This is a genomic window from Tepidibacter thalassicus DSM 15285 (genome assembly GCF_900129915.1).
GTDB lineage: Bacteria > Bacillota > Clostridia > Peptostreptococcales > Peptostreptococcaceae > Tepidibacter > Tepidibacter thalassicus.
The window spans coordinates 1-220378 of sequence record NZ_FQXH01000006.1 but is presented as its reverse complement, the minus strand read 5'-3'; the positions used below and the strand labels follow the sequence as shown (position 1 = coordinate 220378).

Annotated in this window: 205 protein-coding genes, 2 tRNA genes, 3 other RNA genes, 2 riboswitches and 1 other annotated feature; of the genes, 175 read left to right on the top strand and 35 right to left on the bottom strand. The window is 27.7% G+C overall.

The window, feature by feature from the left end:
- Window positions 1-205 precede the first annotated feature (205 nt).
- The 18 genes from BUA19_RS02940 (at window position 206) to BUA19_RS02855 (ending at window position 23268) form a co-directional block, all read left to right on the top strand.
- Complete coding sequence (locus BUA19_RS02940) at window positions 206-3550, top strand: VWA domain-containing protein (RefSeq protein ID WP_072723460.1); 3345 nt, start codon at window positions 206-208, stop codon at window positions 3548-3550.
- 130 nt (window positions 3551-3680) lie between these two features.
- The gene (locus BUA19_RS02935; RefSeq protein ID WP_072723457.1) at window positions 3681-4355 is read left to right on the top strand and encodes a hypothetical protein; all 675 of its coding nucleotides are present in this window, start codon (window positions 3681-3683) and stop codon (window positions 4353-4355) included.
- 83 nt (window positions 4356-4438) lie between these two features.
- Entirely contained in the window at window positions 4439-5485 is a 1047-nt protein-coding gene (locus BUA19_RS11890) for a YecA family protein (protein WP_072723455.1), read from the top strand.
- A gap of 53 nt (window positions 5486-5538) precedes the next feature.
- Entirely contained in the window at window positions 5539-5916 is a 378-nt protein-coding gene (locus BUA19_RS02925) for a hypothetical protein (RefSeq protein WP_072723453.1), read from the top strand.
- 92 nt (window positions 5917-6008) lie between these two features.
- Window positions 6009-7973, top strand: a complete 1965-nt coding sequence (locus BUA19_RS02920) for a methyl-accepting chemotaxis protein (RefSeq protein ID WP_072723451.1) — start codon at window positions 6009-6011, stop codon at window positions 7971-7973.
- Window positions 7974-8104: 131 nt separating this feature from the next.
- Window positions 8105-8431 carry a hypothetical protein gene (locus BUA19_RS02915; protein ID WP_072723449.1) on the top strand — a complete coding sequence of 109 codons (327 nt, stop codon included), beginning with the start codon at window positions 8105-8107 and terminating at the stop codon, window positions 8429-8431.
- 58 nt (window positions 8432-8489) lie between these two features.
- Complete coding sequence (locus BUA19_RS02910) at window positions 8490-8666, top strand: aspartyl-phosphate phosphatase Spo0E family protein (protein WP_072723447.1); 177 nt, start codon at window positions 8490-8492, stop codon at window positions 8664-8666.
- Between the two features lie 170 nt (window positions 8667-8836).
- Entirely contained in the window at window positions 8837-10438 is a 1602-nt protein-coding gene (locus BUA19_RS02905) for an NAD(P)/FAD-dependent oxidoreductase (protein WP_072723445.1), read from the top strand.
- A 114-nt stretch (window positions 10439-10552) separates the two neighbouring features.
- On the top strand, window positions 10553-12181 hold the full coding sequence (locus tag BUA19_RS02900) for a Na/Pi cotransporter family protein (protein WP_143145355.1): 1629 nt from the start codon (window positions 10553-10555) through the stop codon (window positions 12179-12181).
- Between the two features lie 78 nt (window positions 12182-12259).
- Entirely contained in the window at window positions 12260-12871 is a 612-nt protein-coding gene (locus tag BUA19_RS02895) for a DNA-3-methyladenine glycosylase (RefSeq protein WP_072723443.1), read from the top strand.
- Window positions 12855-13682 carry a carbon-nitrogen hydrolase family protein gene (locus BUA19_RS02890; RefSeq protein WP_072723440.1) on the top strand — a complete coding sequence of 276 codons (828 nt, stop codon included), beginning with the start codon at window positions 12855-12857 and terminating at the stop codon, window positions 13680-13682. The genes BUA19_RS02895 and BUA19_RS02890 overlap by 17 nt, the downstream gene beginning before the upstream one ends.
- Window positions 13683-13773: 91 nt before the next feature.
- Window positions 13774-15126 carry a glucose-6-phosphate isomerase gene (locus BUA19_RS02885; RefSeq protein WP_072723438.1) on the top strand — a complete coding sequence of 451 codons (1353 nt, stop codon included), beginning with the start codon at window positions 13774-13776 and terminating at the stop codon, window positions 15124-15126.
- 215 nt (window positions 15127-15341) lie between these two features.
- Window positions 15342-16184 carry a PRD domain-containing protein gene (locus tag BUA19_RS02880; protein WP_072723436.1) on the top strand — a complete coding sequence of 281 codons (843 nt, stop codon included), beginning with the start codon at window positions 15342-15344 and terminating at the stop codon, window positions 16182-16184.
- 110 nt (window positions 16185-16294) lie between these two features.
- Entirely contained in the window at window positions 16295-17668 is a 1374-nt protein-coding gene (gene nagE, locus BUA19_RS02875; RefSeq protein ID WP_072723434.1) for an N-acetylglucosamine-specific PTS transporter subunit IIBC, read from the top strand.
- A 31-nt stretch (window positions 17669-17699) separates the two neighbouring features.
- Complete coding sequence (gene nagA, locus BUA19_RS02870; RefSeq protein ID WP_072723432.1) at window positions 17700-18845, top strand: N-acetylglucosamine-6-phosphate deacetylase; 1146 nt, start codon at window positions 17700-17702, stop codon at window positions 18843-18845.
- On the top strand, window positions 18845-19600 hold the full coding sequence (gene nagB, locus BUA19_RS02865) for a glucosamine-6-phosphate deaminase (RefSeq protein ID WP_072723431.1): 756 nt from the start codon (window positions 18845-18847) through the stop codon (window positions 19598-19600). The genes nagA and nagB overlap by 1 nt, the downstream gene beginning before the upstream one ends.
- Window positions 19601-19611: 11 nt before the next feature.
- Window positions 19612-20085: a PTS sugar transporter subunit IIA gene (locus tag BUA19_RS02860; RefSeq protein ID WP_072723429.1), complete on the top strand. Its 474-nt coding sequence runs from the start codon at window positions 19612-19614 to the stop codon at window positions 20083-20085.
- Window positions 20086-20238: 153 nt separating this feature from the next.
- A complete protein-coding gene (locus tag BUA19_RS02855; RefSeq protein ID WP_084601910.1) occupies window positions 20239-23268 on the top strand; it encodes an insulinase family protein in 3030 nt (1009 codons plus the stop codon).
- A gap of 21 nt (window positions 23269-23289) precedes the next feature.
- On the opposite strand, the gene BUA19_RS02850 is transcribed toward BUA19_RS02855, so the two are convergent.
- Window positions 23290-24339 (bottom strand): YkvI family membrane protein, encoded by a 1050-nt coding sequence (locus BUA19_RS02850; protein ID WP_072723427.1) that lies wholly within the window; start codon window positions 24337-24339, stop codon window positions 23290-23292.
- Between the two features lie 92 nt (window positions 24340-24431).
- Between BUA19_RS02850 and BUA19_RS02845 the strand changes: the two genes are divergently transcribed.
- Window positions 24432-24665: a hypothetical protein gene (locus BUA19_RS02845; RefSeq protein ID WP_072723425.1), complete on the top strand. Its 234-nt coding sequence runs from the start codon at window positions 24432-24434 to the stop codon at window positions 24663-24665.
- 67 nt (window positions 24666-24732) lie between these two features.
- Window positions 24733-25578, top strand: a complete 846-nt coding sequence (locus BUA19_RS11415) for a L,D-transpeptidase (protein WP_084601909.1) — start codon at window positions 24733-24735, stop codon at window positions 25576-25578.
- Between the two features lie 55 nt (window positions 25579-25633).
- Here the strand turns inward: BUA19_RS11415 and BUA19_RS02835 are convergent, their stop codons facing one another.
- A complete protein-coding gene (locus tag BUA19_RS02835) occupies window positions 25634-26428 on the bottom strand; it encodes an ABC transporter permease (protein WP_072723423.1) in 795 nt (264 codons plus the stop codon).
- Entirely contained in the window at window positions 26412-27161 is a 750-nt protein-coding gene (locus BUA19_RS02830; protein ID WP_330388981.1) for an ABC transporter ATP-binding protein, read from the bottom strand. The genes BUA19_RS02835 and BUA19_RS02830 overlap by 17 nt, the downstream gene beginning before the upstream one ends.
- A gap of 158 nt (window positions 27162-27319) precedes the next feature.
- Here BUA19_RS02830 and BUA19_RS02825 point away from each other — a divergent pair, with 158 nt between their 5' ends.
- The 5 genes from BUA19_RS02825 (at window position 27320) to BUA19_RS02805 (ending at window position 31057) form a co-directional block, all read left to right on the top strand.
- Window positions 27320-28465 carry a PucR family transcriptional regulator gene (locus BUA19_RS02825; RefSeq protein ID WP_072723420.1) on the top strand — a complete coding sequence of 382 codons (1146 nt, stop codon included), beginning with the start codon at window positions 27320-27322 and terminating at the stop codon, window positions 28463-28465.
- 116 nt (window positions 28466-28581) lie between these two features.
- A complete protein-coding gene (locus tag BUA19_RS02820) occupies window positions 28582-29496 on the top strand; it encodes a DMT family transporter (protein WP_072723418.1) in 915 nt (304 codons plus the stop codon).
- Window positions 29497-29582: 86 nt separating this feature from the next.
- The gene (locus BUA19_RS02815) at window positions 29583-30269 is read left to right on the top strand and encodes a YeeE/YedE thiosulfate transporter family protein (RefSeq protein WP_072723507.1); all 687 of its coding nucleotides are present in this window, start codon (window positions 29583-29585) and stop codon (window positions 30267-30269) included.
- Between the two features lie 13 nt (window positions 30270-30282).
- Window positions 30283-30516, top strand: coding sequence for a sulfurtransferase TusA family protein (locus BUA19_RS02810; RefSeq protein ID WP_072723416.1), 234 nt, complete (start codon window positions 30283-30285; stop codon window positions 30514-30516).
- 13 nt (window positions 30517-30529) lie between these two features.
- The gene (locus BUA19_RS02805) at window positions 30530-31057 is read left to right on the top strand and encodes a YeeE/YedE thiosulfate transporter family protein (protein ID WP_072723505.1); all 528 of its coding nucleotides are present in this window, start codon (window positions 30530-30532) and stop codon (window positions 31055-31057) included.
- A gap of 26 nt (window positions 31058-31083) precedes the next feature.
- On the opposite strand, the gene BUA19_RS02800 is transcribed toward BUA19_RS02805, so the two are convergent.
- Window positions 31084-31974: a LysR family transcriptional regulator gene (locus BUA19_RS02800; protein ID WP_072723395.1), complete on the bottom strand. Its 891-nt coding sequence runs from the start codon at window positions 31972-31974 to the stop codon at window positions 31084-31086.
- Between the two features lie 266 nt (window positions 31975-32240).
- Here BUA19_RS02800 and BUA19_RS02795 point away from each other — a divergent pair, with 266 nt between their 5' ends.
- From BUA19_RS02795 to ptsG, 16 genes are all read left to right on the top strand, one after another.
- The gene (locus tag BUA19_RS02795) at window positions 32241-33530 is read left to right on the top strand and encodes an alanine:cation symporter family protein (protein WP_143145353.1); all 1290 of its coding nucleotides are present in this window, start codon (window positions 32241-32243) and stop codon (window positions 33528-33530) included.
- Between the two features lie 41 nt (window positions 33531-33571).
- The gene (locus BUA19_RS02790) at window positions 33572-35272 is read left to right on the top strand and encodes an FAD-dependent oxidoreductase (protein WP_072723393.1); all 1701 of its coding nucleotides are present in this window, start codon (window positions 33572-33574) and stop codon (window positions 35270-35272) included.
- Window positions 35273-35373: 101 nt separating this feature from the next.
- Window positions 35374-36663 (top strand): YeeE/YedE family protein, encoded by a 1290-nt coding sequence (locus BUA19_RS02785; protein ID WP_278280444.1) that lies wholly within the window; start codon window positions 35374-35376, stop codon window positions 36661-36663.
- Between the two features lie 245 nt (window positions 36664-36908).
- Complete coding sequence (locus BUA19_RS02780; protein ID WP_072723391.1) at window positions 36909-38357, top strand: sensor domain-containing diguanylate cyclase; 1449 nt, start codon at window positions 36909-36911, stop codon at window positions 38355-38357.
- 235 nt (window positions 38358-38592) lie between these two features.
- On the top strand, window positions 38593-39465 hold the full coding sequence (locus tag BUA19_RS02775) for a Rossmann-like and DUF2520 domain-containing protein (protein ID WP_072723389.1): 873 nt from the start codon (window positions 38593-38595) through the stop codon (window positions 39463-39465).
- Window positions 39465-40298, top strand: a complete 834-nt coding sequence (gene panB / locus BUA19_RS02770) for a 3-methyl-2-oxobutanoate hydroxymethyltransferase (protein WP_072723387.1) — start codon at window positions 39465-39467, stop codon at window positions 40296-40298. The genes BUA19_RS02775 and panB overlap by 1 nt, the downstream gene beginning before the upstream one ends.
- Before the next feature lie 14 nt (window positions 40299-40312).
- Window positions 40313-41185 (top strand): pantoate--beta-alanine ligase, encoded by an 873-nt coding sequence (panC, locus tag BUA19_RS02765; protein ID WP_072723384.1) that lies wholly within the window; start codon window positions 40313-40315, stop codon window positions 41183-41185.
- Window positions 41166-41549 (top strand): aspartate 1-decarboxylase, encoded by a 384-nt coding sequence (gene panD, locus BUA19_RS02760; RefSeq protein ID WP_072723382.1) that lies wholly within the window; start codon window positions 41166-41168, stop codon window positions 41547-41549. Before panC ends, panD begins: the two co-directional genes overlap by 20 nt.
- A 113-nt stretch (window positions 41550-41662) precedes the next feature.
- Window positions 41663-42340 carry a response regulator transcription factor gene (locus BUA19_RS02755; RefSeq protein WP_072723379.1) on the top strand — a complete coding sequence of 226 codons (678 nt, stop codon included), beginning with the start codon at window positions 41663-41665 and terminating at the stop codon, window positions 42338-42340.
- Window positions 42337-43788, top strand: a complete 1452-nt coding sequence (locus BUA19_RS02750; protein WP_072723377.1) for a HAMP domain-containing sensor histidine kinase — start codon at window positions 42337-42339, stop codon at window positions 43786-43788. The genes BUA19_RS02755 and BUA19_RS02750 overlap by 4 nt, the downstream gene beginning before the upstream one ends.
- A 66-nt stretch (window positions 43789-43854) precedes the next feature.
- Entirely contained in the window at window positions 43855-45267 is a 1413-nt protein-coding gene (locus BUA19_RS02745) for a SpoIIE family protein phosphatase (protein WP_072723375.1), read from the top strand.
- Window positions 45268-45279: 12 nt separating this feature from the next.
- On the top strand, window positions 45280-45666 hold the full coding sequence (locus BUA19_RS02740) for an ATP-binding protein (RefSeq protein ID WP_072723373.1): 387 nt from the start codon (window positions 45280-45282) through the stop codon (window positions 45664-45666).
- Between the two features lie 31 nt (window positions 45667-45697).
- A complete protein-coding gene (locus tag BUA19_RS02735) occupies window positions 45698-47689 on the top strand; it encodes a methyl-accepting chemotaxis protein (protein WP_072723371.1) in 1992 nt (663 codons plus the stop codon).
- A gap of 11 nt (window positions 47690-47700) precedes the next feature.
- Window positions 47701-47982, top strand: coding sequence for an STAS domain-containing protein (locus BUA19_RS02730; protein ID WP_072723370.1), 282 nt, complete (start codon window positions 47701-47703; stop codon window positions 47980-47982).
- 142 nt (window positions 47983-48124) lie between these two features.
- Window positions 48125-49078: a carbohydrate kinase family protein gene (locus BUA19_RS02725; protein ID WP_072723368.1), complete on the top strand. Its 954-nt coding sequence runs from the start codon at window positions 48125-48127 to the stop codon at window positions 49076-49078.
- A gap of 418 nt (window positions 49079-49496) precedes the next feature.
- Entirely contained in the window at window positions 49497-51509 is a 2013-nt protein-coding gene (gene ptsG / locus BUA19_RS02720) for a glucose-specific PTS transporter subunit IIBC (RefSeq protein WP_072723366.1), read from the top strand.
- A 38-nt stretch (window positions 51510-51547) separates the two neighbouring features.
- On the opposite strand, the gene BUA19_RS02715 is transcribed toward ptsG, so the two are convergent.
- Window positions 51548-52081, bottom strand: coding sequence for a helix-turn-helix domain-containing protein (locus BUA19_RS02715; protein ID WP_072723364.1), 534 nt, complete (start codon window positions 52079-52081; stop codon window positions 51548-51550).
- Window positions 52082-52335: 254 nt separating this feature from the next.
- Here BUA19_RS02715 and BUA19_RS02710 point away from each other — a divergent pair, with 254 nt between their 5' ends.
- The 11 genes from BUA19_RS02710 to BUA19_RS02660 all read left to right on the top strand — a co-directional run bounded on the left by BUA19_RS02710 (window position 52336) and on the right by BUA19_RS02660 (window position 64387).
- Entirely contained in the window at window positions 52336-53376 is a 1041-nt protein-coding gene (locus BUA19_RS02710) for a PTS sugar transporter subunit IIC (RefSeq protein WP_072723362.1), read from the top strand.
- Between the two features lie 117 nt (window positions 53377-53493).
- Entirely contained in the window at window positions 53494-54408 is a 915-nt protein-coding gene (locus BUA19_RS02705) for a Gx transporter family protein (protein WP_072723360.1), read from the top strand.
- Window positions 54409-54661: 253 nt separating this feature from the next.
- A complete protein-coding gene (locus tag BUA19_RS02700) occupies window positions 54662-54826 on the top strand; it encodes an aspartyl-phosphate phosphatase Spo0E family protein (protein WP_072723357.1) in 165 nt (54 codons plus the stop codon).
- A 126-nt stretch (window positions 54827-54952) separates the two neighbouring features.
- Entirely contained in the window at window positions 54953-55786 is an 834-nt protein-coding gene (locus tag BUA19_RS02695; RefSeq protein ID WP_072723355.1) for a mechanosensitive ion channel family protein, read from the top strand.
- A gap of 71 nt (window positions 55787-55857) precedes the next feature.
- Window positions 55858-56039, top strand: a riboswitch (cobalamin riboswitch).
- A gap of 219 nt (window positions 56040-56258) precedes the next feature.
- Window positions 56259-56918, top strand: coding sequence for an MgtC/SapB family protein (locus BUA19_RS02690; RefSeq protein ID WP_072723353.1), 660 nt, complete (start codon window positions 56259-56261; stop codon window positions 56916-56918).
- An 83-nt stretch (window positions 56919-57001) separates the two neighbouring features.
- Entirely contained in the window at window positions 57002-57841 is an 840-nt protein-coding gene (locus BUA19_RS02685; RefSeq protein WP_072723351.1) for a DegV family protein, read from the top strand.
- Between the two features lie 14 nt (window positions 57842-57855).
- Complete coding sequence (gene pepF / locus BUA19_RS02680; RefSeq protein ID WP_072723349.1) at window positions 57856-59640, top strand: oligoendopeptidase F; 1785 nt, start codon at window positions 57856-57858, stop codon at window positions 59638-59640.
- 112 nt (window positions 59641-59752) lie between these two features.
- Window positions 59753-60853 carry an HD-GYP domain-containing protein gene (locus tag BUA19_RS02675; protein WP_072723348.1) on the top strand — a complete coding sequence of 367 codons (1101 nt, stop codon included), beginning with the start codon at window positions 59753-59755 and terminating at the stop codon, window positions 60851-60853.
- Window positions 60854-60862: 9 nt separating this feature from the next.
- A complete protein-coding gene (locus BUA19_RS02670) occupies window positions 60863-62131 on the top strand; it encodes a sensor histidine kinase (RefSeq protein ID WP_072723346.1) in 1269 nt (422 codons plus the stop codon).
- Between the two features lie 2 nt (window positions 62132-62133).
- Entirely contained in the window at window positions 62134-62967 is an 834-nt protein-coding gene (locus tag BUA19_RS02665) for a response regulator (protein ID WP_072723344.1), read from the top strand.
- A gap of 172 nt (window positions 62968-63139) precedes the next feature.
- On the top strand, window positions 63140-64387 hold the full coding sequence (locus BUA19_RS02660; RefSeq protein WP_072723343.1) for a dicarboxylate/amino acid:cation symporter: 1248 nt from the start codon (window positions 63140-63142) through the stop codon (window positions 64385-64387).
- Between the two features lie 23 nt (window positions 64388-64410).
- Here the strand turns inward: BUA19_RS02660 and typA are convergent, their stop codons facing one another.
- Window positions 64411-66231, bottom strand: a complete 1821-nt coding sequence (gene typA / locus BUA19_RS02655) for a translational GTPase TypA (RefSeq protein WP_072723340.1) — start codon at window positions 66229-66231, stop codon at window positions 64411-64413.
- 207 nt (window positions 66232-66438) lie between these two features.
- On the opposite strand from typA, the gene BUA19_RS02650 reads away from it, so the two are divergent.
- The 5 genes from BUA19_RS02650 (at window position 66439) to gdhA (ending at window position 71436) form a co-directional block, all read left to right on the top strand.
- Window positions 66439-67377: a PstS family phosphate ABC transporter substrate-binding protein gene (locus BUA19_RS02650; RefSeq protein ID WP_072723338.1), complete on the top strand. Its 939-nt coding sequence runs from the start codon at window positions 66439-66441 to the stop codon at window positions 67375-67377.
- A gap of 62 nt (window positions 67378-67439) precedes the next feature.
- A complete protein-coding gene (pstC, locus tag BUA19_RS02645; protein WP_072723336.1) occupies window positions 67440-68315 on the top strand; it encodes a phosphate ABC transporter permease subunit PstC in 876 nt (291 codons plus the stop codon).
- A complete protein-coding gene (gene pstA / locus BUA19_RS02640; protein ID WP_084601906.1) occupies window positions 68315-69223 on the top strand; it encodes a phosphate ABC transporter permease PstA in 909 nt (302 codons plus the stop codon). Before pstC ends, pstA begins: the two co-directional genes overlap by 1 nt.
- A gap of 14 nt (window positions 69224-69237) precedes the next feature.
- The gene (gene pstB / locus BUA19_RS02635) at window positions 69238-69993 is read left to right on the top strand and encodes a phosphate ABC transporter ATP-binding protein PstB (protein WP_072723334.1); all 756 of its coding nucleotides are present in this window, start codon (window positions 69238-69240) and stop codon (window positions 69991-69993) included.
- A gap of 105 nt (window positions 69994-70098) precedes the next feature.
- Window positions 70099-71436: an NADP-specific glutamate dehydrogenase gene (gene gdhA, locus BUA19_RS02630; protein ID WP_072723332.1), complete on the top strand. Its 1338-nt coding sequence runs from the start codon at window positions 70099-70101 to the stop codon at window positions 71434-71436.
- A 43-nt stretch (window positions 71437-71479) separates the two neighbouring features.
- Here the strand turns inward: gdhA and BUA19_RS02625 are convergent, their stop codons facing one another.
- Window positions 71480-72484 carry an ABC transporter substrate-binding protein gene (locus tag BUA19_RS02625; RefSeq protein WP_072723330.1) on the bottom strand — a complete coding sequence of 335 codons (1005 nt, stop codon included), beginning with the start codon at window positions 72482-72484 and terminating at the stop codon, window positions 71480-71482.
- A 145-nt stretch (window positions 72485-72629) separates the two neighbouring features.
- Here BUA19_RS02625 and BUA19_RS02620 point away from each other — a divergent pair, with 145 nt between their 5' ends.
- Complete coding sequence (locus BUA19_RS02620) at window positions 72630-73520, top strand: FUSC family protein (RefSeq protein ID WP_084601905.1); 891 nt, start codon at window positions 72630-72632, stop codon at window positions 73518-73520.
- A gap of 56 nt (window positions 73521-73576) precedes the next feature.
- Here BUA19_RS02620 and BUA19_RS02615 read toward each other — a convergent pair whose 3' ends face one another.
- Window positions 73577-74467 carry a LysM peptidoglycan-binding domain-containing protein gene (locus BUA19_RS02615; RefSeq protein WP_072723329.1) on the bottom strand — a complete coding sequence of 297 codons (891 nt, stop codon included), beginning with the start codon at window positions 74465-74467 and terminating at the stop codon, window positions 73577-73579.
- A 138-nt stretch (window positions 74468-74605) separates the two neighbouring features.
- Window positions 74606-74816, top strand: a binding site (T-box leader).
- 51 nt (window positions 74817-74867) lie between these two features.
- On the opposite strand from BUA19_RS02615, the gene BUA19_RS02610 reads away from it, so the two are divergent.
- Together BUA19_RS02610 and BUA19_RS02605 are read left to right on the top strand one after the other, a co-directional pair.
- A complete protein-coding gene (locus BUA19_RS02610; protein WP_143145352.1) occupies window positions 74868-77534 on the top strand; it encodes a valine--tRNA ligase in 2667 nt (888 codons plus the stop codon).
- A gap of 88 nt (window positions 77535-77622) precedes the next feature.
- Window positions 77623-78915: a bifunctional folylpolyglutamate synthase/dihydrofolate synthase gene (locus tag BUA19_RS02605; RefSeq protein ID WP_072723327.1), complete on the top strand. Its 1293-nt coding sequence runs from the start codon at window positions 77623-77625 to the stop codon at window positions 78913-78915.
- Between the two features lie 18 nt (window positions 78916-78933).
- Here BUA19_RS02605 and BUA19_RS02600 read toward each other — a convergent pair whose 3' ends face one another.
- On the bottom strand, window positions 78934-79197 hold the full coding sequence (locus tag BUA19_RS02600; protein WP_072723326.1) for a TIGR03905 family TSCPD domain-containing protein: 264 nt from the start codon (window positions 79195-79197) through the stop codon (window positions 78934-78936).
- A 160-nt stretch (window positions 79198-79357) separates the two neighbouring features.
- On the opposite strand from BUA19_RS02600, the gene BUA19_RS02595 reads away from it, so the two are divergent.
- Window positions 79358-80227, top strand: coding sequence for a YncE family protein (locus BUA19_RS02595; RefSeq protein WP_072723486.1), 870 nt, complete (start codon window positions 79358-79360; stop codon window positions 80225-80227).
- 1 nt (window position 80228) lies between these two features.
- Here BUA19_RS02595 and BUA19_RS02590 read toward each other — a convergent pair whose 3' ends face one another.
- The 3 genes from BUA19_RS02590 to BUA19_RS11655 all read right to left on the bottom strand — a co-directional run bounded on the left by BUA19_RS02590 (window position 80229) and on the right by BUA19_RS11655 (window position 81386).
- A complete protein-coding gene (locus tag BUA19_RS02590; RefSeq protein ID WP_072723325.1) occupies window positions 80229-80759 on the bottom strand; it encodes a DUF4364 family protein in 531 nt (176 codons plus the stop codon).
- Window positions 80760-80886: 127 nt separating this feature from the next.
- Window positions 80887-81090 (bottom strand): alpha/beta-type small acid-soluble spore protein, encoded by a 204-nt coding sequence (locus BUA19_RS02585; protein WP_072723324.1) that lies wholly within the window; start codon window positions 81088-81090, stop codon window positions 80887-80889.
- 122 nt (window positions 81091-81212) lie between these two features.
- Window positions 81213-81386, bottom strand: coding sequence for a hypothetical protein (locus BUA19_RS11655; protein WP_178137434.1), 174 nt, complete (start codon window positions 81384-81386; stop codon window positions 81213-81215).
- A gap of 115 nt (window positions 81387-81501) precedes the next feature.
- Between BUA19_RS11655 and pdaB the strand changes: the two genes are divergently transcribed.
- From pdaB to hpt, 16 genes are all read left to right on the top strand, one after another.
- Complete coding sequence (pdaB, locus tag BUA19_RS02580) at window positions 81502-82266, top strand: polysaccharide deacetylase family sporulation protein PdaB (protein ID WP_072723323.1); 765 nt, start codon at window positions 81502-81504, stop codon at window positions 82264-82266.
- 41 nt (window positions 82267-82307) lie between these two features.
- Window positions 82308-84059, top strand: coding sequence for a sigma-54 dependent transcriptional regulator PrdR (prdR, locus tag BUA19_RS02575; protein WP_278280443.1), 1752 nt, complete (start codon window positions 82308-82310; stop codon window positions 84057-84059).
- A 278-nt stretch (window positions 84060-84337) separates the two neighbouring features.
- Window positions 84338-85621: a proline reductase-associated electron transfer protein PrdC gene (gene prdC / locus BUA19_RS02570; protein WP_178137433.1), complete on the top strand. Its 1284-nt coding sequence runs from the start codon at window positions 84338-84340 to the stop codon at window positions 85619-85621.
- A gap of 16 nt (window positions 85622-85637) precedes the next feature.
- A complete protein-coding gene (gene prdA / locus BUA19_RS02565) occupies window positions 85638-87491 on the top strand; it encodes a D-proline reductase (dithiol) proprotein PrdA (RefSeq protein WP_072723320.1) in 1854 nt (617 codons plus the stop codon).
- A gap of 21 nt (window positions 87492-87512) precedes the next feature.
- Complete coding sequence (locus BUA19_RS02560) at window positions 87513-87788, top strand: CBO2463/CBO2479 domain-containing protein (RefSeq protein WP_178137432.1); 276 nt, start codon at window positions 87513-87515, stop codon at window positions 87786-87788.
- Window positions 87789-87810: 22 nt separating this feature from the next.
- Entirely contained in the window at window positions 87811-88536 is a 726-nt protein-coding gene (gene prdB, locus BUA19_RS11410) for a D-proline reductase (dithiol) protein PrdB (protein WP_084601903.1), read from the top strand.
- A gap of 61 nt (window positions 88537-88597) precedes the next feature.
- Window positions 88598-89359 (top strand): proline reductase cluster protein PrdD, encoded by a 762-nt coding sequence (gene prdD, locus BUA19_RS02545; RefSeq protein WP_072723316.1) that lies wholly within the window; start codon window positions 88598-88600, stop codon window positions 89357-89359.
- A gap of 12 nt (window positions 89360-89371) precedes the next feature.
- Window positions 89372-89842 (top strand): glycine/sarcosine/betaine reductase component B subunit, encoded by a 471-nt coding sequence (locus BUA19_RS02540; RefSeq protein WP_072723315.1) that lies wholly within the window; start codon window positions 89372-89374, stop codon window positions 89840-89842.
- Window position 89843: 1 nt separating this feature from the next.
- A complete protein-coding gene (locus BUA19_RS02535; RefSeq protein WP_072723314.1) occupies window positions 89844-90851 on the top strand; it encodes a proline racemase in 1008 nt (335 codons plus the stop codon).
- Between the two features lie 34 nt (window positions 90852-90885).
- Window positions 90886-91878 carry a sulfite exporter TauE/SafE family protein gene (locus BUA19_RS02530; RefSeq protein ID WP_072723313.1) on the top strand — a complete coding sequence of 331 codons (993 nt, stop codon included), beginning with the start codon at window positions 90886-90888 and terminating at the stop codon, window positions 91876-91878.
- A gap of 140 nt (window positions 91879-92018) precedes the next feature.
- Window positions 92019-92654 (top strand): single-stranded DNA-binding protein, encoded by a 636-nt coding sequence (locus tag BUA19_RS02525; protein ID WP_072723312.1) that lies wholly within the window; start codon window positions 92019-92021, stop codon window positions 92652-92654.
- Between the two features lie 201 nt (window positions 92655-92855).
- The gene (locus tag BUA19_RS02520) at window positions 92856-93314 is read left to right on the top strand and encodes a class I SAM-dependent methyltransferase (protein ID WP_178137431.1); all 459 of its coding nucleotides are present in this window, start codon (window positions 92856-92858) and stop codon (window positions 93312-93314) included.
- Between the two features lie 46 nt (window positions 93315-93360).
- Window positions 93361-93504 (top strand): hypothetical protein, encoded by a 144-nt coding sequence (locus tag BUA19_RS11650; protein WP_178137430.1) that lies wholly within the window; start codon window positions 93361-93363, stop codon window positions 93502-93504.
- A gap of 1 nt (window position 93505) precedes the next feature.
- The gene (locus tag BUA19_RS02515; RefSeq protein WP_072723311.1) at window positions 93506-95275 is read left to right on the top strand and encodes a sigma-54-dependent Fis family transcriptional regulator; all 1770 of its coding nucleotides are present in this window, start codon (window positions 93506-93508) and stop codon (window positions 95273-95275) included.
- A gap of 172 nt (window positions 95276-95447) precedes the next feature.
- Window positions 95448-96734 carry an L-cysteine desulfidase family protein gene (locus tag BUA19_RS02510; protein WP_072723310.1) on the top strand — a complete coding sequence of 429 codons (1287 nt, stop codon included), beginning with the start codon at window positions 95448-95450 and terminating at the stop codon, window positions 96732-96734.
- Between the two features lie 67 nt (window positions 96735-96801).
- The gene (hpt, locus tag BUA19_RS02505) at window positions 96802-97341 is read left to right on the top strand and encodes a hypoxanthine phosphoribosyltransferase (RefSeq protein WP_072723309.1); all 540 of its coding nucleotides are present in this window, start codon (window positions 96802-96804) and stop codon (window positions 97339-97341) included.
- Between the two features lie 25 nt (window positions 97342-97366).
- Here the strand turns inward: hpt and dapD are convergent, their stop codons facing one another.
- The 4 genes from dapD to BUA19_RS02485 are packed head-to-tail and all read right to left on the bottom strand — an operon-like array spanning window position 97367 to window position 100796.
- Window positions 97367-98074 carry a 2,3,4,5-tetrahydropyridine-2,6-dicarboxylate N-acetyltransferase gene (gene dapD, locus BUA19_RS02500; RefSeq protein WP_072723308.1) on the bottom strand — a complete coding sequence of 236 codons (708 nt, stop codon included), beginning with the start codon at window positions 98072-98074 and terminating at the stop codon, window positions 97367-97369.
- A gap of 20 nt (window positions 98075-98094) precedes the next feature.
- Window positions 98095-98844 carry a 4-hydroxy-tetrahydrodipicolinate reductase gene (dapB, locus tag BUA19_RS02495; protein ID WP_072723307.1) on the bottom strand — a complete coding sequence of 250 codons (750 nt, stop codon included), beginning with the start codon at window positions 98842-98844 and terminating at the stop codon, window positions 98095-98097.
- Window positions 98845-98900: 56 nt separating this feature from the next.
- Window positions 98901-99782 carry a 4-hydroxy-tetrahydrodipicolinate synthase gene (gene dapA, locus BUA19_RS02490; protein WP_072723306.1) on the bottom strand — a complete coding sequence of 294 codons (882 nt, stop codon included), beginning with the start codon at window positions 99780-99782 and terminating at the stop codon, window positions 98901-98903.
- A 15-nt stretch (window positions 99783-99797) separates the two neighbouring features.
- Window positions 99798-100796, bottom strand: coding sequence for an aspartate-semialdehyde dehydrogenase (locus tag BUA19_RS02485; protein WP_072723305.1), 999 nt, complete (start codon window positions 100794-100796; stop codon window positions 99798-99800).
- 168 nt (window positions 100797-100964) lie between these two features.
- Between BUA19_RS02485 and BUA19_RS02480 the strand changes: the two genes are divergently transcribed.
- From BUA19_RS02480 to megL, 7 genes are all read left to right on the top strand, one after another.
- A complete protein-coding gene (locus BUA19_RS02480; protein ID WP_072723304.1) occupies window positions 100965-102092 on the top strand; it encodes an amidohydrolase in 1128 nt (375 codons plus the stop codon).
- Window positions 102093-102096: 4 nt separating this feature from the next.
- The gene (locus BUA19_RS02475) at window positions 102097-102978 is read left to right on the top strand and encodes a CPBP family intramembrane glutamic endopeptidase (RefSeq protein ID WP_072723303.1); all 882 of its coding nucleotides are present in this window, start codon (window positions 102097-102099) and stop codon (window positions 102976-102978) included.
- A 194-nt stretch (window positions 102979-103172) separates the two neighbouring features.
- A complete protein-coding gene (locus BUA19_RS02470; protein ID WP_178137429.1) occupies window positions 103173-105254 on the top strand; it encodes a putative bifunctional diguanylate cyclase/phosphodiesterase in 2082 nt (693 codons plus the stop codon).
- A 206-nt stretch (window positions 105255-105460) separates the two neighbouring features.
- On the top strand, window positions 105461-105631 hold the full coding sequence (locus tag BUA19_RS02465; protein ID WP_242939226.1) for a small, acid-soluble spore protein, alpha/beta type: 171 nt from the start codon (window positions 105461-105463) through the stop codon (window positions 105629-105631).
- Between the two features lie 11 nt (window positions 105632-105642).
- Entirely contained in the window at window positions 105643-106383 is a 741-nt protein-coding gene (locus BUA19_RS02460) for a class I SAM-dependent DNA methyltransferase (RefSeq protein WP_072723300.1), read from the top strand.
- A 211-nt stretch (window positions 106384-106594) separates the two neighbouring features.
- Complete coding sequence (gene hslO, locus BUA19_RS02455; protein WP_072723299.1) at window positions 106595-107473, top strand: Hsp33 family molecular chaperone HslO; 879 nt, start codon at window positions 106595-106597, stop codon at window positions 107471-107473.
- A 113-nt stretch (window positions 107474-107586) separates the two neighbouring features.
- Entirely contained in the window at window positions 107587-108777 is a 1191-nt protein-coding gene (megL, locus tag BUA19_RS02450) for a methionine gamma-lyase (RefSeq protein WP_072723298.1), read from the top strand.
- A 29-nt stretch (window positions 108778-108806) separates the two neighbouring features.
- On the opposite strand, the gene safA is transcribed toward megL, so the two are convergent.
- On the bottom strand, window positions 108807-109418 hold the full coding sequence (gene safA, locus BUA19_RS02445) for a SafA/ExsA family spore coat assembly protein (protein ID WP_330388980.1): 612 nt from the start codon (window positions 109416-109418) through the stop codon (window positions 108807-108809).
- A 228-nt stretch (window positions 109419-109646) separates the two neighbouring features.
- Here safA and rpoN point away from each other — a divergent pair, with 228 nt between their 5' ends.
- The 11 genes from rpoN to ssrA all read left to right on the top strand — a co-directional run bounded on the left by rpoN (window position 109647) and on the right by ssrA (window position 121774).
- Window positions 109647-110975: an RNA polymerase factor sigma-54 gene (gene rpoN, locus BUA19_RS02440; protein WP_072723297.1), complete on the top strand. Its 1329-nt coding sequence runs from the start codon at window positions 109647-109649 to the stop codon at window positions 110973-110975.
- Between the two features lie 143 nt (window positions 110976-111118).
- Window positions 111119-112141, top strand: coding sequence for a sugar-binding transcriptional regulator (locus BUA19_RS02435; protein WP_072723296.1), 1023 nt, complete (start codon window positions 111119-111121; stop codon window positions 112139-112141).
- Window positions 112142-112187: 46 nt separating this feature from the next.
- The gene (gene gap, locus BUA19_RS02430) at window positions 112188-113192 is read left to right on the top strand and encodes a type I glyceraldehyde-3-phosphate dehydrogenase (protein ID WP_072723295.1); all 1005 of its coding nucleotides are present in this window, start codon (window positions 112188-112190) and stop codon (window positions 113190-113192) included.
- A gap of 138 nt (window positions 113193-113330) precedes the next feature.
- The gene (locus BUA19_RS02425) at window positions 113331-114530 is read left to right on the top strand and encodes a phosphoglycerate kinase (RefSeq protein ID WP_178137428.1); all 1200 of its coding nucleotides are present in this window, start codon (window positions 113331-113333) and stop codon (window positions 114528-114530) included.
- A gap of 18 nt (window positions 114531-114548) precedes the next feature.
- Entirely contained in the window at window positions 114549-115295 is a 747-nt protein-coding gene (tpiA, locus tag BUA19_RS02420) for a triose-phosphate isomerase (protein WP_072723294.1), read from the top strand.
- A 15-nt stretch (window positions 115296-115310) separates the two neighbouring features.
- A complete protein-coding gene (gene gpmI, locus BUA19_RS02415) occupies window positions 115311-116837 on the top strand; it encodes a 2,3-bisphosphoglycerate-independent phosphoglycerate mutase (RefSeq protein ID WP_072723293.1) in 1527 nt (508 codons plus the stop codon).
- Window positions 116838-116889: 52 nt separating this feature from the next.
- Complete coding sequence (gene eno / locus BUA19_RS02410; protein ID WP_072723292.1) at window positions 116890-118179, top strand: phosphopyruvate hydratase; 1290 nt, start codon at window positions 116890-116892, stop codon at window positions 118177-118179.
- A gap of 117 nt (window positions 118180-118296) precedes the next feature.
- On the top strand, window positions 118297-118524 hold the full coding sequence (gene secG / locus BUA19_RS02405; protein ID WP_072723291.1) for a preprotein translocase subunit SecG: 228 nt from the start codon (window positions 118297-118299) through the stop codon (window positions 118522-118524).
- 174 nt (window positions 118525-118698) lie between these two features.
- On the top strand, window positions 118699-120819 hold the full coding sequence (gene rnr / locus BUA19_RS02400; protein WP_072723290.1) for a ribonuclease R: 2121 nt from the start codon (window positions 118699-118701) through the stop codon (window positions 120817-120819).
- Between the two features lie 127 nt (window positions 120820-120946).
- The gene (gene smpB, locus BUA19_RS02395) at window positions 120947-121405 is read left to right on the top strand and encodes an SsrA-binding protein SmpB (protein WP_072723289.1); all 459 of its coding nucleotides are present in this window, start codon (window positions 120947-120949) and stop codon (window positions 121403-121405) included.
- A gap of 17 nt (window positions 121406-121422) precedes the next feature.
- Window positions 121423-121774, top strand: a transfer-messenger RNA (tmRNA) gene (gene ssrA / locus BUA19_RS02390).
- Between the two features lie 40 nt (window positions 121775-121814).
- Here the strand turns inward: ssrA and BUA19_RS02385 are convergent.
- On the bottom strand, window positions 121815-122402 hold the full coding sequence (locus tag BUA19_RS02385) for a DNRLRE domain-containing protein (RefSeq protein ID WP_072723288.1): 588 nt from the start codon (window positions 122400-122402) through the stop codon (window positions 121815-121817).
- Window positions 122403-122498: 96 nt separating this feature from the next.
- Window positions 122499-122792 (bottom strand): hypothetical protein, encoded by a 294-nt coding sequence (locus tag BUA19_RS02380; RefSeq protein WP_072723287.1) that lies wholly within the window; start codon window positions 122790-122792, stop codon window positions 122499-122501.
- A gap of 144 nt (window positions 122793-122936) precedes the next feature.
- On the opposite strand from BUA19_RS02380, the gene BUA19_RS02375 reads away from it, so the two are divergent.
- From BUA19_RS02375 to BUA19_RS02355, 5 genes are all read left to right on the top strand, one after another.
- On the top strand, window positions 122937-123413 hold the full coding sequence (locus BUA19_RS02375; RefSeq protein WP_072723286.1) for a QueT transporter family protein: 477 nt from the start codon (window positions 122937-122939) through the stop codon (window positions 123411-123413).
- Between the two features lie 113 nt (window positions 123414-123526).
- Window positions 123527-125119: a H(+)/Cl(-) exchange transporter ClcA gene (gene clcA / locus BUA19_RS02370; protein ID WP_072723285.1), complete on the top strand. Its 1593-nt coding sequence runs from the start codon at window positions 123527-123529 to the stop codon at window positions 125117-125119.
- A gap of 108 nt (window positions 125120-125227) precedes the next feature.
- Entirely contained in the window at window positions 125228-126019 is a 792-nt protein-coding gene (locus tag BUA19_RS02365; RefSeq protein WP_072723284.1) for an amino acid ABC transporter substrate-binding protein, read from the top strand.
- Between the two features lie 16 nt (window positions 126020-126035).
- Entirely contained in the window at window positions 126036-126677 is a 642-nt protein-coding gene (locus tag BUA19_RS02360) for an amino acid ABC transporter permease (protein ID WP_143145351.1), read from the top strand.
- Between the two features lie 10 nt (window positions 126678-126687).
- Complete coding sequence (locus tag BUA19_RS02355; protein ID WP_072723283.1) at window positions 126688-127374, top strand: amino acid ABC transporter ATP-binding protein; 687 nt, start codon at window positions 126688-126690, stop codon at window positions 127372-127374.
- Between the two features lie 18 nt (window positions 127375-127392).
- Here BUA19_RS02355 and BUA19_RS02350 read toward each other — a convergent pair whose 3' ends face one another.
- The 3 genes from BUA19_RS02350 to BUA19_RS02340 are packed head-to-tail and all read right to left on the bottom strand — an operon-like array spanning window position 127393 to window position 134646.
- Window positions 127393-128442 (bottom strand): flavodoxin family protein, encoded by a 1050-nt coding sequence (locus tag BUA19_RS02350; RefSeq protein ID WP_072723282.1) that lies wholly within the window; start codon window positions 128440-128442, stop codon window positions 127393-127395.
- 52 nt (window positions 128443-128494) lie between these two features.
- A complete protein-coding gene (locus tag BUA19_RS02345) occupies window positions 128495-129748 on the bottom strand; it encodes a lactate/malate family dehydrogenase (protein WP_072723281.1) in 1254 nt (417 codons plus the stop codon).
- Window positions 129749-129765: 17 nt separating this feature from the next.
- Window positions 129766-134646 carry a nicotinate-nicotinamide nucleotide adenylyltransferase gene (locus BUA19_RS02340; RefSeq protein ID WP_072723280.1) on the bottom strand — a complete coding sequence of 1627 codons (4881 nt, stop codon included), beginning with the start codon at window positions 134644-134646 and terminating at the stop codon, window positions 129766-129768.
- Window positions 134647-134815: 169 nt separating this feature from the next.
- On the opposite strand from BUA19_RS02340, the gene BUA19_RS02335 reads away from it, so the two are divergent.
- Together BUA19_RS02335 and BUA19_RS02330 are read left to right on the top strand one after the other, a co-directional pair.
- Entirely contained in the window at window positions 134816-136786 is a 1971-nt protein-coding gene (locus BUA19_RS02335) for a DNA gyrase/topoisomerase IV subunit B (RefSeq protein WP_072723279.1), read from the top strand.
- A gap of 14 nt (window positions 136787-136800) precedes the next feature.
- Window positions 136801-138885 (top strand): DNA gyrase/topoisomerase IV subunit A, encoded by a 2085-nt coding sequence (locus tag BUA19_RS02330; RefSeq protein WP_072723278.1) that lies wholly within the window; start codon window positions 136801-136803, stop codon window positions 138883-138885.
- Between the two features lie 38 nt (window positions 138886-138923).
- Here BUA19_RS02330 and BUA19_RS02325 read toward each other — a convergent pair whose 3' ends face one another.
- Window positions 138924-139718, bottom strand: coding sequence for a methyl-accepting chemotaxis protein (locus BUA19_RS02325; RefSeq protein WP_072723277.1), 795 nt, complete (start codon window positions 139716-139718; stop codon window positions 138924-138926).
- A 210-nt stretch (window positions 139719-139928) separates the two neighbouring features.
- Window positions 139929-140023, top strand: a riboswitch (glycine riboswitch).
- A gap of 91 nt (window positions 140024-140114) precedes the next feature.
- Here BUA19_RS02325 and BUA19_RS02320 point away from each other — a divergent pair.
- Window positions 140115-141461 carry an alanine/glycine:cation symporter family protein gene (locus BUA19_RS02320; protein WP_072723276.1) on the top strand — a complete coding sequence of 449 codons (1347 nt, stop codon included), beginning with the start codon at window positions 140115-140117 and terminating at the stop codon, window positions 141459-141461.
- Window positions 141462-141560: 99 nt separating this feature from the next.
- Window positions 141561-142988, top strand: coding sequence for an alanine/glycine:cation symporter family protein (locus tag BUA19_RS02315; RefSeq protein ID WP_072723275.1), 1428 nt, complete (start codon window positions 141561-141563; stop codon window positions 142986-142988).
- Between the two features lie 23 nt (window positions 142989-143011).
- Here the strand turns inward: BUA19_RS02315 and BUA19_RS02310 are convergent, their stop codons facing one another.
- Window positions 143012-143677 carry a nitrite/sulfite reductase domain-containing protein gene (locus BUA19_RS02310; RefSeq protein ID WP_072723274.1) on the bottom strand — a complete coding sequence of 222 codons (666 nt, stop codon included), beginning with the start codon at window positions 143675-143677 and terminating at the stop codon, window positions 143012-143014.
- Window positions 143678-143823: 146 nt separating this feature from the next.
- Here BUA19_RS02310 and BUA19_RS02305 point away from each other — a divergent pair, with 146 nt between their 5' ends.
- From BUA19_RS02305 to BUA19_RS02285, 5 genes are all read left to right on the top strand, one after another.
- Window positions 143824-145068, top strand: a complete 1245-nt coding sequence (locus tag BUA19_RS02305; protein WP_072723273.1) for an HlyC/CorC family transporter — start codon at window positions 143824-143826, stop codon at window positions 145066-145068.
- Window positions 145069-145173: 105 nt separating this feature from the next.
- Complete coding sequence (gene ytvI, locus BUA19_RS02300; protein WP_072723272.1) at window positions 145174-146217, top strand: sporulation integral membrane protein YtvI; 1044 nt, start codon at window positions 145174-145176, stop codon at window positions 146215-146217.
- A 69-nt stretch (window positions 146218-146286) separates the two neighbouring features.
- Window positions 146287-147513, top strand: coding sequence for a peptidase T (gene pepT / locus BUA19_RS02295; protein ID WP_072723271.1), 1227 nt, complete (start codon window positions 146287-146289; stop codon window positions 147511-147513).
- Between the two features lie 124 nt (window positions 147514-147637).
- Window positions 147638-147976, top strand: coding sequence for a DUF1294 domain-containing protein (locus tag BUA19_RS02290; protein ID WP_084601900.1), 339 nt, complete (start codon window positions 147638-147640; stop codon window positions 147974-147976).
- A gap of 26 nt (window positions 147977-148002) precedes the next feature.
- A complete protein-coding gene (locus BUA19_RS02285) occupies window positions 148003-148353 on the top strand; it encodes a hypothetical protein (RefSeq protein WP_072723270.1) in 351 nt (116 codons plus the stop codon).
- A gap of 22 nt (window positions 148354-148375) precedes the next feature.
- On the opposite strand, the gene yfcE is transcribed toward BUA19_RS02285, so the two are convergent.
- Window positions 148376-148921, bottom strand: coding sequence for a phosphodiesterase (yfcE, locus tag BUA19_RS02280; RefSeq protein WP_072723269.1), 546 nt, complete (start codon window positions 148919-148921; stop codon window positions 148376-148378).
- A gap of 12 nt (window positions 148922-148933) precedes the next feature.
- Window positions 148934-149734, bottom strand: coding sequence for an NAD(+)/NADH kinase (locus tag BUA19_RS02275; RefSeq protein WP_072723268.1), 801 nt, complete (start codon window positions 149732-149734; stop codon window positions 148934-148936).
- 131 nt (window positions 149735-149865) lie between these two features.
- On the opposite strand from BUA19_RS02275, the gene BUA19_RS02270 reads away from it, so the two are divergent.
- Together BUA19_RS02270 and BUA19_RS02265 are read left to right on the top strand one after the other, a co-directional pair.
- Window positions 149866-150777, top strand: a complete 912-nt coding sequence (locus BUA19_RS02270; RefSeq protein WP_084601899.1) for an RluA family pseudouridine synthase — start codon at window positions 149866-149868, stop codon at window positions 150775-150777.
- 2 nt (window positions 150778-150779) lie between these two features.
- Entirely contained in the window at window positions 150780-151790 is a 1011-nt protein-coding gene (locus tag BUA19_RS02265) for a nucleoid-associated protein (protein WP_072723267.1), read from the top strand.
- Window positions 151791-151813: 23 nt separating this feature from the next.
- Here BUA19_RS02265 and acpP read toward each other — a convergent pair whose 3' ends face one another.
- Window positions 151814-152041, bottom strand: coding sequence for an acyl carrier protein (gene acpP, locus BUA19_RS02260; protein WP_072723266.1), 228 nt, complete (start codon window positions 152039-152041; stop codon window positions 151814-151816).
- 190 nt (window positions 152042-152231) lie between these two features.
- Here acpP and BUA19_RS02255 point away from each other — a divergent pair, with 190 nt between their 5' ends.
- The 12 genes from BUA19_RS02255 (at window position 152232) to BUA19_RS02220 (ending at window position 161711) form a co-directional block, all read left to right on the top strand.
- Window positions 152232-152669, top strand: a complete 438-nt coding sequence (locus tag BUA19_RS02255; RefSeq protein WP_072723265.1) for a hypothetical protein — start codon at window positions 152232-152234, stop codon at window positions 152667-152669.
- A 50-nt stretch (window positions 152670-152719) separates the two neighbouring features.
- Complete coding sequence (locus BUA19_RS02250) at window positions 152720-152941, top strand: hypothetical protein (RefSeq protein ID WP_072723264.1); 222 nt, start codon at window positions 152720-152722, stop codon at window positions 152939-152941.
- A 109-nt stretch (window positions 152942-153050) separates the two neighbouring features.
- Window positions 153051-153209, top strand: a complete 159-nt coding sequence (locus BUA19_RS11645) for a hypothetical protein (RefSeq protein WP_178137427.1) — start codon at window positions 153051-153053, stop codon at window positions 153207-153209.
- An 82-nt stretch (window positions 153210-153291) separates the two neighbouring features.
- Entirely contained in the window at window positions 153292-153450 is a 159-nt protein-coding gene (locus tag BUA19_RS11640) for a hypothetical protein (protein WP_178137426.1), read from the top strand.
- Window positions 153451-153566: 116 nt separating this feature from the next.
- On the top strand, window positions 153567-153737 hold the full coding sequence (locus tag BUA19_RS11635; protein ID WP_178137425.1) for a hypothetical protein: 171 nt from the start codon (window positions 153567-153569) through the stop codon (window positions 153735-153737).
- A gap of 90 nt (window positions 153738-153827) precedes the next feature.
- Complete coding sequence (locus BUA19_RS11630) at window positions 153828-153986, top strand: hypothetical protein (protein ID WP_178137424.1); 159 nt, start codon at window positions 153828-153830, stop codon at window positions 153984-153986.
- A 131-nt stretch (window positions 153987-154117) separates the two neighbouring features.
- A complete protein-coding gene (locus BUA19_RS02245) occupies window positions 154118-155119 on the top strand; it encodes a LacI family DNA-binding transcriptional regulator (RefSeq protein ID WP_072723263.1) in 1002 nt (333 codons plus the stop codon).
- Between the two features lie 179 nt (window positions 155120-155298).
- The gene (gene hutH, locus BUA19_RS02240) at window positions 155299-156825 is read left to right on the top strand and encodes a histidine ammonia-lyase (RefSeq protein WP_072723262.1); all 1527 of its coding nucleotides are present in this window, start codon (window positions 155299-155301) and stop codon (window positions 156823-156825) included.
- Window positions 156826-156842: 17 nt separating this feature from the next.
- Window positions 156843-158870 carry a urocanate hydratase gene (locus BUA19_RS02235; protein WP_072723261.1) on the top strand — a complete coding sequence of 676 codons (2028 nt, stop codon included), beginning with the start codon at window positions 156843-156845 and terminating at the stop codon, window positions 158868-158870.
- A 24-nt stretch (window positions 158871-158894) separates the two neighbouring features.
- Window positions 158895-159791 (top strand): glutamate formimidoyltransferase, encoded by an 897-nt coding sequence (gene ftcD, locus BUA19_RS02230; protein ID WP_072723260.1) that lies wholly within the window; start codon window positions 158895-158897, stop codon window positions 159789-159791.
- A 9-nt stretch (window positions 159792-159800) separates the two neighbouring features.
- Entirely contained in the window at window positions 159801-161057 is a 1257-nt protein-coding gene (gene hutI / locus BUA19_RS02225; protein ID WP_072723259.1) for an imidazolonepropionase, read from the top strand.
- Window positions 161058-161069: 12 nt separating this feature from the next.
- Window positions 161070-161711, top strand: coding sequence for a cyclodeaminase/cyclohydrolase family protein (locus tag BUA19_RS02220; RefSeq protein ID WP_072723258.1), 642 nt, complete (start codon window positions 161070-161072; stop codon window positions 161709-161711).
- A gap of 22 nt (window positions 161712-161733) precedes the next feature.
- Here the strand turns inward: BUA19_RS02220 and BUA19_RS02215 are convergent, their stop codons facing one another.
- Entirely contained in the window at window positions 161734-161973 is a 240-nt protein-coding gene (locus BUA19_RS02215) for a hypothetical protein (protein ID WP_072723257.1), read from the bottom strand.
- A 117-nt stretch (window positions 161974-162090) separates the two neighbouring features.
- Between BUA19_RS02215 and BUA19_RS02210 the strand changes: the two genes are divergently transcribed.
- The 4 genes from BUA19_RS02210 (at window position 162091) to BUA19_RS02195 (ending at window position 164366) form a co-directional block, all read left to right on the top strand.
- Entirely contained in the window at window positions 162091-162600 is a 510-nt protein-coding gene (locus BUA19_RS02210) for a hypothetical protein (RefSeq protein WP_072723256.1), read from the top strand.
- A gap of 74 nt (window positions 162601-162674) precedes the next feature.
- Window positions 162675-162855: non-coding RNA, 6S RNA (ssrS, locus tag BUA19_RS02205), on the top strand.
- A gap of 9 nt (window positions 162856-162864) precedes the next feature.
- Window positions 162865-163045, top strand: a non-coding RNA gene (ssrS, locus tag BUA19_RS02200) — 6S RNA.
- Window positions 163046-163133: 88 nt separating this feature from the next.
- A complete protein-coding gene (locus BUA19_RS02195; RefSeq protein ID WP_143145350.1) occupies window positions 163134-164366 on the top strand; it encodes a glycosyltransferase family 2 protein in 1233 nt (410 codons plus the stop codon).
- A gap of 18 nt (window positions 164367-164384) precedes the next feature.
- Here BUA19_RS02195 and BUA19_RS02190 read toward each other — a convergent pair whose 3' ends face one another.
- The gene (locus BUA19_RS02190) at window positions 164385-165092 is read right to left on the bottom strand and encodes a glycosyltransferase (protein WP_072723254.1); all 708 of its coding nucleotides are present in this window, start codon (window positions 165090-165092) and stop codon (window positions 164385-164387) included.
- A 121-nt stretch (window positions 165093-165213) separates the two neighbouring features.
- On the opposite strand from BUA19_RS02190, the gene BUA19_RS02185 reads away from it, so the two are divergent.
- Together BUA19_RS02185 and BUA19_RS02180 are read left to right on the top strand one after the other, a co-directional pair.
- A complete protein-coding gene (locus BUA19_RS02185) occupies window positions 165214-166488 on the top strand; it encodes a hypothetical protein (RefSeq protein WP_072723253.1) in 1275 nt (424 codons plus the stop codon).
- 43 nt (window positions 166489-166531) lie between these two features.
- Window positions 166532-167542 carry a hypothetical protein gene (locus tag BUA19_RS02180; protein WP_072723252.1) on the top strand — a complete coding sequence of 337 codons (1011 nt, stop codon included), beginning with the start codon at window positions 166532-166534 and terminating at the stop codon, window positions 167540-167542.
- Between the two features lie 27 nt (window positions 167543-167569).
- Here the strand turns inward: BUA19_RS02180 and BUA19_RS02175 are convergent, their stop codons facing one another.
- A complete protein-coding gene (locus BUA19_RS02175) occupies window positions 167570-168472 on the bottom strand; it encodes a hypothetical protein (RefSeq protein ID WP_072723251.1) in 903 nt (300 codons plus the stop codon).
- Between the two features lie 198 nt (window positions 168473-168670).
- On the opposite strand from BUA19_RS02175, the gene BUA19_RS02170 reads away from it, so the two are divergent.
- Complete coding sequence (locus BUA19_RS02170; protein ID WP_072723250.1) at window positions 168671-169714, top strand: hypothetical protein; 1044 nt, start codon at window positions 168671-168673, stop codon at window positions 169712-169714.
- A gap of 3 nt (window positions 169715-169717) precedes the next feature.
- On the opposite strand, the gene BUA19_RS02165 is transcribed toward BUA19_RS02170, so the two are convergent.
- Window positions 169718-171043 carry an MATE family efflux transporter gene (locus BUA19_RS02165; RefSeq protein WP_143145349.1) on the bottom strand — a complete coding sequence of 442 codons (1326 nt, stop codon included), beginning with the start codon at window positions 171041-171043 and terminating at the stop codon, window positions 169718-169720.
- 137 nt (window positions 171044-171180) lie between these two features.
- Here BUA19_RS02165 and BUA19_RS02160 point away from each other — a divergent pair, with 137 nt between their 5' ends.
- The gene (locus tag BUA19_RS02160) at window positions 171181-172449 is read left to right on the top strand and encodes an amidohydrolase (RefSeq protein WP_072723248.1); all 1269 of its coding nucleotides are present in this window, start codon (window positions 171181-171183) and stop codon (window positions 172447-172449) included.
- 144 nt (window positions 172450-172593) lie between these two features.
- Window positions 172594-172755 carry a hypothetical protein gene (locus BUA19_RS11625; RefSeq protein ID WP_178137423.1) on the top strand — a complete coding sequence of 54 codons (162 nt, stop codon included), beginning with the start codon at window positions 172594-172596 and terminating at the stop codon, window positions 172753-172755.
- Window positions 172756-172808: 53 nt separating this feature from the next.
- On the opposite strand, the gene BUA19_RS02155 is transcribed toward BUA19_RS11625, so the two are convergent.
- Window positions 172809-173183, bottom strand: a complete 375-nt coding sequence (locus tag BUA19_RS02155) for a hypothetical protein (protein WP_072723247.1) — start codon at window positions 173181-173183, stop codon at window positions 172809-172811.
- Window positions 173184-173291: 108 nt separating this feature from the next.
- Here BUA19_RS02155 and BUA19_RS02150 point away from each other — a divergent pair, with 108 nt between their 5' ends.
- From BUA19_RS02150 to BUA19_RS02100, 11 genes are all read left to right on the top strand, one after another.
- Entirely contained in the window at window positions 173292-173897 is a 606-nt protein-coding gene (locus BUA19_RS02150) for a hypothetical protein (protein WP_072723246.1), read from the top strand.
- 10 nt (window positions 173898-173907) lie between these two features.
- Window positions 173908-175032, top strand: coding sequence for a glycosyltransferase family 4 protein (locus tag BUA19_RS02145; protein WP_072723245.1), 1125 nt, complete (start codon window positions 173908-173910; stop codon window positions 175030-175032).
- Window positions 175033-175097: 65 nt separating this feature from the next.
- Window positions 175098-176525, top strand: coding sequence for a MocR-like pyridoxine biosynthesis transcription factor PdxR (gene pdxR / locus BUA19_RS02140; RefSeq protein ID WP_072723244.1), 1428 nt, complete (start codon window positions 175098-175100; stop codon window positions 176523-176525).
- 15 nt (window positions 176526-176540) lie between these two features.
- Window positions 176541-176711: a DUF896 domain-containing protein gene (locus tag BUA19_RS02135; protein WP_072723243.1), complete on the top strand. Its 171-nt coding sequence runs from the start codon at window positions 176541-176543 to the stop codon at window positions 176709-176711.
- A 12-nt stretch (window positions 176712-176723) separates the two neighbouring features.
- On the top strand, window positions 176724-177182 hold the full coding sequence (locus BUA19_RS02130; RefSeq protein ID WP_072723242.1) for a chemotaxis protein CheW: 459 nt from the start codon (window positions 176724-176726) through the stop codon (window positions 177180-177182).
- 124 nt (window positions 177183-177306) lie between these two features.
- Window positions 177307-178470 (top strand): sensor histidine kinase, encoded by a 1164-nt coding sequence (locus BUA19_RS02125; protein ID WP_072723241.1) that lies wholly within the window; start codon window positions 177307-177309, stop codon window positions 178468-178470.
- Window positions 178454-179110, top strand: a complete 657-nt coding sequence (locus tag BUA19_RS02120; protein WP_072723240.1) for a response regulator — start codon at window positions 178454-178456, stop codon at window positions 179108-179110. Before BUA19_RS02125 ends, BUA19_RS02120 begins: the two co-directional genes overlap by 17 nt.
- 97 nt (window positions 179111-179207) lie before the next feature.
- Window positions 179208-180590: an aminopeptidase gene (locus BUA19_RS02115; protein WP_072723239.1), complete on the top strand. Its 1383-nt coding sequence runs from the start codon at window positions 179208-179210 to the stop codon at window positions 180588-180590.
- 178 nt (window positions 180591-180768) lie between these two features.
- Complete coding sequence (locus tag BUA19_RS02110) at window positions 180769-181629, top strand: MSCRAMM family protein (RefSeq protein ID WP_072723238.1); 861 nt, start codon at window positions 180769-180771, stop codon at window positions 181627-181629.
- 15 nt (window positions 181630-181644) lie between these two features.
- The gene (locus BUA19_RS02105; protein ID WP_072723237.1) at window positions 181645-182526 is read left to right on the top strand and encodes an MSCRAMM family protein; all 882 of its coding nucleotides are present in this window, start codon (window positions 181645-181647) and stop codon (window positions 182524-182526) included.
- Window positions 182527-182578: 52 nt separating this feature from the next.
- Entirely contained in the window at window positions 182579-183412 is an 834-nt protein-coding gene (locus tag BUA19_RS02100; RefSeq protein ID WP_072723236.1) for a carboxypeptidase-like regulatory domain-containing protein, read from the top strand.
- Window positions 183413-183417: 5 nt separating this feature from the next.
- Here the strand turns inward: BUA19_RS02100 and BUA19_RS02095 are convergent, their stop codons facing one another.
- Entirely contained in the window at window positions 183418-184326 is a 909-nt protein-coding gene (locus tag BUA19_RS02095; RefSeq protein WP_072723235.1) for a selenium metabolism-associated LysR family transcriptional regulator, read from the bottom strand.
- 93 nt (window positions 184327-184419) lie between these two features.
- Here BUA19_RS02095 and BUA19_RS02090 point away from each other — a divergent pair, with 93 nt between their 5' ends.
- Window positions 184420-185574, top strand: a complete 1155-nt coding sequence (locus tag BUA19_RS02090) for an AlbA family DNA-binding domain-containing protein (RefSeq protein WP_072723234.1) — start codon at window positions 184420-184422, stop codon at window positions 185572-185574.
- Between the two features lie 36 nt (window positions 185575-185610).
- Here the strand turns inward: BUA19_RS02090 and BUA19_RS02085 are convergent.
- Window positions 185611-185697: transfer RNA gene (locus tag BUA19_RS02085), tRNA-Leu, on the bottom strand.
- A 117-nt stretch (window positions 185698-185814) separates the two neighbouring features.
- Here BUA19_RS02085 and polA point away from each other — a divergent pair.
- From polA to BUA19_RS01965, 23 genes are all read left to right on the top strand, one after another.
- A complete protein-coding gene (polA, locus tag BUA19_RS02080) occupies window positions 185815-188454 on the top strand; it encodes a DNA polymerase I (protein WP_072723233.1) in 2640 nt (879 codons plus the stop codon).
- Window positions 188455-188462: 8 nt separating this feature from the next.
- Complete coding sequence (coaE, locus tag BUA19_RS02075) at window positions 188463-189065, top strand: dephospho-CoA kinase (protein ID WP_072723232.1); 603 nt, start codon at window positions 188463-188465, stop codon at window positions 189063-189065.
- The gene (locus BUA19_RS02070) at window positions 189058-189672 is read left to right on the top strand and encodes a lytic transglycosylase domain-containing protein (protein WP_072723231.1); all 615 of its coding nucleotides are present in this window, start codon (window positions 189058-189060) and stop codon (window positions 189670-189672) included. The genes coaE and BUA19_RS02070 overlap by 8 nt, the downstream gene beginning before the upstream one ends.
- Complete coding sequence (locus BUA19_RS02065) at window positions 189614-191167, top strand: ABC transporter substrate-binding protein (protein ID WP_072723230.1); 1554 nt, start codon at window positions 189614-189616, stop codon at window positions 191165-191167. The genes BUA19_RS02070 and BUA19_RS02065 overlap by 59 nt, the downstream gene beginning before the upstream one ends.
- Window positions 191168-191251: 84 nt before the next feature.
- Window positions 191252-191338 (top strand) — tRNA-Leu (locus BUA19_RS02060).
- A 225-nt stretch (window positions 191339-191563) separates the two neighbouring features.
- Window positions 191564-191770 carry a hypothetical protein gene (locus BUA19_RS02055; protein WP_207645964.1) on the top strand — a complete coding sequence of 69 codons (207 nt, stop codon included), beginning with the start codon at window positions 191564-191566 and terminating at the stop codon, window positions 191768-191770.
- 256 nt (window positions 191771-192026) lie between these two features.
- On the top strand, window positions 192027-193148 hold the full coding sequence (locus tag BUA19_RS02045; protein WP_178137422.1) for a copper amine oxidase N-terminal domain-containing protein: 1122 nt from the start codon (window positions 192027-192029) through the stop codon (window positions 193146-193148).
- Window positions 193149-193389: 241 nt separating this feature from the next.
- Window positions 193390-195054: a glycoside hydrolase family 13 protein gene (locus tag BUA19_RS02040; protein WP_072723227.1), complete on the top strand. Its 1665-nt coding sequence runs from the start codon at window positions 193390-193392 to the stop codon at window positions 195052-195054.
- A gap of 37 nt (window positions 195055-195091) precedes the next feature.
- Window positions 195092-196744: a PTS transporter subunit IIBC gene (locus BUA19_RS02035; RefSeq protein WP_207645963.1), complete on the top strand. Its 1653-nt coding sequence runs from the start codon at window positions 195092-195094 to the stop codon at window positions 196742-196744.
- Between the two features lie 4 nt (window positions 196745-196748).
- Window positions 196749-197543, top strand: a complete 795-nt coding sequence (locus tag BUA19_RS02030) for an endonuclease/exonuclease/phosphatase family protein (protein WP_072723226.1) — start codon at window positions 196749-196751, stop codon at window positions 197541-197543.
- A gap of 20 nt (window positions 197544-197563) precedes the next feature.
- Window positions 197564-198676, top strand: coding sequence for an ABC transporter ATP-binding protein (locus BUA19_RS02025; RefSeq protein ID WP_072723225.1), 1113 nt, complete (start codon window positions 197564-197566; stop codon window positions 198674-198676).
- Window positions 198677-198798: 122 nt separating this feature from the next.
- Complete coding sequence (locus BUA19_RS02020; RefSeq protein ID WP_072723224.1) at window positions 198799-199818, top strand: LacI family DNA-binding transcriptional regulator; 1020 nt, start codon at window positions 198799-198801, stop codon at window positions 199816-199818.
- Window positions 199819-199948: 130 nt separating this feature from the next.
- Complete coding sequence (locus BUA19_RS02015; RefSeq protein WP_072723223.1) at window positions 199949-201262, top strand: ABC transporter substrate-binding protein; 1314 nt, start codon at window positions 199949-199951, stop codon at window positions 201260-201262.
- A gap of 64 nt (window positions 201263-201326) precedes the next feature.
- A complete protein-coding gene (locus BUA19_RS02010) occupies window positions 201327-202280 on the top strand; it encodes an ROK family protein (protein WP_072723222.1) in 954 nt (317 codons plus the stop codon).
- A 34-nt stretch (window positions 202281-202314) separates the two neighbouring features.
- Window positions 202315-203178, top strand: coding sequence for a carbohydrate ABC transporter permease (locus BUA19_RS02005; protein ID WP_072723467.1), 864 nt, complete (start codon window positions 202315-202317; stop codon window positions 203176-203178).
- Window positions 203178-203990: a carbohydrate ABC transporter permease gene (locus BUA19_RS02000; RefSeq protein ID WP_072723221.1), complete on the top strand. Its 813-nt coding sequence runs from the start codon at window positions 203178-203180 to the stop codon at window positions 203988-203990. Before BUA19_RS02005 ends, BUA19_RS02000 begins: the two co-directional genes overlap by 1 nt.
- Window positions 203991-204001: 11 nt before the next feature.
- Window positions 204002-205654, top strand: coding sequence for a glycoside hydrolase family 13 protein (locus BUA19_RS01995; protein ID WP_072723220.1), 1653 nt, complete (start codon window positions 204002-204004; stop codon window positions 205652-205654).
- A 181-nt stretch (window positions 205655-205835) separates the two neighbouring features.
- Window positions 205836-207176 carry a glycerol-3-phosphate transporter gene (gene glpT, locus BUA19_RS01990; RefSeq protein WP_072723219.1) on the top strand — a complete coding sequence of 447 codons (1341 nt, stop codon included), beginning with the start codon at window positions 205836-205838 and terminating at the stop codon, window positions 207174-207176.
- Window positions 207177-207309: 133 nt separating this feature from the next.
- Window positions 207310-209052, top strand: coding sequence for a 5'-nucleotidase C-terminal domain-containing protein (locus BUA19_RS01985; RefSeq protein ID WP_207645962.1), 1743 nt, complete (start codon window positions 207310-207312; stop codon window positions 209050-209052).
- A 137-nt stretch (window positions 209053-209189) separates the two neighbouring features.
- A complete protein-coding gene (locus tag BUA19_RS01980) occupies window positions 209190-209711 on the top strand; it encodes an NfeD family protein (RefSeq protein WP_178137421.1) in 522 nt (173 codons plus the stop codon).
- Between the two features lie 39 nt (window positions 209712-209750).
- Window positions 209751-211229, top strand: a complete 1479-nt coding sequence (locus tag BUA19_RS01975; RefSeq protein WP_072723218.1) for a flotillin family protein — start codon at window positions 209751-209753, stop codon at window positions 211227-211229.
- A gap of 143 nt (window positions 211230-211372) precedes the next feature.
- A complete protein-coding gene (locus BUA19_RS01970) occupies window positions 211373-211897 on the top strand; it encodes a DUF2284 domain-containing protein (protein WP_072723217.1) in 525 nt (174 codons plus the stop codon).
- A gap of 30 nt (window positions 211898-211927) precedes the next feature.
- Entirely contained in the window at window positions 211928-212791 is an 864-nt protein-coding gene (locus BUA19_RS01965) for a C40 family peptidase (protein WP_072723216.1), read from the top strand.
- Window positions 212792-212800: 9 nt separating this feature from the next.
- On the opposite strand, the gene BUA19_RS01960 is transcribed toward BUA19_RS01965, so the two are convergent.
- Window positions 212801-213346, bottom strand: coding sequence for a lytic transglycosylase domain-containing protein (locus BUA19_RS01960; RefSeq protein ID WP_072723215.1), 546 nt, complete (start codon window positions 213344-213346; stop codon window positions 212801-212803).
- An 83-nt stretch (window positions 213347-213429) separates the two neighbouring features.
- On the opposite strand from BUA19_RS01960, the gene BUA19_RS01955 reads away from it, so the two are divergent.
- The 8 genes from BUA19_RS01955 to BUA19_RS01915 form a co-directional block, all read left to right on the top strand.
- Entirely contained in the window at window positions 213430-214212 is a 783-nt protein-coding gene (locus BUA19_RS01955; RefSeq protein WP_072723214.1) for a hypothetical protein, read from the top strand.
- A gap of 192 nt (window positions 214213-214404) precedes the next feature.
- Window positions 214405-215730, top strand: a complete 1326-nt coding sequence (rsxC, locus tag BUA19_RS01950) for an electron transport complex subunit RsxC (protein ID WP_072723213.1) — start codon at window positions 214405-214407, stop codon at window positions 215728-215730.
- Window positions 215731-215744: 14 nt separating this feature from the next.
- A complete protein-coding gene (locus BUA19_RS01945; RefSeq protein ID WP_072723212.1) occupies window positions 215745-216689 on the top strand; it encodes an RnfABCDGE type electron transport complex subunit D in 945 nt (314 codons plus the stop codon).
- A complete protein-coding gene (locus BUA19_RS01940) occupies window positions 216689-217249 on the top strand; it encodes an RnfABCDGE type electron transport complex subunit G (protein WP_072723211.1) in 561 nt (186 codons plus the stop codon). Before BUA19_RS01945 ends, BUA19_RS01940 begins: the two co-directional genes overlap by 1 nt.
- Before the next feature lie 15 nt (window positions 217250-217264).
- Window positions 217265-217861 carry an electron transport complex subunit RsxE gene (gene rsxE / locus BUA19_RS01935; RefSeq protein ID WP_072723210.1) on the top strand — a complete coding sequence of 199 codons (597 nt, stop codon included), beginning with the start codon at window positions 217265-217267 and terminating at the stop codon, window positions 217859-217861.
- 12 nt (window positions 217862-217873) lie between these two features.
- Window positions 217874-218446: an electron transport complex subunit RsxA gene (rsxA, locus tag BUA19_RS01930; protein ID WP_072723209.1), complete on the top strand. Its 573-nt coding sequence runs from the start codon at window positions 217874-217876 to the stop codon at window positions 218444-218446.
- A 456-nt stretch (window positions 218447-218902) separates the two neighbouring features.
- On the top strand, window positions 218903-219877 hold the full coding sequence (rnfB, locus tag BUA19_RS01925; RefSeq protein WP_072723208.1) for an RnfABCDGE type electron transport complex subunit B: 975 nt from the start codon (window positions 218903-218905) through the stop codon (window positions 219875-219877).
- Between the two features lie 259 nt (window positions 219878-220136).
- The coding region (locus BUA19_RS01915; protein WP_178137420.1) for a helix-turn-helix domain-containing protein at window positions 220137-220378 on the top strand (242 nt) is incomplete at its 3' end.

The following is a 220378-nucleotide window of genomic DNA, read 5'->3' as shown; positions in this document are numbered from 1 at the left end:
TTTAGAAAAATCAATTTAAAAGATTTTCTAAATTGGGGATTCGTTACACCCTACTACATCGATAGATGTAGCAAAGCCTATGGAGTGTTATAAACACCAAAGTAGCTACGGCAAAATGGGACACTATGAAGTAGGAAAGAAACAAAAGTTATAGGCTTTTGAAATCTTCTTATAAAGTTTTATAGGCTTTTGGTAACGGGGGAAAATGAAAAGGATATTTAGTTTGATTTTGGTAATTTCATTAATACTAAGTCAAATGAATGTTTTTCAATCTTATGCAGTAACAAATGAAATTTCGGGGCTTAAAATGAAAGTTGTAGATGCAGAAGGGAATAAGCCTGAATATAATGGAAAAACTACAATATTAACTGATGAAAAAGATATAAACTTAAATGGTGATGCATCTGTATTTTTTGAAGCAAAAGGTACTTCGATGGATTTAACAAATATTGAATATACGTTTTTTAAGCAAGAAACACTTCCAAATGAAAATGATTTTAATAATGTAAAAAATTGGAACAAAGTAAATTATCGAGAATTTATAAATGGTGATGTAGTAAAAGATGAACCTGGATATTTAACTTGGAGAAGTTATAATGTTGCTCATATGGCTACAATGAGCAATAAAAATGGAAGTTGGTCTAATAGAGCTAATGTATATAAAAATCCAAATAATAAAATTCAATTTCAGAGTACAAAAACTTCAAAAAGTGTAGAAGAATATATTCCGGAGGGTAAAATAACAAAATCAGTGTTTATGATTCCTATGGATATTGGTGTTAATGGAGGTCCTTATCCAAATTATAAAGAAGCTTCAAAATTTTGGGGATATATTAAACCGAGTGAAACTGGAACTTATTATTTTGGTATTAATTCAGATGATGGAAGTTATGGATATATAATAGATAATAGTGGAAAGAAAAAAGAAATAGTAAGTGGTTTTTTTTATCCCCATGGCTCAAAATGGGGAACTAAAAATGTACCTGTAAAATTAACAGCAGGGAAATATTATCCTATATATTTAGAGTATTTCAATTGGGGAGGTAGTGCACATTTTGAGCTTTACTATAATAAAGATTGTAAAGTGAGTAATAACAATAAAAAAGTAGTTCCTGAAAATTGGTTTTATCCATCGAGAACAGATGAACCAGGAGAAATTTCGGAAAGTACATTTGAGATTGATTATAAAGCAAAGTTTCCTACAGAACCGGGAACATATTATATAGGAGTTAAAAGTGGCAATAAAAAAGGAATTTATGGACCTTTTAAAGTATTTCCTAAAGCTCCTATAAATATGGTGAAAGAAGTAGAGAAGAATCAATTTTTATTAAATGAAGAGTTTACAATTAACTATAAAATTCAACCACAACCAATACCATCAGAAAATATTCTCCCTGAATCTTATTTGAAAGATAAAGAAATTGTTTTGGTCATGGATACATCAGGGAGTATGGCTTGGGATATTGAGAGAGGTGGAGGTAGTGGATATACTTGGGATAATAATGGGAATAAGGTGCATTATTATTTAGATAGTAAGGGGGATATAATATATTATCGACGACATAAAATAAAGTATGACTTATATAAACAAGGAAATGAAGTGTATTATAAAGATTATGTAGGTAATATAATAAAACCGAGGATAACTATTGCAAAAAAAGCTGCTAAAAATTTTGTTGAAAAATTTAAAGGAAATGAAAAAGTTAAAATTGCTTTAGTTCCTTATGATAGTTATGCTAAAGATGTTACTTTTAATAATGGTGATTTTGCAAATTTATCAGATGAAAATCAGTATCAACAATTGATAAACAAAATTAATAGTTTACAACCTGATGGTGGAACTAATATTGGAGATGGACTTAGAAAGGCTTATTACAAATTTTCTAATTCAAATCAGAATACACGTAAATATGTGATATTAATGACAGATGGAGAACCTACTTTTCATAGTTATATAGTTAAAAAGTTTGATTGGGGAGATGGAAGTTATTATTATGATTATTATTTAGGATATGGAAGTCATTATTACATTGACGGTGGTGGAAATTATACTACTGATGAAGATAGAGAATATGCTAATAAAGTTGCAAAAGATTTGATATTAAATGGAGAGCATAAAATAGATTCTTTTATGATAGCTTTTAGTAATGATGCAGATAAGAATGAATTAAAAAATATAGCTAATAGTGCTAAAGGATATTATAAAGAAGCGATAGATGGTAATGCTTTAGATGAAGTATATCAAAAACTAGCAAAACAAATACAAAGTGATTTGCCTATCCGTGGCATAAACTTTAAAGAAATATTTCCACAGGGAATAAATATTGTGAGTGCATCAAAAGGATTAAAAATTGATGGTCAAACTGTAACTGGAGATATAGGTAGTATTTCATACAGATTAAATAAACAAACAAATCAGTTTGAAGCTGAGCCTTTTGAATTTTTTATTAAAGTAAAACCTACAAAAACAGGGGATTATACTTTAGGTAAATGTGGTAATGATGATAGTACATCTTATATAGATTATGAAGATATTGATGGAAGTGATGGGCATAAAGAATTTCCAGGAGTAGATATATCTGTATATGAAAAACAGCCACCGGATATAAGTGCAAATTTAAAAAATCATAAAACAGATAATGATAAATATAATTTAGATTTAACAATTGATGAACCTGCAAAAATAGAAATTTTTAATGCTGATAGATATCTTATTTGGAAAAAAGATAGAGAAAAAAATTCCAATCAATACCCTAAGACTTTTTCAATAGACATTAATAAGTCTGATGTAAATGGGAATTATATCACTATTAAAGCACAGGATAAATTTGATAATGTGGTAGAAGAAACTGTACCTCTAATTAAATTAAAGCCAATAGAAATTAAGTCGTATGCTCATGAAATTATAAAAGGAATATTGGATATAGAAACACAAAAAAATTCTACAATTACAAGTGTAAAAATTAATGGAATTGAAGTTATAAAAAATGATGTATTAACTAATAATGGAGAATATAGATTAGAAGAAGTTGACTTAAAAGAAAACGATAATGAAATTGAAATTAGCGTAAAAAATTATATTGGTAATACAGCTACTTTAAAATTTAATAGAAATATTGAAGTTCAAGAACCAATAGAGGTTGAATTGGGGATTCTTGTAAATAAAGAATTTAAAAAAGAGTCTCAAATTAATTTAGTAAAAGGATATAGTCTTAATTTAGCTATTAGTATTAAAAATATAAAAAATCAAGAAGTAGTATTGGAAATTGGTGATAAAAATTCAATAGAGGTTTCAGAAATAGAAGTATATGAAGCGGTATATGATGAAGATAAAATTAGTATTGGAAATAAAGTTGATGCTAAAATAAATAAACAAACATATAAAATAATATTACCAAAAGTAGATAATTACAAGCATTATATAATTGTATATAAGACAAAAGCAAAAATAGATGCAAAAATAGGATCTGTAGTTAATAAAATAAAAATTGATAATAATCTAATGACATCATCTGTAATTAATATTGTTGAATTGCCAAATTTAGAGTAGATGCTTTGTATAGGGGATAGAAAACAGTAAATTTAACTGTTTTCTATTTTTTTATTAGTAAATATAAAAAGGATAAATACATATATTTATAGAAGTATAATAAAAGCAAATAATGAGGAATGGTGAGAATATGGGTGAAAAAGTTATAGTCTTAGAAGATGCTATAACTAAAATGAAATTTGATTATCTTTACAATGGAAATGAAAAATATTTAAAATTTTGTAAAAGACTATACGGTATAGATTATAAGAAATGGAGTAGTTATTTTTGGGAATTGTATATAATCAAACTATTTGAAGAAGAACTTAGAGAAAGGATAAGTGAAATATTAAATGCAAAAGATATTTCACATAAAATAGCTGGAGATACGCAGGAAGAAAGAGAACGAATAATAATATACAATTATATTCAGGGGTATATATTTGGGTATAATAATTTGAATTTAATAAAAAGATTAAACAATATATCGAAAAAGGTATTTGAAGATAGAAAGGCAAATAAAATTCATATAAGTCAAATAATGAGAAGTAGGTATATGATAAATTACAATGAATATATAAATATGGAATCTAAAAGAGCAGACAGTAAAAAAGGTATTGAAGATATAGTTTATAATTTTTGCATAGATTGCGTATATCCTAAGTTGAAAAAGCTAAATTTTAGTAATAGTTTTGTTTTAATAAAAAATTCAGTTTATGATATTGTGTTGAAGGATTGTATAGAAAAGAATAGAGAGGGAATATGGGATGGAGTAATATCAAAAGTAGTTAGGATAATTGATAAAAAATATAGCATTCTCATGTAGAATATTTTATTAAAAAATGATATAATAAAAAATTGTATTTGTTAAAGTTAAAAACTATATATTGTAAGGGAGTGAAAGTTATCTTGGTAGGAAGAAATGATTTATGTCCATGTGGAAGTGGCAAAAAATATAAAAAATGTTGCTTAAATAAAGATAAAAAGAATTTAATATTAAAACAAAAAATGGATTTTTCACAAAAATATGATATGAATATTACTCAAAAATTATATTCATATTCTAGAAAAGAAAGATTTTATGATGAATATTTAAAAGCACAAGAAAGATTTTATATTTTAAAAGATGATGAGATAAATAATAAGTTTTTATCATTCTTTAATACATACTATCTTCATGATTTTATAACTAGTACGAATAAAACAATGGCTATTTTATTCTATGAAGAAAATAAAAACAATTTAAATGTTATAGAAAAAAACATATTGAGAGAAAAAATAAAATCATATATTAGTGTTTATGAAATTATTAGTATTGAAGAAGATAAAGTTGTGCTTAAAGATTTAATATTAAATAGTGAAACTTATGTAGAAGATGTAAATATTTTTGAGAGTTTAAATGTAGGGGAATTGATAATAGGTAGAATTGCTAAAGTGGTAGAAGTAAATAAATTTATAGATACTATTCTTTCTATATCTCCTAAAATTAAAGATGTGATAATTAAAGATATTAATAATATGTATGAGAAAAGCAAGAGTATATATAAAGATATGATTACTTTCTTAATTTATAATACAAATATATTTTATAAGTACATACAACAGCTTATAGAACCTAAAGTAGGAGAGTATTTAAAATCGAATAAAAAAGATGGTAATGTAGATAAATCAGAAAAAGTTAAAGAAAATAGCGATAATTCATGCTCGGTAGAAGAACTTGTAAAAGGTAATATAGAAGATGAATATTTAGAAGTTGCATTGACAGTTTGGAGAGAATATAAAAATTCTAATGAAAAAATAAAGGGAAATGAGAATGGATGGGCATCAGCACTTGAGTATTATGCTAAAAAAGAAAAAGGAGCAAGTGTAACACAGGGAGAAATTGCTAAAAAGTATAAAGTTAGTCCAAGTACTTTGGGGAAAAGATATAAAGAAATAAAATCAATAAGCAATTAATGTGGTATAATATTTAATGTATTTGTGATGATTATGTAGAAAGAGGGATAAAAATGAATTTGGTTTTAGGAAAAGAAATAGCTGTTTCAACTAGCTATATTAAATCTCATCCTGCTGTACCTATTTATAAAGGAGAAGAAAGTGTTGAAAATTTATTTGGTATGATATATCACATAGAGATAGGATTTTATGAAGGTAGTAATGAAAAAGTAAGAGAATATGTAATTGTAGATTTTAAGGAATATGAGTTGTCGCTAGAAGATAAAGAAAGTTTATTAAGTAAAGCCAAAGAATATTGTGAAATGAAAGAAATAGATTTAGAATCTGAAGGGGAAATATTCTTATTAGATAATGAAGAAGCAGAAAGTTTTGTAGAAAAGTTATTTAATAATATGAAATTAATAAGAGGTCTGACTACTAAAAGAGGTTAGTCCTCTTTTATTTTTACCTAAAAAACAGAATATTCATAAAACAATAAAAGTGTTATAATTATATTAATAAATGAGTTTAGGGGGAGATGGGAATGGTTTTTGATAAAATAGGAAATAGACTTGTATTACTTTGCGTAACTTTAATTTTAATTCCTATGATACTTGTGGGATATTTTTCTTATAATAAGGCAGCTGGCATTATTACTAAAAATATGATAAATGGCAATCAAAATTTTATGCATCAATTAAATAAAAACATAGAATTGGATTTGCGTAATAAATATAAAATATTTCAGATACTTCATCAAGCTGTAAAAAATATAGATAAATCACAAATAATACCTTTATTTAAAAATTTTATAAATAATAATAAGGATATTGGGCTTGTATATATAGGAACAGTCGATAAAGAAATGATTTGTTATCCAAATGTTACTTTTCCAGATGGATATGATCCTTCTAAAAGGCCATGGTATATAAATGCTTTAAAAAGTAAAGAACCTGTTTGGTCAAAAACTTATGTAGATGCTGTTACGAAGAAGAATGTAATAACATTATCAGCACCTTTATATGATGAAAATAATAATTTAAAGGGGATTTTGGCAGTAGATATATTTCTTGATAAAATTAAAGAAAGTGCTGATGGTATACAGTTAGGAGAAGGTGGATATATAATTATAGGAGATCATGAAGGGAAAGCTGTATTTCATGAAGATAAATCAAAGATAGGATTAGATTTAAAGAAAACTGATTGGGGAAAACAAATTTATAAAGATAAAAAAGGAAATATAGATTATATAATAGATGGAAATGATAAATTGTTGACATTTGAAAATAATAAAACGATAGGATGGGAACTTATAAGTGTAATTGATAAATCTATTTTAAAAGAGCAAATAGGGGCAATTTCTCATATTGCTTTATTGGTAGGGTTTATTTCTACATTGATTGCAATAATAATTACAATACTTATATCTAGAGGGATTACAAAGCCAATAAAAGAGATCTTGAAAACTATGGATGAAGTTAGTAAGGGAAATTTTACAGTACAAAGTAATGTAAAAACAAAGACAGAAATTCGTTTAATATCTGAAGGTTTAAATAACATGATAAATAAGATAAAGGATTTAGTATCAAATGTTGAAAACATATCTAAAGAGGTGCATAAATTATCAAATGATTTGGTAAACATATCTTCTAAAACAGTTATCTCTATAAGTGAGGTGGCGGGTGCTATAGATGAAATAGCTAGAGGTGCTTCTTCTCAAGCAAATGAGACTGATATTTCTTTGAGTAAAACGAAAGAGCTTGCTGAATTTATAAATACTGCTAATGATCTTGCTAATAATATGGCTGATAATTCAGATAAGGTAAAGTATTCTAATGAATTAGGTATAAATACTATTTCAATGTTAAAGAGCAAAAATTTAGATACGCTTAATATTGTGAAAAATATAAATCATCAATTTAAAGAGCTTTTTGCTAAATCTATGGAAATAAATAAAATAACTCAAACAATTACAGAAATTGCAGAACAGACAAATTTATTAGCACTTAATGCAACTATAGAAGCGGCGAGAGCTGGAGAGCATGGAAGTGGATTTGCAGTTGTAGCGCAGGAAGTTAAAAAATTAGCAGAACAGACTACACATCAAGCAAAGGAAATAGGAGATTTAGTTAAAAAAATAGAAATTGAGACAAAAGAAACAAGTAAAGTTATGGAAAAAGCGTCTTATATTATAGATGATCAAAATAGTGCAGTTGAGAAAACTGAAAAAGTATTTAAGGAGATAGATAATGTTACTCATAGCATAATTAAAAATATAGTAGATATAACAAAATTATTGGAAAACATAAATTCAAATAAAGATGAGTTTGTGAATTCTATGGAAAAAATAGCTTCAGTGACAGAGGAAACTGCGGCTTCAACACAGCAGGTATTTGCTTCAACTGAACAGCAGGTTTCAGATATAGAAAGAGTAAGTGATTTGTCTAAAGAGTTAAATAGATATGTCGATATGTTATCGAGTAAAATTAGAGAATTTACAATAAGATAGAGTTAAAATAAGTCTTAGTATTAATTAAAAATTAGTACTAAGACTTATTATTTGTTCGTTCAATACAGAATTTGTAAAAAGTGTTTAAATAATATATACTATAGGGTATAATTTTTAAGGGAGGTGAAAAAGTGGATTTTGTAGGAGTTGAAGAAATACAACCTTATGAAAATCTTTATAGATACAAAATTTTTAAATATGATGATATAATAGAAATTGGGAAAAATGAGAATTATATATGTGATTTGAAATTTATAAAATTAGATATAAATCCTATATATAAAGGGAAAGAAATTGAAGAAAGTATTGGGTATGCTATAGTAGAAAATATAAACAAAAATATTGATATATCTTTAAATAAAATAGAAGAAAAGATAAAAAAATTTATAATTCGAGAAATTCCTTTGATAAATTTAGATGAAAGGTCTATAAATGTAATTTTCAGTCTAAATAAATAAAATGAATGTTGTTGATTTTTATTAGATAATGATGTAAATTTATTAAGGGGGGGATTACATGCAAAAGATAAGGACTTTACAGGCAAATATAGAGGTATTAAGAGAAAAACTGAATAAATTAATAGAAGATAAAGATTTTAAGTTGAGTAATAGAGAAATAATAAGTTTAAGTCAAGAATTGGATGTTTTATTAGATGATTATGTGAAATTTAAAAATAGTAAATTTATTTTTTAATATAGATGTATTTTTGCATAGAAAGTCTACTTTGAAATTTTTTCAAAGTAAGGCTTTTATTTTTTTGAAGAAAGTATTAAATTTACTTGGCTTTAATTTTATTAAAATGTTTGATATAATTTATTAAGTTTTGTGGTATTTGTAATTATGAATAGGGAAAGGATGTTATTATGATAAGAGTTTCTAATATAAGATTGAATATAAATGAGGATATTAAAAATATAGAAAAAATAATACTTAAAAAGTTGAAAATACAAAAAAAGGAATTAATAAAGTACAGTATATTTAAAGAATCTATAGATGCAAGAAGAAGAGGAAAAATAGATTTTATATATACAGTTGATGTAGTAGTTAAAGATGAAGATAAAATTCTTAATAAAATAAAGGATAAGGATGTAAGAATAAGTCCTATTTTACAGTACAATAATGTTTTGATGGGAGAAGAAAAATTAAATGAAAGACCTATTGTAGTAGGAATGGGACCAGCTGGATTATTTGCTGCATTAATACTTGCTCAAAGGGGTTATAATCCATTAGTTTTAGAAAGAGGATTTGATGTAGATAGAAGAACTAAAGATGTGAATTTGTTTTGGAATGAAGGAAAAATGAATTCAGATTCAAACGTTCAGTTTGGAGAAGGAGGAGCAGGGACTTTTTCTGATGGAAAGTTGACTACAAGAATAAAGGATTTAAGGTGTAGAAAAGTACTTAATGAGCTTGTTGAATCTGGAGCTCCGGAAGAAATTTTGTATTCATATAAACCGCATGTTGGAACAGATATATTAAAAGAAGTAGTTAAAAATATGAGGAAAAGAATAATACGATTGGGAGGAGAAGTCAGATTTAATTCAAAGGTTACAGATTTTATAATAGAGGGTGGAAAAATTAAAGGTGTTATTGTAAATGGAACAAATACTATATTATCAGATGTTGTTGTACTTGCAATAGGGCATAGTGCAAGGGATACTTATGAAATTTTATATGAGAGAAATGTGAAAATAATTCAAAAACCTTTTGCTATAGGAGTTAGGATTGAACATCCACAAATTTTAATAAATAAATCTCAATATAAAGAGTTTTATAATCATCCGAGATTAGGTGCTGCGGATTATAGGCTTATTTATCATGCAAGTAATGAAAGAACATCATATACATTTTGTATGTGTCCAGGAGGAAGTGTTATAGCGTCATCTTCATCTGAAAATGAGGTAGTTACAAATGGAATGAGTGAACATAGTAGAGATAAGGAAAATGCAAATAGTGCTTTTCTTGTAAATGTAGTTCCAAGTGATTTTGGGAGTGATCATCCTTTAGCTGGAGTTTATTTTCAACAAAAGTATGAAAGATTGGCGTTTGAGTTGGGTGGAAGAGATTATAAAGCTCCAGTGCAGTTAGTTGGTGATTTTTTAAAGGATAGAGAGTCAAAAGATTTAGGAAGTGTAATTCCATCTTATAAACCAGGTTTTAGATTAACTAATTTAAGAGAGTGTCTTCCGGGTTTTGTGGCAAATACTATGAAAGAAGGGTTGATAAATCTTGATAAGAAGTTAAAGGGTTTTGCACTTTATGATGCTATTTTAACAGGAGTAGAAACAAGGTCATCTTCTCCTATAAGAATAGTGAGGGATGAAGAAAGTTTTGAATCTGTAAGTGTTAAAGGGCTTTATCCATCTGGTGAAGGTGCTGGATATGCAGGAGGGATAGTATCTGCTGCTGTTGATGGAATTAAAGTAGCTGAGAAGATAATTCAAAAATATAAAAATTTAAAATAAATTTAACTTTTTTAACAAACTTAACATTTTTAACATAAACTTAACAATTCTCCTCTGCGTTTCTGATACAATTAGACAGGAACTAACAAATAAGTATACTTGAGGAGGACTATTATGGCTATAGAAATAGCATTGGGTGTTTTAGGAGGCCTTGGATTATTTTTATATGGAATGAATTTGATGGGTGAAGGTCTTCAAAAAGCAGCTGGAGAAAAGTTAAAAAAAATAATTGAACTTTTAACTAGTAATAGGTTTATGGGCGTTTTAGTTGGAATGTTTGTTACAGCTATTATTCAAAGTAGTAGTGCAACTACTGTTATGGTAGTTGGATTTGTAAATGCAGGAATTATGAAATTAACTCAAGCTATTGGAGTTATAATGGGGGCTAATATTGGAACAACAGTAACTGCTCAGCTTGTATCTTTTGAATTAACTGAACTTGCTCCAGTGGCTGTAGGATTTGGTATGATAATATATTTATTTTCTTCAACAGAAAAGAATAAACAAATTGCTGAAATATTGATAGGATTTGGTATATTATTTATTGGAATGGATTTTATGAAAAATGCAGTTAAACCTTTGAAAGAATTTCCTGCTTTTAGACATATGTTAGTTGGTTTTGGAGATAATACTATATTGGGAATTTTTATGGGATTTGCAATGACAGTAATACTTCAAAGTAGTAGTGCTGCCATGGGAATACTTTTAGCATTATCGTCTGAAGGGCTTCTTCCTTTAGTTTCTGCTCTTCCTATTCTTTATGGACAGAATATAGGAACTTGCGTTACTGCTATTTTATCTAGTATAGGTGCAAGTAAAAGTGCTAAAAGAGCTGCTGTTATGCATTTGATTTTTAATGTTATTGGTACTTTATTATTTGCTACTATTTTAAATAAACCTACGATAAATATTGTAACGAAATTTAATTCAGCTGATGTTACTAGGCAAATAGCGAATGCTCACACGCTTTTTAATATAATAAATGTTATTATTTTATTTCCTTTTGCATCGCTTATAGTGAAAATGGCTATAAAATTAATACCTGAAACAGAAGATGAAGATAACAATAAAATTACAAAATATCTTGACAATAGAATACTTGAAACTCCATCTATTGCACTTGCTAATACAATTAGAGAGACATTACATATGGGAAATATTGCTAAAAAATCTTTTGAAAATGCTATGAATGGATTTTTTAATTGGTCAAGAGAAGAAGTTAAAAAGACATTTGAAAAAGAAAAAAAAATAAATGAGCTTCAAAGAGAAATTATAGATTATTTAATAAATCTTTCTAATAAAGCTATATCTGGAGAAAATAGGGAAATAGTAGATGGTCTTTTTAATACTGTAAGTGATATAGAAAGAGTTGGAGATCATGCTGATAATATAGCAGAGCTTGCAGTAGAAGCTTTGGATAAAGATGTACCTTTTTCGGATGAAGGAATAAAAGAGCTCAAGCTGATGTTTGATAAAGTAATGAATGCGTATAATTCTTCATTAAAAGCTATGAAGAATAAGGACATAGATTTAGCGTTTAATGTTATAAAAATGGAAGAACAAATAGATATGATGGAAAGGTCGTGCAGAACGAATCATATATATAGATTAAATAATAGTTTATGTAATCCTGAAAGTGGAATAATATTTTTAGATATGATTAGTAATATGGAAAGGATAGGAGATCATGCTTCGAACATAGCAAGAGCTGTTATAGATACTCAAACAGTTAAACAAGTTTAGTATACATTGTATTGTATAAAGCCTCATAAAATAATATGGGGCTTTTATGTATTTATGATGAAATTAAGGAGGGCATGTATGAAAAGATTACCTAGAGATTTTTATATAGAGGATACTGTAGATGTTGCAAAGAAGTTACTTGGAAAGTATATAGTAAGAGAATATGATGGTAAAAAATTGATTGCTAAAATTGTTGAAACAGAAGCTTATAAGGCCATGGGGGATAAAGCTGCACATATGAATAATAATAAAATAACAGAGAGGACAAAAATAGTGTTTGAAGTGGGAGGACATGCGTATATATATTTAATTTATGGAATGTATTATTGTTTTAATATAGTTACTTGTGAACAAGGTGTTGGAGGGGCTGTTTTAATAAGAGCTGTAGAACCTATAGAGGGAATAAAATATATGATGTTCAATAGGTATAATAGAATAGAAGAAAAAAAGAGCAAAATAAAAAATCTTACAAATGGGCCAGGTAAGTTGTGTATGGCTCTTAATATAGATAGAGGTTTTTATGGAGAAGATTTATGTACAAGCCAAAAATTATATATAACAGAAGGAGAAGTAGTAAAGGATAAAGAAATAGTACATTCTAAGAGAATAAATATAGATTATGCACAGGAAGCAAAGGATTTTTTATGGAGATTTTATATAAGGGGGAGTGATTATGTGTCAAAGAAATAAATTTAAAATAGCATTATGTCAAACTTTAGTTGAGGATAATAAAGAAGCTAATATAAATAGAGCTTTGAAATTTATAGAAGAAGCTGCGGATAATGGTGCAAAAGTAATTTCTTTGGGAGAAATGTTTAATTGTCCTTATAGGAATGATGTTTTTAAGGAGTACGCTGAAGAAGAAGATAATAGTAATACTTTAGAAATGTTATCATCTATTGCAAAGAAAAAAGGAGTATATATTATAGGTGGATCTATTCCTGAAAAAGAAGGGAAAAAATATTATAATACTTCTTATATATTTGATAGAGAAGGAAAAATAATTGCAAAACATAGAAAAATTCATTTATTTGATATAGATATAAAAGGTAAAGTAAAAATGAAAGAATCCGATACATTTGACTATGGAGAAAATATAACTGTGTTTGATACTCAATATTGTAAAATTGGAGTTGCTATATGTTATGATATAAGATTTCCTGAAGTTTTTAGAATAATGGTTCAAAAAGGGGTAAAACTTATAATAGTTCCTGCTGCTTTTAATAATGTGACAGGACCTGCTCATTGGGAAATTCTTGTAAGATGTAGAGCGGTGGATAATCAGGTTTATTTTGGAGCGGTTAGTCCGGCGAGAAATGAAAATGAAAGTTATTTAGCGTATGGACATAGTATTATTTCTGATCCTTTTGGAAAAATATTAGGAGAGCTTGAGGAGAAAGAAAGTATATTATATTGCGATGTGGATTTAGATTATGTTGAAAAGGTAAGGAATGAGCTTCCTATTTTAAAACACAGAAGATTGGATTTAAGTAAAATATAAAATAAAAAAATAAAATATATTAGAAATAAATGTAATGTTAATGTATAATTATAATGTAAATTTAAATATTATTTTTGAAAGGAGAAATAAAATGGGTAAAATAACTTTTGATTATTCTAATGCATTAAATTTTGTGAGAAAAGAAGAAATCGATTTTATGGCTCCATCTATAAAGATGGCTCATGAACTTTTACATGCTAAAAAAGGGCCAGGGAATGATTTTTTAGGATGGCTTGATCTTCCGGCAAATTATGATAAAGAAGAGTTTGGAAGAATAAAATTAGCAGCTGAAAAAATAAAAAACAATTCTGATGTTTTATTAGTAATAGGAATAGGTGGATCTTATCTTGGAGCTAGAGCTGCAATAGAAATGCTTGGACATTCTTTTAGAAATAATTTGTCTAAGGAAGATAGAAAATCTCCTGAAATTTATTTTGTGGGTAATAATATAAGTTCTACATATATGATGGATTTAATGGATGTTATAAAAGATAAAGATATATCTATAAATGTTATATCTAAATCTGGAACTACTACAGAGCCTGCTATTGCTTTTAGAATATTTAAGGAGCATTTGGAAAAGAAATACGGAAAAGAAGGAGCTAAAGAAAGAATATTTGCAACAACTGATTCTAAGAAAGGTGCTTTAAGACAACTTGCAGAAAATGAAGGATATGAAACTTTTGTAATTCCAGATGATGTAGGAGGACGTTTTTCAGTTTTAACTGCTGTTGGACTTTTACCTATAGCTGTAGCTGGAATTAATATAGATGAAATAATGAAAGGTGCATTAGATGCGTACAATGAATATAATAATGTTAATTTAGAAGAAAATTATTGCTATCAATATGCAGCTGTAAGAAATATTCTTCACAGAAAAGGTAAAAATATAGAGCTTATGGTTAACTATGAGCCAGCTTTACATTTTATTGCAGAATGGTGGAAGCAATTATATGGAGAAAGTGAAGGAAAAGATCAAAAGGGAATATTCCCTGCTTCAGTTGATTTTTCAACAGATCTTCACTCAATGGGACAGTATATTCAAGATGGTAGAAGGGATTTATTTGAAACGGTATTTAATGTAGAAAAACCTAGAAGAGAGATAACTATAAAGGAAGATGATAAGAATTTAGATGGACTTAATTATTTAGCTGGAAAAACTGTAGATTTTGTGAACAAAAAAGCTTTTGAAGGTACAGTACTTGCACATGTTGATGGAAATGTTCCTAATTTAATAGTTAATATACCGAGTTTAACTGAATATTATTTTGGATATTTAGTGTATTTCTTTGAAAAAGCTTGTGCAATAAGTGGATATATATTAGGGGTAAATCCTTTTGATCAACCAGGAGTAGAAGCATATAAAAAGAATATGTTTGCACTTTTAGGAAAACCTGGATTTGAGAAAGAAAAGGAAGAATTAGAAAAAAGATTAAATAAATAAATTTAAAAAAGCTCTAAGTGTAACCTTAGAGCTTTTTTAAATTTAAGTATTGACAAAGGTTTTCCTAGTGTGTTATTATTTAATTATCAAAATTGAATGATAAATATAGTGCGTTACTGTAAAACAGGCGTAAACTTATGTATAAGTGCAGTAAAGTTGTATTTATATGTAAGTTTGCGTTTTTTTGTTCCCAAGTTTTTTTAGGAGGGATTAAATTGAATAAAAATAATTTTAGGATATTAAAAATTTTGAATAATAATATAGTTTTAGCTTTTGATTTAGAGAATAAAGAAGAAACTATAATTATTGGAAAAGGAATAGGTTTTGGAAAGAAGGAAAATAAGAAGGTGTATATTCCGTATGATAATATAGAAAAATCTTTTATAGCTTACGATGAAAAAATGAAAAATGAATATTTTAGGATTGTAAAACGAATAGATTCTAAGATTATAGAAATAAGTGAAAAAATTATAGATATGGCTGAAAAAAAATTAGGAGATTTAAATAGTCATATTCATATTTTGCTTACAGATCACATAGGGTTTGCAATAGAAAGAATAAAAGCAGGTCTTGAAATAATTAATCCTTTTATTGATGAAATAAAGATTTTGTATCCAGATGAGTTTGATATTGCTTCAAAAGGAATAAATATGATAAAGGAAGAATTAAATTTAGATTTAGGATATGGAGAAATAGGTTTTATAACTATGCATCTTCATTCTGCTAGAAAAAATATTAATGTAAAAGAGACTATGAAAAATACTCGTATATTGAATGAGATAATTGATATAATACAAGATGGACTTAGAATAAACTTAAATAAAACAGATTATATTTATAAAAGATTAATAAACCATATACAAGGTGCTTTAGATAGAATAAAAAATGGAAAATGTATGGAAAATCCTCTTTTGAATAATATAAAGGAAGAATTTAAGGATTCTTTTGAAATAATAAAAAAAATAAAAGCAAAAATTGAAGAAGAATATGAAACTACTGTTCCAGAACAAGAACTCGGATATATGGCAATTCATATAGAAAGATTAAAAATTAAATGATAAATTAGGTACGTTACTGAAAATCAGGCGTAAACCTACAAAGATAGAAAATAATTTTTCTATCTATAGGTTTATGCCTTTTTATTTATAATAAAAAGGAGGAATTTATAATGAGTAATAGTAATGTTTTTGGTAAATTTCAGAAATTAGGAAAGTCTTTAATGCTACCTATAGCTGTAATGCCTGTTGTAGCTATATTTTTAAGATTAGGTGTACTTTGGAATTTACCATTTATAAAAGCGGCTGGAGATTCAGTATTCAATAATTTACCGGTTTTATTTGCAATAGGTGTAGCAATAGGATTTGCTAAAGATGCTCAAGGATCAGCAGGGTTAGCTGGTGCTGTTGGATATTTCACTTTAGATTCTTGTGCTAAAGCTATAAATGATGATATTAATATGGGAGTTTTAGCAGGTATGATAGCAGGAATTTTGGCTGGAAATCTTTATAATAAGTATCATGATATTAAACTTCCTGACTTTTTAGGATTTTTTGGTGGAAAGCGTTTTGTACCTATTATAACATCTGTATCTTGCATAGTGTTGGGATTTGTATTTGGTTATATTTGGCCTTATATTGGAAGTGGAATAAATTTTGTTGGTAATTGGATAATAGGAGCAGGTTCAATTGGACTATTTGTATATGGATTATTAAATAGATTATTAATTCCTACTGGTCTTCATCATATTATGAATAGTATAGTATGGTTTATATTTGGAAATTACAATGGAGCTACAGGAGATTTAAATAGATTTTTTGCAGGAGATCCAAGTGCAGGAATATTTATGACTGGATTTTTTCCTATAATGATGTTTGGTCTTCCAGCAGCAGCTTTAGCTATGTATACTACAGCTAAAAAGGAAAATAAAAAGGCTGTAGCAGGTGTTTTAGGATCAGTTGCTTTTACTGCGTTTTTAACTGGTATTACAGAGCCTTTAGAATTTATGTTTATGTTTATAGCACCAGCTTTATATTTAATTCATGCTGTGCTTACAGGAATATCCATGGCACTAACATATACACTTGGAATACACCATGGCTTTGGATTTTCAGCAGGAGCTATAGATTATATAATAAATATAAATTTAGCTACTAAAGGATGGCTCTTAGTACCTGTAGGATTAGTATTTGGTGTAATATATTACTTTGTATTTGTGTTTGCAATTAAGAAATTTAACATAAAAACTCTTGGTAGAGAAGATGTAATTGAAGAAAATAATTCTGATAATTCAACAAAAAAAGATAATATGGATGAATCAGTTAAGCAGTATTTACAAGCTTTAGGTGGAAAAGAAAATATAATAGAATTAGATTCTTGCATAACAAGACTTAGACTTACATTAAAGGATACTTCTATAGTTGATGAAAATAAACTAAAAAGTTTAGGAGCATCAGGAGTATTGAGAATAAATGATAAGAATATGCAGGTTGTTGTTGGAACTAAAGCAGAAATTTTATCTACAAGAATGAAGAAGCTTTTGTAAAAGCTTCTTCAAATCTTTAGGAGATGATTTTATGAAGGCTATTATAAATGGAAAAATAATTTTAGAAAACAGTATTTTAAATGATTATATACTTTTATATGATAAAGAAATAATAGATATAATAAAAAAAGATGAATTTAATATAGATTGTATTGAAGAATTTATAGATGCAAAAGAAAATTTTGTATCTCCTGGCTTTATTGATCTTCATATCCATGGCAGTGGAGGATTTGACATTATGGATGCTACATTTGAAGCAGTAAATAATATTTCAAAATCTATAGTTAAAACTGGGGTGACATCTTTTTTACCTACTACAATGACTATGTCTAAAAAAGACATAATAAAATCTTTAGAAAATATAAGAAAATGTATAAATAAAGTAGAAGGTGCTAAAATTCATGGAGTTCATCTAGAAGGTCCATTTATAAGTAAAAAATGTAAAGGTGCTCAAAGGGAAGAATACATATTAAAGCCAGATTATGAATTTATAAAACCGTATTTAGATATTTTAAAAATAATAACTTTTGCTCCAGAAGAAGATGAAAAATATGTATTTATGGAAAATATGAAAAAACATAAAAATATAATTTTATCAATAGGACATACTAATGCTACTTTTGAACAAGCTTTAAGAGCTATGGATAATGGAGTGAATTATGTTACACATACATTTAATGGAATGAGTGGATTTCATCATAGAAATCCAGGTGTTATAGGAGCTGTATTTTCAAGAAATATATATTGTGAAATAATAGCTGATACTATTCACGTTCATAAAGGATTTTTTCAGGCTTTTATAGATATAAATAAAAAGGATAAAGTAATTCTAATAACAGACTCTATGAGAGCTGGATGTATGAAATGTGGAGAGTATGAATTAGGTGGACAAAAGGTAATAGTAAATGAAACAAGTGCAAAACTCGAAGATGGAACTTTAGCAGGGAGCATACTAAAATTAAATGAAGCAGTAAAAAATATAAAAGATAATACAAATTATAAATTAAATGAAATAGTTAATATGGCGAGTATAAATCCTGCAAGAGCTATAAATATAGATGATAAGTTAGGAAGTATTAGCAGAGAAAAGATAGCAGATTTAATTATATTCGATGAAAATATAAACATATTAAAGACAATAATAAATGGAAATATTGTATATGAGGTGAAAAGTTGATGAGAATTATTTGTACTGATAATTATGAACAAATGAGCAAAAAAGCTGCGAATATTGTAGCTAGTCAGATAATTTTAAAGCCTAATAGTGTTTTAGGATTAGCTACTGGTTCTACACCAATTGGAATGTATAAACAGCTTATAAAAACTTATAAAGATGGGCATATTGATTTTGAAGAAGTTACAACTTTTAATTTAGATGAATATTACGGGTTAAATAAGCAAAATGAACAAAGCTATTATTATTATATGTATGAAAACTTTTTTAAATATATAAATATAGATATGAACAAAGTTAATATACCAGATGGTACGGCTGTAAATATTGATTCTGAGTGCTTAGAATATGAAAGAAAAATAAGAAATTGTGGAGGAATAGACCTTCAAGTTTTAGGAATAGGTACAAATGGTCATATAGGGTTTAATGAGCCGGATATAAAATTTGAAGCATTAACTCACATAGTTGAGTTAGATGAACAAACTATAAAAGATAATTCTAGATTTTTTAATTCTATAAAAGACGTTCCGACTAAAGCAATAAGTATGGGAATAAAAACTATAATGCGTGCTAAAAAAATAATTCTTTTAGCTAGTGGTATTGAAAAATCAGATGCAATTTATAAAGCTATTTATGGAAAAATAACTCCAAATCTTCCTGCATCGGTTTTACAGCTTCATCCAGATGTAACATTTATACTAGATAAGGACGCTGCATCTAAATTAAATATAGAAAAAATAAAGGAAGATTATTTATAGGGGGGAGTAAAATGTTTAGCTTTTTTACTAAAAATAAAGAATTAATCTTAAAATCACCTTTTGAAGGAAAAATTGTAGATATAACTAAAGTGAATGATGAAGTTTTTTCAAGTAAAATGCTTGGAGATGGAATAGCTGTAATACCAAGTAATAATATTGCTGTAGCACCTTGTGATGGAACTATAACTCAAATTTTTCCTACTAATCATGCTTTTGGAATAATAACAAAGGAAGGAATGGAAATACTAATTCATATAGGTATAGATACAGTCAGTTTAAATGGAGTTGGTTTTAAAAGACTTGTAGATGTTGGAAGAAAAGTAAAAAAAGGAACACCGATTATTGAAGTGGATTTAGAGTATATAAGAAAATGTAAAAAAAATACAATAACTCCTGTACTTATAACTAATATGGAAAAGGTAGAAAGTATGGATAAAAATTTTAATAATAATGAAGAAATTTTAAAAATAAAGGTTAAAAAATAATATAGAGTTTTAAAGGCTCTATATTATTTTTTAATCTTAAATTATTCTTAAATTTTTTAGGATTCAATTGACAAAATATAACTTTTTTAGGATAATACATACACAATATAACATTATATATACTAAATCTATAGCAGAAAAGGAGGAAATAAAATGAAAAAATATTTAAAATCCATAATATCTATTTTGATATTAACTTTATTTTTAAATGGATTTTTATTTGGTATTCAGATACCTGTATATGCAGATTCAGTAAATACACAACTTGTAGAAAATAAAATATATAATGGATTTGAGCTTAAATCTAAAAAGTATATAGAGGATATACAGTCTACCCTTATGGAATTTGAGCATATTAAAAGTGGGGCAAAACTTTACTATTTACAAAATAATGATGATAATAAAAGATTTTCAATTACTTTTAGAACTCCCCCAAAAGATAATACTGGTGTAAATCATATAATAGAGCATTCTGTATTATGTGGTTCAAAGAATTATCCTGTAAAGGATCCATTTTTGTTAATGAAAAAACAATCTTTACAAACTTTTTTAAATGCCATGACAGGACCAGATTATACAACTTATCCTGTTGCTAGTAAAAATGAAAAAGATCTTGAAAATTTAATGAGTGTATATTTAGATGCAGTTTTTTATCCGAATATATATAATAATCCTAAAATATTTAAGCAGGAAGGTTGGCATTATGAATTAAATTCACCAGATTCAGAAATTAAAATCAATGGAATTGTTTATAATGAAATGAAAGGAAGATATTCTTCGCCGTATAGAATTTTATTTAAAGAAATAACTAATTCTCTTTATCCAGATACCATATATAAATTTGAATCAGGTGGAAATCCTAATGAGATACCGAATTTAACTTATGAACAGTTTTTAAAAACACATAAAAAATATTATGTACCATCTAATTGTTGTATATTTTTATATGGAAATTTAGATATTGAAAAAACTTTAAAGTTTATAGATGAAAAATATTTAAGCAAATTTGATAGAAAAAAAGTGGATACTTCTATAAAAAAACAAAAACCTTTATCAAAAAGAAAAGTACAATTAGGATATTATCCTGTACCTAAAAACAGTGATATTAAAAATAAAACATATTTATCTTTAAATTATGCAATAAATAATATAAGCGATGAAGACTCAATAGGAATGAATATATTAAGTTATCTACTTACTGGAAGTGATTATTCTCCGCTTAAAAAGGAATTGTTAAAAAATAATATAGGTTTAGATTCTAGTGCGATGTATGATTTTTCTTATATGCATCCAACATTTAGCATTTTAGTGGAAAATGCAAATGAACAAGATAAAGAAAAGTTTGAAAAAATAGTAGATGATACTTTAAGAAAAATTGTTAAAGAAGGTTTTGATGAGCAATCTAAGAATAAATTGGATTCTATTTTTAATTCATATGAAATCAGCAAAAGAACTTTGACAAATAGCGCTTTTAAGGGACAAATATATGAAAATATTGTTGTAAATGCTTGGTTATACAATCAAGATGCTGTGAAATATTTAAAGATTGATTCAAATTTCAAAAATTTTAAGAAAAAAATTAGTGAAAGGTATTTTGAAAATTTAATTGAAAAATATTTATTAAATAATAAACATTCTTCTTTAGTAATATTAAATCCAAAACAAGGTCTTGAAGAAGAAAATATATTGAATTTGAGAAAGAAACTAGCTGAGTATAAATCGACTCTTTCAAACAAAGAGATAGATAAATTGATTAAAGAAACACAAGAATTAAAGAAATGGCAGGAAACTCCAGATTCAAAAGAAGCGATAAATTCAATACCGACATTATCTTTAAGTGATTTAAATACAAAAGTTGATAATGTAGAAACTATTGAAAAAAATAAAAATGGAATAAAAGTGTTATTACATCCTGTTTTTACAAATGATATCGCTTATGTAAAGATGTATTTTGATACTTCTAAAGTTCCGCAAGATAAGCTTTTGTATTTGGAATTGCTTTCTATTGTTTTAGGTGATATGGATACAGATAAACACAATTATATGGAACTTGAAGATGAAATAAATAGATATTTGGGAGGAATATCTTTTAAGGCTACGACTTTTGGAAAATATAATAGTGATAAATACGAACCTAAAATGATTGTAGGTATTTCTTCTCTTAATGATAAGATTTATAAGTCTTTTGAAATTTTAGATGAAATAATAAATCACACTAAATTTACAAATAAAGATCATTTAAAAGAAATTATTCAAATGGAAAGAGCTAGTTTTGAAAATAATATTGGAAGTGCCGGTATGGGAATTGCTATAAGCAGAGCAAAATCTTATATATCTGATGAAGGAAAATATAATGATTATTTAAATAATATAGATTTTTATAAATTTATGTGTGATTTAGATGATAATTTTGATAAAAAGTATGATGAAATAGTAAAAAATTTAGAATATGTAAACAAATTAGTTTTTAACAAAGATAATTTACTTGTAAGTTATACAGGAGATAAAAAAGGATATTCAAAATTTGAAGAAGCATTTAGTAGTTTTTCCAATAAAATAAGAGATGAAAAATATCCTGTTCAAACGTATAATTTTAACAATAATTCTAAGAATGAAGGCTTTATTATTCCTTCTAAAGTTCAATATATAACTAAAGTAGGAAAAATAGAATCTGATTTTAAAGAAAGCGGTAAACTGATGGTTATTAAAAGTATATTAGATAATAATTATTTATGGCAGGAAGTTCGTGTTAAAGGTGGAGCTTATGGTGGAGGAGTTTCAATAAGAAATAATAGTGTAATGTTTGTTTCTTGGGAAGATCCTAATTTAAAAGAAACTTTAAATATATTTGATAAATCTTTTGAGTATTTAAAGAATTTTAATGCTGATGAAAGAGAAATGACAAACTTTATTATAGGAACTATGGGTTCTTTGGATTATCCAATTGATCCTGCTGACAAGGGAGCCATGGCAGATTCTATGTATATAACTCAAACACCGTTAGAAGAACTTCAAAGAATAAGAAAAGAGGTTTTATCTACAACAGTTGAAGATGTCAGAAATTACGGTAGTATTTTGGAGAAAATGTTAAAAGACAGTTATCATTGTGTAGCTGGATCTAAGGATAAAATTGAAAAAAATAAAGATATATTTGATAGTATAAAAAATGTAGTAGAAAATTAGATATAAAAAACGGTTATCAATTTAGATAGCCGTTTTTTTATGTAGGATAAATTTTATAAATGCCAATATAAATATAAAAAGGCTTATATATCCGAATAGAGGATATATAGTTGAAACTAAATTTGAAAATCCAAATTTAGCTAAAAATATAGATGTAAAAGATAGTATAAAAGCTAGTATTTTTTCATTTGTTTTAAATAAATGAGAAATTCTCTGTATAAAGCCAAATCCATTGCCTATTGCTGTAGTAAACATTGCAAACCAAAGTATAATACAATATAGAAATTTTCCTTTATAGCTTGGGTAGCTAGCAATACTAAGCATTGGTATTTCCAGAGAAGATACATCTTCATATAATATAAGACAAGGAAGTAAAATAAATAATGCGAGTATTCCTAAAATTAATCCTCCAATTACACCACCTTTAATAGCAGTTTCTTTTTTATCGACAATACTTCCTATGGAAGTTAAAATTACTAAAGAAGGTATCATATTATATCCTACATATATTATTGCTGAAAGTATAAAGTTGTTTTTGTTTGTTGGATATATTTCTTTTAAGTTATTAAAATCAATTCCTTCTTTAAAAACAATTAATCCTCCTATGAAAATTATAACTACTAGTAAAAATGGAACTACAACAGTATTTACAGCAGATATACCTTTTAAACTGTACAAAAATGTTAAAAAAGTTGCTACTGACATAATAATAATACCTACATTATAATTGATATTAAATTCTTCATAAAAAATAGCTCCACTTCCAGCTAGCATTATACAATAACCTGCCAGTAAGAATAATATTATTATGATATCTATTATATTACTCATGTTTTTTCCGAAAAGTTGATCTAAGAGTTTTTTATAAGTATTAATTTGGTTTTTATATCCTATTAATAATATTGTGGATCCAATAAATGCAAACAATACAGTTGCAATAAAAATACCAATTAAACCTTTGAGTCCAAATATTCCAAAAAAATTCATTATTTCTTGTCCAGATGCAAATCCTGCACCTATTATAGTTCCAACGTATATACTTGAAATTTTTATCCATTTTTTATTTGACATATATATCATCCTCCTTTTTAATAGGTATCTATTTAATTTTATGTGCATAAAATTTAAATATAATTAAATTTTTATGTATAGGGGGTTAATTTATGAATTATTTTAAGACAGATTTAAAAGATAAAAAGGTTAGGGTAAGGGTATTGGACATAAATTTAAGTTTTGAAGGAGTAGTAGAACATGTTACTCATTTTTATATGTATTTAACAAATTGTAAATTAGAAGATGTAAAAGATTGTATTTTAGAAAATAGATATTTTTTTAAGATAAATGATAATGAAATAATTTTAAATTCGGATGGAAAATATGAATTAGAGATAATATAGAAATGATTTGCATAAACCTCATTCTTATCCCATATATTTTTATTAATAGAACAAGGGGGAGGAAATTATGTTGGATAAGTTTAGGGTTTATGTTTTTTTTACAATATTTTTTGTATTAATTTTATTTCAAAATCAGTTTTTATTTTCTAATATTGCGTATTCAAGTGAAAAAGATTCATCTAAATTTAGTATAAATTTAGTAAATGTTAATAAAAACAAATGTGAACCTGTTGGAACTGTTTTAAAGTTTAAGGCAATATGTGAAGGAGAGGATTTAAAATACAAGTGGAGTATATATAGAAATTCTAATGAAATATATACAAAGGAATATAGTAAAGATAATTTGTTTGAGTATCCCACAACTGAAATAGGTGTATATAAGGTAGGGGTTGCTGTTCAAGATAAATCTGGAAAAATTTTAAGAACAGAGTCTGAAGAAGTTAATGTAGTTGATAAGGTTAAATTATATTCTAAAAAGGATTTGGAAAAAGAAAATATAGAAAAATTTGTAAATAATAAAGATTTTAGCAGTAAAACAGATTATTTTATATGGGTAAATACAGAAAAAAATTTAGTATATATTTTTAAGGGAAAAATTCATAAATGGGTGCTTGAAAAAACAATGGTATGTACAGATGGAAAATCATCAACTCCAACTGTAAAAGGTAATTTTACTATTAATGGAAGAGCGCCATGGCTTGTTTCTTATAATAAAAAAGTAAAGGCAAAGTATAAGGTTAGATTTTATGAAAATTATTATTTTCATTCAATTTTATACGATTCAAAAGGAGAAAAAGTTATAGATTCAAGGCTTGGAAAATCTATTTCACATGGTTGTATAAGACTTAGTGTAGAAAATGCAAAGTGGATATATGATAATATTTCGGATGGAACAGGGGTGTATATAAATTAAATAATTGATAATTGAAAAATCCTATATCTTTAAAGTTAAGATATAGGATTTTTTGTTATCTAGCTTTATATTTTTTCTCTATTATATTAACTATTTGATACATTAAAAGAGCACATAATGCAAGAACAAATACTCCCATCATAACTAAATCAAGTTTAAATACTTGACCACCATAAACTATTAGATATCCAATTCCGTAGCGTGATACCAAAAATTCTCCAACAATAACTCCAACCCATGACATTCCTATATTTATTTTTATTATATTAATTATATTTCCTATATTTGAAGGAAGTATTAATTTTGTGAGTATTTGAAATTTATTGGCTCCAAAGCTTTTGAGCATTTTTATTTTTTCTTCTTCGACATTTATAAAATAATTGTAAGCTGAAAGTATTGTAACAACTATAGATATAGTAAGTGCAATAACAACTATTCCAGCAATTCCTGCTCCTGCCCATATTATTAAAATAGGAGCTAGTGCAGTTTTGGGAAGGGCGTTTAAAACTACTAAAAATGGATCTAGTATTTTAGCAAGAGTATTATTCCACCAAAGAATAATTGCTATTATTATTCCTCCGACTGTTCCTAGTATAAAACCTAAAATTGTTTCATAAACTGATATTCCAATATGTTTAAATAATTCGCCGCTTTTACAAAATTTAATAAATAGTTTAAATATATCAGATGGTTTACTTGTTAAGAATACATCTATTATTTTGAGGTTAGCTGCAATTTCCCATAAGAGTATAAATGAAATGAACACTAGAATTTGATAAAAAATAATTTTTATTTTTTGTTTTTTTATGGATTGCAAGTATTTAATATATTCATTAGAGTAGTTTTTCATCTATATCCAGCTCCTTCCATATAGTATTGAAGTAGTCTTTAAATTCAGGAGCTTCTCTTGAAGAAAGAGGGGTTTTTTCTCCTTTTACTGTAAGGTTTATCTCATGTATGTTTTTTATTGTAGCTGGTCTTTTTGATAGCACTGCTATTTTATCTGCCATGGAGATTGCTTCTGCTATGTCGTGTGTAACAATTATAGTAGTTTTATTTTCTTTTTTTATAATTTTTGTTATATCATCACAAACTAAAAGTCTGGTTTGATAATCAAGTGCAGAAAAAGGTTCATCTAAAAGCAAAATGTCAGGGTTTATTGCAAGAGTTCTAATTAAAGCTACTCTTTGTCTCATACCACCTGAAAGTTCTTCTGGATAGTTATTTCTAAAATTCCAAAGTCCATAAAGTTTAAGAAGTCTTTCTATTTTTTGTAAAGATTTATCAGTTAATTTTTTTTGAATTTCAAGTCCGATTTTGATATTTTCCATGATAGTTCTCCATTCTAATAAATGATCTTTTTGAAACATATATCCCATTTTTCCGTTTATAGTTATACTACCTTTAGTCGGTTTTATAAGTCCTGATAGTATATTCATAATAGTAGATTTACCACAACCAGATGGTCCAACGAGTGCTAGTATTGTACCTTCTTCTAAAGTTAAATTTATATTTTTTAAAACTTCAAGTTCTCCTTCTAAAGTATAGTAGTTCATGGAAAGATTTTTTATTTGAACAATCACAGTTTCACCTCCTTGAATTTTGAAAAATATGTCATATAATTTATAGTATTAAAATAAAAGTAATTTTGTACCAAAAGTATTAGGTATTGTTTGCTGAACATAGTGAATTTGACAATTTTATGTTAGTATTGTATTTAATATTTAAAAGGGGTGGGATGATGGCTATTACTATATATGATGTTTTGAAATTAGAAAAATTTAAAGATTTTAAAGTTATTGCTGGTAGAGAAGGTCTTACAAGAAAAATAAAAAAAATTGGTATTTTGGATTATGAAAGAGATGATTTGATAGAGGAAAATTTTGTTGAAGGTGAGTTTGTAGTAAGTACATTAGTTGTTATAAAGGACGATATTGAAGAATTGTATAAGCTTGTAGAAAGGATGATTTTAGTAGGTATAAGTGGTTTAGCTATTAAAAATGTTTATTTTAATACAATACCTGATGAAGTAATTGAACTTGCTGATAGAGAGAATTTTCCTATAATGATATTTAGTAATGTTTATTTTGAAGATTTAATTACAAGCGTTATAAATTTTATTAAACAAAATGAAGAAAATGAATTTTTAGTATCTAAAATAGATAGTATTTTATATAGTAATTTAGACAGTGTAGTTATTAGAAAAATTGCATATGAGATAAATAATAATTTTAAAGAAAAAAATATAGTAGCTTTTTGTAAAAGAAAAGATATACAAAATTCTATTATGACAGAAATATTTACAAATGTAGAGAATGATAAATCATTTAAGATTATTTCTTATAAAGATGGATATATTATTATTAATACTTTTGAAAAAATAGATTCTGATAAGATTGTAGGTATTATTTTGAGGAGATTGGAAAATTTAGGTTTTAATTTGGAGAAATATACAATAGGAATAAGTAGTTTATATGAAAGATTAGGTGAATTAAATTATTCTATAAATGAAAGTTTATATGCATATAAATATTCAATGATATATAAAAAAGATATTTCTTTTTTTAATCAAATTGGAGTTAATAAAATACTATTACCTTTACTAGATAATCAATGGATATTAAAATATCACGATGAGATGATAGAACCATTATTGATGTATGATAGAAAAAACAATACAGAATTATTAAATACAGCTATAAAGTATATTGAAAATAATGGAGATATAAAGGCTACTTCACAAGAACTATTTCAACATAGTAATACTATAAGATACAGAATTGAAAAGATATATAAAATATTAAGCAAAAATTGTAAAAGAGAATCTTTTTATGAGGAGCTTGCTTTGGGTATTAGGATACATAATCTATTGAATATGGATTTGTAAAAATTACAAAAATGAACCCCTTTAGATTTTATATTTTACAAAATCAAAATACTGATAAATGGTTTATTATATTAGTGTAGCTGGTAAATTATACATGTCTAAAGGAGGTAATTATAATGGAAATGTTAAGTAAAAATAAAGCTTTAATTGCAGATATAGTTCTTCTTGGTGTAGCGATGATATGGGGAGTTGGATTTGTTGCTACAAAGAATGCGCTTGATGATATCGCTCCGTTGTATTTGATAGCGTTGCGTTTTTGGATAGCCTTTTTTATATTAGTTGTGATATTTGTAAAAAAATTGAAATACATTACTTTGTTAGATATTAAAGGTGGAGTTATTGTAGGGATATTTCTCTATATGGGGTTTGCGACTCAAACTATAGGAATGCAATTTACAAGTGTGGGAAAATCTGCGTTTTTAACTGGAACAAATGTTGTGATGGTCCCTTTTTTGTATTGGATGTTGTTTAAGGAGAAACCAGATAAATTTTCAATTATTGCAGCGGTAATTTGTTTTATAGGAATTACAATATTAACATTGGATGAGAGTGTAAATTCTATAGGTTTAGGAGATAGTTTAACACTTTTATGTGCTTTGTTTTTTGCGTGTCATATAATTTCAATTGGGTTTTATGTTAAAAAAATTGATATGAGTATATTGACGGTGATTCAATTTTTAGTAGTAGCAATATTATCTACAGTTACTGCTGTTTTTTATGAAAAAATACCATATAATATTTCTGTTAATAGTTGGTTATCTATTTTATTTTTAGGTGTATTTGGTACTTGTATGGCTTTTTTTCTTCAAACAGTAGCTCAGAAATATACTTATTCTACTCATGTGGCTATAATATTGAGTATGGAATCGGTATTTGGTATAATTTTTTCAATGATGTTTCTTAAAGAGAATTTTTCTATTAGAATGTTTTTAGGATGTATTGCTATATTGTTTGCTATAATAACGGCAGAAACTAGATGGGAATTTATTTGGAATAAAACAGGGTCAAATGTAGACGCTAGTTTAGAGTAAATATTCTAAATGTTATTGAATTGATAGGGGGTTAGGGTATATAATTATATAAAATATATAGTTTTGTTTAAAAGGATGATAGTATGTTGTCAAATGAAATGGCTACTTTGATTAAGCAGCGTGAGAGAAAATTTAAAAAGAAAAAAAATCAATTTCCATATGGCATTGTACTGCTTTTAATTTCTCTGGTATTGTGTATTGGACTTTGGAAAGAACATTATACTTATGCTGTGTGTTGGATTTTAGGAATTGGGATAGGTATTGTTTTAAGATGTTCTAGATTTTGTTTTACAGCAGTATTTAGAGATCCTATTCTTTCTGGTAATACAGGGTTGTTAAGGGGAATGTTATTGGCAATGATGGTTAGTACTGTTGGTTTTTCTCTAATACAATATAGTTATATTAAGCAAAATGTTGTTGAGTATAGTTTGATTCCAGGAGCTATAAGTTCTGTAGGAATTCATGTTGCAATTGGAGCATTTGTGTTTGGGGTTGGAATGGTTATTGCAGGAGGATGTAGTTCTGGCGTATTGATGCGAATTGGTGAAGGGCATGCACTTCAGTGGGTTGTTCTTTTGGGTTTTTTTATTGGAACTGTTCTTGGAGCTAAGGATTATCCGTTTTGGTATAGTCATATGATACGAAATTCAAAGATTATTTATTTTTTTGATTATGTGGATTTTAAAGTGGTTGTAATAGGTCAGTTAATCGTATTGATGATTTTGTATAAATTAGCATTATGGTATGAAAACAAAAATTCAAAAAATATGTAATGGAGGACGTTTTATGGCTGTAAAAGAGTTGGATTGTTTATGTGAGGTATGCCCTGTTCCTTTACTAAAGGCGATGAATGAGTTGAAAAAAATGAAGCCAGGAGATATTTTAATTTTACATTCAGATCACAGTTGTGTTGGAATTAGTGTACAAGAATGGGCTCAAAAAAATAAATATCCTGTACAAGTGGTTGAAGTAGAAGATGGAGAATGGGAGGTTTATATTGAAAAGCCTAAAGAAGAGTAAGGGAGGGGATAGGATGAAGCCCATTGAAACATGGCTAAAAAAGCCATGGCCTTATTGGATAGGAGGAATTTTACTAGGGCTGTTAAATGTGATTTTACTAGTTGCAAGTGGAATTAGTTGGCAAATTACTAGTGGTTTTTTACTGTGGGGAATTGGTATTTTGCAATGGTTTGGATTAGATCCTCTCAGTTGGGAATATTTTGACCATTTTCAGTATTATTATGAATCTGTGATTAAAAATAAAAATGTGTTTATTAATCAATATACGATTTTGAATATAGGGGTGATTGTAGGTTCTTTAATTGCTACGTTGTTAGCTTCTCAATTTAAGTGGAAAAAAATAAAAAGTAAAAAGCAGTTTATAGTTGCTTTATTGGGAGGAATTATGATGGGATATGGCACAAGACTTGTAGATGGGTGTAATGTAGGTGCTTTTTTTAGTGGTATTCCATCATTTTCTTTACATGCCTGGGTATTTGGGATTTTTGTTGTATTGGGAGTATGGGTTGGTTGTAAAATTTTAATTAGATTTTTAATATAAAAAAGAGGACAAATTGTCCTCTTTTTTTAACAAAAACCTCTTTTGCTGGAAACGATAAAATCCACAAACATTTGCTCATATTGAGAGAAAGTATATTTTTTTCTAGAAGCGACATAATAATCAAAAGGGATTGTTAAATCATCTACTATAACTTGTTGAATCCAGTGTTCTTTTAACTCCTGTTGAATAACTAATTTTGGCAGAAAAGAAAATCCTTTTCCAGCGAGAATAGAAGATTTAATAGCTTCTGGTGAATTTAAATCGTAAATAACATTTAATTCTTTGATGTCGATTCCTTTTTTTTGTAATGCTTTTTCAATTAAATATCTAGTTCCTGAATTTTTCTCGCGTAAAATCAAAGGGATTTTTTTGAGTTCTTCTATAGAAATTTGTTTTGGAGAATCACAACAAGTGCCTACTAAAATCAATTCGTCTGAAACTATAGTTTGTGTAATAATATCATCGACTTTTGGATCGAATTGAATTATTCCGATGTTAATAGTGTGTTTGCGTAGTTTTTCTATAACTTCAGTAGAGTTATTTACCTCCATGTGAATTTCTACTTCATTGTGAAGTTGTTTAAATGTATAAATACTGCAGGGAAGAGCATATTCTCCTACGCTTTTGCAAGAACCCATAATTAGTTTAGGTTTATCTTGTTGAAGATTTTTCAAATCTCTTTCGATGTTTCCTTGAATTGATAGTAGTGTATGTGCATAATCAAAAACCACTTTTCCTTCTTCAGTTAGTTTAACTCCTTTGTTACTGCGAATAAGAAGGTTTACGCCTAATTCTTTTTCGAGATTTTGAAGCTGCATACTCAGACCTGGCTGAGTAAGGTGAAGGTTTTTAGCAGCTTTTGATATACTATTGCATTTTACTGTTATATAAAATGATTTGAGATATTCAAGATTCATATCCTCACATCCTTGAAAGATAAAAAGTAGTCAGATACCTATTTATTTATTTTACCACTATAATAAATAAAAATAAATATATTTTATAAGGTATAAATGATTCTTATTATATATTTTAAAAATTTTATTTTCATTATAAAAAAATGTTATGGTATATAACATTTGTTTATTATGAAAAAAGCAGATGATATATTATAATTGGATTGAGAGAAAATTAACAAATACAATAGCTAGGTGGTGACTTTATTATTGAAATAGTAGGTCAAATGATTAACATACTTAATTATTACTTATGGAATTTGTTTTTGCCGCTTCTTATAATATTAGGAGGGTTTATAACATATAGAACATTGAGGCTTATTAATAGTATAAGCAAAAAGGATAAAACCAAGTGGAAACTTTCGAAAGTTAAGAGTTCTCTTTCTATATCTTTAGCATCTAAGGTTGGAACCGGTGCTATCATTGGAGTTTTAGCAGCTATGTGGAAAACATCAGATAATGGTGTAGGAGGAGAAAGTATAGTTTTATGGGTTGTCATAGGAATGTTTGCATTAGTTCCTCTAACGTATTCAGAGGTGTTATTTTCTCAAATAACAATGAAAACTCCTAGAGCTTTTATTGATTATAATATAAATAAAAGGGCAGGATTTATATATACTATTTGCTTGGTTATATTATATTCGTTTGGTTTTGTTGGATTTCAATTAACGGGAATTCAGAGTGTTGTGAAGATATTTTTTAAGCAAAATTTTAACTATGAGTTTACTCAGAGTGAATTGCTATTTTACATAGTGATACCTCTTATTGTAGTAGTTTCTCTTGTGGTTATAACGAAAAATCACAAACTTTTTATAAATACACTAGGGTCTATGGTGTCAATAATAATTTTGTTTTATGTTGTGTTTTTTATATCGTTTGTATTTTTAACAATAAAATTCATACCACAGTATATACATTTGATTTGGAAGGACTTTATAAGTTTTAAATCAGCTTCTGTTGGAATACCAGCAGGTCTTATTATAGGATTTCAAAGAATTATTCAGATAAGCGAGACATCTTTAGGAACTAGTGCATTAGCAAGTTCTAATGCAGAAAATTCTCCTAGAAGAGAAGCTTTATTGCAGACTATATCAACTATTATTACTATATTTATAGCTGTTGTAATAACATCGTATGTATTTTCATATGGAAGATATAATCTGGGGAATGTAAGTTTAAGTGAAAGTGGATTTGAAAGAATTGCAGGTTATTTAGCTAGTGTAGCTTCTGTAACTGGCAATTTTGGATTATGGGTTATAATAATTTTCTTTATTTTATCAGGATTGACAACTGTGTTGGGGTCGTTTCATTTTCTTAATATGACTATGCATATAGGTGAAAATAAAAAAATTATATTTTATATAAGTTTAATAACTTTGTCGGGAATACTCAGTATTTCGAATTTTGATGTTATATTTGATGCAGCAGATTTATTGATGTTTATAGTGGGTTTGGTAAATATAATGGCAATGTTTATTTTTGTCATTAAGAATATAAATAATTTTAAAGTTAAATAATAATAAGTGTAATTTTAAATTTAATATTGGAGGGATATAAAATGAGTAGAAAAATTTTAATAGTTGGTGGAGTTGCTGGTGGAGCATCTGCAGCAGCTAGATTGAGAAGACATAGTGAAGATGATCAAATAATAATGTTTGAAAAAGGACCTCATGTATCATTTTCAAATTGTTGTTTACCGTACCATTTAAGTGGTGTAGTAGAAGAAGCTGATAGTTTAGTTCTTATGAGTCCTGAGAAATTTTTAAAACAATATAATATAGAGGCTAGAGTAAATAATGAAGTATTGTCTATTGATAGAGAAAATAAAGAAATAACAGTTAAGAATTTATTAACTGGTGAAGAGTACAAGGAATCATATGATAAGTTAATACTATCTCCAGGGGCAAGACCAATAGTTCCACCAATTCCAGGAATTGAAAATGTAAATGTATTTTCAATTAGAAATGTTGTGGATATTGATAAGCTAAATAAATTTGTAAAATCAATGGAAACTAAAAATGTAGTAGTGATTGGTGGAGGGTTTATTGGAGTTGAATCTGCTGAAAACTTAAAAGAAGCAGGATACAATGTAACTTTAATTGAAGCTATGCCTCAAATTATGAAGCCATTTGATTATGACATGGTACAAATTCTACATAAAGAGTTATATGATAATGGAGTAAATCTAATAGTAGGAGATAAAGTTAGCTCTTTTGAAAAAGATACTGTTGTTTTAGAATCAGGAAAGAAAGTTGAAGCTCAAGTAGTTGTTATGGCAATTGGAGTAGTTCCAGAAACTGAATTAGCTGTAAAGGCAGGATTAGAATTAGGAGAAACAGGAGCAATAAAAGTAGATCAAAACTACAGAACTAATGATAAGGATATATATGCAGTAGGAGATGCTATTGAAGTATATCATGCATTAACTAATTCATATACTAAATTACCTTTAGCTGGACCTGCTCAAAAACAAGCAAGAGGAGTAGCTGATCATATAAATGGAATGCAAATAATGAATACAGGATTTATTGGTTCATCTGTAATCAAGGTATTTAATTATAATGCAGCTTCTACAGGTTTAAATGAGGGATTAATTAAAGCTCTTAACATGAATATTAAATACGATGTAGTTAAAATAATTCCTGGAGATAGAGTGGGATTAATGCCTGGATGTGAATCAGTTCATTTCAAGTTAATATATGAAGTACCAACAGGTAGAGTATTAGGAGCTCAAGCAATTGGTAAAGGAAATGTAGATAAGAGAATAGATGTAATTGCTACTGCTATTAAGTTTGGTGCAACTGTGAATGATTTAAGAGATTTAGAGTTATGTTATGCTCCGCCATTTGGAACTGCTAAAGATGTAGTTAATTTTGCAGGATATGTAGGTTCTAACTTACTACATGGTTCATTTGAACAAGTACATTCAGCTGATGTAAGAGGTTTAGTGGAAAGTGGTGCTTGTATAATAGATGTAAGAGAAAAAGATGAATATGAGCAAGGTCATATAATAGGAGCTAAAAATATACCGCTTAGTGAATTGAGAGAAAGATTAGATGAAATACCTAAAGATAAACCAGTTTATTTACATTGTAGAAGTGGACAAAGAAGTTATAATGCAGTATTAGCACTTCAAAATCTAGGATTTAAAAATATCTATAATATATCTGGTGGATTTATGGGATTATGTTTTTACGAGTATTTTAATGATAAAACAACTGGTAGAAAAATGATTGTTACAGATTATAATTTTGAATAAAAAAATTAGGGGCGTTTAAGCCCCTGATAATTTGGTAATGTTTATTAAGGGATAATTGTAATCATAAAAGTGAAAAAAATGACAATGAGGAGGTAACGACAGTGAAGTCGGATAAATTAAGGGCAAATGAAATAAATAAAAGTCAAGTGTATATTGGCTTTGCACTTGTAATAGCCATGGCTATATTTGCTGCATTTCAATATTCTAAAGATTATAGATTAGCACTACACTTAATTATTGGATTGACTATTGGATATGTTATGCAAAGATCAAGATTTGGGTTTGCTGGTGCTATTAGAAAATTATATTTAACTGGAGATAGTAGTTTAACAAAAGCACTAATGTTTTTATTTTCTATTACATTACTAGCAACAGCAGCAATACATTATGGAGCATTTGTAAATGGTGCAGATGTATATTATAGAGCAGTTGAGTCTGGTGCAGCTGTAATTCCGGGTTCAGATTACGTAGAACCAGCCAATTTAGCTACTATAATAGGAGGAATATTATTTGGTATTGGTATGATGTTAGGTGGAGGATGTGCTTCAGGAACACTTACAGATGCTGGAGAAGGTGAAGGAAGAGGATTAATTGTATTGTTTTTCTTTTCAACAGGAGCATTATGGGGAGCACATGATATGCCTTGGTGGACACAAAGTATATTCTTTAAAATACATAAAAGGCTTTATCTACCAGATGTTTTTGGATATGTAGGAACTATTGTACTTTCATTATTAGGATATTTATTAATTTATATTATTGCTAAAAAATACGAAGATAAGAGAAGAAGAGAAAATACGTTAAATTTAGAAGAATATGCTGAGTGGGAAAAAGAACTACCTCAACCAAAAGAGTATAAATTCTTTAGCAAAGAAACTTATCATAAATTTTTCGTTAAAAGATGGTCTTATTATACTGGTGCAGTATTTATAATGATTATGTTTGTAACAATATTAGTTACAACAGGTACAAGCTGGGGAGTAACAGCTGTATTTGCACATTGGGCTGCTTGGTTCTATCAAGCATTAGGAATAGTAGATGTTTCAGACTGGGGATGGTTCTCAGGAAGAATGGATGCTATAAGAGGTGGATTTTTAAATCATCCAGGTTCAATGAGAAATATGGGAATAATGATAGGAGCTTTAATAGCACCATTATTAGCTGGACATTTTTCATTTAAGAAAGGTTTTAATTTAAGAGATATTTTATTCTATGCAATAGGTGGATTATTAATGGGATATGGTGCTAGAATAGCTTTAGGATGTAATGTAGGAGCATTGTATTCAGGATTATCTAATATGTCATTGTCTGGATGGGTATTTATGCCGTCATTAACATTAGGTGGAATACTAGGAGTTAAATTAACTAAAAAACTTAATATTAAAATTTAACAACTGATTTTTCATAAAAAAACTAGGGATATATTTTGTTTTAATATATCCCTAGTTTTTTTATGAAATTGCTTGAATTTGGTTAAGGTAAAAATTGTAATATAAAAAAATAGTAAAAATAATAGAAGTATTTAAGGAAATTTGGTAAAATAAGTCTATAGAACTAATTTATTATAGGTCTAAATACATATAATATAGTAATGATGATTATATAATATAAAAAATAACATCAGGGAGCCGATTGCATGAAAATCATAAGAAAAAAGGAATGTGGTGTTTTAAGGTTTGGTTATATTGAACTGTATAAAAAGATTTTTATCTTTTTTAGCTTAATTAGTATTACAATTGTTGTTTTTGTATATTTTTTATCTTATATATTTATTTTAGATAAATTTGAGGATTTAGAAAAAAAAGAGACATATAGTCAAATAAAACAGGTTGTGAATGCTTTAGAAGAAGAATTTTTAAATTTAAATATGATAAATAGAAATTATGCACTTTGTAGTGAAATATATGACTTTATTAAAGGCAGAAATCCAAAATACGTAAAAAAACATTTGAGGGATGAAACTTTTATTATCAATAAACTAAATGTATTCATATTAGTTGATAAACAGGGAAATATTGTGTACAAAAAGGGATTTGATTTAGTAAATAATATGGGAATTTCTGTTTCAAACAGTTTGATAAAACAGATAAATAAACAATCGCCTTTAATAAATTTATCAAAACCAACAAACGGTGTAACGGGAATTGTATCTTTGCCGGAAGGTAAAATGATGATTTCTTCATATCCTATTGCAGTGAATGGGGTAAAAGGATCTAATTGTGGTATTCTTATTATGGGGCGCTATATAGATTCTAATAACATTAAAGATTTATCACAACAAACTAATTTGGGGATAAAATTAGAAGAAGTAAAAGGAGAATATATACCTGAAGATGTTGAAATTTTACATAATTCTTTTATAAAAAAGTTTGTTGTATGGGTTAAAAATATAAGTAAAAATCATATTTATGGATATTCTCTTTTATATGATATATATGGAAAGCCAGCTTTTATATTGAAAATTGATAGAACTAAATATGGTTATAGGCAAGCTCATATAACTTTGATTTATTTTTTGGGGATTATGTTATTTACATATAGTATACTTTTTATAGCTAATTTTTATTATATGAGAAATGTCGTATATCAAGCTCACTATGATGAACTTACAGATCTTCCTAATAGGTATTATTTTTATGATAAGGCAAATAAATTATTGATGAATGCTTTAGATAATGGTGAGATGGTTGCAGTGTTATTTGTGGATCTTGATAATTTTAAAATTATAAATGATACACTCGGTCATAGTATAGGAGATGCTTTGTTACAATCTGTTACAAGGAGATTACAAAATAATGTTACTGAAGAAAGTATTATTTCTCGATTAGGTGGAGATGAGTTTATTATTTTTATTCCTAATGTTAAGTCGATTAAAACTGTTAAGGAGATAGCTCAAAACATTGTTGATTCTATTAGTCGACCTTTTTTTATAAATGATGAGAAATTATTAATTAGTATAAGTGTTGGTATAAGTATATATCCTTTTGATGGAAGAAATGTCGATGCTCTTATTGACAATGCTGATATTGCAATGTATAGTGTGAAAAAAGATACAAAAAATGGTTATAAATTTTATAAAAAATAGATTTTCATTTAAAATTTTGTACATTTTTTGGAAAATATATGTTAAGATATTATTGTGATGGTATCATAAGAGCCATACACAGCTAATTAGATTGGAATTTAACCTTTATAGTTTAAAATTTAATAATTTATTTTCTGCTTTGAGCCTTTAAAGGACTGAGACAGTAATACAAGAGATTTTTAATACCCTTTTTTGTTGTGCTCAAAAAGGGTATTTTTTTTGGAGTGTGGTATATATGAAAATTTGCTTTATCGGTGCAGGTAAAGTAGGTACTTCCTTTGGACTTTATTTAAGCCAAAAGGGATTTAATGTAGTAGGATATTTAAGTAGAAGTTTTGAATCTGCAAAAAAAGCAGCACATTTGACAAATTCAATGGCATATAAAAATTTATCGAGTTTAATTGGGAAATCGGATATTATTTTTATTACAACTAATGATGATTCTATAGAAAATGTAGTTAATCAATTGTCTCAGGCAAGAGTTTTGAATAAAGGTCAAATTGTAGTACATATGAGTGGTTCATATTCATCAAGTATATTGAGTGATCTTGAGAAATTCGGATGTTATGTTTATTCAATGCATCCTTTACAATCTTTTGCAAATGTAGAAAATTCAATAAAAAAACTTGAAAATACAGTTTTTACAATTGAAGGAAGTATTGAAAAAATGAGTGTTTTGGAGTCGGTTTTGAAAAAAACAGGAAATGAGTATTTTAAAATTGACTCTAATTTAAAAACTATTTATCATGCTGGAGCATGTGTGATTTCAAATTATTTAGTAACTTTAATGGATTTTGGTCTTTCTTTTTTTAGTTCAATAGGAATAGATGAAAATGATGCTTTTAAAGCGGTTTATCCGTTGATTGAAGGAACTATTGAAAATGTTAAAAATTTAGGATGTAAAAATGCACTTACAGGACCAATATCCAGAGGAGATATTAATACAATAGAAAATCATTTAAACTCAATAAAGGTAAATATTCCTAATAAGCTTTCGTTTTATAAAATTATGGCTCTTATGACGTTAGATCTTTCATCGAAGATTCCATCACAAAACAAAGAAAAAATTGAAATGTTGAGAAAAATTTTACAAGGGGTGGATAGTTGATGAATAAAAAATTTACTGTAACGTCTTTTTTAGAAGCCAAAAAAAAGAATCAAAAAATAACAATGTTGACAGCTTACGATTATTCAACAGCTAAACTTATTGATGAAGCCGGCATAGAAAGTATACTTGTTGGAGATTCTCTTGGAATGGTTGTACTTGGATATGAATCAACTCTTGAAGTTACTGTAGATGATATAATTCATCATTGTAGAGCTGTTTCAAGAGGGGTAAAAAATGCTTTGATAGTTGGAGATATGCCGTTTTTATCATATCATATAAGTGTAGAAGATGCAGTTAGAAATGCTGGCAGAATAATACAAGAAGGTAAAGCTCATGCTGTAAAATTAGAAGGTGGAGCTGAAGTTATAGATAAAATAAAAGCAATTACTAAAGCTCAAATACCTGTAATGGGACATTTAGGTTTAACACCTCAATCTGTAAACATGTTTGGAGGATTTAAGGTTCAAGGAAAAAGTGAGTATCAAGCCAAAAAGATAATAAATGATGCTATTGAACTTGAAAAAGCAGGAGCATTTGCGATTGTGCTTGAAGGTATTCCGGCAAAGTTAGCGGATATAATAACTGAAAAGATTAGTATACCTACAATAGGAATAGGTGCAGGAAATAATTGCGATGGACAAGTTTTGGTTACCAATGATATGTTGGGGATGTTTTCGGATTTTACTCCGAAATTTGTAAAAAAATATGCGAATTTAAAAGAGAATATTTTACATGCGATAAAAAGGTATATATCTGAAGTGAAATCTTCTGAATTCCCATCTGAGGAACATACTTTTTCAATTGATGAGGATATTTTAAAAAAACTTGTATAAGGAGAAAATAGTATATGACTCTTATAAAAACAGTAAAACAAATAAGAGAAGAAATAAAGAAACGAGTTAATGAAAAAGAAATTTCTATAGGATTTGTTCCTACGATGGGATATTTACATGAAGGACATTTATCGCTTATTGAAAGAGCTAGAAAAGAAAATGATTTAGTAGTGGTAAGTGTATTTGTAAATCCAGCTCAATTTGCACCTAATGAAGATTTTGATAGTTATCCAAGAAATATTGAGAGAGATTATAGGTTGGCAATAGATTTTGGAGCAGATATAGTATTTGCTCCGGATGTAGATGAAATGTATGGGGAAAATAGTTTGACATTTGTAAATGTAGAAGGAGAATTAACGAGAAAGCTTTGTGGAAAATCAAGACCTACATTTTTTAGAGGAGTTACAACGGTATTAGCAAAGTTATTTAATATTATAAATCCTACAAATGCGTATTTTGGGCAAAAAGATGCACAACAGGTTGCCGTGGTACGAAAGATGGTAGAGGACCTTCATTATGATATAAATATAATATCTTGTCCTTTAGTTAGAGAACATGATGGACTTGCGCTTAGTTCGAGAAATGTTTATTTAAATGATGAAGAGAGAAATCAGGCTTTAATACTTTCTAAATCGCTTTTTGCTGCGAAAGAAATGTTTTTAAATGGTGAAAAAAATGTACACAAACTAAAACAGTTTATTGTAGATAATATAAAAAGTCAGAATCTTGCAGATATTGATTATGTTGAAATAGTAGATGCTAATACTTTAGAAGATGTAGAAATTATAGAAAAAACGGTTCTTATTGCAGTTGCTGTAAATTTTGGAAAAACTAGATTGATTGATAATATATACTTGGAGGTTGACAATGTTATTGAATATGCTTAAATCTAAAATACATAGGGCTACAGTTACACAGGCAAATCTCAATTATGTGGGAAGTATAACAATAGATTCTTTACTTTTAGAACAATCAGGAATACTTCCTGGGGAGAAAGTTCAAATTGTAAACAATAATAATGGATCGAGATTAGAAACATATGTTATAGAGGGAGAAAGAGGAAGTGGAATGATATGCCTTAATGGTGCTGCCGCTAGATTAGTTCAGCCTGGTGATAAAATAATAATAATTGCTTATTGTCTTGTAGATGAAAATGAGGCTAGAGATTTAAAACCTAAAATTTTAATTTTGGATGAAAATAATAAAGTAATAGAATTGATAAATCAAGAAATTCACGGATGTATTAAGTGATTGGTATTTAGGCTCTTTGTTGTTATTTACAAAGAGCCTTTTAAATTTTTAAATAGACTAAATATTAGTGTGATTGTTATAATAGATGAAAAATGATGAAGGGAGATTAAGTTATGTCTACTAAAAAAGTACTAATTGCTGATGATGAGCTTCGAATGAGAAAGTTAGTTGGAGATTTTTTGAAAAAAGAAGGGTATATTATTATAGAAGCTGAAAATGGAAGAGTTGCATTGGATATTTTTAATAGAGAAGATGGAATTGATTTAGTTATATTAGATGTTATGATGCCAGAGTATGATGGATGGACAGTTTGTAGAGAAATAAGAAAAACATCTAATGTTCCAATTATTATGTTGACAGCGAGAAGTGAGGAATTTGATGAATTATTTGGTTTTGAAATGGGAGCAGATGAGTATGTAACAAAGCCATTTAGTCCTAAGATATTAGTAGCTAGAGTGAATGCTTTGTTGAGAAGAGTTGAAAGTAGAAAAGATAAAATTAAATATTTTGATGGGTTAGAAATAGATTATGATGCTCATATTGTTTATGTTGAAGGAAATCCTATAGATTTAAGTCCTAAAGAATATGAACTTTTGATATATATGGTAGAGAATAATGGTAAGGCATTGGAAAGAGAACAAATTTTGAATAAAGTTTGGGGATATGATTATTTTGGAGAATTGAGAACAGTAGATACTCATATTAATCGTTTGAGAATAAAATTAGGGAAAAAAAGTAAGTTGATTAAGACGGTAAGGGGTGTTGGGTATAGATTTGAGGTGAAAAAATGAAAAAATCTATAAGAGTAAGGCTTTTTAGAGGAATTAGTTTTATTATTGTGTTTTTTGTGTTTTTTTCATGGTTTTTAAATTATCAATTTCTTGAAAAGTATTATATTTATAAGAAGAAAAATATGTTGATTGAAAATAGTAAATTAATAGATAGTTTATACAAAGGAAATTTTGAAGATATATATACACAGCTTCAGATATTAGAGAATACTATGGGGGCAAATATAATTATTTTAAATGAAAAAGGTATAAAATATCCTTATTTTAATAAAAGAAAACATATGAATATGTTTTTAAATTCTAAATTGAAAAATAAAGGAGAAGTAGATGGTAAATTTGTTTTTGTAATTCGAAATGATCCAAGATTAAAGATAGATTTTTTGGTTCTTCAAACTTTATTAAAAGAAGGAGATGTGTTGATTTTAAGAGTACCTTTGGCTGCTATAGAGGAAAGTGTAGCTATTGCTAATAAGTTTATGTTTTTTACTGGCATTTTATTTGTTTTAATGGGAAGTATTTGGGCTTTATTGTTTTCGAAAAAGTTTACAAAACCTATATTAGAGCTGAATAGAATTACACAAGCCATGGCGAATTTTGATTTTACTAAAAAGTGTAGTATTATAGAAGAAGATGAAATTGGAGAACTTGGAAAGAATATAAATTATCTTTCAGATCAATTAGACAATGCTATTTTAGAACTTAATAAAAAAAATGAAAAATTGATAAAAGATATAGAAAAAGAAAGAAAATTAGAAGAAATGAGGAAGGAATTTGTTTCTAGTGTTTCACATGAGTTAAAAACACCTATAGCATTAATTCAAGGATATGCAGAAGGATTGATTGAAAATGTAATAGAAGATGAAGAAAGTAAAAATTTTTATTGTGAAGTGATTGTAGATGAAGTTAAAAAAATGGACAAATTGGTAAAAGATTTATTGAATTTATCGCAAATTGAATCTGGGTATTTTCAATTAGAAAAAACTAATTTTAATATATGTGATCTTGTAAATCAAGTTATTAATAAGTATAAAAATATTTTTGAAGAAAAAGAGATTAATTTGAGAATAGAAAATGATGAAAATATACTTGTAAATGGCGATATTATTAGAATAGAGCAAGTATTGGTAAATTTTATTAACAATGCAATTGATCATGTGGATAATAAAAAAATTATAGATATAAGTATAAAGAGTGAAGGTCAAAAAGTTCGTGTATCTGTTTTTAATTCGGGTGAACATATACCAGAAAGCTCATTAGATAAAATATGGACAAGTTTTTATAAGGTAGATAAAGCTAGAACAAGAAATTATGGAGGGTCTGGTTTAGGATTGTCTATTGTTAGAGGGATTTTGGAGCTTCACAATAATAATTTTGGAGTAGATAATGTAGAAGGTGGAGTAATATTTTGGTTTGATATGGATAAAATGGATGAAGATATTTGTTTTTAATTTATTCACGAAAATATACAAATATGATATTATTTAATTGTTTAAATAGTATAGGAGTGACGGAGTATGGAAAGTGAAGTAATACATGAAGAAGAAGTGCTTAGATATTCTAAAATTTTAGAAGGGGTATCGGATATTATAGGGGTTTATAATACTGATAATACAATTATGTTTTACAATAAGGCTGGTTATGATTTTTTTAAAAAAAGATACGATGAAGTTAAAGGAAAAAAATGCTATGAAATGTTTAATAGGAATCAAAAATGTCCTAACTGTCTTTGTGAAAAAGCGATAGAAACTAAACGGATAATAAGAGTAGAAAAGTATATTCCTGAAATTAACAAGTATATTGAATGCAGTTATAATCCAGTATTAAATGATTTAGGAGAAGTGGTATTTGTTGTTGAACAATTAAGAGATATAACTGATAAAAAGATTTTAGAAAATGTACTCAAAGAAAGTGAAGAAAGATATCGTAAAATTGTAGATATTTCTCCAGATGCTATTATTATTACAGTAGATGGAGAAATTGTTTTGGCTAATAAAGAAGCATTAAAATACGTCAATAATCTTGTTGGTAAAAGTATATATAAATATGCTCCTGATTTTGCAAAAATTCTTAATAAAAGGATTAATCAGATATTAAAAAATAAAACAGAAAAAGCTGTATTTGATTATAAGGTTGTTCTTGATGATAATAAAGTAATTGATGTTGAGGTATCTTCAAGTTATTTGGTATATAATGGAAAATCAGCAATTCTATCCATAATGAGAGATATTACAGAAAGGAAAAGGGAGTTATATTCAGCTGCTAAAATGCAAAAGCAGCTTTTGAAAAAACCGTTTTCACTTCCTGATAAGGCTAATATGAGAACTTTGTATGTACCAGCAAAAACGGTTAGTGGAGATTTTTTTTATACTTGTAAAGTTGATGAAAATTTAATAATTGGAATAATAGGGGATGTGAGTGGAAAAGGAGTTACTGCTGCTTTGAATATATCTGCATTTAATGTTTTGTTTCATGAAGCTGTATTGGTTAGTAGTGATTTATATGATATAGTTAATAATTTAAATAAAAAGGTAGTTGATTATTTAGGGGAAAGGTATGTAGCAGCTTGTTGTTTTAGTTTTGATTTCAATAAAAATAAAGCACATATGATAGGAGCTGGTATTAATCAGTTTGTATATGTAAATAAAAACGATGAAATTGAAGAAAAGATTGTAAAAGGACCATTTTTGGGTATGTTTGAAGATAGCAAATTTGATGAACAAATAATTAATTTTAAATCAGGAGATAAATTTTATTTTTATACAGATGGTTTAGATTTTATATTTGATGATAAAACTAAAAAAAATTATATTAAAAAATTGACAATCGATGAATTGAAAAATTACATAAAAGCTCATTTAGATAATATGTTAACTGATGTAAATGGAATAAAGGATGATTGTACATTGCTTGCATTAGAAATAAAATAAGGTGGGTTTGATATGAAGAGAAAAGAGTTTGTTTTATATGGACTAGATAAACATAAGGAAATTATTAATAAAATTATTGAAGATTTAAATGCTTTTGATTATTCTTTTGATATTAAATTAATGCTTACTGAAGCTTTGACGAATGCTTTTAAACACGGTAATAGTAGTAGTGAGGACAAGCCTATATATTTGAGATATAATTACAATGGAATGAGTATAGAATTTGAAATAGAGGATTGTGGGAGAGGATTTGAAAAGGTAGTTATTCCAGATGAGATATCAAGTGAAAATTTATTAAATGATTGTGGAAGAGGGCTGTTCATCATAAATTGCATTGCTGATAAAATTGAATTTAAAAATAGTACTTTAATTATTCAAAAATATTTAAAAGTTATATAATCAATAATTCTAGCTTTGGAAGGAGGATAAAATGAAGAAAATAAGTTTAAAGATCAAATTAATTTTTATGTTTTTAATATTCATATCGATTCCGCTTATTATTTTAGGGTTTACTTCTAGTTTTATGACTTCGCGTACAATGCAGCATGTAACTGAACAAGAATTAAGAAAACTTGCAGTACAAACAGCAGAGTCTATACAAGAGAGTATAAATTCAGTAAATATGTATGTTAAACTTTTAAGTTATAATGAAGATTTTGTTAAAGCAGCATATAGTGGAGGGAGTTATGAAGTTTATGAGTATTTATCAAAACTACAGGATGAAAATAAAGATAAAATCGACATGTTGTTTATTACAGATGCTTCTGGAAAAGGTGTTATAAGTAGTAAATATGAAAATTTTGATATTGATTTAAGTGATAGATTGTACATAAAAAAAGCATTAGGAGGTTCGCCTGCTCAAAGTGAAGTTATTTTATCTAAAGTTAGTAATAAACCTGTAATAGCAATTGCTTATCCTTTAATGTTTGATAATAAAGTTGTAGGTACAATATGTGCAAGTATTAATTTTGATGTTATTTCAAAGCATGTTGCAGAAATAAAGGTTGGTAAACATGGATATGCTTATATGATTGATAGAAATGGTTTGTTTGTTTATCATCCTAAAAAAGAAAAAATATTGAATGAGAATTTAGGAAATACAGATAATGTTGAGTTGAAAAAAATAGTTGATAAAATGAAATCAGGTGAAACTGGAGAAGGATATTATACATATGAAGGAGTGTATAAGTTTGTAGTTTTTGCTCCTGTGAATAATTGGGTTGTAGCAGTAACTGCTAATTATGATGAATATATGGCTTCAGCAATAAAAATAAAAAATAATACAATAATGATTGTTGTAATATCTCTTTTTATTTCTATAATTTTAGCATATTTACTCACTAATAAAAATATAATAAATCCAATAAAAGAATTAGAATCATTAATGACTAAAGCAGGTAATGGTGATTTAACAGTTAGATCAAATATAAATACGAGAGATGAAATACAAACATTAGGTGAATATTTTAATAATATGATTGAACATCAGTCGAATATAATAAAACATGTAAGACAAGGTTCAAAAGAATTAGCAGCATCTTCTGAGGAATTATCTGCATCAACTGAAGAAATAAGTGCATCAACTGAAGAAATATCTAATAATATACAAGAAGTTGCAGCTAATACAGATAATCAAAATAATTCAATAGTTAAAACATCTGAAGTTTTAGTTCAACTTTCAAGCTTAATTCAAATAGCTCAAAGTAAAGCAAGTACAGCAAAAAATAATTCTGATCATACTGTAAATGTTGCTCATGAAGGAAGAATTAAAGTTAAGGAAACTGTTGAAGCTATTAAAAATATTAATAATGTTTCAACGGAAACGGAGAATATATTAAAATCATTAGATGAACTTTCTAAAAAGGTCAGTGGAATTGTCAGTACAATTAATAATATTTCAGATCAAACAAGTTTATTGGCATTAAATGCTACTATTGAAGCTGCAAGAGCTGGAGAGCATGGAAGAGGATTTGCAGTTGTAGCAGATGAAGTTAGAAAGCTTTCAGAACAAACAAATGTAGAAGCAAATGAAATATCGTTATTAGTAAATGAAATGGTAATTCAAATAGATAAAGCTGTGCAGTCAATGAATATTTGTAAGAAAGTAGTAGATAATGGAGTTGTCGTGGCCAGTGATACGGATAAAGCATTTGTAAGTATTATAGATGCAGTTGAACAAATAGTAAAAGATATTGAGGAAATAGTAGATGTTACGAAAGATGAAGTTGCAAGTTCTGATCAAATAATAACTCTTATTGATTCGGTGGCAACTAATACTGAAACTACAGCATTAAACAGTCAAGAGGTTGCTACAGCAACAGAGGAATTATCTTCGGTAATTCAAAACTTAGCTGCTACTTCAGAAGAAACTAGTGCCATGGCAAACAATTTAAATGATCTTGTGAGAAAATTTAAAATTTGAGGTGATTGTGAATGAGCGAAGTAAGTATTTTAATACCTGAGAACTTTGCGGTAGAAGAAGCTAGTGAATTTAGACAAAGAGTAAATGATTTAATGAATGAAGGGAAAAAAAATTTTACACTTAATTTTAGAAATTGTACATTTATAGATAGTACGGGACTTGGAGTATTAGTAGGAATATATAAAAAGTGTAAGGAGGTAAATGGAAGGTTAACACTTCATTCAATGAATCCGAACGTTATGAAGGTCTTTGAATTAACAAGATTAGATAAAGTATTTGAAATTGATGTATAATTTTAAAGGGCTCATAAGTCAGTGCGACTTGTTGAGTCTTTTAATTTGCTTATTATTTTTTCGATTATATTTTATATAATACTACAAAAAAACTCAAAATATGATAAAATATTATGGTTGACTATTAAAAGGAGAGATGAAAATGAGTGTTAAAAGTGAACCTTATATTTTAGTTTTTGGAGCTTCGCTTGTTGATATAATAGGATTTAGTAGTTGTAATTATAAGCCATTTGATTCTACACCAGGTAATATAAAAATATCGTTTGGAGGAGTATGCAGAAATATTGCAGAAAATATGGCACGAGTAGGTGTAAATACAAAATTTATTTCTATTTTAGGGGATGATTCAAAAGGAAGAAGTATGCTTGAGCATTCTAAAATAATTGGATATGATATGAGTGAATCGTTAATTTTAAAAAATGGAGGAACTCCAACATATATGGCTATTTTAGATGAAAATGGTGAAATGGTGTCTGCTATAGCTGACATGAAAAGCATTGATGAAATGAATTTTGAATTTATTGATTCAAAAGCAGATATTATAGAAAATTCTGAATTTACATGTTTAGATGCAGATAATCCTGAAATTTTGGAGTACATATTGACAAAATTTAAAGGAAAAACAAAATTCATATTAGATCCTATTTCTGCTAATAAAGCTGAAAATATAAGACATCTAATAAAATACTTTCACACAATAAAGCCAAACAGACATGAAGCAGAAGTGTTAGTTGGATTTAAAATAAAAGATGATAGAGATTTAAAAAGAGCTGGTGATTACTTTCTATCATTAGGTATAGAAAATGTATTTATAAGTTTAGATGAAGAGGGAATTTATTATTGTAATGAATTAAAGTCGGGCAAAATTAAAGCAAATAATGTAGTAGTTAAGAATGTGACAGGTGCTGGAGATTCATTTGTTGCAGGACTTGGATATGGTTATATGAATAACCTTTCTATAGAAGAAATTGTTAAATTTGCTATTGGAATGTCTATTATTACAATATCTCATGAGGAAACAATACATCCAGATATGAGTTATGAATTGGTTGAAAATACCATTAAATCTACTGATTGGATAGAAATTAAATATTAAAAATACAGTTTAAAAAAGGAATAAAATTATATACAAGTAATTATATATTATATATAGTTTTATTCCTTTTTATGGCAATATATAATTAAATTCGACATTAATTTGTTAAAAAAAATTAAAGAAAACGGTTGCAAACAATTTTGAATTATGATAATATTATAAATGTAAAAAGTATTAATAAAATTTAATAACTCAAAATTTATTTTGTGTGTTACTGATTCGATCAGGCATGAGCAAAAGTTTTGGGTATACGTTGAGGATATGTTTTTATATGAATTATTTAGTTCATATGAAGGAATACTATGTATACCAAAGACTTTGCTTGTGCCTTTTTATTTTTTATAAGAATCATAACCACTAAAAGGAATTATTATCAGTGTTTTGACGAAAAAATTATTATAAGAAAGGAGAAAAGTATATGAAAAAATTATTTGGTGTTTTGCAACAAATTGGTAAAGCGTTAATGCTTCCAGTTGCAATATTACCTGCGGCAGGATTGCTTCTTGCTTTTGGTAATGCAATGCAAAATGAAGCTACTTTAGCTAAGTTACCATTTTTAGGAGCAGGTTGGATTCAAAGTGTCGCTAAAGTTATGGAACAATCAGGTGGAATTGTATTTGCAAACCTTGCATTATTATTTGCAATAGGGGTTGCAGTGGGACTTGCTGATGGAGAAGGAGTTGCAGGTATTGCAGCTGTTATAGGTTTCTTAGTAATGAATGTTACTATGGGAACAGCTGGAGGAATAAAACCTGATATGGTTGGAGCAAATCCAGCTTATGCAAATGTTTTAGGTATTTCAACTCTTCAAACAGGAGTATTTGGTGGTCTTATTGTTGGGGTTTTAGCAGCGATTATGTACAAAAAATATTACAATATGGAACTTCCTCCTTATTTAGGATTCTTTGCAGGAAAAAGATTTGTTCCTATTGTAACTGCAGTATCATCTTTAGTATTAGGTCTTTTAATGTTATTCATATGGCCTCCAGTTCAACATGGATTAAACTGGTTCTCATATAGTATGATAGATGCAAATAGGACATTGGCGGCTTTTGTATTTGGAGTAATTGAAAGATCGTTAATACCATTTGGACTTCATCATATATTCTATTCGCCATTCTGGTTTGAATTTGGAGAATATGTAAATAAAGCAGGAGAAATTGTCAGAGGAGATCAAAGAATTTTCTTTGCTCAAATAAAAGATGGTGTGGAATTAACAGCGGGTACGTTTATGACTGGTAAATTCCCATTTATGATGTTTGGACTTCCAGCAGCAGCACTTGCTATGTATCACGAAGCTAAACCTGAAAAGAAAGCTTTAGTTGGAGGTATAATGGCTTCAGCAGCACTTACATCTTTCTTAACAGGTATTACAGAACCAATAGAATTTACTTTCTTATTCGTAGCACCAGTTTTATACGCAGTACACTGTTTATTTGCGGGATTATCATTTATGTTAATGCACATATTAGGTGTTAAGATAGGTATGACATTCTCTGGTGGAGTTATAGATTTCTTACTATATGGTGTGCTTCCAAACAGAACAGCTTGGTGGTTAGTAATATTAGTGGGATTAGGTTTTGCAGTAATTTATTATATTGGATTTAGATTTGCTATTAGAACATTTAATTTAAAAACTCCTGGTAGAGAAGAAGAAGGAGAAGAAGTAAAAGCTAAAAGTACATCGGGAACAGAACTTGCTTATGGAATATTAAAAGCTTTAGGTGGAAAAGAAAATATAAGTAAGTTAGATGCATGTATAACAAGACTTAGAATAACAGTTAATGATATAAAGAAAGTTGATAAAGACGAATTAAAAGCTTTAGGAGCATCTGGAGTTCTTGAAGTGGGTAATAACTTACAAGCTATATTTGGACCAAAATCTGATACATTAAAGAGCCAAATAAAAGATATTATGTCAGGAAAAACTCCAGTTGTTGCAGATGAAGAAAAAAGTGAAGCAGTGGTAACTAGTGATAAATTGGATTTTGTATCACCATTAAATGGTAAAATTTTAGATATAAAAGACGTACCAGATCAAGTGTTTTCTCAAAAAATAATGGGTGATGGATTTGCTATAGAACCAGTAAATGGAGAGGTAGTATCTCCTGTTGATGGAGTAATAACTACATTCTTCCCAACAAAACACGCTATAGGATTTACTGCTGATAACGGTCAAGAAGTTTTAGTGCACTTTGGTATAGATACAGTTAACTTACAAGGTGAGGGATTTGAAGCTTTAGTTAAAGAAGGAGATAAAGTAAAAGCAGGACAGCCTGTACTTAAAGTTGATTTAAAAGTTGTTAAAGAAAAGGCTGCTTCTACAATAACTCCTATAGTATTTACTAATTTAGCTGAAGGTCAAAGTGTTTCAGTGAAAGTTGGTAAAGAAGTTAAAGCTGGGGACAAAAATATAGTTACTATAAAATAAATTGAAAAAAGTCTACTGCATATGCAGTAGACTTTTTATTATTCTTTTACAGAAAACCAATAAGTAATATTGATTTCATTAGAAGGATTTCTATATCTATGAGGTGTAAATTTACTTACATATATGCTATCTCCTTCTTTTAGTAAATATGTTTCATTATTTATCTGTATTTCAAGAGACCCTTTTACAACAATTCCAAGTTCATCATAATTATGTCCCCAAGAAATGTCGCTGTATTTACTATTGCCTTCAATTGATATAGAAATACCGTTTAATTCTTTATTGCCATTAGTTAGCATTTCGAATTTTATTTTTTTATCTTCTGTAGTAAATATTTCTTTTCTTTCATTTTTGCGAATTATGAAATCTTTTTCGCTAGTAGATTGTAAAATTTCCATTAAATTTATTCCAAGAACTTCACATATAAGTTGTAAATTACTTACGGAAGGGCTGTTTAAATTTCTTTCTAAGTTACTTATAAACCCTATAGATAAGTTTGTAAGTTCAGATAATTCTTTTATAGTTAATCCTTTTTTCTTTCTAAAATATTTAATTTTCTCTCCTAACTCCATTGCACTCTCCTTTACTATTTGTTGTTTTATAAGTTGTTTAGATAAGTAAATTATACCACAAATTAATTAGTAATATCTATATGTAACTAAATTATTTAACCCAGATTGTTTCGAAATTGTGAAAAAAATAATAAAAAAATGAAAAAAAGTATAGACATTATAAAATTTTTTGATATACTAAGAATTGTGTTTTGTATGCTTAAAAAATACATAAAATTGTCGACATTTTTTTATTATTAAGGAGGTTAAATTTAATGGAACTAATTAAAGGAACAATTTTGTTATTATTTTGTTTATCGCTTTTTTCATTATTTAGTTTAAAAGCTCCAAAGGGAATGAAAGCTATGGGAGCTTTGGCTGATGCAGCTGTAGCGAGTTTTCTTGTAGAAGCTTTTCAAAGTTATGTTGGTGGAGATATGTTGCATATAAAACTGTTAAAAGATACAGGACTTGCTTCAGGAGGTATGGGTGGAGCAGCTGCGGCTACTTTAGTACCATTGGCTTTAGGAGTTAGTCCGGTTTATGCTGTATTAATAGGTTGTGCTTGTGCAGGATTTGGTATATTGCCAGGTTTTGTTGCAGGATATTTACTTTCTTTTATAGTGCCAAAAATAGAAAAGAAAGTGCCAGCGGGATTAGATTTAATTACATGTATAGTGTTTGTTGCACCGCTTGCTAGATTGATAGGTAATGTTGCTACTCCTGTAGTAGATGCTACATTATTAAATATAGGTGGTATAATAACTTCAGCTGCAAATAGCAACCCGATAATAATGGGATTTATTTTAGGTGGAGTTATTACAGTGGTTGCTACTGCACCGTTAAGTTCAATGGCATTAACTGCTATGCTTGGACTTAAAGGACTTCCAATGGCTATAGGGGCACTTTCGGTTATGGGATCTTCGTTTATGAATTATGTGTTCTTTGATAGAATGAAATTTGGTGATAGAAGTACAACTATAGCAGTTGCAATTGAGCCATTAACTCAAGCAGATATAATTTCTGCAAATCCAATTCCTGTTTATGTAACTAATTTTATAGGTGGAGGATTAGCTGGGATTATAGTATCTCAATTTGGATTAATAAATAATGCAACAGGAACAGCAACTCCAATAGCAGGATTAATGGTTATGTATGGATTTAATGATCCTAAAACTGTTACTATAGCAGCGTTACTTTGTGCACTTGCGGGAATGTCTGCAGGATTTTTAGGGTCAATAATATTTAAAAATTATAAAATTAGAACAGTTGAAGAGATAAGAGGAACATCTAGTAAAGAAGAAATTGTTGCGTAATAAGTGATTTTAGGGACAACACAAATTGTGTTGTCCTTTTTTGTTAAATTAATATTCATTTATATATAATTATTTTTTAGTATAATAGTTATAGAAAATATAAATAGGGGTGTATTTATGGAAAAGACAAGAAAGCTAATATTTATGTCAATATTGGTAGCACAAAGTTTAATTTTATACATAGTAGAGATGTATATGCCTAATCCTTTTACAGCTATAGCTCCTGGAGCAAAATTAGGACTTTCTAATATAATAACTTTGATATCTTTGATTTTTATAGGATTTAAAGATACTTTTGTAGTGTTGGTTATAAGGATAATATTGGCTTCGATGTTTTTTGGAGGGTTATCAGCTTTTTTATATAGTATAGCTGGTGGGATTTTGAGTTTAGTGGTGATGGGTATTATATTAAAGTTAAATAAAATTAATTATGGTTTAATAGGGATAAGTATAATAGGTTCTATATTTCACAATATAGGACAACTTATAATGGCTTCTATTATAATACAAAATATTGGGATATTTATATATTTACCTGTATTATTATTATCTTCTATACCAACTGGATTATTTGTGGGATTGGTTTGTGGTTTTTTGATGAAAAATAAAAATATTCAAAATTCTTTAAATGTAAAAGGTGTTGAGTTTAAATTATATAATTTGAAGAAATTAGATGTTATTTTGATAATAATTCTTATTATTGTAAATTTAGGAATTATATTTAATATTAAAAATAAAGATGATATGTCTGAGAAGTGGGTTGAGATAGTTGTACAAGGAAAAACATATAAAAAAGTTTTAATTCAAGATAAAAGTTATGAAGAAAAAATAAAAATTACTACTAAGTTTGGATATAATTATGTTTATATTCATGATGGAGGAGTAGAAATAATAGATGCAGATTGTCATGATAAAATATGTATAAAAACAGGATTTATAGATAAAGAGGGAGAAATTATAGCTTGTTTACCTCATAAAATGTATGTGAAGATTTTAGGAGAAAATGAAGAAGTAGATAATGTATCATATTAAATGAATGTATATTTATACTGTATTTTGAATAGAAAGTTGACTGCACATTCGTGATTTTAGTCGTGAGTTAAGTCGACAAAGTTAAATACATATGTTATAATAAATAAAAAGAACCATAGGAACTATGGGGGTAGCTTGGTAAATTTCTTATCAATAGATGAGATTATCCAAGAATCTTGCGACTTTAGTCGTAAGAGGTTCAAAAAATGTGATTGGGAATTATTTAAATATAGCTGACTAAGTGGTGATAATTATGAAAAATGACAGTTTGGTTATGTTAAAGGAAAATATAGAGGATTTAAGAGAAGAAATTAATAGGTATATAGAATACCCAGATATTTTTAAAGAGGAAATATTACTTACAAGTAGAAGAATAGATGAACTTATAAATGAATATTTAAAATTACAACGTTTTTAATTTTTAAAGAAACGGACACTGTTGCCGTTTCTTTTTTTGTATACTAATTTGTCTATTGGGTAATAATTTTAGTGAGAATAGTTGAGAAATCCTCTTTTAAAAAATTGATATTTAGGGGAAAGCATTATGAGCAAACTTATTAAATCCATATTAATAATTATAATATGCTATAGTTTTGTAAAGTTTATTAAATACATAACTAAGAAAATTTTTGATATAACTAGGTTTGATATTCAATATGAAAAAACAGTGAGAAGTATTATAATATCAATTTCTTATTACTTATCGTTTTTTACAGCGTGTATATTAATTTTAAAAGAATATGGAATAATAGATTTAAATCAGACTACTATTTTAACTGGTGCTGGGTTATTTGGTTTAATAGCTGGATTTGCGTTGCAAAACTTGATAAAAGATATATTGAATGGTTTTTTTATATTATTTGAAAAACAAATGAAGGTAGGAGATTTCGTATTAATAAATGAAAAATTTAGGGGAACTATTGAGGAAATAGGGCTTAGGAGTATTAGTATAAGAGATTGGAATTTGAAAAGAATAAGTTTACCTAATGGTGAAATAAAATCTATTGTTAATTATAGTAGAGAAAAAATGAGGGTAATAATTCATGTTAAAGTATCTTATGAAACCGATCCAAGATTAGTAATACAGGCTTTAGATGAGGTGTGTTCTTTCTTAAATGAAAAATATAAAGAATTTTTGGTGAAAAACATAATGAATGAGCCATCAAATCCATTTGAAGTATATGGTGTAACGGATATATATAAAGATAGTGTAGGTGCTCAATATACAATAACTGGTGTTGTTCAGGCATTTAAATATTTTACTATATCAAAAGATGCAAGGCTAAATATCCTTATTAAGTTTAAAGAAAAGGGAATTAAGATAGCTTATCCTAAAATGGTTATTGTCAATCCAGAAAAATATGAGAGTTATTTATGAAAATTTTGACAAATACATTTGAGAAAACGATTGTAATTAATTTGATATTATGATATCATATAGACTAAGGAAAGTTAATAAAATATACAGGTCCTTATCTGGATAATAGGGAAGAACGGTTAGAATCCGTCGCAGCCCCCGCTACTGTATTTGATGACGAAACCTAATTATACCACTGCAAGTTTACTTGTGGGAAGGTGAGGGAGTAGGATGAATCATAAGTCAGGAGACCTGCCTGTATATAACTTTTCAAGCCTTCGGAGGGAAGGGTCAGGAAAAAGTGATAGTTATTCCTGTCCTAGTACGTCGAGGCAGGTTTTTTTATACATTTTTCTTTCCCTAAATATATTTTAATCGCCCCAGGCCTTTAAGGGCCTATTTTTTTTTAGTTTTAGATATTTCCTTTGAAATTATTCACAATAGGGTTAAATAGTAATATATTAAAAATAAATTATGAATAAAGAGGTGGCATATGATTCATAAGGAAATGATAATTAGACTATTACTTGCTCTTTTTATAGGAGGTACAGTAGGAATAGAAAGGGAGAAATCACATCAATGGGCAGGATTTAGAACACATATACTGGTATCTGTTGGTTCTTGTGTGGTTTCAGTTACATCATTGATGTTATTTCGTGATCATGTACAATATGTAAATTTAGATCCAGCTAGAATGCCTGCTCAAATTTTGTCTGGAATAGGTTTTTTAGGTGGAGGAGCTATACTTAAAACATCGAATAGTATTAGGGGGCTTACGACTGCGGCTGGTATGTGGGTAACGGCGTGTATTGGGATAGCTATAGGTTTTGGATATTATTATTTAGCTTTTATGGCTTGGTTTATATTGATGATAACTTTATATATATTAAAATTTATAGACAAAAAGGTTGTGTTGAGTAAAACATCGAATTTTTATATTGAAACGTTGAATATATCTCAAACGATATCTAAAGTTGTTTCTATAATAGAAAGAAATAGAATTGTGATAAAAAATATAGAAATATCTCAAAGTGAGGATAAATTTTGGAATATGACATTAACAGTTATGTATAACAGTAAAATACCGTTTAAGGGAATAATTGAAAAAATTTTAGAAATAGATGATATAATAAAGGTTGATTATGAAGAATAATGTAGAATTGTTGTTTACAAAATTCTACAAAAAAATTAAAATTAAATTGATAGTTTAAATATATGAATAAGGATGTGTTTGATTTGAATAGTATAAAATTGATAACAGACAGCTCTTGTGATTTGCCGGAAAATATAATAAAAGAGTATAATATCTCTGTGATTCCTTTAAATATATTATTTGAGGATAAGTGTTATTTAGATGGTGTGGATATTGATAAAAAAGAGTTTTATAAAAAAATTAAAAATGCTGATAAACTTCCTAAGACATCAAGTCCATCACCAGATAGGTTTTTAAAAGAATATAATTGTGAAGAAGAAAATATATTGGTTATTTCATTATCTTCAGATTTATCGAGTACGTATAATAATGCTTTAATAGGAAAAAATATGTATTTAGAAGAACATAAATCAAAAAGAATAGAAGTTGTAGATTCAAGAACTGCTTCTATGGGGTTAGGACTTTTAGTTTTAAAAGTTGCTAAGTTGATTAAAGAAGGAAAGGATATAGATTATATATTAAAAAAAATAGAGGAAAATATAAAAAATTCTTTTACTTATGTAGTGTTAGATACTATAGAAAATGCAGTAAAATCTGGTAGAATAAGTTCTTTTAAGGAAAAGATAGTTCAAATTTTAAATTTAAAAGTTATTATTAAAGTAGAAGATGGATTAGTTAAAGTGTTTGATAAAGCAAGAGGAGATAAAAAAAGTTTAAATAAATTAATTGGTTTTATAGAAGATGCTGGAATTAATACTTCAGAAAAAATATTAGCAATATGTCATGCTAATGCTTTGGATAAGGCTTTAAAATTAAAAGAGTTAATAAATAAAAAACATAAATTTAAAAATATAATAATATCTGAAATAGGTGCTGCAATAGGTACTTATTCATCAACTGGAGCAGTGCTTATCAGTTTTTAACAAGGAGGAATATTATGGGAATAGAAAGAAGTAATATTAAAGAGGAATATAAATGGGATTTAGAAAGCATTTATTCAAATGAAGAAGAATTGAATAAAGATTTTGAAGAAATAAAAAAATTTTTAAATGAGATAAAGAAATATAAAGGAACTTTAGGAGATTCTAAAGAAAATTTATATAACACTTTATACTTGTATGAAAAGATATTAAGAATATCTGAAAATATATATGTGTATACTCATATGAAGCAACATGAAGATACTAGAAATAATAAAAATCAAGCTCTATCTGGTAAATCAGAAATGCTTTCAACTGAAATATCTACAGTAACTTCTTTTATAGTTCCAGAAATAATTTCAATTAAAGAAGAAGATATGAATAAATATATGGAAGATGAAAAATTAAAATACTATAAAAAATTTATAGATGAAATATTAAGAAAGAAGCCATATACATTATCTCAAAGAGAGGAAGAATTGCTTGCGCTATCTTCTGATATTGCTAATACAGCTGAAAATACATTTGAAATGTTGTCTTTTGCGGATATTAAATTTCCAGAAATAGAAGATGAACAAGGAAATAAAATAAGAATTACTCATGCAAATTTTTCTAAGTTTTTACAGAGTAAAAATAGAGATATAAGAAAAAGTGCTTTTAAATCTGTATATGAAACGTATGGAAAATATATAAATACGTTTGCTTCGACATTATCGGGAAGTGTAAAAAGGGAGATTTTTTATTCAAAAGCTAGAAATTATAATTCTGCTATAGAAGCTTCTTTGTTTGAAGACAATATAAATTTAAAAGTGTATGATAATTTAATAAAAGTTGTAACAAAAAATTTAGAGCCAATGTATAAGTATTTAAAATTGAAAAAGGAATTTTTGAATATTAAAGAGCTTCATATGTATGATTTATATGCTCCTTTAGTTTCAGAATTAGATATGAATATAAAATATGAAGAAGCTAAAGATATAATATTAAATGCTTTAAAGCCTTTAGGAGATGATTATTTAAGCATAGTTAAAAAGGCATTTGATGAAAGATGGATAGATGTTTATGAAAATGAAGGTAAAAAAGGAGGAGCTTATTCTTGGGGAAGTTATGATTCTCATCCTTTTATATTGTTAAATTATAAAGATGATTTGAATTCTTTATTTACTTTAGTTCATGAACTTGGACATTCTCTGCATAGTTATTATTCGAGAAAAAATCAGCCGTATATATATTCGCATTATAAAATATTTGTAGCTGAAGTTGCTTCTACTTTAAATGAACAATTATTGATGGATTATATGTTGAATAATGCTAAGAGTAGAGAAGAAAAATTGTACCTTTTAAATTATTATTTAGAACAATTTAGAACTACAGTATATAGACAAACTATGTTTGCTGAATTTGAAAAAATTATTCATGAAAAATATGAAAAAGGTGAAGCGTTAACTAGTGATGAGTATTGTGATATTTACTATAACTTAAATTTAAAGTATTATGGAAAAGATACTTGTGTTGATAGAGATATTTCTTTAGAGTGGGCGAGGGTACCTCATTTTTATTCTAATTTTTATGTATATAAATATGCTACTGGTTTTTCAGCTGCTTCTACTTTGAGTTATAAAATATTGAATAAAGGAAAAGGAGTTGTTGAAAAATATTTAGAGTTTTTAAAAAGTGGAGGTTCTGATTATCCTTTAAATCAACTAAAAAAAGCTGGGGTAGATATGGAAGATGAAAATTCAATTCAAATAGCTCTAGATAAATTTAAAAATTTAGTTGATGATTTAGAAAAAGAAAAATAATTTTAATTGTTGAGGAAAGTCCTGATATTTTTAATATTGGGACTTTTTTTTAGGTGCTTTTATCCTATTTATTTTTTTGGTGTATAAGAATAGTATAGTATAAGAGGTGATAATGTTGAGACTTGTAAATATAAATTATATAGATGTTAAAAAATATGAATATTATGTAGGGAGACCTATATATTGTGATGGTTTATTGTTGCTTCAAGATAAAGTGAAGTTAAATGAAAATTATATAAAACAATTAATTTTAAAGGGAATAAACTATATTTATGTAGTAGATGAAATATCTGAAGGTATAGAAATAAATGAAATTATTCCCAATGAAAAATTTATAGAAGCTAAACAGATTATAAAAGATCAGTTTAATACAATAAAAAAGGGAAAAAATATAGGGCTTAATATGACTATTATAAATAATACAGTGTCAGAGCTTTTAGATATATTAACATCAAATAGAGATATTTCTTATAATGTAAACCAATTGAGAATAGTAGATGATTATCTTTATGAACATAGTTTAAATGTAACAGTATCTTGTATTTATATTGGAATACTTTTGAAGTATGATAAAATAAAGCTTCAAAAATTGGCTTTAGGAGCTTTGCTTCATGATATAGGAAAAACTTTTATAGATTCTCGTATTTTAAATAAGCCATCAAAGCTTACTGCAGATGAGAGAAAAGAGATAGAAAAACATCCTGAACTTGGATATAGGTATATAAATGATAATTATGGAGAAGAAATTTCTTCTATTAGCAAACAAATTATACTTCAACATCATGAAAAATGGAATGGAACTGGTTATCCTAATCAACTTAGTGGAGAAGCTATATATATATTGGCGAGAATTTGTTCTATAGCAGATGTATTTGATGCTTTAACAACTGATAGAGTTTATAGAAAAGCAATGACTGTTTATGCTGCTTCAGAATATATATATAGTTTGGGTTATAATGAATTTGATTTTGAAATAGTTAAACTTTTTTTATCGAGAGTTGTTAAATTTAAAGAAGGTTCTATAGTGAAGTTGTCTGATGGGTCAAAAGCTATAGTGTATTCTCAAAATAAGTGTATGCTAGATAGGCCTGTTGTAAAGCTTTTGGTAGATAAAAAAGGAAGATTTGTATCTCATAAAAATATATTTTTGGATTTGATGGAAGAAAAGACTTTATTTATAGAGAAACAATTAGAAAATATAGCTTTAAATTAGGGTGATAAAATGAAATGCTTTAAAAAAATTTTAGTAATAGCTTTTACTGTATCTTTTGTATCTCAAATATATGTAAATTTGTTTATAAGTGATTTTAGGATATCTGTTGCTGTTATATTTTTCTCCTTATTTTTAATTCTTTTTGAGAAAATAGACATAATAAAAGCTTCTGTTGTTACATCTGCTATAGTGTTTTTGTTTAGAGTTTTGGTGTATTCTATTATAAATTTAAATTTATATAAGTCTTTTGTTGCGAATTATCCTGTCGTTATTTTTTATTTATTGTATGGGGTTTTATTTAAGATTTTTAATATAGGAAATAAAAAAAATATATATGTAATATTTGCAAGTTTGTGGACATGTGATTTTATATCTAATACATGTGAGATATTATTTAGAATTAATAATAAGTTAAATAGCGATATATATATTATTATTAAAATTTTAGCTGCAGTTGCTTTGTTTAGGTCTATATTGATTTTAGTAGTTTTGAATATAATAAAAAAATATAATATTTTGTTAGAAAAAGAAGAACATGAAGAAAGGTATAGAAAGTTAATTTTTTTAATATCTAGTTTGAAATCGGAAGTATATTTTATGAATAAAAATATGGATAATATAGAAGATGTTATGACAAAATCATTTAAATTATACGAAATATTGAATAATATTAATATACAGGATAATATAAAAGAGTTGTCTCTTTCTATAACAAAAGATATTCATGAAATTAAAAAAGATTATGTTAGAGTTATAAAGGGGATAGAAGAATTTACAAATATTAAATCAAATTATAAAAAAATGAGTTTAAATTATATATTTAATATATTGGAAGATAGTACTAAAAAGTTTATAAATTCTAGTGGAAAAGATATAGATATCGTGTTTAAAAATGATGTAGATATACAAGTTAAAGATCATTATATGTTAATATCAATACTTAGAAATTTAATAAATAATTCAATTGAAGCAATAGATGGATTGGAACGTAAGGGAATTATAGAAGTTAGTCATTTTATTTCTTCAAATAATCATGTGTTTAGAATATGTGATAATGGAAAAGGTATAAAAGATAGAGATAAGGAATACATATTTAAACCTGGATTTTCGACAAAATTTGATATTAATACAGGAGATATTAATAGAGGAATAGGACTTACAATAGTAAAGGAAATGGTTGAAAATCATTTTTGTGGAGAAATAAATGTAATTTCTAAGTACAAAATTGGAACTGTTTTTGAAATTATAATACCAAAGTACAATTTGGAGGGGGAATGATTTTGAAGTTTTATGTAGTTGATGATGATATTAGTATAATAAGAATATTAGAAAATATAATAGAAGATAAAAATTTGGGAGAAGTTATAGGCTACTCTTTAGGTGGAGAGAAATGTGTACAAGATATTATTCTCAAAAAACCTGATATAGTTATAATTGATTTGTTAATGCCAGAAAAAGATGGAATAGATATTGTTAAAGAAATTAAGGAAATAAGAGAAGATATTAAATTTATAATGATATCTCAAGTTTCTTCTAAAGATATGATAGCTAAAGCATATATGCAAGGTATAGAGTTTTTTATAAATAAGCCTATAAATATAATAGAAGTAGTCGGGGTTATTAACAATGTCAAAGAGAAGATTGAAATGGGTAAAACCTTGATTAGTATTAAGAATATGTTTTCGGAATTGAATTTAAGTAAGTATAATGCAAGAAATGATTCGAATATTTCAAATATAAGATTTATATTGTCAAAACTTGGGATAGCAGGTGAAATGGGAAGTAAAGATATAATGATGGTATGTGAGTATTTAATTAGTAAAGGTGAAAAGAATTTAAATTACAAGATAAGTGAAATTTGCAAAATATTAAGTGATAATCCAAAGGCTATGGAACAGAGAATAAGAAGAGCTATAAATAAAGCTTTAAGTAATATATCGAGTTTAGGTATAGAAGATTATATGAATGATGATTTTTTGACATATTCAAATTCTCTGTTTAATTTTGAAGACGTGAAAGCTGAAATGGATTATATGAGAGGGAAGAATGCTGCTGGTGGAAAGATAAGTGTGAAAAAGTTTATTGAAGGATTACTTATACAAAATGAAATATAGATTATATTAAATTGCAATTTCTTGAAAATTGCAGAGTATTATTTTGAATATTTCAGTATTTTTTTGTATCTTCCGTGTAAAATAAAACTGTAAATACAAATAATAAAAAATATGTATTAAATATATTATAAAACAAAATTTAGTATTTGATGGAAAATAAGGAGGGGAAGATATGAAAAAATTAAGTCTTACAAGTAAGATTTTTATAGGACTTTTATTAGGTCTTGTGCTTGGAATAATTTTAAATAGAATGCCTTCTGGGTATTTTAAAGATGTTGTTTTGATAAATGGTATTTTTAAGGTTGTAGGAAGTGTATTTATAAATGCTATTAAAATGCTGGTAGTTCCGTTGGTATTTATATCGCTAGTTTGTGGGGCTTCTTCTATTGGCGATGTTAAGAAGTTAGGAAGAGTAGGAGTAAAAACTTTAGGATTTTATGTTTTGACAACTGCTATAGCAATAAGTCTTGCTTTAGTAGTAGGTAAAATTATAAATCCAGGGATTGGACTAGATTTGTCTTATATAATAAAACAAAAACCTACAATAGGAGAGGGTAAGGCATTAGTTGATGTTATAATAGATATGGTACCTACAAATCCGATAGCTTCCATGGCAAACGGATCAATGCTTCAAATTATAGTATTTTCTCTTTTAATGGGTATAAGCATGGCTCTCGTTGGAGAAAAGGCAAATCCAGTTATTCAAATATTTAATTCTTTAAATGAGATAGTTATGAAAATGGTAATGGTAGTTATGGAATTTGCACCATTTGGAGTATTTGCATTGATTACTAAGACTTTTGCAACAGTTGGGTTTGAAGCTATGGGTTCGCTTATTAAGTATATGATTGCTGTAGTGCTCACGTTGATAATTCATGCATTATTGACTTATATGGGAATATTAAGTACAGTTGGAAAGTTAAATCCTATGGTATTTTTTAAGAAGTTTTTACCTGTAGCTGGGGTTGCTTTTTCAACTTCATCTAGTAATGCAACTCTTCCGGTTACAATTGAAGCGGTAGAGAATATGGGAGTGTCAAAGAATATTGCATCGTTTACAATTCCTCTTGGAGCTACTATAAATATGGATGGTACGGCTATAATGCAAGGGGTTGCAGCGATATTTATATCTCAAGTTTATGGAATAGATTTATCTATGCAGGCATTTTTAACTATAATACTTACGGCAACTCTTGCTTCTGTTGGAACTGCTGGAGTTCCAGGGGTTGGAATGATAACATTATCTATGGTTCTTCAATCTGTAGGACTTCCTGTTGAAGGAATTGCTTTAATTATAGGTATAGATAGAATACTTGATATGTGTAGAACAGTTATAAATATAACAGGAGATTCAGTTTGTACAATAGTTGTTTCGAAAACTGAAGGAGAATTTGATGAAAATATGTATTATTCAAATTAAAAAAAGGGTGAATTTTACACCCTTTATTTTTTGTTTCTATTTTTGTATTTAATTCTATCATTTTCGTTTAATATTTTTTTTCTAAGTCTTATAGAATCTGGAGTTATTTCTACAAGTTCATCATCGGTTATAAATTCTAATGCTTCTTCTAAAGTAAATGTTTTAGGAGGAGTTAATTTTATAGCATCATCAGAACCTGATGCTCTTGTATTAGTTAATTTTTTATTTTTACATGGATTAACTACCATATCTTCTTTCCTAGAATTCATTCCTATAATCATACCTTCATAAACTTCAGTACCTGGCTTTATAAACATAGTAGCTCTTTCACTTAAATTGAATAAAGAATAAGCCATGGCAGTTCCTTTGTTTTGAGATATTAAAACTCCATTTGATCTTTGAGGTATTTCACCTTTATATTCTTCAAATCTTTCGAAAGAACGTACAATAGTTCCTTCTCCTCGAGTATCGTTTATAAATTCACTTCTATATCCAATTAAACCTCTAGTTGGAACGATATATTCGAGTTTTGTGTAATTATTTTCAGATTCCATGCTTTGCATAATTCCTTTTCTCAAATTAAGCTTAGATATTACAGTTCCAGAATATTCATCGGGAACATTTATAATAACTCGTTCAACTGGTTCTACTAATTTTCCGTTTTCTCTATGCATTAAGACCTCAGGTTTAGAGACTGAAAGTTCATATCCTTCTCTTCTCATATTTTCAATAAGTATAGATAAATGAAGTTCACCTCTACCTGAAACTTTGTATCCATCAGTAGTATCTAGTGGTTCTACTTTAAGACCTATATTTACTTCAAGTTCTTTTTCAAGTCTATCTTTTAGATGTCTTGTAGTTAAAAATTTTCCACTTTGTCCAGCAAAAGGAGAATCATTAACTAAAAAGTTCATAGATAAAGTAGGTTCTTCTATTTTTATCATTTCCATAGGAATTACATTGTCTTCATTACAAACTGTTTCTCCTATTGATATATCGGATATACCTGCAATAACCACAATATCTCCACTTTTTGCTTCATTTTTTGGAACTTGTTTTAAACCTTCATATACAAAAAGTTTAGATATTTTACCTTTTTCAATAGATCCATTTCTTTTTGAAATAGAAACTGTTTGACCGTTTTTAAGAGTGCCTTTATATATTCTTCCTATACCTAATCTTCCAATATAATCATCGTAAGCAAGTGCGGATATTTGCATTTGAAGAGGTTCATTGTCATAATCGGGATATACATTTACGTGATTAAGTATTGTTTCAAATAAAGGAGATAAGTCATTGCTTTCATCTTCTAGTTCTTTTTTTGCAATTCCATCTTTTGCTATACCATATATAATTGGAAAATCTAATTGTTCATCGGTAGCATTTAAATCGACAAATAAGTCAAATACCATATCTACTACTTCTTCAGCTCTTTGATCTTTTTTATCAATTTTATTTATAAATAAAATTGGTTTTAAGCCTAACTCTAAAGATTTTTGAAGAACAAATCTAGTTTGAGGCATAGGGCCTTCGCTAGAATCGACTAGTAAAATTACAGTATCTACAGTTTTTATAACTCTTTCAACTTCAGAAGAAAAATCAGAGTGTCCAGGTGTATCGACGATATTTATTTTTACCCCTTTATACTGTATAGAACAGTTCTTTGAGTATATAGTTATACCTCTTTCTCTTTCTAAATCATTGCTATCCATTACACATTCTACTACTTCTTGGTTTTCTCTAAAAACTCCACTTTGGCTTAAAAAAGCATCTACCAAAGTAGATTTTCCTGCATCTACGTGAGCTATAACTGCTATATTTATTATTTCTTGTTTTTTTGACATAAAAAACTTCCTTTCTTTAAAAATTGCATTCTTATATTTTACACCTGATTGCATAAATAATCAAATGTTATTTTTAAAAATAATAATTTAACAATTATTTAATAAATTTAATTAATACATAACAAATAATTAATATTTTTATAACAAATAAATAGTATTCTAGATATGTATTAAAGTTACATATAAAAAATTGAAGGGAGAATGGGTATGATAACTTGTAGTATCAAAAAAATTTTTTCTTTGGGATTAATAGGGGTTTTATCGGTTTGGATTTTAGTAGGATGTGGAATGAAAACTGAAGATTCTCAGGAAAAATTAAGCAAAACAATAGTAATAGATGGGTCTAGTACTGTATATCCAATAAGTGAGGCTGTTGCTGAAGAATTTCAAAAGAAAAATCAAGGTGTAAAAGTTACAGTGAATTTCTCGGGTACAGGAGGTGGATTTGAGAAGTTTTTAGCAAAAGAAACTGATATAAATGATGCATCAAGGCCTATAAAAGATAAAGAACTTAAAAAAGCACAAGATGTAGGGATTGATTATTTGGAATTTAAAATTGCATATGATGGACTTTCTGTAGTAGTAAATAAAGACAATGATTTTGTAGATTATTTGACTATAGAAGAACTTAATAAAATATGGAAACCAAATAGTAATGTTAAAACGTGGAAAGATGTAAGAGAGGAATGGCCGGCTGAACCTATAAAACTTTATGGACCAGGAAGTGATTCTGGAACATTTGATTATTTTACAGAAGAAATAAATGGAGAAGCTGGGGCAATAAGGGTTGATTATACTGCGAGTGAAGATGACAATGTTTTAGTAAATGGCATATCGGGAGATAAATACTCTTTAGGATTTTTTGGATATGCATATTATATAGAAAATAAAGATAAGCTGAAAGTAGTTCCAATAGATTCGGGAAATGGACCTATTGAACCTAATGCTCAAACAATAGAAAATGGGAAGTATGAACCTCTTTCAAGACCGCTATTTATATACGTAAATAAAGAGTCTTTGCAGAAACCAGAAGTTAATAAGTTTGTAAAATATTATTTGACAGAAGGAAAAGAATTAATTTCGGAAGTTGGATATGTTAAATTGCCGCAATCTGAGTATGATAATCAACTTTCTGAAATGGAATAATTTTTATTAAATACAAGAGCTCCAGCTGGGCTCTTTATTATTATAATTTGGAGGAATGGAGTATGAAGAGTTTAAAAGAGAAAGTGATAAGGTACATTCTATTTGTTTTTGGAATTGTATCTATAATTATAACTGTTAATATATTTTTAATTTTGATTAAAGAAAGTGCATTGTTTTTTACTCATGTATCTTTAGTGGAGTTTTTCACAAAAAAACAGTGGACTCCGCTTTTAAAACCTCAGCATTTTGGAGTATTGCCATTAGTTTGTGGAACTTTTTTGATAGTATTTTTTTCGTCTATAATTTCTATACCAATAGGAATTTTAAGTGCTATTTATTTGAGTGAATATTCAAATAAAAAAGTTAGAAAAGTAGTTAAACCTATTTTAGAAATATTAGCAGGAATACCTTCTATAGTTTATGGTTTTTTTGCACTTAATTTTTTAACTCCTATACTTCAAAAATTAATACCTCAAACGAATATTTATAATGCATTAAGTGCTGCTGTAGCTGTAGGCATAATGACTATTCCAACGGTATTGTCTTTAAGTGAGGATTCTATGCAGGCAGTTCCTAAAAGTTTAAGAGAAGGTGCTTATGCTCTTGGGCTTACAAAATTTGAAGTTGTATTTGGGGTGATTTTACCTGCATCTATATCGGGAATAATATCGTCTTTTATTTTAGCTATATCAAGAGCAATAGGGGAAACAATGATAGTTGCTCTTGCTGCCGGGTCAACTCCAAAGTTTACTTTAAATCCACTTGAAAGTATTCAAACTATGACAGGATTTATAGTTCAAGTAAGTCAAGGAGATACAGCAAAAGGAACAATAGAAGCTCAAACTTTATTTGTAGTTGCTATGCTTTTGTTTATTATTACATTGCTTATGAATGTATTATCTAGATATATTGCCAATAAATTTAGGGAGGAATTTTGATGGATGTTATAAATTTAAAAAATAAAAAATTAATTAGTAAGGAATTTTGTGATGTAGGAAATTTAAGAAAGAGAAAATTTATAAATGAAATTTTCCACTTTGTATTATTAGTATCTATATCGTTTAGTATAATAATGTTAATTTTTCTTTTTTATGGTGTGTTTAAGAGGGGAATATCTCATGTTAATATTGATTTCTTTTTAAATTACACATCTAGGATTGCTAGTAAATCAGGAATAAGAGCAGCTATACTTGGAACTTTATGGATAAATATATTGACAATTTTTATTGCATTTCCTTTAGGGCTTGGGACAGCTATATATATAGAAGAATATGCGCCTAAAAATAAATTTACAAATTTAATACAAGTTAATATAAGTAATTTAGCAGGAGTACCATCTGTAGTGTATGGAATATTAGGACTTTCTTTGTTTGTTAGATATTTTAATTTGGGGAGAAGTATTTTATCTGCATCTTTAACTATGGCTCTTTTGATACTTCCAATAATAATAGTTTCATCTCAGGAAGCTTTAAAAACGGTACCAAAGGAGTTAAAAGAAGCTTCTTTTGCGTTGGGGGCTACTAAATGGGATACAATAATAGGAGTTATTATACCTTATGCTATGCCTGGAATATTAACGGGTACAATACTTGCATTATCAAGAGCTATAGGAGAAGTAGCACCACTTGTAATTGTTGGAGGAGCAGCTGGAATTTGGTTTTCTCCAAAAGGGATATTTGATGAATTTACAACTTTGCCTCTTCAAATATATAATTGGGTATCAAAACCTCAGGTTGAATTTCAAAATGTTGCATCTGCAGGGATAATAGTTTTACTTATAGTTTTAGTATTTATAAATTTAATAGCGATTTTATTAAGAAATAAGTATCAAGATAGAATAAAATAGTAGGGGGAGATAATATGTTTGTTAAAATGAAAATAAGTAATTTAAATTTTTATTATGGAAACTTTAGAGCTTTAAAGAATATAAGTATAGATATAGAAGAAAATAAAGTAACTGCTTTTATAGGACCATCAGGTTGTGGTAAATCTACATTTTTGAGAACTCTTAATAGAATGAATGATTTAGTTGAAGGAACAAAATTAGATGGAGAGATTTTACTAGATGGAGAAGATATATATTCAAATTCTATGCAGGTAGAAGAATTAAGAAAAAGAGTTGGAATGGTTTTTCAAAAACCAAATCCTTTTCCAAAATCTATATATGAAAATGTTGTGTATGGACTTAAAAAACAAGGAGTTAAAGATAAAAAGAAATTAGATGAGATTGTTGAAAAAAGTCTTCGTGGAGCAGCGTTATGGGATGAAGTAAAAGATAGGTTGAATAAATCTGCATATAGTTTATCAGGGGGACAACAACAGAGGTTGTGTATTGCAAGAGCTATTGCCATGGAGCCGGAAGTAATTTTAATGGATGAGCCAACATCAGCATTAGATCCTATAGCAACATCTAGAGTAGAAAATTTAATACAGGAATTAAAGAAGGATTATACTATAGTAATAGTTACTCATTCAATGCAACAAGCAGCTAGAATATCTGATAATACCGCATTTTTTTTACTGGGAGAGTTGATTGAATTTGGAGAGACAAACAAAATATTTGCTAATCCAAAGGACAAAAGAACTAACGATTACATAATAGGAAAGTTTGGTTAGGATTGTTAAAAAGCTGGTTGAAAAATATTCCATAAGTTGTATAATTATAGATAAAGGGTATATATAATTATACACTTAAAAATTTAACATGGGGGATGATTGAATATGTCAGTTGTGGAAAACGTTTTAGAACAAGTTAAAAAAAGAAATCCTGGTGAAGTAGAATTTCATCAAGCAGTAGAAGAAGTTTTACATTCTTTAGAGCCAGTTTTAGAAAAACATCCTGAATATGTAGAATCAGGACTTTTAGAGAGATTTGTTGAACCTGAAAGACAAATTATGTTTAGAGTACCGTGGGTAGATGATAATGGTAAAGTTCAAGTAAATAGAGGATTTAGAGTTCAATTTAATAGTGCGATAGGGCCTTATAAAGGAGGATTAAGATTCCATCCATCAGTATATCTTGGAATTATAAAATTTTTGGGATTTGAACAAATACTAAAAAATTCATTAACAGGACTTCCGATAGGTGGAGGTAAAGGAGGATCTGATTTTGATCCAAAGGGAAAATCAGATGCTGAAATAATGAGATTTTGTCAAAGTTTTATGACAGAACTTTATAGACATATAGGACAAGATATAGATGTTCCAGCTGGAGATATTGGAGTTGGAGGAAGAGAAATAGGATATTTATATGGGCAATACAAGAGAATAAAAAATGCCTATGAAGCAGGAGTACTTACTGGTAAAGGACTTACATATGGTGGATCGCTTGTTAGAAAAGAAGCTACAGGATATGGTCTTGTTTACTTTACTCAAGAAATGCTTAAAGAGCATGGACATAGTTTTGATGGTAAAACAGTAGTAATATCAGGTTCAGGAAATGTTGCTATATATGCTTGTGAAAAAGCTCAATCTTTAGGAGCTAAAGTAATAGCTATGTGTGATTCTACAGGATATATTATAGATGAAGAAGGTATTAAGCTTGACACTATTAAGAGAATTAAAGAAGTTGAAAGAAAGAGAATTAAAGAGTATGTTAAGGATCATCCAAATGCTAAATATTTTGATGGACAAAAAGGAATTTGGACAGTTAAATGTGATATAGCACTTCCTTGTGCTACTCAAAATGATATAGATGTTGAACATGCTAATCAACTAATAGAAAATGGAGTAATAGCTATAGGAGAAGGAGCTAATATGCCTTGTACAAATGAAGCGTTAAATATTTTCTTAGATAAAGGAATACTTGTAGCTCCAGCTAAAGCTGCTAACGCTGGTGGTGTTGCAACTTCTGCTCTTGAAATGTCTCAAAATAGTATGAGATTATCTTGGACTTTTGAAGAAGTTGATAAAAAACTACATGAAATAATGGTGAATATATTTAAAACAGCTAAAGATGCAGCTAAAGAATATGGAATGGAAGGAAATTATGTAGCTGGTGCAAATATAGCTGGTTTCTTAAAAGTTGCTGATGCTATGATGGCTCAAGGGTTAGTTTAATATATAAATAAGCTGTTGGCTAATGTCAACAGCTTATTTATAATTACTTAATATTTTCTACGGATTTTTTTGCAAATTGTGTTGTAACTATTTTTTCATAAGGGGCTTTTTTATCTAATTCTCCAGCGAGTTTTATTATATCCATGAGATGGTTTAGACTATCTTCTTTTAATATTGGATCTTTAGCCCAAGTATCTTGGGATTTATATCTTCGTATAACAGCAGATAAAGTATTTATATCTGTATCAGGAAATTGTGAAGATATAGATTTAGCAATTTCTTTTTCAGAGTGATTTTGTACCCAAAGTTGACCTTTGTATATAGCATTAGTGAACTTTTGAATTATGTCAGGATTATTTTCAATATATGATTTTTTAGCAGAGTAACATGTATATGGAATATATCCTGATTCTTTGCCGATAGATAATACTATATAGCCTTTACCTTCTTTTTCTAGAGAAGTAGCTACAGGTTCAAATAATGCGACATAATCTCCTTCGCCATTGGTGAATGCTCCTGCCATAACAGAAAATTGAATATCAGTTCTAACTGTAACATCTTTTCCGATTTTAAGGCCGTTTTTTTTGAGTACATACTCTAAAGTCATTTCTGGAACGCCGCCTTTTCTTCCACCTATTATGGTTTTGCCTTTTAGTTTATTAAATGTAAAAGTGTCATCTTTCTCTCTTCCTATTAAAAAACTACCGTCTCTTTGAGTGAGTTGTGCAAAATTTATAGCATAGTCTTTTTTCCCTTGATTATAAACGTATATAGATGCTTCGGGTCCCATAAATCCTATGTCTGCTTCGTTTGAAAGAAGAGCAGCCATTGTTTTATCTGCTCCTTTAGTGTTTATAATTTCAACATCTAATCCTTCTTCTTCGAAAAATCCTTCTGTTAAAGCTACGTATTGAGGAGCATAAAATATAGAATGAGTAACTTCTGCAAGGGTTACTTTAGTTGATTTTTTATTAGAACATCCATTGACTATGAGCAATAGTATTATAATAGATGATAATATTAAGATGATTTTTTTATGAAGTTTCATATAATGACCCTCCTTGGAAGTGCAATTTTGTATGTATTTATAATATATTCAATAAGATTATAATGGTTACAATAAATTTTTATATTGTTGTTTTTTTAGATTATGATAATATATAAGGGATAAAAATAAAAAGGAGGGCATTTTTTTGAGGGTAGGAATGAGGAATATAAAAACAGCTATAGCTGTTTCATTATCTATAGCAGTATCTAAATTTTTAGATATGGAATATCCTTTTTATGCAGCAATAGCGGCTATTATATCTATGCAAAATTCAGTAATAGAGTCTTTTAAAGTAGGTAGAAATAGGATGTTAGGAACTATTTTAGGAGCTATAGTGGGACTTGTGTTTTATGCTATTAATCCTACAAGTACTGTGCTTTCTGGAATTGGAATTATAGTAATTATATATATATGTAATTTGCTCAGATGGAATAAATCAGTAACTATAGCGGGAATTGTATTTTGTGTAATTATGACTAATTTAGATGGAAGAGATCCAGTTTTTTATGCATTAAATAGAGTATTTGATACATTATTAGGAATTACTGTGGCTGTTTTAGTAAATTATTTTATAGCTCCATTAAATAGTTTGGAAAGAATTTTAAAAGAATGTGATGAAACAGTAAAAAATTTAATAAGTATAGTTAAATATAAAATTATTGATGATATAGATGTTGACTTGAAAGAATTTTATAATAAAGTATCAAACTTAGAAAGAGATTTAAAAGAGTTTAGATTTAAAAAAGATGAAAAGATAAAAATTGATAATGTAAATGAAGTTATAAATATATGCAAAAAGGTATATTTTTACTTGCAAATTATAGAGGCTTTGGAAGGAAATTGTAATTTGAATAGGGAAAATTATAATAGACTTGTAGATTTATATGGGAGTTTTAATAAAAAAATAAAAGATGTAGATAGTGATGTAGATGTGGTATTTAATTATAATTTGGATAAAATAATAAATTATATAGAAATATTAAATAGTATTGAATATAAATGTGAAAAAAAAAGATATATTGAAATGATTAGTTGATAAAATGAAAGGCTCTAATACTAATTTTATCTAATTAATATTAGAGCCTTTGTTTATTATATGACATTGATTTGATTTAATCCAAGTCTAGGAATATAGCCATCTCGATTGATAGCAAAGAAACGAACTCTATCATATAAAATTACATCTCCTGCCATATTCACTTCTCCAGTTGGACTTGGAATAGCCCAGTTTAATGACATAACTTGGCTTCCGGTGGGAATAGGAAAGAAATTTGATTTTAAATTTGGATTATCGTAAATTCTATTTTCAGTAAGTGTAATATGGATTCTTTTGCTGTATTTATTAACTAAGTATATTCTATTTAGAGCAAATTCAGCTGTATTTGAAATAAGTTCGCTTTTATCATTAGTCATATTTGTGAGAGCATTTATTACATTTTGACTATTTCGAGCAATTCTTCCAAGACTTACTATTGAATAAAAACGAACTATATCACAAGTGTTTTCTAATAAATTTAGTAAATATGGAATAGATTGATTTCCTAGAGCTTGCCATATGAAAGATCCATTATAATATATATCGTAAACTTCTTCTTCAGATAGTTTATTACATTTAGTATTGCCCATTGTTTCCCATTTTTCTTTAAGTTCTAAAGGATTTGAAAGATATTCTCCAACTAGTATTTCAGAACCAGTAGGTATAAAGTTTGGATTAAATTTATTCATATAAATAAGAGAATTGATAGATATATTAAATTGTTTAGAGAGACATGAATAAGTATCGCCATATTGCATAATATAATAAGGTACTTGACCTTGGGATTTAGGTAGTTTTATGTTGGGTTCAGGTATAATAAGAGGTGTATTAGCTGAAATAAAATTTGGATTACATATTACATTGGCTTCCATTATTGCTTGTGGTGTTGTATTAAATTTTGCAGCAATTTTTTGTAAAGTATCACCTCGTTTAACGTGATAAAGCATTTTTTTCACTCCTTTCTTTAATCATATTATTCATAATTAATTAAAAAAGTGTTGCAACTAACTTATTAGAAAATAAAATAATATTGTTGACAAAAATGAAAAATATTATATAATTTACAATAAGTAAATTTTAATATAAAAAAAGCGATGAAAAAGAGGAGTACATAAATATCGCCTTTAGAGAGGAAAGTCCATGGCTGAAAGACTTTCTAGGTTTGAGTTTATGGAATGTAGCTTTGGAGCTTCTAAGCTGAAATTGGAGTAAGCTTAGACGGTATATGCCGTTAAAAAAATGAGTGTCAGATTTTTTCTGGAACTAAGGTGGTACCGCGAGCTTTTCGTCCTTAATGGATGAAAAGCTTTTTTATATGGATATAATTATAAATGAGGAGGTTACAAAATGGAAATAAAGAACTTACCAAAAACTTACAATCCGAAAGAATTTGAAGAGAGATTATATAATAAATGGTTAGAAAATGGTTATTTTAAAGGGGAAATTGATGAAAATAAGAAACCTTTTACTATAATGCTTCCTCCGCCTAATATAACAGGACAGTTACATATGGGACATGCTCTTGATCATACTCTTCAAGATATATTAATAAGATGGAAGAGAATGGATGGATATGCTACTCTTTGGCAACCTGGAACAGATCATGCAAGTATAGCAACAGAAGTTAAAGTTGTTGAAAAAATAAGAAAAGAAGAAGGAAAAAGTAAATATGAATTAGGAAGAGAAGAATTTTTAAAGAGAGCTTGGGAATGGAGAAATGAGTATGGAAGAAGAATAGTTGAACAAATGAAAAAATTAGGAGATTCTTGTGATTGGGATAGAGAAAGATTTACTATGGACGAAGGATGTAATGAAGCTGTTACAGAATTTTTTATAAAATTATATAATGAAGGACTTATATATAGAGGTAATAGAATTATAAACTGGTGTCCTGATTGTAAAACTTCTTTATCTGATGCAGAAGTTGAACATGAAGAGCATGATGGACATTTTTATCATGTAAAATATCCTGTAAAAGATAGTGAGGAATTTATAGAAATTGCTACGACAAGACCAGAAACAATATTAGGAGATACTGCTGTTGCAGTTAATCCAGAAGATGAAAGATATAAGCATTTAGTAGGTAAAACTTTGATATTACCATTAGTTGGAAGAGAAATTCCGATAATCGCTGATGAATATGTTGAGATGGAATTTGGTACAGGAGCAGTTAAGATAACTCCAGCTCATGACCCTAATGATTTTGAAGTTGGATTAAGACATAATCTTGAACAAATAGTTGTGATGAATGAAGATGGAACTATGAATGAAAAAGCAGGAAAGTATGAAGGAATGGATAGATATGAGTGTAGAAAACAGCTTATTAAAGATTTAGATGAAGAAGGATACCTAGTTAAAATAAAAGATCATACTCATAATGTAGGACATTGTTATAGATGTAATACAGTAATTGAACCTATGGTATCTAAACAGTGGTTTGTTAAAATGGAAGAATTAGCTAAACCTGCCATAGATGCTGTAAAAAGTGGTAAAATAAAACTTGTACCGGAGAGATTTAATAAAATATATTTCCATTGGCTTGAAAATATAAAAGATTGGTGTATTTCAAGACAATTATGGTGGGGTCATAGAATACCTGCTTTTTACTGTCAAGATTGTGAAGAAACTATTGTATCTAAAGAAAGACCTATTAATTGTCCTAAATGTAGCAGTACTAATTTAAAACAAGATGAAGATGTACTTGATACGTGGTTTTCTTCAGCGTTATGGCCTTTTTCTACTCTTGGTTGGCCAAATAAAACAAAAGAACTTGAGTATTTTTACCCAACAGATGTATTGGTTACAGGATATGATATCATATTTTTCTGGGTTATTAGAATGGTATTTTCAGGACTTTATTGTATGAATGAAATTCCATTTAAATATGTTTTAATTCATGGATTAGTTAGAGATTCTCAAGGGAGAAAAATGAGTAAATCTTTAGGTAATGGAATAGATCCTCTTGAAATAATAGAAAATTATGGGGCAGATGCATTGAGATTTACATTAGCTACAGGAAATACTCCTGGAAATGATATGAGATTTTACATGGAAAGAGTAGAATCTGCTAGAAATTTTGCAAATAAGCTTTGGAATGCATCTAGATTTGTATTTATGAATTTAAGTGAAGAATTAGTAAGTGAATTAAGCAGAGAAAATGTAGATAGTAAATTGACTCTTGCTGATAAATGGATAATATCAAGACTTAATAATGTTGTAAAAGAGACAACTGAAAATATGGAAAAATTTGAACTTGGCATGGCTATTCAAAAGGTATATGATTTTACTTGGTCAGAATATTGTGATTGGTATATAGAGATGGTAAAACCTAGACTTTATGGAGAAGATTTAGAAAGTAAAAAAGCAGCTTTGTATACTTTAACTTATGTTCTTGAAAATATATTAAAATTACTTCATCCATATATGCCTTTTATTACAGAGGAAATATATACATATCTTCCGACTGTAAATGGAAGCATCGTATTATCTTCTTGGCCAAAATACAAAGAAGAAGACAATATGAAAGAAGAAGAAGAAAAAATGAATTTAATAATGGAAGGAATAAGAAATGTTAGAAATATAAGAGCGGAAATGAATGTTATTCCTTCAAAAAAAGCCAGAGTAATTATTATTCCAACTGAAGAAAAATTAAGTGTTATTGAGGAAGGTAAAGATTATTTTAAGACATTGGCATCAGCATCTAATGTTGAAATATTAAAAGATAAAGATGGAGTTCCTGAAGATGCTATGTCTGCTGTGATAGATGGAGCGCAAATTTATATACCTCTTGATGAACTTGTGGATTTTGAAAAAGAAATAGAAAGGCTTGAAAAGGAAAGGATAAAACTTGAAGGTGAATTAAAAAGAGTGAATGGAAAATTATCAAATGAAGGATTTTTAAGTAAAGCTCCAGCTCGTTTGGTGGAAGAAGAAAAAGCTAAAAAAGAAAAATATGAGGAAATGATGAAATCGGTGCTTGAAAGACTTGATAATTTAAAAGCTAAGTTAAAGTAGTATTGTATTAAGCGTGAATTTAAAAAATAAAATTCACGCTTATATTTACTTAAATTTAAGAATAAATTTAGGGAATGGGGAGATTGATATGAATTATAATGAGGCTTTAGAATATATACATGGTACTTATAAATTTGGAAGAAAATTGGGATTAGATAATATAACTAAGCTCTTAGAGCTTCTTGGAAATCCTCAAGAACATTTAAATGTTATACATGTTGCTGGAACTAATGGAAAAGGATCAACGTGTTCTTTTATAAGTTCTATTTTGGTTAATCAAGGGTATAAAGTTGGGCTCTATACTTCTCCTTATCTTGAAACTTTTACAGAGAGAATAAGGATAAATGGAGAAAATATAAAAGAAAAAGAGCTTGCAAGAGTAACTCAAATAGTTAAAGAAAAAGTAGATTATATGATAAATATGGGGTATAATCATCCAACTGAATTTGAAATAGTAACTGCTATTGCATTTTACTATTATAAAGAACAAAATGTAGATTTTTTAGTTTTAGAAGTAGGAATGGGTGGAAGGTTTGATGCTACAAATGTAGTAAAAAAACCTTTGGTTTGTGTTATTACCCCTATAAGTATGGATCATACAGATTATTTAGGGGATACAATATCTAAAATAGCTTATGAAAAGGGAGGAATAATAAAGGAAAATTGTGATGTCGTTATTTATCCTCAAGAAAAAGAAGCTGAGGATGTTATAAGGGATTTAGTTAAAAATAAAAATGCTAGTTTAACTATTGCAAATATAAAAGATAAAGAAATTGTTAAATGTGATATATATGGGCAAATATTTAATTTTAATTTAAACAATGAAAAATACGATGGTTTGGAAATAAAATTAATAGGAGACCATCAAGTAAATAATGCTGTAGTTGCTTTGAATGTTATAAGTATATTAAAAAATAAGTATGATTTTAAAATAGATAAAAAAAATATATATAATGGATTAAAAGAAACCAAATGGCCTGGCAGAATTGAAATTTTGATGGAAAAACCTCTTTTTATTATAGATGGTGCTCATAATAAGGATGGAGCGATATCTCTTGCAAACTGTATAGATAAATATTTAAATAATAAAAAAGTAACATTGTTAATTGGTATGCTTAAAGATAAAGATGTCGATTCAGTACTTGATGTATTAATACCTAAATGTAGGAAAGTATATGTTACAACTCCTAATAGTGATAGAGCTTTAACTGCTCAACAATTAAAGGAAAAGATATTTAGTATGGGTAAAGAGTGTATTTCTATAGATGATATAAATGAAGCTGTAAAATTAGTTGTCGATGAATCTAATGAAGATGAAGTTATAATATGTGCAGGATCTTTATATATGATAGGAGCTGTGAGAAGTATAATAAAAGGGTGATATTTAATCGCCCTTTTATTATGCACTTTGTTTTGATTTTTTTGATTTATATAATTCTAATGCTTTTGAAAATTGATCTGGACAAGAAGTTGATCTGTTGCCACAAGGTATTCCTTTGAATTTTTTTAGTACATCATCTACTTTTTTCCCTTCTACAAGTGTTTTAATTCCAAGTAAGTTACCAGGACATCCACCTACAAATTCTACAGATTTAATTATATCGTCTTCAATTTCAAATCTTATTTCTTTAGAACATACTCCTGAAGTTTTATATACATACATGGTGCAACCTCCTTATTTTTATAACTATACCCTACTATAGTATATATTATATATATATGAAAAAGTCAACAAAAATGTATCAAAATAATGGAAAAAGTAATATATTATTTATTATATAAAAATTTGGATGTTTGAAAATAAAGAAAGGAGGGATATGGGGGTGAGAGTTTATGTTTCTAATTTTTTGTCAAAAAGTATATCTATTATAAATGGAAAGTTTCTTTTAGAAGAGGATAGAATATATTTAGATGAAAATGTATATCCTCATCATTTTTGTATAGATAAAAATGAGAAAATTATATATATACCTAGTAGTGTAAATGGAGTTTTATATATAGTCAGTATAGAAGATAAAACAGTAATAGATAGTATATCTATAGGTGGAAATTTGAGTCAAGTTGTGCTTTACAATGATGAAGAACTTTATATAGCTAATGAAGATTCTAATAGTATATATATAGTTGATGTGAAAAAAGTTAATCCTATAGGTGTTGTTTGTGTTGATAATATGCCTCACGGAATTGTTTTAGATAAAAATCAACATAAATTGTATGTTCCATGTTCTAATTATTTGATTGTAATAGATGTGATATCTAAGAATATCATTGAAAAAGTAGAATTAAATTTTACGCCATGGCATTTAAAAGTTGATGAAATAAAAAATATAATTTATGTAACCACTAAAAATGGACGTATAATAATATTGGATAGATTTACTTTTAAGATAATTAATGTGTTAGATTGCTTTAAATTGCCTATAGAGATAATACTAAATGATTTGAAAAATGAAGTTTATATAACAGATTTTTGTAGACAAAGTGTATTGATATTGGATTCTGAAGAATATAAAATTAAAAAAGAAATAGAAATATTAGGTAAGCCTCTTGGGATAAATATATCTTGTGATAAAAAAATATTGTTTGTATCTGATATAAAAAACGATACTATAAAAGCATTTAACATTGAAGATTATAGTTTAATAAAAGATATAAAAGTTGATAAAGAGCCTACTACAATAATCTGTAGATAGGCTATTTTTTAATAAGGAGTTGTATTATTTCTCCATATATATTAGGAGCATTTTTTTTCCAATTTTCGCAAATAAGTTTTGCTTGTTTATTAGAAGCTACGTTTAAATCTATATGTATAAGAGGTGTCTGGTTTTCTATTACTTTGAGATTTACTATAAATTCATTTTCTGATATTTTAGAAAAATTTGCTTTTATTTGAGTTTCTTTTAATACTTTTTCTTTATTTTTAAATATATAAACATCTATTTTTTCTTTTATGTCAGAAGGTATCCGAGACATAAAATATTCAAGGGCTTGTATACTTTTTTTAGTAAGTGAATAGTATTCTTTTCCATCTTCTTTATAAGTTGTTAAAAAATTAGATTGCATAAGTTCTGATAGAAACTGTTGAAGTGAAAAGTAATTCATTAAGTCATTTTCCATAACTACTTGAGTAATCTGAGAATTAGTTAAATCTATTTCTATTTTATTCAATATATACAGCAATAATAATTTATTAACTGCTAACTCTTCAGATGTGTTTTGAAACATAATACATCATCCTCCGCAAAATATTCCTATGTATATATTAAACTATTTACCCCGAAAATAAAAGTATAAAAATAAAAATAAAAAATTAAAAGGCCACCTTAAAAAGGTAGCCTTTTTAACTCTGTGTTTATTTTTTAGATATTTGCTTTTCAGCCATTTCAACTAATTTTTTAGTCATATATCCACCAACATATCCGTTTTGTCTAGCTGTTAAATTTCCTTTGTCAATATTTTCGTAATTTGATAAACCAAGTTCATTAGCTGTTTCAAGTTTCATTTGATTTAAAGCAGCTTTTGCTTCGGGAACTACTTTTTTATTTCTTCCTGCCATGTCAATTCCTCCTTATAATGTCAAATTATTGAGTTTGTGTACAACATCTTGTTTGATGTTGTATTATTAATTTATCCAATTTTGATAAATATATGTTAGAAATATTTGGTATAAATTAAAGTTTACGCATCTGAACCGTATTTTTTATGCATTTTTATTTTTTTATCTTTTCGAATTCCTTCTTGAATCGAATGGGCTTCTCTTAAATAATGTCTAGGTTCGACTTTATTTGTAATTCGTCCAGATTCAATTCTTTTTCCTTTTAAATTAGTGTATTCACTTCTTATATCAGACACAAAAAACACCTCCTAAAAATAATTTTCCCATTTCAAAATTAAATCTTCTAGTAATTTTTTGAAGGATATAAAAATAAATTATATTAATGAAAATTATATTTTGGGAGGGTTTGGTGTGAAAATATTGATAATTTCTTTTAAAAAGATAATTTTAAGTTTAATTATATTTGTAATAGCTTTAATTATATTATTATGTTCTCTATATGTTATAAAAGATACCATGGCACAAATTGAAGAAAAAAAATTACCTATTTACTGTGTTGATACAGATGAGAAGAAAATTGCTATAAGCTTTGATGCTGCTTGGGGACAAACTTATACTAAACAAATATTGGATATATTAGATAAATACAATGTTAAAACGACTTTTTTTTTAGTGGGATTTTGGGTAGATAAATATCCGGATTTGGTAAAAGAGATACATAATAGAGGACATGAAATAGGAAATCATTCTACAACTCATCCGAAAATGAGTCTTTTAAGCAAAAATCAAATTATTAAAGAACTTGAAATTACTTCTAAAAATATAGAAAAAATTACAAATGAAAAACCAAAGGTTTTTAGACCGCCATTTGGAGATTACAATAATACACTCATAGAAACTGCTCGTGAATTAGGTTACTATACTATACAGTGGGATGTAGATTCTCTGGATTGGAAAGAAATAGGTGTTGAACACGTTGTTGATAGAGTGATAAAAAACACAAAAAATGGATCCATAGTGTTGTTTCACAATAATGCAAAATATGTAACTGAGTATTTACCTTTGATTTTAGAAAAATTACAGTCTCAAGGATATAAAATAGTTCCAGTGTCTGAGCTTATATACAAAAAAGATTATATTATAGATTCTTCAGGAAAACAAAAGAGAGTAGATTGATTTTGTAAATATACAGCATTAATTATATAATAAAATATGAGGTGATTATTTTGTTTTTAATCCCAAAAACGGTATTAGTAAAAGATGTGATGTCTAAAAATTTTATTATGGTATATGAAGAAGAAAAGTTTAAATTGTGTTTAGAGGAAATGTTAAAAAATAATTTAACTGATATATTTGTTATAGATAAAAATAAAAAAATAAAAGGATTGCTTTCATTGACAGATATATCTAGAATAAAAATAAAAAAATTAAACGAGTATCTTCCGATAAAAAATTTTATGACAAAAAAAATAATAACTGTTACTAAAAATATCAATTTACTTGAATGTAGAAATATAATGATTAAAAATAAGATAGCTAGACTTCCGGTTGTGGAAAATGAAATGTTAATAGGAGTTATAAGAGAAGAACAGATAAGAGATTATTTTTATATGAAAATGGAAGAACTTGGGATGAAATTAAATCACATAATAAATAATATACATGAAGCTGTATGTGTTGTTGATAAAGAAGGATACGTTGTAATTTGGAATAAAAATTCTGAAAAGTTATATAGAGTAAAAGGTAGCGACATAATAGGAAAAAAGTTAAAGGATTTTTTTCCTAAGGCAATTCTTTTGAAAGTGTTAGAAAATAAAAAAGCTATAAGTGATGTGTATCATTCTCCTCCTAGAAAAGATACTGATGTAGTAGTAAGTGCACATCCTATTTTTATAGATGGAGAATTTGTTGGAGCTGTATCGACAGATAGAGATATTACACAAGTAAAGAAATTGTCTTATCAGCTTGAAAAAGCAAATAGTACTTTGAAATTTTTAGAAAGTGAATTTAAAAAATTTTCAAGTAGTAATTTTGGGAACATAATTGGTAGAAGTGAAAAACTTATAAAAACAATAGAAATAGCAAGACAAGTTGCAAAAACTAATGCTAGCATATTAATTCTCGGGGAAAGTGGAACGGGAAAAGAAGTTTTTGCAAGAGCTATACATGAGTACAGTCAAAGAGAAGGTTTATTTGTTCCTGTTAATTGCAGTGCTATACCAAGTGAATTGTTTGAAAGTGAATTTTTTGGTTATGAAGCAGGAGCTTTTACTGGGGCGAGTAAAAAAGGAAAAATAGGAATTTTTGAACTTGCACATAATGGAACTGTATTTTTGGATGAAATAGCAGATCTTCCTATGCATATGCAGGCGAAATTATTAAGAGTTTTGCAGGAAAAAGAAATTAGAAGAGTAGGAGGAGAGAAGACAATAAATATAAATGTAAGAGTAATATCTGCTACAAATAAAAATTTAGTAGAAATGATAGAAAAAGAACAATTTAGAGATGATTTATACTACAGGCTAAATGTAGTAGAACTCAGTTTACCGCCATTGAGAGAAAGACAAGGAGATATAGTGATTTTAATAAATTATTTTTTAAGAGAGTTATGTGACCAAAATGGAAAACAAATACCTCAAATAGAGAGTGAAGTAATTGATATACTTCAAAATTATGAATGGAAGGGCAATATAAGAGAGCTTAAAAATACAATAGAGCATTTGATTGTTTTATGTAAAGAAAATATTATAACAAAAGATATAATACCTAATTACATTTTGGAGAAAGTTAGAAAAAGGGTAAAAAAAGATGAATATCCTATGGATTTAAATGAAGCTGTATCAAAAGTAGAAGTGGAAATTATCAAAAAAGCTTTGGAAATTTCGGGAGGAAATAAAGCAAAAGCTGCAAAAATTTTAAATATTCCAAGAAGCACTTTGTATTATAAAATGGATATTTATAAAATATAGTGTCGGTTAGCTGACGTATGTTGAAAATTTGACACTATATTTTTTTGGGGATATAATTAGCAATTGTGCAAAAAAATATATACATAGAACAAAATTATGTCAAAAATTTGACATTTACATAAAATTAAATAAGTAAAAAAATATATATAATTTTTTTTTATAGTACTTGAATCAATTGTTATAAATAAATATATTTAATTTTAAAATTTCATATAAAGTTGGCATGAGTATTGCTTAAATAAAGTGGTGAGAATAATAAAAGGATAGGAGGTGAGAATGTGAAAGTATGTATTGATTTAAAACAACATGTTGGTAATCCTTGTAAACCTATAGTGGATATAGGGCAAGATGTTAAAAAAGGAGAATTAATTGCTAAACCACAAGGACTTGGTGCAAATGTACATTCAAGTGTTTATGGTAAAGTAATAGATGTAAATGAAAAAGAAATAGTTATAGAAGCTTTTGAAAAACAACCAGATGAGTATGTAAAAATAAAAGAAACAAACAGTTACTTAGAAGCTATAAGAGAAGCTGGAATAGTCGGTTCTGGTGGTGCTGGTTTTCCTACTCATGTTAAATTGAATGTTGACTTAAAAGGTGGATATGTTATTGCAAATGCAGCAGAATGTGAGCCAATTCTTTCTCATAATGTTGCATTAATGGAAGAAAATCCAGAAATAGTTGTAAAGGGATTGAAATATATTATTGAAATAACTAATGCTTCAAAAGGGTATATAGCTGTAAAGCCAAAATACAAGAAAGCTATTATGGCGCTTGGTAAGGTATGCAAAAATGAAGAAAATATAGAAATTAAGTTTTTGCCAGATATGTATCCGGCTGGAGATGAAAGGGTTATTATAAGAGAACTTTTGGGAGTAGAACTAAAACCTGGACAGTTGCCACTTGAAGCAAATACTGTTGTTTCTAATGTAGAAACTATTAAAAATATTGTTTTGGCAATAGAAAAAAGAAAACCTGTAATAACTAAGGATATTACTATTGGTGGAAGAGTTAAATATGCTAAAGAAGGTAAAGTATTCTTTGATGTTCCAATAGGAATGCCAATTAAACACTATATAGAACAATGTGGAGGATATGAAAAGCCATATGGAGAAATAGTGTTAGGAGGACCTTTTACAGGAAGGCATGGAGAAGAAAGTTCATCTGTTAATAAGACATTAGGTGGAATATTGGTGTCTATGCCGTTCCTAAATGAAAGTAGAAAAGTAGGTATAATAGCATGTGAATGTGGAGCTCAAGAAGAAAGATTGAAAGAAATTGCAAAGGGAATGGGTGCTGAGGTTATAGCAGAGACAAAATGTAAAAGAATGACAGAAGTTAATGGAAGATATAGATGTAATTTACCTGGAGTGTGTCCGGGGCAAGCGGAAAAAGTACTTTATCTTAAAAAGCAAGGAGCAGAAGTTGTATTGGTTGGAACGTGTGAGGACTGAACTAATACAGTTATGAATGTAGCTCCTAGGTTAGGAGTTCCAGTTTATCATAGTACAGATCATGTTTTAAGAGGTGCAGGACATAGATTATATAGAAGGAAAAAATAAAGGGAGGCGATTTACTATGTCAATTACTCCAGAAACAGCTAAAACTCATGCAAAAGACCCAGCGGTTTGTTGTTGTAGATTTGAAGCTGGTACTGTAATTGAAGCGTCAAATTTAGAAGATCCAGCGATATTTCCAGATTTAGAGGATTCAGGTTTGCTTGAAATACCTGAGAATTGTTTAAGTATAGAAGAAGTTTTAGGTGCAAAATTGACCCAAACAGTAGATGCTTTGACTCCGCTTACTGCAGATTTATTAGAAGGGGTAAATAAAGTAGAGGAAGTTAAAAAAGAAGTGGTTGAAGAAAATAAAGAGGAAAAGGTAGCTAGTGTATCTTATACGGCACCATCTGTGAGTGGATCAAGTATAAAAATTCACATTGGAGAAGGAAAAGATATAAATTTAGAAATTCCTTTAAATGTAGCAACTTCAATGGGAGTAGTTTCACAAGCAACTTCAGAACCTGTAGCTGAGGTTAAAGAAGAAACTAAAAAAGAAATTGAAGAAGCTAAAGTTGTTAGAAAATTAGTTAAAAAACATTTTAAGATAGAAAAAGTAGAGTTTGCTGATGAAACTAAAATAGAAGGTACTACTTTATATATAAGAAAGGATATTTGTCCAGAAGCAATAGCATCTGAAGAATTAGTTGTGGATATGAAGTTAGATATAATAACTCCAGACAAATATAACAGTTACAGTGAGACAATAATGGATATTCAACCTATTGCTACTAAAGAAGAGGGTGAACTAGGGGAAGGTATTACTAGAGTATTAGATGGTGTTATTGTCATGGTAACAGGAACTGATGAATATGGAGTGCAGATAGGTGAATTTGGTTCTTCTGAAGGTGATCTTGATAAGAATATAATGTGGGGAAGACCAGGTGCTCCAGATAAAGGAGATATCTTTATTAAAACAGAAGTAGTGATAAAGGCTGGTACTAATATGGAAAGACCAGGACCGCTTGCAGCACATATGGCTACAGATGTTATAACTCAAGAAATAAGAGAAGCTCTTAAAAAAGCTGATGAGTCTTTGGTTGTTGAAACTGAAGAATTAGTTCAGTACAGAAGAAATGGTAAAAAGAAAGTTGTTATAGTTAAAGAAATAATGGGTCAAGGTGCAATGCATGATAATTTAATTTTACCAGTTGAACCTGTTGGAACATTAGGTGCAAAACCTAACGTTGATCTTGGAAATGTTCCAGTTGTTCTTTCTCCACTTGAAGTGTTAGATGGAGGTATTCACGCATTAACTTGTATAGGACCTGCGTCTAAAGAAACTTCAAGACATTATTGGAGAGAGCCTCTTGTAATAGAAGCTATGAATGATGAAGAGATAGATTTAGTAGGTGTTGTATTTGTAGGTTCTCCTCAAGTTAATGCTGAAAAATTTTATGTATCTAAAAGACTTGGTATGATGATAGAAGCCATGGGTGTAGATGGAGCTATAATAACTACAGAAGGATTTGGAAATAATCATATAGATTTTGCATCTCATCATGAACAAATAGGTAGTAGAGGTGTTGCGGTAGTAGGTATGACATTTGCAGCTGTTCAAGGTGCTTTGGTTGTTGGTAATGAATATATGAAATACATGATAGATAATAATAAATCTAAGCAAGGTATAGAAAATGAAATACTTTCTAACAATACGTTGTGTAAAGAAGATGCTATAAGAGCATTAGCTATGCTTAAAACTGTCATGGCTGGAGAAGAAGTCAAAGCTCCAGAAAGAAAATGGAATAACAATGTTAAGTTGAATAATATTGAATTAATTGAAAAAGAAACTGGAAATAAAATAGAACTTGTTGAAAATGAACAAGTATTAGAAAAAAGTAGAAAGAGAAGAGAAATTTATGAAAAAGAATAAATTAAATAGTTAGGTGATATAATGGACAGATTGAGATATGCTTCTACGGAAAGAGTATATGAGGGTGTAATAGTTGAATTAACTGATGGTAGTGTTACTATTGATTTAAAGGGAAGACTTGGACAATTTAAAATTCCAAAGAGAATGTTGATTAGTGATTATGAATTGAAACTTGGCTTAGAAGTTGGATTTTTATTGAGTTATCCTGAAGTTTTAGGGCCAGAAGTTAATGAAAAATATGCTAAGATAATAGAAGAAAATAAAAGACGAGAAGAAGAAAAGAAAAAACAAAAATAAATGGGAAAGTGAGGTAATAAATATGAGTCTTACAGTTGTTAAAGGACTTCAATCAGAAATATTTGTACCTGTAACACCTCCACCGGTATGGACTCCTGTAACTAAGGAATTAAAGGATATGAAAGTTGCTTTAGCTACGGCAGCTGGTGTTCATTTGAAATCGGATAAAAGGTTTAATTTAGCAGGTGATTTTACTTTTAGAGTTATTCCGGGAGATGCTTCAACTAGTGATATGATGGTATCTCATGGTGGATATGATAATGCTGATGTTAATAAAGATATAAATTGTATGTTTCCTATAGATAGATTGAGAGAATTGGCAAAAGAAGGATTTATTAAAGAAGTTGCACCAAAACACTTTGGATTTATGGGTGGTGGAGGAGACCAACAAAAATTTACTGAAGAAACAGGTCCTGAAATTGCTAGACAATTAAAAGAAGAAGGTGTTGACGCAGTTGTCTTAACTGCTGGCTGAGGTACTTGTCACCGCTCTGCCGTGATTGTGCAGAGAGCAATTGAGGAAGCTGGAATACCAACTATAATAATAGCAGCACTTCCTCCGGTAGTTAGACAAAATGGTAGCCCTAGAGCTGTTGCTCCATTAGTTCCTATGGGAGCAAATGCAGGTGAACCAAATAATAAGGAAATGCAGACAAATATATTAAAAGATACATTGAGAAAACTTGTTGAAATAGAGAGCGCTGGTAAGATAGTACCATTGCCATATGAATATTCAGCACAAGTATAACAAAATAACTTCCTCCTGTTTAGGGGGAAGTTTTAAATAAATACCTTAAAAGGTGATAATTATGGATAAAGAAAGAATATTGAGAAGGTTAGTTATAAAATCTTTTCATGTAGATAAAGTGAAATTTGGAGATGTAAATAAATTTAGTAATGGTGTGCTTGTGGTTGACAAAGAAATATCAAACTTTCTAATTGAAGAAGATGAATTAATATCAGATATAAAAATAGATATTATATCTCCTGGACAGTACGACAAATATGTAAATACTATTATGGATATTATACCTATATCTACTAAGGTGTTGGGTAGAATAGGAGAAGGTATAACTCATACTTTAACTGGAGTTTATGTTATGCTAACTGGTGTAGATGAAGATGGAAGGCAAATGCATGAATTTGGATCTTCGGAAGGAATACTCAAGGATAAGTTGAAATTTGGTATGCCTGGAACACCTTCAGAGAATGATTATATAATTCATTTTGATGTAGTTTTAAAGGGGAATCAGCCATTTGAAAGAAAACTTCCTTTAGCTGCATTTAGAGCATGTGATAAATTTATACAGAATTTTAGGAATGTTTTAAAACAGATGGATGGAAGGGACGCTACTGAATCTCATGAGTTTTTTGATAAAATGAGACCAAATTGTAAAAAGGTTTTGATAATAAAACAAATAGCTGGTCAAGGAGCAATGTATGATAACCAACTTTTTTCTGATGAACCAAGTGGGTTAAATGGTGGAATATCTATTATAGATATAAAAAACGTTCCTATGATAATATCTCCTAATGAATATAGAGATGGTGCGTTAAGAGCTATGACGTAAGGTGGTGATTTTATGGGAATAGGACCATCAACTAAAGAGACTACCCTTCATCACTTTAGAGATCCATTACTTGATGTAGTGAGTAATGATAAAGATATAGATCTTTTAGGGGTTATGGTAGTAGGTACACCTCAAGATAATAAGGAAAAGTATTTTGTAGGGCAAAGAGCAGCAGCTTGGGTAGAAGCAATGAGAGCTGATGGTGTTATAATATCGGTTGACGGTTGGGGAAATTCTCATGTGGATTATGCAAATACTATAGAGGAGATAGGAAAAAGAGGAATTCCTGTAGTTGGACTTAGTTTTATAGGAACTCAAGCTAAGTTTGTAGTTACAAATAAGTATATGGATACAATAGTTGATTTTAATAAATCTAAAGAAGGGGTAGAAACGCAAGTTGTTGGAGAAAATACTGTAAATAAATTAGATGCTAAGAAAGCACTTGCATTTTTAAAGTTAAAAATGAGAAGAGGGGAGAAATAATATGAAAGTTATAAAAAGTATTCATGCAGTTGACTCTCATACTATGGGAGAACCTACAAGAATAATTGTAGGTGGAGTACCAAATATTCCTGGGAAAACTATGGCTGAAAAAAAAGAGTATTTAGAAAAGAATATGGATAATTTGAGAACATCAGTAATGCTTGAGCCTAGAGGACATAATGACATGTTTGGTTCAATTATTACAGCTCCGGTTAATGAAGAAGCGGATTTTGGAATAATATTTATGGATGGTGGAGGATATTTAAATATGTGTGGCCATGGCTCAATAGGTGCTGTAACTGTAGCAGTTGAAACAGGAATGGTTGAAGTAAAAGAACCTATTACAGAAGTTACTATGGATACTCCAGCAGGGATAGTTAGAGCTAAGGCAAGAGTAGAAAATGGAAAAGTTAAAGAAGTATCAATAATAAATGTTCCAGCTTTTCACTATAAAAAAGATATAGAAATAGAAGTGCCTGAAGTAGGAAAAATAACATTTGATATATCATTTGGGGGAAGTTTTTTTGCGATAGTCGATGCTAAACAATTAGGAGTTAAAGTTGAACCTAAAAATGCTAAAAAATTAACTGAATTAGGACTTAAAATAAGAGATATAATAAATGAAACTGTTGAGATAAAGCATCCTACATTAAATCATATAAAAACAGTTGATTTAGTAGAAATATACGATGAACCAACTCATCCTGAAGCTAATTATAAAAATGTAGTTGTATTTGGTCAAGGGCAAGTAGATAGATCTCCTTGTGGTACGGGAACTAGTGCGAAATTAGCGACATTGTATTCTAAAGGAGAATTGAAAGAAGGAGAATTATTTGTTTATGAGAGTATTTTAGGAACGTTGTTTAAAGGCAGAGTAGTTGGAACTGGTGAGCTTGGAGGGTATAAAACTATAACTCCAGAAATAACGGGAGCAGCTTATATAACAGGATTTAATCACTTTGTAATAGATCCTGATGATCCGTTAAAGTATGGATTTATATTAAAGTAAAATTAATTAAAATTTAAAAAGGAGGATGTAAACTATGATTAAACTGGTTTTAAGTGTTTTGGGTTTATTGACGATTTGGTTTGCTGTTGTATTCATAAAAGACTTTATGAAAAATAAAAATAATCTAGAAAAACACAATACTTGGGGAAAAGTTACTGCTATTGGATTTATAACTAATTTTTTTGATACTTTGGGAATAGGTTCTTTTGCACCTACTACAGCATTACTTAGAGCCTTTAAGCAAACTAAAGACAGAGTAATTCCTGGAACACTTAATGTATCTTGTACAATACCTGTTGTGCTTGAAGCATTTATATTTATGACAGTTATACAAGTGGATCCTGTTTCGTTGATAGCTATGCTTGCGGCTGCAACGATTGGAGCTTGGGTTGGAGCAGGAATAGTTTCAAAACTTCCAGAAAGAAAAGTTCAAATTGCTATGGGAGTGGCATTGTTTATTACTGCATTTTTAATGCTTGCAGGAGAAATGAAATGGATGCCAGGAGGAGGAGAAACGTTATCACAAGCATTTGATGGAGTTAAAAATAATTTAATTTATAAAACTATGGAAGTAAAACAAACTGTTGATGGAAAAGAAGTTACAAAAATGTTAGGAGTTCCTATTGGTGTTAATGGTTTAAAACTTATAGTAGCAGTAATTGCTAACTTTATATTGGGGGCTTTAATGACTGCTGGAATAGGACTTTATGCACCTTGTATGGCACTTGTTTATTTCTTGGGAATGTCTCCAAGAGTTGCTTTTCCTATAATGATGGGTTCTTGTGCATTTTTAATGCCTGTTGCTTCTGTTAAGTTTGTTAAAGAAGGAGCTTATGATAGAAGAGCTTCTATGGGTATAACAATAGGTGGTGTAATAGGTGTTATTATAGCAGCTTATTTGGTTCGTTCTTTACCTTTAAAAATATTAAAATGGCTAGTTATAGTAGTTATATTTTATACTTCAACTACAATGCTTAGAGTAGCATCTAAAAATAAGGAAATGCCATCGAAGCCAGCAGATGAATAGTATAGAAATGAAAAACTGCCAACTTAAGAGTTGGTAGTTTTTTGTTTTAGTTTTAAAATATTATAAAAATTTTTGAATAAAAATACTTTCTTAAAAATATATTTATATAGATAATACATAAGAACATGGAGGGAGTAGAGATGATTAATATAAAAGAAGATACAAATGTTGTGAATTTATTAGGAGAAATTATAGAAGATTTAAATTTTAGTCATGAAATATTTGGAGAAAAATTTTACAATACTAGAATAAAAATAAAAAGATTGAGTGAATCAGAAGATATACTTCCTGTTACTATATCGGAAAGATTGCTTGAAGATTTTGAGTTGTATGTAGGGAAAAAGATAGGTATTTTGGGACAATTAAGATCATATAATAAATCGGTAAATGGAAAAAACAGATTGATATTAACGGTATTTGCGAGAGAATTAGTAGAATTTGAAGAAGGAAAAAAAGATCCGAATAATATATTTTTAGATGGATATATATGTAAAAACCCTGTTTATAGGAAAACACCACTGGGAAGAGAAATAACTGATTTGCTTTTAGCTGTAAATAGGTCTTATAATAAATCTGATTATATACCTTCAATAGCGTGGGGAAGAAATGCTAAGTTTTCTAAAAATCTTAATATAGGAGATAGAGTTCAAATATGGGGAAGAATACAAAGTAGAGAATATGAAAAAAAATTAGATAATGGTAAAGTGGATAAAAAGGTTGCCTATGAAGTATCGGTATCAAAAATGAAAAAGCTATCTGAAAATAATTCTAAGTAGAACTATTTCTATTGAATAATGGAATTATATTTATTATAATAGATAAGTAATAACTAAAGAAAAGACAGAAGGTGAATTCTCTTGGAAAGGATATGCTTAGAGGAATCATATTATATAAGAGGTAGTATTTGTCCGAGCAAAAAGGAAAACAATATATATAATTTTTTGGATACCATAAACTGCTCTATTGGGGAGAAGGTTTTGCTTTTAGGTGATATTTCTAATTACGGAAAATATTTAAAGAAAATGGGAGTAGATGTTATTATTTTAGAAAATGAAGATTATTGCACTACTTCTGCTATACTCAACAATGAAAACTGTAATATAATAAAGGGATCGGTTGAATATATGCCTTTTAAAGATAAATACTTTGATAAGGTGATATTTTTAAATTATTTTAATTGTTTTGAAAATGAAAAGAGAGTATTAAAAGAGATTTATAGAGTTTTAAAATACAAGGGAAAAGTGATAATAGAAGATAAAAATCCTAATAATTTATTGACTAAGTTTAAAGTATTCCAGAATAAAATCAGAGGGTGTAATGGGAAATTTTATCATCCGGAAGAAGTTTTGGATATATTTGATAAGAATGGGTTTTATGGAAGTTTTAGAGAAATTGATAAGGAAAAGTATATTTATATAGGAATTAAAGTGGATTAAAGACTAGGTAAGCCTAGTCTTTTTTCTAATGAAAGGAGTGGTAAAAATGATAATACATTATAATTTTGTAGTTTGGATAATATTGATAATTATACTTATTTCTATACAATATTCTATAAATAAAGTAATAGTATTATTAAAAGATATTAAAAATATATTGATGCAATTAAATATAAAGGATAGATTGTAAAATGATAAACTCAAGATTGATAAAAAGGGATATAAAAAATATTGCAGAAGTAATATCTTCTGTATTAAATGTAGATGTTACAATAGTTGATGAAAATTTAATTAGAATTGCAGGTACAGGAAAATACAGTGATAAAGTAGGAGAAAAGGTGAGTTTATATTCTGTATTTAAAATTGCTTTAGATACAGGAGAAAGTTTTATAATTGAAAATCCAAGGAATGATAAAATATGTCAAATGTGTAAGGGGAAAAAAGATTGTAAAGAATTTGCAGAGGTTTGTTGTCCTATAAAATTGGATGATAAAATATATGGAGTTATAGGTCTTATAGCTTTTTCAAAAGAGCAACGAGATAATATAGTGAGAAATAAAAAGGAGCTTATGGATTTTTTAACTAAAATGGCAGATCTTATATCGAGCAAAATAAAAGCAGAAAATAAATCTTATGAACTTAAAATAGAAGCTAAAAGACTTGAAACTCTTTTGAATAATATGGATAAAGCTGTTGTTTCTACAGATATGTATGGAAATATAGATAAATATAATGACAAGTTTAAGAAAATATTTGATTTGAAAGGAAGTATAGAAAAAGAAAATATATTTGATATATTTTCTTTTATAAAAATAGAAGATATTAAAGGAATAAAAAAAAGATATAAAAGTACAAGCTTTGTATATAAAAAAGAAGGTTATACGTTTAGGGGAATTTATAATATAAATCCTATAATTATAGATAGAGAAGTAAAAGGTTATGTATTTGATTTTATAGATAATTACTCTGCGATTAAGGAATTTAATGAAATAACAGGTACAGACTATAATATAAAATTTAATAATATAATAGGGAATAGTAAACTGATGGAGAAGGTAAAGAAAGAAGCACAAATTGCATCTAAATCATCATCTACGGTGTTGATTACAGGGGAAAGTGGAACTGGCAAAGAATTGTTTGCAAGGGCGATACATAATAATAGTTATAGATGCGAAGGACCTTTTATAGCTATTAATTGTGCAGCAATACCGGATAATTTATTAGAGAGTGAATTGTTTGGATACGAAGAAGGTGCTTTTACAGGAGCTAAAAAAGGAGGAAAACTTGGAAAGTTTGAGCTTGCCAATAAAGGAACTATATTTTTAGATGAAATTGGGGATATGAGTCTTCATCTTCAAGGCAAGTTGTTGAGAGTTTTGCAAGAAAGAGAAGTAGAAAAAATAGGAGGAAAAACAAATATATCAGTAGACGTAAGGATAATAGCTGCTACTAATAGGAATTTAGAAAAGATGGTTGAAAAAGGAGAATTCAGAGAAGATCTTTATTATAGATTAAATGTAATACCTATAAATATTCCTCCTTTAAGAGAAAGAAAAGAAGATATTTATTTGTTGGTGGAAAATATTATTGCTAATTATTCTAAGAAATTAAATAAAGCTGTATATGGAATAGATGATAGAGCCATGGAAAAAATATTGAGTTATTCATGGCCGGGAAATGTAAGGCAACTTCAAAATGCCATAGAATATAGTATAAATATGGCTAATTCTAATATTATAAAATATGAAGATTTGCCTCAGAAGTTAAAAGATGATACTAAAAAAATAGTTATTAGTAAAGAGGAAGAAATAATACCTCTTAAAGATTTGGAAAGAAGAGAAATAATTAAAGCTTTGGAAAAATTTAAGGAATACAAAAAAGATAAAGAAAAAGCTGCATATGCTTTGGGGATTTCAAGAGCAACATTATATAGAAAAATAAAAGAATATAAAATACATTAGTCTCAAATTGAGAAAATATCTCAAAATGAGACTTTTTTTTGTTGTTTTGAGACTTTTTTATAAAAATTTTAAATAATAAAAAATGAATTGTTTGAAAAAGCTGGTTTTTAAATTTTGGCACAATTTATGCTAATACAAATTATGACAAAAAATATAATTGGAGGGGTTTAAAATGAAAAAAGTGATTATAGATATGTTAAAAGAAGAGGTAAAACCAGCACTTGGATGTACAGAACCTGTTGCGGTAGCTTTAGCATGCTCTAAAGCAAAAGAGCTTTTAAATGATGAAATAGTAGAATGTAATATATTTGTAAGTCCAAATGTATATAAAAATGGTATGTGCGTAGGAATACCGGGAACGAATAGATTAGGTCTTAAAATAGCGGCTTCTATGGGGCTTATAGGAGGAAAGTCTGAATTAGGACTTAAAGTTTTAGAAGCTTTAAAAGAAGAAGATGTAAAATTAGCTGAGGAATTTATGGATAAAAATATAGTGAAAATATCACCTGTAAATACAAAAGAAAAAGTATATGTTGAGGTTAATTTAAGGGGAAAAAAGAATTCATCAAAAGCTGTTATAATGATTAAACACGATAATTTTGTTCATCTTGAAAAAAATGATGAAATTTTATTAAATGGAGAGATAAGTTTAGATGCAGAATATGTTCATGTTGATAGTCCAATAGCTAATATTACAATAAAAGAATTAATTGAAGAGATAGAGAATATGAATTTAAGTGATTTAGAGTTTTTGCTTGAAGGGATTAAAATGAATGAAGAAATTGCAAATGTTGCTCTTGAGAATAAAATAGGAATAGGAGTAGGATATGGTATTAAAAAAGCTATAGAAGATGGCATATTTTCAGATGATTTAATTAATAAAGCTATGATGCTTACAGCTGCAGCTTCAGATGCAAGAATGAGTGGGATTAATATGCCGGTTATGAGTTCTAATGGAAGTGGAAATCATGGTCTTACAGCTATACTTCCAATAGCTGCATATAATTTAAAGTATCCTCAGAATGAAGAAAGATTAGCAAAAGCACTTGCTATAAGTCATGCAGTTACGGCTTATATAAAAAATTATACAGGAAGACTTTCTGCTGTATGTGGATGTGGTGTAGCTGCATCAACAGGATCAGCTGCAGCAATAACTTGGCTTATGGGTGGAAATTATGAGCAAATTGAAGGTTCTATTGAAAATATGATTGCAAATCTGAGTGGTATGATATGTGATGGAGCTAAAGCTGGATGTGCTTTAAAACTTGCTTCAGCTGCTTCAGCTGCTGTTCAAAGTGCTATAATAGCAAAATACAATTGTGTAGTTCCTCCTTTGAATGGAATAGTAGGTAATGAAGTGGAAGAGAGCATAAAGAATTTAGGTAAAATTAGTAGTGAAGGAATGACAATAACTGATGAGGTTATAATAAAAGTTATGGATAGTATGAATAACAATTAAATCTAGTTGACAAAAATCTACTTTTTAATTAAAATAGGACTTAAAATATTGTCAGGAGGTACTATACATGGATATAGAGAAAAAAGTATGGGAAACACTATGTTCAGAGGAAGATATAAATAAAAGGGTTGCTGAATTAGGAAAACAAATATCAAATGATTATAAGGATAAAAAGTTATTTGTAATATCACTTTTAAAAGGGAGCTTTATATTTACAGCTGATCTTGTTAGAAAAATAGATATACCTGTAAAAATAGGATTTATGACTACTTCTAGCTATGGCCATGGAGAAGAAAGTTCTGGTAAAGTAAATATGCTTTCAGATATTACGGATGATATATCAGGATACGATGTTTTAGTTGTAGATGATATAACGGATTCAGCACTTACAATGAGTTATGTAATGAATCATTTAAAGTCTAAAAATCCTGCTAGTATAAAATGTTGTGTATTACTTGATAAGCCGAGTAGAAGAAAAGTAGATTTAGTTCCGGATTATGTTGGATTTACAATAGAAGATAAGTTTGTAGTTGGATATGGATTAAATTATGGAGATTATTACAGAAATGTTCCATATGTATTTAATGTAACAGATAAAGATAGATAAAAAAGTGGTCATTTGACCACTTTTTTTAGCCTCTTAAATCTTCCATTAATTTTGTTTTTTCTTTTGTTTTATCGTCTTTCATTTTAACTATTTTAGCAGGAGACCCAGCTACAACTGCGTTTTCAGGAACATCTTCAGTTACAACAGCGCCTGCTGCAACAACAGCTCCTTTTTTTATTTTAACACCTTCAAGTATTACAGCGTTAGCTCCAATTACAACATTGTCTTCTATAATGACAGGAGTTGCAGAAGGAGGCTCAAGTACTCCTGCAACAACAGCTCCAGCTCCAAGGTGGACGTTTTTACCTATGATTCCTCTTGCTCCTACAACTGCATTCATATCTATCATTGAACCTTCGCCGATTTCTGCCCCTATATTTATAACTGCTCCCATCATTATAACAGCATTTTTACCGATGGAAACCATATCTCTTATAATAGCACCAGGTTCAATTCTAGCATTTTCATGTAAGTAGTTGTACATAGGTATAGCGGAATTCCTTCTATCAAATTCTATGTGATAGTCGACAATAGTTTCTTTATTTTCTTCTAGTATGTTATTTACTATATCGTGTTCTCCTATGATTATATATGAATTTTCATTTCCAAATATTTTTACATCTTTGTATTTTTCAATGTTTAATTTTCCCTTTAAGTATACTTTAACAGGTGTTTTTTTAGTTGAGTTTTTTATGAATTTTGCTATTTCATATGGATCTGTTAATTTCATCATTCGTAAAGTACCTCCTATATTTACAAAGTTACTATGTCTTTCATATTATAATATCCATTTTCTTTATTTACAATAAATTTAGCAGCTTTTAGTGATCCTTGTGCAAATATTTTTTTTGACAAAGCTACATGATTGAGCTCTACTATTTCATCTGTACCTGCGAATATTACTGAGTGTTCACCTACTATAGTTCCACCTCTTAATGCGTGGATTCCTATTTCATTTTCTTTTCTTTTTGCGTTTTTTCCACATCTGCTATAATTAAATTCGGTATTATCTAAAACTTTCTGAATTTCATTAGCAAGCATTAAAGCTGTACCGCTAGGAGCATCTACTTTTTTATTATGATGTTTTTCGATTATTTCTATATCGAAATTAGTTAAAGCTTTAGTAGTGATTTCTACCAATTTTAATAGTAGATTTATACCAAGTGACATGTTAGAGCTGTGGAATATAGGTATTTCTTTAGAAGCTTCTTTTATCATATTAAGTTCATCATCATTATATCCAGTTGTAGCAATAACTAAAGGGGTTTTTGTGTTTTTACAATAAGTTAATAAATCTTTTAAACTTTCAGGATTTGAAAAATCAATAACAACATCTGCTTTTTCTTTTATATCTAGTATGTTTGAGTATAATTTGTAGTTTGTATTTTCTTTTTCGTATTTAGATACGCCTGCTATAAGTTCGAAATTTTTATCTTCATATATAGAATTGGTTAAAACTTTTCCCATTTTTCCAAGAGATCCATTAATTATAACTTTAATCATATGAGTTCCTCCTAATGCATTATTTAAAATCCTATATTGTAAAACAATATAGGATTTTATTTTAATTTAAAACCATAATTAATTAGTTCTTTTTTTAGAATTTCTAAATTGTTTTTACTCATTTCAACAAGTGGAAGTCTGAGTTCTCCCATATCAAATCCTAGTAAATTCATGGCAGTTTTAATAGGAATAGGATTTACTTCTATAAATAAAGCATCTATTAAAGGTTTCATATCTAGTTGTAATTTTCTAGAACCTTTTATATCTCCTTCAAAGTATTTAGCTACTAAATCATGAGTATCTTTAGGGCATATATTTGCTATTACAGAAATTACTCCAGTTCCACCTAAAGATAAAAGTGGTAAAATCATATCGTCATTTCCTGAGTATATTGCAAAATCTTCAGGGCAAATTCTTGCTATTTCAGCAACTTGAGCTATATTTCCGCTAGCTTCTTTTATACCTACTATATTTTTAATTTTAGCTATTTCAACAAGTGTACTAGGTTTAATATTAACTCCTGTTCTTCCTGGTACATTATAAACTATAATAGGTATATTTACAGAGTTTGCAATAGCTTTAAAGTGAGATATAAGTCCATTTTGAGTAGTTTTATTATAATATGGGGTTATAACTAACAGTCCGTCAACTCCGTATTCTTCTGCTTTTTTACTTAAATGGATTGAATGAGCTGTATTATTAGATCCTGTTCCTGCTATTACAGGTATTCTTTTATTTGTTTTTTCAACTACGAATTTTATGGTTTGAAGCTGTTCTTCATCACTCATTGTAGATGCTTCGCCAGTAGTACCACATATAATTAAAGCATCAGTTCCTTCTTTGATATGATATTCTATAAGTTCTTCAAGTTTATCAAAATTAATTTTACCGTTTTTAAAAGGAGTAACTAAAGCAACACCAGAACCTTTAAAAATCATAAAAATTCACCCTTTCTATATTAAATTATATTTTAATAAAAGCTCAGCTATTTGAACTGTATTTGTTGCAGCGCCTTTTCTTATGTTATCGGCAACTACCCATATATTAATTCCGTTATCTACGCTAAAATCTCGTCTAATTCTTCCGACATATACTTCATCTTTTCCTTCAACGTCTAATGCTAGAGGATATTTGTTTTCTTTTGGATTGTCGATTACAATTACACCTTGAGTATTTTTCAAAATATTGAATATTTCTTCGATTTCAAATTCATTTTCAAATTCTACATTTATAGATTCGCTATGTCCGTAAAGTACAGGTACTCTTACTGTTGTAGCAGTTATTTTAATATTATAATCGTTCAGTATTTTTTTTGTTTCATTTATCATTTTCATTTCTTCTTTAGTATAACCATTATCCATAAATATGTCTATGTGTGGTAGACAGTTATAAGCTATAGGATGAGGGTAGAATGTGTTTTTGTTTCCTTTTATTCCTTCTTTAAGATCTGCAATTCCTTTAACTCCAGATCCAGAAACTGCTTGATATGTTGAATAAACAATTCTTTTTATTTTAAACTTATCGTGTAGAGCTTTTAGTGGAACTACTGCTTGTATAGTTGAGCAGTTAGGGTTAGCTATTATTCCTTTGTGTTTTTTTACTTCTTCTGGATTAACTTCAGGAACTATTAGAGGAACATTTTCATCCATTCTCCAAGCACTACTATTATCTACTACAATAATACCTTTTTGTTTTGCGATAGGAGCATATTTTTTGCTTATTTCTCCTCCTGCTGAAAATAAAGCAATATCTATTTTTTTATCAAAAGAATTTTCGTTTAATTCTTCAACTATGTAATTTTTTTCTTTAAACTTTATAGTGTTACCAGCAGATTTTTTTGATGCAAATAAATATAAGTTTTCTATAGGAAAATTTTTTTCTTCTAATATTTTCAAGAAAGTTCTTCCTACCATTCCAGTAGCACCAATTATTGCTATATTTACTTTTTTCATTTTTATACCCCCTTTATCATAAATATATGATAATATATGTTCTGTAGTTAGTAATTAGAAGTATTAGTGTTTTTTTATAAAAGAAGACTTTAATATATAGTATCACTCCCTATAAATATATTCAATATAATATATTATTGTGATAATTATTTTAAAGAGGTGATAGTTTTGTTTTTAGAAAAGGAGATTTTAAAATTAAAAGATATTGTAATTGCTCATAGAAAAAAATTGAATAAAATAGCTGAACTTGGCATGAAGGAATATAAAACGTCTAAATACATAAAAGATTATTTAGATTATTTGGGAGTAGAGTATGAAATTTTGTTAGAGACAGCAGTAGTGGGAAAAATTAAAGGCAAAAAAGGAATTAAAAATATAGCATTTAGAGCTGATATGGATGGGCTTAATGTAAATGGTGAAATAATGCATCTTTGTGGTCATGATGGTCATATGAGTATATTGTTAGGTCTTGTAGAATATCTAAATAATAATAAAGAATATTTAAATGACAATATAATTTTTATATTTCAACCAGCAGAAGAATCTCCTGGAGGAGCTTTACCTCTTATTAAAGAAGGGCTTTTGGAAAAGTATAATATCGATGAAATTTATGGACTTCATATTTATCCGGAATTAGAGGAAGGATTTGTGGGGATAAGACCTTCTTATTTTTTAGCACAAACAGGAGAAATTGATATAGAGATAATTGGTAAAAGTGGCCATGGCGCAATGCCACAAAATGCTGTAGATTCTATTGTAATAGCTTCAAATTTTGTAAATTCTATTCAAAGTATAGTATCTAGGAATATAAGACCATTAGATGAAGGGGTTTTAACTATTGGGAAAATAGAGGGAGGAAGTAGAAGAAATATAATAGCTGAAAATGTAAAACTTGAAGGAACGATGAGGGCATTTAAGCAGGAGGTTTATGATAAAATAAAAGAAAGAATATGTGAAATAGCTGATGGATTTGAAAAAGCATTTAATTGTAAAATAAATATTAACATAAAAGATGACTATCCAGCAGTAAATAATGATGTAAAATTATTTGAAGAATTTAAAAATGCATTAGGTGAAAAGCGTATAAAAATATTAGAGCCTCTTATGATAGCTGAAGATTTTTCTTATTATCAAAAATGTATACCAGGACTTTTCTTTATGCTTGGATCTAGAAATGAAAAAAAGGGATTTGTAAATGGATTACATAATATAGATTTTAATTTTAATGAAGATATTTTGTTAAGTGGAATAGATATTTACGTTAAATTATTAAAATATAAAGGAGCGTTAAAATAGAGATATGAAAGGGAGTAGAGTATCTAATTTTATATATTTATTACTTGTGGTATTGTTTTTAACTGTTGGAGTTTATTTTCAAAAAAAAGATATAAATACAGGACTTATAATAACAGAATATTTAATAGTTTTTTTACCTGCCTTAGCATTTTCATTTTTATTTAAAAAAGAAAGCATTAAAGAGTTTTTAAGATTTAACAAGACAAATTATAAAAATATAGTTTTAGCTGTTTTTATAACAGTGTTTACATATCCGATAGCTGTATTTGGCAATTTGATAATAATATTTATATTGAATTTTTTTGGACTGAATGATATACCTCAAGTTCCGTTGGCAAGTAATAATATTGAATATATATGGTTTTTATTTTTAATGGGAATAACTCCGGGAATATGTGAAGAAACCTTATTTAGAGGTTTTTTTCTACGAATGAATCAATATAGAGGTATAAAGAAAAGTATAGTGTATACAGCTTTTTTATTTGCTCTTTTTCATTTTAATATATACAATTTTATTGGTCCGTTTGTACTTGGAATTGTATTTGGTTATATGACTCTTGTTACAAATTCTATATACCCTTCTATTGTAGGGCATGCTTTAAATAATTCTATTGCTGTAACTTTGGGGTACTTTTATTTAAATAAAATTGAGAATGTAAGTAACATTTCTCATGAAATTTCAAATTATATTATTTTATTTCAATTGTGTTTTTTTGGGGTATTATCTGTAATTTCATTTTTTATTATAAGAAATTTATTTAAATTTATGAAAGGAAGTAGTATTTTGTGTAATAGAAAAAATGTGGAGAGGGGAAAATTATTTGATTATATTCCAATAATCATATGTATTTTTGTGTATATTTATATATTTTTCACTTTTCATTAAAAAGACAATTAAAATATATATTTTGGTTGTCTTTTTTGCGATTCGAATAAAAATAAAATTAAAGGAGGTGAAAACCGTTATAGGTTTACTAAAATTAAAAAATACTACTAGTAAATCCTACGTAACGGTAATAAATGTATAATTTAAAGAATAACAGATTATTATTTGTATTTATTTTAATAATAGGTTTTATATTGAATTTTTTTAAATTTTCATTGTTACCAGGTATAAATTTTATATTTGGCAGTATTGTTACACTAATTATAATTAGATTATATGGAATTGTAGGTGGAGTTGTTACTTCTGTAGTTATAAATATTTATGCGCATTTTTATAGTTTTTATTTTATTACTGTTTACATATTTGAAGCAGTTGTTGTAGGTTTGATTTGTAAATATAGAAAAGAAAATATAGTTTTATTAGATAGTTTTTATTGGTTGTTTATAGGTATGCCTTATATGTATATATTGTGTAAGTTATTGGGTTTTAGTTCGACGTTATCACTTTCGATTATGTTTAAATTTTGTGTCAATGGAATTGTCAATTCTATAATTGCTAATATAGTAATTACATATTTGCATATTAAAAATTTAAATAAAAATAAATTTTATTTTGAAGAAATAATTTTTAATTTATTTGTAGGTGGGACAGCTTTTTCATCTTTAATTATTAGTATATCAAATGGATATAATAATATGTATGATTTATTGAGAGATTTAATTATAATTTTAATTTTTGTTTTATTATCTTTTGTATTTTCTAATATATTAGTAAAAATTGTAGTAAGTCCTATTTATAGGTTATCTAAGATTACTTTAAATTTACCTAAAAAAATTTTTTATCAAAGGTCAGTTCGCTGGCCAAATAGTATAATTATAGAGTTAAATTCTTTTATTAATAATTTAAGACAAGTTAATAGTGTATTGAATGAAAATTTTAAACAACTTCAAGATGAAAATAAAAGATTAAAATACTTAGTATATAAAGATGCCTTGACAGAACTTCCTAATAGAACTATGTTTCAAGATAAACTTAATATAGAGTTAAATAAGGCTAAACGATATAAAGAAAAATTAGCTGTGATGTTTATTGATTTAGATGGATTTAAACGTATTAATGATACATTAGGGCATAGTACAGGAGATCAATTATTAAAAGAATTTTCTCAGAGGTTATTAAATAGTGTAGAAGAAAAAGATATAGTATCTAGACTTGGTGGAGATGAATTTACAATATTATTACCTAAAATTAATAGTGAAAAAGATATTATATCTGTAGCTGATAAAATTATACAGTCAATGAAAAAGCCTTGTATATTAAATGGGCAGGAGTTTAGGATAGCTAGTAGTATTGGAATTTCAATTTTTCCTCAAAATGGTCAAACTGTTGATATTTTACTTAAAAATGCAGATATAGCTATGTATAGAGCAAAACAAAAAGGCAAAAATAATTATCAATTTTATACACCTGATATGAATTTTACTACTTTTGAAAATTTAGTATTAGAAAATAAGTTATATAATGCTTTAGAAAAAAATGAGCTTGAATTGTATTATCAACCACAAGTTGATTTAAATACTGGTCAGATAATAGGGATGGAAGCGCTTATTAGATGGGTTAATCCAGAACTTGGTTTTATTTCTCCGGCAAAGTTTATTCCTATAGCTGAGGAAACGGGATTGATTATACCAATAGGGGAATGGACATTAAGATCTGCTTGTAAGCAAAATAAATTATGGCAGGATATGGGGTTTAATCCTATGAGAGTAGCTGTTAATATTTCTGCATATCAGTTTCAGCAAGAAGATTTTGTAGAAAAGGTGCGACAAATATTAAATGAAACAGGATTAGATCCAAAGTGGTTAGAAATAGAAATAACAGAAAGTATTGCTATTAAAAATGTAGATTTTACTGTAAGAACTCTTAGGAAATTTAAGGATATGGGTATAAAAGTTTCTATAGATGATTTTGGAACAGGGTTTTCTTCTTTAGCATATTTGAAAAATTTTAAGATTGATGCACTCAAGATAGACTATTCTTTTGTTAAGGATATAGGGATTAATAGTGAAAATGAGTCGATAATAAAGGCGATAATAATGCTTGCTAAAAATTTAAAATTAAATGTAATTGCGGAAGGTGTAGAAACAAAAGAACAACTTAAATTTTTAAAACATCAAGAATGTAATGAATCTCAAGGATATTTATTTAGTAAGCCGGTTCCGTCTAGAGAATTTGAAAAATTATTAATACGAAATAATGTTTTTAGTATAGCATAAAAAAAGAGACCTCTTTAAAGAGGTCTCTTTTTTATGCTAAAGGGGGAGTGGGAAAATAATATTGTTTTGCGACAATGAGTATTTTATCATTATAAAGAAAAAAAATCAATAACAAAAAAATATTTTTTGTAGAAAAAACAACTAAAATGTCGATGTATATTTTAAAAAAAGTTGACAAAAATAAGAAAAAAGGAGGTATTAAAAATATGAAAAAGAAGAAAATTATTACTGAAAATGATATAATGAAATATGAAATAGCTAAAGAACTGGGGCTTATGGACAAGATAAAAGAATCAGGATGGGCAGGATTAACTGCAAAAGAGGCAGGTAGAATAGGAGGCTTGCTTACTGCTAGAAAAAAAAATAAGAAAAAATAGGAGAATTAAATATGCAGTACAAAAATTTTGCATTTATATATGATAAGTTAATGGATGATGTAGATTATAATATGTGGGTTAATTACATAGAAGATATAATAAAAAAAGAAAATGTTATTGTAAAAAATATTTTAGAACTTGCTTGTGGAACTGGAAATTTAACTATACCATTAGCGCAAAAGGAGTATGATATTGTAGGAATTGATATATCTGAGGAAATGCTTGATATAGCAAGGAAAAAATCATTGGAGCAAGGTATTGATATTGTGTTTTTAAATCAAGATATGAGGGAATTAGATTTTGAAGTTTATAATCTAGATTGTGTTCTTTGTGCTTGTGATGGATTTAATTATATTTTAGAAGAAGATGATCTTAAAAATGTATTTAAAAGTATTTATAGTTTATTAAAAAATAATGGAATTTTTATATTCGATATAAGTTCATATTTTAAAATATCTAATATACTTTCTGGTAATACTTTTGGAGAAAATAGAGAAGATATAGCATATATTTGGCAAAACTATTTTGATGAAGAAGAAAATATAGTGGAGATGGATTTAGCTTTTTTCATACGAAATGGAGAGTATTTTGAGAGATTTGAAGAAATACATTATCAAAGAGCTTATAAAAATGAAGAAATATTGGATTTTTTAAAAAATGCTGGATTTGAAGATGTTAAAGTATATAAAGATTTTACTTTTTATGAAGCTGATGAAGAATCTCAAAGAGTATTTTTTGTTTGTAAAAAATAGAGTGTTATAATTGACAGAAAGTCGATTACACACTCGTGACTTTAGTCGTGAGTTAAGTCGACAAAGTTAAATACATATGCTATAATAAGTATAAAAAACCATAGGAACTATGGGGTTAGCTTGGTGAATTTCTTATCAATAGATGATATACTTCTTCCCTGATAAGCGTCAGGGATTTTTTTGATGTTTAAAATAAAAAGGAGGATTTTGAATGAATGATTATGTAATAAGAGCGAGTGCTGGAAATCATAGTATTAGAGCTTTTGTTGCTTTTACAACTAATATGGTACAAAAGGCTAGGCAATTGCATAATACAACTCCTGTGGCAAGTGCTGCACTTGGAAGAACTCTTACTGCTTCGTCTATAATGGGACTTATGATGAAAAATAAAGATGATAAACTTACTGTTAGGATAAAAGGAAATGGACCTATTGGAAATATTGTTGTAGTTTCAAATTCAAAAGGTATAGTGAAGGGTTATGTATCAAATCCACATGTAGATGTTCCTTTAAAACATAATGGGAAATTAGATGTTGGAAGAGCTGTAGGTAAAGATGGAAATATAACTGTTATAAGAGATTTAGGATTAAAAAAACCATATATAGGTTCTTATCCATTAGTAAACGGAGAGATAGCAGAAGATTTTACAGCTTATTTTGCATATTCAGAACAACAACCATCTGCTGTTGCTTTGGGAGTTTTAGTTGATAGAGATTATTCGATTAAGTCGGCAGGTGGATTTATAATTCAGCTCTTACCAGATGCTAGTGAGGATAGTATATCTACTTTAGAAAAAAATTTAGCTAGTATTCCTCCTGTATCGAAACTTATAGATGAAGGAAAAAAACCAGAAGATATTTTAGGTTTGATATTAAATGGTCTTGATTATGAAATATTGGATAAATATGATGTAGGTTTTGAGTGTGATTGTAATAAGGGGAGATTAGAAAAAGCATTAATAAGTATTGGAAAAAAAGATTTAATGGAGATTTTAGAGGAAGATAAAAGAGCTGAATTAGTATGTCATTTTTGTAATAAAAAGTATGAATTTAGTGAAGAAGACTTAAAAAAAATTATAGAAGCTATGTAATCAAAAGAATCTTTCGTATTCTTTGTGTGAGAATATGAAAGATTCTTTTAAAATTTTTGAAAAAATTATATAATATAAAGTGAGATGTAAATAAAATGCTTAGGGGGTATATTATGAAAAAAAATGTGGGATTTGGAACAAAAGCTATACATGCAGGTCATAAAAAAGATCCTGTTTCAGGAGCTTTAGCTACTCCAATATATCAAACTTCTACTTTTGTTTTTGATAGTGCAGAGCAGGGAGGTAGAAGATTTGCTTTAGAGGAACCAGGTTATATTTATTCTAGACTTGGAAATCCAACATTAACTCAGTTGGAAGAAAAGGTAGCTATATTAGAAGGTGCTGATGCTTGTATGGCTACGGCTTCTGGAATAGGAGCTATATCTTCAGCTTTTTGGACAACTTTAAAGGCGGGAGATCATGTTGTAGCAGATGAAACTTTATATGGATGCACATTTGCACTTTTAAATCATGGACTTACTAGATTTGGGGTTGAAGTTACATTTGTGGATTGTTCAAATCCTGAAAATGTAAAAAAAGCAATGAAAGATAATACTAAAGTGGTTTACATAGAAACTCCAGCTAATCCAACTTTGAAAATTGTAGATATTGAAAAAATAGCAGCTATTGCACATGAGAAGGAAGGCTGTATATTGATAGTCGATAATACATTTTCTACTCCTTGTATTCAAAAACCTATTGAGCTTGGAGCTGATGTAGTAGTTCATTCAGCTACTAAGTATTTAAATGGCCATGGCGATGTTATTGCTGGATTTGTAGTGGGAAGTGAAGAATTTATAAAAAATGTTAGATTATTTGGAGTAAAAGATATGACAGGAGCAGTTCTTAGTCCATTTGATGCGTATTTAATAATAAGGGGAATGAAAACACTAGAGGTTAGGATGCAAAGACATTGTGAAAATGCTATGAAAGTAGCAAAGTTTTTAAAAGAACACAAAGCAGTAGAAAATGTGTATTATCCAGGACTTGAAAATCATCCACAATACGAAATTGCAAAAAAACAAATGAAAATGCCTGGAGCAATGATTGCTTTTGAAGTAAAAGGTGGAGTTGAAGGAGGAAAAAAACTTCTTAATAGTTTGAATTTATGTGCATTAGCAGTAAGCTTAGGAGATTGTGAAACATTAATACAACATCCGGCTTCAATGACACATTCTCCGTATACAAGAGAAGAAAGACTTGAAGCTGGAATAAGTGATGGGCTTGTAAGAATTTCTGTGGGACTTGAAAATGCAGAAGATATAATAGATGATTTAGAACAAGGGCTTAATAAGCTTTTATAGTAAAAAGAGCAGATATCTGCTCTTTTTTATTATGGACGAATAAACATTTGAGTCCAGTATTTTGTTCCGTTGCTTTTTATAGCGAGACCTACACCTATTTGTGTATAATTTGGTGATAATATATTTTTTCTATGACCAGGTGAATTCATCCAAGAATTCATTACTTCTTGAGCGGTTCTTTGACCGTAAGCTATATTTTCGCCAGCGTATGAAAATTTAATTCCAAAGTTTCTCATCATTTCAAATGGACTTTTATAAGTTGGAGATATGTGGGAAAAATAATTTTTATCAATCATGTCTTGAGATTTATATCTAGCAACTCTTGATAATTCCCAGTTATGTGAAAGTAATGGCAGTCCTCGTTTAGATCTTTCAATATTTACAAGTCTTATTACTTCTTGCTCTATAGATTTTATATCATTTATTTCGGGTATAGTAATTTTATCTCCTGGATATATAAGAGATGGATTTTTTATATGTGGATTTGCATTTATTATTTCGGATAATCCTATTTGATATTTTACTGCTATTTTCCACATGCTATCTCCGCGAATTACTGTATAAACTGTGTCAGCATAAGAAATATTTACCCCAAAAATAAAAAATAATGTAGTTAAACTTAAAATAAAAATTCTCATCATTAATGGCCTCCTAATTAAATGTGAAAATAATAAATTTAAATTTAGTATGTGAAAAAAGTAGAGTTATATTAAAAAAATATGTAAAAAAAGTTTGGATTTATAGGAATATATAGTTAAAATAAATAGTTGTTAAATAATATAAAAATTGGGAATGGTGAAGGGAATTCAATTAATTTTTTGATATAATTGATATATGAATATATTTTTATTGCAAAGGGTGGATTCCTAATGAAATTAAATTTAGGTTTAGAATTAAATCAATCTCAAAAGTTGATATTGACAAAACAGTTGAAGCAGTCTTTAGACATATTGAATATGAGTATGTACGAATTAGAAGAAATTATAAACAAGGAAAATGAAGAAAACCCTATTATTGAAGTTGAAAAAAAAGAAAATTTAGATTGGGAAAAATATATTGAATATATAAGAGATACAAAATATCAGGAAATAAATTATTCACAAAACAAAGAGCAAAATTATAATATAGAAAATATTATTAAATACAATATTTCTATATATGAACATTTAAAAAATCAGATAAATTATTATAATATAGACAAAAAAAGTAAAGAAATAGTTGAGTATATAATAGATTGTTTAGATGAAAATGGATATTTCAAAGGAGATATTTGTGAAATATCCAAAAAATTTGGGATAAGTGATGAAAATGTATTGAAGAACTTAAAAATAGTTCAAAGTTTGGAGCCTTCTGGAGTTGGTGCTAGAAGTGTTAAAGAGTGTCTTTTAATTCAAATAAAAGAAAAACAAATAAAATCTGATGTTATAGAGAATATAATAAAGGAGGATTTAAATTTAATAGCTAATAAAAAATATAAAGATATATGTAAAAAATATAAAATAACTCCGGAAAAATGTAGAAAAATATTAGAGATTATAAAAACACTTGAACCAAAACCGGGAAGAAAATATTCTTTTTTTGAAAATAATTACATAATACCAGATGTTATAGTAGAAAAAATAGGAGATAAGTATGAAGTATATTTAAATGATACAAATATACCTAATATAAAAATAAATAAATTTTATCAAGAAATATTGAAAAATTCTCAAAAAGATGATGAAGCTAAAGAATATATAAAAGAAAAATTAAACTCTGCTATTAATTTGATTAAAAATATAGAAAGTAGAAAAAATACAATATTGAGAATATCTAAGGAAATAGTAAAACATCAAATGGATTTTTTTGAAAAGGGAAATAAATATCTAAAGCCGTTAATTCTCAAAGATATAGCTATCGATTTAGGTATTCATGAATCTACTGTTAGTAGGGGGATAAATGGAAAATACATGTTAACGCCTTATGGGCTATTTGAATTGAAATATTTTTTCAGTGGAGGTATAGATATAGCTTCAACAAGCATAAAAAACATAATAAAGGAAATAATAAGCTTTGAAGATAAGAAAAAGCCATATAGTGATTCGAAAATATGTTCTTTATTAAAAGAAAAGAATATCAATATATCTAGAAGAACTGTAGCTAAATATAGAGAAGAATTGGGGATACCGTCATCTACAAAGAGGAAAAAAATTTGTTAAAATAAAAAATCTAATAATATTACAAAAAAATATTGAAAAATATGTAATAGTAGTATAAAATTAAATCAAGAGGTGGGACTAAAATATAGTCGAGGGACATTTGATGTCCCAAATTAAAAATGATTTTATAGGGACAAAAAATTATGAAAAAATTAATACAAATTCAAAAGAAGATAATTCCAGAAATATTGGAAATTATGGAAAGAAGATATTTAATATTGAAGCAAATATCTTTAAATGAGCCTATAGGAAGAAGGGCACTTTCTAATAAACTGGAATTAAGTGAGAGGATTATAAGATCTGAGGTTGAATTTTTAAAAAGTCAAGATCTTATAAATGTACATACTTCAGGAATGAGTATAAGTAAAAGTGGAACATACGTATTGGATAATTTAAAAGAATTTATAGATGAGATGATGGGTATATCTCATTTAGAGGAAAGTTTGAAAAAGAAGTTAGGTATAAAGAAGGTAATAATAGTACCAGGAAATGCTGATGAAGATGATACAGTGAGAAAAGATATAGGAAAAGCTACTTGTAAATATATAACTAAGATATTAAAAAATAACTATATAATAGGCGTTACTGGCGGGAATACTATGCATGAATTTGCTAATTGCCTTCAAGGAATTAAAAAATACGAAAATATATTAGTAGTTCCTGCAAGAGGTGGCCTTGGAAAAGAAGTTGAAATTCAATCAAATAATATAGCAGCAGTTATAGGTAAAAAGTTAGGTGGAAATTATAAGCTTTTGCATGTTCCAGATAATATAACAAAGGAAACTTTAGAGAGCTTAATTTTAGAACCTGAGATAAATAAAACTTTAGAATATATACAAAATGTCGATGTTTTAATATTTGGAATAGGAAGAGCAGATGATATGGCTAGAAGAAGAAAAATGCCTAAGTCTGAATTTGACTATATAATGTCAAAAGGAGCTGTAGGAGAAGCTTTTGGATATTATTTTAACAGAAATGGAGAAATAGTACACGAAACTATTACTATAGGTATAAAATTAGAAAATTTTAAGTCAATAAAAAACACTATAGGAATAGTTGGAGGTAGTAGGAAGGCAGAAGCTATACTTGCTATATCAAAGATAAAAAAAGATTTAATTTTAATTACCGATGAAGGAGCTGCTAATAAAATATTTGAGTTAATTTAATTATAAAAATTAAAATAAATTAATTTATTAATAGGAGGAATGAAATATGATAAAAGTTGCTATTAATGGTTTTGGAAGAATTGGTAGATTAGCATTAAGATTAATGCTTGAAAAGTCAGAGTTTGAAGTTGTTGCAATAAACGACTTAACAGACGCTAAAACTTTAGCTCATTTATTTAAATACGACTCAGCACAAGGACGTTTTAATGGAGAAATAGAAGTTAAAGAAGGAGCTTTTGTTGTAAATGGAAAAGAAATAAAAGTAACAGCAGAAGCAAATCCTGAAAATTTACCATGGAAAGAACTTGGAGTAGATGTAGTACTTGAGTGTACAGGATTCTTTACAGATAAAGAAAAAGCAGAAGGACACATAAAAGCTGGAGCTAAAAAAGTTGTTATATCAGCACCAGCAAAAGGAGATTTAAAAACTGTTGTATTTAACGTAAATCATGAAATTTTAGATGGTTCTGAAACAGTTATATCAGGAGCTTCTTGTACAACTAACTGTTTAGCACCAATGGTTAAAGTGTTAAATGATAAATTCGGTTTAACAAAAGGATTTATGACTACTATACATGCTTATACAAATGACCAAAATACATTAGATGCACCTCATAGAAAAGGAGATCTTCGTCGTGCAAGAGCTGCTGCATCTAATATAGTTCCTAACTCAACTGGAGCTGCTAAAGCTATAGGATTAGTTATACCAGAGCTTAAAGGTAAGTTAGATGGAGGAGCTCAAAGAGTTCCAGTAATAACTGGTTCTTTAACAGAACTTGTATGTACATTAGAAAAGAAAGTTACTGTTGAAGAAGTAAATGCTGCTATGAAAGAAGCTTCTAATGAATCATATGGATATACTGAAGAGCCATTAGTATCTTCTGATATAGTAGGAATACAATATGGATCATTATTCGATGCTACTCAAACAAAAGTTATGGAAGTAAATGGAGAGCAATTAGTAAAAGTTGCTTCTTGGTATGACAATGAAATGTCATATACATCTCAATTAATAAGAACTTTAGAATACTTTGTAAATCTTTCAAAATAAATTTATTAAAAAAATAAAGTAAACTAAAAATGGTCCGGGTTTTGTAGTATTATACTACGGGACCGGATCTTTTTTTTTCAAAAATGCACTATGCAGTATGGGCAAATCGGACATACCTGAAAGAAAGGAGTTAAAATTATGTCAATGTTAAACAAAAAAACTATAGAAGATATAGATGTAACTGGTAAAAGAGTATTAGTAAGATGTGATTTTAATGTGCCATTAAAAGATGGTGTTATAACTGATGAAAATAGATTAATAGGAGCTCTTCCTACTATTAAGTACTTAATGGAAAAAGGAGCAAAAGTTATATTGTGTTCTCATCTTGGAAAACCAAAGGGAGAACCAAAACCAGAACTTTCACTTGCTCCAGTTGCTAAAAGACTTTCTGAAATGTTAAATAAAGAAGTTGTATTTGCAGCAGATGATAATGTTGTTGGAGAAAATGCAAAATCTGCAGTTGAAAATATGAAAGATGGAGATGTTGTACTTCTTCAAAACACAAGATATAGAAAAGAAGAAACTAAAAATGAAGAGAGTTTTTCAAAGGAATTAGCTTCTCTTGCTGATATATTTGTAAATGATGCGTTTGGTACAGCTCATAGAGCTCACTGTTCAACTGTTGGAGTTACAAATTTTATAGAAACTAGTGTATGTGGATATTTAATTCAAAAAGAATTAAAATTCTTGGGCGAAGCTGTTGAAAATCCTGAAAGACCATTTGTAGCAATACTTGGTGGAGCTAAAGTTTCAGATAAAATAAATGTTATAAACAATTTACTTGAAAAAGTAGATACATTAATAATCGGTGGAGGAATGGCTTATACATTTTTAAAAGCTCAAGGTTATGAAATAGGAACATCTTTACTTGAAGAAGATAAAATAGAGTATTCTAAAGAAATGATAGAAAAAGCAAAAGCTAAGGGAGTTAAATTATTACTTCCAATAGATCATGTAATTGGAGAAAAATTTGATAAGGATACAACTCCAGTTGTTACAGAAGATGAAAATATTAAAGATGGATTTATGGGACTTGATATTGGACCTAAAACTGCGAAAATGTATGCAGATGTTGTAAAAGAAGCTAAAACTGTAGTTTGGAATGGACCTATGGGAGTATTTGAATTTGAAAACTTTGCAAAAGGAACTTTGGAAGTTGCTAAAGCCATGGCAGAATCTGGCGCTACAACAGTTATAGGTGGAGGAGATAGTGCTGCTGCTGTAAATCAATTAGGTTTTGGAGATAAAATGACTCACATTTCAACTGGTGGTGGAGCATCACTTGAGTTCTTAGAAGGAAAAGAACTTCCAGGAATTGTTGCTTTAAATGATAAATAATTGAAAGGGTGTGAGAGAATGAGAACTCCAATCATTGCTGGGAACTGGAAAATGCACAAAACTATAAAAGAAGCTGTTGATTTTGTAAATGAAGTTAAAGATAAAGTTGCAAATACAGATGTTGAAGCAGTTATATGTGCTCCATTTACGTTACTTAAAGATTTAAAAGAAGTTACTAAGGGAACTAATATTAAAATTGGAGCTCAAAATATGCATTTTGAAGAAAAAGGAGCATTTACTGGGGAAATATCTCCTCTTATGCTTAAAGAAATTGAAGTGGATTATGTTATAATAGGACATTCTGAAAGAAGACAATACTTTAATGAAACAGATGAAACAGTTAATAAAAAAGTTTTAAAAGCTTTAGAATATGGTATAAAACCTATAGTTTGTGTAGGAGAAACTCTTGAAGAAAGAGAAACAGAAAAAACAAAAGATGTAGTAAAATATCAAGTGGAAAAAGCTTTAGAAAATGTAGACAAAGATAGAGTAAAAGACATAGTAATTGCATATGAGCCAATATGGGCTATAGGAACTGGAAAAACAGCTAGCAGTAAAGATGCAAATGATGTTATATCTTATATAAGAGAAGTTGTTGCATCTGTTTGTGGAGAAGAAGTTTCAGAAGAGGTTAGAATACAATACGGTGGAAGCGTTAAGCCAAATAATGTAGAAGAAATAATGAATGAAAGTGATATAGACGGAGCTTTAGTTGGGGGAGCAAGTTTAAATCCTTCAGATTATATAGAGCTTGTTAATTTCTAAGGAGTTGATATAAACATGAAAAAGCCTGTAGCTTTAATCATACTAGATGGCTGGGGAATTAATAACTCAGAATTCGGAAATGCTATAAAAACAGCAAAAACTCCAAATTTTGATAAATATATAAATACTTATCCAAATACAACTATAAAAGCAAGTGGATTAGATGTAGGGTTACCGCAAGGACAAATGGGTAATTCAGAAGTAGGACACTTGAATATAGGAGCAGGAAGAATAGTTTATCAAGAACTTACTAGAATAACTAAAGCAATAGAAGATGAAAGTTTTTTCAAAAATGAAGAACTTTTAAGAGCTATAAAAAATGTTAAAGAGAACAATAAAAGTCTTCATATAATGGGACTTTTATCAGATGGAGGAGTTCACTCTCACATAGATCATCTTAAAGGACTTTTGGAATTAGCTAAGAGAGAAAATTTAGAAAAAGTGTATGTTCATGCATTTTTAGATGGAAGAGATACAGATCCTAAAAGTGCATTGACTTATATAGATGAGATAGAAAAATACATGAAAGAAAATAATGTAGGTAAAATTGCTACTGTATCTGGTAGATATTATTCAATGGATAGAGATAAGAGATGGGAAAGAACTCAGCTTGCTTATGATGCACTTGTTTTAGGAAAAGGTGAAAATGCAAACAGTGCAAGAGAAGCTGTTGAAAAATCATATAAAAATGATAAAACTGATGAATTTGTTTTACCTACAGTTATATTAGAAGATGGAAATCCAGTAGCTAAAATAGAAGATAATGACTCTGTAATATTCTTTAACTTTAGACCAGATAGAGCTAGACAAATAACTAGAGCAATAGTAGATAAAGAATTTAATGGATTTGAAAGAAATTATGTAAATACTACTTTTGTGTGTATGACTCAATATGATATAACAATAAAAGATGCTTATGTTGCATTTAAACCTCAAAAGTTAAAAAATACATTAGGAGAGTATTTAAGTGGAAAAGGTATAAAACAACTTAGAATTGCAGAAACTGAAAAATATGCTCATGTTACATTCTTCTTCAATGGAGGAGTAGAAGATCCTAATGAAGGAGAAGATAGAGTATTAGTACCATCTCCTAAAGTTGCAACATATGATTTAAAACCAGAAATGTCAGCTCATGAAGTTACAGAGAAACTTTTAGACAAATTAAATGAAGATAAATACGATTTTATAGTGTTAAATTTTGCAAATCCTGATATGGTAGGACATACAGGTGTGTTTGATGCTGCAGTTAAAGCAGTTGAAACTGTAGATGAGTGTTTAGGAAAAGTTGTTGATAAGATAGTTGAATTAGGTGGTTGTGCAATAATTACAGCTGATCATGGAAATGCAGAAGAAATGCGAGATAAAGAAAATAAACCTATAACAGCTCATTCTACAAATGTAGTTCCTTGTATAGTTATAACTAATGAAGATGTGAAATTAAGAGAAGATGGTAGACTTTGTGATTTAGCTCCAACTGTATTAGAGCTTATGAAAATAGAAAAACCTGAAGAAATGACAGGAAATAGTCTTATAGTTAAGTAATTTAATTTTAAGTAAAATATATATAAATATAATAAAGAGAGGAGAAATGAAAATGAGTTTTATTCAAGATGTATACGCTAGAGAAATATTAGATTCAAGAGGTAATCCAACAGTAGAGGTAGAAGTAGTACTTGAAAGTGGAGCGATGGGAAGAGCTGCAGTTCCATCAGGAGCTTCAACAGGAGCTTTTGAAGCAGTGGAATTAAGAGATGGAGATAAAGAAAGATTTTTAGGAAAAGGTGTAACTAAAGCAGTTGAAAATGTAAATACTATAATAGCTCCAGAACTTGAAGGAATGAATGTATTTGATCAAGTTACAATAGATAAAACTTTAATAGAACTTGATGGAACAGATAATAAAGGAAAATTAGGAGCTAATGCTATTCTTGGGGTTTCTATGGCTGTAGCTAAAGCTGCTGCTGAGGAATTAGGATTACCATTATTCCAATACATTGGTGGAGTAAATGCAAAACAACTTCCAGTTCCTATGATGAACATATTAAATGGTGGAGCACATGCTGATAATAACGTAGATATTCAAGAATTTATGATAATGCCTGTTGGAGCTTGTTGTTTTAAAGAAGCTTTAAGAATGGGAGCAGAAATATTCCACAATTTAAAGAAAGTATTAAGCTCTAAAGGACTTAATACTGCAGTAGGTGATGAAGGTGGATTTGCTCCAAACTTAGGATCAAATAAAGAAGCTTTAGAAGTAATAGTAGAAGCTATAAAATCTGCTGGATATGAACCAGGAAAAGATGTAAAATTAGCACTTGATGTAGCTGCTACAGAATTATACGATAAAGAAAAGAAAGTTTACGTTTTAGCTGGAGAAGGAAAAGAATTAACTTCAGCTCAAATGGTAGATTTCTACGCTAATTTAGTAGATGAGTTCCCAATTATATCTATAGAAGATGGATTAGATGAAGAAGATTGGGAAGGATGGAAATTACTTACTGAAAAATTAGGTAAAAAAATCCAATTAGTTGGAGACGATTTATTCGTTACAAATACTGAGAGATTAAGAAAAGGTATAGAAAATAAAACTGCTAATGCTATACTTATAAAACTTAACCAAATAGGTACAATAACTGAAACTTTAGATGCTATAGAAATGGCTAAAAGAGCTGGATATACTGCAGTTATTTCTCATAGATCAGGAGAAACAGAAGATGCTACAATAGCTGATTTAGCTGTTGCAGTAAATGCTGGACAAATAAAAACTGGAGCTCCATCAAGAACTGATAGAGTTGCTAAATACAATCAATTAATAAGAATTGAAGAAATGATTGGAGATGTTTCAGAGTACTTAGGATTAAATACTTTTTATAATTTAAGATAGTGCTTGAGAATAGGGAGAATGATATATCTCCCTATTTTTGATTTTACTGTTGATAGGGTAATGTTTATGTGTTACACTATCTATATTAATTTAGTTTTGTATTAAGGGGGTGTAGATGTGAAAGCTTTTTTAATGGTAGTACAGCTTATAACTAGTATAGTTTTAATTGTCAGTGTATTACTTCAATCAGGGAAAAGTGCAGGTCTTTCAGGGAGTATAGCTGGAGGAGCTGAACAGGTTATAGGAGTTAAAGCTAGAGGATTAGATGCTTTATTTTCAAAAATTACTTCTATTTCTGCTTTTTTATTTATTGTAGTAGCTTTATCGTTAGTTGCAATACAATAATTTTATTAATCCCATTCAAATGGGATTTTTTTTTAATCTCATTATTTAGGAAAAATATGGTATTTGTGAAATTGATGTAATAATTTATATAAAAAAATATAAATTAATTATGTAAAAAACATAAAAAATGGAAAATATATATTTATAAAAAATATATATAGTAGGAGGTAAAAGATGGTACCAGGAATGAAAGAGACTTTATTGAAATTTATGAAAGAAAAAGCATATAATCCATTGACTAGAGAAGAACTTGCAGCTATATTTGATATACATCCATCAGAGAGAGCTATGTTTTATAATTTTTTAGATGAACTTGAAGAAGATGGATATATATATAAAACTAAAAAGAAAAAGTATGGACTTCCTAGTAAAATGAATTTATTTGTCGGAAGACTTGTAACACATCAAAGAGGATATGGTTTTATAGTGTCAAATGAAGAAGGAATAGAGGATTTGTTTATACCTGCAAATGCAATGAATGGAGCTATGCACAATGATAAAGTAATAGCGAGAGTTATGGAGAAATCCACAGAAAGTAGGCGTGCTGAAGGTGAAATAATAAAAATAGTAGAAAGATCAATTAAAACATTAGTAGGAACTTATGAATCGAGTAAAAATTTTGGATTTGTTGTTCCTGATAATAAAAGACTTATAAATGATGTATATATACCTAAGGTAGAATCGATGAATGCAGGCCATGGCGATAAAGTAGTATGTGAAATTACTCAGTGGCCAAAAAAAGGTAGAAATCCAGAAGGAAGAATTATAGAAATATTAGGGAAAAAAGGAGAAAAGGGAATAGATATTTTATCTATAATTAAACAACATGACCTTCCAGAAGAATTTCCTGATGAAGTTTTAGCTGAAGCAGAAAGAATAAGTGAAGATATACCTAAAGAAGAAATAGAAAGAAGAGTAGATTTAAGAGACATGACAATAATTACTATAGATGGAGCAGATGCAAAAGATTTAGATGATGCTGTATCAGTTGAAATTCTTTCAAATGGAAATTATAGATTAGGGGTACATATTGCCGATGTATCTCATTATGTAAAAGAAGGATCGAAGTTAGATAAAGAAGCTTTAAAGAGAGGAACATCTGTATATTTAATAGATAGAGTTATTCCAATGCTTCCTAAAAAACTATCTAATGGAGTATGTAGTTTAAATCCTAATGTGGATAGATTGACACTTTCTATATTTATGGAAATAGATGAAAAAGGAAAAGTGTTAAAACATGAAATTGTAGAATCTATTATACATTCGAAAGCTAGAATGGTATATACAGATGTATCTGATATACTTGAAAATAACGATGAAGAACTTATTAAGAAATACAATCATTTAGTAGATGATTTTAGAAATATGGAGAAGTTGGCTAGAATACTTATGAAAAAAAGAGAAAGTAGAGGAGCTATAGATTTTGATTTTCCAGAAGCTAAGATATTACTTGACGAAAAAGGGAAAGTAGTAGATGTTAAAAAGTATGAAAGAAGAATAGCTAATAGAATAATAGAGGAATTTATGCTTGTAAGTAATGAAACCATAGCAGAACATTTTTTCTGGCTTAATATACCTTTTGTTTATAGAATACATGAAACTCCAAGTGCAGAAAAAATAGAACAGTTTAATAAATTTATAGCTTCTTTTGGATATCATATAAAAGGAGATATTGAAGAAGTTCATCCGAAGGCGTTACAAATGGTACTTCATGAGGTACAAGGAAAGAAAGAAGAATTAGTTGTAAGTACACTGATGTTGAGATCATTAAAACAAGCTAGGTATTCTCCAGAATGTAGTGGACATTTTGGGCTTGCAGCAAAATATTATTCTCATTTTACATCTCCTATAAGAAGATATCCAGATCTTCAAATACACAGAATAATAAAAGAGGCATTAAATGGAAAGTTAAGTGAAAATAGAATAAGCGCTTTAAAAAGTATTGTAGCATATTCTTCTGAACAATCTTCATTGAGAGAAAGAGCTGCTGATGATGCGCAAAGAGAAGTTGAAGATCTTAAAAAAGCAGAATATATGGCAGGTAAAATTGGAGAAGAATTTGAAGGTGTAATATCTAGTGTAACTTCTTTTGGAATATTTGTAGAATTAGACAACACAATAGAGGGGCTTATTAGATTGTCTAATTTAGATGATGATTATTATATATTTGATTCTGATAATTATATTTTAATAGGGGAACATACTAAAAAAACATATAGAATAGGAGACACTTTAAAAGTGAAAGTTTCTAAGGTGAATATTGATTTTAAAGAAATTGAGTTTTCTATAGTTTAATATTTTTCCCTCATAGATAATTGAATCTATGAGGGAAAAATACTTGACATTTAAAAATTATTATGCTATTATTATTTCTACAATAATGAAAAACAATTGAAGTTTTAAGCTATAAGAGGGTGAACATATGGCGGAAGGAAAAAAAGTTTTAGCAACAAATAGAAAAGCAAGACACAATTATTTCATAGAAGAAGTTTATGAAGCAGGGATAGAACTTAAAGGGACAGAAGTTAAGTCTATAAGAGCAGGAAGAATAAATTTAGCTGATGGGTATGCTTCTGTGGAAAATAATGAAGTTTTTTTAAAGCAAGTTCATATAAGTCCCTATGAACAAGGTAATATATTTAATGTAGACCCTCTTAGAGTGAGAAAGTTGTTGCTTCATAAGCATGAAATTAGAAAATTAATAGGGGCAATAACTCAAAAGGGATATTCATTAATACCTCTTAGTGTTTATTTAAAGAGAGGAAAAGTGAAAGTTGAAATAGCTCTTGCAAAAGGGAAAAAACTTTACGATAAGCGTCAAGATATTGCTAAAAGAGATGCAAAAAGACGTATTCAAAGAGAACTTGCAGGAAGGTATTAAAATTTAATATATAACTTGGGGGCGTAAAGGTTTCGACGGGGGTTTGGAACTTAAAGTAGCGAGCCGTGTTTCTCTGGGTCACGTAAAAAACTGGGGATTAAATATAAACGCAAACGATAATTACGCTTTAGCAGCTTAATAACCGCTGCTCGTCCTATCTAGTTTGCCCACGAGCTAGAATAGGGCGTCGACCAAGTGGGGAACTATCTTTAGGGTGCCTTGACTAAAGATGGAATAATTAAGGCTGGCCAAGCTCAAAGCCTGCTGTTAGGCGTTGAGTGAGGCGAGATTTCAATATAGCAGCTACGCTCGTAGAAGCTTTAAGGAAAGAGCTCTCGGACAGGGGTTCGACTCCCCTCGCCTCCACCAATACATAGAATATAAAGACCAGCATATATGCTGGTCTTTATTAAGGTTTAGTTTTACATGTCCAATTGATGTTGCGGTATGGAATTTTAAAAGGATAATCTACAATAACTTCGATAGATGATTCTTGGAAGGATACTCTTAAAAAAGGTATTAGGTAAGGGTCTTTATTTAAAGCTGAAGCAAATGTTGTCAAGCAGTTTTGATTGTTATCTCCAATTAAAATTATTCCTTTGTTTATTAAAGTATTATTTATCCATGCTTCCAATATATCTGTTATATTTACTTCTATATATATATTATTTGTAAATGGTAAAAAATCGTATTTAAATTGTGTATTTATTCTAGGGTGATTTTTGTAAGTTGTAAAAGTGCTGAAGTAATCTGATAATGGATATATGGAAAATACTTTGGTATTACAGTTGAAAAAGTCTTTAACTTTAAATAAGATGATTTCAGCTGAATTAATTACGATATTGCTGGGGATAGGAGAAATATCAAAAAAAAGGTAGCTGTAATAATAATATTTTCCGTCATTACCGACATTGATAAATTCATTGTTTATATTTTCATTTGGAATTTTATTTGATATAGTTAAACTTTTACTAGCTGGTATAATGATGTTTCTCATTTAACATCACCTCTGTTTTATAGTATATGTATATGATAAAATATATTTGAATTTTGGAAAAAGATTTGAAGCGATAAGCTTCAAATCTTTTTGGGTTTATTCAGTATAAGAAACATAAAGAGTTACATTTTCATTTGTTAAAGTGCCAGTAAAGTCAGATGAAATAGGAATGTTAGGAAGCACTATATTATTTACACTTAAATCTTTGTCTTCAGTTGCTGTTTTTAAGTCTTCTTTAAAAGTTTCTCCGTAATAAGTTGTACCATCAGCGTTTATAGCTGCAATAAAATAGTAAACGTATCCTTTATCTAAAATACCGGAGTTAAGAGTTACTACAGCTTGGTTATCAGCAGAAGTAGTCACAGTTGCTGTAAGTTGTTGAAAAGCCATATATTTACCTCCTTTAAATAATATTAGGGACTTGTATCCCTAGTACATAGTATTAAATATTATATAATTCAGTTACTATATCTTAAAAGATGTATGTATATGGTTTAATTTTTTAGATATTATTTATAAAAATGGGGGATGATTATGAAAATAACTACTAAAAGTATAGTAAAAATAGGTTTAATTGCTGCTGTTTATGCTGCTATTACTATCAGTATAGCTCCAATTAGTTATGGATTAATTCAGTTTAGGGTATCAGAGGTTATGACGCTTCTTGCGTTTGTAGATCCTATTTATATACCTGGTTTGGTTTTAGGGTGTGTAATATCAAATATGTTTAGTTCTTTGGGAATAATAGATATTGTAGTAGGAAGTACAGCTACATTTATAAGTGTATATATGATAAGTAAAAGTAAAAATTTATTTATAGCTAGTATTTGGCCAACTGTAATAAATGGTTTATTTATAGGAGCAGAAATACATTTTGTACTTAATCAACCATTTTTGATTTCGAGTTTATATGTAGCCATGGGGGAATTTTGTGTTGTAACGTTAATTGGATATCCTTTATTTAAATTTATTTTAAATAAAAAATTTATAGTAAAAATTTTAAAAGTTTAACAGTTACAATATATTAAATGATTTCGATTTGGTAAAAATCTTGCTTTAAAAAAAATATAGGAGTATAATGAATAAGGTGCTTAATTTATTTTAAAATATTGGGAGTGAGAATTATGAAAAATAAGCACGATACATATAATACGTTGTTTCATTGGCATAATTTTAAATTGAACCTTGTTGTTGAAGGAATGGTAGTAGGTGCATTAGCTGGTTTATTTGTAGTATTATATAGATTTTTACTAGAAAAAACTGAGGTTTTAACTAGTAAAATTTATGTTTTACAAAAACAAAACAATTATTTGATTTTGGTTTGGTTTATAGTATTGGCATTGCTTGCATATATAGTTGGAATCATGATAAAAAGAGAACCGATGATAAGTGGTAGTGGAATTCCTCAAGTGGAGGGAGTTTTGCTTAGAAGACTTAATATGAATTGGTTTAGAGTGATTGTTGGGAAATTCGTAGGAGGAGTTTTGGCAATAGGAGCAGGTTTGTCTTTAGGAAGAGAAGGTCCTTCGGTACAAATAGGAGCTGCTATTGGTCAGGGATTTTCAAGAATTTTTAAGAGAATAAAAATAGAAGAGAAATATTTAATTACTAGTGGAGCTAGTGCAGGACTTGCTGCTGCATTTAATGCACCTTTAGCTGGAGTGGTTTTTGCACTTGAGGAAGTTCATAAGAACTTTTATCCTTTGGTTTTATTGTCAGCTATGTCTGCTTCTCTTACAGCTGATTTTGTATCTAAGAATTTTTTTGGATTAAAACCTGTTTTTAATTTTAAAAATCTTTATATTTTGCCACTCAATCAATATATATATTTGATTGTATTGGGAATTATATTGGGTGTATTAGGCGCATTTTTTAATAAAATGCTTATTAAAACACAAGATTTTTATATTTCTAAAAAATGGCTTCCAATTGAATTTAGGCCAATGATACCTTTTTTGATAGCTGGAGTATTGGGATTGTTTTTACCACAAGTTTTGGGTGGTGGACATGATCTTATAAGTTCATTGGTTGAAGGTAAGTATACAATAAACATGATATTTGTTATATTAGTAATTAAATTTGTTTTTACTATGTTAAGCTATGGTTCGGGAGCACCTGGGGGAATATTTTTACCATTACTTGTAATAGGAGCGTTGACTGGAAATATATATGGAAGCATTATTGCTAAATATTTTCAAATAGATAGTCATTATATAAGTAATTTTATTATATTATCCATGGCAGGGTATTTTACAGCAATAGTTAAAGCTCCTATTACAGGAAGTATATTGATTACTGAGATGACGGGTTCTTTTAATCATTTACTTCCTTTAACCATTGTTTCTATAATATCTTATGTTGTAACTGACATATTGAATTTTGAGCCTATATATGAGGTGTTACTTGAAAGAATGTTAAATAAAAAAGGAAATAATGAGTTCTGTGGAGATAAATCTAAAAAGGTACTTTTAGAAATTGCAGTGTGTTTAGGAACAGAACTTGATGGAAAAATAGTCAGGGATATAAAATGGCCTAAAAATGCTTTGTTAGTAGCGATAAAAAGAGGAGAATTAGAGATAATACCAAAAGGAAATACTAAGATTTTAGCAGGAGATTATTTAATAGTACTTGTAAATGAATATGAAGCTCCTAAAGTAAAATGTATGTTAAAAGAAATGGCTGAAAAACTTTTAATTGATAATGTAAGTAATCATTAAAAACGAAATCGATAAATTTATCGATTTTGTTTTTTTATTTTACCTCTTTACAACTTTAACGTGATAAAGTATAATAATTTTCAAATGATTAAACAAGGAGGTAAAAAAATGAGATTGAATTTATTTTTTTTATTTTTAGTAATTACTGTAATGCTTATGGGATGTACGTCTAAAGATAAAGTGGATAATTCTCTTGAAGAAATAAAGAAAAAAGGAGAGTTTGTGGTAGGACTTGATGATAGTTTTCCTCCAATGGGATTTAAAGATGAGAATGGAGAAATTGTAGGATTTGATATTGATCTTGCAAAAGAAGTAGCGAAAAGAATGGGGGTAAATGTTAAATTTAAGGCAGTAGATTGGGATGGAGTTTTATTGAGTCTAAAAAATAAAAATATAGATGTAATTTGGAATGGGCTTACAATTACAGAAAAGAGAAAAAAAGAAATTGCTTTTTCTAAGGTATATTTAGAAAATAGACAAATTATTGTTGTAAATAATAATTCTAGTATAAAAAGAAAAGAAGATATAATTGGGAAAATAGTTGGAGTTCAATTGGGGAGTAGTAGTGAAAATGCTTTAAATTCAAGTGAAATATCGAAAGAATTAAAAGAAATAAAGAAGTATTCAAATAATACAGAAGCTTTAATGGACTTAAAAGCAGGTAGAATTGATGCTGTTATTTTGGATGAAATAGTTGGGAGATATTATATGGAAAAAAAGCCTGGAGTATATAGGATATTAGAAGATGATTTTGGAAAAGAAAGTTATGGAGTTGGAATAAGAAAAGAAGATGTTAAATTAAAGGATGAACTGAATAAAATACTTGATGAAATGAAAAAAGATGGAACTGCTAAAAACATATCGGAAAAATGGTTTGGAGAAGATATAGTAACTAGATAGGAAGTGGGGATTAAAGTTGGATTATATATTAAATATCACAATGTTAATGTTAAAAGGAATTGCTGTAACCTTAAAACTATATATAGTAACAGCTGTTTTTTCTATACCATTAGGTATAATTATATCTATTGGAAAAATTTCTGGATTTAAAGCATTGAAAATACTCTTAAGTATATATACTTGGATTTTTAGAGGAACTCCTTTGTTGCTTCAATTGTTTTTTGTTTATTATGCTCTTCCCATTTTAGGAATAACATTAAAACCTTTTACAGCTGCTTCATTAACTTTTATTTTAAATTATGGAGCTTATTTAACTGAAATTTTTAGGGCGGGAATTGAATCAATAGATAAAGGGCAGTACGAAGCTGCTGAAGTTCTTGGAATGAATTATAGGCAAACTATGATGAGGATTATACTTCCTCAAACTATAAAAAGGGTTATTCCTCCTGTGTGTAATGAAGCTATAACTCTTATAAAAGATACTGCATTGGTTGCGGCAATAGGAATGGGAGATTTACTAAGAGGAGCAAAGGAAATAGTAACAAGAGATTTTAACATAATTCCATTTATTATAGTTGCGATAATATATTTAATTATTACTTCTGTTATAGTGTATGTATTTAAAAATATAGAAAAAAAATACTCTATATATGAATAGGAGATTAGATATGAATGTAATAACAGTTAAAAATGTAAGTAAATTATTTAATGGTGTAAAAGTTTTAAAAAATATAAATTTAGAAGTAAAAAAAGGTGAAGTAATATCAATTATAGGGCCTTCAGGTTCAGGTAAAAGTACTTTACTTAGGTGTTTAAATGGGCTTGAAAAAATAGACGAGGGAATAGTTGAAGTTAGATGTAATAAAATAGGAATGGTTTTTCAAAATTTCAATTTATTTCCTCACAAAACAGTTTTAGAAAATGTTATAGAAGCACCTATTATTGTAAACAAGATAAAAAAGAGAAAAGCTATTAAATTAGGAGAGGAACTTTTAAATAGAGTTGGATTGTTAGATAAAAAAGATCTTTATCCGTCTCAAATATCAGGAGGACAAAAACAAAGAGTGGCAATAGCGAGATCTCTTGCTATGAATCCCGATGTTATGTTGTTTGATGAGCCTACATCTGCATTAGATCCAGAATTAGTTAAGGAAGTGCTTAGGGTCATGAAGGACTTAGCAAAAGATAATATGACGATGATAGTAGTAACTCATGAAATGGGTTTTGCAAGAGAGGTTTCGGATAGAGTTATATTTATGGATAAAGGAGAAATATTAGAAGATACAGTACCACAAAAGTTATTTTTAAATCCTGAAAATAGTAGGGTAAAATTATTTTTGCAAAAAGTATTATAAGTCAGAAAAACATCTGACTTATTTTTTTATTTCTTTTAATATATGAGATGCGAATTGTTCTGCTTTTTTTTCTATGTTGGGAACTTTTTTTATACTTCCAGGATTATTTGCAGTAGCCATTATAGAGAAATATGGAGGAAGTCTAAAACCTTTATTTATATTTAAAGCACCTATTAGTTGTTTTGCAACACAGTCACTTCCAGAATTTCCAGAAACAATGATTGAGAAAAAAGTTTTATCGTAGAATTTTGTTCTTCTATAAAGCACAGTTAATCTGTTTATAACAGCCATTAATTTTGCAGATATTGCATCATTGTAGTTAGGGCATATCCATATTATGCAGTCGGCTTTTTCTATTGAAGGTAGGAGTTCTTTAGTTATAATTCCTCCATAAAAGCAACTTTTATTTTCGCTGTAGTGTTTACATGTAATATATGAACATCCTTTACAATCTGTTATCGTTCCATTTTCAACGTGAAATTCTTCGATATGGCAATTATGAAGGTGTTTTTTTATCATATTCCAAAGCATAAGAGTATTTGAAGTTTTATGAGAACTAGCATGGAGTGCAAGAATTTTAGGTTTAGTAATTATTGAAAATTCTTTTTTGATGAAATTGTGTATAAGTTTTTTAGAAAGATATAAATGTATGTCTTCAAGAGACATATTTAATCTTTTTTGCCATGTAAGAAAATTGTTTAAATTTCCTGTTGCTTCAACTACTGAATGACCTATAAAAGAGCAACCTATTTGATTTGCTAAAAATATTATATTTTGAGATGTATTTTTTGTATATAATTCATTGGGACTTTGAATAATTATTATACCATTTGATCCTAAAAGGGAATCGTTGCCTTTTTCGTAGAGATTTAAAAATATTTCATATAAAGGAATGTTAAATCCACATTCATCGAGTTCTATTGCAAACAAGATTTTTTTATTTTTAAGGTCGGGAATATTGTATTTGTTATTAATTGTTGTTTTATCTATATTGTGAGTTATTTTTTGTATAAATGAATGAAATTTTTTCGATACATTGCCTGGCATTATAATATAGAGATTATTCATATAAAATCATCTCCTTGAAGTTTTGGTGCTAGTTATTTTACTAACTAGCACCTTAAAATTTTGAACAATCTATATTGTTAAGTTTATTATAAGTTGATTTTATTCTTTCAAGTAATGGGTTAGGCAAGTTTAGCATTTCTATTTCTGTGCCTGATGGAAGCAATCTATTTTTAGCTCCCATAAATACTTCGCCCATATAAGTTGAACTGTAGTGCCAATTTCCTTTGATTGTAGCGATAATTGATAAAGCTCCAGAAGATAGAGCAGGTGCTATATAAGGTTTAAATCCAGTATTTCTTACATCTATATTTGCATTAATTGCTTTTTCCGTAAGGTATAATGATAGTTCATTATTGTAATTTTTAATACTATCAGCAATTATTAGGTCTTTGCCATGGGGACCAAATGCTCTTCCTTCTTTAATATAATGGTGGGTTTTAGTATTTTGTCTTGAATAGTATATAGCACGAGCATTCATAACTCCAAGTCCATATCCTCTTATTTGTTCTGGAGATAAGCCATTAAAATCAATATTATTGTTTTCATTTTTATTACTAGATATAAATGCAACTTTACATAAAAGATCTACGGGGTCTGAAACAACTGCAAATAGACCATTAAAATTATTATCTCTAGCTTTCTTAGCGTAATAGCTTATTATTTTAGAATTTTCTTCAAATTGCATCATTCTTACATCTTTCACTTTTTCTTTAATAGAAGGTACATTTTTAGAAGCACAAAAGATAAACATATCACAGTTGAAGATATCTTTTTCTTTTAAAATTTTAATATCTGGATAATTTTGATTGTTAAAAGGATCTATTATTTGATTTATTTCATACTCAAGTCTTTGTAAATTGTTTTCATTAAGACCGTATAAACCTATTTCAGATATACAGTCATCTCCTAAAAGTCTTAATCCAATCAATAATGTTGAGCCAACATCACCAAGACCTACAATGTTTATTTTCCATTTATTAGGGTGTTTATAGTTTAAAATATTTTCCCAGTTAGGATAATTAGTGTTTATTCCTATTATATTTCTTTGTTTTATTTTTTCTAAAATCCAGTTTGGGATTTTATCATTACAGTTTTTTGTTCTGTGAATTAAATTGATTCCTTCTTCTTTTATAAACAACAAAGAAGAATCGTATATATTGAACATTTTTCTTGATTTTAGAGGATTTAATTTATTTAAATAATATAAGCATTTGCTTTTTTTTGCTTCATTTTCATTTATTTCGTTTAAATTATCGTATTTTATTAGCGAAAATAGTATTTTATTTTTAAATTTGTAAAAGTACATAATATCATCTCCAAAAATTAAATTATTATATCTTTCATACGGTTTAGAAGTTCGAGGTCATTTTTTAAATAATGAGATGGATTGAGATTTAAATCATAACTCATATTTTTACCACGGTCAACATATCTAGGAGATTTAAATACTTCACCTATGTGATTTAAAGTTAATTTTCTTTGATTAATTTTTTCGTATTCATGTTCAAGTGTTTCTAAAATATTTATTGAATTTTCTATACATACTTTAGATAAATTATATAATGATTGTTTTGAAGAATCTTTGACAAAAGACAACGATGTATATGGAAAAATTAAATTAATAGATGGTATTAAGTTTCTATTAGGACATATTCCTCTCCAAAGAGTATCACCACCTATAAAAGGATACATAGCATTTTCGTTAAACCATAATCTGAGATTAGGAATAAAATAAACACTATCGACGTCTCTGTTTTGAATATCCATAAGTTCTTTACCTCGACCTGAAAGTATTCCAACTATAATTTTTTTCACATTAATATTTTCCTCTTTTAGTATTGGGTCAAGTGCTTTTATTCTATATCCTTTATTTAGAATATCGTCAACTAATATAATCGGTTTGTCAAATGAAGATATAGTTTTTACTTGACTTTTTAAATCTAAATAATGAGGATATGAGGCTATTGAAAAATCTTTTGCATTTGGAGTAAATAATTTTTCGGTATGAAGCGATTTAGTTATAGTATTCGGAACTACAACATCTTTTAAAAGATTACCAAATGGAACACATATTAAATCTCCAAGAACTCTTGGGTTTAAAGGTATATTTGGAACTTTATTTTCTTCACAAATTTTTCTTATTAAATTTTCGTATATTATATTTCGATCAAATGATAGTACAACATTTTTAGGATAAAGATCTGTCAAAGCTTTTTGAAGTTTTTTTCTTGAATTTATAATTGCTTTTTTTACATTTAAATTGTTAACAAAAGGATTTTTAATAACTGATTCTACATCTAAAGTTAAAACACATGGTTTAGTCATATTTACAATAAAAATAGGGTTTGATTCTTCGGTGTATGGCAATCTATAAAATCCTTGAAGTTCTAGTATTTCATGTAAAGAATAAAAACAATTAGTGATATCGTTTTTATAAATAGCATAAGTGTAATTTTTTTCAATGCAATGAGTAAGAACTTCTGTAATAATTATTTGTTCTATATTTTCTATTTTAGATTTATCTAAAGTAAAAATAATGTCAATAATAACTGCTTTACCAACTACATTTTTGCGAATGTATTCTGAAACAAAAGTATTTTTAAATTCTTTAAATAACATACTCCAAAGAAGAGTGTGGAATACACAAAATCCTAATATTTTATTGTTTTCGTTGAGATCTCGTATTAGCAGTATTTTAGAATCTTTTTTGTTTAGAAGTTTAATTAAGTTATTTAGAGAATTTTCATCTTTATTTGAAAAAATATTACAAATTTCTTCAATGAGTTTTTGGTTTATGTTTTTGATTACTTCAATATTTATAGATATAGATTTTATTAATGTTTTATATTGAGGTTCTCTTTGATATAATCCTTTTTCATAGATGTATTTTTGAGCAAGTGGGTCAATTAGTTTTGATATATCGCGATTTTGATCAATATATTGTCTAATTTGACTAGAACTTATATCTTCGTATTGAGGAGGAAGATTGAGTATTATAGGTTTTTTTTCGAGTTTGTTTAACTTGCATTTGAGTTTTTTTGAGTCATCATCAGTAGAATTAATACTTTTTCTATCAAAAATAATATGATGAAAAGTGTGTATAGAATTATTTGTTTTTTCTTTTTCATAAGCAGATGCATTTAAAATTACATCACTTCCTATTACGATATATATATCGGATTTAGGAAAATTTTCTCTTAGTTTTTTTAAATCATTTGGATTTGCAATATTAACAGGAATATCTTTAGGATATAAATAAATATTAAGCTCATCGGCTATTGACATATTTATTATATTTCTTCTAAATAAATTTGGCTGTGCTTTTTTAGACCATGAAAATTCATCAACAGCTAAATAAACTTCAAATCCAAGTGATTGAATTGCTTTTGCAATTTGCTTATGGCTAAGAGAAAATGGATCAAATGTACCTGGGAAAAAAGCTATTTTTTTTGGTATTTCAATTAGTAAATTTGAATTAAAAAATGTGTAGTTAGATATAAATCTATATATGTGATTTAATGCAGCTGCATTTGTTAAAAATATAATATCTTTTTCTTCGATAGAGTCTAGAAGTATTAAAATTTTTTTTGCGATTAGTTTGAATATGTATTTTTTTTCATCAAGCGAAAGAATTTTTGATCCGAATATTTCTTTTCCTATAACTTTAAAAGCTATTTTTTTTATTTGAGGGTCATAGTGAGCAAGTCCGTTTAAGAGTATTCCTAGTAATTTTACAAGTCTTTCTGTATAAGCTTTATTTTCTTCTGAAAATCTGTTTTTGTATTTAGGATAATGTTCAATAGTTATACCAATAGTTTTAAGAAGTAGAGAATTAAGTTGAACACTAGATTGTTTGATTTTTTCAATTAAATCATTTATAAGTTCATTTAATTCTAAGGGCTGAAGATATAGTATTATTTTACCTAGATAATATGGTATATATTTACTAAATTGATATTTCTCTATTTCAAGAGATCTTAAAAGTTCAATAGCTATATCATTTCTTTGTTCTGGTGATAGATGAGGCATAATTTTTATTATAGCTTTTCCAGCAGTATTTCTGACGTATTCTATATCACTGACTTTTAAAATATTACAAAAGTGCATAGCAGTATAAGCCATATTATTTGAATTTTTAAGGGTATATTCGAGTAAAAGATCTATATTTGTCTTTTTTATAATCCAAGGTGTTAGAGTTTTAAGATTGCTTAGAAATATATTTGCTATTTTAGATTCATCGTTATTGTAAAATTCAATATATTTATCAATTAATTCTTTTTTTAAATCAAGAGCTTTTATTATTTTTAAGTTTAAAAAGTTTTCAGCTGGTATAGTAGATTTTAAAATATTGTTTTTAAAATGATTTTTGAGATTTTTTATAAAATTAGAGTTTTTATTGATTTTTAAAATCAAATTATAAGCAGTATCAAGTGCTGAAATTCTTAAATTATCATTTTCGCTTTTAATCATTTTAAGTATAAAATCAAATAAAATATCATCATTTTCTGATACAGGTATGTATTTTGCAGTATGTAATAAATATAATTTGATACTATTTTTTTTATGAAAAGCTTTTTTATAGTGATTAAATAATACTTTTTTATAGTCGTCTATTTGAGTTTTGTTACTATTAGAGAATAGAGAAGAAATCATAATTCTAATGCTGTAACCTATCCATTTTTGATGAATGTCTATTATCTTATGATCTGGATTTATAAAAATGTTTAAATATTTATTTAAAAGATTACAACTAGTTATGCGAGGAGGATTTAATGTTACATTTTCAGGAATTTCTTTTCTGTAATCTTCATCAAATATAGCAATTAAAGTACCTATAAGTTCTGCACATTGTCTTCTTATATCATCTTCTGGGTGAATTAGTTGTTCATATAAAAATTTAAGCATAATAATTTTTTGATTTTGAGTTAAGTAAGTAGAGTATTCTTCAAACACTTGTAAATATTCACGAATATTTTTTCCGTCATTTTCACTTCGAGCTAATTCTAAGATAAAGTTAAGAGAATGTTCATTTCTGAGTTTATACATTAAATTTATATTGTGGTGTACTGAAAGGTATTTTATATTTTTTACTATATCATTTCCTGTTATTAGAGAATAATAAGCTTTTTCTTTATTGTTTATTTTTTTTTCTTCGTTGTAATTTAAGTTGATTCCTATGTGAATTAAATAATTTTCAAAATCTTTTAATTTGTAGTATACTCTAGTGTATCTTTTTTCTTTTTCGGAATTTAAATTATCGAGTTTTTCAAGTATTACTTTAAATGATTCTTTTAAACTGAAAATATGCATAGATATATTGTTATTTTCATCTTTTTTATTTTTTACGCGAAAATCACAGTAAATTAAAATTAGAGATTCAAGAGATAAATTTTCAAGTTCTAAGTCCCAAACAGAATGATTTAATGCTATATGTCCGATGTATGTTATATTGTGCTTTTTAAACCATTGATCTGTATAATAGTAATGAAGGTAAGGCACTTTTTTTGATTCAGATTTTTTGCAACCAAATTTACCTAAGTCATGTCCAGCTGCACTTCCAGAAACTCTTCCTAAATCTACGGGAATACCAATAAATTTGAGTTGTCTAGCTATGTAAACTGCTAAATGGTGAACTCCACATATATGGTCGAGAGTATTGTGTTTTAGTATTTCTTGATTTAATTTCATCATTTCGTATATATATTCGTCTTTAAATGCTTTTATAAATTTTTTGTATTCTGATGGATTTTCGAGATTATTTATTTCATCGTTAGTTAAAAAATTCAAAGGATATTTAATATAAAAACTTGAGGAGTTTGAAATTTTTTCATATTCACATATAATTTTTAAAATTTTGAGGTATATATGACAAGCATTTTTTATGTTTTGAGGAATAGAATTTACATCTATTTCTACGGCGTCAGGAAATGATTTGTATAGAGCTATATTATATATATATATTAACCATTCATTTTGGTTTAAGCCTTTATACATTTGATTTAGTATATTTTCACATAGTAAAAATATAGACTTGCAACTGTAGTCATTTTTTTTAACTATTTTATGTATGTTGGCAATAAATATATAATTATCGATATTATTTTTTATAAATGATTCTGATAATTGAAATTTTTTTATAAATGTTGGTTTTAAGAGTTCTTTTAATATTTTTTTATGTATATCTATGGCGATTTTATTTCTCATAAATTCCCTCCATATAGTGTATTTAAATATATTATACTATGTATTATTGACTTGTAATATGGTTAAATTCATATAAATAAAATTTTATTAATATTAATTGTAATCTTGACACGAACATAAGTTTTGTGTAGTGTAAAATAGTGAATTAAAAAATGAGGTGGTTTTTAAAATGAGTAAAAAAAATGAATATGGAAATAATAGTATATCTTCTCTTAAGGGAGCTGATAGAGTTAGGCTTAGACCTAGTGTGATATTTGGTTCTGATGGTATTGAGGGATGTAAACATTCTATGTTTGAAATATTATCGAATTCAATAGATGAAGCGAGAGAAGGATTTGGAGATATAATAGAAGTAATTAGATTTAAAGATAATTCTATTATGATAAAAGATAGAGGAAGAGGAATTCCTCTTGATTACAATGAGAAAGAGCAGAGATATAATTGGGAATTAGTTTTTTGTGAGCTTTATGCTGGTGGTAAATATAAAAATAATTCAGGAGAAAATTATGAATTTAGTTTAGGGTTAAATGGACTTGGGAGTTGTGCAACTCAATATAGTTCTGAATATATGGATGTTATTGTTTTTAGAGATGGTTATAAATATGAACTTCACTTTGAGAAGGGTGAAAATATAGGAGGTTTGAAAAAGGAAAAATGTAAATATGATTATACTGGTACTATTATAAAATGGAAGCCTGATATTGATGTTTTTACAGACATAAATATTCCATTAGAATATTATAAGGATATATTAAAAAAGCAAGCTATAGTGAATGCAGGACTTAAATTTAAGTTATACGATGAAGAATTAGATGAAAGTTATGAATATTTGTATGAAAATGGTATTTTAGATTATATAAAAGATGTTAATGAAGATAAAGGATTTACTAGTATACAATTTTATGAAGAAGAAAGAAAAGGAAGAGATAGAAGTGATAAACCAGAGTATAAATTAAAAATTCAAGTGGGGTTTTGTTTTAATAATGAGATTAATTTGCTTGAGTATTATCATAATTCTAGTTTTTTGGAATATGGAGGTTCTCCAGACAAAGCAGTAAAAAATGCATTTGTATATGCAATAGATAAATATTTAAAAGAAAATAATAAGTATAATAAAAATGAGAAAAAAATTAGTTTTATAGATATTCAAGATAGTTTAATACTCGTTGTAAATTCTTTTTCAACTATAACTAGTTATGAAAATCAAACTAAAAAAGCAATAACTAATAAATTTATTCAAGAGGCTATTACAGATTTGCTTAAAGAAAAGCTTGAGATTTATTTTATAGAAAATAAATTAGAGGCTGATAAAATAGTGGAGCAAATTCTTGTAAATAAAAGAAGTAGAGAAAGAGCTGAAAAGACAAGAATTAATATAAAAAAACAGTTAGGTGGAAGTATAGATATTAAGAATAGAGTTAAAAAATTTGTAGATTGTAGAACTAAAGATGTAAGTAAAAGGGAATTATTCATTGTTGAAGGGGATTCTGCACTTGGATCTTGTAAGATGGGAAGAGATGCTGAGTTTCAGGCTATAATTCCTGTTAGAGGTAAAATATTAAATTGTCTTAAAGCCGATTATGATAAAATATTTAAAAATGATATTATAGTTGATTTGTTGAAAGTTTTAGGATGTGGAGTGGAAATTGATTCTAAATACAATAAAGATTTAAATACTTTTGATATAAATAATCTAAAATGGGATAAGGTAATTATTTGTACGGATGCAGATGTTGATGGTTTTCAAATTAGAACTTTAATATTAACTATGCTCTATAGATTAGTTCCAACACTTATTAAAGAAGGAAAAGTGTATATTGCTGAATCGCCATTATTTGAAATTAATACATCTAGAAAAACTTATTTTGCTTATAATGAGAGAGAAAAGAATAGTATTTTATCTAAAATAAAAGGAAAATATACAATTCAAAGATCTAAAGGGCTTGGAGAAAATGAACCTGATATGATGTGGCATACAACTATGAATCCAGAAACTAGAAGGTTAATTCAAATACTTCCTGAGGATGTAGAAAAAACACAAAGAGTTTTTGATATGTTGTTGGGAGATGATATAAAAGAGAGAAAAAAATTTATAACAGAAAATGGACATAGGTATATAGATATGACAGATGTCAGTTAAGAGGAGAGGATTTTATGATAAGTAATATATGTAGACAAAAGATTACGGAAACACTTGAAAAAAATTATATGCCATATGCCATGAGTGTAATTGTTTCGAGAGCGATTCCAGAAATTGATGGATTAAAACCTAGTCATAGAAAATTATTATATACTATGTATAAGATGGGGTTAATTAATGGAAATAGAACGAAATCAGCAAATGTTGTTGGACAAACTATGAAATTAAATCCCCATGGCGATATGGCAATATACGAAACTTTAGTTAGATTAACAAGGGGGAATGAGTCATTACTTCATCCGTTTATAGATTCTAAAGGTAATTTTGGTAAAAAGTATTCTAAAGATATGAGTTATGCAGCACCGCGTTATACAGAAGTAAAGCTTGATAAAATTTGCAATGAATTGTTTAAATATATAGATAAAAATACAGTTGAATTTATGGATAATTACGATGGAACATTAAAAGAACCAAAACTTCTTCCTACTACTTTTCCAAATATATTAGTAAATGCAAATCAGGGAATTGCTGTAGGAATGGCAAATAGTATATGTAGTTTTAACTTAAGGGAAGTTTGTGAAACTACTATAAAGTACATAAAAAATGAGAATTTAGATATAACTAAGTATCTTAAAGCACCCGATTTAGCATCAGGAGGATATTTAATTTATAAAAAAGAACAAATTAAAAAGATTTATGAAACTGGAAAGGGAAGTTTTAAATTAAGGGGAAGATATAATTATGATAAAAAAAATAATTGTATTGAAATTTATGAAATTCCTTATACAACAAATGTTGAAACTATAATAGATAAAATTGTAGATTTGGTAAAGGATAATAAAATAAAAGAAATAACAGATGTGAGAGATGAAACAGATTTGAATGGTTTAAAAATAACTTTAGATTTAAAGAAAAATACAAATGTAGATTTATTAATGAAAAAACTCTATAAATTAACTCCACTTGAAGATAATTTTACATGTAATTTTAATATATTAATAGATGGAAAACCGAGAGTATTAGGGATAAAAGGTATACTAAAAGAATGGGTTGAATTTAGAATAAAATGTATAAAAGGATATTTAAATTATGATATAAATAAAAAGTCTGATAAACTTCATCTTCTTTTAGGACTTGAAAAAATACTACTTGATATTGATAAAGCTATAAAAATAATTAAAGATACTAAAGAAGATAAAGAGGTTGTTCCTAATTTGATGAAAGGATTTAATCTAGATAATGTACAAGCAGAATATATTGCTGAGATTAAACTTAGGAATTTAAATAAAGAGTATATATCAAATCAAATTCAGATGATAGATGATATAAAAAAAGAACTTAAAAATTTATTAGAGATTGTTGAAGATGATAATAAAATTAAAAATATTATAATAAAAGAACTTAAAGAAGTATCTAAAAAGTATGGACAACCTAGAAAAACACATATAATAGATGGAGAAAATATTGATGAAATTAACGAGGAGCATTTAATAGAAGATTATACAGTTAAATTATTTTTAACTAATGAAAATTATATTAAAAAAATAACAATTGCTTCATTGAGGGCATTTTCAGAGCAAAAATTAAAAGAAGATGATTTTATAATACAGGAAATTGAAGCGAAAAATAAAGATGAATTACTTTTGTTTTCAAATAAACAAAATGTGTATAAATTAAGACTATATGAAATTAATGATTGTAAAGCTAGTTCTTTAGGAGAGTATTTGACAAATATATTAGGTTTAGATGAAAATGAAAAAATTATATATATGTGTTTATCAAATAATTATGATGGATATGTTATTTGTTGTTTTGAAAATGGAAAAATAGCAAAAGTAGAAATGTCAAATTATAAAACTAAAACTAATAGAAAAAAACTTGTTAAAGCTTATTCAGCAAAATCAAAATTAATAAGGATGATTTATATAAAAGATGATATAGACATAATTTTGTTTAAAAACAATAAAAAAGAATTAGTTATTAATACAAAAGACATAGATGTTCAATCAACTAGAAATTCTCAAGGAATAGAAGTTTTAAATATCGGTAAAAGAAGTAAAATAACAGATGTAAAAATTGTTGATGAATTAAACACATAAAATCCCTTGCTGTTAAAATGCAGCAAGGGATTTTATAATTACATAGTAGTTTCATCTATAAGTTCGTTTACTGCAATATTTACTTTATTAGATGAGTCCATTTGTGTTTTAGAAAGATTTTTTAGTTTATATACTTCTTCATTTGTTTTTTGTATTTCTTGAGTTATTCTTAATAGTATTTCATTAATTTCTTTTGCAAATTTTTCACTACTATCGGCAAGTTTTTGAACTTCATTTGCAACAACAGAGAAACCTTTTCCGTATTGACCAGCTCTAGCAGCTTCAATTGTAGCATTTATGCCTAGTATTTTAGTTTGATTTGCAATTTTGTTGACAGCTTGAATTATTCTATCAGTTTCATCTATATGTTTAATAGATGCTTTTGTAGAGTCTAAAAGAATATTACTAATACTATCTATATTATTAGTACAATATGAAATTTCATTTAATTCTTTTTTTATAATGTTAGAAGTATTACTTATTATAGATATTTGGTTATTTAGTTTTTTTAATGTATCAATATTTTTTTCGACAAGAGACATTATTAAGCGAGCTCCTGTAGAGTCGATTATTTTACATTTGCTACAGTACTGTTCAATTAATAAATTAGTGATAGATTCATTTCCTGTTGCTTCAATTATTAAATCTAAATTATAATTATTTATATCCTCTATGGATTGTGAGTAATTTATTCCTAGCTCTTTACTTAATAATATACCAGGCGCTTCTAAGTTTTTATCAACTACTAGTACAATATTAATATCTTTTGTTTCACTTATTGCTTTAATAATATTTTTCCCACCATTACCTGCACCAATTATTGCTACGTTCAAAATAAAAACCTCCTTATGTTAATATTATATTAAGTTTTAATATAATAATTTTATAATATATTGTTTGTACTTACAATATGTTATTTTTATAGAAAATTCCAATTATTGCGAAAACGATATTTGTACTTTACAAATAATAAATAAATGCTATAATGTATTTCATACAAATTAATAGCTTCGGATGAAGGTAGTAGGATAAAAACTGTTACTGGACGAACCTCTGGAGAGACTCTATATGAGCACCGAAGGGGCAAAGCTGATTATTAATCAGCGAAACTCTCAGGTAAAAGGACAGGGGATGTATTCTAATTAGAATATGTTCAAGACCAGAGGCCAAATCATGTGATTTGGCTTTTTTATTTGGAAAAAATTAAAATTAGGAGAGGTGTGTTGTGTATGGAAAATGTTATTCAAATATTTAGTAAGATTGATTCTTTTATATGGGGACCACCATTACTTGTTTTACTAGTTGGTACAGGGATTTATTTAACATTAAAGCTTGGAATTTTACAGATATTTAAATTGCCTTTAGCTTTAAAATATTTATTTAAAAAAGATGAAGATAATAATGGTGATGGAGATGTATCAAGTTTTGCAGCTCTTTGTACAGCACTTGCTGCGACAATTGGTACGGGTAATATTGTTGGGGTTGCGACAGCTATAAAAGCAGGAGGTCCGGGAGCGCTTTTTTGGATGTGGATAGCAGCATTTTTTGGAATGGCTACAAAATATGCAGAAGGGTTGCTTGCAGTAAAGTATAGAGAAGTAGATGAAAATGGTCAAATGTCAGGAGGACCAATGTATTATATTGAAAAAGGACTTGGAAATAAATTTTTAGCAAAATTATTTGCGGTGTTTGGCATAGGAGTAGCTTTCTTTGGTATAGGGACATTTCCACAAGTTAATGCTATTACAAGTGCATTAAATGCTACATTTAATATTCCAATAGTAGTAAGTGCCATGGCTATAACTTTACTTGTAGCATTAGTAACTTTAAAAGGTATAAAGAGTATTTCGAGGGTATGTGAATTTATAGTACCATTTATGGCTGTATTGTATATATTAGGCTCGATAATGATTATTGTGTATAACATAAAAGTTATTCCTCAGACTATTTATTTAATTATAAAATCTGCATTTACTCCTGTAGCTGCAGCAGGTGGTTTTCTTGGTGCGACAGTTATGAAGTCAATTCAAAGTGGAATAGCAAGAGGTGTGTTTTCAAATGAATCAGGTTTAGGATCTGCTCCTATAGCAGCAGCTGCTGCTAGAACTAAATCGTGTGTAAGACAAGGTTTAGTATCGATGACAGGAACTTTTTTTGATACAATTATAATATGTAGTATGACAGGTGTAACATTAGTTTTAACAGAAGCATATAAATCTGAATATGTTGGAGCTCAAATGACTGCATTTGCATTCCAAAAAGGATTTCCAATACCTAAAGTAGGAGAATTTATAATTACTATAGGACTTATATTTTTTGCATTTACAACTATTTTAGGTTGGAATTATTATGGGGAAAGATGTAGTGAATATTTATTTGGGATAAAAGGAATAAAACCTTATAGATATATTTATATATTTTTAGTTTTGGTAGGAGTGTTTTTAAAATTAGACTTAATATGGATAATTGCTGATATTGTAAATGGATTAATGGCAATTCCTAATCTAATTGCTATTATAGGATTGAGTAATGTGATAATACTTGAAACAAAAAAATATTTTGGAGTTAAATTTTAAAAATTCAAATTTGATAATATTTTTAGAATATTGACAAAATTGCTTGAGTGTAGTAAAATATAATTGTGTAACTTTAAGTAATTTTAAAGGGGGGGTTGTATGGGGCATTTAGTGGAGACTTTAAATGGATTAATATGGAGTAAAGAACTTGTTTATTTATGTTTAGGAGCAGGGATTTATTTTTCATTATCAACTCGTTTTTTACAAGTTCGTCATATTAAAGATATGGTAAAGTTATTATTTGGAGGTTCTAGTTCTGAACAAGGAGTATCTTCATTTCAAGCATTTGCTCTGTCCGTTTCTGGTCGTGTTGGTACAGGTAATATTGCTGGTGTTGCCACTGCAATTGCCATGGGAGGACCAGGTGCTCTGTTTTGGATGTGGGCTATTGCATTTTTAGGTGCAGGTTCTGCTTATGTTGAATCAGTTTTGGCACAAATTTATAAAGTTGAGAAAGATGGAGAATATCGTGGAGGACCTGCGTACTATATTGAAAAAGGTTTAGGTATTAAATGGTATGCTTATACATTTGCTATTGCGACTATAATTGCAATGGGATTTTTATTACCAGGTATTCAATCAAATAGTATTGCTTTATCATTAGATAATGCATTTGGAATTAGACCATATATTAGTGGTGGTATAATAGTTGTGTTATTAGGACTTATAATATTTGGTGGTGTTAAACGTATTAGTAGAGCAGCAGAGATAATAGTGCCATTTATGGCTACTGGATATATATTTGTCGCTTTGATAATAATTGCATTAAATATTACTAAATTACCTGCTGTTATTGCATTAGTTTTTAAAAGTGCATTTGCTGTTGAGCCAGCTTTTGCTGGAATAATAGGTATGGCTATTTCTTGGGGAGTAAAACGTGGAATCTATTCAAATGAAGCAGGTCAAGGTACAGGTCCACAAGCAGCAGCTGCTGCTGAAGTTTCTCATCCGGTTAAACAAGGTTTGGTTCAAGCATTTTCAGTATATATAGATACATTATTTGTATGTTCTGCAACAGGTTTTATGATTTTAATTACGGGAATGTACAATGTTTACGGTAAAGATGGTGGATTTATAGTAAATAATTTAGGGAATGTTGAGATAGGTCCTGCTTATACTCAAAAAGCAGTTGAAACAGTTTTTCCTGCATTTGGTTCTGGGTTTGTAGCAATAGCTTTACTTTTCTTTGCATTTTCTACATTAATGGCTTATTACTATATTGCTGAAACGAATGTTACTTATTTAATTAGAAAAGGTAAAAGTAAAATTTTAATCAATTTATTAAGAATTGTATTGTTGGGCTCTACTTTTTATGGCTCAATTAAAACAGCAAAATTAGCGTGGGGATTAGGTGATATAGGTGTTGGTTTAATGGCATGGTTAAATGTTATTGCTATATTACTTTTAAGAAAACCTGCATTTAAGGCTCTTAAAGATTATGAAGAACAAAAAGCAGCAGGTAAAGATCCAAAATTTGATCCTGTGAAATTAGGAATAAAAAATGCTGATTTTTGGATAGAGAAGTAAAAAGGACTGAACTTCAGTCCTTTTTACTTTTCTACTTGTTTTTTAAATTCTTCAATACCAATTCTATCTATGTAAGCGCCTAATCTTTCGTGTTTTTTTGCGTTTTCAGCATATACTTTAACTATTTTATCTATTATTGTAAATAAATCTTTTTCATCAACATTTTTGTACAGCGTATCTCCTATTCTAGGCTTTACACCGCCTTTACCACCTACTTGTATATTAAAGCCTTTTGCAGTTCCCATGATTCCTATATCTCTGAAGTGATTGTCTGCACAAGAATTTGGACATCCACTAACACCTATTTTTAATTTATTTGGAAGGTTCATTCCGTGGTATAAATTATCTAATTTCATTCCAATACCAACTGAGTCTTGTAGTCCTCTTTTACAGAATGTAGTTCCAGGACAGATTTTTACGCTTCTTACGCATAATCCAATTGCAGCACCTGGTTTCATATCTAAGTCTTTCCAAACATTGTCTAGATCTTCTTCTTTTAAACCTACTATTGCAATTCTTTGAGAAGATGTTAATTTTAAAGCTTGTGCTTTGTATTTTTCTGCAACATCTGCAATTTTTCTTAGAGTATCTGGAGTTATAATACCACCTGGAATATGAGGTGCTATTGCAAAAGTTTCTTTATCTCTTTGAAGAACAGCTCCTTTTTCTAATAAATCTTTTGTGTTCATAAAAAAAACTCCTTTCATATTATATTTATAACCACAACATATATTATTCCCATTTAATGTCTGTTAAAACAAAAATATTATATAGAAAAATTTAAGACTGTGATATAATTATATCTAGATATATTTTTTTAGGAGTGTGATATATTTTGGATCTGAGTAGTTTGGGACAATTTTTATTATTGTTTTTATTGTTAGGAATATCTTCTTTCTTTTCGGCGTCGGAAACTGCGCTGATGTCTTTGAGTAAGATAAAAATAAGACATATGACAGAAGAAAATATTAAGGGAGCAGATTTAGTAAATAAATTAATTGAAAATCCAAATAGATTATTGGGAGCTATACTTGTAGGTAATAATGTTGTGAATATAGGTGCATCAGCACTTGCTACATCTTTATTTATAAAGCTTTTCAAAGAAAATGGAGCTGTGATTGCAACTGTTTTTATGACGACACTTGTATTAATATTTGGAGAAATAACTCCCAAATCATTAGCAGCTCAAAAATCAGAGGAAGTTTCTTTGAAGGTTTCAAAAATTATATCTTTTGTAGTTATTATTCTTAATCCTATTGTAGTTGTATTTAATCATTTGTCTAAATTTATGATAAAGTTATTTGGTGGAAATCCTGATGTTCATCAACCATTTATAACAGAAGAAGAATTGAGAACAATGATAGATGTAAGTCATGAAGAAGGAGTACTTGAAGTTGAAGAAAAGGAAATGATACAAAATGTGTTTGAATTTGGAGACTTACAGGTAAAAGATGCTATGGTTCAAAGAACTGATGTAGTAGCTATTGATATAGAATCAACATATGATGAAATAGTTGAAATATTTAAAGAAGACCATTTTTCCAGAATGCCAGTATATGAGGAAAATATAGATAATATAGTAGGAATACTAAATGTAAAAGATTTGGTATTTGTTGAAAAAGATAAACAAAATTTTGATATAAAGACTTACATGAGAGAACCTTTTTTTACATTTGAATTTAAGAAAATTACAGAGTTATTTCAAGAAATGAGACAGGAAAAAGTTCATATGGCAATAGTACTTGATGAGTATGGTGGAACAGCAGGAATTGTTACAATGGAGGATTTACTAGAAGAAATAGTAGGAGATATTGAAGATGAGTTTGATGAAGAAGATGATGAAATTAAAATTATAAATGAGAATGAGTATATAGTAGATGGAAGTACTAGAATAACTTTAGTAAATGAAATTGTAGGAACAAATATAGAGTCAGAAGAATTTGATTCTATTGGAGGAGTTTTAATAGGACAGCTTGGAAGACTTCCGGAGCAAGGAGAAGTAGTTGAATATAATAATATTAGATTTATAGTTGAAAGTATCGATAAAAATAGAATAAAGACAATAAGAATGTTTGTTTAAATTAAAAAAAATAGAATCCAAAATGATGAGGATTCTATTTTTTTTGAATATATAAAAGTTAAAAAGTAGATAATATGTGCAAAAAGATTAATTAAGGTGATTATTATGTTCAATGAAGATTTTATAAATAATATGAAAAAATTATTGATTTTTGTATTAATATACACAATAGTATTTGTGGTATTTTCAGTTACTATATCGTATATATTTCCTTTTTTATTAGCTTTTATAATTGTAATATTTATAAAACCATGTACTGATTTTTTGGAAAAAAAATTAAAAATAAAAAAAGGAATATCAGCACTTATATGTACTATATCGGTGATTATTATATTAATTGGTATTTTAACTTTAATGTTATTTAACATAAATATAGAGTCAAAGGATATTTTAAATTCAATTAATGATGTAAATAGACTGTATAATCATGTTGATGGTCATTTTGATAAGTTAAATAATTTTTACTGTAAAATTGATTCAAGATTAGTAGATAAAATACATAAACAAATATATTCTAATGTTTCCAGCTTATTTGATTTTGTTTTAAAAATATTGAGTAAATCTATTCATTTAATTATAACAGTTCCATTTATGATAGTAGTTTTATTTGTAGTATTGTTCACTACGTATTTTTTTTCAAAGGATATCGAAAGTATAGAGAATAAATTTTTTGGAATTTTTTCTTGTGAGGGAAAGAAAAAGGTTAAAGAGATGCTAAATGAAGCTAACAAAATAATGTTTGGATATTTAAAAGCTTATTTTATTTTGGTAGGTATAACATTTATAGTTACATTAATTGGATTTTTGATTTTAAGGGTAAAATATGCATTGATTATGAGTATTTTAGTTGTTATATTGGATATAATTCCGGTATTGGGAATAGGTATAATTTATATTCCGATAGCTATGTTTTATTTATTTACTAAAAAATATGTGATAGGTATAGGTATATTAGTTCTTTTTATTATAATAACTGTTTTAATAGAATTATTAGAGCCGAAAGTAATTTCTGAATCAGTAGGAATACATCCTGTAACAGCTCTTGCTATAATATTTATAGGACTTAAAGCTTATGGTGTTTTGGGAATGATTTATTTAACGTTTTTAGTTGTTTTTTATAAGATTTTTAAAAAAGTAAATATATTGTAAAAAAATATTTTTATGGATTCAAAAAAATGGTAGAATATAATTGAAAAGGTTTTAGGGGAGGGATACATTATGAAAAATGTTGTGGAAAGATTTTTAGAATATGTAAAATACGATACAAAATCTGATCCAAAATCTGATACTTGTCCTAGTACTAGTAATCAAATTAAGTTTGCAAACTTTTTGGTAGAGGAGTTAAAATCAATAGGAATGAGTGATGTGGAACTTGATGAAAATGGATACATAATGGCAACTCTTGAAGCGAATACTGATAAAGAGATAGATACTATTGGATTTATAGCTCATATGGATACATCTCCTGATATGAGTGGTGCTAATGTAAATCCTAAAGTAATTGAAAATTATGATGGTAAAGATATAGTATTAAATGAAGAAAAAAATATTGTATTATCTCCAAAGGATTCTCCAGAGCTTTTAAATTATATAGGGAAAAAATTGATAACTACGGATGGGACGACTCTTTTAGGAGCAGATGATAAAGCTGGTATTGCAGAAATTATAACAGCTATGGAGTATTTAATAACTCATCCTGAAATAAAGCATGGAAAAATAAGAGTAGGATTTACTCCAGACGAAGAAATTGGGAGAGGTGCTGATAAATTTGATGTAGAAAAATTTGGTGCAAAATACGCTTATACTTTAGATGGAGGAGAAATTGGAGAGCTTGAATATGAAAATTTTAATGCAGCAGGAGCAACTATTACAGTAAAAGGAAAAAATGTTCATCCAGGGTATGCAAAAGATAAAATGAAAAATGCAATTTTAATAGCTATGGAACTTAATTCAATGCTTCCAAAAGATGAAATACCATCAAAAACATGTGGATATGAAGGTTTTTATCATTTAAATGATTTAAATGGTAATGTTGAAGAATGTAAAATGATTTATATAATAAGAGAATTTGATAAAAATAAATTTGAAGAAAGAAAAGAGTTAATGGAGAGTATAGTTAAAAAATTAAATGATAAATACGGAGATAAAACTGTAATACTTGAAATGAAAGATCAATATTACAATATGAAGGAAAAAGTAGAGCCTGTTAAATACATAGTTGATATTGTAGAAGAAGCTATGAAAGAAGTGGGAATAAATCCTAAGGTAAAACCTATAAGAGGAGGTACTGATGGAGCTAGACTTTCATTTGAGGGACTTCCAACGCCTAATATATTTACTGGTGGACTTAATTTCCATGGCAGATATGAGTATATACCAACTTTTGCTATGGAAAAAGCAGTTGAGCTTATAATTAAAATAGTACAAAAATATGAACAACAATAATATAAAAAATCAAATCTCATATTGTTTGTGAGATTTGATTTTTTTGTATGAATTAGAAAATTATAAAATTTCACAAAAAAATGATATAATAATATGTACATACTAAAGAAAGGGGCATATTAGGATGGGTTTTTTTAAAAATACTTTAGGTCTTTTTACTAACTTAGATGGTTTTATGAAAAATTTACATATGTATTTATTGTATTATTATGTTGTCATAAATTTTTATGGATTTATACTAATATGGCTTGATAAAAGGAAGGCGATTAGGAGAAGGTTTAGGACTAGAGAAGCTAAATTTTTTGTAATTTCATTTATAGGAGGAGCTTTAGGTACAGTTATGGGGATGACAGTATTTAGACATAAAACACAAAAGAGTAGTTTTTATATAGGTATTCCTGTAATATTTTTATTAAATGTTATTATATTATTTTTGGTATATAAATATATTATTTTTAAGTAAATTTTTAAACGAAAGGGTGGTAATTTATGAATGCTTTGTTTTTAGTCTTAAATAAAGTAGATAAATTGGATGATATATTAGATATATTTTTTCATTTAGGATTAGGGGCTACTGTTATAGATAGTGAAGGAATGGGTAAGGTATTACTTGAACATGACGTTGATGTACCTATATTTTCGGGAATAAAAAAACTTATAGAAGGTCATAAGCCTTATAATAAAACTATAGTAAGTGTTATAAGAGATGAATTTGTACTTAGAAAAGCAGTAAATAAAATTAAAGAGGAGCTTAATTATATAGAAAAGCCGGGAGTTGGTTTTTTGTTTGTAGTTCCTGTGACAGAATGCCATGGCTTTGGAGTTGATGAGATGAAATAAAGTCCTGTATAGTTGCAGGACTTTATTTAATAGACAATTCTTTTATTATAGATTTATTGTTTATGTTAATAAGTTTAATAGTATCATTTTCTATTAAAGCTACAGAATGAACTTCGTCTTTAGGAAGAGATGTACTTCCTGGATTTAAAATTATTAAATTTTCATCTTTATATAATTCTTTAATGTGAGTATGTCCGTATATTAGTATATCAGATTTATAATCTTTTGCCATTTTGATAATTTCTTCTTTAGATTTTCTATAGCCATGGCATAAAAGAATTTTAAGCTTACCTAATTGAGTGAAAACATATGGAGCTTGTATTGGATGATTTATAACCATTTGGTCTACATCGCAATCACAGTTTCCTCTTGTGAATATTAAATTACTTAATGAATTGATTTTTATAGCTAGGTCTTTTGGATTATATCCTTCTGGAAGAGGATTTCTCGGGCCATGGTATAATATATCACCACCATGAAGAATATAATCGCAATTTCCTAAAGCATTTAAAGCTTTTTCAAAGTAAGTTAAACTCCCATGTGTATCACTTATAATACCTATTCTCATTTTAAATACCTCCTATAAAAATTTTTCTGATACTTTGCTCCAAAATTCATAGTTTTTAAGTCTTAAAAGTTTTAATTTAAGTTCTGAAGATTTAACAATAATTTTAACTATTTCATTGTATTTATGTTCAACTCCATCATTTACTATTAAAATAGAGTTTTCAAATCTATATTCTGGACTTACATTTACTATAGAGTCATGTGATAAAATTATACTAGAAGTAAATGATCTATAGGCATTGGTATTTATAGGAGCAAGTGGAGTTATTTGAAGTAGTTTTAAATTTGGGTCAACTATACTTCCACCGGCAGAATAATTATATGCTGTAGAGCCGGTAGGAGTTGAAACTATAATTCCATCTCCACTAAATTTTTCGATAAAATTGTTATTTACACTTATATTGAGGTGGATAGTCCTAGAAACATCTCCTTTAATTACAACTTCATTTATAGCTAAAGATTCTATACAGTTACTTCTTGTACATATAGAAGTTTCTATAGGGTTTATTTCTTGTATATAGTAATTGTTATTTATATATGAATTTATAAAATTATCTATTTCATAAGGGTGTATTTCTTGAAAAAAACCTAAGTGTCCAGTGTTTATTCCTATTATAGGGATTTCGGGAAAATCGTATTCGTGAATTGTTCTTAAAAAAGAACCATCTCCACCTATGCAAATTATAAGTTCTGCATTGAAGTCAAATTTATCTGGGATTTTAAATCCTAGAGATTCTAATTTTGATTTTAAAAGTTCAGCTGTTTTTTGAGATTTTTTGTATTCATTACAGGTTATATTGATTATTCGCTTCATAGAAATCTCTCTCCTTTATTGTATACCATAAATATATTATATCATAAATATAAAAATCTAATTAGCTTGCTTACTTAAAATATAAATAATATAATACTTTTGTTGGATTATCAAAAAAAGGAGGATTTAATTTGTTAGAGAAAGAAAATCAAAAGTATAATTTAATTTCATATAAATCTTGTGAAAATGGAATAACTTTAAAAGAGTTACTATTAGATAAATTAAATATGTCATTAAGATTTATATCTAAGGTGAAAAAAGATAAGAGTATATTTGTAAATGGAGAATTTAAAAGGTTAAGCTATGAAGTTAAAAAGGGAGATTTAATAGAGATAAAAATAAATGAAGATCCCAATAATTTTGAATGTGAAGATTTAAATATTGATATTTTATATGATGATTTTGATATTATATTGGTAAATAAACCTCCATTTATGGTGGTGCATCCTACAAAAAGTCATCCAAAAGGAACACTTGCTAATGGACTTATGTTTTATTTGAAAGACGAAAATGAAAAATCTAGAATAAGATTTGTAAATAGACTTGATATGAATACATCGGGATTATTAGTGGTAGCTAAAAATGCTTATGCACATCATATATTGTCGGAAGATATGAATAAAAATTTAGTTACAAAGAAATATTTAACTGTGGTAAAAGGAGTAGTTCAAGAGGATTTTGGCACTATAAATGCACCTATATATAGACCAAGTGATGATAGTGTAAAAAGGATTGTTCATGAAAATGGTCAAAAATCTATAACTCATTTTAAGGTAATAGAGAGATTAAAAGATGCAACGGTATTAGAAATACTTCTTGAAACGGGAAGAACACATCAAATAAGGGTTCATTTAAGTTATATGGGTTATCCAATAATAGGAGATGAACTTTATGGATACGTAGATGAAAATTTAATAAAAAGACAAGCGCTTCATGCGTTATCTCTTGACTTTAAACAGCCTAGAACAAGGGAAAATCTACATTTTAAAGCAGATGTGCCAAATGATATAAAAGAATTAATAGATAAGTTAAGGGAGGATTAATTATGGTGATACATAAGTTTATAATTCATGTTTTAGATAAAAATAGTGATGTTCCTATACTTAATGATTTTGAAGGGGTTATAAATAAAGAAATAGAAGAATTATTTCAAAAACACATCAAAAAAGTATTAAGAGATGATGATATAAAAAAAGCTTTATTTAATGATGAAAATATTATAAAAAAATTGTGTGAAGAAATAATTTACGATAATTCTACTTTTGTAGATAATTCTAAAGAAATTGCTATTAATATGTTTGATAAAATGAAGGGAAATTCTAATATAGATTCATGCGATTTAGCTATATGTTTATATTCTATAAAAGATGATGTGTATGTAGCTATTATTCCACTTGAATATAAAAAGTTGTATACTCACTCTATAGAAGTTGTAGATGAAAAATTTAAGATAAATATAGTTCCCCATGAAGTAGGACTTCCAAGTTCATCTCAAAAACTTAAAAGATGTGCATTAATAGGATTAAGTGGAGTAAATGATGAATATCATTTAAAGGTTTTGGATAAAGATGCAGCTAAAAATTTTTATAGAGAGGAAAGTCTATTTATAAATGAATTTTTAAATTGCAGTTTGATACTGGACGATAAAGATAAAACCAAAATATTTAAAAATTCAATAGAAAAGTGGATAGCGAATAGTTTTTATGATGATATAGAAACGGCTACTGTAATTAGAGAAAATTTAATATATACTTTAAAAGAAAAAGATGAAGTAAATATAGATGAATTTTTAGATAAAACAATAGACGAGGAAGATTTAAAGTATAGTTTTAAAGAGGATCTTTTTGAGCAAGGAATTGAAGAAAAGAGTTTTAATATAGATAAGAAATGGGTTGAAAAAAAACTTAAAAAGAAAGTTATAAAAACCGATACTGGATTTGAAATAAAAGCAAATTTAGATGAATTTGAAGATTATCTTAAATATCAAATAAAGAAAAATACTGATGGAAGTGTAGATATAATAATTAAAAATGTTAAGTTTTATGAAGAAAAATAAAGAGGGAAAAAATTCCCTCTTTTTTATTTGTTGTTTTCTATATAATCACAAATATCTCCTATGTTTTTGAAATTTTCAGCTTCTTCATCTGGGATTTCAATATCAAATTCATCTTCAAGAGCCATCATTATTTCAACAGCATCAAGAGAGTCTGCTTCTAAATCATTAATTAAAGAAGTTTCTTTTGTTATAGTTTCTACATTGTCAATGCCTAGTTGATCAGCTATTATTTCTCTTACTTTTTCAAACATGTATTTACCTCCTAATATACTTTTTCGATTTCGATATTTTCAATAGTAGTTTAATATATGTTGAGTTATTTTTCAATATTTTTTTGAAATATAAAAATTATTTTTAGAAAATTATACATTAATATTACTGGAATAACAAGTCTAAAATTGAATATATATATTAAAGAAAATACTACAAAGGAGGAAAGTTATGAAAAAAAATATGATTATTTTTATGTTGAATGTATTAATTTTTTTTATGTTTTTAAGTTTTTGTCAAAATTCAGTATTATTAACTATTAAAGATATAAAGCCATATGTTAGAGAAATAAATTTTATAGTAGACGATTATAATAATAATTTAAAATATATTAAATTAAATACAGATATTTATTTAAATAGGATAGAAAATATAAAAAGAGGTTTATCTAGTATAAAAAGACCTTATATTTTTGATGAGTACTTTAAATATAAAATAATGTCATTAGAAAAAATTAAATTAATTTTAAAAAATATAAACAATGATCAAGAAAATATTAATAAATATGTTTGTGATTATAATAAATACAATAATTTAGCGCAAAATGAAATGGAGAAAATTTTAAAAAGTACTTTTATAAGAGTAACATATTTTAATGAACCCTCATAACATAAAAGAGAAGGAATTAACCTTCAATATATTAATGGGGGGTATAATAGATGGCTACTAATTTAGGTGAATTGTTCCGTCACGGGTGCGGAGGATTATTTGGAGGAGATGATTCTTGTTTTATATTTATATTGATAATATTAGTGTTATTATGTTGTTGTGATTTTGATTTTGACTTTGGTTGTGGTTGCGGAGATAATAATAACTTCTTATTTATAATTTTATTAATAATATTAGTGTGTTTCTGTTTTGATGATGGTTGTGGTTGTTAAAGAAGGGCTAGGAAAGTCTAGCTCTTTTTTTGTGTTAACAAATATAATAAAAAATTCATATTATAAATCAGAAGGTATAACCTTCAAAAATAAATAAGGAGGTTAGATTATGGGCTGTTTCAGAGATTTTGATGGATGGTGGATAATAGCGTTATTCTTCTTATTTATAATATTCCAAGATTGTTTAGATGATATAGATATATGCGATTGGATTCCATTCTTTATATTGATATTAATACTTTGTTCTTGTAATGAATTTGATTGTTAATAACATTAACACATTTAATTGAATCGTCATAGTATAAAGAAGAAGGTATCCCCTTCAAATAAATAAAACAGGAGGTTAGGTCATGGGTTGCTTTAAAGACTTTGATGGATGGTGGATAATAGCATTATTTTTCTTATTCGTATTATTTACAGATACTATAGAGGACATAGAAATATGCGATTGGATTCCATTCTTGATATTAGTATTAATACTTTGTTCTTGTAATGAATTTGATTGTTAATTAAAAAAAGAGCTAGAAAAATCTAGCTCTTTTTTTAATTAACACATTTTAAAGTAACAGCATAGTATATATGAGAAGGTTTAACCTTTAATAAATAAAAAATAGGAGGTTAGATTATGGGATTTCTTAAAAATTGTGATAGTTGGTGGATAATAGCATTATTCTTTTTATTTTTAGTATTTCAAGATTGTTTAGAAGATGTAGATATATGTAGTTGGATTCCATTTTTAGTATTAATATTAGTACTTTGTTCTTGTAATGAATTTGATTGTCATAACAAATGTTAAAAACTTTGGATTTTTATAACATATTTGATGGTAAATTCATAGTATAAAAAAGAAGATTTAATCTTCAAAAATAAAATAGGAGGTTAGATTATGGGATTTTTTAAGGATTTTGATGGATGGTGGATAATAGCATTATTCTTCTTATTTATAATATTCCAAGATTGTTTAGATGATATAGATATATGCGATTGGATTCCATTTTTAGTATTAATATTAATACTTTGTGCATGTAATGAATTTGATTGTTAAAAATAAAGAGCTAGATTTAATCTAGCTCTTTATTTTTTTAGTATTTTAATGATATAATAAATATTTGACAATAATGAAGAATATTAAGTTAGAATAAGGGTAAAATTCAAATATAAGGAAGGAGTGATATTATGGTTACGATAAAAGATGTAGCTAAAAAAGCTGGAGTTTCTATATCTACAGTTTCGAGAGTTATAAATAATTCAAAACCAGTTAGTAATGAAATAAGACAAAGGGTATTAAAAATAATTAAGGAAACGGGATATGTTCCAAATCCTTTAGCTAGAAGTCTTGTAACTAAAAAAAGTCAACTAATAGGAGTTATAGTTCCGGATATATCAGATTTTTTTATGGGAGAACTTTTAAATGGAATAGAAGAAGTAGGGAAAATATATGATTACGATATACTTTTATGTAATAGTTATGGAGAGCCGGATGAAGAGTTAAAATACATAAATCTTTTGAGGTCAAAGCAAGTTGCGGGAATTATATTTGTATCATGGAAAATTGAAGAGAAGCATGTACAAGCTATAAAAAATGGAAATATACCAGCTGTGTATATAAGTAAAAATGCTAGAGAATTTGATGTTTATTCTGTAAGTATTGATAATTTTGAAGCTGCTTATGAGATGACGAAATATTTGATAGAAAATGGACATAAAAAAATAGCTTTTATAAAGTCTTCGGTGCAAGATAGCATTATGGATTCAGATAGATTTAAAGGATATAAAAAAGCTTTGGAAGAAAGCAATATGCAATTAGATGAGAGTTTGATTAAAGAAGGAGATGCTACTAGTGAGTCTGGGTATTATCTTATGAATGAAATATTTGAAATTAAAAATATTCCAGATGCAGTATTTGCTACAAATGATGAGGTTGCAGTAGGTGTAATTAATTGTATATTGGATAATGGGTATAAAGTTCCAGAAGATATATCTGTAGCAGGATTTAATGATATAAAATTAGCATCTATATACAGACCAAGTATTACTACTATAAAACAACCTATATATGATATGGGAGCAGTTTCTATAAGAATGATAGTAAAAATGATAAATGAAGAAGAAATAGTAGATAAAAATATTTATCTACCTTATAAATTAATAGAAAGACAAAGTGTATCTAAGAAGTAGGTTTTAACCTACTTCTTTTTTTGACATAAACATTTAATTATATAACAAATTAACACTTTAGTGTATTAAAAAATAAATTAAACATGCAAGTTTTTTTAAAAAAATAAAGGGAAAATTATAATAATATAGAATATTTTTAAATATATATAATATTGAGAAAAATTGAGGGGGGATATAGTTTGGGGAAAGTGTGTATAAATGGAAAAAATCTTAGTATAGAAGATATTATTAATGTTTCAAGAAAAAACTATATTGTAGAGCTTTCAAAAGAAGCTCAAGAAAATGTTATAAGGAGTAGAAAACTTGTAGATAGATTTGTAGACGAAGAAAAGATAGTGTATGGAATAACAACTGGTTTTGGAAAGTTTTCAGATGTAGTTATATCAAAAGAAGAAACTAAAATTCTTCAAAAAAACTTAATAGTTAGTCATTCTTGTGGTGTTGGAAAGAGTTTTTCGGAAGATATTGTAAGAGCTATAATGCTTCTTAGAATAAATGCTTTAGCTAAAGGAAATTCTGGAATTAGACTTGAAACTTTGAATACGTTAATAGAAATGCTTAACAAAGGCGTTCATCCTGTAATACCAGAAAAGGGTTCACTTGGTGCATCTGGAGATTTAGCACCGTTATCACATATGGTTCTAGTAATGATTGGAGAAGGAGAAGCTATTTATAATGGAGAAAAAATGAGCGGAAAAGATGCTTTAACTAAAGCTGATATTTCTCCGGTTGAACTTACTTCAAAGGAAGGACTTGCTCTTATAAATGGCACACAAGTAATGACTGCTATAGGAGCTTTGACTATATATGATTCTATAAATTTACTTAAAATGGCTGATATTAGTGCAGCATTAACTATTGAAGCTTTAAGTGGTATAGTTACAGCATTTGATGAAAAAGTAAATAATGTAAGGCCGCATATTGGACAAATTAATACAGCTAAAAATTTATTAAATATACTTAAAGATAGTAATATGACTACACAACAAGGTGAGGTTAGAGTTCAAGATGCTTATACTTTAAGATGTATACCTCAAATACATGGTGCAAGTAAAGATGCTATAGATTATATTAAACAAAAGGTTGATATAGAAATAAATTCAGCTACAGATAATCCTCTTATATTTCCAGATAGTGAAGATGTTATATCGGGTGGAAATTTTCATGGTCAGCCTATGGCTTTGAGTTTTGACTTTTTAGGAATAGCACTTGCTGAAATTGCAAATGCTTCTGAAAGGAGATTGGAAAGGTTAGTAAATCCAGCTTTAGGAGGACTTCCAGCATTTTTAACTCAAAAAGGAGGTTTGAATTCTGGGTTTATGATAGTTCAGTATTCGGCTGCATCATTAGTTTCGGAAAATAAAGTTTTAGCACATCCAGCAAGTGTTGATTCAATTCCTTCATCTGCAAATCAAGAGGATCATGTTTCTATGGGGACTATAGCTGCTAGAAAAGCAAGAGAAATACTTGAAAATACTAGAAAGGTTTTGGCAATGGAGATATTTGCAGCAGCACAAGGAGTAGATTTAAAAGGAAATAAGGGGCTTGGAAAAGGAACGAATATAGCATATGAAATAATTAGAAAGCATATTGATAAGATAGTTGATGATGTTATTATGTATAAAAAAATAAATAAGTGTGAAGAATTGATAGAATCTAATATTATAGTTGAAAATGTAGAAAAAGAAATAGGAAAATTATTTTAAAAAGAGGGGGAGTTTTTATGATATCTAATATCGATATTTCGAGTGCCATGACAATTAAGCTTGACAGTGAATTACCTGAAATGCCTGAGTTTGTTGAGGGAATAAGAAGGGCGCCAAAAAGAGAGTTTAATTTAACTAAATCTGAAACTGAACTTGCACTTAAAAATGCACTTAGATATATACCAGAGGAACTTCATGAGAAATTAGCACCTGAATTTTTAAATGAGTTACTAACTAGGGGTAGGATTTATGGATATAGATTTAGACCAGCTGGAAATATAAAGGCAAAGCCAATAGATGAGTACAATGGAAAGTGCATTGAAGGAAAAGCTTTTCAAGTGATGATAGATAATAATTTAGATTTTGATATTGCGCTTTATCCTTATGAGCTTGTTACGTATGGTGAAACTGGGCAGGTTTGTCAAAATTGGATGCAGTATAGACTTATAAAAAAATATTTAGAAGAATTAACAGTTGATCAAACATTAGTTATTCAATCTGGACATCCTGTTGGGCTTTTTAAATCTCATCCAAATGCACCTAGGGTTATAATAACAAATGCTTTAATGGTAGGAATGTTTGATAATCAGGAAAATTGGCATAGAGCCATGGCACTTGGAGTTGCTAATTATGGTCAAATGACTGCTGGAGGATGGATGTATATAGGACCACAAGGAATAGTGCATGGTACATATTCTACAATTCTCAATGCAGGAAGATTGATGCTAGGAATTCCTCAAGATGGGGATTTAAGAGGTAAGTTATTTGTAACATCAGGTCTTGGGGGAATGAGTGGAGCACAAGGTAAAGCTATTGAAATAGCAAATGGAGTTGGAATAATAGCAGAGGTTGATTATTCTAGAATTAAAACTAGATATGAACAAGGATGGATAAGTAAAATTACCGATTCTTGTGAAAAGGCTTTTAAAATTGCTAGAGATTATATGCAAAAAGAAGAATCTTGTGCAATAGCATATCATGGGAATATAGTAGATTTACTTGAGTATGCAGTTGAAAATAATATAAAAATAGATTTGTTATCAGATCAAACTTCTTGTCATGCTGTTTATGATGGAGGATATTGTCCTCAAGGGCTTACATTTGAAGAAAGAACAGAACTTTTGGGAAAAGATAAGTCTAAATTTAAGGAACTCGTTGATAATACATTGAGACATCACTTTGAATTAATAAAAGAGCTTACTAAAAAAGGGACTTATTTTTTCGATTATGGAAATAGTTTTATGAAAGCAGTATATGATGCAGGAGTTAAAGAAATAGCTAAAAATGGAGTAGATGAAAGAGATGGATTTATATTTCCGTCTTATGTAGAAGATATATTAGGGCCTCAATTATTTGATTTTGGATATGGACCATTTAGATGGGTTTGTTTAAGTGGAAGTGAAGAAGATTTATTAAAAACTGATAGAGCTGCTATGGAGTGCATAGATCCAAACAGAAGGTATCAAGATAGAGATAATTATATTTGGATAAGAGATGCTCATAAAAATAAATTAGTAGTTGGCACTAAAGCGAGAATACTTTATCAAGATGCAATGGGAAGAACAAAGATAGCTCTTAAATTTAATGAAATGGTGAGAAAGGGAGAAATAGGACCTGTGATGCTAGGAAGGGATCATCATGATGTTTCAGGAACAGATTCTCCATTTAGAGAAACATCTAATATAAAAGATGGAAGTAATATAATGGCTGATATGGCAACTCATTGTTTTGTTGGAAATGCAGCTAGAGGTATGAGTCTTGTAGCACTTCACAATGGAGGAGGAGTTGGTATTGGAAAAGCTATAAATGGCGGATTTGGAATGGTTTTAGATGGAAGTCAAAGAGTTGATGACATTTTAAGATCAGCTATGCCATGGGATGTTATGGGAGGAGTTGCAAGACGTGCTTGGGCAAGAAATGAAAATTCGATAACTACAAGTATTGAATACAATAAAATAAATAAAGGAACAGATCATATAACTCTTCCTTACATAGCTAGTGATGAACTGATAAAAAGTATTGTTGAAAAAGTTTTTGAAGAATAAATTTTGATAAGGAGGTTAATAAGAATGGCTAAAATAGTAGAATGTGTTCCAAATTTTAGTGAAGGTAGAGATTTAGAAAAAATAGAAAAAATAGTTGAGCCTTTAAGGGGAAAAGAAGGTGTTAAACTTTTAAATTACGAAGCGGACAAAGATTATAATAGATTGGTTGTAACTGTAATTGGAGAGCCTGGGGCTGTAAAAAATGCAGTTATTCAGTCAATAGGAGTAGCGACTAATCTTATTGATATGAATAAGCATAGAGGTCAACATTCTAGAATGGGAGCCACAGATGTAGTGCCTTTTATTCCGATTAAAGGAATGAGTATGGAAGAAGCAATACAACTTTCAAGGGAAACTGCGAAAGAAGTTTGGGAAAAGTATAATATACCAGTATTTTTATATGAAAAATCAGCTACAAAACCTGAAAGAGAAAATTTAGCTACAATTAGAAAGGGACAATTTGAAGGAATGAGTGAAAAACTTAAAGATCCTAACTGGAAACCTGATTTTGGAGAAAGTAAAATACATCCTACAGCTGGGGTTACTGCTATTGGAGCGAGAATGCCTCTTATTGCTTATAATATAAATTTAGATACAACTAATATAGAAATAGCAAATAAAATTGCAAAATGTATAAGACATTCAAGTGGAGGATTGAGATTTGTAAAAGCAGGTCCAGTAGAAATACCAGAAAAAGGAATAGTTCAAGTTACCATGAATTTAACAGATTATACCAAAACTGCAATGTATAGAGCTTTTGAAATGGTAAAAATGGAAGCTAAACGATATGGGGTAAATGTTCTTGGAAGTGAAATAGTTGGACTTGTTCCTATGGAAGCGTTAGCTGATACTGCTGCTTATTATTTGGGGTTAGAAAATTTTAATATGGATAAAATTTTAGAATCAGGACTTATGGAGTAGGTGATTGATGTGGAAGCAGATTTAATTATAAAAAATATAGGAAATTTAGTTACGATGAGAGGTACAAATGGACCCAGAATAAAAGAGGAAATGAATAACATTGAGATACTTAAAAATGCTTATGTTGCTGTGAAAAATGGGAAAATATTAGATATAGGACAAGGGCATATAATGGATAAATTAATAGGAAAAAATACTGAAATTCACGATGCGAAAGGTCTTACAGTAACACCGGGACTTGTGGATTCTCATACTCATTTAGTTCATGGGGGATCTCGTGAAAATGAATTTGCTTTAAAAATAAGTGGAGTTTCATATATCGATATATTAAAAAGGGGTGGAGGAATATTAAGTACAGTTAAATCAACTAAAGAAGCATCTTTTGATGAGCTTTATAATAAAGCTAAAAAAAGTCTTGATATTATGCTTGAGTATGGAGTAACAACTGTGGAAGCTAAAAGTGGATATGGACTTGAATTTGATACAGAAGTAAAACAACTTAAAGTAGCTAAAAAGTTAAATGAAAATCATCCTGTAGATATAGTGTCTACGTTTTTAGGAGCTCATGCTGTACCTATTAAATATAAGGAAAATCCTGATGAATTTGTTGATATAGTAATAGAAATGCTTCCAAAAGTCAAAGAATTAGCAGAATTTGTTGATGTATTTTGTGAAGAGGGAGTTTTTTCGGTAGATCAAACTAAAAAGATACTTCAAAGAGCAAAAGAAATTGGATATAAATTAAAACTTCATGCTGATGAAATAGTTCCAATAGGAGGAGCAGAGCTTGCAGCAGAGTTAAAAGCTATATCAGCAGATCATTTGATGGCAGCAAGTGAAAATGGAATGAAGTTAATGGCTGAAAATAAAGTTATAGCTAATATTCTTCCGGGAACATCATTTAATTTAATGAAAGATTATGCTAATGCTAGAAAAATGATTGAAGTTGGGGTTGCTGTATCTCTTTCTACGGATTATAATCCGGGAAGTTGTCCTACTGAAAATATACAGTTTATAATGCAGCTAGGTTCTTTGGCACTTAATATGACTCCAAGTGAAGTATTAACAGCTGTAACTATAAATGGTGCATATGCTGTTGATAAGGCTGATGAGATAGGTTCTATTGAAGTTGGCAAAAAAGCTGATTTAGTAGTATTTGATGCTCCAAATATTGAATATATAATTTACCATTTTGGGATAAATCATGTATATAGAGTTTATAAAGAAGGAAAATTAGTTGTAGATGATAGAAGGATAGTATATTAAGGGGGACTTTTTGTGAGGCTTGTAGATATGAAAATAGTGGATTTTAGTAATGAAGTGGATTCATCTTCTCCTGCTCCTGGGGGAGGATCTGTATCAGCATTAGTATCTAATATAGGAATAAGTTTAGGAAGGATGATGGGAAATTTAAGTTTTGGAAAGAAAAAATATGAGAGTTTAGATGAGAATATAAAAGAAGAATTTAAGAATAGATTTGAAAAATTAGGATATATAAGAAATACGCTTTTAGAACTTGTGGACAAAGATACAGAGTCTTTTAGCGAAGTTATGAAAGCATTTAAACTTCCAAGAGAAACAGATGAAGAAAAGAAGATAAGAAAAGAAGAAATAAAAAAAGCGACTATAAAATCCATAGATGTTCCTTTTGAAACTGCTAAATTATCATTAGAAGGTTTAAAACTTATGGAGTATTTTGTAGATTATGGAAATCAAAATGCTATAACGGATTTAGGAGTGGGAAATCTTCTTCTTTACAGTGGACTTGAGGGAGCAGTACTTAATGTAAAAGTGAATTTATGTGGATTAGATGATAAGGATTTTGTGGAAAATAAAAACAGGGAATGTGAAGAGATTTTAAATGAAGGTAAAGAGATAAAAGATAGAGTACTTAGAAAAATATATGAAAAATTAAATTGAATAAGAACCTCAAATGAGGTTCTTATTTTTTGAGTTCTTTCATTATTTTATCTAGTTTTTGTTGTTGCTTTTTATTTAATAGAGGTTTTAATTTTTTTAATATTTTTTCTTTGTTATCTATATTTTTAGATACTTTTTTTAATTCTTCCATAAGTTCGCTTTCACTTTTTCCTGAGTATTCTTTTTTTATTTTTTCTTTCATTTTATTTAATTTTTCTTTATCAATATTAGCTTTTTTTAGTTTTTCATTATCTATTTTCATAATTATTACCTCCTTTATATTTACTATATGCACTAAATGTGTAAAAGAGTAACAAAATTTACATGAAGCACATATTATATAGAATAAATGGCATTATTGCGTTGGGAGGGAATTATATTGAATAATAAGATGTTGATTGCATTAGCTATACTAGCTTTTCGAGGGGATAAAATTTTAAATACAGAGATGAATGTTTTTGAAAATTTTAGAAATATTAATTTGGATAATGATAAATTAGAAAGAGGAATAGAAATATTAAGTAGAAGTAAAAAATATATGAGAAAAGATGAAAAAGCTTTAATAACTAAAGTAGAAAGTATGTTGGATTTAGTAAGAGGAATAAAAAGATTGAATAATATAAATGATATAAAAGAATTTGATGAAAGTGATTTTTTTAGAAGTATGGATATTAGAGATAGGAGAAATATGATGATTAAGGAAATAATAGATGTATTTCCAGAAGATAAAAAATCTAGTATTAATAAGATATTAGATATGAAAAAGAAGATGTATTTATTAAAAGAGCTTATGAGTTCGGGAGTTTTAGAGCAGTTAAGTGATATAAATCAATTAGAAGAAGCGTTGGGTTCTGAAGATAAAGAAAAGTGTGAAAAAAATGAAATGTAAATCAAATTTTTTCAAAATTGGAAGACAAAAATACTTTTAAAAACTTAAAAATTAGTATATAATAATAACAAGAACAGAACCTAAAATGTACGTTATAACCTAGTAAATTCAACCTACAAGTAGTATACGGGAGTTCGGGTTCATCTTTTGACAACAGGCCTCAAAATCAGAGGAGGTTGAAGACTGATGACAGAACACCCACCTGGGTGAAGCTCGGGTGTGAATTTAATAGGTAGACGGCATTATGGGTGTATAAATTTAAAATTGAATCTGGGGCGTGCGTTATGACCTAATAAATTCAACCTACAAATAGTATACGGGAGTTCGGGTTCATCTTTTGACAACAGGCCTCAAAATCAGAGGAGGTTGGAGACTGATGACAGAACACCCACCTGGGTGAAGCTCGGGTGTGAATTTAATAGGTAGACGGCGCCATGGATTAAGGAGGCTCAAATTGAGCCTCTTTTTATTTTGAAATAATGACACGCATTGAGGATAATATAAATATTATATAATAGTTTAAAATAAAAGGAGTGGTAGAGATTCAAAAGTATGATATTTTGTTTTTTCCTGTGGTAGATTGTGAGTTTAAAAATCAAAAGTATAATAATTTAATATTTTATATGATTGAAAAGGGGCATAGAGTTTTTTATTTTGATTTTTCAAATCGATATTTAAAAATAAAAAAAACGAGGGATAATTTAAATGTTATAAATTTACTTGATAAATTTAGAAAAAGTATAGAATATAATAATTCAAATAAAGAATTGGAAAATTATATAGAAAATATAATACAAAAAAATAGTATAAAGGACTGTATTTTGTTTGTAGAAGATTCTAAATGGGTTTTGCTAGTACAGTATTTGAAAGAGAAATATAATTTTAAAATTATTTTTAAATATCGAGATTATTTTGTTGATGAAAAAATTTTAAGGATTAGTGATTTGGTTATTGATAAATCTAAATGTTTGTATGAAGAAATTGAAAATAGTATAAAAATTATTCATCGTTTAGTAAGTATAATTATTGTTACATTTAATAATTTGAAATATACAAGAGAATGTATAAACAGTATTTTTGAAAAGACGGCTTATCCTAATTATGAAATAATTATTGTAGATAATAATTCAAGCGATGAAACACCAATTTATTTAAAGGAAATAGAAAAAAAGTATTCTAATGTAACTGTGATTTTAAATGAAGAAAATTATGGATTTGCAAAAGGCAACAATATAGGAATAAAAAAAGCTAAAGGAGATTATATTATATTACTTAATAATGATACTGTAGTTACTCGAGGTTGGATTAGTGGTCTTATTAAGCATTTGGAAAGGGAAAACAATTTGGGGTTAGTAGGACCTGTTACAAATTATGCAAGGAATGAGGCTAGAATTAATGTTGTATATAAAAATATAAAAGATATGGATAGATTTGCTGAAATGTATACTTTTATCAATTTAAATAAATTATATAAAGGTATAAATATGTTAGTTATGTTTTGCGTAGCTATGAAAAAAGAATTATTTGATGAAATAGGTTATTTGGATGAGAATTTTAAATTTGGAATGTTTGAAGATGATGATTTTTCTTATAGGGTAAAAAAAGCTGGATATGAAATAGCTTGTGCAAAAGATGTTTTCATTCATCACTATGGGAGTATTTCTTTTAAAAATCTTGGAAGTAAGAGATTTTTTGAAATTTTTGAAATTAATAAAAGTATATTTGAAAAAAAGTGGAATATAAAATGGAATTTAAATAAATGGTAATATGTTTAAAAATAGATTTTAGAATAAAGGCTTTTTCATATTTTTTTTTATTTCATTGAAACATGTTGTTTTAATTGAATTATTGACTTTTTTACTGTAATTTTTATAATGTGCTCTTGTTTTAACTAATGGTTTATTTATATAGATATATTCATAATTAATGCCTAATTTTATCCATAGATCGTAATCTTCTAGATATTTATATTTTTCATTGAATAAATTAACTTCAAATAAACAATCTTTTAATGTCATTACTGTAGAAGTATTAATATAGTTATCGAGCATTAAATAGTTAAATGCTTGATTGTGAGATAAGAATTTTTTGCATTTGTAATATTTCAAAACTTTGTTTAAATTTTTGTTTACAATAAGAAAATCTGAATATACAAGGCTTATATTTTTATTTGAATTATTTTTTAATAAATTTACTTGTAATTCTAATTTATTTGGCAAAAAAATATCGTCTGCATCTAAAAAGCATATATATTTACCATTTGATTTTTTAATTCCTAAATTTCTTGCACTTGCAGGCCCATCATTAGTTTTATAGTAATATGATATTTTATCTCTGTATTTTTTTATAATGTCTTTTGTATTATCTGTAGAACCGTCATCTACGACTATAATTTCAAAGTCTTTAAAAGTTTGGTTTAATACACTGTCTATTGCATCACATATAAATTCACCGTAATTATATGTAGGTATAATTACACTTACTTTAGCCATGGCAATCTCTCCTTATTGTTTTAATAAATATATTTTATAAATATTCATTTAATACAATAATTATTAGTATTTGTTGGATTTTATGAATATATATATTATTGAACAATTGGGGGGGAGTTTAATGAAAAAATATAAATACTTTATTACTAATGAATCAAGTCATTATTGTTTTTATATAGCTGATAATTATTTATATATGGAATTTTTAAAAAATAATAATAAAGAAAGAATAAATATACTAAAAAATGTGTTGGATTTTTCGGTAGATATTGACGATTTAGGAGTTATTCATATAATATGTATTAATTTATTGGGGCAATTAATTCACATTTTTAATGAAAATAATACTTGGAAAGAAAATATTGTAATTAATTTTGATGTGAAAGTGTACAAAATTAAATCGATAAAGTTGTATATTATCAATAATTTTTTAAATGTATTTTTACTAATATCCGATAAAATTCAAAAAAATATATGGAATTTAATGTATTATGCTGTAAGTAGAAATAATATTAAAAGTTTTAAAGTAGCACAAGTAAATGGGTGTTATAAAACAGATGTTGATAGTAATGGCAATATTCATTTAGTTTATAAATCAATATACGATAATAATTGTCAGTTTTATTATAGAATGCTCAATATAAAGTATAATATATGGAGTATTCCAGAAAGAATAAGCGATATAGATACAAATGTTATCGATATACGTATTTTATGTGATACAAATGATTGTTTACATGTAGTGTGGTCATATGTAAAAAATAATATAATTAGGTCAAGTTATATTAATAAAAAAAATTTAGCTTCAAATTGGGAAACATCAGGAACTTTTAATGAAATAATAGGGCAACATGAATATCAATTTTTATTTCAAGTAGATAATACAATTAAATTGGTTTGGAAGCAAAATGACAAATTTTATTGCACTTTTACTGAAATCGGAGAAATATATTGGAGTGATATAAGTGAATTAGACTTTAAGTTTGAATGCGATTTGACTTTGAGTGTATATATAGGAAATGGATATAGAGAAAAAATATCAAAGTCTTTTCAGAAAATTAATCTGGAAAGAGCAGTTAGTTTAGATGATTTAATAAGTATAAAAGATAGTTTGTTGGAATATACAAATCAAATAAAGAAAGGATTTCAAAATACTAGTATAGTACAAGATTTATTTTGTGATAATAAGAAAATTTTAGAGAGAAAAATTCTAGAGATATATGAAGAACTAGAAACAATAAAAGAAAGAGAAAAAAATTTGATAGATTCATATATTATGTTAAATGAAAAAATTGAAATGTTATTAGAGAATAAAAAACAGACAAAAAATAGATTAGGTAAAGTAAAAAAAATTATTGATAATTCTTTGGAATTTATCCTCCGTATTTTTAGTTAGATAACTACATATATAATAATAGTAGTTTTTTAGGAGGGGTATTATGGTTGTGGATAAAAATAGATGCTTTATTGTAAAGCGATATGCTAAAGAAATGTGGTTTTTTTTTATAAACAATAATTCCATTTGTTATGAAGTGATGAATTTGGATAAAATTATAGAAAATTCAAAATTAATAGATAATGTAAAATTTTACGATGTAGATTTAGATGAAAAGGGGAATATTTACTTAGTATGTGTAAATGATAAAAATGAAATTTGGTATTTTATTAATTCAAACAATAATTGGAAAAAAACTATTTTGGTAAAATCATATTATAAACATGATTATATTGATTGTGTTAATATATTTACTGTTAATAATAAAGTTCACATATTTTATTCTATAGTAAATATTCAAAACACAAAATACATAGGACATTATTATTTTAATGGGTATAAATGGATAAAAAATTCATTATATTCATTAAAAAATATAAAATCGTATTTTATAGATTACAGTATAAATGGAGATGTATTTTTTTTGTTCAATAAAAATGATAATAATGGATTGTATTTAAGTGTTTTTTCGGATTATCATAAAAAATGGAAAGATGAAATAAAATTAAATATACAAAATATTGATATAATAAAATTTTTTGTAGATTCTAAATGCAATATCCATCTAATATATAATGATAAAGGTAAAATTTTTACTCGAATTTTAAAAAATATGCAGTTAGACAGTAAGTGTATGATAAATGAAAATGATCAAGATATAAATTATAAAATATTTGAACTCGATGAAATGATTTGGATTGTATGGAAGTGTGAAAATAATATGTATTGTAGGTATTCTGTCGATTATGGAGTGAGTTGGAGCGACAGTAAAAAGATAAAATCAAATTTAGGTAGTGATGTTGTTTTTATAGAAAATAAGGAAAAGATGTTTAAAAAAATTGATACTTTTGGTGATTTGGAAAATAGAGTTGTATTTGGGATAGATTATATTGATGAAATTTATTTAAAAGATATATCATTATTTAAAAAAATTATAGGATTTTTTAAACGCTAATAAAGAAGGCATTAAGCCTTCTTTTTATTAGCAGTCATCGTCATCTATAATTTTTTTATTTATTTGATCTGGGAATAATTGAGGGAATTCAGCACATAATCCTTGTTGTTCTGGTGCTTGACAAAAACCTGTAGATAATACGCAAAGTTGTACAGGAACTTTAATTTTCTTTTCACAAGTTAAACACAATGTAATGAAAGCTCCGTTTATTTGTATACTAGTATTACATGGAGAACCTACAAGTTCTAAATCATCTAATCCGTTTGGTAGAATAAATTCACACATTGCAGAACAAAATTCAGCTAAAGATGGTTTCATAGCATAAGCTGTTGAAGGAATACATAAATGAGCAAATGCATTAATTGATAAACCATCTGGAATTGGTATTGTAGCATTAGTTTTGAAAGTTTTAATATTTCCGGTTGCATGTTTTCTAACTTCACCTGTTATTTCTAAATTGAGTTCTCCTGAAATGTTTAGTGTCTGAGCTATATATATTGGAGTTCCTTTTCCTTCTTTATCGCATTTTGAAGTATCTATAAATGATAAATCAATTTGATCTAATCCACTAGGACCTGGAACAGTAGGAAATGGAGGAGGAATTACTTCTCCGTTTATACGTGTTATTTCTGGAGTGATAATAACATTTTTAGCTGAACAAGTTATGTCGACTTTTATGATTTCACATGGAGATGTAATACAACTAATAACATCGGATACTATTGGAAATTCTGGGGTTACATCTACTTCTTTGTGTATAATTATTGAATCGTAAACTTTTTCAACAAATATACATTCAGCAGTTATTTTTTCAGGGTCATATGTTCTAGGTGTTATGCATGATGTATTTGCTGAACAGCAAGTTCTTTCTATACCTTTTTTATTATCATCTTTAGTATATGTTGTTGTATTATAAGTTTTACATGACATATTAATTTACCCCCTTTTTAACAACATAAAAAAACAAATAATTATTTTACTAATTTTAATATATGTTTTTTAATTTATATGGTGACTAGTATTATTGCAATGATTTTTATTTCATACTTAATATATGAAATTAGTATATCAGAAGTTACTTAAAGCATATATTTTTTAGAGAGTATAATTTCATAAGGTGGGATATATATGGGATTTATTAATGAGATCAGAACTGTTATAAGGAAATCAAGTGGAGATATATTAGTATTTTATATTAATGAAAAGAGATTGTTTTTAAGGGAATTTATAAAAAATGAAGGTTGGAATAATGAAAAACAAATAATAAATAATGTAGTTGATAATCAATTTAATATACAAATTGATGATGAAGATAATATTTATGGAATAGCTAATATAGAAAATGGAAAAATCGTGTATATATATACAGATGAAAATAAAGATATAAAGTATAAAAAATTATTTGATTATAATAATGAAAAATATATATTAATAAATCCTCATGTAATCAAAAAAAAATCTAATGTTTACATAATATATTATATTCAAGATGTTAGAGATACTAGAATATGGGCTATATTTAGTCATTATTTTGATGGAGAAAAATGGAGTGAAAGTAGTATAGATTTTATAGTGTCTTATCCTGTTGTTAATCCTTTTTTTATTAATTTTAGTTCTGATAATTTAAATATATTTTATTTTAATAAAGTGAATGAAGTAGAGGAAATATATTTAAGTAGATTTAATTCTTTGAATAAGTTTTGGACTGAACCAGAACAGTTGACGAGTACAAATAATAAAAAAATATATTTAAATGTTTTGCAAGATGATATGAATTTTTATCATATTACTTGGTCGGAATTTGTCAATGAAAATTTAGTAGTTAAGTATATGAATGGATATTTGAAAGATAGTTTTAAAAGCAAATCAGATGTAGTATCTTTATCAGAAAAGTCTAATTGTTCTTTTCCAACACTTATAAAAACGGGTAAAACTTTATGGAATGTATGGACTCAGATGAATAAATTATATAATTGTTATTCATTTGATAATGGCAAGACTTGGAGTGAGGTTAATTTAGACAATAAAAGTATAGATATAAATTTTATTAGATATAAATTTAGATCAAATAATATTGATGATTTGAAAAATTTCAAATTAGATACTACTTTTGGAACTAGTTATCCTAAAATATCATTTATAGGTTTTGAGAATATTAGAAAAGATGGGTGAAGTTTAAACCCATCTTTTTTGTGCTTTAAATAGAGTTATGCTGTGAAGTATAAAGATTATAATATTAGAAGATATAAATCCGTAAATAAATCCGTATATATTTATAGTTTTTATTGGAATTAAAAAGTATATACATAAAAGTTGAATTAAAAGACCAATAATATTATTAATAGTAGCTCTGTATTCTTTTTCAATAGCATGAAGTATACCGGATAAGGTGTGATTTAGTACTGTGAAAAAACAACTTATAGAAATTAATTTGAGATATTTTCCTGCTAAAATGTTGTTATATACTAAATAACAAATTTTTTCTCCGAAAAACATATAAATTAAACTACCTGATAAACCTATAAAAGAAGTTAAAAATATGGAGAAAAAAATTTTTTGATTTATTAATTTATAATTTTTTTTAGGTATTTCTTGAGAAATGCTCGGGATTAAATTTACAACTAAAGCTGATGTTACAGTAAATGGTAAAAACAAAAAAGGGAAAACCATTCCTGTAATAGTACCATATATTTTCATTGCATTTGCATATTTAAGTCCACTTAAAACTAATCTGCTTGGGATTAAAATAGAGCTTATAGATTGAATAACTACTGTGAAAACTCTATTAAAAGTTATGGGAAATGCTATTTTTGAAATTTTGATTATTCCCATATAAAAATCTTTTAATGATATTACATAATTGTTTTTTAAATTAGGTTCTTTAATTAAATTAATTGTAATAAATAATATATTTGTAATTTCACCAATTGATAATCCTATTAATGGAATTAAAGGGTAAAAAGCAGTTTTTTTTATGTATGAAAATATAAAAATTACAAATAATATTCTGCTTACTTGTTCTAATATTTGACCTATAGCAGGAATTTCTACTTTTTTTAATCCGTAATAATAGCTTCTTAATATATTTGATATAGTAATTAATGAGATGGCAGGTGCGATAGATAATATAAATATTTGACAATTTGATGAATGTAAAAGTTTTAAACTTATAAATTTTGAATTTAAGGATACAAACATTGATATAAATATAGAAATAAAAAAAGATAAATATAAAGTGGATATAAATAGAACGTTCATATTGTGTTTATTATTTAAACTTTTTTCTTTTGAAATTAAGCTATTTAATGCTACTGGAATTCCAGTAGTTGTAATAGATACACAAAGCATTAAAAAGTGAAAGATTATGTGAAATATTCCGAGTCCACCTGCTCCTATTTTTTTTGATAAAAATATTTTATATAAAAAACCTATTATTCTAACTATGAAATTAGAAATAAAGAGTAAAAAGGTTGAATATACAAGATTTGGAATTTTCAACATATCACCTCCTTTTCAAATATATTATTTATGTATTTTTTTTATAACTAGAAATAAAAATTTGGGATATTTGATGTTGAAAAAAATTAAAATATAGTTTAAAATAAGGAAACCTGAAACGCAGAAAGGAGCTGGTTTTCGTGAAGATTTTAATAAAAAATATCGATATAATTCGTTGTGAAGAAGAAGTTAAAGTGGAAAAAAACGTTTTTGTTGGTATTGAAAATGATAAGATAAAATTTATATCAAAAAATTTTTTAGAGGATTTTAAATTTGATTATGAAATTGATGGAAAAAATAAATTGTTAATGCCAGGGTTTGTAAATTCTCACACTCATTTGCCTATGAGTATTCTTAGAAGTGTGGGATCGGATACATCTTTAATGGATTGGCTTTATAATTATATATTTCCTACAGAAAAGAAACTTACAAAAAAACATGCATATTTAGGTTCTCTTTTGACGTTAGTTGAAATGATAAAGTCTGGAACGACAGCTATCAATGATATGTATTTTTTTGCAGATGAAGTTGCAAAGGCAGCATATGATTCTGGGATAAGAGCAAGTATTGGGGTAAATATAGTTGGGGATGAATTTACAGATAGTATGAAATCGGAAATTGAAGATGTATATAAAAACTATAATAATGTAGATAATGGAAGGATTAGTGTTAATTTAGCACCTCATGCTATGTATACGTGTTCTAAAAATTTATTGAAAGATGTGCTTGAATTTGCTAAAAAATTAAATGTAAATATACATACTCATATAGCTGAAACTAAAGATGAGTATAATTACAGCATGGAAAAGTTTGGAGTAAGCCCTGTAAAGTATTTTTATGAGTTAGGGTATTTTGATTTGAAAGTTATTGCAGCGCATTGTGTTCATTTAAATGATGAAGATATAGATATAATGGCTAGAAAAAAAGTGATTTGTTCTCATAATCCAACATCAAATTTAAAGCTTGCAAGTGGAATAGCGCCGATTCCTAAACTTTTGGAAAAAGAAGCAATAGTGACAATAGGAACAGATGGATGTGCAAGTAATAATAATGTAAATATAGTAGAAGAGATGCATATAGCTTCTTTAATTCATAAAGGATATAATTTAGATCCGACTTTAGTAAAAGCGTCACAAGTTTTAAAGATAGCAACATCAAATGGTAAATATATATTTGGAATAGACAATATGGGAGATATAAAAGAGGGTTATAAAGCCGATCTTGTAATAATAGATTTGAATAAACCTCATCTTTATCCAAATAATGATACTATATCTAATATAGTTTATTCTGCTCAAGCTAGCGATGTCGATACTGTAATAGTAGATGGAAAAATACTTATGGAAAAAGGAGAAGTTAAAACTATAGATTTAGAAAAACTTTATTATGAAATAAATAAAATAAGCTAGAATTTTCTAGCTTATTTTATTGTTGAAAAATAAATGTGTATATATGCATGATTTATATAAATTTATTCAATTGACAAACAAATGAAATTTTGATATAATTAAATTGCAAAAACAATTAAGATAATTGAATAAGGAGGGGTATTGATGAAAGAATTGCTTAATAATAATGTAAATGTTAATGATATAGATAAATTTAAAAATAATTATAAAAAATGTAAAGTTGTAACGTGTATTCATTGTGTCGCAGATATATGTACGAATGAAACTTGTGAAATGTATGAGAGATTATTAATACAAGAAGGATAAATAAAAATCCATTGATAAGTTTTTAAATAATAAAAACTTATCAATGGATTTCTTTATTTTTGTTCATTGTTTTGCCAGCTTAGCTCGTCTTTTGGATTGCAATTTTTATCGCAGTCAGGTTCTATAATTAATTGTTTGATTTTAACATCATTAAACCATACTTTAATAACATATTGTTTATTAGGACATAAAGGTCCAAATAAAAATTGTCCACATTCATCTGTGAAAGTATGAGTTAAAGGTTTAAATTTACAAGGTGGATTAATTACCTCAAATAGTTTTACAACAGCGTCTTTTACAATTTTTCCTTTATAATCTTTTACAATACCGTGAATGACGCTTTTTTTTTCTTCTGGCACTTTTACAATAGCTTCTATTTGTTCGTTTTCTTCAGGTGTAAAACTAAATTTTACAAGTCTAGCTCCCATAATATGTACCTCCTTTTTGAGTAAGCTTAAAATAATTTTATTATTACTTTTTTGTAAATATGAATAAAATTGAAGTAGAAAACAATATATTGATTAAGGGGGGATTTTATGGGTATTGTTAGAAATTTTATAAATGTAATAGGAATAGCTTCAAAGAATGAATTGCCAAATAAAATAAATGGACAAATAGTAGAGTATTCTGATACAGAGATATTGTTTGTACCTGATGATAAGCCAGAGATAAATACTATATATGAAATTATGATTGATTTAAAAATTAAATCTATTAGAAAGGTCAATTCTTCATTATCTAATATTGTTATAATTGATGGTGAAAGAAAACATAAGATTATTTATACTGAAAATGGCGATTTTGAGAGAGTAAATGTTTTGTATTTAAATATGCCTTATAATACTTTTGTTGAATTACCTAATAACAATGTTGATATTGATATTAATAATATAAGTATTCATGTTTTAGATGCTTATTTTGAATTAATATCTTCACGAAAAATATATTCTCATGTAGTGTATTTGATAGATGTAAATTATAATAATCAAAATTTAAAAGATAAATATTATAAACAAAATATTAGATTTGATGTTGGGAAAAATATAGATATTGAGGTGGATAAAGAGTTGTCAATATCTAAAGATGAAGACATTGATTCTGAAAATAGTGAATTTATAGATATTGATTCTGAGTATTTATAGGGGTGAGAAGGTGAGAATATGTATAGATTCATTGGCTATTACTAAACTTTATGGAACAGGACTTTATTCTTACAATTTTGAGCTTTTGAATAATTTGTTTGAAATATATCCTCAACCTAAATATAATCTTATTTGGGAAGAAGATGTACATGTTAAGGAATGGGATAAATATAAAAATATTACATATGTTGATTTGAATTTAAATAGAAAATATAATGAATACAGTAATCTTGAAAAATACATAAAAAATAATAATGTATATATATATCATTCGATTAACAATGGGTTTAGTATTCCTTTGAGGAAAAATTGTAAACAAGTTATAACAGTACATGACTTGATTCCAGTAACTCATAAAGAATATGCAGATAATAAGTATTTAGAAAAATTTACAACTGTATTTCCGAGGGTTGTAGAAAAATCTGATAAAATTATTGCTGTTTCAAATTTTGTAAAAAGAGAAATTATTGATAATTTTGATGTTTCAAAAGAGAAAATAGAGGTTATATATCCTGGGTGTTCTAATATATTTAAACCTATGAAAAAAGAAATTTGTAAGGAGTTTATAAAGGTTAAGTATAAAATAAGAGGGGACTATTTACTTTATGTTGGAAGTATACATAAAAGGAAAAATTTAGATGAATTGATTGAGATATTTAAGGAAGTGGTAAAATACAATAAATATTTAAAACTTGTTATAGTTGGTAAATGCAATGGAAAAAGAGAAGTATATTATTATAAACTTAAGGTTTTAGTTAATGATTTGGGGTTAGAAGATAAAGTTATTTTTACAGGAATAGTAGATTATAAAGATATGCCTTATTTTTATAATGGGTCTGAATTGGTTGTTAATTTATCTGATTATGAGGGATTTCCTTTGTCAAGCATTGAAGCCATGGCTTGTCAGAAGTTAGTTATATGCTTTAATACATCTTCTTTTTATGAAGTTTTAGGAGAAGGATGTATATTAGTAGATAAAAAAGAGAGAAAGATTATAAGAGATATTATATTAGAGATAATTAACAATAAAGAAAGCGTAAAAAATATAGAGGAAAAGGGGAAAAGAATATCTGAAAAATATAATTGGGATATATCCAATAAAAAACTTGTTGATGTATATGAGTCAATTGTTTGACAATTGACTTATATTTTTTTGCAATTACAATTTGTTATTATGATATAATAGAACAGGTGATACATATGGAGAAATATAAATTTAGTTTGGATAAAAAAGATATTCCTAAATACCTTCAAATATATATAAAAATAAAAGAAATGATACAAAATGGAGAACTTGAAAAAAATGAAAAACTTCCACCTATAAGAAAACTTGCAAATATTTTAAGTGTAAATAATAATACAATAGTAAAATCATATGAACTATTAGAAAATGAAGGTTTTATATATAAAATAGTAGGAAGTGGAAGTTATATTTCAGAGATAAAAAAATATAGAGAAGAAGTAAGCATTAATTTGAATGAAGAAATTATAAGCTTTGATATAGGAAATCCATCACTTGAAATTTTTCCGGTTGAAGATTTTAAAAAGGCTATAAATATGGCAGTTGAAAAAGAGGGACCATCATTATTTGATTATGATGAGGGGCTTGGATATTTTAATTTAAGAGAAGCTATTTGTGATTATTTAAGAAGTTTTGATATATATTCTAATCCTCAAAAAATACAAATAATATCTGGTGCTCAGCAGGGGATAGATATTATTTGTAAAACTTTAATCAATTATGGAGATGTAATATTTTGTGAAGAGCCAACTTATAATGGAGCGTTGGAGGTATTTAAGACTAAAGGTGCAAAAGTTATACAGATACCTCTTTTAAAAGACGGGATAGATTTAGGAATATTGAAATTAAAACTTGAAAAAATAAGACCTAAACTTATTTATGTTATGCCGAATTTTCAAAATCCTACAGGAATTTCTTATAGTAAAGAAAAAAAACAAAAATTAATTAATCTTGCAAAAGAGTATGATTTTTATATATTAGAAGATGATTTTTTAAGTGATTTTAAATTTTATTCAAATGATAATAAAACTTTAAAATCATATGATAATTGTGAGCGAGTTATATATATAAAAAGTTTTTCTAAAATATTAATGCCAGGGCTTAGAATTGGATTTATGGATATACCAAAGGGGATTTTGAATAAAGTAATTTGGGCAAAATACTCTAGTGATATATCGACTTCTAGTTTGGTTCAAAAATCTCTATATTATTATATGAGACATTTTAATTTAAAAATTCATTTGAAAAATTTAGAGCAAACATATAGAATAAGATTTGATAAGATGAAAGAATTAATAGAAGATAAATTTGAAGGAAAATTAGATTTTAGTATTCCAAGTGGAGGGATTAACTTTTTTTTAGCTCTTCCAAAGGGGTATTCTTCTATAGATTTTAGAAATTATTTGTTGGATTATGGTGTATCAATACTTCCAGGAAGTTATTTTTTTGATAATCCTATTGAAGATAGATTTTTTAGATTAAATATAGCTTCTACTAATATCGAAAAAATAGAAAAGGGAATAGATATAATAAATGATAAATTAGATGATTTTTTAATGAAGCATAAAAATAATATTGATTTTAAAAATAATAGATTATTTTTTTAGAAAGAGGGTGTAGATATGTTATCTAAAGAAAAAATAGATAGAATAAATTATTTAGCTAGAAAGGCAAAAACTGAGGGTCTTAGTGAAATAGAAAAAAGAGAACAACAAAAATTGAGAAAAGAATATTTAGAAAACTTTAGAAAAGATTTTAGAAGAAAATTGGAATCTATAGAATTTGTAGATTAAGGAGGGCTATTTATGGCTGAAAAAAAATACGTTATTTTTAAGCTCAATAAAGAGGAATATGGCGTTGATATTATGATGGTTAAGGAAGTAAGTGAAGTTAGAGAAACTATTAAAGTTCCAAATACTCCTCATTTTGTCGATGGAATTATTAATATAAGAGGAGAAATTACTCCTATTATAAGTCTTAAAAAGAGATTTAATATTGAAGATAATAGAGAATCAATAGAAGGAGCTAAAATAATAGTTGTAAGTATAAAAGATAAGTTAGTTGGATTTTTGGTTGATGATGTATCTCAAGTTTTATCTATTGACGAAGAAAATATAGATCCAGCACCGGGGTTGATAGTTGATGTCGATAAGGCATATATTCAAGGAATAAGCAAACTTGAAGATAAAATGATTATAATGTTAGATTTAGAAAAAGTTTTAGATGAAAACGAAAAGGATTTAATAGGTGAGATGGATATATAAATAAAAGGTTGTCAATTGACAATCTTTTATTTTTTATATTATAAATAAACAAAAATATACATACTAAGGAAATTTATAGTATAATATATTGTAATGTAGTACATTATAGTGAAAGAGGTATAGTATGTTGGATGAAAGTAAGTATTTTGTTAATTTAAACGAAATTTTTAACAAAGTAGTTGAAACAATAAAAAATAGTCAAGATGAAGTGTTATCTATATACGAGTGTGTTCATAGTGAATGTGAACAAATGAAAATTGAATTGGAAAATTTAAAAATTAGAGTTAAACTTTTAATAGATGAAGTAGATTATTTAGAAAAAGAAGAAAAAAAAGCAAAGCAGAGATTATCGTTAATCAGTAAGAATTTCCAAAAATATTCTGAGGAAAAAATAAAAGAGGCTTATGAAGAAGCTAAAGATATACAGATTAAATTAACTTTAAAACGAGAAGAAGAAAGAAATTTAATAAAAAGCAGAAATGAATTAGAAATAAGGCTTAAAAAAATGAATGAGATACTTAAAAAAGGCGAAAGCTACATGTCTAAAATGAAATCGATTGTTGATTTCCTAGTAGGAGATTTAGAAAACGTATCTAAAAAAATGAGTTCTTTAGAAGATAAAGCTCAATTTGGAATGAAAATAATAAAGTCGCAAGAAGAAGAGAGAAGAAGAATAGTAAGAGATATTCACGATGGACCAGCTCAAAGTATTGCCTCTTTAGTCATAAAATTTGAAATAATCGATAGACTTATGAGTAAAAATGTATCTCTTGTTAAAGATGAAATTAAGAATATGAAAAATGTTTTGAGAGCTACTTTAAAAGATGTAAGAAGAATTATGTATGATTTAAGTCCTTCATCTATAGATGATTTAGGATTAGTTCCTACAATAAACAGAATTATTTCAGATATAGAGTATGAAAAAGATATAAATATTGATTTAGCTGTTTTAAATAATGAAAAAATACCTAATTCTTTGATTAGACTTACGACATTTAGAATTATTCAGGAATCTTTAAATAATGCATGTAAACATTCTAAAGCTAAAAATATAAAAATCAGATTAGATATAAATAAAAAAAGAGTTGCTGGGGTTGTTGAAGATGATGGAATTGGATTTGATGTAAATTCAGTTGATAAATTAAAAGATTCTTTGGGAATTGGATTTATGAAAGAAAGAGCATCTTTGTTAGATGGACAATTAACTATAGATTCAAAAATAGGAAAAGGAACAAAAGTAATATTTGCTTTTCCTAATAAGGAGGTAGATTATGAGGGACAAAATTAAAGTTATGATAGTTGATGATCATTCTCTTATGAGGGAAGGTCTTGCTAGAATATTAGAGCTTGAGGATAATATAACTGTGGTAGCTGAAGCTTGTGATGGGGTTGAAGCTATAGAATTTTTTAAGAAAATGGATATAGATGTGATTTTGTTAGATATAAATATGTCCAATATGAATGGTATAGAAACTTTAAGGGCATTAAAAAATATGGATTCATCGTCAAAAATTATAATGCTTACTATATACGATGAAAGAGAGTATTTGATAGAAACTTTAAATTTAGGTGCAAATGGATATATGTTAAAGGATTCAGAATCGTCTAGTTTAATTTCAGCTATCATAAATGTGTACAAGGGAGGAAGTTATGTTCATCCTAATCTTGCTGGAGAACTTTTAAAAGAAATAAATAGGAAAAAAGAAAGTAAGTCTAGTAAACGTGGATTAAATAGTTTGACAAAAAGAGAATACGAGGTACTATCATTGATAGCAGATGGACTTAGTAATAAGGAGATTTCAGAAAGGTTGTTTATAAGTGAAAAAACAGTTAAAAATCATGTTTCAAGTATATTAAGAAAGTTAGATTTATCTGATAGAACTCAAGCTGCTATATATGCATATAAAAACAATGTAAAAAAGATATAAGTTTCGGTTAAGTTTGTTTTTTATTTATGTAAAATTTCTAAAATATGGTATAATAAAAGTGATACATTTAAATATTATTATATGGAGGGGGTTAAATATGAGTTTAACTTATGAATTTAAAAGTGCATGGAAAAATTTAAAAGATGGAGAAATGGACAACTTGATGAATTACTCTAAAGAATATATGGATTTTTTAGATAATTCAAAAACAGAGAGAAGATGTGTAGAAGAAATAATAAAGAAGGCAAAACAAAATGGATTTATTTCTTTAGATGAAGTTATTAAAAGCGGAAAACTTCAAAGTGGATGCAAAGTATATGCAAATAACAGAGGAAAAGGTGTGGCATTATTTATAATAGGTAAAGAAAATTTAGAAAAGGGAATGAGAATAATAGGATCACATGTAGATTCTCCTAGACTAGATTTAAAACCATTTCCTCTTTATGAAGATGGAAACTTAGCACTTCTAAAAACGCATTATTATGGAGGAATAAAAAAATATCAATGGACTTGCATTCCTTTAAGTTTACATGGAGTTGTGTTAAAAAATGATGGAACTAAAGTTGATATAAATATAGGGGAAGATGAAAATGATCCTGTTTTATACATAACAGATCTTTTAATTCATTTAGCAAAAGATCAAATGGGTAAAAAACTTTCTGAAGGTATTACAGGAGAAGGATTAAATGTTATAATAGGTCATATTCCTATGAAGGATGAGGAAAAAGATGTAGTAAAACAAAATATATTAAGATTTTTAAATGAAAAGTATTCAATTACTGAAGAAGATTTTGTAAGTGCTGAAATAGAAGTAGTTCCTGCTGGTAAAGCGAGAGATGTTGGAATAGATAGAGCTATGATAGCATCATATGGACATGATGATAGAGTATGTACATTTGCAGCGTTTAAATCTATGCTTGAGATAGAAAATCCAGAATATACAGCAGTAGGATTGTTTGTAGATAAGGAAGAAGTAGGTTCTATGGGTAATACAGGAATGGAATCTAGGTTTTTTGAAAATGTAGTGGCAGAGCTTATTAATTTACAAGAAAATTACAGTGATTTAAAATTGAGAAGAGCTCTTGCGAACTCAAAAGTTTTATCAGCAGATGTTACTTGTGGATTTGATCCTAATTTCCCTGATGTTGTAGATAAGAGAAATGCAGCATTTATGGGCCATGGCGTTGTTATAACTAAATATACAGGAGCTAGAGGAAAAGCTGGATGTAATGATGCTAATGCTGAATTTGTATCTGAAATTAGAAAATTGTTTAGTGAAAATGGAGTTACATGGCAAATAGGAGAACTTGGAAAAGTGGACCAAGGCGGAGGCGGAACAATAGCGTACATACTTGCAAATTATGGTGCAGAAGTTGTGGATTGTGGAGTACCTGTTCTTAGTATGCATGCACCAATAGAAGTTGTTAGTAAAGTAGATTGCTATGAAACTTATAAGGCATATAAATCATTCTTAAAATAATTTAATAATAAGTTTTGTTATAAGCCGTAGATTTGAAAAAAATCTACGGCTTTAATTATGAATAAAATGTTTTTTAAAAAAATATACATTATATAGGTAACAAAAGATTAAGTCATTCATAACATATAGTAGCTAATTACCTAATAGGTAATTAAATACATTTAAAGGAGGTAGCTAAATGGCAGACATATATAAGTTAGGACAGTCCCAACAGGGGAATTTAGAAAAAGTTGGTCAAGAGATAAGATTGGATGTAGAGTTATCTAAAAATCCATTTTTAAATACTGGTTCAGTAGTAGGTATTGTTACTGATGACAATGGGAATCCGGTTCAAGGAGCTTTAGTAAAAATTATGGATCATGATTACAACCCACTTTATCATGCAGTTACAGATTCAGAAGGTAAATATTCAATAAGTGCAATACCTCCAAATTCTGAATACCATCTTTATGTAGTAAAATCAGGGTATTTTTTAAAAGAAGAGAGAAGCTTTTCAATAGTAGCAGGTCAAACAATAGAAATAAATTCAATAATAACACCTAATCCTAATGCACTTTTATCAACTATTACAGCTCATATATATGATGAATTGGGAAATCCGCTTGAAGGAGTAACAGCTAGTTTGCTACAAATTATTGATGGCAAAGAAGAAGTAGTTTCAGTTACTACTACTAATGAATATGGTCAATGTGCTTTTATAAATTTAGAATTGGGAAGTTATATAGGAAGAGCAACAAAACAGGGATACAATCCAATAGAAATTGAAATAAACATAACTAATCCAGGTTCAATAATAAATCTTCAAGGAACGATGGAAATATCTCCTACTCAATCTCAGGGAACTATAAATGGAGTTATAGAAGATGAAGATGGAAATCCTGTAGTTGGTGCAGTAGTTATATTATATCAGGTTACAGGAGATCCTGAAAATCCAAAATTGGTTCCTGTAAGATATACAAGAACAATATCTGGTGGAGCTTATTTATTTGGAGATGTTCCTCAAGGAAAATACGTTGTAAAAGCAAATAAAGAATTTTAATAAAGAGGTGATAATATGGCAGAAAATAAAGATATTTATAAATTAGGTCAGTCAGAACTTGGGTCTATAAAAGATATAGGTGAAGAGATTCGTATAGACTTAGAACTTGAAGATAATATTATAAGTGATTCGGGTACAGTTTATGGAAAAGTATTGGATAATGAAGGAGTGGTTTTAGAAGGTGTAACTATAAAAATAACAGATACAGATTATAATCCAAAATATCATGCTGTTACTGATGATACAGGACAGTATACAATAGAAGGAGTAGAAGCAGGAGTACAGTATCTTGTATTAGCAGTTAAAGATGGATATGGATTAAAACAAGGAACTCCATTTATAATGCAGAAATCACAACAAGTAGAAAGAGATTTTGTTATATCTCCTGATACAAGTGCATCAAGTAGTTTAATAGCAGGAGATGTAGTAGATATAGAAGGAAAATCACTTGAAGGTGTTACTGTAAGATTATACAACATTAATGATTCTCAACCGGTATTAGAAAGAACGACTTATACTAATGAATACGGCCAATTTGCATTTTTTGATATTCCACAGGGAATGTATGAAATAGTAGCATCTTTATTTGGGTATAAAGATAATAGAACTACATTAGTTATAGATGGACCAGGTCAAGTTAGAAATACAGTTATAAACATGGTTATAGATCCTTCAAGTAGAAATGGAACTATAAATGGAATCATAAAAGATAAAAATGGCGTTCCTGTTGAAAATGCGTATGTTATTTTATTTGAAGTAAGAGAAGATGAACAAGGCAAAGAAATATTAACTCCAATTAGAACTACTTGGACAAATAGTGAAGGATTATATTTGTTTGAGCAAGTACCACAAGGAAATTATAAAATTAAAGCAAATAAGACGAAAGAAACTTTATAAAATACAGTGGGTATGTATTGTACATACCCATTAAATATACGAGGTTGATTTTATGGATAAATATGTGTTAGGGCAATCTGAAACTGCTAAAATTACAGAAGAAAATAGAGAAGTTGTATTGAATTTAGAGTTAAAAAAGAATGAGTATGCAGATAATATTCTTATATATGGGTATATAAAAGATTTTAATGAAAATTCTATTGAAAATGTTGAAATAATTTTTTACGATAAATTTAATAAAAAAATAGGTTTGACATATAGTGATAGAGATGGTTTTTATATATTTTTTGGAGCAAAGTACAATACTGAAGTGAAAATAGTTGCTAAAAAGGAATGTTATAAAATCGATACAATTCATTTATTATTGTGTTCGCGAATAATTGAATTTGACATTTTTTTAGAAAAATCAAATTTATCGAATCTTTCTTTGATATCTGGACATTTAGTGGATGAAAACAATATTCCTTTGAAATACATTACTGTATATTTATTGAAAAGTATTTGTAATAATAAAAGTAAAGTATGTAAAGTTACTAAAACAAACATTTATGGACAATTTGTTTTTTCAGATATAGTAAGTGGGAAATATAAGGTGCTTATAAACGATTCTAAATATAATATATATAAAAGATGTATTGAAGTTGAGCAGGAACATAAAATTTATGATATAGATATAAAACTTAAAAAGAAAGAATTATGTACTAAAATAATAGGGCAGATTAGAGATGAAGATGGAAAAATAATAAAAAATGCTGTAGTAGTATTATATAGAGTTAAAGAAAATAAAAAATTAGAACCTGTTAAATACACTTTATGTAACAAAAATGGTATATATAAATTTTTAAATATTCCTTATGGAAACTATATAATAAAAGCTAAATTATAATTTTATTATTGATGCTTATTAAAAAAATCTAATACATGATCTATAAATTTTTTTTCAAGAGGAGTTGGGATTCTTTTTTTAGAGTATGTAAAATAAAAATTTCTTTTTAAATTAAGTTCTTTGATTTTATAGGATTTTAATATATTACAGTTAACGTAATCTGTAATCGATTTACTTGAAACTATAGAAAATCCAAGACCTGCTCTTACCATTTCTTTAATAGCTTCATTGCTTTCAACAAGAGCTATTATATTGAAATAATTTAAAGTTAAATTGTTTTTTTTAAGGTTTTTAATTATAATGTCTCTAGTGCCAGAACCTTCTTTTCTCATTATTAAATTTTTATTTTTGATAGATTTAATACTAATATAGTCGTTAGAAGAAGGTATTATATTATAATCATAAGGAGTTATTAACACAAGTTCGTCTTCGATTAAATCAATATATTCTATCTGAGGATTTGGAATTTTAGTTCCAACAAAACCAAAGTGTATTTTTTCATTTAATATTTCTTCTATTGCATCTTGAGAATCATAATGGCTTATAGTGAATTTAACATCTGAAAATTTTGCAGTAAAAGATTTTATAATTTTAGGTAATATATATGTTTCTGGAATAGAACTCGATGCAAGTTCTATTACTCCTTCTATTTTTCCTTCGTATTTTTTTAAATCATACAAAGCTTTTTTTCTGGAATTTAATATTTCAAGGGCGTGAGTGTATAAAATTTCTCCAGGTTTTGTTAAGGTTATATTTTTATTATTTCTATTAATTAATATAGTTCCAAGCTCTTTTTCAAGGTTTTGAATGTGGTTGCTAATAGTTGGCTGTGTTAAAAAAAGTTCTTTAGCAGCTTTTGAAAAACTTTTATGTTTAGCTATTACGATGAATGTTTCTAGTTGTTTAAAATCCATTTTTACTTCCTCCATTTAAATATATTATAATTATATCATACAGTTATAAACTGGTAAAAAGCAACATATTTTTTAAAAAAAGAAGGTGGTTTGTTGGATAAAAGTAAAATATCATCCCTTTTAAGAAAATCTGAAGGAGAAAAACTCGATTATAAATTAAAAATAAGTTTAAATACTAATGGAGAAAAGAAAGAATTAGCTAAAGATATTGCTGCGATAGCAAATACTCATGGTGGAAGAGGATATATAATATTTGGAGTAGAAGATAAAACCAAAAGAGTAGTAGGAATAGAAAAAGATGATTATATAGAAGAAAAGATACAGCAAATATTATCAAATAGGATAGATCCACCAGTTCCTATAAGGATGGAATATGTAGAATATGAAGGAAAAATACTGGGGATACTTACTATATTTAAAAGTTATCAAAGACCTCATCAATTAAGACAAAATGGAACTTTTTATATAAGGAGGGGTTCTACTACTGATGTAGCAAGGAGATATGAAGTTGCACTTATGTTTCAAGAAAGCGGGATAATAAATCTTGAAATGATGCCTATTTATGAAAGCAAATTGGATGAAATAGATGAAAAATTAGTATATGATTATTGTAAAAAAATAAATTTAAAAGAAGAGATATCTATTGAATTACTTGAAAACATAGGAATATGCGTAAAAACAGAAGAAGGAAAGTATTATCCTAGTTTAGGAGGGCTTTTAGTATTTGGGAAACACCCTCAAATACATATACTAGGATCTTCTATAAAAGTTATTAATGATATTGAAAAAGAAAGTATAGTTAAAATTTTTCATGGAAATATAATGTATATGTTGGATGAAGTTGAATTTTATTTGAAAAATTCACTTAAGTATTATAATTATCCAGTAGAAGGGTTGTATGAATGTATTAGAAACAGCTTAGTTCATAGAGATTATTTTGATTTTAGTAGAGAAATAGTTGTTTATTTAGGAAAAAACAAGGTAGAAATAAATAATCCTGGTGTTTTAATGACTGAAGATACGATAAGTTCTATTTTGAAAGAGAAAAATCCTTCAAGAAGAAATAATTGGATATATCAAAGACTTTTAATATTAGATGATAAAATGAGATTTTTGGGAAGTGGAATGGGATTTAATAGAATTAAAAAATCTTTTGAAAATATAGGGAATGTGAAATTTTTTAATATATACAAGAGAAATTTGTTTAGAGTTATACTACCGGGAGTAAAATATAAGAAAGGGTTTTAACGAGATTAATAAAAATTCGTTAAAACCCTTCTGATTTGGTGCCGGTGGTGGGACTCGAACCCACACGTCATTGCTGACAACGGATTTTGAGTCCGCCCCGTCTGCCAATTCCAGCACACCGGCGAGTTACAAGAAATATAATATCATAGAAGGTAAAAAATTTCAATACCCTTTTTACAATTTTATTTTTTTGTTATAATACAGTAAGAATGAGTTATATTACTATGGAGAGTGATTATATTGAATAAAAGACTTGTTATAATAGATGGGAATTCTTTGATGAATAGAGCTTTTTATGCTCTTCCAGATCTCATGAATAAAGAAGGATTACATACAAATGCTATATATGGATTTACAACAATGTTATTTAAAATAATAGATAATTATAACCCTACACATATAAGTGTAGCTTTTGATTTAAAAGCTCCAACATTTAGACATAAACAATATGAAGATTATAAAGCAGGAAGAAAGAAAATGCCTGATGAATTGAGAATGCAAGTTGAGCCTTTAAAAGAACTTTTAGATGCTTTTAATATACATAGACTTGAAATAGAGGGATTTGAAGCCGATGATATAATAGGTACAGTATCACAATTTGCAGAAAAAGAAGGTTTTGAAGTTTTTATAGTTACTGGAGATAAAGATGCAATTCAGCTTGCTTCAAATAATACTAAAGTTTTGATAACTAAGAAAGGACTTAGCGAACTTGAGGAATATGATTACGATGAAGTTTTAAAGAAATATGAATTAACACCATTTCAACTTATAGACCTTAAAGGGCTTATGGGAGATAAATCAGATAATATACCGGGGGTTCCAGGAATAGGTGAAAAGACGGGAATAAAACTTTTAAAGGAATTTAATAGCATTGAAAATTTAGTACAAAATATAGATAAATTAAAAGGGAGTGTAAAAAAGAAAATAGAAGAAAATATAGATTTGGCTTTAATGAGTAAACGTCTAGCAACTATAGTTAGAAATATACCTGTGGAAATAAATATAGATGCTTTAAAATTAGAAGATTGCGATGAAGAAAGAATAATAAAACTTTTTAATAAATTTGGATTTAATAGTTTAATAGGAAGAATAAGTAGTAATAAGAATAAGGAAAATAAAATTGTAAATGGAAAGTATATATCTTTTAAAGAAATTGACAGGTTAATAGAAGAAATAAAAAATAAAAAGTATATGATTTTAAAAACGGTATCAAAAGAAGGAGAACTTTTAGATGAAAATATAATTTATTTATTCATAACTTTAGATGGAGAAAATATATATTATATAAAAGAAAAAGAAAGTATTTTAAAACTAAAAGAAGTATTAGAATCTACAGATATTAAAAAGTATGGGTATAAATTAAAAGAAGATTATATATCTTTTAGAAGTTATAATATAATCCTTAAAAATATGAATTTTGATATAGCTATAGCAGAGTATTTAATAGATGCAACTAGCTCAAGTTATTCTCATGATAATATTGCAGCAAAGTATTTGGGTAAAAAGGTGGTATCTAAAGAAGAACTCTTAGGAAAAGGCAAGAATGCTAAAAAATATGAAGATTTAGATGAATATGTATTGATAGATTATTTCTCTAATATTTTAAATATAATTGTCAATGTAAAAGATAAAATGGAAGATAAAATAAGAGAATACAATATGGAAAAACTTTTTTATGATGTTGAGATACCTTTGATTGAAGTCTTGGGATATATGGAATTTGAAGGTTTTAAGGTGGATATAGAAAAACTTGAGGAGTTAAAAGAAGAATATACATTGTTAATTGCTAATTTAGAAAAAGATATATATAGTTTAGCAGGAGAAGAATTCAATATAAATTCTCCTAAACAGTTAGGAGTAATTTTGTTTGAAAAATTGAATTTACCTATAATAAAAAAGACCAAAACAGGATATTCTACAAATGCTGAAGTTCTTGAAAAATTAAAGAATGAACATCCAATAATAGAAAAAATTTCTGAGTATAGACAAATAGTTAAGTTAAAAACTACATATGTAGATGGGTTACTCAATATAATAAATAGAAAAAGTGGTAGAATTCATTCTTCTTTTAATCAAACTATTACTACTACTGGTAGAATTTCATCGACTGAACCTAATCTTCAAAATATACCTGTTAGACTTGAAATTGGTAGAAATTTAAGAAAAGTATTTATATCAGATGAAAAGCATGTACTTTTAGATGCGGATTATTCTCAAATAGAACTTAGAGTACTTGCCCATATATGTAAAGATGAAGATTTGATTGATGCTTTTTTAAGAGAAGAAGATATTCATACAAGTACTGCTGCTAAAGTTTTTGATGTAGACGTAAAAGATGTTACAAGTGAAATGAGAAATGCCGCAAAAGCTGTGAATTTTGGTATAATATATGGAATTAGTGATTTTGGATTATCTAAAAATTTAAATATACCTGTTAAAAAAGCAAAAGAATATATAGATAATTATTTTAATAAATATCCTAAAGTAAGAGAATACATGGATAATGTAGTAGATAATGCCAAAAAAAATGGATATGTTACTACTATTTTAAATAGAAGAAGGTATATTCCTGAAATTAATTCTAAGAATTTTGTGATTAAAAATTTAGGTAAAAGGCTTGCTATGAATACTCCTATTCAAGGTAGTGCTGCAGATATTATAAAAATTGCCATGGTAAATGTTTTTAATAAATTAAATGAAAAGAAATTGAGATCTAAACTGATACTTCAAGTTCATGATGAACTTATTATAGAAGCACATGAAAGTGAAGTTGATATAGTGAAAGATATATTAAAAACAGAAATGGAAAAAGCCCTACAGATGAGTGTTCCTTTAAAAGTAGATTTAAGTTTAGGAAAGTCGTGGTATGAAGCTAAGTAGGTGAAAATATGAAGGTAATAGGTCTTACAGGTTCGATAGGAAGTGGAAAAAGCACAGTATCTAACATACTGGCGAAAAAAAATATAAGTATTATTGACGCTGATAAAATTTCCAGAGAAATATTAAATAAAGGAAATACTCTTCAGGAGATTTTTGATTGTTTTGGAGATGAGATTAAAAATTCAGATGGCAGTTTGAATAGAAAAAAATTAGGAAATATTGTTTTTTCTGATGAAAGTAAACTTGTGAAGTTAAATTCTATAACTCATCCGAAAATAAAAGAAGAAATAAAAGATAAAATAAATTTTTATAAAAACAAAGGAGAAAAAATTATAATACTCGATGCTCCTCTTCTTATAGAAGCAAATTTAATTGATATGGTTGATTTAATATTGCTTATTGTGTGTAGTGAAGAAATTCAAATTAAAAGGATAATGAGTAGGGATAATATATCAAGGCAAGAAGCTATTTTAAGAATAAATGCTCAAATGAGTGTTGATGAAAAGAAAAAGTATGCAGATTATATAATAGATAATTCATATACAGTAGATGAACTTAAAATAGAGATAGAAAAATTTTTAGATAGCTTGGAGGATGTAAAAATTGAATAAAAAAAAATATTTTATTGGTTGCATAATTATTTTATGTTTTATTATAGGGGGATTATTTAATATAAAAAAGTTTTTAAAAATAATATACCCTATTCACTATGAGGAATATGTGTATAAATATTCAAAAGAATATAGTATAGACCCTTATCTTGTTTTTGCTATAATAAAGACAGAAAGTAAATTTTTTCCTTATGCAAAATCTCATAAAAACGCAAGAGGTCTTATGCAAATTAGTGAAGGAACACAAAAGTGGGCCATGGAAGAACTTGGCATGGAAAATTTAAATATTTTTGATCCTCAAGCAAATATAAAAGTAGGGTGTTGGTATATAAATAAGCTTTTTGAACAATTTAAAGATATAGATTTAGTAATAGCTGCATATAATGGAGGTTCTGGAAACGTAAATAAATGGTTAAAAGATGAGAGATATAGTTATAATGGAATAAATTTAACTAATATTCCGTTTAAAGAAACAAAGAAATATGTTGAGAAGGTAAAAAAATATTATAAAATATATAAAATTCTTTATGCAGAAAGAGGAGAAACCGATGAGGAAATTAAAAATTATTGTTCTTTTAATTGTTGTTGTTTTTCTTTTTGGGTGTAGTTCTGATGAAAATGAATTAAATGGTTATTTGGAAAATGCACATTTACAATTAGAAAATTTAATGCCTAAAGAAGGTGGTAAAATAAGTATTTCTGTAGTAGAATTTAAAACTTTAAATCCTCTTTTAAATAAAGAAAAGTCTTTAGATTATGCATTAAAATTAGTATATGATAGTTTATTTACATTAGATGAAAATTACAATGTAGTTCCAAAACTTGTTGATAGTTATAGTTTTTCACCGGATGGGACTATTTTAAATATAAATTTAAAAAAAGATATTATTTGGCATGATGGAGTAAAATTGACTTCTCGAGATGTTAAATTTACAGTGGATTTATTAAAATCACTTAATCAAAGTCCTTATTATACTTTAGTTTCAAATATATATTCTGTAGAAATATTATCAGACACTAGTTTTAATATTGTGTTTTTAAAACCTTATTCATTTTCGCTTGAAAATCTTTTGTTTCCTATACTTCCAAATCATAAATTAAATGGATTGGGTATAAATGATATAAAATTAGATGAAAATAATTTGATTGGATCTGGAATGTATAAGATACAAAAATATGAAAAGAGAAAATACATAGAGTTAGTTAAAAATGAAAATTATTATGATAAAAAACCTTATATAAATGAGATAAAAATGGTTATAGTTCCGGATAAACAAGCACAAGAAAGTATGCTTATATCTTTAGAAACAGATATTTGTCAAATAGACCAAATAATAAGTGGGAAATTTCCGGCAAAGAGATTTGATACTCAAAAATATAGAGGGCAAAATTATGAGTTTTTAGCTTTAAATTTTAATAATGAATATATAAAAGATTTAAATTTGAGAAAAGCACTTGCATATGTTATAGATAGAGAAAAAATATTGAAGGAAGTATATCTTAAAAAAGGGGAAATTGTAGAATTTCCTTTGAATTCTAATTCGAAATACTACAATAAAAATATAAAAAATTATAGTTATAATTTAGAAAAAGCTAGAGAATATTTAAACAAAACTCAATTTCAAGATATTAAATTTACACTTATTGTTGATCAAACAAATTTTGAAAGATTAAAAACAGCTTATATAATCAAGGAACAGTTACAGAATTTAAATATAAAATTAGAAGTATTAGAGCTTTCTTGGGAAGAAATTTTAAATAGACTTTCAGTTGGAGATTATGATATGGTATTGCTTGGATGGAAACTTCCTGTGGTTCCTGATCCTACATTTGCACTTTATCCTAATAATGTTACTAATTTTACGAATTATGTTGATCCTAATATGGACATTTTGGTTCATAAGTTATTGAATTCTGTAAAAGAAGAGGATAAGATTAAAAATTATTATGAACTTCAAAAATATGTAAAGGAAAATCTTCCGTTTATAAGTTTGCTTATAAGAGATGAAAATTTAGTATTTAACAATAAAATAAAAGGAAAATTAAATTCTAATAATTTTAATATATACAATGGAATTGAGAATATATTTGTAAAATACTAAAGGAGCTTTTATTAGCTCCTTTTTATAATAAACTATTGACTTAGATGAAAAAAACAATTAAAATAATGTTGTACAATTTAATATGCGGATGTGGTGGAATCGGCAGACGCGCTATCTTGAGGGGGTAGTGAGCAAATGCTCGTGTGGGTTCAAATCCCACCATCCGCACCAGTTATATAAAGGCCTAAGGGCCTTTTTTTGTATAAAAAATTATGTTAGTTTTCACCAACACTAAATATTATAGACCCAAGAAAATCTTCTAGGCCTCATATATATTATTCTTTTTTCTGAAAATATAGGTACAACTAGACAATTAAAACAGCCATGGCTTAAAATGATTAATAAAACTTAAACAAGATTGATTAAAAATCAACATTATATTGTATAATACTTTATATGAGAAGTGATATTGCTAAAATATCTATAAAAGAAAATTACAATAAAAAAAGAAGGATTAAGAGAGGTTTGTTTAAATCAAATAAAGGGATATTAATTAATGCAGACTTAAATGGAGCTTATCAAATAGTAAAAAAAGTATTCCCCAAAGCATTTGCAGAGGGGATAGAGGGTGTAGGGTTACACCCGGTCAGAGTAGATGTTTAACATTGACTGATAAATAGTTTTATTAAAATTTTTAATGTAACTTATAAATTTTAATAAAATTAATAACCTAAGTTATAGTTTGTAAAAAGATTTATAAAGGCCTAAGGGCCTTTTTTTGTATAAAAAATTATGTTAGTTTTTGCTAATGTTTGAATATTGTAGAATTTTAAAAAATTGCAATAATATGTTGAAAAATATCGAAAATATGCCGATTATTAAATTGAAGTTAATATACATATGAAAGGAGAGGTGTATAATGAATAAAAGAATGATATCTTTGATTTTAGCAGGATCATTAATGGTTCCAACTAGTTCTTTTGCTATGATGAATAACAAACAAGATTTTAAACAAGTAAGCATTAGACAACATAAGGAAGATGATAAAAGGGATAGGTTGAGAAAAGATAAGAAACATGAAATGGAAAAAAAGATAAAAAGAGAAACAAATGAAAAATTGAAAAATGATAAGAATGAGGAAGTAAAACATAGGCTCGAAAAAGAAATGGAAGAAAAGATTAAGCGTGAAAAAATTGAAGAAAAAATAAAATCAAAAATAGAAGAAGAAATAAAGGAAGAAATGAAAGATAAAATCAAAGAAAAGAAGAGAGAAGAAATAAGAAAAGAAATAATTGAAAAAATGAAGAAAGAAATGGAAGAAAAAATAAAACAGGAATTTAAAGATCAAATGGATGATAAAGTAAAAAGAGAAATGATTAAAAAAATAAAAAAAGAAATAAGGGAAAATTTAAAAAATAAATTAAAAAAAGAGAGAAGGGAACAAATAAAAGCATTAAAAAAAGCAGCAAAAGAAGCTTATAATCGAGAAGAACTTGCTAAAATTGAAGAAACTATTAAAAAATTAAAAGAAAAATATCCAAATGTAAAAGTTTTACCTGTAGAAAATATAATTTCTAAAAAAATGAATTTCAAATTTGATACTCCACCGGTTGTTAAAGAAGGAAGAACTTTACTTCCGGTAAGAGCTATATCTGAAGGATTAAAAGCTGATATTTCGTGGAATGAGGAGAGTAAGGAAATTACTATAACAAAGGATGGTAAGAATATAGTACTAAAAATAGGCAGTGATATAGCTATAGTAGATGGAAAAAAAGTTAAACTTGATTCAAAAGCTGAGATAATGAGTGGAAGAACTGTTGTCCCTTTGAGATTTGTAGCTGAGAATTTAGGGCTTAAAGTTAAATGGGATCCAGATGAACAATCAATAGAAATAGAAGATCAAGATGAACAAACTATAGATGAAATAACAACTGAAGAAGGTATTGAAACGGAATTAGAAAGTGAATTATTAGACGGAATAGAAAATACTGAAATGGATAAACAGATAAAAGAAGAATCTATAGAAAGTAATATTAATTAAAAAATAAATATTACCTCATACCTTATAAGGTATGAGGTAATAAAAATGTAGAAATTATAAAAAAAATGTTGACTTATTGGTAAATTTATTATAAATTAATATTGTAATATAGTTTAAGGGGATGTTTTAAAATTCTATGCAAACGCTTGCATTAAATAATAAAATAATATTTTATTATTTAATATTTTTTTAAATTTTGTGCAAGCGCTTGCATAGAATGTAAAGAAAGGAGATTTATTTTATGAAGAAGGCATGGTGGAAAGAGTCTGTTGCTTATCAAATATATCCAAGGAGTTTTATGGATTCAAATAAGGATGGAATTGGTGATTTACAAGGTATTATATCAAAATTAGATTATTTGAAGGATTTAGGGATTGATGTTATTTGGATTTGTCCAATGTATAAATCGCCAAATGATGATAATGGATATGATATAAGTGATTATCAAGATATTATGGATGAATTTGGTACAATGGACGATTTTGATGAGCTTTTAAATGAAGTTCATAAGAGAGGTATGAAACTTATAATTGATTTAGTTATTAATCATACAAGTGATGAACATCCATGGTTTATTGAATCTCGTTCTTCAAAAAATAATCCAAAACGTGATTGGTATATATGGCGTGATGGAAAAAATGGAGAAGAGCCTAATAATTGGGAAAGTATTTTTGGGGGTTCTGCTTGGGAATATGATGAAAATACTGATCAGTATTTCTTGCATTTGTTTTCTAAAAAACAGCCAGATTTAAACTGGGAAAATTCTGAAGTAAGAAAAGCTATTTATAATATGATTAATTGGTGGTTAGACAAAGGTATTGATGGTTTTAGAGTTGATGCTATTAGTCATATAAAAAAAGAAGAAGGATTAAAGGATATGCCTAATCCAAAAGGACTTAAATATGTTCCTTCATTTGATAAACATATGAATGTAGAAGGAATTCATGAATATCTTGAAGAACTAAAATATAATACTTTTTCAAAATATGACATAATGACAGTTGGTGAAGCTAATGGTGTCAAGGTTGAAGATGCAGAGCTTTGGGTTGGTGAACAAAAAGGTAAATTTAATATGGTTTTTCAATTTGAACATTTGGATTTATGGGATGCTGAAACTAATAAAGAGTTGGATATTATAGGTTTGAAAAAGGTTTTCACAAAGTGGCAAAAAGGTCTTGAAGGAAAAGGTTGGAATGCATTATATATTGAAAATCATGACATACCACGTGCTGTTTCTACTTGGGGAAATGATAAAAAATATTGGCGTGAAAGTGCAACATCATTGGCTGTTATGTATTTTATGATGCAAGGAACACCTTTTATTTATCAAGGTCAAGAAATTGGTATGACTAATGTTAAGTTTGAAAGTATTGAAGATTACAATGATGTGAGAACAAAAAATATGTACTATATTAAAAAGGATCAAGGTATATCTTATGAAGATATAATGAATGTTGTTTGGGCAACTTCAAGAGATAATGCTCGTACGCCTATGCAGTGGGATGAATCTGAAAATGCAGGTTTTACAACTGCAACGCCATGGCTTAAAATTAATCCAAACTACAAAGAAATTAATGTAGCAAAACAACAAAAAGATCCTAATTCTATATTGAATTTTTATAAGAAGATGATTCGCATTAGGAAAGAAAATGAAATATTTACATATGGAAAATATGATCTTATTTTAGAAAATGATGAGCAAATTTATGCTTATATAAGAACTTTTGATAATCAAAAAGCAGTTGTTATTTGTAATTTAACAGATAGAGAAGCTTTATATGATTATGATAATTTTAAATTAAAATATAATGGATTATTATTATCTAATTATACTGTTGGATATCATGATGATATAACAAAATTTGTACTAAAAGCATATGAAGCAAGAGTTTACAGTATTGTCTAATCAGAAAATCTAAAAAAGAATTTAGGAGGAATAACAAATGAAGAAAATGCAATTTATGTCGTTTGATTTTTGGCAGAAATTTGGAAAAGCATTATTAGTTGTGGTGGCGGTTATGCCGGCTGCTGGTCTTATGATTTCTATGGGTAAATTAATAGCAATGTTGACTGGAGATGTTGTTGCATTTCAAACTATTGCCAGGGTTATGGAAGACATTGGATGGGCTATTATTGTTAATTTACATGTGTTATTTGCAGTTGCAATTGGTGGTTCATGGGCAAAAGAGCGAGCTGGTGGTGCATTTGCAGCTTTGTTAGCTTTTATACTTATTAACCGTATTACAGGTTGTGTGTTTGGAGTTAATAATTCAATGTTAAATGATCCAAATTCAGTAGTATCTTCGTTATTAGCTGGTGATTTAGTTGTAAAAGATTATTTTACTTCTATACTTGGTGCTCCAGCGCTTAATATGGGAGTATTTGTTGGAATAATTTCGGGATTTTTAGGAGCTTCTCTATATAATAAGTATTATAATTTTGATAAATTACCAAAATCACTTGCGTTTTTCAATGGCAAACGTTTTGTTCCATTTGTTGTTATTTTAGGCTCTGTAATTACTGCTATAATTTTATCTTTATTTTGGCCGTTTATACAAAGTGGATTAAATGGTTTTGGACGTTGGATTGCAACATCAAAGGATAGTGCTCCAATTGTTGCACCGTTTATTTATGGTACATTAGAACGTTTATTACTACCATTTGGACTTCATCATATGCTTACAATTCCGATGAATTATACAGAACTTGGTGGTGCATATACTATTTTAACAGGTGCAAAAGCAGGTCAAGTGGTGGCTGGGCAAGATCCATTATGGCTTGCATGGATTAATGATTTAAACAATTTAAAAGTTGCTGGAGATATTTCTGGATACAAAAATTTATTAGCAAATGTTGTTCCAGCACGTTTTAAAGTAGGTCAAATAATAGGTTCTTCAGCATCTTTACTTGGAGTTGCTTTAGCTATGTACATGAATGTTGATAAAGATAAAAAAGATAAATACAAGTCTATGTTCTTTTCAGCAGCATTAGCAGTATTTTTAACAGGAGTTACAGAACCTATAGAATTTATGTTTATGTTTGTTTCTCCAATATTATATATTGTTTATGCTATTATAACAGGTTTAGCATTTGCAATATCTGATATTATAAATTTACGTATTCATGCTTTTGGATTTATAGAGTTATTAACTCGTACACCTATGATTATAAATGCAGGATTAGTAAAAGATATTATTAATTTTGTAGTTACATGTGCAGTGTTTTTCGGTATTAATTTTACTGTATTTAACGTTTTAATAAAGAAACTAAATATACCAACTCCTGGTCGTGCAGGAAATTATATTGAAACAGAAGAAATATCTAATAAAGGAAGTTCAGACAAAAATACGAAAAATAAAGATTTAGCGACAAAGGTTATTACATTATTAGGTGGTAGAGAAAATATTGTAGAAGTAGATGCTTGTATGACTCGTCTACGTGTAACTGTAAAAGAATTAAATTCAGTAGCAAATGAGAAAGAATGGAGACAAAATGGGGCATTAGGATTGATTGTAAAAGATAGAGGGGTTCAAGCTGTATATGGTCCAAAGGCAGATGTATTAAAATCTGATATTCAAGATTTGTTAGGAGCTTAAACTTATGAAGTTATTAACATTAAATTGTCATTCTTGGCAAGAGGAAAATCAAATAGAGAAAATAAAATGTTTGGCAAAAACCATTAAAGAAAAAGAGTATGATGTTATTGCATTACAAGAAGTTAGTCAATCGATAGATGAAGAAAAGGTTTTTAATAATATTAAAAAAGATAATTTTGCCTTTGTGTTATTGAAAGAACTTGAAAAAATTGGTGTGAGTGATTATGAGTTTGTTTGGGATTTTTCTCATATTGGATATGATGTTTATGAAGAAGGGGTTGCTCTTTTAACTAAGCATCCTATTATAGAAAAATATTCATTTTTCGTATCACAAAGCGTGGATGTTGATTTTTGGAAAACAAGAAAGGTAGTTGGAGTTAAAATTTTCTATTATAATATGCCTATATCATTTTATTCTTGTCATCTTGGATGGTGGAATGATAGTGAAGAACCTTTTAAGATACAAGTAGATAATCTTATTGAAAAAGTAAATAAAAATGAACTGTGTTTTTTGATGGGAGATTTTAACAATAATGCATTTATAAGAGGAGAAGGATATGACTATTTAATCAACTGCGGATTATATGATACATATAAATTAGCGCAAGAAAAAGATGAAGGTATTACTGTGAAAGGAAAAATTGCAGGTTGGGAGAGAAATAAACAGGATTTAAGACTTGATATTGTGTTTACAAATAAGATGTTAAGAGTAAATTATTCAAAAGTCATATTTAATAATATAAATAAACCGATTATATCAGATCATTTTGGAGTAGAGACTGAAATTAAATTTAAATAAATTTTAAGGGAGTTGATTTTATGGCAAGTTTAACTTTAAAGAATATATGTAAGGAGTATGATAATGGGTATAAAGCTGTAAAAAATGTGAATATAGATATAAATGATAAGGAATTTATAGTATTAGTAGGTCCTTCAGGTTGTGGTAAATCGACTACTTTAAGAATGATAGCAGGTCTTGAAGATATAACTTCAGGAGAATTGTATATAGGTGATAAGCTTGTAAATAATCTCCCACCTAAAGATAGAGATATAGCAATGGTTTTTCAAAATTATGCATTATATCCACATATGAGTGTTTATGATAATATGGCATTTGGATTAAAGCTTAGAAAAGTTCCAAAAGAAGAAATAGATAAAAAGGTCAAAGAAGCTGCTAAAATATTAGATTTGGAACATTTGTTAGATAGAAAGCCTAAAGCTTTATCAGGTGGACAAAGACAAAGAGTTGCTTTAGGGAGAGCTATAGTTAGAGAGCCAAAGGTATTTTTAATGGATGAGCCTTTGTCAAATTTAGATGCAAAGCTTAGAACTCAAATGAGAACAGAAATAAGTAAGCTTCATAAAAAATTGGGAACTACTTTTATATATGTAACACATGATCAAGTTGAAGCTATGACTATGGGAGATAGAATAGTTGTAATGAAAGATGGAATAGTTCAACAAATAGATACTCCTCAAGAACTTTATGATAATCCTATTAATATGTTTGTTGCAGGATTTATAGGATCTCCTCAAATGAATTTTATAGATGTTTTAATTACTGAAGAAGGGAAAGACATAATAGCTTCATTTGCTGATATAAAAATAAATATACCTTTAGGAAAAGGAAAAATATTAAAAGAAAAAGGATATATAGGAAAAAATGTTATTTTAGGAATTAGACCAGAAAATATTCACATGGAAAAAGTGTTTATAGATAATTCTAAAGAAACTTCTTTTAAAGCAAAAGTAGAACTTAAAGAAAATATGGGAGCAGAAATCTATGCTTATTTAAATGTCGGAGGACAAAGCATGACAGCTAGATTAAATGCTAGATATAAATTAAAAGATGATGAAGAAGTGATTTTAGCTATGGATGCTAATAAAATACATTTATTTGATAAAGAAAATGAAGTGAACATAATATTATAAAAAATTAGAAAAATAAAAACTTATTCTTGATTTGAAAAAAAACACATGTTACAATTACATTACAAAGGTTGATGCAAACGATTGCATGGTTTAAATAATAATATTTACAAGGAGGAGTAGTAATGAAAAATGTCACACTAAAAGATGTAGCAAAAAAAGCAGGAGTATCTCCTTCTACAGTTTCACGAGTCGTATCTGATGATTCAAGAATAAGTGAAAGAACTAAAAAAAAAGTTTTAGAAGTTATGAAGGAGCTTGGTTATTATCCTAATTCAATAGCTAGAAGTCTTGCAAATAATAAGACAAATACAATAGGAGTTATAATGCCGTATGGTTCAGAAGATATATTTATGAATCCATTTTTTCAAGAATCTTTAAGAGGAATAAGTTTAGTTGCATCTAAAAATTGTTATGATATATTAATTTCTACTAGTCGTAAAAATGAAGATGAAATAGATATTTTAAAGTGTTTAATTAAGGGGAAAAAAGTAGATGGTTTAATTTTAACTCGTTCTAATGAAAATGATGAATCTATAAAATATTTAAGAGAAAATAAAGTTCCATTTGTTCTGATAGGATCGTGTCTTGAATACGATGATATACCTAGTGTAGATAATGATAATAAAAAGGCATCTTATGAATTGACTTCTCTTTTAATTAAAAAGGGGAGAAAAAATATAGCATTTATAGGTGGGGAACTTCACTCTGTAGTTATTAAAAATAGATTTGAGGGATATAAAAAAGCATTGAGCGATAATAATTTAGAGTTTAATGAAAATTATTTTATATCTGATAAATTTTTAGAAGAAAGTGGATATAAACTTACAGGTGAGTTGTTAAAGCTAAAAAATATACCTGATGCAATTATAGTATCAGATGATTTAATGAGTCTTGGAGCTATGAAAAAAATAAAGGAAGAAAAATATAGAGTTCCACAAGATATAATGCTTGCTAGTTTTAACAATAGTTTTTTAGCAAAATATGCAAATCCATCTATAACTTCTATAGATATAAATTCATTGGAATTAGGTAAAATAGCTTGTAAAAAATTATTTAATATATTGAAAAATAAAAAAAATGAGAATAGTAAAGAAATTGTAGAATATAAAATTATAGAAAGGGAATCTACGAAATTAATTTAGTTATAAATCTAATAAATTTTATTAGATTTATATAAATTCTATAGATTTTTTAAATCTATAGAAAAAAATTTAAAAGTTGATGCAATCGTTTGCATTAGCTTGTGAAATTATAAAAAAGGAGTGGTGAAAGGTGAAAATTAAAAAGAAATTATTTTCAGTATTTGCGTGTGTTTTGGCGTTGATGTTATCATTAACGGCTTGTGGTTCTTCGAATCAAGAAACTGCTGATAATGGAAAAAAAGTAAATGTAGATATTTTCCAGTTTAAAGTAGAAGCTAAAGATGCATTAGAAAAAGCAGCAAAAATGTATATGGAGAAAAATCCTAATGTAAAAATAAATATACAAACTGTAGGTGGAGGAGATGACTATGGTGCAGCTTTAAAATCTAAGTTTGCATCTGGAGAAGAACCTGCAATATTCAATGTTGGTGGAATTCAAGATGTAATAGATTGGAAAGAAAAATTAGAAGATTTAAGCAATGAACCATGGGTATCTCAAACTTTTAAAGGTGTTCTAGATGCCGTAACAAAAGATGGAAAAATATACGGAATGCCGTTTAATCAAGAAGGATATGGATTTATATATAATAAGGAAATATTTAAAAAAGCTGGAATAGATCCAGAAAGTATAAAGTCTTTTGCTGATTTAGAAAATGCAGTAAAAACTCTTGATTCAAAAAAGAAAGAGTTAGGATTAAAATCAGTATTTGCTTTTCCTGCTAAGGAAACTTGGGTAACTGGACTTCATTTATCAAATGTTGCATTCTCAAATGAGTTTTCAAATATAAAAGATACATTTAATGCAAAAAATATAGAGTTTAAATATGCAGATGCTCTTAAAAAACTTGTAGATCTTCAAGCTGATTATGGATATAAGCCAGATGGAACTAAGGCTTCTTTAAATAGTGTAGATTATTCTACTCAAGTTGAAGAGTTATTTTCATTAGGACAAGTAGCTTTAATTCAACAAGGTAACTGGGCTTATGGAAGTATAGAAGGTATTGATGAAGAATTAGCTAAAAATATAGGAATACTTCCTATACCACTTGAAGGAGTAAAAGAAGATTCTATACCTGTAGGAGTTCCTATGTATTGGGCTATAAACAATGGAAAAGATGATGAAGTTAAAAAGGTAGCAAAAGATTTCTTGAATTGGTTATATACTTCTGATGAAGGAAAAGATTTAATAATAAATGAATTTAAATTTATACCAGCTTTAAAAGGATATGAAGGAGATAATTTACAACCAAAAGATCCACTTGCAAAAGATATATTAAAATATTCTAATGAAGGTAAAACTATGCCATGGGTATTTATGGGTTACCCTACAGGATGGGGACAAGAAAAGCTTGGTACAGATATACAAAATTATCTTTCTGGAAAAATAACTTGGGAAAAATTAGTTGAAAATGCTAAAGCTACTTGGGCTGATGCGAGAAAATAAATTTATTAGGAAAGTCTATTAGACTTTCCTATTTTAAAAAAATAATAAATAGAGGTGAAAATAGATGAAGAATTTATACTGTGCAATTGATTTAGGAGGAACGAAGATAAATATAGGTATTATGACAAAAGATGGAGAAGTTTTAGATAATATTAAGATTCCGACAGAAGTTGAGAAGGGACCGGAAAATGCTTTAAATAATATTAAAAATACTATTTATGAATTGTTAAATAGACTTAATTTAAAAAAGGAAGATTTGAAGGGAATAGGAATAGGATCTCCTGGACCTTTAGATAGTGAAAGAGGAGTAATAATAGAGAGTGCAAATTTAAAAGGATGGAAAAATGTTGAAGTGGTAAAAGCTCTTTCTGAAGATTTTAAGGATATTCCTATAAAACTTGAAAATGATGGCAATGCAGCTGCTTTAGGAGAGTATTTGTTTGGGTTTGGAAAAAATTCAAGAAATTTTATATATATAACAGTAAGCACAGGAGTTGGTGGAGGAGCAATAATAGATGGCAAACTTCAAAGAGGAGCAAATTCAAATGCATTTGAAGTAGGTCATACGATTATAAGTATAAATGGACCTAAATGTAATTGTGGAAATAATGGATGTTTAGAGGCGTTTGCTTCAGGAACTGCTATAGAGAGAATAGCAGAGGAAAAACTTTTACAAGGAAATGAAAGTTTGATTTCACAGATAAAAGGAGAAGGTAAATTAAAAGCTGAGCATGTATTTGAAGCAGCTAAAAAGGGAGATAAATTAGCTCTTGAGATAGTAGAGAATGAGGGATATTACCTAGGTATAGGTCTTTTTAATATAATAGCTCTTTATAATCCAGAAAAGATTAGTATAGGTGGAGGAGTTTCAAATTGTTTGGATATGTTTTATGATAAGATGATAAGTACAATTAATAGTATGTCTTTAAAACCAAGTAGAGAAATATGTGAAATTAAAAAGGCTCAAAGAGAAGATTGTGGATTAGTAGGAGCAGGAGCTCTTGCATTTTATGAATAATGTGACATTAAGAAGTGATAAAGGAGAGAAGCTTATGAATAAAAGTAGATTATCATTTTGGGGGTTTGTAGGACCAGCATTATTAGGTTTTACAGTAGTAGTTATAATACCGTTAATATTTGGTATATATTATTCTTTTACAGATTGGAATGGAATAAAATCGGATATTAATTTTATTGGATTAGAAAATTACATGGAAGTTTTTAAAGATAAAGGATTTTTGGATTCTTTTATATTTACAACTAAATTTACTATAGCTTCTGTGATTAGTATAAATATAATAGGTTTTTCTTTAGCTTTATTAGTTACAAGAGGACTTAAAATAAGCAATGTTCTTAGAACTATATTTTTTATGCCAAATCTAATTGGAGGTCTTATATTAGGTTTTATATGGCAGTTTATATTTACAAAAGCTTTTGCTGCTTTAGGAGAAACAATTGGGGCAAAGTGGCTTTTGGGATGGCTTTCTAATACACATACAGGATTTTGGGGACTTGTTATTTTGATGGCTTGGCAGATGTCTGGTTATTTAATGATTATATATATAGCAGCTCTTCAAAATATTCCTCAAGAATTGATAGAAGCTTCTAAAATAGATGGAGCTAATGCTTGGCAAAGGGTAAAGCATATAGTATTTCCACTAGTAAGACCAGCGTTTACTGTAAGTTTGTTTTTAACTCTTTCAAATTCATTTAAGCTTTATGATCAAAACTTGTCTTTAACAGGAGGAGGACCAGCTAATTCTACTCAAATGCTTGCTATGAATATATACAATACGGCGTTTAAGTTTAATCAAATGGGTGTGGCACAGGCAAAAGCTGTTATATTTTTTATAGTTATAGGTGCTATTACTCTTACTCAGGTGTATATTAGCAAAAAAGGAGAGGTGGAAATGTAATGAAAATGAAAAAATTTATTTTGGGTATTATAGGAGTTATCACGGGATTAATATTTCTTTCTCCGTTTTATATTATATTAGTAAATGCATTTAAGACTAAAAGAGAGTTATTTCAAGATACATTGGGTATGCCGAGTTCATTAAATTTTACAAATTTTGTGGAAGCTTTTGAAAGGTTAGATTTTTGGAAAGTGTTTTTTAATTCTTTAATAATAACGGTTGGAAGTATTATTTTAATAGTGGTATTTTCAGCCATGGCAGCTTGGATGCTTGAGAGAACAAAGACTAAAATGAGTAGTTTTATATTTTTCTTATTTATAGCAGCAATGTTAATACCTTTTCAAGCAGTAATGCTTCCACTGGTACGTATTATGGGAAAACTTAATATGTTAAATATACCAGGGCTTATGTTTATGTATTTAGGTTTTGGAGCAAGTCTTTCAATATTTTTATATCATGGATTTGTGAAGGGAATACCTAAAGAGTTAGATGAAGCTGCGATTATAGATGGATGTAATAAGTGGCAGACATTTTGGTATATTATTTTTCCTATATTAAAGCCTATCACTATTACAGTATCAATACTTAATACAGTTTGGATATGGAATGACTTTTTACTTCCATCTTTGACTATAAACAAACCAGAAACTCATACTATACCTCTTAGAACATTCTTTTTCTTTGGAGAATATACTAAGCAGTGGCATTTAGCTCTTGCTGGACTTACATTAACTATTATACCAGTTATAATATTCTACTTTATTGCTCAAAAGCATATTATTAAAAGTGTTACTGCAGGAAGTATAAAATAGGAGTGATTATAATGAAAAAAGAATGGTGGAAGGAAGCAGTAGTATATCAAATATATCCTAGGAGTTTTTATGATTCAAATGGTGATGGGATAGGAGACTTGAATGGGGTAATTGAAAAACTCGATTATTTGAAATTTTTGGGGGTAGATGTAATATGGCTTTGTCCTATTTACAAGTCTCCAAATGACGATAATGGGTATGATATAAGTGATTATAAAAACATAATGGATGAATTTGGAAATATGGATGATTTTGATAGATTATTAAAAGAAGCTCATAATAGGGGAATAAAAATACTTATGGATTTAGTGGTAAATCATACTTCTGATGAACATGAATGGTTTGTAAAAGCTGCTTCTTCCAAATATAATCCATATAGAGATTATTACATATGGAGAGAAGGAAAAAATGGACAGTATCCAAATAATTGGAAATCTTTTTTTGGGGGATCGGCATGGGAATATAATGAAAAAACAGAAGATTATTATTTGCATTTATTTACAAAAAAACAACCTGATTTAAATTGGGAAAATGAGAATATGAGAAGAGAAATATATAAAATGATGAAATTTTGGCTTGATAAAGGTGTAGATGGGTTTAGGATGGATGTATTTAATTTTTATTCTAAAAAAGAAGGACTTCCAGATGTAGTGGATAATCCTGATGGGATTTATATAAATGGACCTAAAATACATGATTATATAAAAGAAATGCATGAGGAAGTATTTCAGCATTACGATATTATGACTGTTGGAGAAGCACCTTGTGTTTCATCTAAAATGGCACCTTTATATGTAGGAGAAGATAGAAAAGAACTTAATATGATTTTTCATTTTGAGTTGATGGATATTTCGAATGATCCAAAGGATAAATTTATTAAAGTTCCTTGGGAATTAAAGGATATAAAAGATATCTTTATGAGATGGTATGAAGATTTAAAGGACAAGGGATGGAATTCTTTATTTATGAATAATCATGATCAACCTAGAATGGTATCTAGATTTGGAAATGATAAGGAATACAGGGTGGAATCGGCTAAGATGCTTGCAACTCTTTTACATACATTTGTTGGAACGCCTTATATATATCAAGGTGAAGAAATAGGAATGACTAATGCGTATTTTGAGAATATAAGTGACTATAGAGATGTTGAAACACTCAATTATTATAATGAAAAGATAAAAGAGGGAATAGATGAAGAAATTATTTTAAAAAGAATTCAAATTACTTCAAGAGATAATGCGAGAACTCCAATGCAGTGGGATAATAGTGAAAATGCAGGTTTTACAAATGCTACACCGTGGATTAATGTAAATCCAAATTATAAATATATAAATGTAAAGAGTGCATTGGAGGATAGAAATTCTATATTTTATTATTATCAAAAGCTTATAAAACTGAGAAAAGAAAATTCGGTTATAGTATATGGCGATTTGAATTTGATTTACAAAGATGATAAAAATATATTTTCTTATGTTAGAAAATTAGAAGATAAAGAGATTTTAGTAATTTTGAATTTTTTTGATAAAGAAGTTGAATTTGAGATTCCGCAAAAATATAAAAATAAGAAGTTTGAGTTGCTTATTGGCAATTATGAAACAGATAATCAAGTAAAAAATAAAATAAAATTAAGACCTTATGAAGCTAGAGTTTACAGTTTATAATTAAGGAGAAATAAACTTGAAAATTTAGTGAATTTATGGTAAAATTATATATAATAAGTAAACATTAGGTAAAGAGATGGGAGATACCTGAAAAGTAGTAAGTTAAGAACTTGCTTTGAAGGTATCTTTATTTTTTTACCTTGGGAAAATGTTTTCTTAAAAATAGAAAGGGGGATATCACATGCTTAAAATTTTTAAACCTGCACCGGCTATTGAACGTATGCCAGAGCATAAAATTGATAGTGAATATAAAAGGTATAGGATGCAGGTGTTTTTGAGTATTTTTATTGGGTATGCAGCATATTATTTTATAAGAAAGAATTATGCCATGGCTGCACCGGATTTGATTAAAACTTATGGGTTTACTAAAGCACAAATTGGTTTAGTAGGATCTGCATTAGGGTTATCTTATGGTTTGAGTAAATTTGTAATGGGTAATATATCTGATAGATGTAATCCTAGATATTTTATGTCAGCAGGACTTATTTTATCAGGTATTGTGAACTTATTATTTGGTTATGCTTCAACTATATCAGTATTGTTCATATTGATGTTTTTAAATGGATGGTTTCAAGGTATGGGTTGGCCACCATCTGGAAGAACTATGACACATTGGTTCTCTGATAGAGAGCGTGGAGTTAAAATGTCTATATGGAATGTTGCACATAATATAGGTGGAGCATTAGTTCCAACTTTAGCAATAGCAGGTGCGACAATATTTAGTTCTTGGAGAGGTATGTTTTATTTTCCTGCAATGATATCAATAACTATTGGTATTTTAGTTGCTATATTTTTAAGAGATACACCACAATCAGTTGGATTACCACCGATTGAAGAATACAAAAATGATTATCCAGAAGTTAATGTAGATGATAGAGAAAGAGAATTATCAGGAAAAGAGATATTATTTAAATATGTTTTATGTAATAAATATATATGGTATATTGCGATAGCAAATATATTTGTATACTTAGTAAGATACGGGGTTATGGATTGGATCCCTACCTATTTAAAAGAGGTAAAAGGATTTAATATTAAAGAAGCAGGATGGGCTTTTGCATTATTTGAATGGGCAGCTATTCCTGGAACAATTATAGTTGGATGGATTAGTGATAAAATATTCAATGGAAGAAGAGCACCAATGGGTGTAATATGTATGTTAGGTGTAATTATATCAGTATTTATTTATTGGAAGAGTACAAGTATAATGGCTATTAATATTGCAGTTGCATCAGTTGGAGCTTTAATCTATGGTCCTGTAATGTTAATCGGTGTTGCTGCACTTGATTATGTTCCTAAAAAAGCAGCTGGTACTGCAGCTGGTTTTACAGGATTATTTGGGTATATGGGAGGAGCAGTACTTGCTAATGCTGTTGTAGGTGTTGTAGTTGATAAAACAGGCTGGGATGGAGGATTTAAACTTATAATAGCAGCTTGTTTCTTGGCTGTATTTTTCCTAGCGCTTACTTGGAATACTCATGATAGATCTAAAAGCAATGATAAAAAGGAAGTATTAGGGTAAAAAACCACCTTTTAGGTGGTTTTTTATTATACAATAAATAATAGAAAATATTGAATATATAATAAAATTTTAGTATAATGAAACTGAACTAAATATTTAGTTAATTACAAAATTTGAAATGGAGGGGACAATTTTGAACTCGAGAAAACGTTTAATTTCTTACATAGTTTCATTTTTAATGATTTTAACTATGTTTGGACAAGTTCCAGTAGCGAAAGCAGCAAATGAAGTGACAATTGATATTTTACAAATCAATGATTTTCACGGTTCGCTTAAAGAAAGTGGAAAAAATGTAGGAGCAGCGAAATTGGTAAATGCCATAAAAAAAGCAAAAGAGAGTAATCCTAATACTATAGTATTATCAGCAGGGGATAACTTTAATGGTTCTGCTGTATCTAATTTATTATATGGGGAACCGGTTGCTAAAATGATGAAAGAAGCTGGAATTATGTTTTCAGCTGTAGGAAATCATGAATTCGACTGGGGATTAGATAAAATCCAAAAATGGGAAGAAATATCAGGTATACCTTTTTTAGCAGCAAATATATATGATAAGAATACAAATAAGCCAGTTACTTGGGCAGATCCTTACAAAATAGTAGATGTAGATGGAATAAAAGTGGGAATAATAGGACTTACAACTCAAGAAACAGCTTATAAGACAAAACCACAAAATGTAGAAAGTTTAGAGTTTAAAAATCCTGCTGAAATTGCGAAAAAAATAGTTCCAAAGGTTAAAGAAGAAGGAGCAGATATAGTACTACTTTTAACTCACATAGGAGCATTTCAAGACAAACAAACAAAAGCAATTAAATTAGAAGTACCAGAACTTGCTAATATAAAAGATGTTGATGGAATTATATTAGGACATTCTCACCAAAAAGTAGCAGGTATGGTAAATGGAATACCTGTAGTTCAAGGATATAAATATGGAAGAGCTTTAGGAAAAATTTCTTTTACAGTAGATAAAGATACAAAGAAAATAATTAAAAAAGAGTCTTCTTTAGATTTATTGTATGAAAGAAAAGATTTAAAAGATGATGAAGCTGTAAAAAAAATAGTAGATGAATATACTCAAAAAGTGGGACCTATTTTAGATGAGGTTATAGGAAAAACAGTAAATGAATTAGATCATGATCGTTATAAATTAAGTACTTTGGGAGAATGGACTACAGATGTTATGAAACAATTAGAAAATGCAGATATTGCTGTAACTAATGGAGGAGGACTTAGAACTAGTATTCCTGCAGGAGATATTACAGTTGGAAAAATGTATGAAGTGATGCCTTTTGATAATGTATTATCTTCTTTTGAAATGACAGGAAAACAAATAAAAGAAATATTTGAACATGGAATAGAAAATGAAGAAATTGGATCAGTTCAATTTTCAGGTGTAAAAGTTGAGTACATACCAGGAGCAAAAAAAGGCAATAAAGTTGTTAAGATGATTTTAGACAATGGCGAAGAAGTGGATTTAAACAAGACATATAAAGTTGTAACTAATGATTTTATGGCAAGTGGCGGAGATGGATATACAGTATTTAAAGAAGCTAAGGCTTTAGGTGAAACTATTGCTATAAGGGATGCTTTAATTGAAGCTGTTAAGAAAGCTAAAGTATTAGATTATAAAAAACAAGATCGTTTAATAGCTAAAGAAGTAAAAACTGAACAACCAAAAGTTCAAGAACCTAAGGCTAAAGTTGAAGAATCTAAAAATAAGAATGTAGTAGTTTATGTAGTTAAAAAAGGAGATGCGCTTTATAAAATAGGAAAAAAATATAATGTTAAGTGGCAAAAAATTGCAAAGTTTAATTCATTAAAAAATCCAAATTTAATATTTCCAGGACAACAATTATCAATTCCTGTTGTAAATTAAAAAGGGGCATTTAATGCCTCTTTTTAATTTATTTATTTAATTGAAAATTTAAGAAATATTTAAGGAAATTTCCAGGAATATTGTGGTAAAATATTAGTATAACTATGTTGTTAAAAGGGGGAGATATTATATTAAAAGTGTATGAAGTTTTATTTGGAGTAGGGATTTTATATGCTTTAGTGTCTGTTATTTTAGGTAATTTGTTCGATTTAACAGGTATAGACGGAACGGGTATAGAAGGAGATATACCTAGTTTAGGGGTGTTTCCTATAAAGCCTATAATAGTTGCTATATTTATAACTATTTTTGGTGGATTAGGAGTTATGCAGACAAAACTTGGAAAGACATCTTTATATGTATTTTTATTTTCCTTTGTAATAGCATTATCAGTTTGTTTATTAGTAAACAAATTTGTTATTAATACTTTGAAGAAAGCACAAAATACAAGTTCTGTATCTCAAAAAAAATTGATAGGTAAAACTGCAAAGGTTGTTGCGACAATTGTAGATAATGGATTTGGTCAAATAAAATATACTATAAATGGAAATACTTATAATTCACCTGCTAAGCATATAGATGGTAAAAGAATAAAAGTTGGCAGTGAAGTTATTATTGTTTTAATAGAAGATAATGTATTTTATGTAGATATTATTAAATAAAGTTAGATTGTAAATATAATATAAAAAGGGGAGTTGTTTATGGATGTTTTAATGTATTCAACTATTATTGTTGGTGTTGTTTTAATTTTAATTATAGGATTTTTATCTATGTGGAAAAAAGTTCCACAAGATAAAGCTATGGTTGTAACAGGTCTTAAGAAGAGAGTAATATCTGGGGGAGGAGGATTTGTTATTCCGCTTTTAGAAAGAACAGATATTCTTTCTTTAGAAAACATGAAAATAGAAGTTAGAACAGATGGTGCATTGACAGAAGAAGGCGTTGAAATTATTGTAGATGGAGTTACTGTTGTAAAGGTAAAATCAGATGAGGAATCGATTTTATCTGCTATGGAACAGTTTAATACAGGTAATGAAAAGGAAACAATAGAGAGAATAAAAGTAACATCTAAGGATGTTTTGGAAGGTAAACTTCGTGAAATTATATCTACAATGACTGTTGAAGAAATATATAAAAATAGAGAGAAATTTACAGCTCAAGTTCAAGAAGTTGCAGCAGTAGATCTTGCTCAAATGGGGCTTGAGATTAAAGCTTTTACAATTCGTGATATATCAGATAATCATGATTATTTGAATAGTTTAGGTAAAAAAAGAATTGCTGAAGTTAAAAGAGATGCAGAAATTGCACAAGCAAAGGCAAAATCTGAAACTGAAATTAAAAAGTCTGAAGCTGAAAGAGATGCTAAAATACAAACTGCAGTGGCATTTAAAGAAGGTGAAAAAGCTAGACTTGAATCTGAAACTGAAATAGCAGAGTTTACGAAGAACAAAGAGTTAAAAGTTCAAGTATATAGACAAGAACAACAAGTTAAAAAAGCTCAAGCAGATCTTGCTTATGAAATTGAGCAAAATAAAGTGAAAAAAGAAGTTGTAGAAACTGAAATGGCAGTTAAGCTTTTAGAAAAAGATAAAGAAATTGAAATAGCAGATAAAGAATCCATAAGAATAGAAAAAGAACTTGATGCAAAGGTTAAAAAGCAAGCAGATGCAAATAAATATGAAGCAGAAAAGCGTGCTGAAGCTGAAAATTATAAGCAGATTAAAGAAGCACATGCTAGAGCTGAGGCCATAAGACTTGAAGGTCAAGCAAGAGCTGAGGCAAAAAGACTTGAAGGACTTGCTGAAGTTGAAATAATAAAAGAAAAAGGTAAAGCAGAAGCAGAAGCTATGCGTGAAAAAGCTCAGGCGTTTAAAGAGTATAATGAGGCAGCTATTATTCAAATGCTCGTTGAGAAGTTGCCAGAAATTGCTACAAGTATTGCTACACCACTTTCTAAAACTGAAAAAATTGTTATTGTCGATAATGGAGGAGAAGGAAAAGGGGCTTCTAAAATATCTGGATATATAACAGATATTATGTCGCAAGTTCCTGAAACTGTGGAAGCATTAACAGGAGTAAACATAATGGATATGGTAAAGAATAAATTTGGTAATAATACTGTAAAATATGAAGAAATAAAAGATGAAAAATATGATGAAAAAGCAGAGGCAGATGCATAAAAATTGGCGATTATAATCGCCAATTTTTTTATGGAATAGTTTTATAAAAATGTAGGAATGGTTTTTTTTAGGGGTTTAAATTTGTGTATTTATAATGTATAATTTTGTTGAAAGCGTTTTTGTGCTTGAATTAGGGGGATAATATGGAAAAAATATTGAAATTAGCTAAAAAGAAGGGTTTTGATGTACATTTTATTAAAACTAAAGATATTGTAGTAGAATATAGAGTTTATTTAAAATGTGCTTATGGGTGTAAGGACTTTGGGAAAAGGCTCAATTGTCCACCACATTGTATATCGATAGATGATTTTAAAAAAATATTAAATGAATATAAAGAAGGTATTGTGTTGATAGAGAAGAACAATATAAATGAAAATGAGGATATTTTTAAAGTATGGGATAGTATTAAAAAGAAGAGTTTTGAAAAAATGTTAGAGATTGAAAAAGCTGCTTTTGATGGAGGTTATAATTTTGCACACCTTTTAAGACCGGGTTCTTGTAATGAATGTGAACTGTGTTCTGAGGAGTGTTTAAAACCTCATAGAAGGAGATTTTCGCCAGAAGCAGTAGGGGTTAATTTAACTAAAACGCTTCAAAATATAAATATTGATTTAGATTATAATGATTATAAGACAATAAATTTAGTAGGTATATTATTACTAGATTGATTTTAACTGATGATAACAAGGAGGGAACAGATGAAAAAAAGAGCATTAATACCTGTATTTGCTGCATTTATGGCGCTGACGTTAAATATATCGCATCCTTTTGCAAATAGTTATAAAAAAATAGAAATAAAGGCCAATGTTTTAAATGTGAGAAGTGAAAATAATACTAGTTCTGATATAATATCAAAATTAAGTAAGGGAGATCAAGTTCCGATTATTGAAACAAAAGATGGTTGGTATAAAATTAAATTGGATAATGGAAATGAAGGTTGGGTTAGTGGAGAATATGTACAGGAAAAGCAAACAATAGGGATTATAAATGGAAATGATGTAAATTTTAGGGAAGGAGATAGTCTTGAAAGTCCTATTATAGAGACTTTAGAAATTGGAAATGAAGTTGAAATACTTGATAAAAATTCAGATTGGTATAAAGTTAAATTTAATGAACAAATAGGGTACATATATAGTTCTTTTATAAAAATAAAACAAGAAAATAAAGCTGTGTCAAGAGGGGATAAGAGAATTATAAAAGTGTATGAAGTTGCTAATAGTAAAATTGGTAAAAAATATGTATGGGCAACAAGTGGTCCTGATACTTTTGATTGTTCTGGATTTACAATGTATGTATATAAAACAGCAATGGGGATAGATCTTCCTCATAGTTCTAAATCTCAAAGTAAAGTTGGAACTAGTGTTTCGAAAGATGAGTTAAAATTAGGGGATTTAGTATTTTTTGATACAAGTAGAGATGGAAGTATAAATCATGTAGGTATTTATATAGGTGATGGAAATTTTATACATGCATCATCGGCAAAAGCAAGGGTTATGATATCGAGTTTAAGTGAGGGATATTATTTAAAAACATATAAATGTGCAAGAAGGGTTGTTGAATAAAAAAGTGGCTTATTTGCCACTTTTTTTCATATTATTATAAGTATTTATTACTTTTTTGATATAATTACGAGTTTCTTTGAATGGGGGAATTCCGTCATATTTATCTACATTTGCAGGACCTGCATTGTATGAAGCTAATGCCAAAGGGATACTTTTATATTTGTTTAAAAGATAATTTAAATACTTTGTACCTCCCATTATATTTTCTCTAGCATCATAAGGATTTTTTACACCTAGAGATTTAGCAGTATTAGGCATTAATTGCATAAGTCCCATGGCACCTTTATTTGATGTAGCATTTGGATTAAAATTAGATTCTGCATTTATTACTGATTTTATTAAATTTTCATCTATTCCGTATTTTAAAGAAGCTTCTTTTATATATTTATCTATATCTATATATTTACTTATATCATGTGTATTGTTGATTTTTTCTTTAAGTATATTGTTAAATTGATTATTTTTTTTAATATTATTTTTTTGAATTTTTACGGGAATTCTGCTTTCTATTTCTCTTATTTTATCTAAATAAATTTGTTTTACTAAATTATTCATATTATTACTCCTTTAATAGTAATATTTTTTATATTTATATTATATAAATAATATAGAAACTAGTAAATAGGGAGGAATTACTAATGAATAAAAGAAGAAAGCAGAAAAGATTAGTTGTGTTTGTTTTATTTTTATTAATACCTGTTTTGGCAAGTTTTTCATCAAAATTGATATTCTATCAATTAAGTAAAGACAAGCTTATAAAAGCGGTAAAAATAGAAAGTGATGATAAAAATAGTCGTTTCATAGATTCTTTTACAATATATTCTATTCAAGTAGGATCTTTAAAAGATTATGGGAAAGTTGATCTTGTAAAAAAAGATTTAGATGAAAATTTAATACCGAATTATGTGTTAAAAAAAGATAATGCATATAAAATATACAGTTATACTTTTTTAGATGAAAATTGTATAAGAAATCTTTTAAGTGGTGTTAAAGAAAATTATACTGATGCTTTTATATCTAAAATAAAAGTTTCTGGAATAAAACTAGAATATACTGATAAATACTTTTATATGGATGATATTTATAGAGAATTAAAATTAATGAATGAAAATATGAAAAGAGAATCTAAATTTTGGTATGAATATACTATAGGTACATTTAAGCGAGAAAATTATATTTCTATTATAAATGAAAAGAAAAAGATAGTAGATTCATTAACAAAAAATATTCAAAATATACAATATGAAAATGCAGAAAATTTCAAAAATAATTTAAAAGAATTTTGCGAAAAGTATGCAAATAGTGTGAAAGAAATAGAAGAAAATTTTGAGAAGGGGAATATGTATTCCTGTGAAAAACTTTTTTTATCAGGGTTATTTGATTATTACAATTTTATAAATAAATTAAAAACTGTAAATTAAAAAAATGTGAAAAGAGCCAATTTTTTGGCTCTTTTTTTAAAATATAGGATAAAATGTTAAATTAAACCTGTTAATTATTTATTTTTTAGGACTTTACAAAAAAAATGTAGTATACTATATTATGAACTTATTTTTATATTAATGTGTATTTTTATTCACATTTTAAACGTTTATTGTAAGGAGGTAATATGAATGAAGCTCTTGAGTTTTAAAGGTGGAATTCATCCACCGCACAGAAAAAAATATACAGAAAATATGCAATTAGAAAGAGCTAAAGACCCTGCTACTCTTTATATACCTCTTCAACAGCACATAGGTACTCCATGTAAACCTATTGTAAAAGTTGGAGATAAAGTTAAAGTAGGTCAAAAAATAGGAGAACCACAAGGGTTTGTTTCTTCACCTGTACATAGTTCAGTATCAGGTACAGTAAAGGGAATAAAAGAATGTCCAACACCTGGTGGTAGTGCTTTGTGCATTATCGTTGAAAACGATTTCTTGGATGAAGTACATGAAAGTGTTACTTCAAAAGGAGATATAAGCTCTTTAAGTGGAAAAGAAATATTAGAGATAATAAAAGAGGCTGGGATAGTTGGTATGGGAGGAGCGACATTTCCAACTCATGTAAAGTTATCTCCTCCACAAGATAAAAAAATAGATACAGTTATATTAAATGGTGCAGAATGTGAGCCATATCTTACAGCAGATCATAGACTTATGCTTGAAAACCCAGATGATGTAGTTTATGGACTTAAAGCAATTATGAAAGTTTTAAATGTTGAAAATGGGTATATAGGAATTGAAGATAATAAACCAGATGCAATAGAAGTTATGAAAAAGGCAGTACGAAATGAAAAAAATATAGAAGTTGTGTCTTTAAAAACTAAATATCCTCAAGGTGCTGAAAAACAGCTCATATATGCTTGTACAAAAAGAGAAGTTCCATCTGGAGGACTTCCTATGGATGCTGGAGTTGTTGTAAATAATGTAGGTACAGCAGCACAGATTGCTAAGACTATAAAAACTGGAATGCCTTTAATTGAAAGGATTACTACAGTTACAGGAAGTGCTATAAAAAATCCTAAAAATTTAATAATTAAAATTGGAACACTATTTGAAGAAATTATAAATCAATGTGGAGGATTTAAAGAAGAACCAGGAAAGGTAATAATGGGAGGTCCTATGATGGGACTTACACAATATACTCTTGAAGTACCTGTAACAAAAGGAGCTTCGGGAATATTATGTCTTAATAAAAGAGATGCAACTTTACCAAAACCTAAAAATTGTATAAGATGTGGAAAATGTGTTCAGATATGTCCAGCATTTTTACAACCACTTTATATAAGTGCATATTCTTTAAAGTATAATTTTGATAAAGCAGAAGAATATAGAGCTCTTGATTGTATAGAATGTGGATCATGTTCATTTATTTGTCCATCTAAAAGGCCACTTCTTCAATCAATAAGAGTTGCAAAAAGAGAAATAATAGCTAAAAAAAGAAAACAAAATAAGTAAAAGGAGGTAAGAGAATGAATACAAAATTTATAATTTCATCTTCTCCTCATTTAAGATCTAATGAAGATATTGCTACTATAATGAGGGATGTTGTAATAGCATTGCTTCCAGCAACCATAGCTTCTATTTATTATTTTAGAATTGGTGCTGTAACAGTAATATTATCTGCGGTAATTGGAGCAGTTTTAGCAGAAGCTATAACTCAGAAACTTATGGGTAAAGAGATAACTATAAATGATTGGTCGGCTGTAGTTACAGGGCTTTTACTTGCTTTTAATATACCTTCATCAGCGCCATGGTGGTTACCTTTTATAGGGTCTGTATTTGCAATTGTAATTGTAAAACAGTTATTTGGGGGATTAGGTCATAATTTTATGAATCCAGCACTTGCTGCTCGTGCAATGTTACTTGCTTCTTGGCCGGTTGAAATGACAACTTGGGTAAGTCCAGGAGCTGATGCAGTATCAACAGCAACTCCTTTAGCTATAATTAAAGGTGTAGAAGCTGTAGATATGGCAAAACCAAGTATATTTGATCTTTTAATAGGAAATGTTGGAGGGTGTGTAGGAGAAACATCAGCAATACTTTTAATAATTGGAGGTTTATACCTTTTGTATAGAAGGGTAATAACATATGTAATACCTACATATTATGTAGGAACTGTATTTATATTAACTTTTTTATTTGGAGGATTTGATTTAAGTAATTCTATTTATCACCTGTTTGCAGGAGGACTTATGATTGGAGCTTTTTATATGGCAACAGATTATGCTTCATCTCCTGTAACATATAAGGGTCAAATTATATATGCTATAGGATGTGGTATATTAACTACTGTTATAAGATTATGGGGAGGATATCCAGAAGGAGTTTCTTATTCAATACTTTTAATGAATGTAGCGACACCACTAATTGATAAATATATAAACCCTAAAGTATTTGGGGAGGTGGTTAGGTAATGAAAGAAATAGTTAAATTGGGAATGATTCTTTTAATAATAACAACAGTATCAGCAACAGTTCTTGGGGTTACTAATAATGTGACATTACCTGCTATACAAAAACAAAATGAAATAGCAAATATTAAGGCTCGTAAGGAAGTATTACCTGAAGCTGATGATTTTAGAGCTGTTAAAGATGAGAATATAAAGTCTGAAATAATTAAAGAAATATATGAAGGTTTAAATGGAAATGATGTTGTAGGATATACAATAAAAACTGCTCCAAAGGGATATGGTGGAGAAATTGAAGTTATGGTAGGAATAGGAACTGATGGAACTATCCATGGAGTAAGTATTGGTAACCATGCAGAAACTCCAGGACTTGGAGCAAAAGCTGCAGATAAAGAATTTAAAGGTCAATATAAAGGAATGAGTGTAGATAAAAATATAGAAGTTATAAAAAATCCAGGACCTAAAGAAAATGAAATTGTCGCAATATCTGGTGCTACTATAACTTCAAAAGCTGTAACAGATGGAGTTAATGAAGCAATTAGAGTATATAATGAAGTTTTAAAATAGGTTGGGGGTGAAAAAATGAAATTAGGAAAAATTTTTAAAAATGGTATTATAAATGAAAATCCAGTATTTGTACAAGTTTTAGGAATGTGTCCGACTCTTGGAGTTACAACTTCAGCTGAAAATGGAATGGGAATGGGACTTGCAACAACTGCAGTTTTAATATGTTCAAATTTAGTTATATCGTTAATTAGAAAAATTATACCTTCTAAAATAAGAATTCCTGCATTTATTGTAGTTATTGCTACGTTTGTTACTATGGTAGGAATGCTTTTAAAGGCTTATGTTCCTGCTCTTGATGCAAAGCTTGGATTGTTTATTCCTCTTATAGTTGTTAACTGTTTAATATTAGCAAGAGCAGAAAGTTTTGCTTCTAAAAATAATCCGATAGCGTCTATGGTAGATGGGCTTGGAATGGGACTTGGATTTACAGTATCTCTTACAGTACTTGGAATGGTAAGGGAATTGTTTGGAAATGGAAGCATATTTAATATTCCTTTAATGGGTACTATATATAAGCCGGCACTTATAATGATATTACCTCCGGGAGCATTTTTGGCTTTAGGATTACTTCTTGCAATGCTTAATAAAATTGCTAATAAAAAAGCTAGTTAGGAGGGATTTTATATGAAGATATTTTTAATATTGGTTAGTTCTATACTTGTAAATAATTTTGTTTTGTCTAAGTTTTTAGGAATTTGTCCATTTCTTGGAGTTTCAAAAAAAGTTGAAACTGCGATTGGTATGGGTATGGCGGTTACTTTTGTTATGACTTTAGCTTCAACAATAACGTATTTTGTTCAGTATTATGTACTTGAACCTTTAGGTATACAGTTTTTACAGACGATTGCATTTATACTTGTAATAGCATCTTTGGTTCAATTTGTTGAAATGGTAATTCAAAAGGTAAGTCCAACTCTTTATCAAGCATTAGGAGTTTTTCTGCCTCTTATAACTACTAACTGTGCAGTTTTAGGGGTTGCTATAATAAATATAGATAAAAAATACAATTTAATTGAAACAATAACAAATGGATTTGGAGCTGCTGTTGGATTTACACTTTCTATAGTTTTATTTGCAGGTATTAGAGAAAGACTTGAGATTGCAGATGTACCAGAGAGTTTTAAAGGATTTCCAATTGCCTTAATTACAGCAAGTCTTATGGCTATAGCATTTTTAGGATTTACAGGATTAGTTTAAACAGGAGGTGCTTTTAACAGCTAAATAAAATTTGAAAAAATATATAAGAATTTATTGATCATTTTAGACATTAGATTTAATGATAATAGTTCGTGTTTTTTGTAAATAAAATTGGAGGTTAGGTATTAACATACAAGGCAAAATTGCATGATGTTAAAGTGGGTTATTACACCTCTAAAACTTGTTTAAATTGTAGTAATCAAAAGAATATGGGATTTTTAATAAACACAATAAAAATAAAACATTGAATTATAAAAATATAAATCAAGCAACTACTCTACATTTTCATTATGGAAAATTAGTTGTTTGATTTAAAAAAGAGAGGTGAACAAAAGTACCGTTGGCTTGCGGTATAGCATTGTAGAGATATGCTATTATGTACACTAATATTTGTAAAAATATTGAGTGTATGAATAAAATCTATAATTTTTATAGATTTTATAAAGCTGAATAGAAATGTCTTTAATATTAAATTCGGTTATTAGTTTAGGTACTATGGGGCTTATATTTGGATCTGGACTTGCATATGCTTCTAAAAAATTTGCAGTAGAAGTAGATCCGAGAGTTGAAGCGATAAATGAAGTTTTACCTGGAGCTAATTGTGGAGGATGTGGTTATCCAGGGTGTGGAGGTCTTGCTAACGCTATAGTAAGTGGAGAAGCCCCTATAAATGCATGTCCTGTAGGAGGAAGTGAGTGTGCAGAAAAAATTGGAAAGATAATGGGGATAGAAGCAGAAACGGGTGAAAAAAAAGTAGCGAAAGTTATATGTAAAGGAACTTGCAATAATGCAAAAGATAAGAGTGAATACTATGGTATAAATGATTGTAGAGCAGCTGCTTTGGTATCTGGAGGGGCTAAGTCTTGTCAATATGGATGTTTAGGATTTGGAACATGCGTAAATGTATGTCAATTTGGTGCTATTACTATAAAAGATGGCATAGCACATATAGATAAGGATAAATGTGTTTCTTGTGGTAAATGTATAGAGGTTTGTCCAAAATCTGTAATTGATTGGGTTCCATATAGTCAAGATGTTATTGTAGAGTGCAACAGTAAAGAGTTTGGAAAAGATGTAAAGTCTAAATGTGCTGTTGGATGTATAGGATGTCAAATATGTGTAAAAGCTTGTCCTTTTGGAGCTATAACTTTTGAAAATAATTTAGCAAAGATTGATTATTCAAAATGTACACAATGTATGGTTTGTGTAGAGAAGTGTCCTACTAAAGCTATAGCAGGAGAAATTAATAATAGAAAAAAAGCATTTATAGATGAAGAAAAATGTGTTGGATGTACTATATGTAAAAATAAATGTCCGGTTGATGCTATAAAAGGAGAATTAAAGGAAAAACACAAAGTAGTAGAGGATAAATGTATAGGCTGTGGTGTATGTGTTCAAAAATGTCCAAAAGATGCTATAAAATTAAAATAAAAGGTAAAAATATAAGGTGTGGTATTTACCACACCTTATTGTATTTTTCACTTTTAAGTGATAAACTAGTTAAGGGTAGTGGTATGTAAAGAGGTGGTTTTAACAGTTAAATAAAATCTGAAAAAACATATAAGAATCTGTTGACTATTTTATACATTAGATTTGATGATAATAGTTCATGTTTTTTCTGCTAAGCTTTATGGTAGTAGAAGTTATAAACAGAAAAAACTAAAAAAAGAGATAAAGGGGATTCTAGAAAATGGGGTTCAAGAAGAAAAATGAAAATAGTATTATATTATGCAAAAAAATTCAAATATATCCTACAAAAGAGCAAATAGCAGATATAGAAAGAGATAGTTTTTTATGTAAACTCCTTTATAATACTTATTTAGCTCAAAGAAAAGAATATTATACTTGTTACAATAAAAACATGAAAATGTCAGAACAGCGAAGTCAAATTAAGTTACTTCGTAAGCAAAATACAGATTATGCAAAAGTATA

Bases quoted from the DNA above. Each gene is read 5' to 3' on its own strand.
- BUA19_RS02515 (WP_072723311.1), top strand. From the start codon at position 93,506: ATGATAAACTCAAGATTGATAAAAAGGGATATAAAAAATATTGCAGAA.
- BUA19_RS02315 (WP_072723275.1), top strand. From the start codon at position 141,561: ATGGGGCATTTAGTGGAGACTTTAAATGGATTAATATGGAGTAAAGAA.
- BUA19_RS02130 (WP_072723242.1), top strand. From the start codon at position 176,724: ATGGCTGAAAAAAAATACGTTATTTTTAAGCTCAATAAAGAGGAATAT.
- BUA19_RS02755 (WP_072723379.1), top strand. From the start codon at position 41,663: ATGTCTACTAAAAAAGTACTAATTGCTGATGATGAGCTTCGAATGAGA.
- BUA19_RS02320 (WP_072723276.1), top strand. From the start codon at position 140,115: ATGGAAAATGTTATTCAAATATTTAGTAAGATTGATTCTTTTATATGG.
- BUA19_RS11640 (WP_178137426.1), top strand. From the start codon at position 153,292: ATGGGTTGCTTTAAAGACTTTGATGGATGGTGGATAATAGCATTATTT.
- BUA19_RS02805 (WP_072723505.1), top strand. From the start codon at position 30,530: ATGAAGCCCATTGAAACATGGCTAAAAAAGCCATGGCCTTATTGGATA.
- BUA19_RS01955 (WP_072723214.1), top strand. From the start codon at position 213,430: ATGAATAAAAGAAGAAAGCAGAAAAGATTAGTTGTGTTTGTTTTATTT.
- BUA19_RS02535 (WP_072723314.1), top strand. From the start codon at position 89,844: ATGAAAGTTATAAAAAGTATTCATGCAGTTGACTCTCATACTATGGGA.
- pstB (WP_072723334.1), top strand. From the start codon at position 69,238: ATGTTTGTTAAAATGAAAATAAGTAATTTAAATTTTTATTATGGAAAC.
- BUA19_RS02025 (WP_072723225.1), top strand. From the start codon at position 197,564: ATGGCAAGTTTAACTTTAAAGAATATATGTAAGGAGTATGATAATGGG.
- BUA19_RS02115 (WP_072723239.1), top strand. From the start codon at position 179,208: ATGAGTTTAACTTATGAATTTAAAAGTGCATGGAAAAATTTAAAAGAT.
- rsxE (WP_072723210.1), top strand. From the start codon at position 217,265: ATGAAATTAGGAAAAATTTTTAAAAATGGTATTATAAATGAAAATCCA.
- BUA19_RS02345 (WP_072723281.1), bottom strand. From the start codon at position 129,748: ATGTACTTTTACAAATTTAAAAATAAAATACTATTTTCGCTAATAAAA.
- BUA19_RS02180 (WP_072723252.1), top strand. From the start codon at position 166,532: ATGGTTGTGGATAAAAATAGATGCTTTATTGTAAAGCGATATGCTAAA.
- BUA19_RS02030 (WP_072723226.1), top strand. From the start codon at position 196,749: ATGAAGTTATTAACATTAAATTGTCATTCTTGGCAAGAGGAAAATCAA.
- BUA19_RS11635 (WP_178137425.1), top strand. From the start codon at position 153,567: ATGGGATTTCTTAAAAATTGTGATAGTTGGTGGATAATAGCATTATTC.
- BUA19_RS11650 (WP_178137430.1), top strand. From the start codon at position 93,361: ATGATAATACATTATAATTTTGTAGTTTGGATAATATTGATAATTATA.
- BUA19_RS01945 (WP_072723212.1), top strand. From the start codon at position 215,745: ATGAATACAAAATTTATAATTTCATCTTCTCCTCATTTAAGATCTAAT.
- BUA19_RS02110 (WP_072723238.1), top strand. From the start codon at position 180,769: ATGGCAGACATATATAAGTTAGGACAGTCCCAACAGGGGAATTTAGAA.
- BUA19_RS11415 (WP_084601909.1), top strand. From the start codon at position 24,733: ATGTTGGATAAGTTTAGGGTTTATGTTTTTTTTACAATATTTTTTGTA.
- safA (WP_330388980.1), bottom strand. From the start codon at position 109,418: ATGATGAGAATTTTTATTTTAAGTTTAACTACATTATTTTTTATTTTT.
- dapB (WP_072723307.1), bottom strand. From the start codon at position 98,844: ATGATTAAAGTTATAATTAATGGATCTCTTGGAAAAATGGGAAAAGTT.
- BUA19_RS02190 (WP_072723254.1), bottom strand. From the start codon at position 165,092: ATGGCTAAAGTAAGTGTAATTATACCTACATATAATTACGGTGAATTT.
- BUA19_RS02790 (WP_072723393.1), top strand. From the start codon at position 33,572: ATGAGTAGAAAAATTTTAATAGTTGGTGGAGTTGCTGGTGGAGCATCT.
- hpt (WP_072723309.1), top strand. From the start codon at position 96,802: ATGGATATAGAGAAAAAAGTATGGGAAACACTATGTTCAGAGGAAGAT.
- gap (WP_072723295.1), top strand. From the start codon at position 112,188: ATGATAAAAGTTGCTATTAATGGTTTTGGAAGAATTGGTAGATTAGCA.
- BUA19_RS02175 (WP_072723251.1), bottom strand. From the start codon at position 168,472: ATGTCATGTAAAACTTATAATACAACAACATATACTAAAGATGATAAT.
- BUA19_RS02540 (WP_072723315.1), top strand. From the start codon at position 89,372: ATGGGAATAGGACCATCAACTAAAGAGACTACCCTTCATCACTTTAGA.
- BUA19_RS02585 (WP_072723324.1), bottom strand. From the start codon at position 81,090: ATGGCAGGAAGAAATAAAAAAGTAGTTCCCGAAGCAAAAGCTGCTTTA.
- BUA19_RS02065 (WP_072723230.1), top strand. From the start codon at position 189,614: ATGAGGAAATTAAAAATTATTGTTCTTTTAATTGTTGTTGTTTTTCTT.
- BUA19_RS02020 (WP_072723224.1), top strand. From the start codon at position 198,799: ATGAAAAATGTCACACTAAAAGATGTAGCAAAAAAAGCAGGAGTATCT.
- BUA19_RS02155 (WP_072723247.1), bottom strand. From the start codon at position 173,183: ATGGGAGCTAGACTTGTAAAATTTAGTTTTACACCTGAAGAAAACGAA.
- BUA19_RS02705 (WP_072723360.1), top strand. From the start codon at position 53,494: ATGGAAAAGACAAGAAAGCTAATATTTATGTCAATATTGGTAGCACAA.
- BUA19_RS02425 (WP_178137428.1), top strand. From the start codon at position 113,331: ATGTCAATGTTAAACAAAAAAACTATAGAAGATATAGATGTAACTGGT.
- BUA19_RS02125 (WP_072723241.1), top strand. From the start codon at position 177,307: ATGTTGGATGAAAGTAAGTATTTTGTTAATTTAAACGAAATTTTTAAC.
- BUA19_RS02740 (WP_072723373.1), top strand. From the start codon at position 45,280: ATGAAGAGAAAAGAGTTTGTTTTATATGGACTAGATAAACATAAGGAA.
- BUA19_RS02525 (WP_072723312.1), top strand. From the start codon at position 92,019: ATGATTAATATAAAAGAAGATACAAATGTTGTGAATTTATTAGGAGAA.
- BUA19_RS02670 (WP_072723346.1), top strand. From the start codon at position 60,863: ATGAAATGCTTTAAAAAAATTTTAGTAATAGCTTTTACTGTATCTTTT.
- coaE (WP_072723232.1), top strand. From the start codon at position 188,463: ATGAAGGTAATAGGTCTTACAGGTTCGATAGGAAGTGGAAAAAGCACA.
- ptsG (WP_072723366.1), top strand. From the start codon at position 49,497: ATGAAAAAATTATTTGGTGTTTTGCAACAAATTGGTAAAGCGTTAATG.
- BUA19_RS02810 (WP_072723416.1), top strand. From the start codon at position 30,283: ATGGCTGTAAAAGAGTTGGATTGTTTATGTGAGGTATGCCCTGTTCCT.
- BUA19_RS02100 (WP_072723236.1), top strand. From the start codon at position 182,579: ATGGATAAATATGTGTTAGGGCAATCTGAAACTGCTAAAATTACAGAA.
- rnfB (WP_072723208.1), top strand. From the start codon at position 218,903: ATGTCTTTAATATTAAATTCGGTTATTAGTTTAGGTACTATGGGGCTT.
- BUA19_RS02290 (WP_084601900.1), top strand. From the start codon at position 147,638: ATGGGTTTTTTTAAAAATACTTTAGGTCTTTTTACTAACTTAGATGGT.
- BUA19_RS02855 (WP_084601910.1), top strand. From the start codon at position 20,239: ATGAAAAAATATTTAAAATCCATAATATCTATTTTGATATTAACTTTA.
- rnr (WP_072723290.1), top strand. From the start codon at position 118,699: ATGGTACCAGGAATGAAAGAGACTTTATTGAAATTTATGAAAGAAAAA.
- BUA19_RS01970 (WP_072723217.1), top strand. From the start codon at position 211,373: ATGGAAAAAATATTGAAATTAGCTAAAAAGAAGGGTTTTGATGTACAT.
- rsxC (WP_072723213.1), top strand. From the start codon at position 214,405: ATGAAGCTCTTGAGTTTTAAAGGTGGAATTCATCCACCGCACAGAAAA.
- BUA19_RS02285 (WP_072723270.1), top strand. From the start codon at position 148,003: ATGAATGCTTTGTTTTTAGTCTTAAATAAAGTAGATAAATTGGATGAT.
- BUA19_RS02310 (WP_072723274.1), bottom strand. From the start codon at position 143,677: ATGAACACAAAAGATTTATTAGAAAAAGGAGCTGTTCTTCAAAGAGAT.
- BUA19_RS11625 (WP_178137423.1), top strand. From the start codon at position 172,594: ATGAAAGAATTGCTTAATAATAATGTAAATGTTAATGATATAGATAAA.
- BUA19_RS02850 (WP_072723427.1), bottom strand. From the start codon at position 24,339: ATGTCAAATAAAAAATGGATAAAAATTTCAAGTATATACGTTGGAACT.
- BUA19_RS01940 (WP_072723211.1), top strand. From the start codon at position 216,689: ATGAAAGAAATAGTTAAATTGGGAATGATTCTTTTAATAATAACAACA.
- BUA19_RS02510 (WP_072723310.1), top strand. From the start codon at position 95,448: ATGAAAAAAGTGATTATAGATATGTTAAAAGAAGAGGTAAAACCAGCA.
- BUA19_RS02265 (WP_072723267.1), top strand. From the start codon at position 150,780: ATGGTGATACATAAGTTTATAATTCATGTTTTAGATAAAAATAGTGAT.
- BUA19_RS02105 (WP_072723237.1), top strand. From the start codon at position 181,645: ATGGCAGAAAATAAAGATATTTATAAATTAGGTCAGTCAGAACTTGGG.
- panC (WP_072723384.1), top strand. From the start codon at position 40,313: ATGACTCTTATAAAAACAGTAAAACAAATAAGAGAAGAAATAAAGAAA.
- BUA19_RS02460 (WP_072723300.1), top strand. From the start codon at position 105,643: ATGCAGTACAAAAATTTTGCATTTATATATGATAAGTTAATGGATGAT.
- BUA19_RS02000 (WP_072723221.1), top strand. From the start codon at position 203,178: ATGAAAATGAAAAAATTTATTTTGGGTATTATAGGAGTTATCACGGGA.
- BUA19_RS02795 (WP_143145353.1), top strand. From the start codon at position 32,241: ATGATTAACATACTTAATTATTACTTATGGAATTTGTTTTTGCCGCTT.
- BUA19_RS02825 (WP_072723420.1), top strand. From the start codon at position 27,320: ATGGCTATTACTATATATGATGTTTTGAAATTAGAAAAATTTAAAGAT.
- BUA19_RS02610 (WP_143145352.1), top strand. From the start codon at position 74,868: ATGGAAATAAAGAACTTACCAAAAACTTACAATCCGAAAGAATTTGAA.
- pepT (WP_072723271.1), top strand. From the start codon at position 146,287: ATGAAAAATGTTGTGGAAAGATTTTTAGAATATGTAAAATACGATACA.
- BUA19_RS02675 (WP_072723348.1), top strand. From the start codon at position 59,753: ATGTTGAGACTTGTAAATATAAATTATATAGATGTTAAAAAATATGAA.
- BUA19_RS02730 (WP_072723370.1), top strand. From the start codon at position 47,701: ATGAGCGAAGTAAGTATTTTAATACCTGAGAACTTTGCGGTAGAAGAA.
- BUA19_RS02465 (WP_242939226.1), top strand. From the start codon at position 105,461: ATGAAAAAGAAGAAAATTATTACTGAAAATGATATAATGAAATATGAA.
- BUA19_RS02745 (WP_072723375.1), top strand. From the start codon at position 43,855: ATGGAAAGTGAAGTAATACATGAAGAAGAAGTGCTTAGATATTCTAAA.
- nagE (WP_072723434.1), top strand. From the start codon at position 16,295: ATGAGTAATAGTAATGTTTTTGGTAAATTTCAGAAATTAGGAAAGTCT.
- BUA19_RS02040 (WP_072723227.1), top strand. From the start codon at position 193,390: ATGAAGAAGGCATGGTGGAAAGAGTCTGTTGCTTATCAAATATATCCA.
- BUA19_RS02055 (WP_207645964.1), top strand. From the start codon at position 191,564: ATGAGAAGTGATATTGCTAAAATATCTATAAAAGAAAATTACAATAAA.
- BUA19_RS02275 (WP_072723268.1), bottom strand. From the start codon at position 149,734: ATGAAGCGAATAATCAATATAACCTGTAATGAATACAAAAAATCTCAA.
- BUA19_RS02335 (WP_072723279.1), top strand. From the start codon at position 134,816: ATGAGTAAAAAAAATGAATATGGAAATAATAGTATATCTTCTCTTAAG.
- BUA19_RS02485 (WP_072723305.1), bottom strand. From the start codon at position 100,796: ATGAAAAAAGTAAATATAGCAATAATTGGTGCTACTGGAATGGTAGGA.
- BUA19_RS02615 (WP_072723329.1), bottom strand. From the start codon at position 74,467: ATGCTTTATCACGTTAAACGAGGTGATACTTTACAAAAAATTGCTGCA.
- BUA19_RS11630 (WP_178137424.1), top strand. From the start codon at position 153,828: ATGGGATTTTTTAAGGATTTTGATGGATGGTGGATAATAGCATTATTC.
- BUA19_RS02135 (WP_072723243.1), top strand. From the start codon at position 176,541: ATGTTATCTAAAGAAAAAATAGATAGAATAAATTATTTAGCTAGAAAG.
- BUA19_RS02605 (WP_072723327.1), top strand. From the start codon at position 77,623: ATGAATTATAATGAGGCTTTAGAATATATACATGGTACTTATAAATTT.
- pepF (WP_072723349.1), top strand. From the start codon at position 57,856: ATGGGAATAGAAAGAAGTAATATTAAAGAGGAATATAAATGGGATTTA.
- acpP (WP_072723266.1), bottom strand. From the start codon at position 152,041: ATGTTTGAAAAAGTAAGAGAAATAATAGCTGATCAACTAGGCATTGAC.
- smpB (WP_072723289.1), top strand. From the start codon at position 120,947: ATGGCGGAAGGAAAAAAAGTTTTAGCAACAAATAGAAAAGCAAGACAC.
- BUA19_RS02185 (WP_072723253.1), top strand. From the start codon at position 165,214: ATGAAAAAATATAAATACTTTATTACTAATGAATCAAGTCATTATTGT.
- BUA19_RS02035 (WP_207645963.1), top strand. From the start codon at position 195,092: ATGAAGAAAATGCAATTTATGTCGTTTGATTTTTGGCAGAAATTTGGA.
- dapD (WP_072723308.1), bottom strand. From the start codon at position 98,074: ATGATGAAATTAACAGATCCATATGAAATAGCAAAATTCATAAAAAAC.
- BUA19_RS02800 (WP_072723395.1), bottom strand. From the start codon at position 31,974: ATGAATCTTGAATATCTCAAATCATTTTATATAACAGTAAAATGCAAT.
- BUA19_RS02590 (WP_072723325.1), bottom strand. From the start codon at position 80,759: ATGTTTCAAAACACATCTGAAGAGTTAGCAGTTAATAAATTATTATTG.
- BUA19_RS02600 (WP_072723326.1), bottom strand. From the start codon at position 79,197: ATGTATGTATATAAAACTTCAGGAGTATGTTCTAAAGAAATAAGATTT.
- BUA19_RS02940 (WP_072723460.1), top strand. From the start codon at position 206: ATGAAAAGGATATTTAGTTTGATTTTGGTAATTTCATTAATACTAAGT.
- BUA19_RS02530 (WP_072723313.1), top strand. From the start codon at position 90,886: ATGATTAAACTGGTTTTAAGTGTTTTGGGTTTATTGACGATTTGGTTT.
- panD (WP_072723382.1), top strand. From the start codon at position 41,166: ATGTTATTGAATATGCTTAAATCTAAAATACATAGGGCTACAGTTACA.
- BUA19_RS02235 (WP_072723261.1), top strand. From the start codon at position 156,843: ATGATATCTAATATCGATATTTCGAGTGCCATGACAATTAAGCTTGAC.
- BUA19_RS02650 (WP_072723338.1), top strand. From the start codon at position 66,439: ATGATAACTTGTAGTATCAAAAAAATTTTTTCTTTGGGATTAATAGGG.
- BUA19_RS02340 (WP_072723280.1), bottom strand. From the start codon at position 134,646: ATGAGAAATAAAATCGCCATAGATATACATAAAAAAATATTAAAAGAA.
- BUA19_RS02905 (WP_072723445.1), top strand. From the start codon at position 8,837: ATGATAAGAGTTTCTAATATAAGATTGAATATAAATGAGGATATTAAA.
- BUA19_RS02625 (WP_072723330.1), bottom strand. From the start codon at position 72,484: ATGAAACTTCATAAAAAAATCATCTTAATATTATCATCTATTATAATA.
- BUA19_RS02895 (WP_072723443.1), top strand. From the start codon at position 12,260: ATGAAAAGATTACCTAGAGATTTTTATATAGAGGATACTGTAGATGTT.
- BUA19_RS02735 (WP_072723371.1), top strand. From the start codon at position 45,698: ATGAAGAAAATAAGTTTAAAGATCAAATTAATTTTTATGTTTTTAATA.
- BUA19_RS02165 (WP_143145349.1), bottom strand. From the start codon at position 171,043: ATGTTGAAAATTCCAAATCTTGTATATTCAACCTTTTTACTCTTTATT.
- megL (WP_072723298.1), top strand. From the start codon at position 107,587: ATGAAAAAAAATGTGGGATTTGGAACAAAAGCTATACATGCAGGTCAT.
- prdA (WP_072723320.1), top strand. From the start codon at position 85,638: ATGTCAATTACTCCAGAAACAGCTAAAACTCATGCAAAAGACCCAGCG.
- BUA19_RS02700 (WP_072723357.1), top strand. From the start codon at position 54,662: ATGAAAAATGACAGTTTGGTTATGTTAAAGGAAAATATAGAGGATTTA.
- BUA19_RS02380 (WP_072723287.1), bottom strand. From the start codon at position 122,792: ATGGCTTTTCAACAACTTACAGCAACTGTGACTACTTCTGCTGATAAC.
- BUA19_RS02365 (WP_072723284.1), top strand. From the start codon at position 125,228: ATGAGATTGAATTTATTTTTTTTATTTTTAGTAATTACTGTAATGCTT.
- yfcE (WP_072723269.1), bottom strand. From the start codon at position 148,921: ATGAGAATAGGTATTATAAGTGATACACATGGGAGTTTAACTTACTTT.
- BUA19_RS02695 (WP_072723355.1), top strand. From the start codon at position 54,953: ATGAGCAAACTTATTAAATCCATATTAATAATTATAATATGCTATAGT.
- BUA19_RS02710 (WP_072723362.1), top strand. From the start codon at position 52,336: ATGGAACTAATTAAAGGAACAATTTTGTTATTATTTTGTTTATCGCTT.
- BUA19_RS02245 (WP_072723263.1), top strand. From the start codon at position 154,118: ATGGTTACGATAAAAGATGTAGCTAAAAAAGCTGGAGTTTCTATATCT.
- gdhA (WP_072723332.1), top strand. From the start codon at position 70,099: ATGTCAGTTGTGGAAAACGTTTTAGAACAAGTTAAAAAAAGAAATCCT.
- BUA19_RS02330 (WP_072723278.1), top strand. From the start codon at position 136,801: ATGATAAGTAATATATGTAGACAAAAGATTACGGAAACACTTGAAAAA.
- BUA19_RS11645 (WP_178137427.1), top strand. From the start codon at position 153,051: ATGGGCTGTTTCAGAGATTTTGATGGATGGTGGATAATAGCGTTATTC.
- clcA (WP_072723285.1), top strand. From the start codon at position 123,527: ATGAAAAATAAGCACGATACATATAATACGTTGTTTCATTGGCATAAT.
- BUA19_RS02375 (WP_072723286.1), top strand. From the start codon at position 122,937: ATGAAAATAACTACTAAAAGTATAGTAAAAATAGGTTTAATTGCTGCT.
- BUA19_RS02660 (WP_072723343.1), top strand. From the start codon at position 63,140: ATGAAAAAATTAAGTCTTACAAGTAAGATTTTTATAGGACTTTTATTA.
- BUA19_RS02860 (WP_072723429.1), top strand. From the start codon at position 19,612: ATGTTTAGCTTTTTTACTAAAAATAAAGAATTAATCTTAAAATCACCT.
- BUA19_RS02255 (WP_072723265.1), top strand. From the start codon at position 152,232: ATGAAAAAAAATATGATTATTTTTATGTTGAATGTATTAATTTTTTTT.
- glpT (WP_072723219.1), top strand. From the start codon at position 205,836: ATGCTTAAAATTTTTAAACCTGCACCGGCTATTGAACGTATGCCAGAG.
- BUA19_RS01995 (WP_072723220.1), top strand. From the start codon at position 204,002: ATGAAAAAAGAATGGTGGAAGGAAGCAGTAGTATATCAAATATATCCT.
- pstC (WP_072723336.1), top strand. From the start codon at position 67,440: ATGAAGAGTTTAAAAGAGAAAGTGATAAGGTACATTCTATTTGTTTTT.
- BUA19_RS01965 (WP_072723216.1), top strand. From the start codon at position 211,928: ATGAAAAAAAGAGCATTAATACCTGTATTTGCTGCATTTATGGCGCTG.
- BUA19_RS02560 (WP_178137432.1), top strand. From the start codon at position 87,513: ATGGACAGATTGAGATATGCTTCTACGGAAAGAGTATATGAGGGTGTA.
- BUA19_RS02170 (WP_072723250.1), top strand. From the start codon at position 168,671: ATGGGATTTATTAATGAGATCAGAACTGTTATAAGGAAATCAAGTGGA.
- BUA19_RS02925 (WP_072723453.1), top strand. From the start codon at position 5,539: ATGAATTTGGTTTTAGGAAAAGAAATAGCTGTTTCAACTAGCTATATT.
- BUA19_RS02845 (WP_072723425.1), top strand. From the start codon at position 24,432: ATGAATTATTTTAAGACAGATTTAAAAGATAAAAAGGTTAGGGTAAGG.
- BUA19_RS02690 (WP_072723353.1), top strand. From the start codon at position 56,259: ATGATTCATAAGGAAATGATAATTAGACTATTACTTGCTCTTTTTATA.
- BUA19_RS02750 (WP_072723377.1), top strand. From the start codon at position 42,337: ATGAAAAAATCTATAAGAGTAAGGCTTTTTAGAGGAATTAGTTTTATT.
- BUA19_RS02935 (WP_072723457.1), top strand. From the start codon at position 3,681: ATGGGTGAAAAAGTTATAGTCTTAGAAGATGCTATAACTAAAATGAAA.
- pdxR (WP_072723244.1), top strand. From the start codon at position 175,098: ATGGAGAAATATAAATTTAGTTTGGATAAAAAAGATATTCCTAAATAC.
- BUA19_RS02835 (WP_072723423.1), bottom strand. From the start codon at position 26,428: ATGAAAAACTACTCTAATGAATATATTAAATACTTGCAATCCATAAAA.
- BUA19_RS02215 (WP_072723257.1), bottom strand. From the start codon at position 161,973: ATGAAAATAGATAATGAAAAACTAAAAAAAGCTAATATTGATAAAGAA.
- BUA19_RS02045 (WP_178137422.1), top strand. From the start codon at position 192,027: ATGAATAAAAGAATGATATCTTTGATTTTAGCAGGATCATTAATGGTT.
- ytvI (WP_072723272.1), top strand. From the start codon at position 145,174: ATGTTCAATGAAGATTTTATAAATAATATGAAAAAATTATTGATTTTT.
- BUA19_RS01960 (WP_072723215.1), bottom strand. From the start codon at position 213,346: ATGAATAATTTAGTAAAACAAATTTATTTAGATAAAATAAGAGAAATA.
- rsxA (WP_072723209.1), top strand. From the start codon at position 217,874: ATGAAGATATTTTTAATATTGGTTAGTTCTATACTTGTAAATAATTTT.
- BUA19_RS02780 (WP_072723391.1), top strand. From the start codon at position 36,909: ATGAAAATCATAAGAAAAAAGGAATGTGGTGTTTTAAGGTTTGGTTAT.
- BUA19_RS01975 (WP_072723218.1), top strand. From the start codon at position 209,751: ATGGATGTTTTAATGTATTCAACTATTATTGTTGGTGTTGTTTTAATT.
- BUA19_RS02095 (WP_072723235.1), bottom strand. From the start codon at position 184,326: ATGGATTTTAAACAACTAGAAACATTCATCGTAATAGCTAAACATAAA.
- BUA19_RS02820 (WP_072723418.1), top strand. From the start codon at position 28,582: ATGGAAATGTTAAGTAAAAATAAAGCTTTAATTGCAGATATAGTTCTT.
- typA (WP_072723340.1), bottom strand. From the start codon at position 66,231: ATGTCAAAAAAACAAGAAATAATAAATATAGCAGTTATAGCTCACGTA.
- BUA19_RS02725 (WP_072723368.1), top strand. From the start codon at position 48,125: ATGAGTGTTAAAAGTGAACCTTATATTTTAGTTTTTGGAGCTTCGCTT.
- prdD (WP_072723316.1), top strand. From the start codon at position 88,598: ATGGATAAAGAAAGAATATTGAGAAGGTTAGTTATAAAATCTTTTCAT.
- rpoN (WP_072723297.1), top strand. From the start codon at position 109,647: ATGAAATTAAATTTAGGTTTAGAATTAAATCAATCTCAAAAGTTGATA.
- gpmI (WP_072723293.1), top strand. From the start codon at position 115,311: ATGAAAAAGCCTGTAGCTTTAATCATACTAGATGGCTGGGGAATTAAT.
- nagA (WP_072723432.1), top strand. From the start codon at position 17,700: ATGAAGGCTATTATAAATGGAAAAATAATTTTAGAAAACAGTATTTTA.
- nagB (WP_072723431.1), top strand. From the start codon at position 18,845: ATGAGAATTATTTGTACTGATAATTATGAACAAATGAGCAAAAAAGCT.
- BUA19_RS02910 (WP_072723447.1), top strand. From the start codon at position 8,490: ATGCAAAAGATAAGGACTTTACAGGCAAATATAGAGGTATTAAGAGAA.
- BUA19_RS02350 (WP_072723282.1), bottom strand. From the start codon at position 128,442: ATGAATAATCTCTATATTATAATGCCAGGCAATGTATCGAAAAAATTT.
- BUA19_RS02775 (WP_072723389.1), top strand. From the start codon at position 38,593: ATGAAAATTTGCTTTATCGGTGCAGGTAAAGTAGGTACTTCCTTTGGA.
- pstA (WP_084601906.1), top strand. From the start codon at position 68,315: ATGGATGTTATAAATTTAAAAAATAAAAAATTAATTAGTAAGGAATTT.
- BUA19_RS02475 (WP_072723303.1), top strand. From the start codon at position 102,097: ATGAAAGGGAGTAGAGTATCTAATTTTATATATTTATTACTTGTGGTA.
- BUA19_RS02715 (WP_072723364.1), bottom strand. From the start codon at position 52,081: ATGGAGTTAGGAGAGAAAATTAAATATTTTAGAAAGAAAAAAGGATTA.
- BUA19_RS02005 (WP_072723467.1), top strand. From the start codon at position 202,315: ATGAATAAAAGTAGATTATCATTTTGGGGGTTTGTAGGACCAGCATTA.
- BUA19_RS02900 (WP_143145355.1), top strand. From the start codon at position 10,553: ATGGCTATAGAAATAGCATTGGGTGTTTTAGGAGGCCTTGGATTATTT.
- tpiA (WP_072723294.1), top strand. From the start codon at position 114,549: ATGAGAACTCCAATCATTGCTGGGAACTGGAAAATGCACAAAACTATA.
- BUA19_RS02010 (WP_072723222.1), top strand. From the start codon at position 201,327: ATGAAGAATTTATACTGTGCAATTGATTTAGGAGGAACGAAGATAAAT.
- BUA19_RS02885 (WP_072723438.1), top strand. From the start codon at position 13,774: ATGGGTAAAATAACTTTTGATTATTCTAATGCATTAAATTTTGTGAGA.
- panB (WP_072723387.1), top strand. From the start codon at position 39,465: ATGAATAAAAAATTTACTGTAACGTCTTTTTTAGAAGCCAAAAAAAAG.
- ftcD (WP_072723260.1), top strand. From the start codon at position 158,895: ATGGCTAAAATAGTAGAATGTGTTCCAAATTTTAGTGAAGGTAGAGAT.
- BUA19_RS02355 (WP_072723283.1), top strand. From the start codon at position 126,688: ATGAATGTAATAACAGTTAAAAATGTAAGTAAATTATTTAATGGTGTA.
- BUA19_RS02150 (WP_072723246.1), top strand. From the start codon at position 173,292: ATGGGTATTGTTAGAAATTTTATAAATGTAATAGGAATAGCTTCAAAG.
- BUA19_RS02120 (WP_072723240.1), top strand. From the start codon at position 178,454: ATGAGGGACAAAATTAAAGTTATGATAGTTGATGATCATTCTCTTATG.
- BUA19_RS02890 (WP_072723440.1), top strand. From the start codon at position 12,855: ATGTGTCAAAGAAATAAATTTAAAATAGCATTATGTCAAACTTTAGTT.
- BUA19_RS02250 (WP_072723264.1), top strand. From the start codon at position 152,720: ATGGCTACTAATTTAGGTGAATTGTTCCGTCACGGGTGCGGAGGATTA.
- dapA (WP_072723306.1), bottom strand. From the start codon at position 99,782: ATGATTTTTAAAGGTTCTGGTGTTGCTTTAGTTACTCCTTTTAAAAAC.
- BUA19_RS02385 (WP_072723288.1), bottom strand. From the start codon at position 122,402: ATGAGAAACATCATTATACCAGCTAGTAAAAGTTTAACTATATCAAAT.
- eno (WP_072723292.1), top strand. From the start codon at position 116,890: ATGAGTTTTATTCAAGATGTATACGCTAGAGAAATATTAGATTCAAGA.
- hslO (WP_072723299.1), top strand. From the start codon at position 106,595: ATGAATGATTATGTAATAAGAGCGAGTGCTGGAAATCATAGTATTAGA.
- BUA19_RS02920 (WP_072723451.1), top strand. From the start codon at position 6,009: ATGGTTTTTGATAAAATAGGAAATAGACTTGTATTACTTTGCGTAACT.
- BUA19_RS02435 (WP_072723296.1), top strand. From the start codon at position 111,119: ATGAAAAAATTAATACAAATTCAAAAGAAGATAATTCCAGAAATATTG.